A 210,937-nucleotide genomic window follows, 5' to 3' on the forward strand; every position below is an offset into this window, starting at 1 on the left:
AATGTTTCTGCTCATGATCGCAACCTTGGGCTAAGAGGAGTGGCCCGCGCTCCAGGAGCGAAGACGCGGGCAGTCAAGAGCTCCGGCAGTCGGCCATGCGGCGAACAGGGAACTCGCTGCACATACCGAACTCGCTGGCGCTGTTGATGTTCCCACCGAATCCAAACAGCGCGCCGCCGGGAGCCGGACTGGCAATTTGGGTTGGAGTGGCTGGAACGAGCCAGCTCAAGGTCAACGAGCGGCGGTGTGCGTAAGCGGGCATTGCGAGCCAGACTGGAACTTTGCCGAATCTGCCGCGTTGCCGACCATGGCCGACTACAACGAAACCACCATCCGGTGCTGACCGGTTGCAAGGCCGCGTTGCCACCAGGGACATCTGTTTGAAGGCTATCTGAAATTTGCTCCTCGTTGTCGGCGATTCCGCCCAATGGAACATCCTGATCCGCTCGCGGTTGGGGAAGCCCGGGCCAGCTCAGGAGCATCATCATGAACGTCGAACGTAACCCGGCCGAAGACAGAGGCGATATTCAGTCTGGGGTGACAGAGGACAAGACGCCGGGATTCGACCCGGCGGCGGCGCCTATGGAAACCGATGCCGAAGCGGCAGACACCGGCGCCGTGCCGGTTCCCACAGCGACGGGCACGCCGGCTTTCGCTAATCAAGCAAGCTCCGCCAATGCGATGCGGCGGCCGGACGACGAGAGCGCCCCGGCCCCGAGTAAAAACGGCCCGGTGCTGGCCATTGTCGCGCTCGTCGTCGTTGCCGCCGTCGTGTTCGTTGTCGCCGCGATGCTGGCGCGATAGCAGATCCTGCGCTTGCGCCAAACCTCTGCCCTTGGACGCGTTCAAGGATGTGGCCGTGGGCAGCAGGCGATCAGCGGCTGGAAAAGCAGGTTGCAGCCGCGCATGCCACGCCGGCCGGCACCCCGACCGAGCAGCATTGCGGCATGGCCGAACCCCGTTCGGTCGCCAAGGGCTGAGGCCAGATGCTCGTTGGAAGCGGGAACATTTCACATCAAGCCAAGTTCGGGCTCGTAGAGCTTGTCGTCAAGGAACAGCACATGAAGGCCCTCACATGGCACGGCAAAGGCGACATACGTTGCGAACAGGTGGCCGATCCGACGATCCAGATCCGACGATCCAGGATGAACGCGACATCGCTGCAGAAAGTTCAGAACGGCGATATCCACCCGTCATTCGTGATCACCCATCCGGCTGGCCTCGAGGCCGGGCCTGAACTTCACAAAACCTTCCGCGACAAGGAGGACGGCTGCATCAAAGTCGTGATGCGCCCGCACGGCTGACCGTTCTGTCCAATGGCCCGACTTTGTTGTCCGGCCGTCTGCATGCTGAAAAGGCGAGAGTTGAAAATGGCCAAGGACAAACCCGTGTCGACAAATCCGGCCGCCACACCTTCGGTCAGATCGCCTGAGGCCGCCGGCCTGCCACATCCCCGTCGCGATGCTGAAGACAGCGATTCCGGCGCCAAGCCGACGGCGCCCAAGACCGCTGGCGCCCAGGAAGCGTCCAGATCGCCGCTCGACAGCCGCGTTGCAAATCGCAATGCCGGCCGTCCTCGTCAGGCAGGCACGACGCCTCGGCCGACCGACGAACCGCTGGAGTAAGATGAAACCTAAGCTGCGGCGCGTGTATCCGCACCGCGGTGTGTGTGCAGTCAGGGTCTTCCTGCCCTGCCGACAGCGCATACAGGTCTTGATCTCTGGTGGATCGTCGGGATCGGCAATCAATACTTTAGCGGGAATTCGATGGTACCGTTGGCTGGGATCGAACCAGCGACCTCCGGATCCACAATCCGGCGCTCTAACCATCTGAGCTACAACGGCACGTTCGCCTGAGCCAGATCGTGGTGAAAATTCTTTCTCCGAGATCCGCTCTGTCGTTCGGCGATGCGTCCAATACGGTCTATCAGAGACTAATTCAAGGCCTTTGATAAGGCAAAGCCGGTCTGCCAACAGACGCCCGTTTCTTCGGCAAAAGAAAAAGGCCGGCGGGAGGAGGTGCCGGCCTTTTCCTGTTGCGAGCCAGCGGGAGGAGGTGCTGGCTGGTCACCCCGGAGAGCAGAGGGAGGAGGTTCCACTCGCCGGGTATTCATTTGGACAACTCTATCGCACACCTATTTGTCTGACGAAATGCGACGTTTTGATGCATCGCAGAGTTGTGCGCAATTATTAGGCGGCTTTGATGTCCTTCAGGGCCTTCTCGAAAGCGGTCTTGACCGGCTTGGAGACGTCTTCGGCAGCCTTCGAAGCAACAGCCTGGAAGTCCTTGGCCTGCTCGACCGTGGTCTCGACGCGCTTGCGCAGGAAGGCGGTCTGCAGTTCGACCACTTCCGACAGCGACTTGGCGCCGATGAGGGCCTCGAGATGCGAGAAGCCGGCTTCGGCATTGGCGCGCAGAGCGGCGATGGTCTTGAGCGACAGGTCGCTGGAAACGGTCTTGGCAGTCTCGAAGGTCGATTCCAGGACTTTCTGGGTCTCTTCGGCGCCGGTCTTCAGCTTGGAGTAGGCTTCCTTCGACTGCTCGACGCCCTTTTCGGCGAAAGCGCGGATCTGATCGGTTGCCTTGGAAGCGTCGAAGCTCGGGAATTCGACGTTTTCGATGGTCTCAGCGGTCTTGGCCTTGGTCATTTTCCATCCTTTCGGGGTAGCGGCTTTGACAAAAAACCGTCTCGTTCATGTATGATGGCAATATAGCGGTTTTTTTGTGCGATGCAATATCTTTGTTGCAGTGCACCATAAATTTCTTCCCATGCGTCACCCAAGAGGTTATCCAGGGACATTCCGAGAGGCTGTTAACCAAGTGGCCAGAGATTCCACCTGCTTCCCGCCATGGCTTGTGGACCTTCGCCGCGCGGGCTTTTATTAACAAAGCGTTAACTGCAAATTGCCCGCCTTGTAGGTTCGCCAAGAGGGGTTCGCCAAGAGGTTTCACCGAAAGGGTCCGCCAAGCGCATGCCTTCCGAGAACTACTCTTTCCTCGATGTCGCCGTGCTTGATGCGGTTCGCCAGCGCTTCGCCGCCGGCGACGCGATCGCGATTCTGTCGGCCGACCTCGAACAGGTGATCTGGGCCAACGGCCCGGGCGCTGCGGTGTTCGGCTATCCCGACATCGAGGCCATCATCGGCGCCTCGGCACAGCTGCCGCTGATCGCCAGGCGTCAGATCATGGCGACCGCGGGCTTCCCGCAGATCGGCAGCGACCGCGCCATTACGGTACGGCTGGCGACCGGCATCACCAGCCGCGCCGTCGGCTTCCTGGCCAGTGCGGTGACTATGCCGGACGGCGAAAGCGCCATCATGCTGGTGGTGCCGGCAGCGCAGGCCGGCTCGCGCAGTGCTGCCGACATTGCGGCCCGCGCGATCAGCGGCTTTACCGAAGACGGCCATTTCATCGCCTTTGTCGACGCCGCCGGCACTGTCGAGGCGGCTTCGGATGGCTTTGGCGCGCTCGCCATCCGGCCTGAGACGCTGGCCGCGCTTGTCGCCGACGTGGCGAGCCAGGACGACCGCATCGTCAAGCGGCTGGTCCCCGGCGGCGCCACGTCCTATCCGGCCGGCTTCGCGCGCCTGACCGAGTCCAGGCATCTGCTGGTGGTCATCGACGAGGATCAGCTCGGTGAGGAAAATCCTGTCGGCGAGCTGGATGCCGAACCTGCTGCAGCGCAGGTCGACGATGGCCCGGCGCAAGCCGCCGCGGAGAACGCGGTAACGGTGGATGCGGTGGCTGACCACCCCACCGCAAGCGGGAATCAGGGCGCCCCACTCGCGGCCGCACCTGATGTCGGGGAGACAGGTCCGGCTGCCACCAAGCATGATGCTTCGGCGTCAACCGATACAAAGGCGGACCATCGCGAGCAGACGACCTGCCGCGAGCAGGCGGCGAATGACAGCGCGCCGGCGCAACATGATCATTGGTACTTCCATGCCGGCGAAGAGCCGCAGGCGGGCGAGCCGGACAGTCCGGCGCAGGCCGAGCCGGACTCTGTTTCCCCGGCCGAGAGTGCGCAGTTGGACAGCAGTGCCGCTGCGCCCGCCCTGCCGTCTGACGCAGCCCCACCGGCTGCGCCTCCCGCCAAACGTGAGATCGACCGCTCGGCGCCGCCGCTGCGCTTCGTCTGGCGCACCGACGCCGAGGGCAAGTTCAGCGCGCTGTCGCCGGAATTCGGCGACATTGTCGGCAAAGCCGCCGCCGACGTGATCGGCCGCCGCTTCAAGGACGTCGCGACAATTTTCGGCCTCGACGCCTCGGGCGAGATCGCGGGCCTGCTTGAACGGCGCGACACCTGGTCGGGCCGCTCGGTACTGTGGCCGGTTGCCGGCTCCGACCTGAAGATACCGGTCGATCTGGCAGCACTGCCTGTCTATGGCCGCAGCCGCGCCTTCGAAGGTTTTCGTGGTTTCGGCGTCGCCCGCGCCGGCGATGCGGTGGTCGATCCGGAAGCAATCGGCATGGCGCTGGTCCCCAATGGCGCGCCAGCGGCAGCAGCCGAGCCGGCCCCGGAACAGCCCGTGGCGGAAGCTCCCAAGGCGGCCGATCCGTTCGAGGGCGAAGTGCCGGCACTGACCATCGTGCCGAAGCAGGAACGTCGTTTTGCCGACAAGGTCATCCGGCTGGCCGAGCATCGGCAGCCCGCCAACGACAAGCAGCCGACAAGCGAGAGGGGCCTGTCGACGCTGGAGCGCAGCGCTTTCCGCGAAATCGGCGAGCGGCTGAAGAAGGACAATCCCCCGCCGGAGCAGCCGGAGACTGCCAAGCAGGCCGAACCGGCCAATCCGGATCAGGTAACGCCAGACCAGGCCAAGGCAGATGAGCCCAAGCCGGATCATGTCGAGGCGAACCAGGCTGAAACAGCCGCGCCAGCCCGGCGGCCCGCCGAGGTCTCGAGTCCGGGCGAAGCCCGCCCGGCTGCCGTGGCTGAACCATCGGCAACCGCACCCGAAAGCGAAACGGCTGAGGCCGAACCGCCGGAAAGCGATGCCGAGGACGAAAAGGACCTGACGCGGCTTGACGGCGAGCAGCCGGACGACGGCCTTGCGGACAGCGAAGCAGGCGAGGCGAAGGCGCCGACAGTGTCGCGCTCCCTGCTCGACTATGCCGATCCCGAACCAGGCTCCGTCACCGAAGACAGTACGGAAGCAACGTCGTCCAACGACGAACTTGCGCCGGCTTCCGAACCGGATGATACGCAAGCCCAAGAGATCGTCGAGGCCGCAGAGCCACAGCCGGTTGTTGCCGAGACGCCGGCCAATGCCGGTGAAGACGACAGCATGACGTCGGCCGACTTCCGCGATGCCGAGGACAATGAGGATTGGGCGCCGTCCGACGAGGCGACCGATTCCGCCGTGGAAGACGGGGACAAGGCCGGCGATGCGGACACAGTGCCGGCAGAACCACAGCGCCTGAAAGTGCCGCCGCTCAAGCTTGAGGGGTTCATGCCTTCGGCATTCTCGGCCGGAGATGAACACAAGGCCCCTGACACGTCGATCCTCGGCAAGCTGCCGGTGCCGCTGCTCATCCATTCGGGCGACGAGCTTCATTACGCCAATGAGGAATTCCTCGGCCTGACCGGCTATGACACGCTTGAGGACCTGAGCGACGCCGGCGGGCTCGACGCGCTGTTTGCCGATCCCTATTCAGAAATGGCCGGCGAAAGCGACCACACACTCAAACTGAAGACGCGCGAGGGCCAGGAATTTCCGATCGAAGCCATTTTGCGTTCGGTGCCGTGGCGCGCCGGCAAGGCGCTGATGCTGGTGGTGCGACGTACCGGCGATAACGAGCCGCCGATGGTTGCGCATCTCGCAGCCGAGGAGCAGACGCAGCCCGATGTCTCCGAACTCAAAGCGCGCATTGCCGAGATGCGCACCATCATCGACACCGCGACCGATGGTGTGGTGTTGATCGGCCGCGACGGCGACATCCGCTCGATCAGCCGGCCGGCCGAGGCGCTGTTCGGCTTCGACAGCGACGACGTCACCGGTAAACCGTTCGCCTCGCTGTTTGCCATCGAAAGCCAGCGCGCGGCGCGCGACTATCTGAACGGCCTGTCCGAGCCCGGCGTGGCGAGTGTGATGAACGATGGCCGCGAGGTGATCGGGCGCGAGGCGCAAGGGCGCTTCATCCCGCTGTTCATGACCATCGGCAGGCTGCCCAATGACAGCGGCTTCTGCGCCGTGGTGCGCGACATCACGCAGTGGAAGCGGGCCGAAGAGGATCTGACCCAGGCGCGCGCGGTGGCCGAGCGCGCCTCCTCGCAGAAGACCGATTTCCTCGCCCGCATCAGCCACGAGATCCGCACGCCGCTCAACGCCATTATCGGCTTTTCCGAGCTGATGGTGGACGAGAAGTTCGGCCCGGTAGCCAATGACCGCTACCGCGACTATCTCAGAGACATCAACCGCTCGGGCAACCATGTGCTCGATCTCGTCAATGACCTCCTCGACATTTCGAAGATCGAGGCCGGCCAGCAGGAAATGGACTACGAGGCGGTGTCGCTCAACGATACGCTGGCCGAGACGGTGGCGATGATGCAGCCGCAGGCCAACCGCGAGCGTGTCATCATTCGCTCCAGCTTCGCCTCGCGACTGCCCGAAGTGGTCGCCGACCTCAGAAGCGTGCGCCAGATCGCGCTCAACATCCTGTCCAATGCCATTCGCTATACGCAAGCCGGCGGACAGGTGATCGTGTCGACCGCCTATGAAACCTCCGGCGACGTTGTCATGCGGGTGCGCGATACCGGCATTGGCATGAGCCATGCCGAGATCGAGCAGGCGCTGAAGCCGTTCAAGCAGATCAATGCGCTGAAGCGCGGGCGTGGCGACGGCACCGGTCTCGGCCTGCCGCTGACCAAGGCGATGGTGGAAGCCAACCGCGCCCGCTTCACCATCACCTCGACGCCGGGCGAAGGGACGCTGGTCGAGGTCGCCTTCCCGTCGACGCGGGTGCTGGCCGAATAGGGCCGGCCATTCCCGGGCGAGAATCCCGGACAAAGAAAAGGCGTCCAACAGGACGCCTTAAATGGGATTTGCTGTCACAACGGGGGCTTGAGCGAATCTGATCCTCAGGGGACGAGGAACGGGATTTCTCCCTCAAGTTACGTGCGACTATCGACGCCGGGCCTTAACAACTCCTTACCGGCCGTCCAAAAAATTTACGAATGTGTACCACTCATGAAATCTAGGTAAATTCGACCGACATATCTGGTTAACCATCCCGGCCGCGTCACTCAGCCAGCTGCGGCAGGTTCCTGAACAGCTCCAGCGCCTCTGGATTGGCCAACGCTTCCTTGTTCTTGATGGCGCGGCCATGCACCACGTCGCGCACTGCAAGCTCGGTGATCTTGCCCGATTTGGTGCGCGGAATGTCGCTGACGGCGACGATCCTTGCCGGCACGTGGCGCGGGCTGGCGCCGCTGCGGATCTTGGAACGAATGCGCTTTTCCAGATCCTCGTCCAGCGTCACGCCGGCGGCCAGCCGCACGAACAGCACGACGCGGACGTCATTGTCGAAATCCTGACCGATGCACAGCGCCTCAAGGATCTCCGGCATCTGTTCGACCTGATTGTAGATCTCCGCCGTGCCGATGCGCACACCGCCCGGATTGAGCGTCGCGTCGGAACGGCCGTGGATGATCATGCCGCCATGCGCGGTCCATTCGGCGAAGTCGCCGTGGCACCAAACATTGTCGAAGCGCTCGAAATAGGCGGCCTGGTATTTCTTGCCCTCAGGATCGTTCCAGAAGCCGATCGGCATCGACGGGAACGCTTTTGTGCAGACCAGCTCACCCTTTTGCTCGCGGATCGGCTTGCCGTCATCGTCCCATACATCGACGGCAAGGCCGAGGCCGGGACCCTGGATCTCGCCGGTCCAGACCGGTTGCGTCGGTACGCCGAGCACGAAACAGGAGACGATGTCGGTGCCGCCGGAAACCGAGGCGAGATGTACGTCCTTCTTGATGCCGTCATAGACGAAGCGGAAATCCTCCGGCGACAACGGTGAGCCGGTGGAGGAAATAGCCCGCACACTCGACAGATCATGGCTGCGGATCGGCTTGAGCCCGGCCTTGCGTACGGAATCGATGAATTTGGCCGAGGTGCCGAAAAAGGTCATCTTCTCGGCATCTGCGAAGCTGAACAGCACATTGCCGTCGGTGTGGAAGGGCGAGCCGTCATAGAGCAGCAGCGTGGCGCCCGAGGCCAGGCCCGACACCAGCCAGTTCCACATCATCCAGCCGCAGGTGGTGAAGTAGAAGAAGCGGTCGCCTTCGATGAGTCCGGCATGCAGCCGGTGTTCCTTGACATGCTGGACCAGCGTGCCGCCGGCCGAATGGACGATGCATTTGGGAATGCCGGTGGTACCTGACGAGAACAGGATGTAGAGCGGATGCGCGAACGGCAGCCGCTCGAACGTGACCGCTTTGGCGGTAAAGGGTAACAGCGCCTCTTCGAGCGCCACGGCCTTGTCGATGATCGCTGCGATATCGCGCGAGGTACCGAGATAGTCGACGATCAGGACCTTGCGGACGGTTTCGAGCTTCGCCGCAACGGCAGCGATCTTGTCGGCTACCTCGATTGCCTTGCCATTGTACCAATAGCCGTCCGGCGCAATGAATATGACCGGCTCGATCTGGCCGAAACGGTCGAGCACGCCCTGCTCGCCGAAATCGGGGGAACAGGACGACCAGACCGCGCCGATGGAGGCGGCCGCCAGCATGGCGGCGACGGTTTCCGGCATGTTGGGCATCATCGCCGCGATGCGGTCGCCCTTTTTCACCTTGAGCGACAGGAAAAGCTGCTGAAAGCGCGAGGTCAGCTGGTGCAGTTCGCTCCACGACAGCCGCCGCTCGATCTTGTCCTCGCCGCGAAAGACGATCGCGTCACCGGAACCGGTCTTCTTCAGCAGGTTCTCGGCGAAGTTCAGTGTCGCTTCGGGAAAGAACGATGCGCCGGGCATCTTGTCGCCATCGACGAGCACGGGCTCGCCCGCATCGGTCCCTTTGTCGCCGACAATGCCGCAAAAGTCCCACAGCAGGCTCCAGAAGCCCTCGCGATCCTCGACCGACCAGCGGTGCAGTTCGGCGTAGGAGGCGAAGGATGTGCCGCTTTTGGCCGCTGCTGCCTTCATGAACGCGGTCAGTGGTGCTGCGTCGATCTGGTCTTGCGTCGGGGTCCAGAGCGGTGCTTCGGCAGCCATTATCGATCCTCCTTGAAGCCCGTCGCGTCGCAAGATAGATATGCTTTTGTTTTGATGCACGTCGTTGTCCCGGAACCGCTGCACTCTTCCGGGCGACATGCACTAGCCTCAGCTTTACAGGCGCGCTGTCCCAAAAACGCCGCGCCTCGTAGCAGGCTGAAGCTGCATCGCTTATGCCTACCACCGTGCGGCAGAGCAAGATTTTGTTCCGCTAAACTCGGCCATGTGTGCGCAATTGCCATCGCCGGGCCATAAAGACTTGAAATGCCTCAGCCCTAAGTCGTAGTGACGACTGGAAGGCGTGGTGACAACTGGCGGTTACACCCGTCAGGCGATTTTTATCGGAATGAAAGCAACCGGGGCAATATGCCATCACCTTTGATCCGGCGCGGAATATGGGCGATCGGCGTTGCCGTGCTCGTCATCGCGCTGGTCGTCGCCGCTCTGCCGCTGATTGCCTCGACCCGGATCGTGCGCGATCGCATTGCCTGGGAGATGAGCGCGTGGAGCGGATTCAGGGTCACCATCGCCGGTTCGCCGCGCATCGAGGTGTGGCCGAAGTTCCGCGCCATATTGAGCGACGTCACGCTGTCGCAGTGGACCGAGACCGACGCGCCGCCGGTGATCGAGGCCGAACGGGTCGAGGTCGACCTTTCGGCCATGGCGGCGCTGCAGGGCGATGTGGTGTTTTCGACGGCGCGGCTGGTGCGGCCGACGATCCGGGTCCAGCGCGCCGCAAACGGCATATTCCTGCCCGCCATACCAACGGGCGGACGCATCACCCGCTCCATCGACACGGCGCGCGGCGTGGTCAACGCCGATCCGACGAAGCCGGATCTGAGCAAGCTGCCCGCCGATCCGTTCGGCACCGTGGAATTCAGGGACGGCCGTATGGTCGCCTCCGTCGGCGGCAAGGACGTCGAATTGCTGACCAGCCTGTCCGGCCAGGCGAGCTGGGCAGCGATGAACAGCAACGCGACCTTGTCGGCGACCGGAATCTGGCGCGGCGAGAGCGTCACCGTCGATGCCGCCTCGCCCAAGCCGCTGGTGCTGTTTGCCGGCGGCGCCGCACCGGTCACGTTTTCGTTCAAGGCAGCGCCGGCCAGCTTCTCGTTCGACGGCACGGCCAGCATGTCGCAAAACGCCTATTTCGATGGCCAGGCGAAATTCGCCGCGCCCTCGCTGCGGCGCGTGCTGGAATGGTCGCAGGCCGGCATTGCTCCTGGTACGGCGATCGGTTCGGTCTCGGTTTCGAGCAAGATCACGGCGACCGCCGGCCGCGTCAAATTCGAAAACACCGCGGTGACGCTCGACAACAACCCGGGAATGGGGGCGCTGGATTTTTCGTTCGGCGACGCCTTGCCGGTGATATCAGGCACACTCGCCTTCGATACGCTCGACCTCAGGTCGCTGTTTTCGGCCTTCACGCCGCTGGCGCCGACCGGCGAGACCGGTCCCGGCGAAATCGACACCAGCTTCGCCGACCGGATCAATCTCGATCTGAGGCTGTCAGCGGCACATGCCTCGGCCGGCGCAATCCAGCTTGCCGACGTCGCCGCTACGGCGCAGGTGAAGAACGGGCTTGCCGTCTTCGATATCTCCGATGCGTCGGCCTTTGGCGGCAACGTGCAAAGTAGCCTGCGTTTCGACCGCAAACCGGAGGGCTCGCAGGTCGAGATCCGGCTGCTCGCCTCCGACATTGACGGCGCCGCTTTCGGCACCGCGGCCGGAATGACGCGGCTGGTGCCGGCCAGCACCGGCACTGTCTCGGTCATTCTCAAAGGGCCGGGCAAATCCTGGGACTCGATCTTCGAGAACGCGGACGGCTCGGTCTCTGCGACGTTCGGGCCGGGCGCGCTGAGCGGGCTCAATTTGCCGGCATTTCTGAAGCACACGGAACAGGGCGGCTTCTTCGCGCTCGACGACGTCTCGGACGGGACACTGCCGATGGACGGCGCCGAGCTCAAGGCCACCATCTCGAAGGGTGTGGCAAGGCTGGACAAGGCCGAGGCCAATTCGGCGAAATACAAGGTCTGGCTGTCCGGCATCGCCTCTTACGGCGGACGCGGATTGGCGCTTTCGGGGGGTGTCACTCAGGCCGACCCGGCAGCGGCACCGGTCAATGGCCAGCAGGGATCCAACCAGTCGTCATTCTTCGTCGGCGGCACCTGGAGCACGCCGTTCATCTCGCCGATCAGCCGCGGCGTCTCAGGCGAATAGGCGGACCCTTACCGGGATCGCCCTATCCCTCGTTTGACGCAATCAACCGCGCTGCGCGGCCTGTTCGTCGAGCTGGCGTTGCACCTCACGCCGCTTGTTGGCGACCGAAGCGATGATGACGCCTACCGCCACGACGGCGATCAGGATGGTGCAGGCGGCGTTGATTTCCGGCGTCACGCCGAGCCGCACCTGGCTGTAGATCTTCATCGGCAGCGTGGTGGCGCCAGGCCCGGAGGTGAAGGAGGCGATGACCAGGTCGTCAAGCGACAGGGTGAAGGCCAGCATCCAGCCGGAGACGATGGCCGGCATGATGACCGGCAGCGTGATCTGAAAGAAGGTCTTTACCGGCGTTGCGCCGAGGTCCAAGGCAGCTTCTTCCAGCGAACGATCGAACGACACCAGGCGCGACTGCACGACGACGGCCACGAAGCACATGGTCAAGGTGATGTGAGCAAGCGTCACGGTCAGGAAGCCACGGTCGAGACCGACGGCAACGAACAGCAGCAGCAGCGACAGGCCGGTGATGACTTCCGGCATGACCAGCGGCGCAAACACCATGCCGGAAAACAGGATGCGGCCGCGGAAGCGGGTGTAGCGGGTCAAGGTCAGTGCCGCCAGCGTGCCGAGCACGGTTGCCACAGTGGCGGAGATGACACCCACACGCGCGGTCACCCAGGTGGCGTCCATCAGCCCCTGATTGTGGAACAGCGAGGCATACCATTTGGTCGAGAAGCCGCCCCAGACGGTGACCAGCTTCGACTCGTTGAAGGAGAAGACGATGAGCAGCACGATCGGCAGATAGAGAAAGGCAAAGCCCAGCACGACCGAGGTGACGTTGAAGCGGCTCCAGGTGGCGTTCATTTGTCCTGCTCCTGGGCGCGTGCCTGGGCCTGCTGGAAGAGCATGATCGGCACGATCAGGAGCAGCAGCAGGATGACGGCGACGGCCGACGACACCGGCCAGTCACGGTTGGCGAAGAATTCATTCCACAAGGTCTTGCCGATCATCAGCGTCTGCGAGCCGCCGAGCAGATCGGGAATGACGAACTCGCCAACCGCTGGAATGAACACCAGCAGGCAGCCGGCGATGACCCCGGGCAGCGACAGCGGGAAGGTGATCTTCCAGAAGGCTGATGTCGGCGGGCAGCCGAGATCCTTTGCCGCCTCGATCAGCGAATAATCCATCTTTTCCAGCGAGGAATAGAGCGGCAGCACCATGAATGGCAGGTAGGAATAGACGATGCCGATGAAGATCGCCGTGTAAGTGTTGAGGATGATCAGTGGCTGATTGATGATGTGCAGCGACAACAGCAGCTGATTGAGCAGACCCTCGGGCTTGAGGATGCCGATCCAGGCATAGACGCGGATCAGGAACGACGTCCAGAACGGCAGGATTACCAGCATCAGCAAGGTCGGACGGATCGTCGCCGGCGCGCGGGCCATGCCGTAGGCGATCGGGAAGCCGACGAGCAAGGTCAGGATCGTCGAGACTGCAGCGATGATAACGCTGGTCACGTAGGCTTTGAAGTAAAGCGCGTCCTGCGTTAGCCAGACATAATTGTCGAAGCTGAGTTCGCGGAAGCGGACAAAGAACCCGGACATGCCGTCCCTGAAATCGAGCGCCGGCGTGTAGGGCGGCATGGCGATCGCCGACTGCGACAGCGAAATCTTGAAGACGATGATGAACGGGATGAAGAAGAAGAACAGCAGCCAGAGATAAGGCACGATGATGACGAGCCGGCTGACGAAGCCGGCGCCGAGCCGTGTCAGAAACGGTTTGGCCGCTGTCGATGGGCCGGTGCCGGTGATGGCGATGTTGGACATGGCCTCCCCCTACCGTGTCAGCACGACGCCGGCATCCGGCCGGAAGGAGACCCAGGCGCGGTCGTTCCAGGTCAGCGGATCATCGGTGACGCGTGCAGCGTTGAGCGCGCTTGCCCTGATGATCTGCCCGTCATCCAGCCTGATGTGGTAGACGGTCATGTCGCCGAGATAGGCAACGTCGTAGACCTCGCCCTCAAGCGCATTGACGGCGTCGGCCGGTTTCGTCGACGACACCTTGATCTTCTCCGGCCTGATGGCGAAGACGATGTCGGAACCGGCCTTTGTATCGGTGCTGTTTTCGACGACGATCTGGGCCCCTGTCGCGCCGGTGATGCGCGTGGTGTTTGCCGCACGCTCGGCGACCTTGCCCTCGAACATGTTCACATTGCCGACGAAGTGGGCAACGAAGCGCGAACTGGGGGCTTCATAGACTTCCGCCGGCGTCGCCACCTGCATCACCTCGCCCTTGTCGATGATGGCGATGCGGTCGGCCATGGTCATCGCCTCTTCCTGGTCGTGGGTAACGACGACGAAGGTAAGGCCGAGATTTTGCTGCAGGTCCATCAGCTCGAACTGCGTTTCCTCGCGCAGCTTCTTGTCAAGCGCGCCGAGCGGCTCATCGAGCAGCAAGACTTTTGGCCGCTTGGCAACCGAGCGGGCGAGCGCGACGCGCTGGCGCTGGCCGCCCGACAATTGGTGCGGCTTGCGCTTGGCGAACTGCTCTAGCTTCACCAGCTTCAGCATCTCGGCGACGCGCTTTTCGATATCCGGTCCCGGCATGCCTTCCTGCTTGAGGCCGAAGGCAATGTTCTTTTCCACGCTCATATGCGGGAACAGCGCATAGGACTGGAACATCATGTTGACCGGGCGGCGGTAGGGCGGGATGCCGCGCAAGTCCTGGCCGTCGAGAAGGATACGGCCGGCGGTCGGCTCCTCGAAGCCGGCAAGCATCCGCAGCAACGTCGACTTTCCGCAGCCCGACGCGCCGAGCAGGGCGAAGAACTCGCGCTCGAAAATGGTCAGCGACAGATTGTTGACGGCGGTGAAGTCACCGAACTTCTTGGTGACGTTCTCGAATTGGATATATGGCTTGGCGTTCGGGTCGTTCCATGGCGCGAAATCCCTGCGGATGCTGCCAAGCGATTTCATGTCCCACTCCGTCCTATTTTTTTGCTTCTTGCCCAGAGAAGAATGGTCCCGGCAGGTGGCTGCCGGGACCATGTCGCATTGCTTACTGGCCGGTGACGATCTTGGTCCAGCTGCGCGTGATCAGGCGCTGGGTCTTGGGATCGTAGGGCTGGACCGTATAGAGCTTTTTCAAGGTCTCGGCGTCCGGATAGACCGCCGGATCATCCAGCAGCGCCTTGTCGACGAACTGCTGCGAAGCCTTGTTGCCGTTGGCGTACAGCACATAGTTGGACGACTTGGCGATCACTTCCGGCTTCATCATGTAGTTGAGAAATTCGAGTGCCTCGGCGGCATGCGGCGCATCGGCGGGAATCGCCATCTGGTCGAACCACATCTGGGCGCCTTCCTTGGGAACGGAATAGCCGATCTCGACGCCTTGCTTGGCCTCGACCGCGCGGTTGCGCGCCTGGAAGACGTCACCCGACCAGCCGACCGCCAGGCAAATATCGCCGTTGGCGAGCGCGTTGATGTATTCGGACGAATGGAATTTGCGGATATACGGCCGCACCTTCAGCAACGTCTCCTCGGCCTTGGCGATGTCGTCAGGTGAGGTGCTGTTCGGATCGAGGCCGAGATATTTGAGCGCCGCCGGGATGATGTCGGCCGGCGAGTCCAGCACATAGACGCCGCAGTCCTTCAGCTTGGCCAGGCTGTCGGGATTGAAGAACACATCCCAGCTGTCGATCTTGTCGGTGCCGAGTGCTGCCTTCACCTTCTTGATGTTGTAGCCGATGCCGACCGTGCCCCACATGTAGTTGATCGAATATTCGTTGCCCGGATCGTATTTGGCGGTGCGCTCCGAAACCGTGTCCCACATGTTGGAAATGTTGGGCAGCTTCGACTTGTCGAGCTTCTGGAACACGCCGGCCTGGATCTGGCGGGCCAGGAAGTTGCCGCTGGGCACGACGACGTCATAGCCGCTGCCGCCGGCAAGCAGCTTGGTTTCGAGGATTTCATTGGAATCGAAGGTGTCGTAGACGACCTTGATGCCGGTCTCCTTGGTGAAGTCGTCAATGATCGAACTGTCGATGTAATCCGACCAGTTGAAGACGTTGACGACGCGATCCTCGGCATGGCCGCCGACGGCGAAAAGCGTCAGAAATGCCGAGGTTGCCGAAAGCCAGAGCGCTTTGCGGATCATGCTGTTCTCCTTTGATGAGTGTTCCTTCGCCAAGTCGTCGCTGTTCGAGCGCGATTGGGCATTTGCTTCAGAGTATTGAGCTTTCCGGGCAGCCATAAGCGTGAACTGCCGGCGCCATCCGGGCGGTTCGACAAGCGGCAGATCATGGCTCTGTGTGCCCGCATGGCGGGCGCGCTGACGCAGTCAGAGGCTTTCGCCGCGGCGCGGGCAGGGATACGACGCTGTGGTCCGGTCTTGGTCCGACCGGCGGGGACACTTGGCAAGATAAGCCTGTCTTGTTGTTGCCGTGCCCCCAGCCTGCCCGTGCCGCAGCAAGGTTGTCAATGGCCCGCGCGGGGAAGCTCGGTCAATAGGGCGTGCGGCTTCGCTAATTGGGGAAAGACGGGCGTAATTAGGGAAGACGGGCTCAACCAAGGGAAAGGCGGGTCAATTAGGGGATGGCAGGCCGGTGGTCCCCGGCCGTGCAGGCCTCGCCTGGCGCTTGAATTCAAGCGCGATATGGACGAGCAGCGCGGCGACCACCACCGCGCCGCCGATGATGGTGCGCACCGAGGGCACCTCGCCATGAACGAGCCAGACCCAGATCGGTCCGAGGATCGGCTCGAACGTGCCGAGGAGTGCTGCGATCGCCGCCGGAACCAGCCTCGCGCCGGTGGCGAAGAAGGCAAGGCCCAGCCCGAGATTGATGACGCCGAAGGCAAACAGGAAAGCCATGTCGTGGGCCGACGTGGCAAACTGCGTGGCTTGCGATGCGGCGAAAGCCGCTGCCAGCATCGTGCCGAGGCACGTCGCCGGCGTCATGCGCACATGGGCGAAGCGCCGGGTGATGACAGTGGCGATCGAGAACATGACGGCGATCAGCAGCGACAGCCCGTCGCCGATGGGCGATACGGCGCCGTCGAGCGATTCCGACACCATGATGGCGACGCCGGCGATGACGGCGGCGATCGCCACCCAGGTCGCGATGGCGACGCGTTCGCGAAACAGCACCCAGGCAAGCAATGCCGCCAGCAGCGGCACACCGGCCTGCATCAACAGGATATTGGCAACGGTGGTGTAGGCGAGCGCGACAACGAAGCACGTCGACGCCGTGGCGAAACAGACGGCCACGGCAAGGCCGGGCAGGCCCATGTCGCGAAACAGCCGCAACATGCCGCGCCAGCCGTCGCGCCAGGCCATGAAGCAAATCAGGAACACAGCCGCCCACAGCGATCGCCAGAACACCACGGTCCAACTGTCAGCGGTGTCGATGAAGCGGGCGATGGTGCCGCCAAAGCTCCACATCAGCGCCGACAGGAACACCAGCAGCAAGCCGACCCGCTCTTCGCGAGGCGAGACGATCGGCGGTGCGGCGATTGGAGAAGATGCGGTATCGGTCATGGGGTGCCACTGTCGGCTATCTCGGGGCGGCATGATGCACAATGGACGACAGAAACGTGCCGTATTCGCCTAGCGCATAGGCTACCGCCGGACGTGATCCAGCCCGGCATTCCCTTTGGCGCACCGCCAACCGGCAGCCATACGGGCAAACACCGCCGTTTCTAGGACGTGCCCTTGTTGCCGCGGATAAAGCGCCAAAGACCGGCCAACGGTACCAGCAGCAGAATGCCGAACTTTTTCAGGGCGATGACCGCGACCGCAATCAGGCCGGCCTTTGCCGCGAGTTTTCCGGCGATGAGGCCGCCAATGCCAACCGCGGCGACCGTGTCGGTGCCGGGCAGAAAATCGGTGTATTTCTTGCCGGTGCTGAAGTCCGCCACGCCCAGCACTTCGTCCAGGCTCTGCTTGATCTCCGGCAATTGTTCAACCGTAGCGATGTAGCTCATCACGAAGACGCCTTCCCGGCCGAGGAAACGGACGTCGTAATTGAGCGTGTGGACGGTATCGTCTCCGAACTGCAGTTCCTTGGCCCAGTGCAGCCGCTTGTGGACGAAATCATAGACCGGCGGCGAGGCCCAGCCGATCAGCTTGATCGGGGGAAAGCCGTCCTTTACCCGCTGATCGTTGGCCGACAATGTGTCCGCCTGCATGCTGCTCAGCAGTTCGGTGTAGTCGATGGATGCCGCGTCGGCGTCATCGACATGGCCGATCTTTTCATAGCGCAATTCGATGCCCCAACCGTTGCCGGCGATGGGCTCGTACTTGGCCGGGAAGATCATGCCGATTGCTTCGGACGCGGTATCAGGCGGATTGCCCCAGGCCTCGGTCAGGACGGACGTCGCGTCCTTCTTGCCCAGAAAATAGAACTTGTCCTTGAGATCGAGATGGATGCCTTCGGGAAGGTCGACCGCGCCGGTCTTTGGATCGATCTTGTCCAGGAATGCCTTGCCGTCGTCACTATACTGTTGATAGTCCTTGAAGAATTCCGAGGATTTTTCTGCCAGAACAGGCCCCGCCAAAAGGGCAAGCGCCACGCCAAGCCACAAAGCTTTCCTGTTCATAAGCCGTCCCCCCTTGGCTGCCCTGCAGCTCACCTTCGATAGCGCAGCGCCGATGCTTAATCAATATTTGGTTCGGCGATGGTTCGGGCCGCGCTCTATTGCTTAGCAAACAGCTGCAGTCTTCCGCGACCTCCAGCCCGAGAAGCATCACTGGAAATCGAAGGCGCTCAGGCCCGTCACCATCTCGTCCAGGCCCAGCGGACGGGTCACCGGCGGCTCGGCGCGGGCGAGGCAGCCGATGCGTTCGCACAGCCGGCAAGCGGGACCGACCGGCGTGGCGGCGCCCTGTCCGGCCTTTGCCGGCAGCCCGGCGCCATAGACGGTCTCGTCGCGAAAGCCGATATCACAGCCCAACAGCAGCGCGGTGCGGCGCGGACGCTCGGAGAACGAACCCTGCGGCCCCTCGAGCGTGCGTGCGATGCAGAGGAACTCGGCGCCGTCGGGCATTTCCACCGCCTCGACCAGGATCTGGCCAGGCGAAGCGAAAGCGGCATGGACCGGCAGTTTCGGGCAGCCGCCGCCAAAGCGGCTTTGCGGAAAGCCCTGGCCGCCGGCCTTGCGGAAGCGGTTGCCGGCATTGTCGACCTCGAGCATGAAGAACGGCACTCCGGACAAGCCAGGACGCTGCAGCATGGTCAGGCGGTTCGCCGCCTGTTCGAAGGAGACGCCGAAACGCGAGCGCAGCACATCGATGTCGTAACGAGCCCGCACGGCGGCGGCATGAAATGCCTGATAGGGCATCATCAAGGCATTGGCGGCGTAGCGGCCGAACTCGAAGCGGGCGAGCCGACGGGCTTCGTCCGTACCGAGCTTCAGCGTCTGAATTTCGCCGGCGACAGCGACCGTCATGCGGATCAGGCAGGCCTCCATGGCGACTTCGCGCAACTGGTCGAACGGCGACAGCCGCTCCGATAGAAAAAGACGCTGCGAATGACGGTCATAACGGCGGCGCCAGTTCGGCATGGTGGCGACCGGCAGCACCTTGACGACGATGCCATACTCGCGCTTCAGCCACGCCTTCAGCGCGCCGAACAGATCGTCGCCGGGGTCGAGCATCGAGGTGAAGGCCTCGGCCTCCTCCTCCAGTGCTGCAAAATGGTTCGGCCGGCGCTCGAAAATCTCGTGCACTTCGTCGATCGGCAGCCGCGCACCGGACAGCGCCGTGGCGCGGCCCTCGCGCGCCAGAAGCTCGTTGAGATCGGACAGCCGCTCGGCCTGCTCGCGGTAAGCGCGAAACAGTTTTATCATCGCAGCCGATGCATTGGGGGCGGCCTCGGCCAGTTCGATCAGTTCCTGGTCGCCCGGCAGCTCACCGGCAAGCAGCGGGTCGCCGAACACTTCCTTCAAGGCCGAGATCGACCCTCTCGCCTCACCCTGCAATTCATGCGGGTCGACCTTGTAGACAGAGGCCAGCTTCAGGATCAGCTGCACCGTCAGCGGCCGCTGGTTGCGCTCGATCAGGTTGAGATAGGACGGCGAGATGCCGAGCCCCTCGGCCATCGCCGTCTGGGTCAGGCCTTTGGCGATGCGGATGCGGCGGATGCGCGGCCCGGCGAATATCTTCTGGTCGGCCATCGGCTTTCCTTGACAGGAATTTACACGACTTGCGAGCGATGAACGGCGCACCATCTTTTTACAATCATGACAGATTTACAGCGGCAAGCAGTCAAACACAACACAGGTTTTCTCTTATTTTCTACCGAAAATGGCGGTTTTCCTCGCTCTCGTCGCGGCGCAATGTAAATGATGTCACACACAGACGACGCACACCATCCCAGGGCGCGGCGTTTCAAGACACTGGCATCGATTGATCTGGAGTGACCAATGACTGATTTTTACAATCTTGTCCCATCCGCGCCCGAAGGCCGCTTCGACGGCATCGAACGAGCCTATTCGCCGGACGATGTGAAGCGGCTGCGCGGGTCGGTCCAGATACGCCAGAGTCTTGCCGAAATGGGCGCCAACCGGCTGTGGAAGCTCATCCACGAGGAAGACTTCGTCAATGCACTCGGCGCCATGTCGGGCAACCAGGCGATGCAGCAGGTGCGTGCCGGGCTGAAGGCAATCTATCTCTCGGGCTGGCAGGTCGCCGCCGACGCCAACACCGCGTCGGCCATGTATCCGGACCAGTCGCTCTATCCCGCCAATGCGGCGCCCGAACTGGTCAAGCGCATCAACCGCACGCTGCAGCGCGCCGATCAGATCGAGACCTCGGAAGGCAACGGCCTGTCGGTCGACACCTGGTTCGCGCCGATCGTCGCCGATGCCGAGGCCGGCTTCGGCGGACCGCTCAACGCCTTCGAGATCATGAAGGCGTTCATCGAGGCGGGCGCTGCCGGCGTCCACTATGAGGACCAGCTGGCCTCTGAGAAGAAGTGCGGCCATCTCGGCGGCAAAGTGCTGATCCCGACCGCCGCGCATATCCGCAACCTCAACGCGGCGCGTCTGGCGGCCGACGTGATGGGCACGCCGACGCTAGTCGTGGCACGCACCGATGCGGAAGCGGCAAAGCTTCTGACCTCCGACATTGACGAGCGCGACCAGCCTTTCGTCGACTACGATGCCGGCCGCACGGTTGAAGGCTTCTACCAGGTCAGGAACGGCATCGAACCGTGCATAGCGCGCGCCGTTGCCTATGCGCCGCATGCCGACCTGGTCTGGTGCGAGACCTCCAAGCCCGATCTGGCGCAGGCCAAGAAGTTCGCCGAAGGCGTGCGCAGGCATCATCCGGGCAAGCTGCTCGCCTATAATTGCTCGCCGTCGTTCAACTGGAAGAAGAACCTCGACGACGCGACGATCGCCAAGTTCCAGCGCGAGCTCGGCGCCATGGGCTACAAGTTCCAGTTCATCACGTTGGCCGGGTTCCACCAGCTCAACTTCGGCATGTTCGAGCTGGCCCGCGGCTACAAGGCGCGGCAGATGGCCGCCTATTCCGAGCTGCAGGAAGCCGAGTTCGCGGCCGAAGTCCACGGCTACACCGCGACCAAGCACCAGCGCGAGGTCGGCACCGGCTATTTCGACGCCGTCTCAATGGCGATCAGCGGCGGCCAGTCCTCGACCGCCGCCATGCATGAATCGACTGAGCACGCCCAGTTCAAGCCGGCAGCGGAATGAACCGATCGACATAACCAACAGAGGAAACGCCCGAAGGGCAAGGGAGAAGAAAATGGCATCGATAAGCCGCGTCAAGGAACGTGCAGAAGAGCAGTCCACCACGATGAGTGTCGACCAACAGGCGACCATCCGCATGCTGGCCAACGACCTGCACCGGCTCAATCAATCGGTGATGAAGGCAGTGGAGGCCGGCGTCTCGGTGGAACTGGTGCGCTCGGCCCGGCATCATGGCGGCGACGGCAATTGGGGCGACCTGCTGATCCCGGTGATCGTCACGCAGAAGAGTCACGGCTGATCTTCCCTTACGGAAGCTTTGTGCTTGTGGAACCTATGGGCCCCGCCGCTCACTGGCCGATTTCAACGTCACCCGCGGGTTTTCAGCGCGGGTGACTTTCGCTTTTGAGCGTAAACTTAACTACAGTTCCAAAACAGACCTTGTCTCCGGGGTTTAATATTTCCGGCTATATTTCGCAGGTCCGTCATTTCAGCTTGACATGGCGGGCGATCTCACGCCAATTGGCTCTCGGATTTCAACCCTGCATTGAAGCAGCGCCGAGTGCCCGCCCCGCCCATGTGCCCTGTGAACCGCGAGACTGACACCGCCAAACATCTGAATTCGTCAAGCAGGGACGCGAACTCCGAGATATCAACGGATTTCTCCCACGTGCTGGTCGTTGGAAAATCGCCGATCAACCGGGTGGTGGTGTCGAAGATCGTCGAGAAGTCCGGACTGAAGCCGATCTCCGAGTCGCCCGAAATGGCGGCCAAGACATTGCGAACCCTCATTCCGGGCGCCGTCGTTCTCGATGGCGGCCCCGACAACGAGGACTGCCGCGCGCTGATGGCGGCCATCGACGCCTTGCGGCGGACATATGGGCGGTCGCTCCCCAAGGTGATCCTGCTTTCAACCAAGACCGGCACGCCCGACAGCCTGGGTCTGTCGAGCGTGGTCGATGTGGTGGTAACCAAGCCGATCACCACCGAAAGGCTGCAGCCGGTGGTCGACCGGCTGATCAGTCTCGGGCGCGGCTGATCGCAATCCGCCCGAACGCGTGCGGGGCGGTCAGCCTTCCTTGCCGATGCTCTCGATCAAAGCCGGCAGTTCGCCAAGATCGACAATCTGGCGAAATCGCGGTGCCTCGACCGGCGGCTCGACGTGTTCGAGCACCCAGGTCAGCTCGTGCGGCACATACACACCCCAACTCCCGGCCTCGATGGCCGGCACCACGTCCGACTTGAGCGAATTGCCGACCATCATGCTGTCCTGCGGGCTGCCGTGGCGGCCAAAGATCCTGGCATAGGTGGCGGCGCTCTTGTCGCTGACGATCTCGACGGCATCGAACAGGTCGCCAAGGCCGGACGCCGCCAGCTTGCGCTCCTGGTCGAACAGATCGCCCTTGGTGATCAGCACCAGATGGTAGGCGCCGGCGAGCCTTTCCACGGTCTCACGCGCATGCGGCAAAGCCTCGACCGGATGTCCCAGCATGTCGCGGCCGGCGGCAAGGATTTCGGCAATGGTCGACCCCGGCACACGGCCCTCGGTCACTTCTATTGCCGTCTCGATCATCGACAAGGTAAAGCCCTTGATGCCGAAGCCGTAGACGGCAAGGTTGCGCTTCTCGGCCTCCAGCAGCCGTGCCGAAATGTGCTCGGCATCGCCATGGTCGGCGAGTAGGGTTGCAAAATGCTTCTCGGTCAGGCGGAAGAACTGTTCGTTCTGCCATAGGGTATCGTCGGCGTCGAAGCCGATCGTGGTCAATTTGCCTGGCATACGGTGTCTTCTGCTGCTCGATCTGCGGGAGGTTGACCCTAATCTGCGTGGCGCGATTTTCAACCAGGAAGGCGAAGACAGGCAGCTCCCCTTCCCTTCCATCACCGGCAACAGCTATACTGTGATAATTGCAACCCAAACTGGTGAATGATGCCGCCTGCGAAAAAGGAAGTCCGTCCGTCGACCCGCGGAGGACGCGTCCGAACGCCTGCCTTCGTGAAAAATCAACGCGGCGTGAAGAACTGGAAGGAAGTCAGCGCCTGGCTGGAATGGCGCGGCATCGAAGACATAGAATGCATCACGCCTGATCAGGCTGGCGTCGCGCGCGGCAAGATGATGCCGTCGAAGAAATTCACTTCCAACACCTCGCTGGCGCTGCCATCGGCAGTGTTCATGACGACGATTTCGGGCGGCTATCCCGAGGACGGCAACGGTTTCCACTATCCGGAAGATGATGGCGACCTGAAGCTGATGCCGGATCTGTCGACGTTGACCGTGGTGCCGTGGGAAGAAGACCCGACGGCCGCCGTCATCTGCGACCTCGTCCATCAGGATGGCCGTTCGGTCGAGTTCACGCCGCGCAACGTCCTGAAGCGCGTGGTAGCAGCCTATGACAAGCGCGGGCTGAAGCCGGTGGTGGCGCCCGAGATCGAATTCTACCTGGTGCGCAAGAACCCCGACCCGGATTACCCATTGACGCCACCAGTCGGGCGTTCCGGGCGGCCAATCGGCGGCGGAGCCGGCTATTCGATCGCCGGCGTCAACGAGTTCGACGAACTGATCGACGACATCTACCATTTCTCCGAAAGCCAGGGCCTGGAGATCGACACGCTGATCCACGAGGAAGGCGCCGGCCAGCTCGAGATCAATCTGCGTCACGGCGATCCGGTCGAGCTCGCCGACCAGGTGTTCATGTTCAAACGCACCATTCGCGAGGCAGCGCTGAAGCATGAGATCTATGCCACCTTCATGGCCAAGCCGATCCAGGGCCAGCCAGGTTCTGCCATGCACATCCACCAGTCGATCATCGACAAGAAGATCGGGCTGAACATCTTTTCGGCGAAGGACGGCTCGGAAACCGACGACTTCTTCCATTTCATCGGCGGCATGCAGAAGCATGTGCCGAACGCACTGGTGATGTTTGCTCCCTACGTCAATTCCTACCGCCGGCTGACGCAGTCGGCCTCGGCGCCGGTCAACAACAAATGGGGCTATGACAATCGCACCACGGCGTTCCGCGTGCCGCGCTCGGATCCGGCGGCGCGGCGTGTCGAAAACCGCATCCCGTCTTCCGACGCCAACCCCTATCTGGCGCTGGCGGCCTCACTTGCCTGCGGGCTGATCGGCATCACCAACAAGATCAAGGCCGAGCCTCCGGTGCTGACCACCGCAAACGCCGATGAGATCGACCTGCCGCGCGGCCTGCTCGAAGCCGTCGACCTGTTTGAGGGCGACGAGGAGCTGTGCGCCCTTTTGGGCAAGTCCTTTGCCGCAACCTATGCAGCGATCAAGCGGGCGGAGTTCGAGACCTTCATGGAAGTGATCAGCCCGTGGGAGCGGGAGTATCTGTTGCTCAACGTGTGAGCGGCGACTTCGTCGTGTGAATGGTGAATAGTGAATGCTGAGTAGTTTCATATTGGATGGATGAGAGCAGACGACGTGCGTCTCGCAGCCATTCACCATTCACCATTGGCTGGTGTCCCCATGCCTTACCAATCACCTATCTCCCCCGGTCGCTCCTGGTACGAAGACACAGCCGGACCACGCCCTGAGTACCCTCCCCTGGACGGCGACCGCAGCTGCGACGTCGTCGTCGTCGGCGGTGGCTTCACCGGGCTGTCGGCGGCCGCTCATTTGGCCAAGGCGGGAGCCGACGTCGTTCTGATCGAGGCGCATCGCTTCGGCGACGGCGCTTCAGGGCGCAATGGCGGCCAGCTCGGCACGGGCCAGCGCGCCTGGGCCGAAGAGATGGAGGCCGAATACGGCTTCTCCCGCGCCAAGGCGCTGTTCGACCTTGCCGAGGAGGCGAAAGCGCACCTGCTCGAATTCGCCGCCGTTAACCAGATCGACATCGACTATATGCCCGGCCAGTTGTCCGTGGCGCACAAGCCGCGTTATCTCGACGACTACAAGGCGCATGCCGAGATCATGGCGGGCCGCTTCAATTATCCGCACACCGCCTTCATGGATGCCAGGGAAACGGCCGAACGGCTGGGCTCCACACGCTACTTCGGCGGCACCCGCGACACCGGCACCGGACACATCCACCCGATGAAGCTGGTGATCGGCACGGCAAAGGTCGCGGCAGCGGCCGGCGCGCACCTGTTCGAGCAGACACTATCGACCGGTGTTACCTCCAGCGGCGGCAAGGTCAGGGTGACGACTTCGAGAGGCACCATCACCGCCCAGAAATGCCTGATCGGTGTAAATGCCTATGGCGGCACGCTCGAGCCGGTGAGTGCCGCGCACATCATGCCCATCGGTTCCTTCATCGGCGCGACGGTGCCGCTGGGCGTCGATTCGAAAGTGCTGCCGGGCGGCGAGGCGGTCGACGATTCGCGTTTCGTCGTGCGTTATTTCCGCAAATCCAGGGATGGAAGGCTGCTGTTCGGCGGGCGCGAGGTCTATGGCGTCAACAATCCGAAGGACATCCATGTCCATATCCGCCGGCAGATAGCCGAGCTTTATCCGGAGCTGAGCGATGTCAAGATCACCCATGGCTGGGGCGGCTATGTCGGCATCACCATGCCCAGGAAACCGTTCGTGCGCGAGGTGATGCCCAATGTGATCTCGGCCGGAGGCTATTCCGGCCACGGCGTGATGCTGTCGAACTTCTTCGGCAAGCTCTATGCCCAGGCCGTCGCCGGCAACCGCGACAGACTGAAGCTGATCGAGGACCTGAACATCCCGGCTTTTCCAGGTGGCCGGCGCTTTAGAACGCCATTATTGTTCCTCGCACTGAACTGGTTTGCCCTGAGGGACCGAATATAGGGAAAGTATCTCATATCAGCCGGGGCTGGTACTGAGCTGATTCTATTGAGCTGTTGGTTGCCGCAGCGAGACGTTGCAGAATCCTTAACAAGAGCGCACAATTCCCCTGAAGGCGCACTGATGCCACAATCAAGGGCAAAGGATGCCGGTTCTGGGCGATTGAACGGGGATTTCTGCGGGCCTGCCCGCTTTGTTGTTGGGACCGATGCCGATCGAATGCCGGGCTGCCGGCGCCGATCGAAAGAACACCGGCCCATCTTTTGGAGGTGGCAAGAGTGAACGAGCCCTTCAGTTTCGGCGCGCCGGAACGTCGGCGCTTCGCCATGCAATTCGGTTATGACATGCGGCCCTCCTTCTGGCAGGGGGTGCGCACGAATTCGCATCTGGTGATCGCCGCGGTCGGCACCGCAGCGCTGCTTGGCGTGGCAGGCATAGCGCTTTGGCTGGCATTGCCGGCCAACGACCGGCAAGCGATCGCCAGCACACAGCAGAACGTTCCGACTTTTCCGGTCAAGACGACCAAGATTGCCCCGGTCGCAGCGACGGCTGCAGCGGTAGCGGCGCCACAAGCCGCGCGCAAGGGCGACGCGGTTTCATCGACGGTCGCTGTGGGTGGGGCTGCGATGCCGCCGCTGTCGGCCAACGATCCGCGCTGGACTGCGGCGCAATCCAACAGCGACCCTGCCGCGACGCCATCCGATCAGGCGCCTACCGAGCAGGCTGCCGCCAAACCGTCCGATGCCGCGGCATTCGAAGAACCGGCGGCCCAGGGCGACGCCACGACGCAGTTGTCAAAGGTCGCTGCTCCCGCCAATGACGACGACGCGGAAACCGCCGCCATACCGACGCCAAAACCGCAACTTCCAGACGAGCAATCTTCCGCCGCAACGAACGATACCCAGGCCAAGGCCAAGCCACAGAAGGTGGCTGCTGCCGCCGGCACCGGACGCATCCTCAGGACGGTGACAATGCGCAGCGGTCCGCAGAAAAACGCCGCCGCCATGGGCACCGTGCCCGCCAAGTCGTCGGTGCAGGTGGTGAGTTGCAAGAAATGGTGCCAGATCGTCTACAACGGCAAGCGCGGCTGGATCTACAAGAGCTACATCAAGACCGGGGCTTGAGACACAAGCCGCCAGATCTGGTCAGCCGCCGAGCAACCACCTGAAACGGTGTCTCCTGCGAGCAAGTTTGCGCTTCGCCAGGAAATCCCGGTGTTCCTCGAACGGCACCTCATAGAGGCCGCACATTTGGCAGCTTTCTGACCTGCCGCATAGCGGGGTCCAGCATTTCACATCGTGCGTCCAGGCGAGCGCGATCCTTTCCAGATGAAGGTTGGACGAACTTTTCAGCAGAATCAGTTCTCCTGGGACTGCCGTCTGTTTGATGTGATCCGAAACTTCCTTGGGACTGCGAAGCTCAATGAACCGGCCGCTGTCGCGGTCGGCCTGGCTGGCGCGCGAGCGATGCGCATTGCCGCCCGTGTAGATGACCTCATCGGCGATTTCGCGAGCGATCTTGTACGCACTGCCGTATTTCCTCGACGAGCCGGCGTAGTCGGATATCTGCCCAAGCACAATGCGCTTGCGAGCGGCCTTGGCCTTTGCAATCATCTCCAGAGCAATGTTGAGCGAATGCCAGGGCGCTTTGGCCGTATCGACCAGGAATTTCGGACCCGCGGATACCTCTTGCACCGTAGAGCGGTTGGGCAGTGGTGCAAACGATGCCGTTCTTGCTACGACTTGCTCTGGCGGGACGCCAAGTTCCAAGGCGGCGGCCATGGCCGCTGCAGTCGGCAGCCAGAATTGCTCGCCGGGAAAAGGCGCTTGAATATTCAGGCTGCCACCGCGCCAATGAAGGGTGAACCGCAGCAATTCCGGATACGCGGCATGCACGTCACTCACGCGGTAGTCTGCCTCGCCGGACTGGCCGAAGGTCGCAATCCGGCATTTCGCGCCAGACGCCATGCCGATCACCAGTGGGTCATCGCAATTGAGAACCGCAAGTCCATCGGGTTGGAGTGCCTCGACCAGCGCCCGCTTCTCTCCCGCCACAGCTTCCAGAGTCCTGAACTTGCCGAAATGCTCCAGACGGATCATCGTAACCACCGCCACACTCGGCTTCAGCATCTGCGCCATGGCGCTGATCGTGCCGAAGTCGGAAGCGCCGGCTTCGAAAACGACGTAATCGACTTTGCCGGCCTTCCTCAGGCGCTTGTAAAGCGTTCGGATGAGCGCAGGCATTGTATTGGCCTGGGCCTGTAGATGCACCTTGCCTTGGGCGCCCAGTATGTGTGCAAGCAGGCTGGTGGATGTGGATTTACCGGAGCTGCCGGTAATGCCGATGAACGTCGCCTTGTTACGCGCCCGCACCCAGCGCGCCTGCAGCCGTCGCAGCGCCCAGCCCAAGTCCTTGCGAATTTTCAGCGATTCCAGTTTCACACCCCGCCAGCTTTTAGCCCAGCCTAATATGCGTCGTGCCAAGTTCCAGAGTCAAACGGGCGCTGGCGTGCTTGAGCCAAAGAGTTCTAGCGACCGAGGAGCCGCAGCAGTCTGTGCTTGCGGCGCTTCGATTTTCTCTGCGCCACAAACTCACGGTGCTGCTCAAACGGCACTTCATAGAGGCCGCATTGCTCGCATCCCTCGGTTTTGCCGCATACCGAAACCCAGCACTGGACGTCGTGGGTCCAGGCAAGAGCGACACGCTCGAGGTGCAGATTGGACGAGCTCTTGAGCAGGATCAACTCGTCAGGCTGCGCGGTTTGGGCGATGTAGTCCGACACTTCCCTGGCCGTGCGCAATTCGATGAAGCGGCCGCTGTCGCGATCTGCCTGGTTCGCCTTGGAGCGATGGGCATGATCGCCGGCATAAATCACCTGGTCTGCAATCTCGCGCGCGCTGCTGTAGGCTTGGGCATATCTGTTATTCGAGCCGGAAAAATCCGATAGCTGGCCAAGAACGATACGTTTTCGCCCGAATGTCGATCCGGCTACCATGTCGAAGGCAAGGCTCAGCGAATGCCAGGGCGCCTTTGCGGCATCCACGATGAAGTGGGGGCCACCCGCGGGGACGAGCACCTGGCCGCGATTTTCCAGAGGCTGGAACGTCGCGATCCTGTGCTTGACCATCTGCGCAGGCACGCCCAGCTCAAGAGCGGTTGCCACCGCCGCTGAAGTCGGCAGCCAGAAATGCTCGCCGGGGAACGACGTCTCGATATCGAGCACACCGCCGCGCCAGTGGAGCGAGAACCGCAACGGCTTGGGATAGGAGGCCTCGATATCGCTGACGCGATAATCCGCCTGCTCCGATGTGCCGAATGTGACGGAACGGCAATCGCTCGCCGAGGCCATGCCCATCACAAGTGGGTCATCGGCATTGAGCATCGCGAAGCCGCCCGGCTCCAGCGCCGCGACCAGGGCGCTTTTTTCTCGTGCGACGTTTTCGACAGTCTTGAAACTGGCGCGATGCTCCAGCCGGACCATTGTGACAACAGCCACGTTGGGGCGAAGCAATTCGGCCATGGGCTTCATTGTATCCGGGCCGAATGCAGCAGCCTCGAAGACGACGTAGTCGGTTTTGCCGCCCTTTCCCATTCGCCTGGATAGCGTCGAGACCAACAGTTTCATCGTGTTGGCCAGAACCTGTGTATGGACCGAACCATGACCGGCCAGGATGTGTCCAAGCAGGCTTCCCGCCGTGGTCTTGCCGGAGCTTCCGGTAATGCCGATGAAAATTGCCTTGCTTCGCGCCCGCGCACGCGTGGCCAGGTAAAGCCGCAGCCGCCATCCCAGATCATAGCGACTTTTCTGCTGCCTGATCTTCATCACCCGCCAACACTATCCACGATCCCGTTATGCCTTTCGGGTGATCGAGAAGTCAAACTGGGGTCCGGCGTGACGACGTGAACTGTTCGTTCCTCGGCCGGCCGGCGCGCCGATGCGAACTTTTGCCGACGTTGCTCTGTCTGCCATGCATTGCGAACAGCGAGGTACTTCCCGAATTGCTCAAATGCAGCGGCCGCCGTCGACCTCCAGCGCCACACCGGTGATGAAGGCGGCTTCGTCCGACGCAAGCCAAAGCGCAGCGTTGGCGATATCGAGCGGCGTCGACAGACGGCCGAGCGGTATCGAGGCACGGAATTTCTCGCGGATCTCCGGCGTGTCAGTGCCCATGAATTTCTCCAGCATGCCGGTCTCGCCGGCGACCGGGCAAAGGCAGTTCACGCGGATGTTCTTGGGCGCGAGTTCGACCGCCATCGACTTGGTCGCGGTGATCGCCCAGCCCTTTGAGGCATTGTACCAGGTGAGCCCCGGCCGCGGCCGCAGACCGGCGGTCGAAGCCGTGGTCAGGATGACGCCGCCGCCCTGCCGCTCCATGATCGGCACCACGGCAAGTGCGGCGTGATAGATCGCCTTCATGTTGACTGAAGTGATCAGGTCGAAGGTCGCCTCGTCGACGTCGAGCATGTCGCCATTGCGATGGGTGTAGCCGGCATTGTTGACCATGATATCGATGCGGCCGAAGGCGCTTTTTGCGGCATAGACCATCTCGTCGAATTCGGAACGCTGCGAAACGTCGGTCTGGGTCCAGATCGCGGCCTGGCCGATCTCTGCTGCAACGCGCTCCGCGCCCTTGGCGTTGAGGTCGGCGACGACGACCTTGGCGCCCTCTTCGGCAAAGCGCCTGGCCATGCCTTCGCCGAAACCTGACGCAGCACCCGTGATGACGGCGACCTTGTTTTCCAGACGCATGCTTTTTCCGCTCATTGAAGACCCACCTCGCAAGCGCATTTTCCTTTTTGTTTGATGCGTGTCTGTCTCCCAGAACCGCTTCGCACTTCTGGGCGACACGCATTAGCTTTCGTCACATTCCCGCTTTATGTTGCAGGCGCGAAAGCCCCGGGACCATCGCTTGACGAAAAGCCTCCGGGTGGCAGCCAGTGTCAAGGCACATTTGGAGCGAATCAATATGCAGTGATTTGGCCTCGATGTGACACCATGGCACTGGATAGTTTAAATCGATTAGATTATATCCTGCCGCGTCACAGCGAGCGGCGTCAAAGCGGACAGACCATGACCAGCCAGATCATTCCCGTCGATCCTTTCGACTTCATCATTTTCGGCGGCACCGGCGACCTGTCGGAACGCAAGCTGCTTCCCTCGCTCTACCACCGCCAGCGCGACCACCAGTTTTCCGAGCCGACCCGCATCATCGGCACCTCGCGCTCGAAAATGAGCGACGAGGAATTCCAGGCTTTCGCCAAGCAGGCGATCTCCCAGCATGTGAAGCCGGCCGACATCGACGCCGAGGAACTCAAGACATTCCTTGCCCGGCTGTCCTACGTGTCGGCCGACGCGACGACGGGTGCCGGCTTCGACAAGCTGAAAAAGGCGATCGGCGAAAGCGACCGCATTCGCGCTTTCTATCTGGCGGTTGCGCCGGCGCTGTTCGGCGACATCTCGCACCAGCTGAAAGCCCACAATCTCATCACGCCGAATTCACGCATCGTGCTGGAGAAGCCGATCGGCCGCGACCTCGATTCGGCGCGCAAGCTCAACGACGTGGTTGGAGACGACTTCCACGAAAGCCAGATCTTCCGCATCGACCACTATCTCGGAAAGGAGACGGTGCAGAACCTGATGGCGCTGCGCTTTGCCAACGCGCTCTATGAGCCGCTTTGGAATTCTGCCCATATCGACCATGTGCAGATCACGGTGGCCGAGACCGTCGGTCTTGAAGACCGCGTCACCTACTACGACAAGGCCGGCGCGCTGCGCGACATGGTGCAGAACCACATGCTGCAGTTGCTCTGCCTGGTTGCCATGGAGGCGCCATCGTCGATGGATGCCGATGCCGTGCGCGACGAGAAGCTGAAGGTGCTGCGGGCGCTGAAGCGCATCAACGGCAATGAGGCACCCAAGCACACCGTGCGCGGGCAGTACCGCGCCGGCGCCTCTGCAGGCGGCGCGGTGAAAGGCTATGTCGAGGAACTCGGCAAAGACAGCTCCACCGAGACCTTCGTCGCCATCAAGGCCGAGATCGGCAATTGGCGCTGGGCCGGCGTGCCGTTCTATCTCCGGACCGGCAAAAGGCTGGCGACCCGCGTTTCGGAAATCGTCATCGAGTTCAAGCCGATCCCGCATTCGATCTTCGGCGACAGCGCCGGGCCGATCTCAGCCAACCAACTGGTGATCCGGCTGCAGCCCGACGAAGGCGTCAAGCAGTTCATCATGATCAAGGATCCAGGCCCGGGCGGCATGCGGCTGCGCCAGATTCCGCTCGACATGAGCTTTGCAACATCTTTCGACGGTCGCGCGCCGGACGCCTATGAACGGCTGATCATGGATGTTATCCGCGGCAACCAGACGCTGTTCATGCGCCGCGACGAAGTCGAGGCGGCATGGAAGTGGATCGACCCGATCCAGAACGCCTGGGAAAGCGCCAGGCAGGAGGCGCAAGGCTATACGGCCGGCACATGGGGTCCCTCGGCCTCGATTGCGCTGATCGAACGCGACGGGCGGACATGGCACGAAAGCAATTGAGCGAGCCCGTCTATAACTGGAACGGCTTTGCCGGGCGCCAGGATCTGGCGGCAGCCCTTGCCGGCAATGTCGCGGCGCGCCTGACCAAGGCCATCGACGAGCGCGGCACGGCCCTGCTTGCCGTTTCCGGCGGCACCACGCCGGCAAAGTTCTTTGCAGCACTTTCGGCCATTCCGATCGCCTGGAACAAGGTGACGGTGACGCTGGTCGACGAACGGTTCGTGCCGGCCTCCTCGCCGCGCTCGAATGCGGGGCTGGTCGCGGCCAACCTGCTGCAGAACAAGGCGGCTGCCGCGCACTTCGTGCCGCTCTACCATGAGGCGGCAAGCATCGAGACCGCCGCGGCGGCCGACGATGCGGCGCTGAAGGCTCTGCCCTGGCCCCTCGATGTCGTCGTGCTCGGCATGGGCGGCGACGGCCACACCGCCTCGTTCTTTCCCGACGCCGAGAATCTCGGCGATTTGCTCGACCCGGCCTCATCAAGGATCGTGCTGCCGGTTCACGCGGCAAGCGCCGGCGAACCCCGGTTGACGCTGCCGCTGGCGCGGATCGTCGACGCCGGCTTCATCGCGCTGCATATAGAAGGCGAGGACAAGCGCACCGCCTTCGACGGTGCGATGGGACCGGGTGCGAAAAAGCCCATCCGCAAAGTGCTGGAAGCGGCACCCACCCCGGTAGAGGTGTTCTGGGCACCCTGATTTCACGCAAAGTAGTCCCGGCAGACGGTGGAGGACGTTCTTCCGGGGCTCGAAAGGACCGACCATGACAGCCAGACGCGACATCGAAGCCATCACGGAACGCATCCGCCAACGCTCGAAAGCCGGCCGCGAGCGCTATCTCGGCCGCATCGCCGAGGCGTCCAGCCGCACCGCCAACCGGGGCGTCCTGTCTTGCGGCAACCTCGCGCATGGCTTTGCCGTCTGCAGCCCGTCTGAAAAGCTGGCGCTCGGCGCCGACAAGGTGCCGAACCTCGGCATCATCACCTCCTACAATGACATGCTGTCGGCGCATCAGCCGTTCGAGACGTTTCCGGCGCTGATCAAGGAAGCCGCGAAGGAAGTTGGCGGCATCGCGCAAGTGGCCGGCGGCGTGCCCGCCATGTGCGATGGCGTGACCCAGGGACAGCCCGGCATGGAGCTCTCGCTGTTTTCGCGCGACGTGATCGCCATGTCCGCGGCGATCGGCCTGTCGCACAACATGTTCGACGCCGCCGTCTATCTCGGCGTCTGCGACAAGATCGTACCGGGGCTTGTGATCGCGGCTCTCACCTTCGGCCATCTGCCGGCGGTGTTCGTGCCGGCCGGGCCGATGACGACGGGCCTGCCCAATGACGAGAAGGCCAAGGTTCGCCAGCTCTATGCCGAGGGCAAGGCCGGACGCGCAGAACTGCTCGAAGCGGAGTCCAAATCCTATCACGGGCCGGGCACCTGCACCTTCTATGGCACCGCCAATTCCAACCAGATGCTGATGGAGATCATGGGCCTGCATACGCCCGGCGCGTCCTTCGTCAATCCAGGCACGCCGCTGCGCGACGCGCTGACGCGCGAGGCGACCAGGCGAGCCCTGGAGATCACCGCGCTCGGCAACGCCTACACGCCGGTAGGCCGCATGATCGACGAGCGCTCTTTCGTCAATGGCGTCGTCGGCCTGCACGCCACCGGCGGCTCTACCAACCACACCATCCATCTCATCGCCATGGCCGCGGCGGCCGGCATCACGCTTACCTGGCAGGACATTTCCGACCTGTCGGAAGCGGTGCCGCTTCTCGCGCGCGTCTATCCGAACGGGCTTGCCGACGTGAACCATTTCCATGCCGCCGGCGGGCTCGGCTTCCTGATCCGCGAATTGCTCGACGAAGGCATCCTGCATGAGGATGTGCAGACGGTATGGGGCGAAGGCCTGAGGCCCTATGCGGTCGAGGCCCGGCTCGGCGAAGATGGCGGCGTCGTGCGTGAAGCCTCGCCGCTGCAGAGCGGCGACGAGAAGGTGCTGGCGCCGTTCAAGAAGGCCTTCCAGCCGACCGGCGGCCTGAAAGTGCTCGCCGGCAATCTCGGCCACGCCGTCATCAAGACGTCCGCCGTGAAGCCGGAACGCCGCGTCATCGAGGCGCCGGCCAAGGTGTTCGACAGCCAGCAGGGACTGAACGAAGCCTTCAAGGCCGGCACGCTGACCGGCGACTTCATCGCCGTCATCCGCTTCCAGGGCCCGAAGGCAAACGGCATGCCGGAACTGCACAAGCTGACCACCGTGCTCGGCATCCTGCAGGATCGTGGCCAGCGCGTCGCGCTGGTCACGGACGGGCGCATGTCTGGCGCTTCCGGCAAGGTGCCGGCGGCGATCCATGTAACGCCGGAAGCGGTCGAGGAAGGGCCGATCGCCAGGATCCATGACGGCGACATCATCCGGCTCGACGCCGATGCCGGCACGCTGGAAGTGCTGGTGCCGGGGCCCGAGCTCGCGCTGCGCCGCACGGCCGACATCGATCTCATCGGCAACGAGTTCGGTTTCGGCCGCGAGCTGTTCGCCGGTTTCCGCCAGCTGGTCGGCCGCGCCGACCACGGCGCCAGTGCTTTCGGCACGGCCTGAGGCATCATTGCCTATTTTGTAAAAAAGGCGGCTCGAGCTCGGTTTGAGGCCGCCCTTTGGTGAGGGATGGATGGCGATTACGGCTGAACCGTAATCTCGCTCCGTTCGCCGGCCTTGACCGTCACCGGCATTTCCTTGTCATGGCCTTGATCGGACATGTGGCGGAGGACGACATAGTCGCCGGCCGGGATAGTCTGCTGCCAGGTGTCGCCATAGTTCAGGCCGAGCGCCTTGCGGTTGCCCTGGATATCCTTCTTCGACGACAGCACCTCGATCGAATAGGCGCCCGGCGCCGACATCACCAGCACGCCGGCATCGAGCGTCACCTTGACGTCCTTGACGTCGCCAACCTTGACGCTGAAAGGCTGCTCGACGGTTGCGAGCTCAAGCGAGGTGACCGCGACATAATCGTCCGGCGGCAGCCAGAATTTGCTGTCGGGCCCATAGGAGTGGGCGACATCGTCACGCGAGCCGTCGATCTTTTTCTTGGCCTTGACGATCTGGACGCTGATGCCCGAGGAGTCGGCCTTGTCGCCACCTGCAGTGTAGTAGGCGTTGACGGCGGCATGGCCGACGCCGACGACTATGTCTTTTTCCACAGTCTGCCCGGCGGCGAGCTGGTTGTTCTCGGTCACCGAGCCGCTGCCGATCGCAACCGTCACCTTCTGCTCACCAGCCGGCACGATGATCCTGGTGTCGCCATAGTGGGTGGTGCTGCCGCCCGGGAAGGCGAAGTCGACATGGGCTTCGTCACTGATCTCGGCGCCCTGGCTTGGCTTCGGATGGATGAGCATGGTGCCGGCGTTCAAGGTGAAGAGCGGCTTGTAGACCTGGCCCGCCTCGATCTTGACCTTCTGTTCCGCCTGAGCTTCGTCGGCGCGCGCGACGACGACATAGTCGCCCGGCTCGAGATTGGCCTCGTAGTTGTTGTACTGGGTGGTGACGGCCTCGCCGCGCGTGCCATCGGCCTTGGCCTTGTAGACCTCCCAGGCATTGCCGTCGGTGATCGGATCGCCGCCTTCCGCCATGACCACGCTCGGGATGAAATTGAATTCGGGCTTTGCCGGTTCAGGGGCAGGCGCCGGAGCGGGTTCGGGTGCCGGCGCCGGAGCCGGCGCGGCGACGGTTTCGACCAGTGCTTCCTGCAGCGCCTTCTCGTCCGAGGCCTGGATATATTTGCCGCCGGTGTTGTCGGCAAGGCAGGCGATCTGCTTGCCCTCGTCAGCGGTCAGGCCGAAGCCGACGACGTCGACGGTGAAATCGACGCCTGAGGCCTCCAGTTCCTTGCCCAGCGCGCACGGGTCACCTTCGCAGGTTTCAAGCCCATCGGTGATGAGAACCACGGTCGCCTTGTCCTCGGTGTATTTCAGAGCTTCGGCCGCCTGCTTGACGGCTGCGGTCAGCGGCGTCTTGCCGAGGAATTTCAGGCTGTCGGCAGCGGCCGAAATGGCGCTAGCCGAGCCGGCTTGCGGCGGCACGATCAGCTCGATGTCGTCGCAGCTGCCCTTTTCGCGGTGGCCATAGGCCATTAAGCCGATCTCGTCGTCGCCCGGGACCGACTGCAGTACGGTCCTCAGCGATTCGCGCGCGATCTCGAGCTTCGGCTTGCCGTCGATCTGGGCCCACATCGAGCCTGAAGCGTCAAGAATGATGATAACCTTGTTGGCGGCAAAGCCGAGCGAAGTCATCGACAAAAGGAGCAGCGCCGCAGCTACGCTCCGCAAAAGTCCCGCCATCGAAATCTCCTTGAGGCCGCCCTCTTATATGGGGCGGCAAGCTATTTGACGCCGCGTCCGGGCACAAGCCCCGGAGCGGGTCACGAACGGTTGCCGTGTAACAGGATCGGCGCCGGCCGAGGCCTGTTCCGAGGCCGGCTCAGCACCGCGTCAGTACGTGGTGCGGCGCTCTTCGGAAGGCGGACGGCCGAACTGCAGCCGATAGCTCTGCGCGAAATAGGAGTGCGAGGTAAAGCCGGTGGCAATGGCCACGTCGAGGATCGGCATGTTGGTCTGGCGCAGCAGTTCGCGCGCCCGCTCAAGCCTGAGCCGCATGTAGTAACGACCGGGCGTGACGCTCAAATGGCGCAGGAACAAGCGCTCGACCTGGCGCACCGACAGGCCCGCCGATTTGGCAAGCTGCACGGCTGATAGCGGCTCGTCGAGATGGTCGGCCATCAGTTCGACGATGCGCCTTAGCTTCTCCGACTTGCCGGTCAGGTCGCGCTCCGGCCCGACGCGCTGGCGGTCGCCGGCGGAGCGGATGCGCTCATGCTGGAACTGGTTGGCAACGCCGTTGGCGAGGTTCGAGCCGAAGTCGCCACGCACGATCTCCAGCATCAGGTCGATCGAGGTCGTGCCACCGGCGCAGGTGTAGCGCTTGCGGTCGATCTCGAAGACGTTGCCGGTGCAGTTGATGTCGGGAAAGCGCTCGACGAAGCCGGCCCGGTTTTCCCAATGAATGGTGCAGCGATAGCCTTCGAGCTGGCCGGCTTCGGCCAGGAGGTAAGAGCCGACCGACAACGCGCCGAGCGCATTGCCGCGCCGGCCCCAGCTGCGCAGCGCCGCCAGCACCTTGCTCTTGCCGGGGAACTCGACCGACAGGCCCACCGACACGAACAGGATATCGACGGGCGGCAAATCGGCGACGGCATAGTCGATCTTGAGCGGCAGGCCGTTGGAGGCCATGACGGGATCGCCGTCGGCCGAGACCGTCGTCCAGCCATAGAAATCGCGGCCGAGCAGGCGGTTGGCCGAGCGGAAGGTATCGATCGCCGCTGCCAGCGAAAACATCGAAAACTTGTCGACCAGCAGGAACGCGAATTGCCGGCCCCCTTGAACGGGATCATCCACGACCGGCCGTTCAGAGGGTACAGTAAGGTTCGGCAAAGAAGCTGCTTTCTGGGTCAGAAGGAAGGCCGCTTCAAGCCGGCCGCAAGGTAGGCTGAGGCTAACGTATTGGCCATCAGCATGGCAATGGTCATCGGTCCGACACCGCCGGGCACGGGGGTGATGGCGCCGGCGGCCTTGGCCGCTTCGGCATAGGCTACATCGCCGACGAGGCGGGTTTTGCCTTCACCCTTCTCGGGTGCGGCAATGCGGTTGATCCCGACATCGATCACGGTGGCGCCGGGCTTGACCCAGTCGCCCTTGATCATTTCGGGCCGGCCGACGGCGGCAATCAGAATGTCGGCTGTGCGGGCCAGTGCCGGCAGATCCTTGGTGCGGCTGTGGGCGATGGTGACGGTGCAGTTGGCGGCAAGCAACAGATTTGCCATCGGCTTGCCGACGATGTTGGAGCGGCCGACGACGACCGCGTTGAGGCCGGAAAGATCCTTGCCGCGCACGCGTTCGATCAAAAGCATGGAGCCGGCCGGCGTGCAGGGCACGAAGGCTGTTTCGAGTTCGCCGGTGCCGAGCTTGCCGACATTGATGAAATGAAAGCCGTCGACATCCTTTTGCGGTGCGATGGCCTGGATGATCTTGCCGGCATCGATATGGGCGGGAAGCGGCAGCTGCACCAGAATGCCGTTGATGGCCGGATCGGCGTTGAGTTCGCCGATGATCTTCAGCAGTGCCGCTTCGGACGTGTCGGCCGGCAGCGTGTGCTGCAGCGAATGAAAGCCGCATTCCTTGGCGGTGCGCGACTTCGACGCGACATAGACCTGGCTTGCCGGATCCTCGCCGACGATGACCACCGCTAAGCCGGGCTGGGCCTTTCCCTTGGCGACCAGGTCCTCGGTCAAGGCCTTGACCTTCTGAACCACGTCTGCGGCGACGATCTTTCCGTCAATCACTTCGGCCATGAACCATCCTCGACATCATTCCAGCCAAGGCGCGGCGCGCGCCTTGAACGTCGCTTCGTGCATGTCGTTGTTCCAAACGTTCCGCCCATTCGGGTAAAGCCCGACGGCAGCGCTTTTTGGGCGCCATGCTGCGCGGCATTGTCACGAAATTTGGCCTAAGCAATCCCGTCAAAGCGCCGTCACATGCCGTAAACTCGAAACCGGCAGCTTTTATTCTGTGCTGACGGGCTCAGAGCGACTCATCCTTTCACGGAAAGGCTGAACCGCTCTATTTCTTGTTTTGACGCAATTCCCAAGGGAAAGCGCGCTACGCGCTTTTCCCGGAAAAACCGTTTCACACTTTTCCTGGAATTGCTCAGAAATAGCGGCGGTGCGAACGGCTTTCGGTGAGTTCGCGCACCGCTTCGCGAAATTCGCGCAGGCTGGCGCGGATATCGTCGATTTGCGCCTGCTGGTCTTCCGGCGCCGCCCCAGCGGGCTGCAGAGAAGACCACGGCCCGGACGCCGCGGGCATCGGCTGAGCCTGCGAATAGGCATAGTCAGCCGGCTGACGAGGCTGCGCGTAGCCAGGCTGCTGCGCAGGGGAATTGGCGTGCGGAACCTCGTTCCGGAAGTCCGGCTGGCGATAGCCCACAGGCTCCTGCACCGGCCTTGTATATTCGGCGGCTGGTTGGGCGCGGTAGGTCTCGACGGGTTCGCCTGACGTCCCGCTACCCGGCGCGGCTTTGCGCATCGCCGAGAACAGTCCGTCGAACAGACCTGGGCTCCGGGCGGGAACGGCCGCGGTCGGCAACACCGGAGGTGCTGCCGGTGGCGGCGCCACAGGCAGCGGCGCGCGATAGACCTTGTCCTCGACCGGAGGGCGGCGCTCGTCCATTCTGCCGCGCGAACGCGAATTGGCAGCGCCGCGCAGGCTGGCAAAGGCGCCGCGCATCGCGCCGACACCGATGCCCGAAGCAAGCCCGAGCAGCAGGCCGGCCATCGCTATTACAGCCCGCGACGGTCCGTTGGGTTCGAGCGGCGGTTGCGCGGGGGTCATCAGATTGATGTTGGTGGTGTTGATGTTTTGCTGTTCGCCGGTCTCCTTGGCGCGCAGAAGGTACTGTTCGTAGACGGAGCGTTTGGCCGTGGCATCACGCTCCAGTTCGCGCAGGCTGACCAGATCGCTGTTGACGTCGCCGCTCTGGACCTTTGCCTGAGCCAGGCGGGAAGCGAGATCCTGCTCAAGCTGGACCGAGCGCTTCAAGTCGACCTGCAGCGACGAGGCGATGCGGCGCAGTTCGCCTGCGATGCGCTCGCGCGAGCCGCCGAGCTGGGCGTTGAGCGCCTGGTATTCGGGATGACGCGGTCCCAGACGCACGGCGGCGCGGTCGGCCTCCTGCTTCAAAGCTGCATATTGCGCGCGCAGTTCGCTCATCGTGTTGGAATTGATTTCTTCCGGCAAGGTGCCGTTGATGACCGAATTGACGTCCAGCGAACGCGCCGACGCGGCCCGGGCATTGAGTTCCAGCGTACGGGCCCGGGTGACTGAGAGCTGCTCGTTGAGCTTCAGCATCTGGTCGTCGCTGATCAGATGGCCCTGCGCGTCGACGAGATCATGCGTGGCCCTGAAATCCTCGACCTTGCGCTCCGCTGTCTCGACATTCTTGCGCAGGTCATCGAGCTTGGCCGTCAGCTGGTCCGTCGCGCGCCCGGCCATCCCGAACTGGTATTGGGCCGCCTCCTGCTGGAAAACGTCCCTGGTCCTATTGGCTATCTCCGCCGATTTGTCGGCGCTTTGAGTGGTGGCGCTGATGGAAACGACAAAGCTCTTGCCGCTGCGCTCAACCGACAGGCTCTTGGCCAGATTGCCGACCGCCAGCGCCTGGCGGCGCACTTCACCGCCGCCGCCAGGGCCATCCTGGCGCGACAGTATCGAGCGAATGAGCGACAGGACGCCAAGGCCGCCAGAGCCCTGTCCGTTGAATTCCGGATCGTCGACGAGATTGAGATCGGCCACGACCTTGTCGAGGACCTTGCCGGATGTCACCATCTTGATGCGGGTTTCGACAACAGCCAGCGCCGCATCGGGCTGCCCGACCGGTTGGGTGAGATCGTTGTCGGAAAGCTTCAGGTCGCCTGGCTCGATGACCATCTGTGTGGTGGCTTCGTATTTCTTCGGTGTCGAAACGGCGACGGCGACGCCGAGCACCGTCCCCAATATCGTCGTCGAGACGATCAGCAACTTGGAACGACTAATGCCGCGGACGACCTGGAGCGGATCGATCAGCGGTTTCCATTCCTGCCCGTCATCGTCGTCGCGGTCCGGTTGCTGCTCGTGGAAAGAGCGGGGCTCATAGGCCGCGCGGGAGCGAGGCTCCTGACGCCGGCCGGAAACAGGCTCCTCACGCGCGCTGGCGGCCGAAACGGGTTCGCCGTCGGCCTGGAACTGCGGCGGCTCGGGCGGTGACGTTGGCGCCGGATTCGACCGCGCCTCGCGTTGCGATCGGGCTATGCGGTGACGCGTGGCGGCATCCTCGCGCCATGACGGATCCACCCGGTCACCGATCGAGACCGCCGACGCATCCGCCGCCTCATCGCCGCGCACAGCTTTGCCGAGCGCCAGGAGGGAGCGCTCGCGCCTCCAGTCTTCACGGTTTTCCCTGTCGACCATTGTCTCGAAACTTTACCTTCGACGGCGCGGGAGCGGCGGTCGGCCAATCGTTAAGTCACGCTAAACAGGCATGGGAAACAAAAGGTTAATTTCCGAAGTCTGCAAGTGAAAGTTTCTCGCTTCGCCACGCATTGCCGGGATCTGTAAAATGGCGTCAGAACCGCACGTTAAGCTTTGCGGCTTACGGCTTTCCTCGATATGACGCAGGCCAGCGACATACCGCAAAGGCGGACACTCGCCCGCATCGGCACCTTCCTTGCCGAAAGACGGGGGCTGGTTCGCGACTATCTTTCAGCCATCAGCGGCGCCGGCGGGCGGCTGGTGTTCTCGCTTGCCTATTTCATCGCACTTGCCAACACGCTGTCGATTGCCGAGTTCGGCATGTTCGCCACCGCCTCGGCGGCCGGCGTCATGCTGTCGCGCATCCTCGCCTTCGGCTTCATCTCGGCGCTTTACCGCACAGCCACCATCCGCCCCAATCTGATCGGCACCTTCACCGCCGGCTTCCTTTTGCTTGGCGCCGTGTCCTTGCCGCTGCTGGCGGCCGCCTCGTGGGGCGTCTACCTGATCTTCTTCGCCAGCACCGTTCCGCTGGCCGTCTTTGCCGCAATCGTCTTTGCAGAGGCGCTTTTGTGGCGGCCGGTCGAGGTGGTGCTGATCGTCAACAACGGGCTCGGCAAATTCGGCCGCGCCGCCGTGCTGTCGATCGTGGCCACGGCGTTCCGCGCGCTGGGCGCCGTGCTGTTCATGCTGTCGGGCCAGCACAGCGTCTGGATCTGGTCGTTGTTCTACATCGGCGCCAACGCCGCCTCGCTGCTGCTGGCCTTCGGCTTCTATTATCCACGCCAGCGGCTGAGGCTGCGCACCGAGCTCTATCTCAGGCGGCTTGCCGATTCGATCTATGTTGCAGGAGCCGAAGTGCTGTTCTACCTGCAGTCGGAATTCGACAAGCTGCTCGTGCTGGCGATCGGCGGGCCGCATCTGGCCGGTATCTATGCCATCATCATGCGGCTGGTCGACCTGACGGCAATACCGATCCGCACCTTCTCGATGATGTTGGTGCAGAAGATGATGCGGTCGCCGGAGCTGTTGTCGCGACTGCGGGTCAAGAGCGGTATCGAAGCCGGCGTGTTCCTGGTATCGACATTGGCGCTGGCCGCACTCGGCATCGTGCTGCATTTCTTCCCCAATGCACTTGGCCGGAATGTCGCCGAGGCGGCGCCCTTGGTGGCATTGGCAATCGGCGTGCCGGGACTGCGCAACCTGGTCGAATACCAGGCCGAGCTGCTGTTCGCGCGCGGCCAGACCGCGCTCAGGGCGCTCAACCTCGGCCTGCTGGCGGGGCTGAAGGCGGTGCTGTTGACCTATGTGCTGACCACGATTGCCGACACGCCCAGGCTTGTCGTATCGCTCAATGTCGTCTTCCTGCTGCTCTATCTCGCCTCGGCGCTGCTGACCTATTCGGCGCTGCGCAAGCCCGCCAAGGCAATCTAAGCCAATCCGATCAGGCGGCGGATGCGGCCGATATCGGTGCCGATGAAGGATTGCATGCCGATCGCCACCTGCCCCGGTGCCATAGCGGCGACGAAGCTGCGGAATTCGTCATCCGACAGCGCCTCCCCGGTCCAATGCACGCGGCAGAATTCCTCCGAGCCGTGGAAATGGCCGGCGCCCCCCAGCACATCGTCGACATAGCGGCCATAGATCATGCATTCGGAGAACCGGCGCAGTGAAGCGATGACCTCGACCCAGCCGCGCGCGTGCACCTTCTCGATCTCGGCGCACATCGCCGTCACGGTCTGACGGCGCCAGGCGATCAGCGTCGAAATATAGTCGTGGTTCGAAACCTCGGATGCATCGATACCAATCGCCGAGGCCGCATTGCGCGACCAGATGCGATGCTCGTCGTGACCGTCGCTCGACAGCACGCCGTCGCGCCGGAACAGCCGCACCTTGCCGTCGCGCCAGAAGGCGCTCAGATCGAATGGCTTGAGGAAGGCGACGTCGGAATCGCAGAAGACCAGCACGTCTTCTCCAGCATGCGCAGCGATGGCGATGCGGCGCAGCTGCTGCACATGCCAGCCGCGCAGCGGCTGGGTCTTGAAACTGAGCCAGATGCGACGGCGAAAGAGGCTCATCGGATCGTCGAACACACGCAGCCAGCGCGGCAGCAGGTCGCGCTCGTCGACAACGCTGCGGCGGTCGTTTTCCAACTGGCGAAACAGCGCCACGTCGCGGTGCTCGACCAGAATGTAATGATGCGCCAAGCCGGAGACATGGCGGTCGAGGGTCTCGCACAACAGGCGGCAGCGTTCGAAATCCGGCGCATAGCTGGCGGTCACCACCGCCGCCGTCGGCGTTTGCGGCAGGGCACCGGTCTCGGCTGCAGGGCTCGGCACGACGCGGCTGTTCACCGCAACTCTCCGGCGGGCTCGGGCCGACGCGAGAATTTCTGCCTGACGACACGCAGCAGGAACACCGGATTGCCGACGACGTAGCGGCGCCACAGCCGGCCGGGCTCGATGCACAGACGGAACAACCATTCGAGCCTCAGCTGGCGCATCCACAGAGGCGCCCGCGGCACCGTGCCGGAGAGAAAATCGAGCAGCGCGCCGACGGCGATCGGCAGCGTGCAGTGGCGGGCATCGATATGACGGGCGATCCACAATTCCTGGCGCGGCACGCCCATGGCCACAAGCAGCACGTCGGGCCGCAATGCCTCGATGCGATCGACGATCGCCTGCTCTTCGGCGGGGGAGAAATAGCCGTCATGGATGACGACGAATTCGTGCTGCACCGCCAGAGCGGCTAGCCTGACCGACGCCGCCTCGGCGTTGGCGCGGGTGGCGCCAAGCAACCCGACGGTCAGCGGCCTCGCCGATGCCTGCAGAAAGGCCGGAATGAGATCAGTGCCGTTGAGATTGTCCGGGAACGGCGCGCCGTAGAGCAGCTTTGCCGCCAGATCGACGCCAACGCCGTCAGGCAGGATGAGGAAATCGTCGAGCGCCTCGGCAAAGACCGGATCGGTAGAGGCGATGTTGGCGTTGTGAGCGTTGAGAAAACTGACCTTGGTGAAGCGCCGCTCGGCGATCAGACGAGTGAGCAGCGCGATCGCGTCATCCCAGCCGATGGCAAGGACCGAAATGCCAAGGATCGTCTTCAGCGTATCGAGCCCGAAGGCGGCGCGGGCGGTGTGCATGTTCATGCAAACACCTCCTTCCCCACCGGCCCAAGCTTTTCCAGGCCGAGCCTGATGGCGGCATCCAGTGCCTTAATCTGCCGGCGATGGAAGGCGCTGCCATCGACATCCCTGACATCGGCCGCAGCTGCCTCCAGCGCGCCGGCGAAGGCGGCCGGATCGTCGGTGATGAAACAATTTGCCGGGCGATGATCGATGCCGCGCAGCGAACGGCTGGTGGCGACCGACGGCAGGCCGAGTTCGAAGGTTTCGATGGTCTTGAGCTGAACGCCGCTGCCCGCGGTGCTGATCAGTGGGATGACGGCGGCGCCGCGCACGAAATCCTGGGCGTCGGGCACGCGGCCGACAAATTCGACACCGGGATGGGCAGAGGTGATATCCGACGGCATGTTGCCGGCGACCCTGATGCGAAAACTCCGGCGAAGATGCGGCACGACTTTTTCCAGGAACCAGTCGAGGCCGATGCGGTTCGGCTGCCAGGTCCAGGTGCCGATCAGCGCCGCGTCGCAATCGATGCGGCGCGGCTTGACCGGCTTTGGGGCCGTGGCAGTGGTCACCAGCGGCAGCACCGCCGAGCGGTCGTCGCTGGCAACGCCGAGTGCGGCGCGGTCTTCCTCGGCCAGCGTGAAGACGAAGCGAGCCCGGCGGCAGAGCCGCTCCTCCATGGTCTTGAGCAGCCTGGCCTCGCGGGCAAACAGCAGGCGCTGGAAGCGACTGTTTGCTGCTGCCGCATTCTCTTTGGCCGAACCATGTTCGACATTGTGGGCGACGAAAATCGAGGGACGGTCGGCGAACAGTTTTTCAAAGGCGCCGGCGAACTGCACCGAATTCAGGACATAGCCGTCGAAGGGACCGGCGCGCTCGATCGCGGCACGGACTTCGCTGTCGGAAACCGCGCGCAGCTTCACGGAAGCGAAGGTGAGCCCTGACAGCACCGCCTTGCCAAGCCAGGCGAGCTTCTGCCGCGCCGAGGCGCTTTCCGTGCGCACGTCGACGGCGCCGAGCACGAAGGTGTTTTCGGGGTCGCTGGGCGCCTTGCCCGGCCAGATGAAGCCGATGACGGTGACGCGCACGCCGGCGCGCCGCAAGGCGGCGATGATCGCAGCATTGGCGATCTCATAGCCCGAAGCGAGAGCGCCGTCGGGCACGATCGATGTGGCGAACAGCAGATGCATCTCACCTATCCAGGCGTCAGCCACTAGCAAAGCTGGGTGAACCCTTGATTAAATCACGCAACGCAACGGCTGAAAGGCGCGGACCGGCAGGCGCCGCTGCGAAAGGTGATTAACGAAACGTTATCGTCGCGGTGTTATCGAAAGCCAGATTCAAAACATGCGGCTGGAGCGGATGATCCCTTTGCCATCGGACGGTTCGGTATCGATTGCGGGACGCTCTCCGGGGCTCGCCGCAGAGACGATGGAAGCCGTCGTCACGCTGCCGACCTTCAAGCGGCCGCAACTGCTGCTCGAAACGCTGGCGTCGCTGAAGGCACAGCAAACCAGCCGGCGCTTCGCCGTCATCGTCATCGAAAACGAGGCCGAGGCGCGTGAGGGCGCCAAGGCGGCCGTGCCGCTGTTCGAACGCGACGATATGAAAGGCATGGTCATCATCGCGCACGAGCGGGGCAATTGCAGTGCCTACAATGCCGGCTGGCAGACGGCGATCCTGCATTTTCCGGATTTCCGCCACCTGCTGGTCATCGACGATGACGAGATCGCCGACGCGGACTGGCTGGAGCGCATGTGCAAGACGGCGGAGACGCTTGGCGCCGACATTGTCGGTGGCCCACAAGTGCCGGTGTTTAGCGATCCTTCTCACGCCAAATGGGCCGAGCATCCGGTCTTTGCGCCCCCCTATCGCGAGACCGGGCGCGTGGCCGCACTCTATTCCTCGGGCAACCTCCTGGTCGGGCGCAATGTGCTGACCACCATGGGACCGCCCTTCCTCGACCTGCGGTTCAACTTCATGGGCGGCGGCGATTCCGACTTTCTCAGCCGGTCTGCGCGGAAAGGTTTCGTGCTTGGCTGGTGCGCCGAGGCAAAGGTGCGCGAAGGCGTTCCGGCCCGGCGCGTCGAGGCTGACTGGATCCGCGCCCGATCCTTACGCAACGGTGTAATCTCGACGCTGGTCGAAAAGAAGAAGCGCGCCGGCACGCCATTCGCCGGCGCCAAGGTGTTTGCAAAAAGCCTGGCGCTGCTGATAGCCTCGCCCGTGCGCGGCGCAATCAAATTGGCGCGGACAGGATCGCTGTCGACGGCGCTTTACCCCGTCTATGTCTCGCTCGGCCGCGTGCTTGCCGAATTCGGATACGCCAATGAGCAATACAGGCAGCCTGAGAAGAACTGACGAGCTGCTGCTGGGCGGCATCGTCACCCGCGACGGCGTGGCGACGGCGATTGCCGCGCTGTTGTTTGCCGTCATCATCGTATCGTTCCGGCCGTTTCAGCCGGCAGGCGCGGAACTGACCGGCGACGGCGGCGACATCGTCAACCAGCTCGGCTTCAGTTCGCTCGGCGCCATTTCGACCTTCTCACTGCTGACGTTCGCCGACCCCAAGATGGTGCGCTCGCTGCTCAGCCCGTCCTGGATCCTGATGCTCGGCTTTTTCATGCTTTCGGTCATCAACGCGACCGACCCGTCCTCGGCCATGCGCGCGGCCTTCTTCACGCTGCTTGGCGTTCTGACGATAGCGACGGTCCTGGTGCTGCCGCGCGACGCCGACAGTTTTTCGAAAGTCATCATATTCTGCGCGATCGTCGTTATCGGCCTGTCCTATATCGGCCTCATCGTCTTTCCGCATGAGGCCCTGCATACGGCCGATTCGCAGGAGCCCGAACATGCCGGCCTGTGGCGTGGTGTGTTCGCCCACAAGAACATTGCCGGACCAATCATGGCCTGCTTCAGCTTCGCCGGCCTCTATCTCTTCCGGCGCGGCCAGAAGTTCTGGGGCGTGGCGATCTTCGGCGCGGCGATGATCTTCATGCTGCACACCGGATCCAAGACGACGGCCGGCCTGGTGCCGTTCTCGATCCTGATCGTCGTGCTGCCGGGCCTGATCGGCATGCGGTTCGGCACGCCGATCCTGTTTGCACTGGCGATCATTGCGACGGCCATCGGTACCTTAGGCATCGTCTTCATCCCGCCGGTGAAAGAGCTGGCGGCCACCTATTTCCCCGACCTCACCTATACCGGGCGCACGACGCTGTGGGAGTTCTCCGGCGAGATGCTGGCGAAGAAGCCCTGGACCGGCTACGGCTATGAAAGCTTCTGGGGCACGCCGCTGCTGCTGAGCCAGGACCAGCCTTTCGACCGGGCCTGGGACATCCGGACCATCGTGCATGGCCATGACGGCTATCTCGACATTGCGGTGCTGATGGGCATCCCGGCGCTGTGCGTTGCCGTCTACACTTTCCTGATCGCGCCGCTGCGCGACTACATGCGCATCCCGCCGCGCAAGGAGAACATCTATCTCGGTGACTTCTTCATGATGGTGGTGCTGTTCACGGCGCTGAACGCGTTCCTGGAAAGCTTCTTCTTCCATCGCGGCGACCCGGTGTGGCTGTTCTTCGTGCTCGGCGTGCTTGGCTTGCGGCAAGTGTCGCTGCGGCCGATCGCGGTACGCCGGCGACCTTGACCGGCTGGCCTGGATCCAGCACCCCTTGAGGGGCTTTCCCGTCTGCCCGCTAGCGTCTAAGGAGAACCCTTGTCTCGGAGGGCTCTCAATGACGATCAGGCTTGTTCTCGCCGGTTGCGGCAATATGGGTTACGCCATGCTTGCGGGCTGGCTGAAATCCGGCAAGCTTGCCCCGCAAGCCGTGTTCGTGGTCGAGCCCAATGCCGAATTGCGCAAGCGCGCCGAGCACCTCGGTTGCAGTGTCGCCGCGGACGCGAACGGCATCCCCGCCGACGCAGAGCCCGACCTCGTCGTCATCGCCGTCAAGCCGCAGGTGATCCGCGACGTCACCGCCGCCTACAAGCGCTTCGGCGACGGCAGGACCACCTTCGTCAGCATCGCCGCGGGCACGCCGGTCGCCACCTTCGAGCACATACTCGGCCATCTCGCGCCTGTCATCCGCTGCATGCCCAACACGCCGGCCGCGATCGGCAAGGGCATGATGGTGGTCTATTCCAACCCGCTGGTGACCGACGACATCAGGCGTTTCGTTGCCGAGCTGCTGTCGGCCAGCGGTGTGGTGACGACGATCGACGACGAAGGCCTGATGGACGCGGTGACGGCGGTTTCGGGGTCCGGTCCGGCCTACATCTTCCATTTCATCGAGGCGCTTACGGTTGCAGCCGAGAAGGCCGGGCTGCCGACCGAGACCGCCAGGCTGCTGGCCATGCAGACCGTCTATGGCGCTGCTGCACTCGCTGCCGAAAGCGGCGAGGAGCCCGGCGTCCTGCGCCAGCAGGTGACCAGCCCCAACGGAACCACGGCAGCCGCCCTTGCCGTGCTGATGGGCGAAGACCGGCTGACGAAGCTGCTGACCGAGGCGGTGGAAGCCGCGCGGCTGCGGTCGGTGGAATTGGGGAAGTAGCCGAGACGCTCGCGGGGCCGTATCAGCCCCACTTCATCTCACCCTTGGCGACCTTTGCGCCCAGTTCCAGGGACGAGACGTCAAGAAGATCGGGATAGCGCCGCTTCATCGCTGCAATCAGCTCGACGCTGGATTTCGCTTTTTCGGCTTCCTTATTGAAAGCTTCGAGGTAGGCGCGGGTGAATTCCACGGCCGCCAGACCGTCCGGTGCACCGGCTACCTGATGGGACGGCACCACGATGTTGGGTTTGCGGGACGCGATTTCGTTGAGCGCGGCAATCCATTTCTTGCGGTCGTCTACGGTTGGCTCGTCGGCAACCCAGACATGTACGCCGGACGAGATCAGCACGCCGCCGAACACCGCTTCAAGGCTGGGCACCCAGAGATACCGCCGGTCTTTCAGATCGGCGACGGTGACGATCTCGATCTTGTTTCCTTCGACTTCAAGTGAGGTGATATCGGATGCCTCGGGAATGACGACATCCGCCAGGACCTTCGGTCCATTGTCCTTGAGCTGCGGGCCCCAGACATCCAGCTTGGCTTGCACATTGGCTTTGATGGCCGCCACCGTCGCAGCGGCCGCGATGATCTTGGCGCCGGGGAAAGCATCCGCGACGGGATGCAGGCCAAAATAATAGTCAGGGTCGCTGCAACTGACATAGATCGTCGTCAGGGTCTTGCCCGTCGCCTTGATCGCATCCGCGACCGCACGGCCATCGGACAGGGTAAATCCGCCGTCGAGGAGGATGGCTTCTTTTTCCCCGGTCAGCAGCACCGGCGTGCGGCGGAAACCATTCTCGTCAGCCTGAAAATAGGTCCATTCCAGCTTGGCGGCGGCCCTAGCTGCAAAAGCCAGAGGCTGAAGCATGGCAACCATGCCCGTTGCCAGAAGGGTTTTCATCGTCTCGCGTCTTGTCCAAATGGTTTGCAAGATTTCAATCCTCAATGGGGGTTCAACTGATCGTTCGGAGATTGGCATCTCGGCATCGTTTGAAAAACCCGGATCAAAGAGACAGACTGTATGAATGGATCATACAATGGCAGCCGATGGGTCTGCGCCGTCAGCACGAGCGCAATGACCAGGCGTGTTGCGCGAGCAGGTCAAAAGCCCCATGGCGCGACCGCGGCAGCATTTGGCCTGCTGGGCGGGAGCGGCTGACGAAGCTGCTGGGGAGTAGGATCAGGCCAGATCGGTGTGGGAAAAGCCCTTCCCTTTGTAGAGCAAGGGCATCCCACGGCTTTTTGCCGAGGCATATGACAGGCAGTCAGCGAGATTGAGCTGAGCCGGGTGGCCGCGACCTTTGCCATAGTTCGAAAAAGCCTGGATCGCGAGCTTGGCATCACCGATTTCGATCGGAACCACCTCGATCTCGGCCTCACGCAGGAAGTCCTCTATCGCCTTTTCGGCGAAGAGCGGCTCCACCACCAACTTCGATGAAAGCCGCATCGCCGCTTCGAGCACGACCAGCGGAGATGTGATCCGTATCGAGGCCTGCCCGATCCGGCGGCTCCAATCGGCGGCGTCTTCCTCTCCGGCGAGGACAGCGATCACCACCGAGGTGTCGATGAACATCAGGAATGTCCCCACATCTCGTCGATCTCATCCTTAGTCAAATCCCTGCCGCCGCTTCCCGCCTTGGCCTTCAGATCGTTCGATATGGCGGCCAGCCGCTCAGCCAGCGGAACTCGTTCACGTTCGCGCTGAAGCTCGGATTCGAGCGCTTCGATCACCGCTTCGGTCAAGGAAATCTTTCGCTTTTCGGCAAGCTGCCGGGCGAGGTCACGGGCGCGCGGGTCTCTGATCTGGAGATTCATTCTGGAAGACTCCGTTCGCTGTCACTACAATATAGTGATCTTGTCATGACAAAGCCAGAGAGCTGGCCTGTTCATGCCATCTCAGCCCCGTAGAGCATATCATCCTGCAGCTTCCGCAAAGCGAACAGCCTCGTCGTGCGGTCGGGCGTAGCATTGTCGGCGGTGAGCAGTTCGCCCTTCCTCACCGGTTTCAGCACCTTGCCGCCTTCGAGCAGGCCGACCGGCACTGCGCGATTGGCGCGCGCCTCTTCGACGGTCATGGTCCATGAGCGGTAGCAAGTCTCGCCGATGGCATCGAAGGTCTCGCCCATGGCGAGATCGCGCTTGGCCACCGCGCAGACCTCGGCCACCGGCCTCGGCAGCGGCACCATGTCTGGCCGGCCATAGAGCATGATGCGCGCCGCGGTCAGCGGCACTTCCAGCGAGGTCAGGTGATACGGCCGGAAGAAGCTGTAGTAGGGGCCGTGGCCTATGTGCAGGTCGTCCATGCGCTCGACGATGCGCGGATGCGTCGCCTCGACGATGACGAACACGCCGGGCGCCACGCCCTTGCCGATGGTGTAGTCGACAACGCCCTTCTTCGACAGGATGCCGCCATCCGCCTTCGGGATGAGCACATTGGCCAGCTGATCGCGGTCGGCCTTTGGGCCGTGCATGCCGGGAACGTCTGGGACCAGCCCGGTGGCGTTGGCGATGGCGCCCATCTCGACCATGGTTTTGGAACCGTCGACGAATTCGACCAGCATGCGCGGGTTCATGTTGCGGCGGATCGCTTCCTCGCGATAGTCGTCCGGAACGGCATCGTGGTTGAGCGGGTTGTTCTTGCCCTTGCCAGCCGAGACGATGGTGTAGCCGAGCGCCGACGCAAATTCGATCAGCTCCATGCAGCTCGACGGCTCGTCGCCGGCGCCGACCGAATAGACGACGCCGAGCCGGTCTGCCTGCTGCTTGAGGTAGCAGCCGATGGTGACGTCGGCCTCGACATTCATCATCACCAGATGCTTGCCGTGCTCCATCGCCTTCAAGTCGAAATCGGCGGCGACACCAGGCTTGCCGGTGGCGTCTATGACGACGTCGATCAGCGGATTGGTGACCAGCATCTCGTTCGTGGTAATGGCGATTTTGCCCGCCTCGATCGCCGCGGTGACTTTCGAGCCCCTGTCCGCCTCGACCGCCATCGCCTCATCGCCATAGGCGATGCGGATGGCGTCACGGGCGGTGTGCGGGCGGCGTGTCGAGATGGCCGCGACCGAGATGCCGGGCATCAGCATGCCTTGCGTGACCAGGTCGGTGCCCATTTCGCCGGAGCCGATGACGCCGATGCGCACCGGGCGTCCCTCGGCGGCGCGCCTGGCGAGATCGCGGGCCAGTCCAGTCAGGGCGACATTGGTCATGCAAGCGTGTCCACGGCTTCTTGATTTGCAGGCGGGAATAGCAGGGAACGGCCCCGCTTTGCCAACGAAACCAGCGGACGGCGGCAATTTCTCCGGCAACAGGCCCGACAGGTGAGGCCAACCCCGGTAGAGGCTGATTGACCCGCCTCGGCGTCAAACCACCCTGATATAGCTCGTCATCCCGGTTTTCTGATGTTCGATGATGTGGCAGTGCAGCAGCCAGTCGCCGGGATTGTCCGCGACGAAACCGAGCTGAACCTTCTCGTTGGGCTGCATGAGATAGGTGTCGGAGATGACCGGCTGAACCTGGCGTGTCGACGACGACAGCACCTTGAAGCTCATGCCGTGCAGATGCATCGGATGCGATTGCGGCGTCAAATTCTCCATGTCGATGACATAGCTTTTGCCGAGCTTCAGCTCGGCCAAAGGCGCGGTCGGGTCCGGCGTGTCGCCCGGCCACGGTACCTTGTTGATGGCCCAGAAGGAGTAGCCTAGCGTGCCGCATATGCTGTCGCTCGGCACGTTTTCCGCCGTGGCGCTGAGCGAGAGCGCTATGTGTTTCGCGCTGGCGAGATCCACCTCCGGCACCGGGTTGGCTTCCAGCGGTGCGAGGCCGCGCAGGTCGCGCTTGAGCGAGCTGCCGGTGGCGCGCAAGGTGGCGAGGACCTTGGGTTTGGTGCCCCTGATGTCGCCCAGGCTGACGATCGCGCCCTCCTGGTCAGGCATGCGGATGGCGAGCTCCATGCGCTGCCCCGGTCCGAGCAGCAAGGCATCGGGCGCAAAACGCTGCGGCACCGGATTGCCGTCGAGCGCGATGACCGCGGCCTCCGCACCCTCGACGCGAAACGCGTAGATGCGGGTGACATCGGTGATGGCGACCCGCAGCCGCACCAACCCGCCGGCCGGCGCGTCGAATTGCGGCTGGTCGAGCCAGTTGGCGGTGCGCACCGTGCCATAGGTTCCGGTTTTTGCGGCATCGCGCGGCCGGAATTGCTGGATGAACTGCGCGTCGTCGCCGAGGCGCCAGTCGCGCAGATTGACGATTGCCTCGGCGTCGAATTTGGGATCGTTGGGGTTTTCGACCACGATCACGCCGGTGAGGCCATGGCCCATCTGCTCCAGCGTGTTGCAATGCGGGTGATACCAGAACGTGCCGGCGTCGGGCGGCGTGAAGGCGTAGTCGAAATGATCGCCGGTATAGACGTAAGGCTGAACTAGGAAGGGAACACCGTCCATCTTGTTTGGAACGCGAATGCCGTGCCAATGGATGGTCGTCGGGTCGTCGATGGCGTTGACGAGACGCGCGGCAAAGGGCTCGCCTTTTTTCATCCGCAGTACAGGCGGCATGCCTGATTCACCATACGTCAGGACATCCCGGGTCTCGCCCGCATCCATGAACCTGGCCTGGATCTTTGCCGTCTTGAGCACCACCGGCTCAGGTGTGACAGCTGCCCAACCGCTGAGCCTGGTCATTGCTGCCAGCCCGACGCCGCCACCGCCGGCAACCGCAGCCGTTTTCAGAAGCCCGCGGCGGGTGAATAGGGTCATCTGGCGCTCCAACGGAATATGATTACCTGTCGTCCTGAATGACGGGTGGCGACCGGCGCACAAGCCGATACTGCCACATCGCATCTCTGTCATGCCATGGCGAGCCGGTGACATCTGCTTGCGCAACAGCGTGAACGCTGGCGTGCCCACCATTCGCCCGCATAGCGCGGGCTCGGATTAATGCAACTCGGCCAGCAACGCCTGTGCCTCGGCGAGGTTCTTTTCGGAACCGGCGGCGAGATCGTCCATCTTCTTGTCACGGAAGATGACGAGCGCGTCCTGGCATGCGGCGATCGCTTCCTGTGCCATCGCCTTGTCCTTGTGGGCGGCGCCCAGATCGACCAGCACGTCGCACAGGCTGTCCTGCGTGAAGGCGACAGCCGGCACCGAATTGATCTTCTTTTGCACCACGATCGCCTCGCGCAGGACCAACACCGCCTCCTCGAAATGCGCGACATTGTTTTCGGCGCGGCCGGCCATGGTCAAGGCATAGCCCATCTCGTTGCGCGCATTGGCCCAACGTTCGGGATCGCGGTCGCGACCGAGCTGCTCGGCAAGCGCCCGGTTGACGACAATCGCCTCCTCGTACAATTCAGCCGAAGGCTCGCGGGCCGCGATCATGCTCAGCGTCTGCGCGAGACTGGTCTGGTTGGTGATCCAGAGATCGGGATCGCGGGCGATCGTTCGCACCGTGGCGAGGTCGCGGTAGATCTGAGCGGCTCGTTTCAGCTTGCCGACATCGTTCGCCCAGTAACCAAGACTCGACAGCCCGCCGGCGAGATTGTTCTGATTGTTCTCCCAGACAGCCAGCGCATTCTCGCGCGTTACCACGCTGAGCGCTGCGTCATAGGCGGCAATCGCGCGGGTGAGCAACTCGACGTCCTTGCCGTCCGCGGCCATCAGCAAGGCATTGCCGATATCGCCCTTGGTGCGCGCCCATTGCATGCGGTTGGGAAAACCGTCGTAGATCCGCGCTGCCGTCTCGAAGCTCTGCACGGCCTTGGCGTAGAACGTGGCGTCGCCACCAATCCGGCCCTGGCTGTAGACGGCAAAGCCGAGGTCGTAATTGATATTGGCCCACTCCTCCGGGTCGGCGTCCTTGGAGTAGGCGGGGAGCGCGGCTTCCAGCATGTCGGCTGCTTGCGCCAGCAAGTCCAGGTTGGATGTATCGTCGCCCAGGATCGACAGGGTCTGGCCGAGCACGCGCCGCGTCTGGCCGATCTCCGTGACATCACCGCCTTTCGTCTGCCCGTCGAGCGCCGCCCGCAGCGCGTCGACCGATTGCTGCAGCAGTTGATCGTCAGAGGCCAGCTTGCCTGACATCATCAACGCGCAGCCGAGGCGGAATTCCGTCTTGGCCCAATTGGCTGGGTCCTTGTCGCGGGTGCGAACCCTGAGCACCTGACCGTAGACATCGATCGCCTGCCGCAGGGTCGAGATGTCCCCCGCGCGTTCGCCCCAGTTCGATAGCGTGCCTGCAAGGCTGTAACCAATCGAAGCGAACTCGCCCGGCGCGGCGGTTGCGGTATAGACCTCCCATGCCTGACGATACGCGGTCACCGCCTGAATGTAGTAATCGGTTCCCGTATCGAGATCGCCGAGCGTGTCGTTGACCGATCCCAGATTCTGCTGCAGCGAAGCCCAGTCAAGCGGCAGTTTCTCACGCGGATATTCGGACAGAGCGGCCTGGTACGCGGTGGCTGCCTGCAGCAGCAGTTCCTTGTTCTTCTGCTTGGCGCCGAGGCGCTGCAAGGCGTTGCCCAGCGTCAGCTGGCCGTTCGCCCAGCTCGCCGCGGCGTGCTCGCGCGTCCGAACCGAAAGCGCTGCCTCCGCCGCCTCCCGCGCGCGCTGCAACGCGGCGATATCGCCGTTGATCTCGCCGATCGACTCGAATGCGGTGCTCAAATTGTTCTGGATCGTCGCCCATTGCGCCGGCGCGCGTTCCCTGGTCATCTCCTCAGCCGCCGCCTGGAAGGCCGCGACCGATTGCTCAAGCGTCGGTACATCCTTTTCGCGCGCGCCGAGGCTCGCCAGAACGACACCCAGATTGATCTGGCTCAATGCCCAGTCGAGCGGTACGCGATCCCGGCGATATTCTGTCAGCGCGGCGCGATGCGCCGATATCGCTGCGCGAAAACTGTCCGATGTGGTCTGGCGTTCGCCGATCTCGGACAGCACGATGCCGAGATTGTTCTGCGTCGCCGCCCATTCAAGCGGCAGTTTTTTCGACGACTGTACCTCGAGCGCCGAGCGGAAGGCCGCGACTGCCCGCTCAAGCAGTGCCGTCCCGTTCTCGCGCTGGCCGAGCCGCCAGTAGACCGTGCCCAGATTGCCATAGGTCGATGCCCAGTCGTCAGGGTAGGCGTCATGCGTATAGACGGTCAGCGCCTGCTCATAGGCGGCAGCTGCCTTGTCGAGGTTGTCGCGGCCGGCTTCCCGTTCGCCCAAAGTAGCAAGCGTGGCGCCCATATTGTTCTGGGTGGCCGCCCAAAGCAGCGGCAACTTTTCGCGGGTGACATAGGTCAATGCCTGTTCATAGGCTGTCAGGGCCTGGGCGAGATACGCATTGTCGCCGGAGAAGTCCCCTTGTTCCGACAGAGCGTTGGCCTCTGCCGCCTTGTAGTAGAACGCATCTTCGTCGCTCCATTTCGCGGCCTGCTCATAGGCCTTGGCGTAGTCCTGAGCCGCCTCCTTGAAGTTGAAGGAAATCTCGTAGGTTCTGGCGCTGCTGGCGAAAACCTTTGCGAATTCGAGCCGCTTTGCCTTCAGCTCGGCCTCGGCCTGGTCGACCGTAGACGAAAGTTCGCCGATGCGGGCCTTGGCCTGCTCGTTGAATTTCTGCGCCGCTTCGAGCGCGCCTTCCTGAACCGCCTGTTCGGCGAGTTTCGATAGCCTGGCAATTTCGGGGTCCGGGTTTTTCAAAGTCTCGCGTTCGGCCAACACGTGTTTCAGCCGTTCGGTCTGGCCACGCAGCAGCTTGTCGAGCTCAGCCGGATCCTTGGGTATGTCGACCCCGAGCGCCTTCAGCATGGCGTAAAGCCCATCCATCGGCACCTTGCCGTCACGCGATATGGTTTCGATCTGGCGGCGCTCCGGATCGGGTAGCGTCGAGATGGTCAGCAGGAGCTGGCGCCGCTCCCTGAGGATTTCGCCCTCATCGCCTTTCGGTGCCTCGGCGGGGGTACCGAAATAGAGCAGCCGGCGCAGGCTCTCATTGACCCAGGGCCGCTGCTGGCCGTTGGTCTTGAGATAGACCTCCTCGCCGATCATGCGCAGAACGGTGCCGAATTCCTCGCCGCCCATCGTGTCGATGTGGCGCAGGATCGCCGCCGCATATGGGCTGTTGCCGTCGGCCGGACCGTCGAGCGCAACTTTACCGGGTTCGGCGGCAAAGGCGATGACCTGGCCGAGGCTGTCGTCGGCAGAGCCCTTGGCCTGGTCTCCCGACTTGAACGCAACGACGCCGCGCGTTTCGCCGAGGCCGCCCGCGCCGATCGGCTTGCCTTCATCATCCGGCGCCAGCTTCAAGAGCGTGCCCGGCGGGAACGGATCGTTGCGGCAGGCGTCGAGCAACACGATGGTGACCGGCACCTTGGCCTTCAGTTCGGCGACGATGGCCGACAGCGGCACCAGCTTCTCGCCGGCGTCGTCGAGCGCCGAAATGTCGGCATCGACAGGCAACAGATAATTCTCGCCGCCGGCTTCGATGCCATGACCCGAATAGTAGATGATGGCGACGTCTGCTCCCTCGGCGTCGTCGACGAAGCCTTCGAGATCGCGCCGCAATTTGCGCGCGTCGCGGTTGGTGGCGACATCGGTCTCGAAGCCGAGCTTGTCGAGCATCTCCTCGATGGCGCGGGCGTCGTTTTCCGGATTGGGCAATTTGCCGACATGCTGGTAGCCGGACTGACCGATGACCAGCGCCACGCCTTTCAGCGCCTTCGGCTCTTCAGCCCACGCAGGGAGAAGCGTGCACAGGCACAGCAGCAGTGCCGCGGCTATCGCCGCACACGCGCGCCCCATCGCACCTGCTGTTCGCCCAAAGAGCATCGTCTATCCCAAACCCGGCGATATCTTCCGCAGCCGAGATGGCATCATGATGGCCGGCTGATGGCAAGTCCTTGGGCGAGCTGTGTTCTTGTGGTGGATATGCGTACGAGGCGGCTGGCTTTCAGCGTGCGAGCGGTAGTGTTCAGCATGCCGGATACGGCCAGTCCGGCCTGTTCATGAGTGGACAGGTCCGGACTTGTTGAGCAGTCGTCCGGCCCCGTAGAGCCTCTTTCTCTCAATGTTTCCGGGCGAGGGGGCCACGGTTGGATGCGCGGGATTGGCACTTTTGCGTCAGCCGGCTTTTTTGGTCCGCAACGAGACCCCGACTTCGCGACGCATCTTTTTAAAATCGAAGGAATGAACTGGTGCTGCGAGAGAGGATTGAACTCTCGACCTCTCCCTTACCAAGGGAGTGCTCTACCACTGAGCTACCGCAGCCGCTGATGGCGGGGCTTCTGCCATATAGAACCGGCAAGCGCAAGGCGTCTGTGAAAGGCTTTGCCAGACAAGTTTCGCTGACACGGCGGCGCCACAATGCTAGCTATCCCTTGAACAGCAGGCCCTGCCAGTCGCGGGCGGGACGGAACGATGGACGACAAGACAATTCCACCGAAAAAGGCTGATCCGGAAAAAAAGGACGGGACTGACCGCAAGGACCGTCTGGCCGAGCAGCTGCGCGCCAATCTCACGAAGCGCAAGACGCAAGCGCGCTCGCGGCGCACCGGTGATCCTGACCAGCGGCCCGAAGGACTGCCGGCTGCTGAAAAAATGCACAAGGACTGACCGATATCAGCCACACTGGCCGGTCACCTTGGCCAAAGGGGCTCAGAAATCCTATTTCTTGAACCAAGCCGGCCAATGGTCTAGACGGGCCGATACTCAAACTGACGAAAACCGGCCTATCGGGCCGAGGGGACATTCTCTCATGGATCGCATCAGAATTGTCGGAGGCAACAAGCTCGCCGGAAGCATTCCGATTTCGGGCGCGAAAAACGCCGCTTTGCCGCTGATGATCGCCTCGCTGCTCACCGACGACACGCTGACGCTGGAAAACGTGCCGCATCTGGCCGATGTAGAGCAGCTGATCCGCATTCTCGGCAATCACGGCGTCGACTATTCGGTCAACGGCCGCCGCGAGAAGCAGAATGAGGGCTATTCGCGCACCATCAATTTCTCGGCCCGCAACATCGTCGACACGACCGCGCCTTACGAGCTGGTGTCGAAGATGCGGGCATCGTTCTGGGTGATCGGCCCGCTGCTGGCCCGCATGGGCGAGGCGAAAGTGTCGCTTCCCGGCGGTTGCGCCATCGGCACGCGGCCGGTCGACCTGTTCCTCGAGGGCTTGCAGGCGCTGGGCGCCGACATCGATGTCGACACCGGCTATGTGCTGGCCAAGACCAGGAACGGCCGCCTCGTCGGCAATCGCTATGTCTTCCCGAAAGTCTCGGTCGGCGCCACCCATGTGCTGATGATGGCGGCGGCGCTGGCCAAGGGCGAGACGGTGCTGGAAAACGCCGCCTGCGAGCCCGAAATCGTCAACCTCGCCGAATGCCTCAACGCCATGGGCGCCAAAATTTCCGGCGCCGGCACGCCTGTTATCACCATCGATGGCGTCGAGTCGCTGTCGGGCGCGCGCGTGCGCGTCATCCCCGACCGCATCGAGACCGGCACCTATGCCATGGCGGTGGCCATGACCGGCGGTGATGTCGTGCTCGAAGGCGCCCGCCCCGAGCTGCTGCAGACCGCGTTGGATGTGATTGCCCAGACCGGTACCGAGATCACGCCGACCAATTCCGGCATTCGCGTCCGGCGCAACGGCGCCGGCATTTCGCCGGTCGACGTCATGACGGCGCCGTTCCCGGCCTTCCCGACCGATCTGCAGGCGCAGTTCATGGGCCTGATGACCATGGCCAAGGGCAAGTCGCGCATCACCGAGACCATCTTCGAAAACCGCTTCATGCATGTGCAGGAACTGGCCCGGCTCGGCGCCCACATCACGCTGTCCGGCCAAACGGCGATCGTCGACGGCGTCGCCAAGCTGAAGGGCGCACCCGTGATGGCGACCGATCTGCGCGCCTCGGTGTCGCTGGTCATCGCCGGTCTGGCGGCCGAAGGCGAAACGACGGTCAACCGCGTCTACCACCTCGACCGCGGTTTTGAGCGGCTGGAAGAAAAGCTCTCCAATTGCGGCGCGGTGATCGAGCGGATTTCAGCTTGACCGCACGGCAGTTGCTTCAGACAGACAGGCGTCTGGTGCTGCCTTCATTCACCGCCAACACTTCAAACCCGAGGCGCTAGCCTCGGGTTGAATTTGTGTCGCGGTTGCACGGACCGGAAAGACCGCCTAACAGAAGGCTGAAACCAACTTTCAGGTGTGCATTCGGCATGGCAGCCCTCAAACTCATTGCGCTCGACGATCAGGATCTGAGCATCGTCTCGGCTCACGTCCAGGACGCCGTAATGAAGGTCTCCGACCTCGAATACCTGCCTTCGGCCAAGCGTTTCATATTGACCATGAACCGCTTCGTCTGGGAGGCGAAATCCGGACTGTTCAGCAAGCACAATGAGCGGCGCCAGGCGGTGTTGCATTTCGACCGCGTGCTCGGCGCCAAGACCAGCGGCATTGCCCGCGATCGGCCGGCCGAGGTGCTGTCGCTTCTGGCAATCAGCTTTATCGAAATCAGCAAGCCGGCCGGCATCGTCGAGTTGGTCTTTTCCGGCGGCGGCGCGATCATGCTCGACGTCGAATGCATCGAGGCACGGCTTGCCGACATAGGCGGCGCCTGGGAAGCCACCTCGCGTCCGGTGCATAGGGTCTAGAGCATGATCCCAAAAAGTGGGTGCCGGTTTTTGTTGGACAAAACGGGAATCGTTTGTCCAGAGATCATGCTCCAACAAAGGGCTAGATCATGATGAGATTTCAACCAAATCTCACCATGATCTAGACGCAGCCGATGGCCATTACGCTTATCCAGTCCGATGCCGGTTTCGCGCAGCGTTTCGCCGCCTTCCTGACCACCAAGCGGGAGGTATCGGAGGACGTCGACACTGCCGTGCGCGCCATCATTGCGCGGGTTCGTGCCGAGGGCGACGCTGCCCTGGTCGACTACACGCTGAAATTCGACAAGGCCGACCTCAATAGTCTCGGCATCGCCGTGTCGAAGGACGACATCGCTCAGGCCTACAAAGACGCCGATCCGCAGACGGTCGAGGCGCTGAAGTTCGCCCGCGACCGCATCCGATCCCATCACGAACGGCAAAAGCCGCAAGACGACCGCTATACCGATGCCGCCGGCGTCGAACTGGGCTCGCGCTGGACAGCGATCGAGGCGGTCGGGCTCTATGTGCCCGGCGGCACGGCGAGCTATCCAAGCTCGGTGCTGATGAACGCCGTGCCGGCCAGGGTGGCAGGCGTCGAGCGCATCGTCATCGTCGTGCCGGCGCCAGGCGGTGTCATCAACCCGCTGGTGCTGGTGGCCGCCGATATATCAGGCGTTTCGGAGATCTACCGCGTCGGCGGCGCGCAGGCGATTGCCGCCCTTGCCTATGGCACCGAGACGATCCGGCCGGTCGCCAAGATCGTCGGGCCCGGCAATGCCTATGTCGCCGCCGCCAAGCGCCAGGTGTTCGGCACGGTCGGCATCGACATGATCGCCGGACCGTCTGAAGTGCTGGTGGTGGCAGACGGCAGCAACGACCCCGACTGGATTGCCGCTGATCTTCTCGCTCAGGCCGAGCATGACGTGTCGGCGCAGTCGATCCTCATCACCGACGATCCGGCCTTCGGCAAGGCCGTCGAACAGGCGGTCGAGCGGCAGCTGCAGAGCCTGTCGCGCGCCGAGACGGCGGCTGCCAGCTGGCGCGATTTCGGTGCGGTGATCCTGGTGGAGACCATCGAGGCCGCGCTGCCGCTGGTCGACCGCATCGCCGCCGAACATGTGGAACTCGCCATCGACGATGCCGAGGGCTTCCTGGCCAGGATGCGCAATGCGGGTGCTGTGTTTCTGGGACGCCATACGCCCGAAGTCATCGGCGACTATGTCGGCGGCTCCAACCACGTGCTGCCGACGGCGCGTTCGGCGCGCTTCTCTTCGGGCCTGTCGGTGCTCGATTTCGTCAAGCGCACCTCGATCCTGAAGCTCGGGCCGGAGCAGCTGAGAGCACTTGCGCCGGCGGCGATTGCGCTGGCCAAGGCGGAAGGCCTCGACGCGCATGGCCGCTCCGTCGCCATCCGGCTGAACATGTAGGCGGCGATGGCGGACGGCGATCAAACCCGCGCAAGGCTGATCGATGTCGAGCTCGACGAGTCGATCGGCCGTTCGACGCCCGATGTCGAACATGAGCGCGCGGTGGCGATCTTCGACCTGATCGAAGAAAACAGCTTTCAGCCGGTCAATGATGACGGCGCCGGGCCCTATCGGCTGAAGCTCTCGCTGGCCGAATCCCGGCTGGTGTTTGCGGTCGCCCGCGAGGATGGTGCTGATGTCGTCACCCATATCCTGTCGCTGACGCCGCTCAGGCGCATCGTCAAGGACTATTACCTGATCTGCGAAAGCTACTACGACGCCATCCGCTCCTCGACGCCGAGCCATATCGAGGCGATAGACATGGGCCGGCGCGGCCTGCACAATGAAGGCTCCCAGACGTTGATGGACCGGCTGGCAGGCAAGATCGACATCGACTTCGACACGGCGCGGCGGCTGTTCACGCTGGTCTGCGTGCTGCACTGGCGGGGTTAGACCTGACTGGGGCGCCCCGCTCGATCCTGTTTTTGTGCGGCATGAACGCCGTGCGCTCGCCGATGGCCGAGCAGCTGGCGCGGCGCATGCTGCCGCCGGCCACTTTCGTCGCCTCTGCCGGCGTGCACAGGGGCGAGCGCGATCCGTTCGTCGACGCGGTGCTGGCCGAAGAGGGCCTGACGCTGGGCGAGCGCCAGCCGCGCTCGATGGACGATCTCGAGGACGATTATTTCGACCTGATCGTCACCCTGGCGCCGGAAGCCCACCACGCCGCGCTCGAGCTCACCCGCTCGCTTGCCGTCGACGTCGAATACTGGCCGATGCCGGATCCGACCGATGTCGGCGGCAGGCGCGAGCAGATCATGGCCAGCTATCGCGACGTGAGAGAACGGCTGAAAGCGCGCATCAGCCGACGTTTTCTGCTTCCGGAGGTAAAAAACGCGGCGGATTGATGCATCTCGCTCAAAAGCGGTCCCGGTTTTGAGACAACGACATGCATAAAACGAAAGCGTGGAGCGCGTCGCATATGACGCGATCTAAGCGTGTTCACAAGCGCACGATTATCATATAGGTTCCGCCGAAATTCCGGCCTGGGCGCTCCAGGGCGCCGGAACTGCAATCCAAGCAAAGGTATCGAATGCCGAAGGAAGAAGTCCTCGAGTTTCCGGGTGTCGTGACGGAATTGTTGCCCAACGCGATGTTCCGGGTGAAGCTCGAAAACGAACACGAGATCATCGCCCATACGGCTGGCCGCATGCGCAAGAACCGCATCCGTGTGCTGACCGGCGACAAGGTCCTGGTCGAGATGACGCCCTATGACCTGACCAAGGGCCGCATCACCTACCGTTTCAAGTAACAGTCCGGCGCGAACCGCGATGAGCATCCTGCAGAAGCTCGTGCTTGCCTCTGGTTCGCCGCGCCGGATCGAACTGTTGCAACAGGCCGGCATCGAGCCGGACCGCGTGCTGCCGGCCGATGTCGACGAAACGCCGCTGCGCGCCGAACATCCGCGCTCGCTGGCCAAGCGGCTGTCGAAGGAAAAGGCCGAGAAGGCGCTGGCCTCGCTGAAAAGCGAGGAAGACTATGCGCCAAGTTTCGTGCTGGCCGCCGATACGGTGGTCGCGGTCGGACGCCGCATCCTGCCCAAGGCCGAGACGCTGGACGACGCCGCCAATTGCCTTGGACTGCTTTCGGGCCGTTCGCACCGGGTCTATTCCGGCATCTGCCTGATTACGCCGGGCGGCAAGCTGCGCCAAAGGCTGGTTGAATCCAGGGTACGCTTCAAGCGGCTTCCACGCGAGGAGATCGACGCCTATGTCGCCTCCGGCGAATGGCGCGGCAAGGCCGGCGGCTATGCCGTCCAGGGTCTCGCCGGTTCGTTCGTCGTCAAGCTGGTCGGCTCCTATACCAACATTGTCGGCCTGCCGCTCTACGAGACGGTGGCGCTGCTTTCGGGCGAAGGCTTCAAGGTCCACACCAGCTGGCATACCGCGCGGCCATGAGCCTGGACGATAAGGTCACACCACTGCGCCCGAAGCGCCCCTGCCCCGAATGCGGCAAGCCGTCGGCGCGCGAGACCTATCCGTTCTGCTCGAAGCGCTGCAAGGACATCGACCTCAACCGCTGGCTGAAGGGCGCCTATGTCATCACCGCGCGGGATGACGAGGACGAGAGCGACGAGCCGAAGTAGGGTTTGGGCGGTGCCGGCCGCGCAATTCCACTTCGCCGACCTTACGCAATTGCTGCTTTGCCGGCGTCGGTATTGTCTGCGACAATTGCCCCGGAAAATCAGCGCTTAGGCGCTGGACAGGCCGGATTCCCGTGCTATAACCCACGCGCTTTCAAGGGGTGCCCCACGGCGCTTTCCTGAAATCCGGTCAGGCGATGTCTCGTTTGCCGGCGAGGCCCAGATAGCTCAGTTGGTAGAGCAGCGGACTGAAAATCCGCGTGTCGGTGGTTCGAATCCGCCTCTGGGCACCAGTTTTCTCTGAACATCAAGGGCTTGACTTCCTGGCGCCGCACCGACGGATTCCTGATTTCGGCCTGCCGGCTGTGCCGGCAAGCCTGCGCAACCGAGTTATGAACTTTCGGGGCGCACGGTCTCCACGCGCAGCGAGCCGGCTGGAAGCGGCTGCAGCAGTTCGGCTTCCGGCTTCGTCAGACTGAGCCAGGCGGACCAATTCTCAGGCCGAAGCACCACGACCTGCCGACTGTGATAGGGCGCAATATCCGGTCCAGGCTCGGTTGTCAGCATGGTGAAGGTTGGCGGCTTGTTGCCGGCAGCTTCACGCCAAAGCCCTGCGATGGCCATGAACGGCGAGCCGTTGAGCGTGAAGCGATGCTTTGCCTTCGGATACTTCGTGCCCGTGAACTCGAAGAAGGCGGATGCCGGCACGAGGCAGCGTTTGCTGCCGGCGAATTGCCGGCCTTCGGAGCGGAAGTTGAACACTGGTCCGCCTTTCGGGCCGGCCGGCGGAAATCCAAACGTCATCGACGTCAGTTCAACAACGCCAGTGTCGCCGGCGGCGCGCATGATCGGGGCTGGATCGTTGATATGGATGTCATCAACCCGCGGCAGGTCAAGTTCGGTCTGATGGGTCGGGATCTCGAGTGCCAGCGACTCCAGCATCCGGCAATATTCAGCCCAGAGAATATGCTGCTCATAGTCGTTGCACATGGAAGGCTCCCGACCGGTCTGCCAGTTTACCTCACGCCAAACAAAGAGGCGATGGACCGCTCAACCCTCGCGGTCGCGCTCGAGCAGTATATCGGCCTCGATCGCCGCGTTGACGAAGGCGGCGCGGGCATAGCGCGCCTCTTGAAGGCCTTCCAGAACGCCAAGGCAGGCTTTGCGGGCGGCGACGTGATAGCCGCCTGTCTTCACGGGCCATCGGTTCATGAGGATGTCAGCGGCCTGCGCGACACGCTCCACCTTGTAGATCGTGTTTCTGGACCTGCCGAGCGCCACGCGAACCGGCTCATCGAAATGCTGATCTTGCATGCTTCCCCTCCCGAACGCGATCGCGAGTCAATTCGGGGGAGGCAAGTTCGGTTCCACGGGAGCGATTTGCCAACGCAATAAACCCGCCTTCTGAAATCACTTTGCGCGCATCGGCCAAATGGCGGATTTGATTTGCTTGGTGATCCCCTCTCCCTGGGGCAAACTGCCTGCCGGGGCTGCAGGAGGAGAAATGCGAGCACGCGCAGCTACGATCGGCGATCTCGAAAGTGTCTTCCGTGATCTGTCCACGCGGATGTCGGACGAGTATGTGGCCGCCGGCAAGGACAGCAAGGTCGCCTACGACAATCTGATGATGAATTTGAAGGAAGGCCGAGCGCACGCGCTGGTCGAGGGCGACAAGACGGTGGCGATCGTCGCCTGGCACGAGAACAGCGACGCCGCCGACACGCTGTTTGCCGCGCAGGAGGGTTTCTTCAGCGCCGCGACGGTCCGCTTCTGCAGGCGCCACATCCGCCACATTCAGGCGCTGGCCGGCAACCTTCCCATCCACTCGCGCAGCTGGCTGCAGCGGGCCGACGTCGGCAAATGGTTCCGTGTCATCGGTTATGTCGAACGCGGCCGAGAGAACGGCGCCACTGTGTTCGAATTGCCGCCGGCACGGGGAGCGTCAGCTGCGCGGGCTGCCTAGGGCTGCGCACCCACGGATGCCATCACGGAAAAGCCCCCGCCAGGATGGCGATGGGCCAATATCGCCTGCAATGGGCTCATATCGGGGGCTCAGATATCGGGCTGATCCAGCGCCTCGAAAATCACCCGTTCCAGCGGACCGAGATCCTCTTCGATCTCGCTGACCTCAAGGCCTAAATGCCGAGCATCCAGGGCAGCTCGCGTGGTTAGGGTTCGAGCCGTTGCCTTGTCGGCAGGCAGTTCGCCCGGCAGGTGCTCGTGGATCCAGCCCTGCAGGAAATCAACGCCGCGCTCGCTCATCGATTTATCCCTTCCGTTATCTGGGGGATCATTCCCCCAGAATGACCCCAGAAGCGACGATCTGAGCCGTCAGGCTGGTGAGCCTGCCTCGCTTCACGAGCGTCGGCTTTTGGTAGATTTTCTTCATGGCGGTGCCTTTCGCGACAAATCGCTCGTCGGCAACAACGTCCGTCGCGGGGCAGCGTTCCATGGCGGGCTGTTGAGCCCGACCCCCTGACACATCGTATTTGAGAACAGCCCCGCTCCCGCGACCCGTGATGTTGATGCCGCGGCAGGTTGCGAAGCCAATGCGGGGCGTGGCATTTGTCGATGCCGATCATTGGGATGGCAAGCAGGACATGGCACGGCCACCAGACACCGCCCAACACCAGACCGCGAGCGCAGGCGTCAGCCTGAACCGGGCGCTTTCCAAACTCGGCCTGTGTTCGCGCAAGCAGGCCGAGCTGCTGATCGCCGAAGGGCGCGTGCGGGTTGGCGGCAAGGTGGTGCGCGATCCGTCGCTGCGCGTCGATCTCGGCCGCGACCGCATCAACGTCGACGGCGAGCAGATCGTCGCCGAGGCAAAAGTCTACCTGATGATCAACAAGCCGCGCGGGCTGGTCACCACCCGCGACGACCCACAGGATCGCGGCACCGTCTATGACTGCCTCACCGGGCTCGAGCTGCCTTTCGTGTCGCCGGTCGGGCGCCTCGACAAGGCCAGCGAAGGTCTGTTGCTGATGACCAACGACACGCGCTGGGCGAACGGCCTGCTCGATCCGGCCTCGCATGTCGCCAAGACCTATCATGTGCAGATCGGTGCCGCGCCAGACGAAGCGATGCTGAAGCGGTTTCGCGACGGCGCGATCGTCGATGGCGAGCTGCTGGCCGCAAGTTCGATCGAGCTGCTGCGCAGCGGCGGCCGCACCGCATGGCTGGAAATCGTGCTCGACGAGGGCCGCAACCGCCAGATCCGCCGCCTGCTCGGCGCCTTCGATATCGAGGTGCTGAGGCTGGTCAGGGTGGCGATCGGCGGTTTGCAGCTCGGCGAGCTCGCCATGGGCAAGGCGCGGCATCTGACATCGGAGGAATTGGCGGTGCTCGCGCGTTAAGAGGCAGGCTTGCTGAGAAACACTACTTCTGGTTCCACCTGCGTATCACCGGCTCGCTCAGATCGTGCTCATAGCCGAGGATGCTGAGGCTCGCGGTATCAAGCACGAAGTGCGCACCGCCTTCGGGTGGCAGACCGAGCCAGCGCGCGGCCAGCACGCGCAGGAAATGCGAGCTTGAAAACACCAGCACATTGCCCTCGATTGCCCGCAGCCCGGCGATGATCCTGTCGGCCCTGGCACCAACATCCGCTACCGACTCGCCGTCGGGACAGCCGTCATGGAACAATTGCCAGCCGGGGCGCTGCACAAGAATCTCCTTGGTCTTAACGCCCTCATAGGCGCCATAGTCCCATTCCTGCAGGTCGTCCTTCTTGACGGCAGCAGCGCCGAAGCCGGCAAGCGTGCAGGTGCTGAAGGCTCGCTGCGACGGGCTCGACCACACCGCCTGGAAGGACAGATCCTTGAGCCGGTCCGCCACGCCGCGAGCTGCCGCCTCGCCCTTTGCCGTCAACGGTATGTCGGTGCGGCCGGTGTGTTTTCCCGAAGCGCTCCACTCCGTCTCGCCGTGACGGACGAGGTAGATTTCGGGGTACGGATTGCTCATGCGCCGGCCTTTCGGTTTTACGTCCGCACCCTACCCGGGAGGGCCCGGCCAGCGCCAGCCACGTGCAGGCGGAAAAGGAAAGGCCGCAACCGAATCGGCTGCGGCCTTGTGCTCAAACGTCAGTGCCCGGAGCGGTCAGGCGGGCTGCAGATCGCCCGACAGCGCCAGGTCGGCTTCCTCGGACAATGTGCCGGCCATGGCGGCGGCGAACTTGGTCTGGTCAAGTTCGCCTTCCCAGCGCGCCACGACGATCGTCGCCACTGCATTGCCGACGAAGTTGGTCAGCGCCCGGCATTCCGACATGAAGCGGTCGACGCCGAGGATCAGTGCCATGCCGGCGACCGGCACAGTAGGCACCACCGAGAGCGTGGCGGCCAGCGTGATAAAGCCGGCGCCGGTGATGCCGGCGGCACCCTTGGAGCTCAGCATGGCGACGAGCAGCAGCAGGATCTGGTCGCCATAGGTGAGCGGCGTATCGGTCGCCTGGGCGATGAACAGCGCCGCCAGCGTCATGTAGATGTTGGTGCCGTCGAGGTTGAAGGAATAGCCGGTCGGGATGACCAGGCCGACCACCGAGCGGTTGCAGCCTGCGCGCTCCATCTTGGCCATCAGGCCGGGAAGAGCGGCTTCCGAGGACGAGGTGCCGAGCACCAGCAGCAGCTCTTCCTTGATGTAGCGGATCAAGGCGAGGATCGAGAAGCCGTTGTACCAAGCGACAGCGCCGAGCACGACCAGCACGAAGAGCAGCGACGTCAGGTAGAAGGTGCCGATCAGAAAGGCGAGGTTGGCAATCGCGCCGATGCCGTATTTGCCGACGGTGAAGGCCATGGCGCCGAAGGCGCCGATGGGGGCGGCCTTCATCAGGATGGCGACCAGGCGGAAGATAGGCGAGGTCAGCGCCTGCAGGAAATCGACGACCGGGCGGCCGCGCTCGCCGACCAGAGCGAGAGAGATGCCGAACAGCACCGAGAAGAACAGCACTTGCAGAATGTCGCCTTGCGCGAAGGCGCCGGTGATGGTGTCGGGGATGATGTTGAGCAGGAAGCCGACGATGGTCGTGTCATGCGCCTTCTCGGTGAAGGTGGCGACCTTCGAGGGGTCGAGCGTCGCCGCATTGATGTGCATGCCGGCGCCCGGTTGGACGACGTTGGAGACGACCATGCCGACGACCAGCGCCAGGGTCGAAAAGACCAGGAAATAGATCATCGCCTTGCCGGCGACGCGGCCAACCTTTTTCAGGTCGGAGACGCCGGCAATGCCGGTGGTCACCGTCAGGAAGATGACCGGCGCGATCACCATCTTGACCAGCTTGATGAAGGCATCGCCGAGCGGCTTCAGCGAAGCACCGAGTTCGGGATAGAAATGACCGAGCAGCACGCCGGCGGCGATCGCCGTCAGGACCTGCACGTAGAGATGACGGTAAAAGGGTAGCTTGCCGCGCGGTTCGGCGGCAGCGAATGCTGGCTGCATGACGTCCTCCATGGCGCCCCGATCGAAAGCTCGACCTCCCGGGGCAGTTGTTTTCCGCAGCCTTGCGACTGCCGTATTGGTCACTGCAACTGCCGTGCCAGACTGTGCGGCATACCGCAGCCATTGATTTTGTTGAGTATTCGTCCGATCGAGGCTGCTGCCGCTCAACGCAAGTGCGGACATCCGCATGACTGAATTGTGCTTTGTGCGAAATCATGCACAAATAGGGAATGCTGCAACGCCCTGTCGCGGTCCTGTCGCCGACGCCCGAGCAACTCGGCAAACGCGCGCGTCGCGCCTGGCTGCTGTTTGCGGCGATCGCGCTGGTGATCGTTGCCACGGCGCTCACCGGCGCCGGCCTCTACGCGCGCCGCGCCGAGGTCGCGGCACTGGCGGCGCAAGGCCGCACCGATGCCAATCTGAAGGTTGCGTTGCTGCGCGCCGTGCTGGAAAGCCCGCGGGCGCTGCCGCTGCTCTTGTCCGAGGACCAGCAGGTGCATGACGCCCTGCAGAACAAGGGCGCTGTCACGATCGACGTGCTCAACCGCAAGCTCGAAGGGCTGGTCTCCGGCACCAAGGCTTCGGTGCTTTACGTCACCGGCGTCGACGGGTTTGCGATCGCCTCCAGCAACTGGCGCGAAACAACCAGCTTCGTCGGCAACGACTATGGTTTCCGCGCCTATTTCTCCGGCGCCATGCAATCGGGAACGGCCGAATATTTTGCGCTGGGCAACATCAGCAAGCGCCCGGGCCTCTATATTTCGCGTCGCGTCGGCAATGCGGCGGCACCGCTCGGCGTCGTCGTCGTCAAGATGGAATTCGACCAGCTTGAAGCCGACTGGCATGAGGCCAACCGGCCGGCCTATGTCAGCGACGACCACGGCGTCGTGCTGATCACCAGCGTGCCGTCCTGGCGCTTCATGACCACCGCGCCGCTGACCGGCCCGGTGGCTGCCGCCATCCGGAGCAGCCAGCAATTCGGCAACGCGCCGCTGATCCCCTTGCCGATCACACGCCCCGAGGCATTGAGCCCTGACGTGTCGATGGTGCATGCGATAACACCGGGCGGCAGCGATGCCGAATATCTCAGGCTTTCGACACTGGTCCAATCGACGCCATGGCGGCTCGATTATCTCGTGCCGGTCGAAGCGCCGATCGCGGCTGCGGTGCGTGAGATGCGGCTGCTGGCGCTGGGCGTCGTGGTGCCGTTGCTGGCGCTGGCCGGCTACCTCCTGTGGCGCCGTCAGTCGGCGCAGATGCGCATCGCCGCCGAACAGGCAGCGCGCATAGAGCTCGAGCGCCGCGTCGTCGAGCGTACGCATGACCTCAGCCTGGCTCGCGACCGGCTGCAGGCCGAGATCACCGATCACCGCAGCACCGAAGCCAAGCTGCAGGTCATGCAGCAGGAATTGGTGCAGGCCAACCGTCTTGCTACCCTCGGCCAGGTTGCCGCCGGCGTCGCGCATGAGATCAACCAGCCGGTGGCGACCATCCGCGCCTATGCCGACAATGCGCGTGTGTTCCTGGAGCGCAAGCAGACCGCCTCGGCCGAGGAGAACCTTGGAGCGATTGCCGCGCTGACCGAGCGCATCGGCGGCATCACCGAAGAGTTGAAGGTCTTTGCCCGCAAGGGGCGCACGGCAGCCGAACCGGTCGAACTGCGCGGCGTCATCGAGGGCGCCGTGGTGCTGCTCAGAAGCCGCTTTGCCGGCCGGCTGGACGCGCTCGATATCACGCTGCCGCCGGTAACGCTCAAGGTGATGGGCAACCGGCTGCGGCTCGAACAGGTGCTGATCAACCTGTTCCAGAATGCGCTGGAAGCGCTGGACGGGCGCGACGGCGCCAGGGTGCAGGTGTCGGCCCAGGAGACGGCCGACGGCGTGGCGCTTGCCGTCGCCGACAATGGGCCGGGCATTTCGCCTGCCATCCTCAAGTCATTGTTCACGCCGTTCAACACCTCGAAGGAAAAAGGCCTGGGGCTCGGCCTCGTCATCTCGCAGGACATCGTCGCCGATTATGGCGGGCGCATCGAGGTGGCGAGCGGCAGAGACGGCACGCGCTTCACCGTTCACCTCGCCAGGGCAGCATGATGGACACCGCACCGGTCGTATTGATCGACGACGACAGCGAATTGCTGAGGGCCACTCGGCAGACGCTGGAACTCGCTGGTTTTTCCGTCTCGGCCTTTGCGGTGGCGGCCGAGGCGCTGGCCGGGCTCGACGCCAATTTTCCCGGCGTGGTGGTGTCCGACATCCGCATGCCCGGCATTGACGGCCTGCAGCTCTTCGACCGCGTCTTGCAGCTCGATGCCGATATTCCGGTAATCCTGGTCACCGGGCATGGCGACATCGCGGTTGCGGTCAAGGCGATCAAGGATGGGGCCTACGACTTCATCACCAAGCCTTTCGCCGCCGACCGGCTGGCGCAAAGTGTGGCACGGGCGGCGGAAAAGCGCCGGCTGGTGATGGAGAACCGCGCCTTGCGCGAAAGCGCCGAACAGGCGCAGGACGGCCTGCCGCTGATCGGGCAGACGCCGGCGATGGAGCGATTGCGCCGGACGCTGCGGCAAATCGCCGATACCGATGTCGACGTTCTGGTGACCGGCGAGACCGGCTCCGGCAAGGAGGTGGTGGCGAGCCTGCTGCATCGCTGGAGCCGCCGCGCCAGGGGCAATTTCGTGGCGCTGAATTGCGGCACGCTGCCGGACACGGTGATCGAAAGCGAACTGTTCGGCCATGAGGCCGGCGCCTTCACCGGCGCACAGAAGAAGCGCATCGGCCGCATCGAGCATTCGAGCGGCGGCACGCTGTTTCTCGACGAGATCGAAAGCATGCCGGCCTCGACCCAGGTGCAGATGCTGCGGGTGCTGGAAATGCGCGAGGTGACGCCGCTCGGCACCAATGAAATCCGGCCGGTCGACCTGCGCGTCGTCGCCGCCGCCAAGGTCGATCTCGGCGATGCCAGCCGGCGCGGCGCCTTCCGCGAGGATCTCTACTACCGGCTCAATGTGGTGACGATCTCGATCCCGCCGCTGCGCGAACGCCGCGACGACGTCGCCCTGCTGTTCTTCTACTTCGCCGAGCGTGCAGCCGCCCGCTTCCGCCGGCAAATGCCAGCAGTGCCTGCCTCAGTGCACCGCCATCTGAGCCAGCACGACTGGCCGGGCAATGTGCGTGAACTCGCGCATTTCGCCGAGCGTTTCGTGCTGGGACTGGAGGAAGCGGCGCAAGCGCCACCTGCCGCATCGGCGGAGCCGGATGACGCCAGTTCATTGCCGGAACGGCTGGAACGCTATGAGGCCGATGTCATCCGCGAGGCACTTGGCCGCAATGACGGCGATGTCCGGCGCACGATCGAAGCGCTCGGCATTCCGCGCAAGACCTTCTACGACAAGCTGCAGCGGCACGGCATCGTGCGCAGCGATTTTTCCAGGTAATTCATTTTCCAGGTAATTCAGGCCTGTGGAACCGAAAGCAGGGTAGATATTGTGAACCGGCGCAAAAAAACCGTGGCAAGTCGGCATCAGAAAGTGTTGAAGACCGCATCGGCGGCCTTCGGCACGGCGCGATCCGGTTGCGCTCGGCAGATGTTGATGATTTGTTGCCGGTCAGCGGAGAATGAATGATGCGAGAACCTGTCGGTCAAGATGAATATGGATCGACCAACCCGTTCGATCCGGACGATCTGACGAATTTGAACGCGATCGGCCCGGCCATGGGCGGCGGCAACGACTTCGAGAAATACGCCGTTGCCGTGATCATCGTCTTCGGCGCGCTGATCATTGGCGGGCTGATGGCCGCTTCCATGACCTTTGGTCACCGGAACGGCTTCCTGTTTGCGCTTGGCGGCGCAACCGCGGCCTGGATATCGGGCAATGCGCTGCTCCTCGACCGTCCCCGCATCTACGCGGCGTTCGTCGTGATCGCGGCGCTGATGCTCGTCGGGTCGACGCTTACGCTCGTCCTCTGATCAATCTCTTGTTTTGATCAGTAGCCAATCGCCTCGCCGGATGCGGCGCGGCTGTCGATGGCGCCGTTGTAGCGGGCGCCGCCGCCCTTCTCGATTTCCGCCAGGCTCTTGCCGCCGACAAGAATGCCGGCCGCCTGACCCCAGGTAGAATCCGCGAGATCGAGGTGGTAGCCCATGCCGGCCAGCAGTTTTTCAGTGTCGGGCGACAGGCCGAAGGGTTCGACATAGATCGTGTCGGGCAGCCATTGATGGTGGATGCGCGATGCGTCGATCGCCTCCTGGATGTTCATGCCGTGGTCGATGACGTTGACGATGGCTTCCAGCGTGATGGTGATGATGCGCGAGCCGCCGGGGCTGCCGATAACCATGAACGGCTTGCCGTCCTTGGCGACGATGGTCGGGCTCATCGATGACAGCGGCGTCTTCTTCGGCTGGATAGCATTGGCCTCTCCCTGCACGAGACCGTAGAGGTTGGGCACGCCAGGCTTCTGGGTGAAATCATCCATCTCGTTGTTGAGCAGGATGCCGGTGCCGTCCGCGACCACGCCGGCGCCGAACGAGCCGTTCAGCGTATAGGTGACCGCGACCGCATTGCCGTCATCGTCGATGATCGAATAGTGCGTCGTTTCCTTCGACTCGCCGAAGCCCTTCGGCATCAAGTCCTGCGAGACGCCGGCGCGGAACGGGTCGATCTTGTCGCGGATCTCCTTGGCGTAACCCTTGTCGAGCAGTTTCGAGACCGGATTGTCGACGAAATCGGGATCGCCGAGCGCCGAGTTGCGGTCCACATAGGCGTAACGCATCGCCTCGACCATGACATGCACCGTCTCGGCCGAGCCGGCGCCGAGATAGGACAGCGGGTAGCCCTCCAGCACGTTGAGGATTTCGCAGATGATAACGCCGCCGGAGCTTGGCGGCGGCGAGGACGTGATCTCATAGCCGCGATAGGTGCAGCTCACCGGTTGCAGCTCGCGTACCTTATATTGCTCGAAGTCTGCCTTGGCCAGAATGCCGCCCCTGGCGCCGCTCGCCTTGACGATGGCGTCGGCGATGGCGCCTTTGTAGAAGGCGTCGGCGCTTTTTTCGGAGATGGCGGCGAGCGAGGCTGCAAGATCGGGCTGGAGGAGACGCTCGCCGGCGCCATAGGGTTTGCCGTCCGGCTTCAGGAAGATGGCGGCGGCGGCAGGGTCCTTCGCCAGCCGTGCGGCATTGCTTGCGAATGAAGCAGCGTCGCCCTGGTCGAGGATGAAGCCATCCTTGGCATAGGCAATTGCCGGCGCCATCAAATCCTGGCGTGGCAGCGTGCCATATTTTTCACGAGCCATCTCGAACCCTGCCACGGAACCCGGTACGCCGACCGCGAGGTAGCCATCAAGGCTGGCGCCCTTCACCGGATTGCCGTCCTTGTCGAGATACATGGTCTTGGTTGCCGCCAGCGGCGCGCGCTCGCGGAAATCGAGGAAGGTCGATTTGCCGTCCTTGAAGCGGATGGTCATGAACCCGCCACCGCCGATATTGCCGGCATTAGGGTAGACGACGGCGAGCGCATAGCCGACGGCGACCGCCGCATCGACGGCATTGCCGCCCTTCTTCAGCACCTCGACGCCGGCTTCCGACGCCAGATGCTGGGCGGTGACGACCATGCCGTGCTCGCCCTTCGCAGGTTGAGGCGATGCGGCATGGAGCGCGCCGGATGGCGCGAGCGCAATTGCGAGCGAAAGGGTGACGCCAATCAGCGTCCGGCGGGTCAAGGGCATGGCGGTGCTCCAAGTGCGGTGTGCCTAGAAGAGCTACATGGAGCGGCCGAGTCCATCATCAATATGAGCGAACACATATTGGTGTTCGCCTGCCGGCAGAGGCAAGCTAATCTCCCCCCTGTGGTGGAGATTAGCCAATCTCAAACAATCCCGCCTGACCCGCCCACAACCGCCGGCCGTTCCGCCGCGACCTTCGCCCGGTAGCCCGCCGCGCGATATGCGGCGACTGGATCAATGGCGCCGCCTGTGTTCAGCCGCGCCATGGCAAGGATCGGCTCGACATCGGTGCGGTAGGCAGCTTTCAGCGTCTGCGTCGCCATCAGCGCATCATTGCCGTCCTGAAAACCTTCGAGCGCCTTGCGGTCGACCAGCAGCGCCTGCGCATAGGCGCGCTGCACCTCGACTGCCGACAGCATCAGGCTTTCGATCGGGTCGGTGACGTTGTGGCTCTGGTCGAGCATGTGGGCGGGATCGAAACCCTCGGCGCCGGACAGCTCGGCATCGACCAGTTCGTTGAAGACCAGGAACAGCCGGTAGGGATCGATCGAACCGGCATCGAGATCGTCGTCGCCATATTTGGAATCGTTGAAGTGGAAGCCGCCGAGTTTCTTGAACTGGATCAGCCGCGACACGATCATCTCGATGTTGACGTTGGGCGCATGGTGGCCGAGGTCGACCAGGCAGTAGGCCTTGTCGCCCAGCTCCTTGGCGATCATGTAATTGGTGCCCCAGTCCTGCACGACCGTGGAGTAGAAAGCCGGCTCGTACATTTTGTGTTCGGTGAACAGTTTCCAGTCGGCGGGCAGTCCGGCATAGATCTCCTTCATGGCGTCGAGATAGCGCTCGAAGGCTTTGGCGAAATTGACCTGGCCGGGGAAATTCGAGCCGTCGCCGATCCACACTGTCAGCGCCCTGGACCCCAGCGTCTTGCCGATCTCGATGCATTCGAGATTGTGCTCGACGGCCTGGCGGCGCGTGCCGGCATCGGCATGCGAAAGCGAGCCGAATTTGTAGGAGAGCGTCTGATCCCTGGCATCCGAAAAGGTGTTGGAGTTCATGGCGTCGAAGCCGAGGCCGAAGCGCGAGGCCGCCTGCTTCAGCCGGTTCGGATCGGCCTTGTCCCACGGGATGTGCAACGAGACGGTCGGCGTCGCCTGCGTCAGCTGGCTGATGACGGCGCAGTCCTCGATCTTGTCGAAAATGTCGCGCGGCTCGCCGGCGCCGGGAAAACGGGCAAACCGCGTGCCGCCTGTGCCGACGCCCCAGGACGGAATGGCGACGGCGAATTTCTCGACCTTGTCGCGGATGGCATCGATGGCGATGCCGCGGCGGTCGAGGCGTTCGCCGAGAGAGGCGTAGTCGCGCTCGAGGTCGGGTCTGCGATGGGCGTTGTGGCTGGAGACGAGATCGGCGGCGATGATGGTTTCGGACAAGTGCTATTCCTCCCAATGCGTTCAGTCAGCGCTGCCCCTCATCCGGCCCTTCGGGCCACCTTCTCCCCGTATAGTGACGGGGAGAAGAGAAGCGCTCCGCCCTTAACTCAGCGCGTAAAGCTCTGCGCGTTGCCGGCGTCGACGTTGATGATGTTGCCGGTGGATTTGGCCGACATGTCGGACGCCAGGAAATAAATCGCTTCGGCAATGTCTTCCGGAAACACCGAGCGCTTCAGCATCGAGCGCGAGCGGTAGTGTTCTTCCAGATCGTCGGTCGACATCTTGTAGGCGGCGGCGCGCTGTTCCTTCCACTCGCCGGTCCAGATTTTCGAGCCGCGCAGCACGGCGTCCGGATTGACGACATTGACCCGGATCTGCGCTTCCGCGCCTTCCAGCGCGAGGCAGCGGGCGAGATGGATTTCGGCGGCCTTGGCGGTGCAATAGGCGGCGGCGTTGGGTGAAGCGGCAAGGCCGTTCTTGGAGGCGACGAAGACGACATTGCCGCCGATCTTCTGGGCGCGAAACAGCCGGAAGGCTTCGCGCGAGACCAGGAAATAGCCGGTCGACAATATGTCCATGTTCTTGTTCCACAGCGCCAGCGTCGTCTCCTCGATTGGCGCCGAGGAGGCGAGGCCTGCGTTGGAGACGAGAATATCAATGCCGCCGAACTCGACGGCTGTCTCGGCGAAGCCGGAAATCACCTGCTCCTCCGCGGTGACGTTAATCAGCACCGGCCGGACGAAGTCCTTGCCATAGGCTTTCGCCAGTTCGTCATTGGCGCTGGCAAGTGCGGCCTCGTCGATATCGGCCAGCACCACGCAGGCGCCTTCGCGCAGCAGCCGGCTGGCGGTGGCGCGGCCGATGCCGCCGGCGCCGCCGGTGACCAGCGCGATCTGGCCCGCGAGCGACTTCGGCTTCGGCATGCGCTGAAGCTTCAGATCCTCGAGCAGCCAGTATTCGATGTCGAAGGCTTCCTGTGCGGGCAGGCCGACATAGGACGAGACGGTCGAGGCGCCGCGCATGACGTTGATGGCGTTGACGTAGAACTCGCCCGAGATGCGGGCGGTGGCCTTGTCGCCGGCGAAGGTGAACATCCCGACGCCTGGCATCAGGTAGACCACGGCGTTGGGATCACGGATCTGGGGCGAGTCCGGATGCTTGCAGCTGTCGTAATAGGCCTGGTAGCCGACACGGTACTCAGCAATTTCGTCGGCGAGGCGGGCGATGACGGCTTCGACGTCGGGCTTCGCTGGGTCGAACTCGATAACCAGCGGGCGAATTTTTGTGCGCAGGAAATGATCCGGGCATGAAGTGCCGAGTGCCGCCAGCGGGCGCAAATCCCTGGAGTTGACGAATTCGAGCACGGCGGCGGAGTCGTCGAAATGGCCGAGCTTGTGGCTCTTCTCCGAAATCAGGCCGCGGATCCTCGGCATCAGTCTCGCCGCGATGGCGCGGCGCTCAGCGGCGTCTAGCGATTTGACGACTTCGCCGCCGAAGATGGCGAGACCCTCGGAGCGGCGCTCGAACCATTCGATCGCCTGGTTGATGACCGAGATCGTCGTCTCATAGCACTCCTTGGGTGTGTCGCCCCAGGTGAACAAGCCGTGGTTTTCGAGGATGACGCCGTTGGCCTGGGGGTGTTCGACGCAGAATTTCTCCAGCCAGAGGCCAAGTTCGAAGCCCGGCCGCTTCCACGGCAGCCAGCCGATGGCGTCACCGAATATCTCCTTGGTCAACGCCTTGGAATCCTTGGCCGCGGCAATCGCGATAATGGCATCGGGATGCATGTGATCGACGAACGGCTTCGGCACATAGGCGTGCAGCGGCGTGTCGATCGAGGCCGCGCGCGGGTTGAGGTTGAAGGTGCAGTGGGGAAGATAGCCCACCATCTCGTCCTCATGCGCGACGCCACGATAGAGGCCTTTCAGCGCCTGCAGTTTGTCCATGTAGAGCGTGGCGAAACCGTCCAGCTTGATCGAGGCGCTGTCGCCGCCCGAGCCCTTGACCCATAGCACTTCGACTTCGGCGCCGGAGAGCGGGTCCTTCTGCCGGATCTTGGACGAGGTGTTGCCGCCGCCATAATTGGTGACACGCTTGTCGGAGCCGAGCGTGTTGGAGCGATAGACCAGAAGCTCAGGCTCGCTCAGCCCCTTGGCTTTCGCATCGTCCCAAAGGTTGGCAAGGCGCGAGCCGGAGCGCTTGTCGAGCATGATTATCCTCCCTGGGACGCAAAAGGCGCGGTCCATTTTGCCGGAAATGTCTACGCAAGCATCTCGGTTGTCAATCATAAACGATCAAGATCGATCATATTGCACTGCACAATGAAATTATATGAGCGGAAATGATTGACACTGGTGGTTTTCTAGTGCCTCATGACCATGCAGGGAGGAACCATGCACGAAAAAGAGCGCCACAGGATCATTCTTTCCGCCGTCCAGGAAAAGCCTGTGGTGACGGTGCAGGAGATGGTCGACCTGACGGACTCCTCCGAGGCGACGATCCGGCGCGATATCGCGGCTCTTCATGTGCAAAAGCGCCTGCGTCGCGTGCGTGGCGGCGCCGAGGCGATCTCGCCACCGCAGTTCATCGGCCTCGCCGGCCGGCCCTTTTCCGTCAACGAAACGCTTAACGCTTCGCAGAAGCGCGCGATTGCGCGCGAAGCGGTGGAGCTGTGCAAGGACGGCGAACCGATCATCATCAATGGCGGCACCACCACCTTCCAGATGGTGCATTTCCTGACCGGACGCCGCATGCCGATCTTCACCAATTCGTTCCCCATCGCCGAGCACCTGCTCAAGCATTCGAAGAACACCGTCATGCTGTCGGGCGGCACCATCTACCGCGAGCAGAACATCATCCTCTCGCCCTTCGACAATGACGTGACGCGTAATTTCTACGCGCGCCGCATGTTCATGGGCGCTCAAGGGCTCGGGCCGCTTGGCCTGATGGAAGGCGACCCGCTTTTGATCCAGGCGGAGCAGAAACTGATCGACCAGGCCGACGAACTGGTGGTGCTGGTCGACTCATCGAAATTCCGCCAGCGCTCGAGCCTGATCCTGTGCGGGCTGAAGCGCATCGCCACCGTCATCACCGATGACGGCATCGAGGATCGCGAAGCCAACATGCTGGAGGCCGCGGGTGTGACGGTGATCGTCGCCCGCAAGTCGGCAAAGGAAGAATCCTCGCTGCAGGCCTGAGGCCAACCGCAGCGACGATGGAATGCAACGCTCAAGGGAGGAAATACGATGAGCTTTCTGAAGAAATTGATGGTGACGGCCGCGTTCTCGGCCGCCATGTTCGTGAATGCCGCCTATGCCGAGAACGTCAAGATCGCGCTGGTGGTGAAGTCGCTCGGCAACGGCTTCTTCGACGCCGCCAACAAGGGCGCCGAAGAGGCGGCCAAGGAACTCGGCGATGTCGACATCATCTACACCGGCCCGACCAAGGCGACCGCCGAAGCGCAGATCGAAGTGGTCAATTCGCTGATCGCGCAGAAGGTCAACGCCATTGCGATTTCGGCCAATGACGCCGACGCGCTGGTGCCGGTGCTGAAGAAGGCGATGGAGCGCGGCATCACCGTCATCTCGTGGGATTCGGGCGTCGCCAAGGAAGGCCGCCAGCTGCACCTCAACCCGTCCGACACCGGCCTGATCGGCGAGACCATCATCAAGCTTGCCGCCGACTATCTGCCGGAAGGCGGCGAAGTCGCCATTCTGTCGGCTTCGTCCACCGCGACCAACCAGAACGCCTGGATCGACGCGGCCAAGAAAATCCTGCCGGAAAAATTCCCCAAGATCAAACTCGTCGCCACCGTCTACGGCGATGACGATTCGGCCAAGAGCACCGACGAAGCCAAGGGCCTGCTGAAATCCTATCCGAACCTCAAGGCGATCATCGCGCCGACCACCGTCGGCGTCGTTGCCGCTGCCCAGGTCGTCACCGACGCGAACCTGATCGGCAAGGTCAATGTCACGGGTCTCGCGCTGCCGTCGGAGTTCAAGAAGTTCATCGACAACGGTTCCAGCCAGGCGGTTGCCCTCTGGAATCCGATCGACCTCGGCTACTCCGCCGTCTACCTCGCTCATGATCTGGCGGCGAAGAAGGAAGAGGCAAAGCCGGGCGCAACGCTGTCGATCGGCCGCGTCGGCAAGGTCACGCTCGACGACAGCAACTCGGCTGCGATGGCTCCGCCCTTCCAGTTCGACAAGTCCAACATCGAAAAGTTCTCCAAGATCTATTGATCTCGGACGTCTCGGACCAAGCGCGGCGGGACCAAAATCCCGCCGCGACTTTAAACGGACCTTGTTTCAGGGCTTGATACGGATATGGACACGACAGCCCAGCACGGCATTGCGAAGGAGGAGCCCACGGGTCCTGCCCCGCGCCTGACGCTGTCCGGCGTCTCCAAAAGCTTTCCCGGCGTGCGCGCGCTGCACAATGTCAGCCTGTCGCTTTACCCCGGCCAGGTTACGGCGCTGATCGGTGAAAACGGTGCCGGCAAGTCGACGCTGGTCAAGATCATGACCGGCATCTACCAGCCCGACGCCGGCACGATCAGCATTGACGGCCAGGCCGTCGCCCTGCCCAGCGCGCATGCCGCCTTCGGCCACGGCGTCACCGCCATTCATCAGGAAACCGTGCTGTTCGACGATCTGAGCGTCGCCGAAAACATTTTTCTCGGCCATGCGCCGCGCACGCGGCTAGGCACCATCGACTGGCGCACCATGCGAAAACACGCGCGCGAAGTGCTCGACACCATGCATGCCGGCCATATCGACGCCGATGCGCGGCTGAAAGACCTCGGCATCGCCAACAAGCATCTGGTAGCGGTTGCTCGCGCGATGTCGATCGATGCGCAGATCGTCATCATGGATGAGCCGACCGCAGCCCTTTCGATGAAGGAGATCGAGGAGCTTTTCCTGCTGATGGAATTCCTCAAGGAGGAAGGCAAGGCGATCCTGTTCATCAGCCACAAGTTCGACGAGATCTATCGGATCGCCGATCGCTACACCGTGTTCCGCGACGGCGAGATGGTTGGCGAGGGCCTTATAAAGGATGCCGGCCAGAGCCAGATCGTGCGCATGATGGTCGGCCGCTCGGTCGACCACATCTTCCCGCAACGCAAGGCCGAGATCGGCGCGCCGGTGCTGTCTGTATCCGGCCTGTCGCACCCGACCGAATTCAGCGATATCGGCTTCGAGCTGCACGAGGGCGAGATCCTCGGTTTCTATGGCCTGGTCGGCGCCGGGCGGTCAGAGGTGATGCAGGCGATTTCAGGCATCACCCGCATATCGGGCGGCACGATCACGCTGGAAGGCAAGGTGATCACGCCGAAATCGGCGGCGGATTCCATCGAAGCCGGCATCGTCTATGTGCCGGAAGAGCGCGGCAAGCAGGGCGTGGTGATCGGCCTGCCGATCTTCCAGAATGTCTCGCTGCCTTCGCTGAAGCGCACCTCCAAATCCGGCCTGCTGCGATTGTCGGAAGAATTCGCGCTCGCCCGCTCCTACACCGAGCGGCTAGACCTGCGCGCCTCGTCGCTGAGCCAGGATGTCGGCACGCTGTCGGGCGGCAACCAGCAGAAGATCGTCATCGCCAAATGGCTGGCGACAGCGCCCAAGGTGATCATCCTGGACGAGCCGACCAAGGGCATCGACATTGGCTCCAAGGCCGCCGTGCACGGCTTCATGGCGGAGCTCGTCGCGCAGGGCCTGTCGGTGATCATGGTGTCGTCGGAACTGCCGGAGATTCTGGGCATGTCCGACCGCGTCGTCGTCATGCGCGAAGGGCTGGTTGCGGCGGTCTACGATAATAAGGGGCTGGACGCCGAAACGCTGGTCCGGACGGCAGCGGGGATCGCGGCATGAAGGCTCTCCTGAAATTCCGCGAGATCTGGCTGGCAGCGGCGATCGTCGTTTTGATTGCTCTGATCTCGACGCGCTTCCCGGCCTTTGCCGACCCCGGCAATCTCGCCCAGGTGTTCAACGACACCTCGATCCTGATGATCCTGGCGCTGGGACAGATGGTCGTCATCCTGACCCGCTCGATCGACCTGTCGATGGCCTCCAACCTGTGCTTCACCGGCATGGTGGTGGCGATGCTGAACGCCGCGCATCCGGCGATCCCGATCCCGCTGCTGATCGTCATTGCGCTGGCCGTCGGACTGGTGCTCGGCGCCATCAACGGCCTGCTGGTGTGGCGGCTGAACATCCCTTCGATCGTGGTGACATTGGGCACGCTCACCATCTATCGCGGCGCCACCTTCGTGCTCTCCGGCGGCGCATGGGTCAATGCCGACAAGATGAGCCCGGACTTCATCGGCTTCCAGCGCGCAGCTTTCCTGGGCATTCCGGTTCTGTCCTGGATCGCCATACTGGTCATCGCGCCGTTCTTCGTGGTGATGACGCGAACCGCGCTTGGCCGTTCGATCTATGCCATCGGCGTCAACCCGACGGCGTCGGTCTATGCCGGCATCGATGTCGGCCGAACCAAATTCATCGTCTTCTGCATTTCCGGCATGATCGGCGGGCTCGCCGGTTATCTCTGGATTTCTCGTTATGTCATCGCCTCGGTCGAGGTCGCCAATGGCTATGAACTCAATATCATCGCCGCCTGCGTCATCGGCGGCATTTCGATTGCCGGCGGGATCGGCTCGGTCGGGGGCGCGGTGTTAGGGGCGCTGTTCCTCGGCATCATCTCCAACGCACTGCCGGTGATCAACATCTCCCCCTTCTGGCAGATGGCGATTTCAGGGAGCGCCATCATCCTGGCCGTCGTGCTCAACGCGCGCGGCGAACGCCAGCAGGGGCGGATCATCCTGAGGAAGGCGGAGGCGGCATGACCGACACCCCCGCCCCGCGCCACATTCCCGACCGGCTCGACAAGCCGCTCTCCTCGGCGATCTTTTCCTGGGAAGCGCTGCTGGTCGTCGTGGCGGTCGCCATCTTCGCCATCAACAGCTTCGCATCGCCCTATTTCCTCGATGCCTATTCGCTGTCGGACCTGACCTTCAATTTCACCGAGAAAGGCCTGATCGCCTTCGCCATGGCGCTGCTGATCATTTCGGGCGAGATCGACCTGTCGGTCGCCGCCATCATCGCGCTCGCCTCGACCATGATGGGCATGGCGGTACAGGCCGGCGCCGACACGCCGATGCTGGTGGCTATCGGCATCGTCGTCGGGCTCGGTTGCGGCGCCTTCAACGGGCTCCTGGTGACAAGGCTCGGCCTGCCCTCCATCGTCGTTACCATCGGAACGATGAGCCTGTTTCGCGGCATCGCCTTCATCATCCTGGGCGATCAGGCCTACAAAGGCTATCCCGAGAGTTTTGCTTTCTTCGGCCAGGGTTACGTCTGGTGGGTGGTGTCGTTCGAACTGGTGCTCTTCCTCATCGCGGCCGTCGCCTACTGGTTCCTGCTGCATCGCACCAGCTTCGGCCGCCGTGTCTTTGCCATCGGCAACAATCCGGTCGCGGCACAGTTTTCCGGCGTTCGCGTCGGCCGCATCAAATTCATCCTGTTTTGCCTGACCGGGCTGATGGCCGGCATCGCCTCGGTGCTGATCACCTCGCGGCTCGGCTCGACGCGACCGTCCATCGCGCAGGGTTACGAGCTCGAAGTCATCACCATGGTGGTGCTCGGCGGCGTCAGCATTCTGGGCGGCTCCGGCAGCATTTTAGGCGTCGTGCTCGCCGCCTTCATCATGGGGCTGGTGACCTTCGGCCTCGGCCTGCTCAACGTGCCCGGCATCGTCATGTCGATCTTCATCGGCCTGCTCTTGATCGTCGTCATCGCGCTGCCGATCGTCTGGCGGCGGCTGCGTGGTAACGGCTGATGCCTGAGAAATACGCCTTCAAGATGCAGCTCAAACCCGGCATGAAAGCCGAGTACAAAAAGCGCCACGATGAGATCTGGCCGTCGCTGGTGGCGCTGCTGAGAGAGGCCGGCGTCGCCGATTATTCGATCCATCTCGATGAAGACACCAACATCCTGTTCGGCGTGCTGTGGCGGCGCGACGACCATGGCATGGCCGACCTGCCGAAGCACCCGGTGGTGCAGCGCTGGTGGGCGCACATGGCCGACATCATGGAGACCAGGCCGGACAACCAACCGGTGGCCATCCCCCTGGAAACAATGTTCCATTTGGCATGAGTGGGCTGCGCCATATCGCCGTCATCGACATCGGCAAGACCAACGCCAAGGTCGCGCTGGTCGATCTCGTCACGTTGAGCGAAGTGGGGTTGCGCCGCATGGCGAACGCGCCGCTGCGGCAAGCGCCCTACCCGCATCACGATGTCGAGTCGCTGTGGAGGTTCATCCTCAACAGCCTTGCCAGCCTCAACCGCGAACAGCGTATCGACGCGATTTCGATCACCACGCATGGTGCGACCGGCGTGCTGGTCGACGCCTCGGGCGAGCTGGTGCTGCCTGTCCTAGACTATGAGTTCGATGGCCCCGACAGGTTGGCGGCGGAGTATGATGCTGTTCGTCCGCCCTTCGCCGAAACCGGTACACCGCGCCTGCCGGTCGGTCTCAATCTCGGCGCGCAGTTATTCTGGCAGCAGAAGCGTTTTCCCACCGAATTCGCCAGGGCCGCCGCGATGCTGATGTATCCGCAATACTGGGCGCTGCGCCTGACCGGCGTTGCCGCCAACGAGGTGACCTCGCTCGGCTGCCACACCGATCTGTGGAGCCCTTGGGAGGCGGACTTTTCCTCGACGGTCGACAGGCTGGATTGGCGCAGGCTGATGGCATCGGTGCGGCCGGCCAGGGACCAGCTCGGCCCGATCCTGCCGGCGCTTGCCGCGCGCACCGGGCTCTATCCGCAGACCCCGGTTTTCTGCGGACTGCACGATTCCAACGCCTCCCTATTGCCGCATCTTCTGTCCGACGAGCCGCCCTTCTCGGTCGTCTCGACCGGCACCTGGGTGGTATCGATGGCGGTCGGCGGCAGAGAGATTGCGCTCGATGCTGCGCGCGACACGCTGGTCAATGTCAGCGCGCTTGGCGCTCCCGTCCCCTCGGCGCGTTTCATGGGTGGCCGTGAGTTTTCCCAGCTGACCAAGGACAAGCCGCAGGACTGCAGCGGCAGCGAGGTGCTGGCCGTTCTGACCAAAAAGATGCTGCTTTTGCCTTCTACCCAGCAGGGATCAGGACCGTTCCCGCACCATGCCGCGGCATGGCTTGGTGCCGAGGGCATCAGCAAAGGCGAGCGGTTCGCCGCCATCTCCTTCTATCTGGCGCTGATGACGGCGACCTGCCTTGAGCTGATCGGCGCCGACGGCCCGACCACCGTGGAAGGACCGTTTGCCCGCAACCGCCTCTTTGTCGGCATGCTGGCGGCAGCGACCGCGCGAATCGTCATCGCCTCCGAGGCCGCCACCGGCACCAGCATCGGCGCGGCGCTGCTGGCAACGGATCAGTCCGTGCCACACGGCAAGGGCGAGAGAACTGAACCGCAGACCGACCCGGTCTGGGCGGCCTATGTCACCGCGTGGCGCGCGGCAGTCGACGCGCAAGGCTGATCACAAAATCCGCTTGCCAAAGGCCGACATGACGAAGTTGATGGCGTCGGCGCCGATCCGCGGCTCCAGACCGGCGGTCAGTCCGGAAACGTCCATCGACAGCAGACCGCCGGACAGCGCGATCGCCTCCATCGCCTGATGCGTCTCGCGCACCGTCAGCCCGCCGGAGCCCGCAGCCCAGCCGGCGAATTCGGTCGCCGTCGGCGAATAGCTGAGATGGAAGCCTTGCGTGCCCGAGGTGGCGATGCGGATCGCCTCGTGCATGAGGTCGCGCATGCCCATGGCGTCGATGTCGGTCATGGTGAAGGCCGAGACACGCGAATCCTTGAGCACCCTTGCCTCCGCCGGATCGGCATGGCGCAGGCCGACGATGACGACATTTTCCGGCGACAGCTGCGGCTGCAGTGCGCAGGGCTTGTGATCGAGACCGAGCGCGCGGGCCAGCACCGAGACTTCAGGCATGTCTTTGGCCTCCTCGTCCTCGGGCATCAGGGCGGCGATGGAATCGATCCAGATCAGGCCGAAGGAATGCGTCGCGCGCGCCGTTGCGGTCAGCGCCTTGTGGGCGATACGGCGATCGGCGCCGGCAGCGAGCCGGATCAAGCCCGAGGGCGGCCGCTCGACGTCGGCGAGTTCGACCACGTCGAAATTCATCGCCTCCAGACGCGCGCCGGTTCCCTCGCGGGCGATAATCCCGCCGGCTTCCGGTTCGGCCGAGATCGACACCATCTTGCGGCCGGAGAAATCCGCGACGTCGTGCATCGGCGCCTTCTCGACATATTCCGAGGTCATCGCCAGAAGCATGGCGCCATAATTCATGCGGAAGGCGACACGGTCGCCGACGGTAGGTCGCGGATCGGCATCCTGCACATCGAGCAGCAGATGGTCGCTGGAAGCGCCGAGCACCCTCACCCCTTTGGCGATCGGCGTCAGCCCTTCCACCAGCACGTCCTCGCGGCCTATATTGGCGATGGCGCGCAGCCGGTCGCCCTCGTCGGCGAAGACCGGCTGGTTGCCGAAGGCGTCGTAGCCGGACGTGCCGATCGGCCGCGACGGCTTGAGCTTGACCTCGATAACGTCGCTGGTCAGCCGGCAGGCATCGGGTTCGAGTTCCGGCCATGGCACGTCTCGGAAAGTTTCGACGCCACCTTGCAGGATCGCCTCACCCACGCGCAGATTGTTGATGCCGACCGGCAGCTTGCCTTCGAGCAGCAGCGTCAGCGACGACGAGGCGCCGCCGGAAATGAAGTCGAGGCTTTTGCCGGACAGGCGCTCGGTCTTGTAGGCATGGGCGACGAGCTGGCCAAGGTTCTCCGGCGTCGGCATTATGGCGCCGAAGCAGCCGAGATTGGTGCCGATGCCGGCGATGCGCACGCCTTTGAATTCCAGGATCTGTTCGACGGTGGGGATCAGGTCGCTTGGCCAGATGCCTTCGCGGAGATCGCCGAGATCGATCATCAGCATGATGTCGTGGACGCGGCCCATGCGCTCGGCAATGCGCGATATCTCGCGGATGGTGGTCAGTTCCGACTGCAGGCTGATGTCGACGGTGCGCACGACCTCCTCGACGCGCGCCATGGGCGGGCTGCGCAGCAGCATGACCGGCGCATTGATGCCGCTGTCGCGCAGCCGCCGAATGTTCTCAAAACGCGATTCCGCGATGCCGGCAACACCGCCGCGCAGCATGGCCCGCGCCACCTGCGGCATGCCGCATGTGCCCTTGGTGACACCGAATATCTTAATATCAGACAATGCGCAGCGTTCGACGATGGTGCGGGCGTTGCGCTCGATGCGGCCAAGGTCGATAGCGACTTGCGGTCCCGACATCGCTCAGCTCCCGTAGACCAGCCCTTGGGGGTCGATTTCCGGCTTGCGGCCGGCGACGAGGTCGGCCAGGAACTTGCCCGAGCCGCAGGCCATCGTCCAGCCGACATGGCCATGCCCAGTGTCGAGATAGAGGTTGCGATATTTGGCCTGACCGATGACCGGCACCGAGTTCGGCATCATTGGTCGCAGGCCCGCCCACAACAGCGCCTTCTTCTCGTCGAAAGCGCCAGGGAAAAGGTCTTTGCCGGTGCTCAGCATAGACTTGAAGTCGCTGGGCTTGAAGCTGCGGTCGAAGCCGGTAAACTCGGCTGTCGAGGACATGCGCAGGCGGTTTCCGAGCCTGGAGTAACCAACCAGCCGGTCCTCGTCGGCGCCGCCCATGGTCGGTCCCTTGCTCTCGTCCTCCAGCGGGATGGTCGCGCTATAGCCTTTAACCGGATAGACGGGCAGGTCGATACCGTAGCGGCGGCCGATCAGGCCGCTCTCGGGGCCCATGGCGATGACGACGGCGTCGCCCGTCACCGGGCCGGCCGACGTCATGACCGCACGCACCCAGTCGCCCTCTATGTCGAGCCCCTCGACCGTGGTGTCGAACAGGAATCTGACGCCGAGCTTTTCGGCGGCATAGGCGGCCAGCCCATCGACGAATATCCTGGAATCGCCGGTCTGGTCGATTGGCGAATAAACGCCGCCGGCGATCTTTTCCTTCACTCCGGCGAGCCCGGGCTCAAGTTCGACCAGCCGGTCGCGGCCGACGATCTCGATCGGCAGGCCATGCTTTGCCAGAAACTGGTAGTTGTCGGTGCCGGTGTCGAGACTGTGCTGCGAGCGGAAGAAATAAAGAATGCCCTTCTTGCGCTCGTCATAGTGGATGCCGGTGGCGTCGGAGAGCGCGTTGATGCAGTCGCGCGAATAGAGCGCCAGGCGCAGTTTGACCTGGCTGTTGGCGCGCAGCCGGGCCACGGTGCACTGGCGCAGGAAACGCAGGCTCCAGGCGAGGAAATAAGGATCGAAGCGCAGCCTGACCTTGATGCCGAGATCATGGTTCCAGAGAGCGCGCAGGAAGGTCTTCAGCGCCGCCGGCGAGGCCCAGGCGGTGGCGTCGCCCGGCGACACTAGGCCGGCATTGGACTGGCTGGTGCCGCGCGCCGGCGCCGGATGGCGCTCGATCACGGTGACCTCATGGCCGTCGGCGGCCAGATAATAGGCGGCCGCGGTACCGACAACGCCGGCTCCAAGCACCGTTATCTTCATGCCACCCCCTCTTCGCGGCACAGCGCCTCCACGCCGCACCGCCATTGCTTCAATAGCGCTTCGCCGCGCGCCTTGCGAGCCCTCGGAAGTGCCCGGCTCAGCCCCGCGCGGAGTTCTTGCCGGTGAGGATACGCTCCCAGGCGAGTGCATCGGAGACGATCTGGTCGAGGTCGTCGCGTTGCGGGGTCCAGCCGAGTTCGGCGCGTGCAAGGTCCGAATTGGCAACCACGGCGGCGGCGTCGCCGGGGCGCCGGTCGCCCATCTTGACCTCGAAATCCCGGCCGAAGGCGCGCCGCACGCTGTCGATGACCTCGAGCACCGAATAGCCGTGGCTGTAGCCGCAATTGGCGACGAGGCTGCCGCCGCCGGCGCGCAGGCGCTGCAGCGCCAGCCGGTGCGCCGCAGCCAGGTCGCTGACATGGATATAATCGCGCATGCAGGTGCCGTCCGGCGTCGGATAATCGGTGCCGAACACCTGCATGAAGGGGCGTTTGCCGAGCGCGGTCTCGCAGGCGACCTTGATCAGATGCGTGGCGCCAGGCGTCGACTGACCCGCCCGGCCCCTGGGATCGGCGCCGGCGACGTTGAAGTAGCGCAGGGCCGTGTAGCGCAAGGGATGCGCAAGCGCTGCGTCGCGCAGCATCCATTCGCTCATCAGCTTGGACAGGCCGTAGGGCGATTCCGGCGCCAGGCGGGCATCCTCGCGCACCGGCTCCAGGCCGGCGCCGCCATAGACGGCGGCGGTCGAGGAGAAGATGAAATGCGGCACGCCCTCGCGCACCGCGGTTTCGATCAGCGTGCGGGTCTTGGAGGTGTTATTCTCGTAATAGGCGAGCGGGTCGGCAACCGACTCCGGCACCACGACGGAACCGGCGAAGTGGATGATCGCGTCGACCTCGTTATCCCGGATGATCTGGCCGACCAATTCCCTATCGGCGACATCGCCGACGACAAGCTTGGCTTCCGGCGCTACCGCCCATTCGAAGCCGGTGGAAAGGCGGTCGAGAACGACGACGCTCTCGCCGGCATCCAGCAGTTCCCAGACCATGTGGCTGCCGATATAACCGGCGCCGCCCGTTACCAAAACCGTCATCCGTGTCCTCTTTTACTCATGATTTATCGGAAACTGTCTCAATCACCGCCTTACTGGAAAGCCTGCGGCAAGGCCATTAGAAACGCCTGAATGTTAAATCCGTAACAGTCTCACCGGCCTGTGGCATCGTACGGAAACAAAATTGATCCACATCAAGGGAATAGGCCACGATCCGGGGTCGTTAGGAACAGGCTTGGGGCGTGGCATTTTGACCAAAACGGCCCGGTGGACGACGAATGGGCCAACGATTATGATCCCGCGCAAAACTGGGAAGGCGACATGAACTATCAGCGGTTCTTTGAGGAAGCGATCGACCAGCTCCACGCCGAGCGGCGCTACCGGGTTTTCGCCGATCTCGAGCGCATTGTCGGCAAGTTTCCGCGCGCCATCTGGCGTTCAAACGGTCGCGCCGAGGAAATCACCGTCTGGTGCTCCAACGACTATCTCGGCATGGGCCAGAACCCCGATGTCATTGCCGCGTTCCAGAACGCGGCCGGCAAGATGGGTTCGGGCGCCGGCGGCACCCGCAACATTTCCGGCACCTCGAACCCGTTGGTCGAGCTTGAGCTGGAACTGGCCGACCTGCACGACAAGGAAGCGGCGCTGGTCTTCACCTCCGGCTTCGTCTCCAACGAGGCCTCGATCTCGACCATTGCGCGGCTTTTGCCCAATTGCCTGATCATTTCAGACGAGCTCAACCATGCCTCGATGATCGAAGGCGTACGGCGCTCGGGCGCCGAAAAGAAGATTTTCCGCCACAACGACGTCGCGCATCTCGAAAGCCTGCTGCAGGTGGCGGGCCGCGAACGCGCCAAGCTGATCGTGTTCGAGAGCGTCTATTCGATGGATGGCGACATCGCGCCGATCAAGCAGATCGTCGAGCTCGCCGAACGCTACAACGCCATGACCTATATTGACGAGGTCCATGCCGTCGGCATGTACGGACCGCGCGGCGGCGGCATCACCGAGCGCGAGGGGCTGGCCGACCGCATCGACATCATCGAAGGCACGCTGGCCAAGGCGTTCGGCACGCTGGGCGGCTATATCGCCGGCAACAGCGCCATCATCGACGCGGTGCGCTCCTATGCGCCGGGCTTCATCTTCACCACGGCGCTGCCGCCGGCCGTCGCCGCCGCCGCCACCAGGTCCATCCGCCACCTCAAGCGGTCGCAAGCCGAGCGCGATGCGCAACAGCGCCAAGCGTCGCGGACCAAGGAGGTTCTGTCTGCAGCCGGCCTGCCGGTGATGGAATCGCCGACACACATCGTGCCGGTGCTGGTCGGTGACCCCGAACTCTGCAAGATGGCCAGCGACCGTCTGCTCGGCGTGCACGGCATCTACATCCAGCCGATCAACTATCCGACCGTGCCGCGCGGCACCGAGCGGCTGCGCATCACCCCGACGCCGTTCCATACCGATGCGCTGATTGCGGGACTTCAGGACGCGCTGATCGAGACATGGGATGCGCTCGGCATTCCCTACGGCTCCGCCGGACGGCCCACTGTCGCCAAGAGCGACCGGATTGTGCCGCTGCTTGTGCCGAAGTCGGGCGGCTGAAGCCGCCGCCCATTCACCTCAAACCGTCCTCATCCATCCCGCCAGCCGGTGTGCCGCTTCCTCGAGTTGGTCGAGGCGGCGGTGGAAGCACAGGCGCAAAAACGCCTCTCCGCCAGGGCCGAAGGCGGTGCCCGGCGCCAGGCCGACATTGGCCTTGTCGACGATGTCGAAAGCAGCCCGGCGCGGATCGGTGATGCCGTCGACCGTGAAAAACAAATAGAACGCGCCTTGCGGCACGGTGAAGCGCGCTTTGCCGGTTGCGCCTAGAATATCGCAGACCAGGTCGCGCGCCTTTCGCGCCCGCTCAACCTGTTCGACGATGAACGCATCACCGTGGTCCAGCGCCGCGACGGCGCCGCGCTGCATGAACTGGGCGACGCCTGAGGTCGAATACTGGATCAGGTTCTCGAACACCTGCTGCAGCTCGGGATGGGTCTTGATCCAGCCGACGCGCCAGCCGGTCATCGCCCAGTTCTTGGAAAAGGAGTTGACGAACAGGATGCGGTCTTCCGCGGTCGAAATGTCGAGGAAGGACGGCGCACGGCCGTGGCCGTAGTGGAACAGCGAATAGATCTCGTCGGCGATGATCCACAGGCCCTTTTGGCGGGCGAGATTCAGGATCGCCTGCAGCGTTTCCTTATCGGCCGTCCAGCCGGTGGGGTTCGATGGCGTGTTGACGAACAGCGCCTTGGTGCGCGGCGTCACCGCAGCCGCAATCTTGTCGACATCGCAGGACCAGCCATTGCCCGACTGGTCGAGCGTGACCGCAACCGGGGTAGCGCCGGAAATACCGGCGGCGGCGGCGAAATTCGGCCAGGCCGGGGAGAGATAGACCACCTCGTCGCCGCTGCCGGCGACCGCGGCTAATGCCAACTGAATGGCATGCATGCCGGAACCGGTGGCGATGAATTCCTCTTCGGCGAAGCTCTTGCCGAAATGCCTGGCATAGTAGCGAGAAAGCGCTTGCCTCAACTCCGGAATGCCTTTCTGCCAGGTATAGAATGTCTCGCCATTGGCGAGCCCCTTGGCGGCGGCTTCCGAAATGAAGGCAGGCGTCGGCAAATCGCCTTCACCGGCCCAGAGCGGGATCATGCCCTCGCGCGAACGGCCGTAATTGACGACGGCGACAATGCCGCTTTCGGGGGCGGCCACCGCTTCGGCGCGCAAGCTATCGATCAGGGTCATGAACAGGTCCGTTTTGATGTCTGCTTTGATGCATGTCATTATCCAGAACCGCTGCGCACTTGTGGGCGACATGCATTGGCGGATGCTCTTAGCAGATGCGGCAACAGAAAACCCCGGCCGCGAACGACCGGGGTTTTGGTCCAGAAATCTGGCCTTATCTATTTCCTGGCGAGGAGATCGCGAATTTCGGTGAGCAAAGCGACGTCGGCCGGTGGCGGAGCCGCAGGTGCGGCCGGCTTCTCCCGCTCGAGCCGCTTGCGCATGTTGTTCACGGCCTTGACCATCAGGAAGATGATGAAAGCCAGGATGACGAAATTCAGCGCCACGGTGATAAAATTGCCGTAGGCGAACACCGCGCCTTCCTTACGGGCGTCGGCAAGATTGGTCGAATGCACTGTTGATGAGAGGCCTATGAAGTAGTTGGAAAAGTCGACGCCACCAAGTGCGCCGATGAAAGGCATGATGATGTCGTTGACAAGAGAATCGACGATCTTGCTGAAGGCCGCGCCGATGATGACGCCGACCGCAAGGTCCATCACATTTCCTTTGGAAATGAATTCCTGGAATTCTTTCAGCATTCGACCCTCCTTGTCATGACGGACCGCGCTGCCGCCGTCCCTCCGGCGTCGGCCCGTGCGCACCATAACAAAAACCTGCGGTTGCAACAGAAGCAAAAGCTGGAAAACACCGCTTTCTCCTTACCTTGGTTCACGGTTCGACAGGGCAGCGTCGCGACCATGCGCCGAAAGCCGCGATGGACTTGACCTTAGAGCTGTGATTGCCTCTGGGCAGGCCGGGGTGAAAGCTGGCCGAGGAGGATTTTCGGGCCGTGCAGGGCTGGTTCATCGTCATCATTGCCGTCGCCTATGTGACGCTGCTGTTCGCCATCGCTAGCCTTGGCGACCGGCGGTCGACGGCGTCGGGACCCGGCCACGCCCGGCCCTTCATCTATGCACTCAGCCTCGCCATCTACTGCACCTCCTGGACCTTCTTCGGCTCGGTCGGCCTGTCCTCCGAGCGCGGCCTCGAATTTCTCGGCATCTATACCGGCCCGGTGCTGGTGTTCGTGTTCGGCTTTCCGCTGCTCAATCGCATCGTGCGGCTGGCCAAGAGCGAGAAGATCACCTCGATCGCCGACTTCCTCGGCGCCCGCTATGGCAAGAGCTTTGCCGTCTCGGCGATCGCCACGCTGATCGCCACCATCGGCGCGGTGCCCTATATCGCACTGCAATTGAAGGCGATCTCCGGTTCGGTCGGCCTGATGGTCGAGCATTATACGGGATCGCCGCCCTCCTTCGATCCCTTCGTCAGCGACATCTCGCTGGTGGTGGCCATGCTCTTGGCGCTGTTTGCGGTGCTGTTCGGCACCCGCCATGCCGACGCCACCGAGCACCAGGACGGGCTGGTGCTGGCGGTGGCGGTCGAAACCGTGGTCAAGCTCGCCGCCTTCCTGGCGATCGGCCTGATGGTCACCTTCCTGATCTTCGGCGGCCCGGGCGACATGATCGACAAGCTGGCCGAAAACAGCCAGGTGCGGCAGGCCATGGGCTACGACACCTCGCTCGCCACCTGGCTGGTGCTGACTTGCCTGAGCGGCTTTGCCATCATCATGCTGCCGCGCCAGTTCTACGTCACCATCGTCGAGAACCGCGGCGAGGCCGAACTGCGCACCGCGACCTGGGTGTTCCCGCTCTATCTCGTGGCGATAAACCTGTTCGTGCTGCCGATCGCCTTCGCCGGCCTGGCGCTGGTCGGCACCAAAACCACCAGTGACCTCTATGTGCTGGCGCTGCCCTTGTTCGGCGGCCATGATTTCCTCGCCATGGCCGCCTTCATCGGTGGGCTGTCGGCGGCGACCGCCATGGTGATCGTCGAAAGCGTGGCGCTGTCGATCATGATCTCCAACGACCTCGTCATCCCGCTGTTCGTGCGCCGCCTGCTCAAGACCACGACCTCTGAGAATGAGGATTGGTCGACGCTGATCCTCAACGTGCGGCGCGGCGCCATCTTCATCCTGTTGTTCATCGCCTTCCTCTACTACCGCGAAAGCACCAACTCGGCGCGGCTGTCGTCGATCGGCCTGATGTCGTTCGCGGCAATCGCCCAATTCGCGCCGGCGCTGATCGGCGGGCTGATCTGGCGCGGCGCCAATGGCCGCGGCGCGGCCCTTGGCATGGTCGCCGGCATCCTCGTCTGGGGCTATACGCTGCTTTTGCCGTCGCTCTCGGCAGCCGACGCGGACATCGTCGTGCAGGGGTTGTTCGGTTTCGAGGCGCTGCGGCCGCAGGCTCTGTTCGGCACCGTCGCCGAACCGTTGAACCACGGCGTGCTCTGGAGCCTGTCGGTCAACACGCTGTTCTTCGTGCTCGGCTCGCTGTCGCGCGCGTCAGTACCGCTGGAGCGTATCCAGGCGTCGATCTTCGTGCCGCGCGAATCCGGCCCGATGCCCAGCCTGCGCCGCTTCCGCACCGCCATCACCGTCAACGTGCTGAAAGACACCATCTCGCGCTACCTCGGCGTCGAGCGCACCGAGCGCTCCTTCCGGTCCTTCGAAAAGAGCACTGGCGTCTCGCTGCACGGCAATGAGCAGGCCAGCATGGATGTCATCCGCTTTTCCGAGCAGCTGCTGGCGAGCGCTGTCGGCTCGTCTTCGGCGCGGCTGATCCTGTCGCTGCTGTTTCGCCGCAACGACCGCGAGTCCAAGGACGCCTTTCGCCTGCTCGACGACGCCACCGAAGCGCTGCAGCACAATCGCGACCTGCTGCAGATCGCGCTCGACCAGATGGAGCAGGGCATCACCGTATTCGACCGCGATTTTCGTCTGATCTGCTGGAACAGACAATATCGCGCGCTGTTCGACCTGCCCGACGAGATGGGCCAGGTCGGCGTCTCGCTCGACCGCATCCTGCGCCACCTCGCCGAGCGCGGCGATATCCCGGCCGACCAGCGCGTGGCGATGCTCAACCGGCTGACCAGCTTCGTCAGCCCATGGCAGATGGAGTTGACGACCAGTGGCCGAATCCTCGAACTGCGTTCCAACCCGATGCCGGACGGTGGCATCGTTGCCACCTATGCCGACATATCAGGACGCGTCGAACAGGATTTGGCGCTGAAGCGGGCCAATGAATCGCTGGAGCAGCGGGTCAAGACGCGTACCATCGAACTGACTAGGGTCAACGAGGAGTTGACCCGGGTCAATGAGGAGTTGGCGCAGGCGCAGATGCTGGCCGAGGAGGCCAATCTGGGCAAGACGCGCTTCCTCGCCGCCGCTGGCCACGACATCCTGCAGCCGCTGAACGCCGCCCGTCTCTACTGCTCGTCGCTGATCGAAAAGGCCGGCAAGGGCCCGGCCGGCAAGGCCGCTATCAACATCGAATCCTCGCTGGAATCGGTCGAGACGATCCTGGGCGCCGTGCTCGACATTTCCCGCCTCGACGCCGGCGCGATGAAACCGGACGACAGCGCCTTCCGCCTGGACGGGCTGCTGCGCCAGATCGGCAATGATTTTCAGCCGCTCGCCGCCGAAAAGAAACTCGATCTGACGATCATGGCCTCGTCGCTCAGCGTGATGACGGACCGCAACCTACTGCGCCGGCTGATCCAGAATCTGGTCTCCAACGCCATCAAATACACCCCCCATGGCCGCATCCTGGTCGGCGTGCGACGGCGCGGCGAACTCGCCGAAATCCAGGTGATCGACACTGGCATCGGCATTGCCGGCGACAAGCTGAACACGGTCTTCAACGAGTTCACCCGGCTGGATGAAGGCGTGCGCGAAGCCGAAGGTCTCGGCCTTGGCCTGTCCATCGTAGACCGCATCGCGCGGGTACTGCGGCTCGAGATCCAGATCTTTTCCAACCCGGGCAAGGGTACGCGCTTTTCCGTTATCCTGCCGGTTGCGGCGGTTGAGGCGCCGCGGCGCGAGGTCGAGCCGAAGGCGCCTGCCCGCACCGCGAATTCGCTGGCCGGCCTGCGCGTCATGTGCATCGACAATGACCCTCGCATTCTCGATGGCATGCGGCTTTTGCTCGAAGGCTGGGGCTGCAGCGTCGGCACGTTTTCGGGTTCGGAGGATTTTGGCAGGGCCGATCGTCCCGACATCGTGCTTGCCGACTATCATCTCGATGGCAGAAGCGGCCTCGACATCATCGCGCGCCTGCGTGACATCCATGGTTCCGACCTGCCGGCCGTGCTGGTCACCGCCGACCGCTCCACCGAGGTCCGTGCCGCTGCCGCCGCGCTCGACGTGCCGGTAATCAACAAGCCGCTGAAGCCGGCGGTGCTGCGCTCGATGATGGCCAGGGTCAGGCCGCTGGCCTCGGCGGCCGAGTAGGGTTCAATGCATGTCGCCCAGAAGTGTGCCCCGGTTCTGGGACCACGACATGCATCGAACAAGAGCTAAAGCGGGTCGCATGAATCCGTTCAGCGCGATGCGCTTTAGCCTGCTGGCTGCAACGGATCGCTGCCGATCTTGGACAGCTGGATCACCGCCTGGGTGCGGCTGTCGACGCCGAGCTTTTGCAGGATGGCCGAGACATGCGCCTTGACCGTCGCTTCGGAGACGCTGAGTTCGTAGGCGATCTGCTTGTTGAGCAGGCCTTCGGCCAGCATGCCGAGGACACGCGTCTGCTGCGGCGTCAGCGCCTGCAGCCGCTTGATCAGGTCGGATATTTCGGGGTCGCGCTCGACGCCGAGGTCGATGCCGACGGGTGCTGCGATGTCGCCGGCCAGCACCGTCTGCACGGCGCTGCGAATCTCTTCCATACTGGCCGATTTGGAGATGAAGCCGGACGCGCCGAGATCGAGCGCGCGCCGGATGGTCACCGGGTCGTCATGTGCCGACACCACCACCAGCGGCACCGCCGGGTGGATGCCGCGCAGTGCGATCAGACCGGACAGGCCGCTGGCGCCCGGCATCGACAGGTCGAGCAGCACCAGGTCGACATCCTCATTGGCCACGACCAGGACCTTGGCGCTTTCGAAATCGCCGGCCTCGTGAATGGCTGCGACATCGCCGACGCCGGCAAGCGCCTCTTTCAGCGCGCCGCGGAAAAGCGGATGGTCGTCGGCGATGACGAAGGTGTAACCCGACGGCAAATGTTCCTCCCCAAATCCCTTATTGATTATCGGCTTTTACGGGGACCGGACGATTATGCGGCGAAGCGCTTTGTCTTCATGCGGCAATGGCCGGACGGGGCATTCCCCGCCGGGCAGTTCAGGTCTTTTGCGAATTGAGATTGGCGCCGTCATCCTTGTCCATTTCCTTGACGATGCCCATGAAGCCGCGCAGCATGCGCTCCATATAGCTCATCGTCTTGTCGAAATCCTCCTCGCTCGGCAGCTTCGATTCGAGGCGGGCGGACAGCGAGTTCTCGAGCTTGGCGACGCGTTCGTCCATTGCTTTCATCGAGGCCTGCAAACGGTCGACTTCCTCCTGGAAGGCGGCGCGTTCGTCGGCGGCCATCTTGCAGATGAGCTGGCCGGAGCGCTCCTCGCAGATCGACATGGCGCCGGTCCGGGTGTCCATACGGACATAACCGTTGGCGGATTTTTCCAGCCGGTAGCGGTCGGTCTCTTCGGACCAGGCCGATGCCGCAACCAGCGAGACCAGTGCGGCGGGGATCAGTATGTGCTGCAGACGCATGTTCCATCCTCCACGAGCCAGTATGCGCAACCTATCACAGCTTTGCGCCGTAAATGCGGACGAGTTGCCCTTCCCCGCATGAGCCATCCGGACCAGAGCGGGTCGCCGTTCCACGGCGCTCCGCTCTATCTCCTTGTTTTAACGCAATTCCGGGCGGAAAACCGCTTCACACTTTTCCTGGAATTGCTTTATAGCGCAACAATGTCTCAGATCATCTACAAGATCGCGCCCGAAGCCCTTTGGCGCGAGGCCGAGAAAAACGGCCGCTTCACCGGCGCTCCGATCGACGTCGCCGACGGCTTCATCCATTTCTCCACTGCTGATCAGGCCAGGGAGACGGCGGCGAAGCATTTCGCCGGCCAGACGGATTTGCTGCTGATCGCCATCGACGGGGCGCTGCTCGGTGACCCGCTGAAATACGAGGTCTCGCGCGGCGGCGCGCTGTTTCCGCATCTCTATGGCGTGCTCGACATGAACGCCGTGCTGTGGGTGAAACCATTGCCGCTCGGCGCTGATGGCGCACACCAGTTTCCGGCGCTGGAGGCCGAATGAGCGTGTTCGATCGCATCGGCCAGAAACTGCTGTTCACCTTCGATCCGGAAACGGCGCATGGCATGTCGATCGCGGCGCTGCGATGCGGTCTGCCGGTCGGCGCGCGGACGGTGCGCGACGACAGGTTGAAGCTCAGCCTCTGTGGCATCGCCTTCCCCAATCCGCTCGGCATGGCCGCAGGCTATGACAAGAATGCCGAGGTGCCTGACGCGCTGCTTGGCCTCGGCTTCGGCTTTGCCGAAGTCGGCACCGTGACGCCGCTGCCGCAGGCCGGCAATCCGAAGCCGCGCATTTTCCGGCTGGCTGAGGATGATGCGGTGATCAACCGGCTGGGTTTTAACAATGAGGGCCACGAAGCGGCCGAGATGCGCCTTGCCGCGCGCAAGGGACGCGTCGGCATCGTCGGCGTCAACATCGGCGCCAACAAGGACAGCGCCGATCGTGTCCATGACTATGAGCTCGGCGTCTCCCGCTTTGCGAAATACGCCAGTTATCTCACCGTCAACATCTCGTCGCCCAACACGCCCGGCCTGCGCACCATGCAGGCGCGCGAACAGCTCGGCGAACTTCTGGCTCGCGTCGTATCGGCGCGTGCCTCGGCATCGGCCCAGCCACCAATCTTCCTCAAGATCGCACCTGATCTGGTCGAGGCCGAGCTGGAGGACATCGCCGCCGAGGTCAGCGAAAAGCAGATCGACGGGGTCATCGTCTCCAACACGACGCTGGCGCGGACCGGATTGCGTAGCACCACCAGCGAGACCGGAGGGCTCTCCGGCAAGCCGCTGTTCGAACGCTCGACGATCGTGCTGGCCAAGATGCGCAAACTGCTCGGGCCGGAGTGCGCCATCATCGGCGTCGGCGGTGTCGATTCTGCCGAGACGGCTCTGGAAAAAATCCGCGCCGGCGCCGATCTGGTGCAACTCTACACCGGCATGATCTATGCCGGCCCCGCGCTGCCAGGCCGCATTCTTTCAGGCATGGTGCGCTTTGCAGAAAAGGAAAGGCTGACGTCTTTGCGCGAACTGCGCGACAGCCGGCTCGATCAGTGGGCTGCCAAGGCGCTCTAAAAAGCCGTGCGCAGCCTGAGCCGCAGGATGGCCAGCAGGCTGAAGCCGCGCACCAGCAGGAAAACGTGCAGCGCCGCCCACAGGCCGCGATTGCCGAGAGACGGCGCCAAGCTGAACAATGCGGCGCTGAAGGCCAGGAACGACACCAGCATCATGTTGCGCATGTCGCGCGACCACGTGGCGCCGATGAAGACGCCGTCCATCTGGAAGGCCAGCACGCCGCTCAACGGTGTCAGTGCCGCCCACGGCAGATAGATGTCGGCAGCAGCACGAACGTCCTGCGACGTGGTGATCAAAGAAATCAGGCCGGCGCCGCCGAGCCAGAAGATCAGCGTCGCGGTTCCGGCGAGGCCGAACCCCCAGAACAAGGTCAGACGCACCGCCCGGCGGAACGCCGTCTCGGCGCGTGCGCCGATCGCGCGTCCCGCCAACTGCTCGGCGGCTGTGGCAAAACCGTCGAGAAAATAGCCGGCGACGAGAAAGAAGTTCATCAGCACGGCATTGGCGGCCAGCGTCAGCGTGCCGAACTGCGCGCCCTGGCGGGTGAACAGCGCGAAAGCGGCGAGCAGCGAGAACGAGCGGATCATGATATCGCGGTTGAGCGACAGCATGCGCAGGAAAGCGGGCATGTCGAGCAGGCGATGCCGCGGCAGGCGGGGTGCGGCCCGGAACCGCCAGACAACGATGGCGAGACCCAGCAGCATGGCCAGACATTCGCCGGTGACGGTCGCCCAGGCCACGCCGGCGACGCCCCAGCCAAGCTTCAGGCCGAGCAGGATGCAAAGCACGATGTTGATGCCGTTGAGCACCGCCTGCAGCATCAGCCCAAGCCCGCCCTCGCCGCGTCCAAGGACATAGCCGAGGATGGCGTAGTTGATCAGCGTGAAGGGGGCGGCGAGCATTCTGATGTGGATATAGACGCCCATCGCCTCGCCGACGCGCGCTTCGCCGCCGATGAATTTCTGGCCGGCGATGGCGATCAGCGGCGCAAGGACGACAAGCACGATGCCGGCGGCGGCCGCGATCAGCACGGCGCGCCAGAACACCGCCTGCTCCTCGGTTTCGTCGCCGCGCCCAAACGCCTGGGCGACGAGGCCGGTGGTGCCGGAGCGCAGGAAATTGAAGGTGCTGAAGACGACGTCGAAGACCAGGGCCCCGGCCGCCAGGCCGCCGAGCAGGGCGGCATCGCCGAACTGCCCGACCACCGCCGTGTCGACGATGCCGAGCAGCGGCGTCGTCAGATAGGCGAGCGTCATCGGCACGGCGATGGCGAGCACCGAACGGTTGGTGACGGCGAAGGGTCTCGCGTCGGCTGGGGTTGCACCCGTGTCCAGGGGATTGCTGCCTTGCTGGTTGCGGCTTGATCGAACAGCCGATGTGCCCCATTTTCCCGCCACCGCGCAATCACTCTTGCCGTGACGGCCAACCGAAATGTTCTTCTGGCGCGAGCCCGCCGGATCCCAGTACTGGTTTTAAGCAATTCCCAAAGGGAAGCGCTACGCGCTTCTCCCGGGAAAACCGCTGCACACTTTTCCTGGAATTGCTTTAGCCATGCCCCTGCAGATCGTCCATCATCCCGACTACGATGCCGGCTTCGCCGTCAATCATCGCTTTCCGATGAGCAAATATCCGCTGCTGATGCAGGCCTTGCATATCAGGGGTCTGATCCATGCCGGGGCGCTGTCGATGCCCGAGCCGGCGCCGGCCTCCTGGCTGAAGCTCGCCCATGCGGCTGATTATGTCGACCAGGTCATCACGTGTTCAGTGCCTGAAAAGATCGAGCGCGAGATCGGCTTTCCCGTGGGACCGCGCGTTTCGCTCAGGGCGCAACTCGCCGCCGGCGGCACGGTGCTGGCGGCGCGACTGGCGCTTATCAATGGCATTGCCTGCAACAGCGCCGGCGGCAGCCACCATGCGCGGCGCGCGCAAGGCGCGGGCTTCTGCACCTTCAACGATGTTGCCGTCGCTTCGCTGGTGCTGCTAGCCGAAGACGCGGTGAAAAACATCCTGATCGTCGATCTCGATGTGCATCAGGGCGACGGCACCGCGGACATCCTGAAAGACGAGCCACGCGCGTTCACCTTTTCCATGCATGGCGAGCGCAATTATCCGGTGCGCAAGATTGCCTCCGATCTCGACGTTGCCCTGCCGGACGGCACCGGCGATGGCGCCTATCTCGAACGGCTGGGTGTCCTCCTGCCGGAGCTCTCGGCCAAGGCGCACTGGGACATCGTCTTCTACAATGCCGGTGTCGACGTGCATGCCGAGGACCGGCTCGGCCGGCTATCGCTCAGCGATGACGGCGTGCGTGCACGCGACGCCATGGTGATCGGTCATTTCCGCGCGCTCGGCATCCCGGTCTGCGGTGTCATCGGCGGCGGCTATTCGACCGATGTCGCAGCGCTCGCGGCGCGCCACGCCATCCTGTTCGAGGTGGCGTCGGACTTTGCCTGAGTGGCCTTTGGTTTGAGCACAATCTTTTCCGAAAACCGGTTTCCACTTTTCGGGATCGTGGTCCGCTTCACTTCCGGTAGTTCGCGAGCCTGAGCAGGATGAACACCGGCACGACGATCGCGGCTCCGAGCAGGATATAGCCCAAGAAGCGATAGACCGCGTTGAAGCCGAGGTTCCAAAGATCGATGAAGAAACCCTGGATGCGGTAGAAGACGTCCATCGGCGTCCAGCCGAACGCATTCATGACCAGGCCGACCAGGAACGAAACGACCAGCAGCTTGACGATCACCCTGACGGGCGAGTCACCGAGAAAGCGCGTCACTGTGGACAAGGGGCCTGCCTCCAGATTGGTGTGCCCGGATTCGGGGTACAAACCCACGAATACGCACTTGCTGCGCCCGCATCAAGGCAGGCGGACTGGCGCAATCGGTCGGGGTTTCCAACAGCCGTTTCCGAAGAGCTGTCCAAGGGCGATTGCCCGAAGCACGCCCGTCATGATATCGAGAGGCCAATGCGGGTATGATGTAATGGTAGCTTGTCAGCTTCCCAAGCTGAACGCGAGGGTTCGATTCCCTCTACCCGCTCCAGTTCCTATCCCACCTCCCGCAAGATAAAATCGTGCAGCATCTTGGCTGCCGGCGACAGGACGCGGTTCTTCACCGTGATCAGGCTGTAGGGGCGGACCTCGATGTCAAACTCGGTCTGGACGACATCGATGGCGCCGGCGAGTCCGTCGGGGTTCTGGATGAATTTTGCCACCTGGATCGACACCGGGGCGATGGCGTCGGACTGCGCCACCATGACCAGTGTGAGCAGCAGCGACGAGGTGTTGAGGATGCGGTCCGGCAGGGCGATGTTGCGGTTCAGGAAATTGCTCTCCATCGCCTGGCGCAGCGGCGACCCGCCCGACTGGAACACCCAGTCAAAGGCGGCGGTGTCCTCCAGCCGCACCGCCCTCCCATTGTTAAGAGGATGGCCATTGCTCAGCGGGTGGCCGCGACGCACGATCAGGCAGGCCTTCTCGACGCCGATGACACGGGATTCGAACAGCCGCGGATTGAGGTCTTCGGGAACACGGGCGATGATGAAATCATGGCGCGTGGCGATCAGTTCGCGCGCCAGCACATTCGACGTCTCGACCTGCATGGTAATCTCGATGCGCGGATAGAGGCGGCGTATCTCGCGGATCGCCGGGACCGCCAGTTCGATCGCCGGCGCCGTCACCGCGCCAAGAAACACCGAGCCGCCCTTGCCGGCCTTGAGCTCCGATATTTCGCGGTCGGCCTCGCGCATTTCGAGCAGGATCGAGCGCGCGCGCCGGGCCAGCGCCTTGCCGTAAGGGGTGAGCGTGATGCCGCGCGGCAGCCTTTCGCACAGCTTGACCTCGAGCACCGCTTCCATCTCGGAAATCATGCGCGAGGCCGCCGGCTGCGAGATGTTCATCACCTGGGCGGCCGCGCTCACCCGACCGTGATCGTCCAGCGCTGCGATCATGCGCATGTGACGCAGGCTCAAGCCACTGCGCAGAAGTGTCTCGCCATCGCCCGGCAATTCATCGTAACCGCTTGAAATTCCCTGAGGACCTCGTAAAGCCGCCATGCCTTTTCCCGCTTCCGCCACTGTTCCAGCCCGGTCGAGTCATATACCGGTTTTGGTATAGCAACCACCGAAGATCGCATTTGACAGTTATGGCAAAGGGTCACACTTTCGCGCGTCCTCAAGACTTGACGGTCGATGACGAGCAAAATCGTATCGATTTAAATCAGGACTGAGGGCCGATTGGGAGGATACCGGAGATCGATTATGACGGCGGCAGCGCTTTGGCGCATCCGTCCGACTGCGCGGCCCGCGAAGCCCCGAGGTGTCGCGTCCATCAACCAGGGAGAGTTTTACGTGAAAATCATCAAGACACTGGCCGCCGTCGCGGCCCTTGGCATCGCTGCCATGACCTACTCGGCGCACGCAGCCGACAAGGGTCTTGTCGGCGTGCTGATGCCGACCAAGACCTCGCAGCGCTGGATCAATGACGGCGATGCCGTCAAGTCCCAGCTCGAAGCTCTCGGCTACACGGTCGACCTGCAGTACGCGCAGGACGACATCCCCAACCAGCTCAGCCAGCTGGAAAACGAAATCACCAAGGGCCCGAAGGCGCTGATCATCGCTTCGATCGACGGCACGACCCTGTCGGACGCGCTGCAGAAGGCCGCTGACGCCGGCGTCGTCGTCGTCGCGTATGACCGCCTGATCAAGAAGACCGCCAATGTCGATTACTACACCACCTTCGACAATTTCGGCGTCGGCGTGATCCAGGCGAACTCGCTGGTCAAGGGCCTCAAGGAGCGCTTCCCGAACACCAAGCCGTGGAACGTCGAACTGTTCGGCGGCTCGCCGGACGACAACAACGCCTTCTTCTTCTACAACGGCGCAATCTCGGTGCTGCAGCCGCTGATCGATGACGGCTCGATCAAGATCAAGTCCGGCCAGACCGGCATGGACAAGGTCGGCACGCTGCGCTGGCTCGCCGCCACCGCCCAGGCGCGCATGGACAACCTTCTGTCGGCCAACTACTCGGACGGCAGCCGCGTTGATGGCGTTCTTTCGCCCTATGACGGCCTGTCGCGCGGCATCACCGCTTCGCTGCGCGCCGTCGGTTACGGCACCGACGCCCAGCCGTGGCCGATCGTGACCGGCCAGGACGCCGAGACTGCTTCGGTCAAGCTGATCATCACGGGCGAGCAATACTCGACCGTGTTCAAGGACACCCGCGAACTGGCCAAGGCCACCGTCGAACTCGTCGACAAGGTGCTCTCGGGCGGCAAGCCGGACGGCCTCGATGAAAAGACCTACAATAACGACGTCAAGGTCGTTCCCTCGATCCTTTTGACGCCGCATGAGGTCGACAAGTCGAACTACCAGGCACTGGTCGTCGACTCCGGCTACATCAAGGCCGACGAACTGAAGTAATCCGTTTATAAAGACAGGGGTCCTGCGCGACGCAGGACCCCTTTCCGTTCACAAGCGACCCCCGTATTGTTTCTACCGGAATTAGTTTGCGTGCATGTCGTTGTCTCAAACCGCAAGCAATTTTGAGCGACATGCAACAGGAGGAGCTTGCCCTGATGACGACGATTTTGGAGATGCGCGACATCACCAAGACCTTCCCCGGCGTGAAGGCGCTGTCGAACGTCAACCTCAGCGTCGAGGAAGGCGAGATCCACGCCGTGGTTGGCGAGAACGGCGCCGGCAAGTCGACGCTGATGAAGGTTCTGTCGGGCGTCTATCCCGCCGGCACCTATGACGGCCAGATCATTTTTCAGGGTCAGGAATGCCAGTTCAAAGGTATCCATGACAGCGAACACAAGGGCATCGTCATCATCCACCAGGAGCTAGCGCTGGTGCCGATGCTGTCGATCACCGAAAATATCTTCCTCGGCAACGAAAACGCCCGATACGGCGTCATCGACTGGGATGCCAACGAGGCGCGCACCGCTGCCCTGTTGAAGAAGGTGGGCCTCAAGGAGGACCCCAAGACACTGATCACCAATATCGGCGTCGGCAAGCAGCAGTTGGTCGAGATCGCCAAGGCGCTGAGCAAGGACGTCAAGCTTTTGATCCTCGATGAGCCGACCGCGTCGCTCAGCGAGAAAGACAGCCAGGCGCTGCTCGATCTTCTGCTCGAATTCAAGCGACAAGGCATGACCTCGATCCTGATCTCGCACAAGCTCAACGAGATCAACCGGGTCGCCGACAAGGTCACCGTCATCCGTGACGGACGCACTATCGAGACGCTGGCCAAGAAGGACATTTCGGAAGACCGCATCATCACCTCGATGGTCGGCCGTTCGCTCGACGACCGCTATCCGCCGCGCGAGCCCAAGATCGGCGAAGTCGTGTTCGAGGTGAAGAACTGGTCGGTCTATCACCCGCTCCATGCCGAGCGGCAGGTGATCAAGGGCATCGACATCAATGTGCGCAAGGGCGAGGTGGTCGGCATCGCCGGGCTGATGGGCGCCGGCCGCACCGAATTCGCCATGAGCCTGTTCGGCCGCTCCTATGGCCGCCGCATCACCGGCGAAGTGCTGCTCAAGGGCAAGCCGGTCGATGTCTCGTCGGTAAGCAAGGCGGTCCAACATGGCATCGCCTATGTCACCGAGGACCGCAAGACCTACGGCCTCAACCTCATCGACCATATCAAGCATAACATTACGCTGGCCAATCTCGACGGCGTGTCGCGCCACAGCGTGATCGACGACATGCGCGAACTTGCGGTCGCCAACGACTATCGCAAGAAGACCAATATCCGTGCGTCCAGCGTCTATCAGATGACCGGCAATCTTTCCGGCGGCAACCAGCAGAAGGTGGTGCTGTCGAAATGGTTGTTTGCCGACCCTGACGTGCTGATCCTCGACGAGCCGACACGCGGCATCGATGTCGGCGCCAAGTATGAAATCTACACGATCATCGCGCGCCTTGCCTCGGAGGGTAAGGCGATCGTGGTCATCTCGTCGGAAATGCCGGAATTGCTAGGGATTACCGACCGCATCTACGTCATGAACGAAGGGCGCATGGTGGGCGAAATGCCGGCGGCGGAAGCAAGCCAGGAAAAGATAATGCGCGCCATCGTCCGGGGAGAAGGAAAAGCAGCATGAGCACCGAAAGCGCCCCCGCCCCGCAGGGCAACGTCGCCGACGAACAGCGCCCGCGCATCGCCGTCTCGGCGCTGGCGACGAATTTACGCGAATACGGACTGATCATAGCCCTGATCGTCATCATGCTGTTCTTCCAGTTCACCACGTCGGGGACGTTGTTCAAGCCGGTCAATCTCAGCAATCTGGTGCAGCAGAACTCCTTCATCATCGTGATGGCGCTCGGCATGCTGCTGGTGATCGTATCGGGCTATATCGACCTCAGCGTCGGATCGGTCGCCGGTTTCATCGGCGCGCTGGCGGCAAACATGATGGTTATCTGGCAGCTCGGACCGCTGAGCAATCCGCTGGTGGTTTCGATCGTCTGCCTGGTCGCGGGTGGCCTGATCGGCGCCGCGCAAGGGTATTGGATCGCCTATCACCGGATACCGAGCTTCATTGTCACGCTGGCCGGCATGCTGATCTTCCGCGGCATTTGCCAGGCATTGCTTGGCGGCGGCTCGTCGGTGGGTCCGCTTCCCGACGACTTCAAGATGCTCAGCTCCGGCTTCATCCCGGATGTGATCGGCCCACTGACGCTCGTCCCGCCGGTCGTGAACGCAGCCGGCAAGACCATCATGGGCAGCGGCGTGACCCTGCACATGACGACGGTCGTGCTGGGGCTGATCGCCGTGCTCGCCTATGCCTATTTCGGGGTCCGCACCCGGCGCAAACGAGAACGCCATGGTTATGAGGCCGAGCCCTTCACCCTGTTCGTCGTCAAGACGCTGGTCGCCAGCGCGCTGGCGCTGTTCCTGGTCTATGAGTTTGCCAGCTACCGCGGCCTGCCCGTGGTGCTGCTGGTCATGGGCGTGCTGATCACGCTGTTCGTCTTCGTCACCAAGCGCATGACCATCGGGAGGCGCATCTACGCCATGGGCGGCAATCCCAAGGCGGCGCAGCTGTCGGGCATCAACACCGAGCGGCTGACGCTGATGGTGTTCATCAATATGGGCGTGCTGTCGGCGCTTGGCGGCCTGATCATCGCGGCTCGTCTCGGCCAGGCGGTGCCGGCGGCGGGTCTCGGCTCGGAGCTCGATGTCATCGCCGCAGTGTTCATCGGCGGCGCCTCGGCGATGGGCGGCGTCGGCCAGGTTATCGGGGCGGTCGTCGGCGGCTTCATCATGGGCGTGATGAACAACGGCATGTCGATCATGGGCGTCAATGTCGACTGGCAGCAGGTGGTCAAAGGCCTGGTGCTGCTCGGCGCCGTGATCTTCGACGTCTACAACAAGAACAAGGCCTGACAAGCTTCAGGCGAGGCAAGCAGGAGGCATACGATCGCGGCGCAGCCGGCAAATTGTCGGCATAAGAAGTCCCCCGAGGGATCAAGCTCGCGAGCGCAATCCGGACGAAGAGTTCAACCCGTGGCGCCGCTAGGTCCGAGCCGCGCAGGTCAAGGTTTGCCAAGAGGCATCCAAGGCCGAGCACATGAGAGAGGATTTCATCATGCTAATCTCCCAGATCCTCGACGACGCCGAGACCATCCGCGTCGTCGCCCGCAATGGCGGCGGCAAGACCAGGATCATCAACGGCGCCCGCAGCGTCTATTCGCTGGCCCTGGAAGCCGCGCGCACCGGAACGGGCCTCGCCGCGCTGATCGAACGCAAGGGGTTCGGTGAAGCGATAGACCTCGACGCCATCTACAAGAAGGGCCGGCTGGAGTCGCCGATCAATCATCCCGATCCTGCGCATCTGCATCTGACCGGCACCGGCCTGACCCATCTCGGCTCGGCGGCGACACGCGATTCCATGCACAAGAAGCTCAGCGATGGCGGCGAGGAGCAGCTTACCGATTCCATGAAGATGTTCCGCATGGGGCTCGAAGGCGGCAAGCCGGCCAAGGGCCAGACCGGCGTGCAGCCGGAATGGTTCTACAAGGGCAACGGCACCATGGCGGTGGCGCCGGGCGCCGCACTGATGTCGCCGGCCTTTGCGCAGGACGCCGGCGAGGAGCCGGAAATCGCCGGCATCTATGTCATCGGCGACGACGGCGCGCCGTTCCGCGTCGGCTTCACGCTGTCGAACGAGTTTTCCGATCATGTTACCGAGCGGGTGAACTATCTGTTCCTGGCACATTCCAAACTGCGCAACGCCTCGTTCGGGCCGGAAATCCTGATCGGCGACCTGCCGGCCGACGTCAGGGGCTCATCGCGAATCTATCGCGACAGCAATTTGCTGTGGGAAAAGCCGTTCCTGTCGGGCGAAGCGAACATGTCGCACACAATCGCCAATCTCGAACATCATCACTTCAAATATTCGGCCTTCCGCCAGCCGGGCGACGTGCATGTGCACATGTTCGGCACGGCGACGCTGTCCTTTGCCGACGGCATCAAGACTCAGGCCGGCGACGTGTTCGAGATCGAGGCCGGGGATTTCGGCCTGCCGCTGCGCAACCCGCTGGAGATTGAGCAGCCGGTGAAGGTGGCGGTGAAGGCGCTTTGAGAGCGTAATCTCCCCCCTTGAGGGGGAGATGTCGCCGAAGGCGACAGAGGGGGTCGTTGCGCGTGGAGCGCTAAAGTCTTCCGCGGCTGAGAGGCGCTGGCATTCTATGCGCAGCGACCCCCTCTGGCCTGCCGGCCATCTCCCCCTCAAGGGGGGAGATTTGGCAGTTCCAACCTCAATAAATATCGAAATCGAAATACTTGGCCTGGATCTTCTTGTAAGTGCCGTCGGCGACGATGGCGTCTATCGCCGCATTCAGCTTGTCGCGCAGCGCCGTGTCTTCCAGGCGGACAGCGATGCCGGCTTGGGTCTCGGTGCCCTTGACGTCGCCGACAAGCTTGCAGCAGCCTTCGCTCGCCTTCTTCAGCCAGTCCATCAGCACGAACTTGTCGGAGATGACGGCATCGAGACGGCCGTTCTGCAGGTCGGTGATCGCCTCTTCCTGGGTGGGGTAGAGTTTCGCCTCGGCGCCGGCCTTGCCATAGGCGTCCTGCGCATAGTCGGCCTGGGTGGTCGAGGCCTGCGCGCCCACCGTCTTGCCGGCAAGGGCTGCCGGTTCGGTGGAAGTGAGGTCGCTGTCCTTCGGCGCCACCAGTGCCAGCGGCGTCGTGTAGTATTTGTTGGTGAAGGCGACCTGTTTCTTGCGCTCCTCGGTGATGCTCATCGAGGCGATGATGGCGTCGAACTTTTTCGCCTGCAGCGCCGGGATGATGCCGTCCCAGTCCTGGGTGACGATCTCGCACTCGACCTTCATCTGCGCACATAGCGCATTGGCAATGTCGATGTCGAAGCCCTCGATCTTGCCGTCCGCGGTGATGGTGTTGAAGGGCGGATAGGCGCCCTCGGTGCCGATCTTCAATTTCTCCTGCGCCTCAGCCAGCGAGCCGGCCGATATCACCAGCATGGCAGCGCCCGCTGCCGATATGATCCATCTTGAAATCTGCATTTTGGTTCCCCTTGCGCGCCGTTCTCTTGCCGGCCACCGAAAGGCAGCCAAGCATGGTGAGGCAGCGCAGGCAAGTATTTTGCCTGACGGTGATCGAAGGCTCAGCCGGCGGGGCGGAAATGCTTGGAGAGCTTGAGGCCTTGCGCCTGGTAATTCGAGCCGAGATCGGTGCCGTAAAGCGCCTGCGGCCGCTTCAGCATGTGTTCGTAGACCAGCCGGCCGACGATCTGGCCGTGGTCGAGGATGAACGGCACTTCGTGGCTGCGCACTTCGAGCACCGCCCGGCTGCCGGTGCCGCCTGAGGCCGAATGGCCGAAGCCCGGATCGAAGAAGCCGGCATAGTGAACACGGAATTCGCCAACCAGCGGATCGAAGGGCGTCATCTCGGCGGCGTAGAGCGGCGGCACGTGCACGGCTTCGCGGCTGACCAGGATGTAGAACTCGTCCGGGTCGAGCACCAGTTCGCCGGCGCCGCTCTTGTAGAGCGGCTCCCAGAAATCGACGGCATCCTGGGCGGCGCGCTTGTCGACATCGACCAAGCCGGTGTGATGCTTGCCGCGATAGCCGACCAGGCCGTTCTGGTCGCCGTCAAGATCGATCGACAGCGCAATGCCGCCGCCGGAAATGTTGGGCGGCTCGGTCGCCACCAGCATCTCGGCGCGGTGCAATTCGTTCAGTTCTGCCTCCGACAACAGCGCGTTGCCAGTGCGAAAGCGGATCTGCGACAGCCTCGATCCGGCGCGTACGACGATCGGGAAGGTGCGTGGACTGACTTCGAGATAAAGCGGCCCGTGATAGCCGGGGGCGATCTTGTCGAACTCATGGCCGCGATCGGTCATCACCCGGGTGAAGATGTCGAGCCGGCCGGTCGAGCTTTTCGGGTTGGCCGAGGCCGACACGTTTGCGGGCAGCGCCAGGCTTTCGAGCAGCGGCACGATGTAGACGCAGCCGGTTTCCAGCACCGCGCCCTCGGCGAGACTGAATTCGTGCAATTTCAGCCGGTGAAGCTTGTCGGCCACCAGATGATCGGGACCCGGCAGGAAGGAGGCGCGCACGCGAAAAGCCTTGTCGCCGAGCCTGAGATCGAGGCTCGCCGGCTGCACCTGGTCGACATCGAGCGCGCGCGGCGACTTCAGCGCGCCGGACTGAAACAGCGCGGAAATGTCCTGATCGGGAAGAATGCCTGTCTGCCGCAAAAGGCTGGCTCCGCTCCAAGGTCGGTCTCTTTGTGGCAGGTTCTTGCCGCAAAACCGCTGGATATTATTGCGGAACCTGCCTGGTACAAACCTCTTAATGAAGCCGGCAATTGACGCAAGCGCAGGTGAGGTCTAAAGGGTCGTTATCCCGTGGTGATTTGGCCGGTCGGCTTGCAGCCACGTTAAACAAGTCGCTAAAGGACCGTCGGGCCGCAAGGCCATATGGACCGGTTGCGACTTTCGCGGCCGGTTTTTTTGTGTCTGGAACAAAAGCGATGAGCACCAAGAAGCGTAACTGGAAACCTCAGACCGCACTCGTGCACGGGGGAACGCTGCGTTCCCAGTTCGGCGAGACGTCGGAAGCGATGTACCTCACCCAAGGCTATGTCTACGAGACGGCGCAGGCTGCCGAGGCCCGTTTCAAGGGCGAGGAGCCGGGCTTCATCTATTCGCGCTATGCCAACCCTACTGTCGACATGTTCGAAAAGCGCATGTGCGCGCTGGAGGGTGCCGAAGATGCGCGCGCCACGGCGTCCGGCATGGCGGCGGTGTCGGCAGCGCTCCTGTGCAGCGCCAAAGCCGGCGACCATATCGTTGCGGCGCGCGCGCTGTTCGGCTCCTGCCGCTGGGTGGTGGAGACGCTGGCGCCGAAATACGGCATCGAGGCAACGCTGGTCGACGGCACCGACATCGCCAACTGGGAAAAGGCGGTGCGGCCGAACACGAAACTGTTCTTCCTGGAAAGCCCGACCAATCCGACGCTGGAAGTGGTCGACATCGCAGCGGTGGCGGCGCTCGCCACCTCGATCGGCGCCAGGCTGATCGTCGACAATGTCTTTGCCACGCCCTTGCAGCAGAAGCCCTTGCAGCTCGGCGCCCATATCGTCGTCTACTCCGCGACCAAGCACATTGACGGCCAGGGACGCTGTCTCGGCGGCATCATCCTGTCCGACAAGAAATGGATCGACGAGAATTTGCACGACTATTTCCGCCACACCGGCCCGAGCCTGTCGCCGTTCAACGCCTGGACGCTGCTCAAGGGCCTGGAGACGCTGCCGGTTCGGGTGCGCCAGCAGACGGAAAGCGCGGCCAAGATCGCGGATTTCCTGGCAGGACGGCCGGAAATCGCCCGCGTCATCTATCCCGGCCGCGCCGACCACCCGCAGGCCGACATCGTCAAGAAGCAGATGACGGGCGGATCGACGCTGATCTGCCTCGACGTCAAGGGCGGCAAGCAGGCGGCCTTCGCCTTGCAGAACGCGCTCGACATCGTGCTGATCTCCAACAATCTCGGCGACGCCAAGAGCCTGATCACCCATCCGGCGACCACCACGCACAAGAACCTCAGCGACGAAGCTCGCGCCGAGCTTGGCATCGGGCCGGGAACGCTCAGGCTGTCGGTCGGTCTTGAGGATACGGACGATCTGCTGGAGGACGTTGCGCAGGCGCTGAAGGCCGCCGGATAGGCCGCGAGGCGTCACGCTCCCGACGAAACCTCTTCCAGTTCGGCCGTCTTGGTGCCGATGGTCATGATGTTGCCGCGCCAGTCGACGGCGCCGCTCAGCCAGCCGCGCGCCCAGATGGCGGGAAGCATCATGTCGCGCACCATCATCGCCGGGACCATGCGCAGCGACAGGTGCCAGCCCTTGGCCGCGGCCAGCGCGCATTCGGGAATGTAGGCCGCCGTCAGCACGGCCAACACCGTGGCCGGCAGGCTGATGCCGGCACTTGCGGCCGCCACCAGCGCCAACGCCAACGGCACGGCGACGCCGGTCAGGATCTCGGGTGCGAAAAACAGCGGGAAAGTGACGCGGCGCAACCGCGCCCAGCGCGCCTGGCGCGACCAGATGTCGGCAAGTCGGCGCTGCCCCAGTGGTTGCTCGAAAGGCGAGGCAACGAGATTGACGTGCAGGCCCAGTCCGTTGACCAGCTTGGTTGCAGCAGCATCCTCGGCGATCTCGGCGGCCAGCGCGCGGATACCGCCATTGGTATCGAGCATCGGCTTGTTCCACAGCATGCTCTTGCCCTGGGCAAAGCCGAGACCGAGCGCCTCGCCGGCATATTGCCAGCGCGCCTGCAGCGTGTTGAGGAACGCGCATTCGACCTCGGCCCAAAAGCCATCCGGCCGAGAGCCGATCGGCGTCGAGCAGATAAGCCCGGTATTGGTCCGCCAGGCCGCCATCAGGTGCTGGACGTAATCCCTTGGCATCAGCACGTTGGAATCCGCCAGAATAACCCAATGATAGCGCGCCGCTTCCCAGCCCTTGACGCAGTTGTTGAGCTTCGGGTTGCTGCTGACGCGGTCGTCGCCGATCAGCAGCCGGGCCGGCACGTTGGGAAACAGGACGATCGCCCTGTTTATCAGTTTGACGACGGGATCGTCGGCGTGAGCGACGCAGAAGATCAGTTCGTAGCGCGGCCAGTCGAGCGAGAAGGCTCGCTGCAGCGTCTCTTGTGTGAACGGCTCCACGCCGCGCGACGGCACGACGATCGAGACCGGTGGCTGCTCGCCGGACGGCGGAGGGATAAGGCGACGCGCTTGCAGTTTCGACGAAGCAAGCAGGATGCTGGCGAGATTGGAAAGAAGCAAAGCGGAGGAAGCGAAGGCGGCTGTGAGAGCTAGTTCCATCGAGATCTGGTCACTCCGGAAAGGCCGCTCGCGGCTGCTTTGTCAGTCGACAGATGGGCCTTGAGTCGCCGGCAAGGTTTGCGCACACCAACATTGTCATGTGTCACTTAAATGACATTGTTTGTCGGCACTGCGCTTTGAGGCTGGCAGGACATGCCGCTCTGCGCGTATCAAACCGCATGGCGCGACAAATGTTCCCTGCTGCGCAACCGGAGCAGCCCATGTACCGCGCCGTCACGCGCAACATCGAAGTGCAGGTCAGACCGTTCTACCTGGAGGACCGCTCGGACCCGGCGGAGAACCGTTATGTCTGGGGCTACCAGGTGACGATCGACAACCAGTCGGACGATTTCGTGCAGCTTATGGCGCGTTACTGGCACATCACCGACGGCAGCGGCCGGGTCGAGGAAGTGCGCGGCGCCGGCGTGGTCGGCGACCAGCCTGAGCTCAATCCCGGCGACAGCTATCAATACACGTCAGGCTGCCCGCTCTCGACGCCCTCCGGTTTCATGGTCGGCCACTACACCATGCGCAACAAAAAGGGCGAGACGTTCGACGTCGCTATTCCCGCGTTTTCGCTGGATCTGCCGGGGACCCGACGGACGGTGAATTAGGGGTTTTCTCCCCGTCACTATACGGGGAGAAGGAAGAGATGCTACTGAGTTGCAAACTCCGCCGGGTCGAAGTCGTACTGCTTCGAGCAGAACTCGCAGGCGACGTGGATGCCGCCATCTTCGGTGCTGTCCTTGATCTCCTGCGCGGAAAACCCCTCGAGGATGCCGCGTATCTTGTCCCTTGAGCAGGAACATTGGTCGGCGACCGGCACGCCGCCGAAGACGCGCACGCCATGTTCGTGGAACAGCCTGTAGAGCAGCCGCTCGGCGCCGATGGTCGGGTCGATCAGCTCGGTCGGCTCGATGGTGCCGAGCAGCGCCACCAGCTCGCGCCACGAATTGTCGGCCGGCTCCTGCGTCACGTCACGCGGATCGCCGTCGCCGCCCGAAATGTCGGGCACGCGCATGCGCTCGGGTGACTGCGGCAGGAACTGCGCCAGGATGCCGCCGGCGCGCCACTGCTCACGAGCGCCGCCGGGACCTGGCGTCAGAAGCTTGGCCACCGACAGCCTGAGGTCGGTCGGGATCTGCTCCGACTGGCGGAAATAGGTGCGCGCGGCGTCCTCCAGCGTCTCGCCGTCGAGCTGGACGATGCCCTGATAGCGCTGCGTGTGCGCGCCCTGGTCGATGGTCAGCGCCAAAACGCCGCTGCCCAGCAGCGTCTGCTGCGAGGTCTGGCCTGCGGCCACCAGGGCCTCCAGCCGGTCGGCGTCGAAACGCGCATAGGCGCGCAATGCCGAAGGCGTGGAGAAATCCGCGACCAGCATGTCGACCGGGCCGTCGGTGCGGGTCTGCAGGATGAACTTGCCTTCGAATTTGAGCGAGGTGCCGAGCAGCACCGTCAGCACACAGGCTTCCGCCAGCAGGCGGGCGACCGGCTCGGGATAGTCGTGACGGTTGAGGATGGCGTCGAGCATCGGCCCGAGTTGCACGGTGCGGCCGCGCACGTCGAGCGGGCCGACCTCGAAGGGTACGACATGATCGTCGCCGGCATAGCCGAACTCGCCGAGTTTGGGGTGATGTTCAGTCACTTGATGCGTTTCCAACATGACAAAGCTCCAGGGCGCGGCCATGCGGCCCGGAGGGGTGCATGCGTCCAAACGCGCTTGATTTGCGTGATGGGGCGCAAATAGGCATCGCGCCGCCCCGGATCAAGCGCTTGGAGATCAAGCGCCTGGAGATCAAGCGCCCAGACACCAGGCCAAAACCGCCTTCTGGGCGTGGAGCCGGTTCTCGGCTTCGTCGAAGACAACCGAATGCGGACCGTCGATGACCTCGTCGGTGACTTCCTCGCCGCGATGCGCCGGCAGGCAGTGCATGAACAGGGCGTCGGGCTTGGCCCTGGCCATCAGCGCCGCATTGACCTGATAGGGCGAGAAGACATTATGGCCGCGGGCGCGGTGTTCCTGGCCCATCGACACCCAGCAGTCGGTGACGATGCAGTCGGCTTGGTCGACGGCTTCCTCGGGCGAGCGGGTGAAGTGCAGCTTGCCGCCATTGCTCTTCGACCAGTCGATATGCTTTTGCGCCGGCTCGCTGCCTTCCGGCACTGCGACGTTCAGGTTGAAGCGGAACCGCGCCGAAGCTTCGAGCAGCGAATGCAGCACGTTGTTGCCGTCGCCGGTCCAGGCGATGGTCTTGCCGGCAACCGGACCGCGATGCTCCTCGAAGGTCATGATGTCGGCCATCAGCTGACAGGGATGGGTGTCGTCGGTCAGCCCGTTGATGACCGGAATCGTGGCATTCTCGGTCAGCTCGAGCAGCCGCTCATGCGACGTGGTGCGGATCATGATGGCGTCGACATAGCGCGACAGCACCTTGGCGGTGTCGGCAATGGTCTCGGAACGGCCGAGCTGCATTTCGGTGCCGGTCAGCATGATGGTCTCGCCGCCGAGCTGTCGCATGCCGACGTCGAAGGACACGCGCGTGCGCGTCGACGGCTTGTCGAAGATCATGGCCAGCACCTTGCCTTCGAGCGGTTTGGTCCGTTCGCCGGCCTTGAGGCGCGCCTTGCGCACCACCGCATCGTCCAGCATCAGGCGCAGATCGCCTTCGGAAACGGCGGAAAGATCGGTGAAATGGCGAAGGCTCATCGGGAATGGTTCTCGGGATTACTTCGCGGCGGCCGCGGCGATGGCGTCGGTCAGGCCCTTGGCGCCGGCGCGGATGCGATCGAGCGCTTCGCCGATCTCGGCGTCGGTGACGGTCAGCGGCGGCAGCAGACGAATGACGTTGTCGCCGGCCGGCACCGCCAGCAGATGCTGGTCGCGCAGCGCCATGTTGACCTTGGTGTTGGGCATGGCGCATTTCAGGCCAAGCATCAGGCCGCTGCCCCTGATGCCTTCGATGACATCAGGAAATTCGTCGGCGACCGCCGCCAGGCCCTGCTTCATCAGCAATGCCTTGCGCTGGACGTCTTCGAGGAAGCCGTCTTCCAGCACGACGTCGAGCACAGCGTTGCCGACCGCCATGGCCAGCGGATTGCCGCCGAAAGTGGTGCCATGCACGCCTGCCGTCATGCCGACGACAGCGTCGTCGGTGGCGAGGCACGCGCCCATCGGGAAGCCGCCGCCAATGCCCTTGGCAATCGCCATGATGTCGGGCGTCACGCCGGTCCATTCATGCGCGAACAGCTTTCCGGTGCGACCGATACCGCACTGGACCTCATCGAAGATCAGCAGCAGGCCGTGCTGGTCGCAGAGCTGCCGCAGCCGTTTCAAGGATTGCGTCGGCACCGGGCGGATGCCGCCCTCGCCTTGCACCGGTTCGATCAGGATCGCGGCGGTCTCTGGTGTGATCGCCTTCTCGGCGGCGTCGATGTCGTCGAAGCCGACCTGGTCGAAGCCTTCGACCTTGGGCCCAAAACCTTCGAGATATTTGTACTGGCCGCCGGCGGCGATGGTCGCCAGCGTGCGGCCGTGGAAGGCGCCTTCGAAGGTGACGACCCGGAAGCGCTCGGGATGGCCCTTGACGAACTGGTAGCGCCGCGCCGTCTTGATCGCGCATTCGAGCGCCTCGGCGCCGGAATTGGTGAAGAACACCTTGTCGGCGAAGGTGGCGTCAGCCAGCCGCTCGCCGAGCCGGGTCTGCCCCGGGATCTCGTAGAGATTGGAGACGTGCCAGAGCTTGGCCGCCTGTTCGGTCAGGGCCGAGACCAGATGCGGATGGCTGTGGCCCAACGAATTGACCGCGATGCCGCCAGCGAAATCGAGATATCGCTCGCCCTTGTCGGTAACCAGCCAGGTGCCTTCGCCATGATCGAAGGCCAAAGGGGCGCGGGCAAAGGTCTCGTAAAGCGCCGAACCGCTCATTATATGCGTCTCCGGTACCGGAAAAATCAAAAAAGCCGCCAAAGCGGCGGCCTTTGCGGCTTATCGTGTTTTTCGGCCATGAAGTCAACGAAAACGTCGTGCAGAGGCGCGCGGCAAGCTCCGACGAGACGCTGGCTCATAAGCGACCGGGCAAGTTGGGGAAAACCTAAAAAACCGATTCGTGTTGCACCTGGGACTCTTGTCACCGAGTCAACACATGAGGTAATTGTAGTCGGGAAATAACTAGATTTCGTGCGGCGGACCTAATCACCTAATATATGTGGTGTCTGCCCCGGCAAAGATTGCCGGGTCGGGAACGGATTCCGGCTGCCGCACACTTAGCAGGAGCGCGGTCTCATGAACTGGACTGACGAGCGGGTCGAACTTCTCAGGAAACTGTGGTCGGAGGGCTTGAGCGCAAGCCAGATCGCCGCCCAACTCGGCGGGGTCAGCCGCAACGCGGTCATCGGCAAGGTGCACCGGCTGAAGCTGTCGGGCCGCGGACGCTCGACCGCGACGCCGGCGCGTCAGAAGAAGACAACGCAGGGATCTTCGATCCAGAAATCGGTGCCGCGCGCCGCAACCGCGCAGCGCCATGTCACGACTTCGATCGGGGCGAACGCGCTGCAGGCGCAGTTCGACGCCGAGCCAGTGGCGCGCCACTACATCCGCCCGGTCGAAAACGTCGTCGTGCCGATCTCGCGGCATCTGCAGCTCACCGATCTCACCGAGCGCACCTGCAAATGGCCGAATGGCGATCCGCTGTCGGAAGACTTCAACTTCTGCGGCAACGAGGCGGCTGAAACCGGACCTTACTGCAAGTACCACGCAAGGGTGGCGTTCCAGCCGGCTTCAGAGCGGCGCAGGAGCCGGTAGTTAGGAATAGGGATTGGGGACTGGGCAGTAGGGAATGGGGTAGCGCTCGTGAGGCGCTACCTTATTCTGCCTACTGCTTACTGCTTACTGCTTACTGCTTACTGCTTACTGCCTACTGCCTACTGCCTACCATCACAGCCACCCACTCTTCCGAAATCGCCAATACAAAAACGAGCAGATCAGCGCGATCGAGACCAATACGACGGGATAGCCGTATTGCATCTTCAGTTCCGGCATGTCGTCGAAATTCATGCCGTAAATGCCGGCGAGCGCCGTCGGCACCGCCAGGATCGCCGCCCATGAGGCCAGCTTCTTGGTGTTCGCGGTTTCCTGGCTCTGGCCGACCAGCAGGCTGGCTTCGAAAGCGAACGCCAGAACCTCGCGCAGGCTGTCGATCTTTTCCTGCACGGTGCGGATATGGTCGGTGACATCGCGAAACAGCGGATGCATGGCGGTATGGATCTGCGGCAGGTCGGCGCTGGTCAGCCGGCGGCAGACCTCGACCAGCGGCAGCGCCGCATTGCGCAGGCGCAACAGATGCGGCGCAGCATGTAGAGCCGCTCGATGTCGGGACCGGTCATCGGCTTCAGCAGCACCCTGTCCTCGATCGCCTCGACCTCGTCCTCGATCTGCTCGAGCACCGGCATGTAGTTGTCGACGATGAAGTCGAGAATGGCGTAGAGGACGAAATCCTCGCCCTTGGCCAGTGAGTGCGGACAGCTTTCCCAGTGCTGGCGCACGGCGGCGTATGAGGTCGAGGGACCATGCCTGACGCTGACGATATAGCCTGAGCCGACGAACAGATGCGTCTCGCCGAAGGTGACGCGTCCGTCGATCAGCTGTGCAGTGCGGGCAACGATGAACAACGCATCGCCATATTGCTCGATCTTCGGCCGCTGGTGCGGATGTTCGGCGTCTTCGATCGCCAGTTCGTGCAGATGAAATTGCGCCTTGACGCGCAGCAGAAGCTCGCGGTCGGGTTCGAGCAGCCCGATCCAGACGACATGGCCCGACTTCTTGGCCCATTCGCCGGCTTCCTCGATCGGTATGTCGGCGATGCGCTTGCCGGCGGTGTAGACGCTCGACGCGATGATGCCGGACGATGCCGGCGCCGGCTTGAACTCTCGGACATATTCCATCGCAGCCTCCTGAGCGCCTGGCCTTGGCCAGGAACCGAGACGCTAACATCCGGGCAGTTTAGCGCAATATGATTAAGCGTTCGAGGGCGCGCGATCACTTCACCGGCAGCGCCGGCAGGGCAACCTTGTCGGTCTTGTCGCCCTTTGGACGCTCGGCCGGCAACTGCTCGCCGGTGACGATGTAGTAGATCGTCTCGGCAATGTTGGTGGCGTGGTCGCCGATGCGCTCGATGTTCTTGGCGCAAAACAGCAGATGCGTGCACGGCGTGATGTTGCGCGGATCTTCCATCATGTAGGTCAAAAGCTCGCGAAACAGCGAGGTGTACATGGCGTCGATCTGGTCGTCGCGGTCGCGAACGAAGCCTATTTTCTCGACCGAGCGCGAGGCATAGACGTCGAGCACTTCCTTGAGCTGGGTCAAAGCGAGTTCGGCCAGCGCCTCGAGGCCGCGAAACAGGCTGGTCGGCTGGCGGCCATCAATGACGCTGACCACACGCTTGGCGACGTTCTTGGCGAGGTCACCGACCCGTTCGAGGTCGGCCGAAATGCGGATGGCGCCGACGATCTCGCGCAGATCCGTCGCCATGGGCTGGCGCTTGGCGATGATGACGATGGCTTTGTCGTCGATTTCGCGCTGGCCATCGTCAAGCACGATGTCGTCACGAATGACCTTCTGGGCGAGGCCGGGATCGGCATTGACCAGCGCCTGGATCGCCTGCTCGACCATGCGCTCGGCATGGCCGCCCATCGCAGCGATGCGCTTCGCCAGGTATTTCAGCTCTTCGTCATAGGCGCTGACAATGTGTACGGACTGCATGGGCGAAATGCCTTCCTTAAATCTTTGGCCTTTTGAGTCGTTTTCCTCGGCCCTGTGCTGATACGCTAGCCTGATGACAGAAAGAAGAAACAGGCAGTTAGCAGATAGTACCGCCTCAGCCTGCCGGCAAATGGACCGTGAACGCCGCGCCCTTGCCAACTTCCGACTTGATCGAAAGCCGGGCGTTGTGGCGCGTCAGAATATGCTTGACGATGGACAGGCCAAGACCGGTGCCTTTCTGGGTGCGGCTGCTCTCCACGTCGACGCGATAGAAGCGCTCGGTAATGCGCGGTATGTGCTCTTCCGGGATGCCCGGGCCATAGTCCCTGATGGTGACATCGATGCCCGGTTCCGGGCCGGCCTCGCCCCGCGCGATCGACACCGTGACGCGTCCGCCAGGCTGGCCGTATTTGCAGGCGTTTTCCAAGAGATTCTCGAACACCTGGAACAGCTCGTCGCGGTCTCCGGGCACGTCGAGCGGCCCCTCGGCGTAGTCGCGTTCGATGACGACGCCGTTCTCGCTGGCGAGCGGGCCTAGTGAATCGATGACGCTGTCGATGGTCTGGCGCAGATCGACCTGGGTTCCCGGCCTCAGGTAAGGCTTCATTTCAAGCCTCGACAGCGACAGGAGATCGTCGATGAGGCGCGCCATGCGGCCGGTCTGGTTCTGCATGATCTGCAGGAACTGCTCGCGCGCCGCCGGATCGTTGCGGGCCGGGCCGCGCAACGTCTCGATGAAGCCCGAGATTGAAGCAAGCGGGGTGCGCAACTCGTGGCTGGCATTGGCTATGAAGTCAGCGCGCATGCGGTCGATGCGGCGCGTCTCACTCTGGTCCTTGAATACCAGCACATAGAGATCGGTGGCGTGGCCGACCGAGGACGCGCTGACCCGGTAGGCCCGTTCCACCGGCAGCTTCTCGGTGTAGTCGACGGCATCGGAGGCGACGGTTCCCGACAGCACGCCGTCCAGCAAGGCCTGCATTTCCGGCGCGCGGAATTTTAGCGACAGCGACAGGCCGGGCGCGATGCCGCCAAAGGCGGCATAGGCGGCGGCATTGGCGTGGACGATGGTGGCGGTGCGGTCGAAGATGATCAGCGGATCGGCAACGGCAGCCGCAAGATATTCGCCGGAAAGCCGCTGCAGCCCGCTCGCCTCGACCGTGGTAATGGTCTCAGCAGACCGGCTGGCGCCACCGGTTGGCAGAAGCGCGGCGGCCAGCAGCACCGTCAACGCAGCCAGGACGACATAGGCGGAGATACCGGCAAACCCATAAACGGCCATGATGGCGATCGCACCGGCGGCAAGCAGCCATCGGCTGTTCCACAGCCGGCCGGCGACGGCCTGCCCCGTGGTTGTCCGCTCTGCGCCGGTGTCAGCCATTCGTGCTTTCCGTGCTTCTGCGCCGGTCCCGCCGAAACTTCCGCTGGACCGGGTTTGAGGCCCCCCATAGCATGAGTCCGCAAGCTGGAAAGGTTCGTCTCGATGAAAAAAGCCAAGGAAAGTCCCGCCGCAGAGCCGGCAAAGGGGCCGCTGAAGATCAAGGTGGACGGCAAGGAGCGGGAGTTCGACATCGAAAACCCCGAGCTTCCCAGCTGGATCGAGGACCACAAACTGACCGCAGGCGACTACCCCTACGACAAGAAAATGAAGAGCGAGGAGTATGACGAGACGCTGGAGCGGCTGCAGATCGAACTGGTCAAGGCGCAGGCCTGGCTGCAGGCGACCGGCAGCAGAGTGATGTCGCTGTTCGAGGGGCGCGATGCCGCCGGCAAGGGCGGCACCATCTCGGTGCTGCGCCAGTATCTCAATCCTCGAACCGCGCGCAACGTGGCGCTGACCAAGCCGACCCCAACCGAAGTCGGGCAATGGTACTACCAGCGCTACGTCGCCCATTTCCCGACATCGGGCGAATTCGTCACCTTCGACCGGTCCTGGTACAACCGCGGCGGCGTCGAGCCGGTGATGGGCTTCTGCACACCGGAACAGCATGCAAAATTCCTCGACGAGACGCCGCATTTCGAGCGGATGATCTCCAATGAGGGCATCTATTTCTTCAAATTCTGGCTCAACATCGGCCGCGAGACCCAGCTCGAACGGTTTCACGACCGCCGCTGGTCGCCGCTGAAGAACTGGAAGTTCTCGCCGATCGATATTGCCGGCATCACCAAATGGGACGACTACACCAAGGCGCGCGACCAGATGGTCGAGCGCACGCACAAACAGTTCGCGCCCTGGATCATCGTGCGGGCCAATGACAAGCGACGCTCGCGGCTGGCCGTCATGCGGCGCATCCTGTTGTCACTGCCCTATGATGGGCGCGATCTCGACGCCATCGGCAAGGAAGATAAGAAGATCGTCGGCGAAGGGCCGTCGTTTCTCGAGAAGTAGAGACTGGCCTCGATAGGCAGAGGCTGAAATTACAGAGCCCACCCCCACACGGAGGTGGGCTCTGTGGCCATTGTCTAAAGCGCATCGCATTTGAACGGATTCACGCGACGCGCTTTAGGTCTTTGTTTCATGCATGTGTTCTCTCAAAACCGGGGCCACTTTGAGCGACATGCATTAAAGCGCGTCGGGTGAAGACAGTCTCACGACGCCTGCCGCATGCCGAGCATGTGGGGGGTGCCCCTGGCCAACACCGGGGCGTGATGGTTGCGGCGCGAGCGCACGACATCCAGCGTATGCTCGTTGAAGGTCAGCAGTGTGGCGACGACCTGCTGGTTGCCATAGGTGCGCTGGTAACCGAGCGGCGTCGCCAGGAAGTGCAACTGCAGCGTCCGCAGCACCCACACCGGCTCGACCTCGATAATGACCTGATCGACATTGCGAGCAAGGCCCCATTCGACGAAGCCGGCGATCAGTTCGGTGCCGACCGTAGACACGCCGCGCTTGCCATCGCGAAACCCTGGCGCCACCGCGTAACGGGTTAGCTCCCAGACATTCGGTCCCGAAGGGCGCTTTCCCTCGCAGAGTTCCGGCATCACATCGCTAAGGAGATGCGGCCGTGTGGTCGGCAGCATCCGATGATAGCCTGCAAGCTCGCCATTGCGTATGACAAGGTGGTGTTCGGCCTCATCATGGTCGAATTGATCGATTTCGAGGCCGTCCGGGCGATCGAGATCGGTCCACCGCATCTCATCGACGAAGACCTTGTAACGCAGGCGATGGACGGCCTCCCATAGGTCGGGACGTTCCATCAGTTGTTGAGTGGTAAGGGAAAATAGCATTAGCCGTCTCCTGGGCTTAAGAGGAAGATACGGCCGGGCTTTCCCGAAAAAATTGCGCGAAGGTGTTGGCAAGGATTTCCAGGCTGCCACAGCCGACATGGCTAATATAGCTGCGTCTAAACGCCTCCGCGATGGCGTGCGCCCTGTTGGCGACGCCGAGTCTGCTTTTGGCGTTAAGAAAGCATTAGCCGTCTCAAGAGGACGACAGGGGCCGGTCTTTTCTGAAGATATGACGCCAACAATGCGGCCATAAATTTCGGGCCGCCAGAACCGGCCTAGCTGATATAGCCGTGCCTGACTGCTTCGGCGACTGCCTGCACACGGTTGGCGGCGCCTAGTTTGCTCTTGGCGTTGAGAAGGTGTTTCTCAGAGGTATGCTCCGAGATGCCGAGGATCTGCGAAATCTCCCACTCGGATTTTCCGACCGCCGCCCATTGCAGGCATTCGCGCTCGCGCGGCGTCAATTCAATGTGATCGATAGATTTGCCGGCCGTCGTTTGAAGCTGCATGGCGCGGCCGATGGCATAGGTGGAGGCCAGCGAGACCATTGCGAATTCGGCTTCGGACAGTTCGACCGCCTCACCGCCCAGCGAGACCAGCGCGATCTGGCCTTCGAGCGTGATCAGCGGGAAGGCGAGGCCGTCACGCAGCTTGAACTGGCGGGCGTCGCGCATTACCTCGGCGCTGCTCTTGTCGGCGGGCATGCTTTGAACGGCATCGCGCCATTGGAATGGCGCCCGAAACTGCTTCAAATGGCTGACGACCGGATCGTGGTCGACGTAGTTGCGCGATAAGTAACGCTCCAGCCATTCGCTAGGCCAATCGCAGAGCAGCACATGGTCCTTCGTCTGGCTGCTTGGTGTACCGGGCTGCGGCACCGTTGCGGCTATCAGGGCCGTCAATCCGAAATTCGAGGTGACACTAAGTAGCTGCTCGCACACCGCAGCCGACGTGTCGGCACGCTGCACCCGGTCAATATATTCAAGTGTCCGGTCAAAATAACCCATCGCAACATCTACCCCATGTTGCCTACCGCTCTTGAGACCGATGCTACGTGCCTGCCCCGCACTTAGCCATCAACCCCCGATTGCAAAGCCACATCCTTAGCTTTTCTAACGCCAGCGACCGCCAACCCCAGGCCGACTCTGTGCGGCTATTTGCAACCTCGCCAAAGCATAACCCGAAATTTGCCCTTTGAAATCAAAAACAATTGTGCCTGCGCCGTTTTCGTATCACAAGCCAACGGCCAAGACGGGCGGAGTTTTTTGTGACATCACGCTGGATAACCATCGCCTTGCTGTCGATGCTGATCGGAGTGCAGCCGTTTGCCGGCGCTGTGCGGGCAGCGGAACCGCAGGTGCCGGTGCTTTGGGATGCCAAGGAGCGGCTGCCGAAGCCGGACCTTTCGGCGCTGCCGAGGCTCAGGTTCCTCACCACAACCGATTTCCCGCCCTTCAATTTTCTCGACGGCACGGGCCGACTGTCCGGCTTCCACATCGACCTGGCGCGGGCGATTTGCGCCGAACTCGACATCGCCGACAAATGCCAGATCCAGGCGCTGCCCTGGGCCGAACTCGACGACGCGTTGCAGAAGGGCGAAGGCGAGGCGATCATCGCCGGCATCGCCGCCACGCCGGAGACGCGGGCGAAGTACAGCTTTTCGCGCTCCTATCTACAGTTTCCGGCGCGCTTCATCATGCCGAAGACCAAGGCCTTCGCCGAGCCGATCCTCGACAAATTGCGCTCGAAGCGGGTCGGCGTGCTGGCCGGCTCGGCGCATGAAAAGATGCTGCGCGATTATTTCGGCACCGTGCAGATCATCCGCTTCGACCGGCCGGAAGACCTCTACAGCGACTTGAAGATCGCCAAGATCGATGCCGCCTTCGGCGACGGCATGCGCTTTTCCTTCTGGCTGGGCGGCACGGACGCCGCCGGTTGCTGCCGCTTCGCCGGTGGACCCTACCTGGCGCCGGAATATCTGGGGTCCGGCATGACCATTGCCACCCGGGCCAGCGACCCAGCGCTGGCCGCAGCCATGGACTACGCGCTGCAGGAGATATCGGTGAAAGGCACCTTCGCCGAATTCTACCTGCGCTATTTCCCGGTCAGTTTCTTCTGATCCGGTTCCAGGTCGTTTCTTCTGATCCGGTTCCCGGTCAGTTTCTTCTGATCCGGTTCCCGGTCAGTTTCTTCTGATCCGGTTCTCGGTCCAGCTTTTTCTGATCCGGCCCCGGTCAGCTTCCTCTACGGGCTGGATCAGGTCAGCGTGCGCAGGCGGGCCTTCGTCCCGGGCGCGATGGCCGCGGCGGTCAGCGTGTCGAGATCGAGCTCACGCCGGATCAACTGCAGCACCCGCAATTCCTCCATGCGCATTTCGAGATCGACGGCGGCAACTTCGAAGGCGACGGCATAAGCGGTGTCGTGCAGCCGTTCGGGCAAAGTCTCGGCGACACGCTCGAGCACGCCTTCCAATCCATCCTTTTCATGCAGCATCTTCTGGCAGTCCTGCGCAATGGCGATCAGCCTGTCCTGCTTGAAATCCTCGAACACCGGCCAGCTGCGGACGACGTCGCCGATGCGCGCCAGTTCGATATCGGTCATGTCGCGATCGGAAGCCGAGGTGATGACCATCAGGTAGATCAGGGCTTCATGGGTGGACGGCAACGGCATTCAAAACTCCTTGATAGTGATGGTCGAAGGTAGGGACGCTACGGCGCCGTCGCAACGAAAACGCCTGATATCGTTGACGCTCCGCCCTGTCGCGCCTAGAGACCCGGTTGAAAAATCTTACCAGCCGCGAAAGCCGGCCATGACTGGAACTTTGACATGACGGGATCAAACATCGCCGATCTCAACCCCGAAATGCTTGCGGCAGCCGCCGAAAGCAAGGCCTGGCCGTTCGAGGAAGCCAAAAAGATTATCGAGCGCTACAAAGGCGCCGACTTTCCCGAGACCGTCCTGTTCGAGACCGGCTACGGTCCGTCGGGTCTGCCGCATATCGGCACGTTCGGCGAGGTCGCGCGCACCTCGATGGTGCGCCATGCCTTTCACGTGCTGACCGGGAACAAGGTCAAGACCAAGCTGCTCTGCTTCTCCGACGACATGGACGGCATGCGCAAGATCCCCGACAATGTGCCGGATCGCGCAGCCCTCGAGCCTTATCTTCATATGCCGCTTTCGTCGGTGCCCAATCCGTTCGGCGGCGACTATGCGAGCTTTGCCGACCACAACAACGCGATGCTGTGCCGCTTCCTCGATACGTTCGGCTTCGACTACGAATTCGCCAGCGCCACGCAGTACTACAAGGCCGGCCGCTTCGATGCCATGCTGGTGCGCGCCGCCGAGCGCTACGAGCAGATCATGGCGGTGATGCTGCCGACGCTGGGGCCGGAGCGGCAGGCAACCTACAGCCCGTTCCTGCCGATCTCGCCGAAGAGCGGGCGCGTGCTCTACGTGCCGATGAAGCATGTCGACGCCAAGGCCGGCACCATCACCTTCGACGATGAGGGCACCGAGACCACACTTTCGGTGACCGGCGGGAAGGTCAAGCTGCAGTGGAAGCCGGATTTCGGCATGCGCTGGGCAGCGCTCGACGTCGATTTCGAAATGTTCGGCAAGGACCACCAGACGAACGCGGTGATCTACGACCGCATCTGCAACATTCTCGGCGGGCGCGCGCCCGAGCATTTCGTCTACGAACTGTTCCTGGACGAGAACGGCCAGAAGATCTCGAAGTCGAAGGGCAACGGGCTGACCATCGACGAATGGCTGCGCTACGCGCCGACCGAAAGCCTCGGCCTCTATATGTATCAGCGGCCAAGGCAGGCGAAAAAGCTCTATTTCGACGTCATCCCACGCGCCGTCGACGAGTACTACACCTTCCTCAACGCCTATCCGCGCCAGGACTGGAAGGAGCGGCTGGGCAATCCGGTCTGGCACATGCATGACGGCAAGCCGCCTTCCATCGACATGCCGGTGCCGTTCTCGCTGCTGCTCAACCTGGTCAGCGCCTCCAACGCGCAAAACAAGGATGTGCTGTGGGGCTTCATCTCGCGCCATGCATCTGGCGTGACGCCGGCGACGCATCCCGAACTCGACCAGCTGGTCGGTTTCGCCATCCGCTACTTCGACGATTTCGTGAAGCCGACGAAGACCTTCCGGCCGGCCGACGATGTCGAACGCGTGGCGCTGGAAGCGCTTGGCAACGCGCTTGCTGGCCTGCCGGCCGGCGCCGACGGCGAAGCGATCCAGAACGCTTCGCTCAACGTGGCGCGCAAGATCGAACGCTATCAGGACCATTCGAAGAAGAGCCCGGACGGCGGCCCTGGTGTCTCGGGCGCTTTCTTCCAGATGATCTACCAGGTGCTGATCGGCCAGGAACGCGGACCGCGCTTCGGTTCGTTCGCAGCCCTCTACGGCATCGCCGAAACCCGCGCGCTCATTGAGCGGGCGCTGGCTGGTCAGCTGGCGGCGTAATTTCCGTCCCGGCCGGCGGCGTGTCTATCGCCGGGGCATCGAGGATCGGTTGCGACGCCGTCGGTGCCGCAACAGGCGTTGGCGCCGGTGGCAGGCCGCCAAGATCGGGCGCGGCGCCGAAGACGCCCTTCTTGGCGGCGCGCGCCTTGTCGCCCGCTTCGACATAGGGGCCGCCTGCCGTGGCGCGCGCCCAGCCGTTTTCGACCAGCCACTGGCCGACATCCAGCTTGCCGATGCGGCATTCGGCGGCGATCAGCGCACGGTCGGCCTCCGGCGGCACCTTGCAGGCAACGGCCCGGCCGCGCAGGAAAGACCGGAACGCGGTACGCGCCCTGATACCGCAAGCCCAGGACTTGCCGCCCTCGGTGCAGGTCTCGTCTTGCCTGACGATGTCGATGCCGGAGACCGTCACGGAATAACCATTGGCTTCGATCAGGCCGGCGGCGGCCGCGACCGGCTGGAACAGTTTTGTTCCTCCCCAGTCGTCGACCGCTCTGCGCCCACGCGGCTTGGGCGGCCCGGCCAGCGCCAGGTCGCTCAGCGGCGCGCGCGGCTCAACCCGTTCAAGTTCTTCTACCAGCAGCGGCGGCGGAGCGATGGCCTCGGGATCGATCGCCCTCGAATGCACCTGAGGCGAGTGCATCGGAGGCTTGACGGGCTGGACCTCGGGGATCGCCGACGTCGCCGGCTCCTCGGGCACGGCCTCGGTGTGCGGGTCGATCTGGTCGACAGTAATGGCGGGGCCGTCGCGATGCAGCGCGCGACCGCCGGCGACGACAATGGCGACCATCACCGGGATCGCCAGGAGGGCTATGAGGATTTGAAGCAGACGCACCGCGAGACCTACTGGCTTGCCCAGACGATCCGCGCCACCCATTCGACATCGCGCATCGCGATGTCGCGGTCCGGATGGTCGGGGTTGAGCGAAATCAGCACGATCGATTTCGTCGTCTGGCGGTCGAGCACCTTGGCCATGACTTCGCCGGCATTGGTCTTGACGACGACGCGGTCGCCCTTGCGGGTAGCGGCGCCCGGCTCGACGATCAGCACATCGCCATTGCGGTACAGCGGCAGCATGGAATCACCCTGCACCTTCAACGCATAGGAGGTTTCGGTCGCCCGTGCCGGAAGCTCGACAAGGTCCCAGCCCTGGCCTGAGGGATAGCCGGAATCATCAAAGAAGCCGCCGGCGCCGGCCTGGGCAAAGCCGAGCAGCGGCACCGCCGAACGCTGCGGGGCCAACGAGCCCGAAGCTGTCTTGGCACGGCCTTCGACCAGTCCGGTGAATTCGTCGAGCGAAGCGCCGGTCGCCTCGATGATCTTGGCCAGCGATTCGGTCGAGGGCCAGCGCGGCCGCCCATCCGAGGACAGCCGCTTTGACTTGTTGAAAGCGGTGGAGTCCAGACCGGCTCGCCGGGCCAGGCCGGAGGCCGACAACGAATAGCGCTCGGCGAGAGCGTCGATGGCTGCCCAAACTCGGTCATGCGAGAGCAATTCGCTCTCCTCAAAACAGGAAAAAATACCTTTTCCTTCTAACGCGCGGTTATCCGATTGTCCACCGGCGCGCGGCCCGATCCCCTAAAAAGCTGCGTGCGGCGAAGTCGTCATGGATGCCTCAAACTGCCTTGGGCAGGCTGCGCAATCCCTGGTGGGAGGTCATGCAAACCCGCTCGGCCTCGGTCGGCGGTCGCGGTTGAACGGAGCGGGCAAGCGTCCTGTTGGACGCGCCAAGGACGCTGTAGCTTTTTGATTTGGCGCATGATCCTTTCCGAAAATCGATTCCGATTTTCGGGGTCATGCGCGAGGTCGGCGAGCATCATGTAGCGGGCGTTGTTGAGATGGAGGTTGAAGTCGATGTCGGCAGGCAGCGAAAAGCCAGCCGACTTTCGCTGCCGACCGCGTAAGGGTCACGGCGCGCCTTGCCGTGGCCATGCGCGCAAGGCGCCCTCAGACGTACATGGGGCGCTAGCTCAAGCGGCCTTCTGCACTTCGCCTTTCGCATAGGGATCGAAGCGCTGGTAGAAGGTCTCGCCCTTCTCCGCCAGGTCGAGCAGCAGCTTGGGCGCCTTGAACTCGGCGCCGTATTTCTTCTGCAGGCCTTTGGCTATTCTGACGAATTCCCCGGCGCCGATGCCGTCGATATAGGACAGCGCGCCGCCGGTGAATGGCGCGAAACCGAAGGCGAGGATCGAGCCGACATCGGCCTCGCGCGGATCGGTGACGATGCCCTCTTCCATCACCCGGGCCGCTTCCAGCGCAATGGTTACCAGCAGGCGCTGCTGCAGTTCCTCATAATCGACCTCCTCGGCCTCCAGCTGCGGATAGAGATCCTTCAGGCCCGGCCACAGCTTCTTCTTGGCAGGCTTGGCCGGATAGTCGTAAAAACCCTTGCCGTTCTTGCGGCCGAAGCGGCCATGGGTGTCGACCAGCGTGTTGATCAGCGCCATCTGCCTGGGGTCGACAGACTTGTCTCCGAGGTCCCTGATGGTCTGCTTCATGATCTTCTGGGCAAGGTCGATCGCCGTCTCGTCGGTCAGCGCCAGCGGGCCGACCGGCATGCCGGCGGCCTTGGCGGCGTTCTCGATCATCGGCGCCGGAACGCCTTCGATCAGCATCTTGTAGGCTTCCGACATGTAGCGCAGCACGCAGCGGTTGACGTAGAAGCCGCGCGTGTCGTTGACGACGATCGGCGTCTTCTTGATGGCGCGCACGAAATCGATCGCGGTGGCCAGCGCCTTGTCGCCGGTCTTCTTGCCCAGGATGATCTCGACCAGCATCATCTTGTCGACCGGCGAGAAGAAGTGGATGCCGACGAAATTCTTCGGCCGCGCCGAATTCTTGGCCAGTGCAGTGATCGGGATGGTCGAGGTGTTGGAGGCGAAGACCGCTGACGATTTCAGCACGGCTTCGGCCTGCTCGGTGGCAGTCTTCTTGACGGCCGAATCCTCGAACACCGCCTCGACCACCAGATCGCAGCCGGCGAGATCGGCATAGTCGGCCGTCGGCGTGATCAGCGACAGAAGTCTGTCCTTCTCCTCGGGCTTGGCGCGGCCCTTCTTGACCTGATCGGAGATCAGGCTGTCGGAATGCGCCTTGCCCTTTTCGGCCGACGCCATGTCGCGGTCGAGCAGGACGACCGGGATGCCGGCCTTGGCGGTGACAAAGGCGATGCCGGCACCCATGAAGCCGGCGCCGAGAATACCGATCTTCTTGAACTTGGTCTCCGGCACGCCGGCCGGACGGCGGGCGCCCTTGTTGAGCTCCTGCAGCGAGACGAACAGCGAGCGGATCATCGCTGCTGCTTCCTTGGACTGCATGATTTCGGTGAAATAGCGCTGTTCGATCCGCAGACCGGTGTCGAACGGCACCAGCAGGCCTTCATAGACGCATTTCAGGATCGCCGCGGCGGCCGGATAATTGCCGTAGGTCTCGCGGCGCAGGATGGCGATGGCCGGCGGCCACAGATTGAAGCCGGCCGGCGTATAGATTTGGCCGCCAGGCAGCTTGAAGCCCTTCTCGTCCCAGGGCTGGACGGCTTTCAGGCCGTTCCTGATCATCGCCTTGGCGGTCTCGATCAGCTTGCCGGGTTCGGCGATCTCGTGGATCAGCCCCATCGCCTTGGCTTTCTGCGGCGACAGCGTCTGGCCGGTGGTCAGCATCTGCAACGCCTGCTGCTGGTCGGTCAGGCGCGGCACGCGTTGAGTGCCACCGGCGCCGGGGAAGATGCCGACCTTGACTTCCGGCAAGGCCATCTTGACCTTTTCGGAGTCAGCGGCAACGCGGCCATGACAGGCCAGCGACAGCTCGAACGCGCCGCCCATGCAGGTGCCGTTGATCGCCGAGACCCACGGCTTGCCCGACGTTTCGAGCTTGCGCCACAAGCCACCCATGCGGCCGGCATTGTCGAACAAAAGCTTTGCCGCCTTCTCCGGGTCCTTGCCTTTTTCCTTGGCGAAGACCGCCAGCATCTTCTGCAGCATGGTCAGGTCGGCGCCGCCGGAGAAGCTGTCCTTTCCCGAGGTGATCACCGCGCCCTTGATGGCGGCGTCGGCCACCACCTGGTCGATGATCTTGTCGAGCTCGTTCATCACCTCTTCGGTGAAGACGTTCATCGAGCGGTCCGGCATGTTCCAGGTGACCATCGCGATGCCGTCTGCGTCGGTGTCGACCGTGAAGTTTGTATAAGTCATGTCTATCTCCTTCCGGCCGAAAATCAGACGCGTTCGATAATCGTTGCGGTGCCCATGCCGGCGCCGATGCAGAGCGTCACCAGAGCGGTGTTCAAATCGCGGCGCTCGAGCTCGTCCAGCACCGTGCCCAGGATCATCGCGCCGGTGGCACCGAGCGGATGGCCCATGGCGATGGCGCCGCCATTAACGTTGATCTTGTCGTGCGGGATTTCGAATGCCTGCATGTAGCGCAGCACCACCGAGGCGAAGGCCTCGTTAAGCTCGAACAGGTCGATATCCGACAGCTTCATCTTGGCGCGCTTCAGAAGCTTCTCGGTGACGTCGACCGGACCGGTAAGCATCAGCACCGGCTCGGAGCCGATGTTGGCAAAGGCGCGGATGCGGGCGCGTGGCTTCAGGCCCATCGTCTTGCCGGCCTTCTTCGAGCCGAGCAGTACGGCGGCCGCACCATCGACGATGCCGGACGAGTTGCCGGCATGGTGGACGTGGTTGACCTCTTCGACTTCCGGATGCTTCTGCACGGCGACCGCGTCGAAGCCGCCCATTTCGCCAGGCATGACGAAGGACGGGTTGAGCGAGGCCAGCGACTGCATGTCGGTCGACGGCCGCATATGCTCGTCATGATCGAGGATGGTGAGGCCGTTCTGGTCCTTGATTGGTATGACGGAGTTCTTGAAACGGCCATCGGCCCAGGCCTTGCCGGCGCGCTTCTGGCTCTCGACCGCATAGGCATCGACGTCGTCGCGCGAAAAACCATATTTGGTGGCGATCAAATCGGCCGATATGCCTTGCGGCACGAACCAGCCGGGCAGGCCGACGGACGGGTCCATGAACCAGGCGCCGCCCGAGGCGCCCATGCCGACGCGCGACATCGATTCAACGCCGCCTGCAATGACGATCTCGTCGGCGCCTTGAGCGATCTTGGCGGCGCCGAAATTGATGGCGTCGAGACCCGAGGCGCAGAAGCGCGATATCTGCATGCCCGGCGCCTTGTTGTCGTAGCCGGCCTCGAAGGCGGCGGCGCGCGGGATGACGGAGCCGGCCTCGCCCACTGGGTCCACGCAGCCGAAGATGATGTCGTCGACGTTTGCGGTGTCGAGGCCGTTGCGGTCGCGCAACGCCTCAAGCGTCCTGGCGGCGAGCCGCACCGCCGGCACCTCGTGCAGCGAGCCATCCTTCTTGCCCTTGCCGCGCGGTGTGCGCACGGCGTCATAGACATAAGCTTCGGCCATTTGCTTGCTCCTTGCTTTGCCGACGTCGCTCTCAGAGAGAGCGGCCGATCAGCAATTTCATGATCTCGTTGGTGCCGCCGTAGATGCGCTGGACGCGGGCGTCGCGGAACATGCGGGCGATCGGATATTCATTCATGTAGCCATAGCCGCCATGCAATTGAAGGCATTGGTCGACGACTTTTCCCTGCAGGTCCGAGAGCCAGTATTTCGCCATCGACGCCGTCACCGGATCGAGGCCGTCATTGATGTGGCGGGTGACGCAATCATTGTAGAAGACCCGGCCGATGGTCGCCTCGGTCTTCAGTTCGGCGAGCTTGAACTGGGTGTTCTGGAACTCGATGATCGCCTTGCCGAAGGCCTTGCGATCCTTGACGTAGTCGATGGTCAGCGCAAGCGCGCGTTCGATCATGGCGATGGCGCCGGTGCCGATCTGCAGGCGCTCCTGTGGCAATTGCTGCATCAGCTGGATGAAGCCCTGTCCCTCTTCGTGGCCAAGCAGGTTCGAGGTCGGCACGCGCATATCATTGAAGAACAGCTCCGACGTGTCGTTGGCCTTCAGGCCGATCTTGTCGAGGTTGCGGCCGCGTTCGAAGCCTTCGGCCTCGTCGGTCTCGACGACGATCAGCGAGGTGCCCTTGGCGCCTTTGGCCGGATCGGTCTTGGTGACGACGATGATGAAATTGGCCAGTTGGCCATTGGTGATGAAGGTTTTCGAACCGTTGATCTTGTACTGGTTGCCGTCCTTCTCGGCGCGCGTCTTGACGCCTTGCAGGTCGGAGCCGGCGCCCGGCTCGGTCATGGCGATGGCGCCGATCAGTTCGCCGGTCGCCAGTTTCGGCAGCCATTTCTTCTTCTGCTCTTCCGAGCCGTACTGAAGGATGTAAGGGGCAACGATCGCATTGTGCAGGCCGATGCCGAAACCGTCGACGCCGACATGGCCGATCGCCTCGATGATGGCGCTCTCATGCGCGAAGGTGCCGCCGGAGCCGCCATATTCCTCCGGCATCGAGGCGCAGAGCAGGCCGGCGGAACCTGCCTTGCGCCAGCTCTCGCGGTCGACCATCTCGTTCTTCTCGAACTCGTCGTAGCGCGGCGCGATCTCTTCCGACATGAAGCGGTGCGCCATGTCGTAGAGCATGCCGACCTCGTCCGCCGCCCAGGCGGGCTTCGGCAAGGAGAGCACTTCGGCTGGATTTGTCATGCCGTTTCTCCCGCGCCAACGTCCCCCTCCCCCTCGAGGGGAGGGTGGCCGCGAAGCGGTCGGGTGGGGTCGCCGATGACGTGCTCGACCTTATCTTCGGAATTGACGCGGGTTTGGGGCATTGCGATCATCTCCTACCAAAGCGCCAACCAGCCGGCGCACTGCACGCAAGGACCCCTCCCGGCCCTTCGGGCCACCCTCCCCTCAAGGGGGTGGGGGACGCCAGCCATTTCTAGAACGCTTCCGCAGGCAGCGCCATTAGCGTGTCCGCACCACTGGAAATGCGGGCGAGATGTGCCGATGTCTCGGGCATGATCCGCTCCATGAAGAAGCGCGCCGTCACCACCTTGTTATCGTAAAAAGCCCCATTTTCGTGGACAGATTGGGAGCCATTGGCCCCGGCCTTACCGAGCGCGGCCTTGGCCATCTGCGCCCACATATAGCCCAGCGCGACCAGGCCGAAGAGATGCATGTAATCGGTCGACGCGGCGCCGGCATTGTCGGGCTTGGCCATGCCGTTCTGCACCAGCCACATGGTCGCCGCCTGCAGATCGTTGAGGCCCTTCTTCAGCGCCTTGGTGAAAGGCGCCAGCTTCTCGTCGGCGCGGTTCTCCTCGCAGAACTCGCCGACGTCCTTGAAGAAGGCCTGCACGGCGCGGCCGCCATTCAGACCAAGCTTGCGGCCGACGAGGTCGAGCGCCTGGATGCCGTTGGCGCCTTCATAGATCATGGCGATGCGGGCATCGCGCACGAACTGGCTCATGCCGTGCTCTTCGATGTAGCCGTGGCCCCCGAACACCTGCTGCGCCATGACTGCATGGTCAAAACCCTTGTCGGTGAGCACGCCCTTGATCACCGGCGTCAGCAGGCCGGTATAGTCGTCGGCCGCCTGGCGATCCTTGTCGTCGGCGGAGCGGTGGGCGATGTCGGACTTGATCGCCGTCCACAGCGCCAGCGCGCGGCCGGCCTCATTGAAGGCCTTCATGGTCATCAGCGAGCGGCGGATGTCGGGATGGACGATGATCGGATCGGCTTGTCTGTCCGGCGCCTTGGCGCCAGACAGCGAGCGGCCCTGCAGCCGGTCCTTGGCGTAGGAGACCGCGTTCTGGTAGGCGATCTCGGACAGCGACAGGCCCTGCAGGCCGACGCCGAGCCGGGCTTCGTTCATCATCGTGAACATCGCCTTCAGGCCGCCATTGGCCTCACCGAGCAGCGTGCCTTCGGCCTCGTCATAATTCATGACGCAAGTCGAATTGCCGTGTATGCCCATCTTCTCCTCGATCGAGCCGCAGGAGAGCGTGTTCTTCTCGCCCGGATTGCCCGAGGCATCGAGCTTCAGCTTTGGCACGATGAACAGCGAGATGCCCTTCACGCCTGCCGGCGCGCCTTCGATGCGGGCCAACACGAGATGGACGATGTTTTCCGACATGTCGTGCTCGCCGGCCGAGATGAAGATCTTCTGGCCTGAGATCTTGTAGGTGCCGTTGCCGTTCCGCACCGCCTTGGTGCGCAGCAGGCCGAGATCGGTGCCGCAATGCGGCTCGGTCAGGTTCATGGTACCGGTCCAGGACCCCTCGACCAGCTTCGGCAGCCATGTCGCCTTCTGCTCGTCGGTGCCGTGTGTGATGATCGCAGCGATAGCGCCTTGAGTCAGGCCGGGATACATCATCAGCGCCATGTTGGCCGAAACCATGTATTCGGCAACCGCAGTGTGCACGGCATAGGGCAGCCCCTGGCCGCCGAACTCGACGGGCGCCGCCAGTCCCATCCAGCCGCCTTCGCGATACTGGTCGTAGGCTTCCTTGAAGCCCTTCGGCGTCATCACCGAGCCGTCCTCATGGCGCACGCAGCCTTCGATGTCACCGACGCGGTTCAGAGGATGCATAACGTTTTCGGCAAGCTTGGCGCCTTCGGCGAGGATCGCCTCGACAACGTCGGGCGTCGCGTCGGCAAATCCGGGAAGGTTAGAGTAGCGCTGATAACCCAGCACCTCGTTGAGCACGAACAGCGTGTCCTGGACCGGCGCCCTGTAGATCGGCATGTGTTTCCTCCACCATGCGGGTCTTGGCCGCAAGATCGGGCCCCGAAACATGAGGTTGGGGCGGCATGCGGGCCAATGTGAAAGCGGGATAGCAAAAATTGACGTTTGCGTAAACGTCAATTTTGTCGTCGGGACAAAATTTACCTATGCCAGCCTATCGGCACGAGCGGTGCATGGCTTGTGCAAAGCGAGGGGGGTCAAACAAAAAGAGCCGCGCGGGCGGCCGCGCGGCTCTTAAGTTCAAAGCTTTCGCCGGGAGCTGCGGAGCAAAATCAGCTGGCGGCGCTGGCCGGGGCCGAACGCTCGGACAGCATCTGGCGCACGGCCGACATCGAGCCGCTCAGCTCGTTGATGGCGTCGTCGATCAGCGCGCGCTGCTTCTGCAGGCGGGCTAGCTGCTTCTCCGACTTGTCGAGAGCCAGCCGCAATTGCTTGGTGTTGGATCCCGTGGGATCGTAGAGATCCATCATCTGCTTGACGTCGCGCAGCGAGAACCCGACCTTGCGGCCGAGCAGGATCAGCTTCAGCCGCGCCTTGTCGCGGCGCGTGTAGAGGCGCGTTGCCCCATCGCGTTTCGGATTGAGCAGGCCCTTGTCTTCATAGAAACGCAGCGTGCGCAGCGTCACGCCGTATTTCTTGGCCATCTCGCCGATGCGCACGAGCTCCTCACTGGCTTCGGCAGACATATTGTTGGTGTTGGCCGCGGCTTCGCCGGGCGAAACAAGTTTCATAGTCACTGGCTTTCCCCTGTCGTGGCATCGCGGTCTCGGACCTTGCAACGCCTGAGTGGAAGCGGGGGCATGCTTCCAGTCGTGGTTTCAACTAATTCATCGCAAAAGGCACGAACGGCGCCCCTCTTACGTTTACGTCAATTCTATAACGATAGCCGTCGCATGACGCAAGGGCGTTCTGGGATTGCGAAACCTTATGCCGCACCCCCGGCGCCGGGTCCGAACGGGCACCGCCTGTATTTCAGCAATGCCGTAACTTCTTAAGCTTGGTTAACACCTTGTTTACCACGATGGGTGAAATGTGCGGATGTCGGTCACCCGTGTTTATCCTGTAGCGAATTTTTCACGGTTTTTCGGAGAGCGGGCCTGGCCCGGGAAGCTCGTCTTCCGCCGCAGCAGTGCCGCGCGGCCGCCTTCGTTCCCGATAAGGACTTGGGAAACTGGCAGCAAGCCGGCCATTCTGAAAAACGGACGCATCGATGAACAGCAAGCGGTCCTATCTCGATACACTCAACGCCGGCAGGCCGCGCAGGCCGAACACCACGCTTGACGAATTGAACCGCTCGCTGGAAACGCTGGAGCAGCGGCTGGAGCGCAAGCGCGAGGACGCCGCCGAGCGCTTCGATCCGCGCCGGCCGCCGGCAGAGCCGCGCTACGCAAGCGCCCAGCCCTACGCCCCGCCGCGCTGGTACGAGGACCCGCAGCCCACGCCGCGGCCGAAAGGCGCCGGGCCGGCCGGCTTCGACCAGAACTATCAGGCGATCGCGCGCGACATCGACCGCGTGCGCGGCCAGGAAGACAGCGTCGCCGTGGTCGGCAAGATCGCCGGCGAATTGCGTGGCCTGCGCGAGGAACTGCGCCATCAGATGACGGCCGGCCTGCAGCGCGAATTCGCCGCGTTGCGCAAGGACATCGAACGGGCCTTCCAGGCGAGCAACCAATCGGGTGGTCAGGCAGGCGGCTTGCCCGGCAAGGGCAGCGCCGAACTCGGCGTCGAATTCGAGCGGCTGTCCGGCGCCATCCAGACGCTGGCCGAGAAGAGCGACGACCGAAGCGTCAACATGCTGCGGCTCGAGCTCGAGCAGGTAAAGACGGCGCTCGACACATTGGCGCGCGAGGAAAGCGTGCTGAAGGTCGACCGCCGCTGGGACGATTTCGACCGCCGCTGGAGCGCGTTCGAGGACCGTGTCGACGCCGACCAGCGCAACCGCGCCGACGGCCCCGGATTTTCGGCCCTGACCGACCGGCTCGAACAGATCAGCAATGCGGTCCACAATCTGCCGGAATCGCTGTCGCTGCGCTCGATGGAAGAAAAGGTCCGCACGCTTGCCGGCGCCGTCAATCATTTCGTCAGCCAGCAGAGCAACCGCGGCGGCGACACGCTTGGCCTGATCGACGAACGGCTTGATGAGATTTCGCGCGCCATCGTCGCCTCGACCGTCGCCGCACAAGCCAATTCCTTCGACCCCGAACCCTTTGAACGCATCGAGAAGCGGATCGCCTCGCTGGCGCAGCAGATCGAGGAAGTCGTGCAGGTTCGTCCGAGCGGCGAGGTTCTCGACCGTCTCAGCACGCTGTCGAACAGGGTCGACGAGCTTGCCGGCCGCGCCAATCTGCCGGAACAGGCGATGGAGCGCCTCGGCAAGCAGATCGCGATGATCGCCGACAAGATCGACCGCGCCCCGGCCATGCCCGACGCCGACTATATCTTCCAGGGTCTGGAACAGCGCTTCGACGTGCTGTCGGGCATGATGGAACGCCGGCAGGGCGACGCCATCGAACAGGGCAACATGCTGTTTCGCGATCTCGAGCGGCGGCTGGACGAGGTTGCCGACCGGCTGGACCAGCGCCAGCCGCAGGCTGACAGCGCCGGCATCATGGACGCCATCGACGCATGCTTCACCGCGCTCGCCCAACGCATGGAGACGCGCATTCCCGATCCTGCCAACGAGGCGGCGATCCGCGGCCTGGAAAGCCGGCTCGAAGACATTTCAAGCCGGCTGGAATCGTCGGCCGCGCAGGTCGCCGGCATCGATCCGGCACTGATCCGCAGCCTCGAGGCGCAGGTCTCCAGCCTATCGGCGCATCTGTCGAAGCCCGGCACGCCGCTGCCGGAATTCGAGGACATCAGCCCGCGCCTCAACGAAATCGAGAAGTCGCTGGCCGGAACCCGCGAATCCATCATGGGCGCGGCACGCGAAGCAGCCGAGAGCGCCGTGCGCTCGCTGGCAGATTCCAACGCCAACACCGCGGCCGTTACCGGCCTTGCTCAGGATCTGAAGACGCTGGAAGCGCTGACGCGCCGTTCGGACGAGCGCAATTCACGGACATTCGAGGCTATCCACGACACGTTGCTCAAGATCGTCGATCGTCTGGGCTCGCTGGAGACCAGCGAACCGGCCGAGGCGGTGAGCGAGCTTCTGGATGCCCAGGCCGAGCCGGCGCGGCGGGCCCGCGCTGCACGCGCCTCCAAGATTTCGGTGCAGGACGCGCCGTCGATGGATATCGACCAGCCGCTGCCGCTGACCGGAGACATGGCCGATCTCGACGGCCGCGCCGCCGCCATCATGCGCAGCGAGCCGGATATGCGCAGCGACCCGGGTACGCGTAGCGACCCGGTCATGGGCAGCGAACCAGTGCGGCGCTCGCCAGCCGAAGCTGCCGCGGCCGCTGCCCAGGCAGCGCTCGGTTCCGACAGGATTGCCGAGAAAGGCGAAGGCACGGCCAAGAAGTCGCTGTTCGGAGGATTGGCGCGCGCCTTCAGGGGCAAGAAGCCGGCTGACATGCCGCCGCTTGCCGGCTCGGGGCCCAATGTCGACATGCCGAGCGTCGATCTCGACGAGCCGCTCGATCCGAAGCTCGCCAACCGGCCGTTGGAGCCGGGCTCCGGCGCGCCCGACCTCAACGCCATCATGAAGCGCGTGCGCGACGAGCGTGGCCCACCGGTGCGCCAAAACTCCGGCGATGCATCGAAATCCGACTTCATTGCCGCGGCCAGGCGCGCGGCGCAAGCCGCGGCCGCCGAGGCCGACGCACTGAAACGCCAGTCCACCATGAAGGGCCCGGTCAAGGCGCTTCGTATCGGCGACCTGCTCAAGGCGCGGCGCAAGCCGATCCTGATGGGAGCGGTCGCGATCATGCTGGCGCTTGCCGGCCTCCAGTTGGGCAAGGCCTTCTTCGCCGACCCGGTCGAGGTCGCAAGCAACGATACAGCGCCGGTCGTCGCCTCGCAGCCGGTCGAGACTGCCTCGGTCAACGCTGCCAGCCAACCCAAGGCAGAACAGCAGGTGGCCGTGCAGGACGTGCCGGCCCGGATCGTCAGGCAGGCGGAGCCCAGGGAACCGGCAGCTGGCAACTATGCGCCAATGAATGCCGCCTCGGTCGCTGGGCCCGAAGTGCCGGCGGTGGAGCCCGCGCCAGCGCCGATGGCTTTGGCCGATCCGGCCCCCGCGCCAAATGCAATGCTGCCGACCACCGCCACTGCGGAACCGGCGGCAGCCGACGCGCAGCCTGCGGCCGCCGTCATGGCGCCCTCGGCCTCGGATACGACGGCCTCGGATACGACGGCCTCGGATACTACCGGCGCCGTTCCGCCGGCTGATGCCGCGGTAGCACCTGTCGTGGCCAAGATAGACGTTCCGGCCGATGCCGGCCCGCAAGCCTTGCGCGACGCGGCTGCCGGCGGTGACGCCAAGGCGCTGTTCGAGCTCGGTTCGCGCTATGCTGAATCGCGCGGCGTCAAGGAAGACATGGCGGCAGCGGCCAAATGGTACGAAAAGTCGGCCGAGCTCGGCTTCGCACCGGCGGAATACCGCATCGGCAATTTCTACGAGAAGGGCATCGGCGTCACGCGCGACGTCAAGAAGGCAAAGACCTTCTACCAGCTCGCCGCCGCGCAGGGTAATGCCAGCGCCATGCACAATCTGGCCGTTCTGTTTGCCATGGCCGCCGACGGCGTGACCGACAATGAATCGGCCGCGCACTGGTTTCAGGCGGCGGCCGATGTCGGCGTCAAGGACAGCCAGTTCAATCTCGGCATCCTGGCGGCAAAGGGCGTCGGCATGAAGCAGAGCCTGGAGGAATCCTACAAATGGTTCGCGCTCGTCGCCAAGACCGGCGACAAGGATGCGGCTGCAAAGCGCGACGAAGTCGCCACCGCGCTGCGCCCCGAACAGCTGGAGCGGGCGCGCGCCGCCACGGAACTGTGGAAGCCGAAGCCGCTCGACCCGGCGTCCAACTCGGCCGACATTCCTGAATCCTGGCAGGAAGGCACGCCGCAGACCACCGCCAGCGTCGACATGAAGAAGGCGGTCAAGAACATCCAGCTCATCCTCAACAAGAACGGCTACGATGCCGGCGGCGCCGATGGCGTGATGGGCGGCAAGACCAAGACCGCAATCATGGCTTTCCAGACCGACAACAAGATGCAGGCGACCGGCGAAATCGACGAAAAGCTGGTGAAGGCGCTGCTGGCGCACAAATAACGGCAGATGCGTCGCTAACGCGACGCCCTTGCCATACATTTGCCTGTTAACTGCTTGAGATGTTTTTTGTTTCGGTAGGGCGGCGGGGTTTGATCCCACTGCCCCGGCGGTGCAAGAAAGAATTGGCTTTTCGGTGCGACAATGCCCTGGAATGGCTGCAATCGCCGACAGGCAAACTGATCGAGACTGACGGGTGGGCATCTATCTCCCGATCGCGGAAATTTCCGTCAACGTCTTCGTGCTGCTGGCAATGGGCGCGGCGGTGGGTTTCCTGTCGGGCATGTTCGGGGTCGGTGGCGGCTTTCTGATCACGCCGCTCTTGATCTTCTACAACATCCCGCCGGCAATCGCCGTTGCTACCGGCGCCAACCAGGTTATCGCCTCCTCCTTCTCCGGCGCGCTGTCGCACATGAAGCGCGGCACGCTCGACTTCAAGCTCGGCGGGGTGCTGCTGGCCGGCGGCATCGTCGGCTCGACCGGCGGTATCTTTGTCTTTGCCTTCCTGCGTCGGCTCGGCCAGCTCGATTTGTTTATCTCACTGCTTTACGTCGTGCTGCTTGGCACCGTCGGCGGGCTGATGCTGGTCGAGAGCGTCAATGCGCTGCGCGCGACGCGCAGCGGTGCGGCGCCGGTCTTGAAGAAATCCGGCCAGCACAACTGGATCCACCGGCTGCCGCTGAAGATGCGCTTCAGGGCCTCGAAGCTGTTCGTCAGCGTCATTCCGGTGCTGGGGCTCGGCGCCGGCATCGGCTTCCTGTCGTCGATCATGGGTGTCGGCGGCGGCTTCATCATGGTGCCGGCGCTGATCTATCTCTTGAAAGTGCCGACCAACGTCGTCATCGGCACCTCGCTGTTCCAGATCATTTTCACCTCGGCCTACACCACGCTTGTCCACGCCACCACCAACCAGACGGTCGACGTCATGCTTGCCTTCCTGCTGATGGCGGGCGGCGTTGCCGGCGCGCAATATGGCGCCAAGGCAGGACAGAAGCTGCGCGGCGAACAGCTCAGGGCACTGCTGGCGCTGCTGGTGCTGGCGGTTGCCATCCGGCTTGCCATCGATCTCTTCGTCACGCCGCCAAACCTCTATTCGCTGACCGCCGCGGGCCTGAACTGATGCCGCAGTGGGGGATTTTTTCGGCCGCCGCTTTGCTTATCGCCGTCGCTCTGCCGGCCGCAGCGCAATCGCCGAACCCCTTGCCGGAAGGCATCCAGATCGGTCTCTCCACCGACGCCGTGTCGATCACCGCCGGTTTTTCCGGCGCCGACCTGACCATTTTCGGTTCGCTGGAAAATCCCGACCCGCTGGTCGCGCGACAGGGGCGCTACGACGTCATCGTCGTGCTCGAAGGCCCGCCGCGGCCGGTGGTGGTGCGCCGCAAGGACCGCGTGCTCGGCGTCTGGGTCAATCTGGAATCCGAGACCTTCGAGAACGTGCCGGTATCCTACTCCGTCGCCACGACGCGGCCGCTGCAGGACATCACCGAACCCAACAGCTACAAGCAGCTGTCGCTCGGCGCCTCCAACCTTTACATGCAGCCGGCCGAGGTAACCGACAGTCCGGCGACGATCGAGGAATTCACCGTGGCGCTGCGCGAGCGCAAGGCGGCGACCGGCCTCTATAGCGAGAATGTCGGCGGCGTGCAGTTCTTGTCGCAGAACCTGTTTCGCGCCACGGTGCGGCTGGCGCCCAACGTCCCGGTTGGAACCCATAAAGCCCGCGCGTTCCTGTTCAAGAGCGGTCTGTTCCTCAAGGAAAGCTCGGCCCAGCTCGAAATCCGCAAATCGGGCTTCGAACAGTCGATCTTCCGCGTCGCGCATGATTACTCGTTTCTCTACGGCGTCTTCTCCGTGTCGCTGGCCATGATCACCGGCTGGCTGGGCAGGCTGATTTTCCGCAGGGATTGACGCGCAGGACCCATTTCCGGGGAAAAGGGGTTCCCCTTTTCTCAGTCTTGCGATAGACCGCCGCCTCCCAACCCTCGGGTAACACGTACAATCATTCGGCAGAGCGGTCAGGCCTCTGGACGGCGCGCGCCTTGCGGACGCCTGCCACAGCGACGACCCAATGACAGGAGGCTGCAATGCACCAGGCATTTGGCGGCATCGATTTCGGCACGTCCAATTCTACGGTGGGCGTGATCCGCAACGGCCAGGCACGGCTGGTGGCGCTGGAAGGTGAACAGCCGACATTGCCAAGCGCGGTTTTCTTCAACTTCGAGGACGGTCACACCTATTTCGGCCGCCGCGCCATTGCCGACTACACCGATGCCATCGAAGGCCGGCTGATGCGGTCGCTGAAGAGCGTGCTCGGCAGTTCGCTGGCGCATGAGAAGACGCGGATCAAGGCCCGGCAGATCGGTTTCATCGACATTGTCGGCATGTTCGTCGGCCATTTGAAGAAGCGGCTTGAGGAAGATGCCGGCGCTCCGGTGGAGAACGTTGTGCTCGGCCGGCCGGTGCAATTTGTCGACGACGATGTGGAAGCCGATGCCAAGGCGCAAAGCGAGCTTGAAAAGGCGGCGCGCGCGCAAGGCTTCAAGCACATCGCCTTCCAGTTCGAACCGATCGCGGCAGCGCTCGACTATGAGCAGGACGTGAAGCGCGAGGAACTGGCGTTGATCGTCGACATGGGCGGCGGCACGTCCGACTTCTCGATCGTGCGCGTTTCGCCGCAACGCGCCCGCTCACGCGACCGCAAGGACGATATCCTGGCCAACCGCGGCATCCATATCGGCGGCACCGATTTCGACCGGCTGCTCAGCATTGCCCATGTCATGCCCAAGCTCGGCTATCTGACGTCGACAAAAGACGGCAAGCGCAACCTGCCGGCGAGCTATTTCATTGATCTCGCGACGTGGCAACGCATCAACCTCGTTTACACCGCCAAGGCGATGACGCATCTGAGGCAGATCCGCTTCGAGGCCGTCCGCGCCGACCTTGTCGACCGCTTCATCCATATTGTCGAGCACCGTTACGGCCATGCGCTGGCCGGCCTGGTCGAACGAGCCAAGATCGCGCTGACAGATCAGGCTTCGGCTGATGTGACGGTGGCACTGCCCGGCGCACATTTCGCCGCCGAGATCACGCGAAGAGACCATCGCCGCCGACATCGAGCGGGTGTCCGCTACGGTGCGGCAGACGATTGCCGATGCCGGCATAACGGCGTCTGCGATCACCGCCGTATTCCTCACCGGCGGTTCGACCGCGATCCCGCTGGCACGGCGTGAAATCCTGTCGCTGGTGCCGCAAGCCGCCGTTATCGAGGGCGACATGTTCGGCTCGGTTGGCCTCGGCCTGGCGCTGGATGCGCAGCGGAAGTTCTCCTGAACACATAACTGCGGCTACCCCATAATGACCATAAATACCCAAACGAGGCCGCACCATTTCACCCCGACCCTAGACCGATATCAGATGCCCTGAGGACGGCTATGCCGGGATGCCGTTCCCCGCTTCAGCGCCGAGATGCGCCTTGAGCGCCATCTGGGCCAGGCTTGCCCGGCGGTCACGATGGGTGATCATGGCGAAGTCGCGCTTCGGCAGTTCGAGCGGCACCGACCGGAGACTGCCCTCGGCGACGGCGCGTCCGACGACGAGGTCCGAGATGATGGTGGCGCCGGCGCCGGCCTCGACCGCCTGGCGAACCGCCTCGTTGCTCGGCAGCACCAGAAATATCTGCAGGTCGCCAAGCGATATCCCCTCGCGGCGGGCCAGGTCCTCCAGCACCTCGCGCGTGCCCGAACCACCCTCACGGATGATCCAGCGCAGCCCTCTGATATCCGGGCGGCCCGGCGCGATCTCGGCGATTTCGGGATGCGAGGCGGCGACGACCAGCATCAACCTGTCGACGTCGACCTTGGTGCGGCGGAGGATGTCTGACTCGGTGCGCCCCTCGACCAGACCGAGATCGGCGGTACCGTCGAGCACATTGGCCTCGACCTGCCTGGTGTTGCCGATGCTGACGCTCAAGCGCACCGCCGGGTAGGCTTCATGGAAAGAGGCCAGCCTGCGCGGCAGCCAGTAGCTGGCGATGGTCAGGCTGGCGGCGATCGACAGGCTGCCGGCGACCGTCTGCGAGACATGCTCCAGCACATTTCGGGCGGCGGCGGCGCGTTCCAGCACCGCCTTGGCCTCGGGCAGGAAACGGTGCCCCGTCTGGGCAAGCTCGATGTTGCGGCCGACGCGGTTGAACAGATGAACGCCATGCTGCTCTTCGAGCGCGCGGATGGCGGCCGACGCCGCCGACTGGGAGATACCCAAAAGCTCCGCCGCCTTGGTCATATGGCCGCGTTCGGCAACGGCAACGAAAATGCGCAACTGGTCCAGCGTCATGTGTGCATTAAGAACCAATTCCGATCGAATTTACAAGAACAACTGATTAGACGGATCGATAGCTTTATTCTACTTTTTCTGCCGAAGTTAGAAAAAATTCGCCAACAAATCGCATCCAACAAAATGATCGGGCGGTTCAGATCCCTGTTTGCGCATTGGACCCGTGGCCTCAGGCGGCGGCTGGCCGGCGACCGCTATCATCCTGAAGAACACTATATGCGTGGCCCCGGACCGAAGGCGCGGGCCAAATTCGCAGGTAGCAAAAGCACGCCGGCATCATGAACCCAGCTGCGCCGCGCGGGGCCAATTCCGCACCGTCGCAACGGTCGCTTGCCGACACGCGCGCGCCGGATGAAGGCGACGGCGTCGACACCTCGCCCGATGTCTCCGACAGCATCGCCAAGACCACCTGCTATATGTGCGCCTGCCGCTGCGGCATCGACGTCCATATCAAGAACGGCAAGGTCCGCTACATCAACGGCAACAAGGCCCATCCGGTCAATCGCGGCGTGATCTGCGGCAAGGGCAGCTCCGGCATCATGCAGCACTACAGCCCGGCGCGGCTGAAGAAGCCACTGCTGCGCAGCGGCCCGCGCGGCTCGGGCGAATTCCGTGAGATCGAATGGGAGGAAGCCCTTTCGATTGCGACCGGGCGGCTATCGCATATCCGCCGGACCGATCCCAAAAAGCTTGCCTTCTTCACCGGGCGCGACCAGTCACAATCGCTGACCGGCTGGTGGGCGAGCCAGTTCGGCACGCCGAACTTCGCCGCCCACGGCGGCTTCTGCTCGGTCAACATGGCGGCCGGCGGACTCTACACGATCGGTGGCTCGTTCTGGGAGTTCGGCGAGCCGGACTGGAACAACACGAAATACTTCATGCTGTTCGGCGTCGCCGAGGACCATGATTCCAACCCGATCAAGATCGGCTTGGGTAAACTCAAGGCGCGCGGCGCCAAGGTGGTGTCGATCAACCCCTGTCGCACCGGCTACAACGCCATTGCCGACGACTGGATCGGGATCCGGCCCGGCACCGACGGCCTCTTCGTCTTAGCCCTAATCCATGAACTGCTGAAGGCAGGCCGCGCCGATCTCGATTATTTGCTGCGCTACACCAACGCCCATGTGCTAGTCGTCCAGGAGCCGGGTGCGGCGGACGACGGGCTGTTCCTGCGCGACAGCGACAACAATCTTCTCGCGTGGGACAGAGTGGCGAAGACAACCGTCAACGCAGCCGATGCGGATGCGAAACCGGCGCTGACCGGCAGCTTCACGTTCGCCGGCCGCCGTTGCGTGCCGGTGTTCCAGCTTATCGCCGACCGCTACATGGACGACAGCTACGCACCCGATGCGGTCGCGGCGCGATGCGGCGTTCCGGCCGACACCATCCGCCGGATCGCTGCCGAACTCGCCCACGTCGCCTTCGAACAGACGATCGAACTGCCGGTTGCGTGGACCGACTGGGCCGGACGGCGGCACGAGACGATCAAGGGACGGCCGGTGTCGATGCATGCCATGCGCGGCATCTCGGCCCACTCCAACGGCTTTCACTCCTGCCGCGCCATCCACCTGCTGCAGGTGCTGCTCGGCACGGTGGACGTGCCCGGCGGCTTCCGTTTCAAGCCGCCCTACCCGCGCTCGGCGCCGCCGGGACCGAAGCCGGCCGGCAAGGTGGTCAAGCCGATGACGCCGCTCGACGGCATGCCGCTCGGCTTCGTCTGCGGGCCGGACGATCTCCTGGTCGACGAGGCCGGCACGCCTTTGCGCATCGACAAGGCTTATTCCTGGGATGCGCCGCTCGCCGCGCATGGGCTGATGCATACGGTCATCCGCAATGCGTGGGCCGGTGATCCGTACCCGATCGACACGCTGATGATGTACATGTCGAACATGGCTTGGAATTCCTCGATGAACACCGTCGAGACCATTGCCATGCTCACCGACCATGACGAAGCGGGTAACTACAAGATCCCCTTCATCATCTATTCCGACGCCTATTATTCCGAGACGGTGCCGTTCGCCGATCTGGTGCTGCCCGACACCACCTATCTCGAACGTCACGACTGCATCAGCCTGCTCGACCGGCCGATCAGCCATGCCGACGGGCCGGGCGACGCGATCCGCCATCCGGTGGTCGAACCGGACCGAGATGTCAGGCCGTTCCAATCGGTGCTGATCGAACTTGGCGCTCGGCTTGGCCTGCCCGGCTTCGTCGAGGACGATGGCTCGGCCAGATATGCCGACTATGCCGACTACATCGTCAATCACGAACGCACGCCCGGCATTGGCCCGCTCGCCGGCTGGCGCGGCAAGGACGGCACGTCTGTCGGCAAGGGCGAAGTCAATCCCGACCAGCTGCAGCGCTACATCGACAATGGCGGCTTCTGGCACCAGGATTTTGCTGAGGACCAGCGCTATTACAAGATGGCCAACCGCTCCTATCTCGACTTCGCAGAGCAGATGGGGTTCATCCCCAAGGCCGAGCCGATCGTGTTCCAGCTCTATTGCGAACCGATGCAGCGCTTTCGCCTCGCCGCGCGCGGTCATGGTCGCGTCCAGCCGCCCGAGAGCGAACGCCAGCGCATCGAGACCTATATGGATCCGCTGCCGTTCTGGTTTACCCCGTTCGAAGAGGCCGCGGTCGATCCGCAGAAATACCCGCTGCATGCGCTGACGCAGCGGCCTATGCACATGTATCATTCCTGGGGCTCGCAGAATGCGTGGCTGCGGCAAATCACCAGCCAGAACCGCCTGTTCGTGCACCACCAGACCGCGGCAGTTCTCGACCTGGCCGACGACGACTGGGTGTGGATCGAAAGCATCAACGGCCGGGTGAAAGGACAGATCAAGCTGGTCGACGGGGTCAATGCGGATACGGTCTGGACCTGGAACGCCATCGGCAAAAGGGGCGGCGCCTGGGGTCTGAAGGACAACGCTGCCGAGAGCAATCGCGCTTTCCTGCTCAACCACATTATCGGCGACCAGACATCGGCTGACGCGAAAGGCAAACGCTATTCGAATTCCGATCCGGTGACCGGCCAGGCGGCGTGGTTCGACCTCAGGGTACGCATTGTCAAATGCTCTGATGAGGAAGCCGGCTTCACCGAACCGCAATTCGAGCGTTTCAGCCAGCCGCCAAATGTCGAGCCTTCGCCCGACATCCTTCGCTTCGGCGCCGAGTTCCGCGTCCATAGGGAAGCCGTGGAATGACCTGCCTTCCCGCCCATACAGACAAGAAGCTTGGCCTGGTCATCGACCTCGACACCTGCGTCGGCTGCCAGGCCTGCGTCACCGCCTGCAAGGAGTGGAACACCGGCGGCCACATGGCGCCACTGACCGACATCGACCCCTATGGCGGCCATGTCGACGGCGTCTGGTTCAACCGCGTACACAGCTATGAGCACATCACCGAAGCGGGCGGGCGCACCGTCAACTTCCCGCGCTCCTGCCTGCATTGCGAGACGCCGGCCTGCGTCACCGTCTGCCCGACCGGCGCCTCCTACAAGCGGGCATCGGACGGCATCGTGCTGATCGACGAAAGCAAATGCATCGGCTGCAAACTGTGCAGCTGGGCCTGTCCCTATGGCGCGCGCGAATTCGATACCGACGTCGGCGTGATGAAGAAATGCACGCTGTGCGTCGACCGCATCTACAATGACAATCTGGCCGAGGAAGACCGCGTGCCGGCCTGCGTAGCCGCCTGCCCGACCAGCGCCCGGCATTTCGGCGATCTCGGCGATCCTTCGTCGGCTGTCTCGCAATTGGTGGCGGAGCGTGGCGGCGTCGACCTGATGCCGGAGATGGGCTACAAGCCGACCAACAAGTACCTGCCGCCGCGCGCCCGGCGTGCCGCATCGGTGCCGGCGGCAAGGCTCGACCCGGTCAGGGCCGAAGGCGGTTTCCTCGGCTGGGTCGACCGCATGCTTTCGAACTGATATCCATGCATCCTGCCGCCTCGGTCGTTTTCTTCACTACTGCTACAGGAGCGGGCTACGGACTGCTGGCGCTGCTTGGCGTGCTGGGCGGGCTGGGCTTCATCCCGGCCGATTTCTGGCTCGGCCTTATCGGCATGGGGCTGGCGCTTGGCCTGATTGCCGCCGGCCTTTTGTCGTCCACCGGCCATCTCGGCCGGCCCGAACGCGCCTGGCGCGCCTTTTCGCAATGGCGTAGCTCCTGGCTGTCACGCGAGGGTGTATCGTCGGTCGCAACCTTCATTCCCGCCGGGCTGTTCGGTATCGGCTGGGTGTTTTTTGGCCGCACCGGAGGCTGGATGGCCATCGCCGGGTTTCTCGCAACTATCGGCGCAATCGTCACCGTCTGCACCACCGGCATGATCTATGCCTCGCTGAAGCCGATCGCGCAGTGGCATAGCCCGTATACGCTGCCGGGCTATCTCATCTTTTCGGCGATGACCGGCAGCGTGCTGTTGAACGCGCTGCTGCAGGCTTTCGCCATCAGCCCGACCGCCGTTGCGGTAGCCGCCCTGCTGCTGACCTTGCTCGGCTGGGGCTGGAAGCTGGCGACGTGGCGATACAATGACGCGCTGGAGATCGCGACCACCGCCAACACGGCGACAGGGCTCACTGGCGGCACAGTGCGCTCGCTGGAATGGCCGCACACCGAGGAGAACTACCTGCTCAAGGAAATGGGTTTTCGGATCGCGCGCAAACATGGCGCAAAGCTGCGGCTGATCACGCAGTTGCTGGCTTTCGCCTTGCCTGCCCTGCTGCTGCTTTCTGTCTTATTCGCTTTGCCCTGGCCATTCGCAGCGGTGCTGTCGGTGCTTGCGGCAATCGTCCAGTTCGCCGGCATGCTGGTCGAGCGCTGGCTGTTCTTCGCCGAGGCCAAGCACACCGTCACCCTCTATTACGGCCGGTAGAGCGTCCCGCCGTCAGGCGGCCCGTGCTCGTGGCGCCGCCGGCAAATCCTTAAGCAGGATTTCGATCGCGGCATCGATTACAGCTGTCCTGCGGTCGTGCGCGTAAAGGCCGTATTGGACCGTGAGCGGCTCGGGCAGGCCGGCTGACGTCTTCAGCACCCGCATCGAAGCGGTACGCACGGATTCGGGCGGAAGCAGCCCGACGCCCAGCCCGTTCTCGATCGCCGCCTGCAGGCCGGTGACGCTCTGGCACGACAGGACGATCCTATACTGCCGGCCGGCGGCGACCAGCGCCTCGATCATACGCCTGCGCCAAGGGCAGGTTGCGCCGAAGGCGGCGAGATCGAGTGGCCGGTCATGGTCCAGCACATAGTCCTGGGCGCAGACCCACTGCAGTTCGACGTTCCATGTCGTCACTGCATCGGCCGCGACGACGGATGTCGGGGCAATCATGACATCCAGCGCATCCTCGCTCCACAGCCGTCCCAGCGCGACGCTGTGCTCGACCATCGCGTCGAGGCTGATGTCGGGATATGTGCGATGCAGCCGCCCAAGCGCGGCCGAAAGCGCGGCCGTGGTGACCTCTTCGGCAAGACCAATACGCACGCCGCCGCCAATGCCAGCCTGCTGCAGACGCGCCACCGCTTCATCGCCGAGAGCGAGGATGCGGGTCGCGTATCCCAGAAAGAGCTCTCCCTCCGCAGTTGGTACGACACCGCGGCCGGTGCGCTGGAACAGATGCCGTTGGAGCAGGCCCTCCAGCCGGCGCATCTGCATGCTCAGCGCCGATTGGGTCTTGCCGGTCTGCGCGGCGACCCTGCTCAGGCTACCTTGCCGGCAGACCGCGACATAGGTGCGGAGAAGGTCGAGGCCGATCTGTTCAGATATCATCTTGTTTGAACTCTGATGTCATCGGTATCAGTCTACAATGATATCCCGCCACGCGCTATCTCACACTCAAGAGAACAGCGCAGGGAAGAAAACCATGAAAGCGATCCGTGTTCACCGCCATGGCGGGCCAGATGTGCTCGCCTACGAAGATGTCGACATCGGCCAGCCCGGACCGGGCGAGGTGCGCGTGCGCAACCGGGCGGTCGGCCTCAACTTCGTCGACATCTATTTTCGCACCGGCGAATACGCGCCGCCCGCTCTGCCATTCATTCCCGGCAATGAAGGCGCCGGCGAAATCGTCGCCGTCGGTGAAGGCGTCAGCGGCTTCGCGCCTGGCGACCGAGTCGCCTATGTCGAGACGCTCGGCGCCTATGCCGAAGAACGCATCGTGCCGGCGCATTTCGTCGTGCATCTGCCCGACGCCATCGATTTCGAGACGGGTGCGGCGATGATGCTGAAAGGGCTGACGGCGCAATATCTGCTGCGCCGCACGTTTCGCGTCGAGGCGGGCCATACCATCCTGGTGCATGCCGCGGCGGGCGGCGTCGGCCTCATCCTGACGCAATGGGCCAAACATCTCGGCGCGACCGTCACCGGCACGGTCGGTTCACCCGAAAAGGCCGAACTTGCGCGCGCCAATGGCTGCGACCATGTCATCGAATACAGCAAAGAGAATTTCGCCGCACGGGTGAAAGAGGTCACCAACGGCGAAGGCTGCCACGTCGTCTATGACGGCGTCGGCAACGCGACCTTCCCGGGCTCGCTCGACTGCCTGCGGCCGTTCGGCACCTTCGTCAGCTACGGCACGGCATCGGGATCGATCCCACCCTTCGATATCATGCTGTTGATGCAGAAAGGATCGCTGTTCGCCACTTGGCAGTTGCTGTTCCATCATCTCGCCAGGCGTGAGGACGTCGTCGCCATGAGCGAGGATCTGTTCAGCGTCGTCCTCAGCGGCGCAGTGAAAATCCCGGTGCACACAAGCATGCCGCTTGCCGAAGTGGCGGAGGCGCATCGCCGGCTCGAAGCACGGCAGACGACAGGCGCAACCGTGCTTATACCGTAGAAACTCAGCCCGGCCGCAGCATCGAACCGGAAATGGCGAAGATGCGCGCGGCGCCCATCATATAAGCTATCAACGTCTCGCGGCGGAACAGGCCGGCATAGGCGCGGTCGAGCACGTTGAGCGAGCCGGTATAAGCGCCGAAGGCCGGCATGATCATGCGGCCGCCATCGCCGGCAAAGCAGCGCCGCCGCACCGAGCGGCCCTGCTGGACGATGCGGGCGCAAGGGTGAAGATGGCCGGCAACTTCGCCCTCGGTTCTTATCTTCGACGGCTCGTGGCGGAACAGCAGCGAGCCGATGGCGAGTTCGCGCACCGTCTCGCCGGGCAAATCCGCCGGCGCTTCCGGGTCATGGTTGCCGGCGACCCAGAACCAGTCGCGGCCGGCCATCAATGCTTCCAGCCGATCGCGGAAGGTTTGATGCATGCGCTCGGCGCCGCCGCCGTCGTGGAAGGAGTCGCCCAGGCTGATGACGATGGCCGGCTGGTAGTCCGCGATTACCGCCTGCAGCCGGAGCAGAGTGGCGCCGGTATCGTAGGGCGGGATCAGTGCGCCGCGCCTGGCGAAGGACGAGCCTTTTTCCAGATGCAGGTCGGAGACCGCGAGCAGCCTCAGATCGGGGAAATAGAGCACGCCGCGCGAATCACAGATCGCGCGCTCGCCCGCGATGCCGACAAAGTCGGCCTCGGCGATCAGCGATGCCCGCGCCAGCGAAAAATTCATTCCTCAACCATCCCAGGACCCATGGCTTCCTCGACCAAAGTCGCGGCATCCATCAGCAGCGTTTCGTCGGCCTCGCCGTTCACCGGCATCTTGCCGATTTCGAGCATGATCGGCACGGCCAGCGGCGATATCTGTTCGAGTGCCTTATGCACGATTCGACCCTGGATACGCGAGAGCATGTCGGCAAGTCTGCTGACATCGAGCAGACCGGTCGCCGCGTCGGCGCGCGTCGCCTGCAGCAGGATGTGGTCGGGCTCATGGCTGCGCAGCACGTCATAGATCAGATCGGTCGAGACGGTGACCTGGCGGCCGCTTTTCTCCTGGCCGGGGTGACGTTTCTCGATCAGGCCTGAAATCAGCGCGCAGTTGCGGAAGGTGCGCTTGAGCAGCCAGCTGTCGGCCAGCCAAGCCTCGAGGTCGTCGCCCAGCATGTCCTGGTCGAACAGAGCGCCAAGCGAAGGTTTCCGCGATTTGAACATCGCGCCCATATCGCCCAGCGACCAGATGGCCAATGCGTAGTCGGTGGCGACGAAGCCAAGCGGCCTGGCGCCGGCCCTGTCCAGCCGGCGGGTGAGCAGCATGCCGAGCGTCTGGTGCGCCAGCCTGCCCTCGAAAGGATAAGCGACGAGATAGTGACGGTTGCCGCGCGGAAAGGTCTCGATCAAGAGGTCGTCGCGTTTGGGCAATACCGATTTGTTGGCCTGGAACCGCAGCCAGTCCGATACCTGCTCCGGCAGCTTCCCCCAGCGCTGCGGGTCGTCCAGCATGGCGCGCACCTGCTCGGCGAGGTAAGTCGAAAGCGGAAATTTGCCGCCGCCATAGTAAGGCACCTTGGCGTCGCTTCCCGGCGCATTCGAGACGAAGCATTCGTTCTCGCGGATGCCTTCGAAGCGCAGCACTTTGCCGGCAAACATGAAGGTGTCGCCATGCGTCAGCGTTTCGAGGAAGGCCTCCTCGATCTTGCCCAGAGCCCGGCCGCCGTGCGAAGCCGAGCCTTTGCTGCCGGCCTTGACGTAACGCACATTGAGCGCCGGCACCTCGATGATGGTGCCGACGTTCAGCCGGTATTGCTGCGCGACGCGGGGATTGGAGACCCGCCACATGCCGTCCTTGTTGAGGCGGATGCGGGCGTAGCGCTCGTAGTTCTTCAGTGCGTAGCCGCCGGTGGCGACGAAATCAATGACGCGGTCGAATGTCGGCCGGTCGAGGCTGGCATAGGGCGCTGCTGTCAGCACTTCCTCATAGAGATCGTCGGCGCGAAACGGCGCTCCGCAGGCGCAGCCCAGCACATGCTGGGCCAGCACATCGAGCCCGCCATTGACCAGCGGCGGCGTATCCTGGGCGCCCAGATAGTTGGCGTCCAGCGCTGCCCGGCACTCCAGCACCTCGAAACGATTGGCCGGGATCAGGATCGCCTTCGACGGCTCGTCCATGCGGTGATTGGCGCGGCCGATGCGCTGCGCCAGCCGGCTGGCGCCCTTGGGCGCGCCGACATGGACGACCAGATCGACATCGCCCCAATCGATGCCAAGGTCGAGCGTCGAGGTGGCGACGATGGCACGGAGCGCGTTTTCCCCCATCGCCTTCTCGACGCCTCGGCGCTGGGCGACATCGAGCGAGCCGTGATGCAGCGCGATCGGCAAGGTATCCTCGTTGACCCGCCACAATTCCTGAAACAGCAGCTCGGCCTGGCTGCGGGTGTTGACGAACAGCAGGGTGGTCCTATGGCGCTTGATCTCGCGGTAGATTTCCGGCGTCGCATACCGCGCCGAATGGCCGGCCCATGGCACGCGCTCTTCCGAATCGAGGATCGAGATTTCGGGCTTCGCGCCGCCGGTTACGACGATGAGCTCAGACATATCGGGACTTGCCAGGCCTTTGGGCGGATTCTGGCTCACCAGCCAGCGCCGCAACTCGTCGGGCTCGGCCACCGTTGCCGACAGACCGATCGTCTGCAGGCCGGGCACGATGCTGCGCAGCCGCGCCAGCCCGAGCGCCAGCAGATGGCCGCGTTTCGATGTCACCAGCGAATGCAACTCGTCGAGCACGACATAGCGCAGATCCTCGAAGAATCGCCCGGCATCGCCGGCCGCAATCAGCAGCGCCAATTGCTCGGGCGTGGTGAGCAGGATATCGGGCGGCGCCAGCTTCTGGCGCTGTCGCTTGTGGGAAGGCGTGTCGCCGGTGCGCGTCTCGATCGTGACGGGCAGGCCGATCTCCTCCACCGGCTTGCCGAGGTTGCGCTCGATGTCGACGGCCAGCGCCTTCAGCGGCGAGATGTAGAGCGTATGGATGCCGCGCCGTGCCATACCGGCTTTGCGTCTGGGGCGGTTGGCCAGTTCGGTCAACGATGGCAAGAAGCCGGCCAGCGTCTTGCCGGCGCCGGTCGGTGCGATCAAGAGCACCGATTGCCCGGCTTGAGCCTTCGCCAGCAGCTCGATCTGGTGAGCGCGCGGCGACCAGCCTTTTTCGCCAAACCATCTGATGAATGGCTCGGGCAGAAGGACGGCGGCATTCTGTTTGGCAAGGCGCGGCTGCTCGGTCACGCGAAAGAGGTAGCGCGACGGCGCGCGATCGCCAAGGAAAATCGGAACAAAAGGTGATCGGCCGAGCTATCCCTCGCCGCGTTTACGGGGAGAGGGATGCCGGCCGGCAAGTGAGGCGCAGCGCGACCTTTCAGTCGCTGGCGTCGCCCCTCATCCGCCCCTTCGGGCACCTTTCCCCGTGAACGGGCGAGGAAGAGGCGCTAGGGCCGCCGAAACCCAGTCGGCCCGCCATACAGATACCCAATCCGATCAACCGCATCCTTCAGCCCTTCGCGCGAGACCAGCATGGTGTGGCCGTTGGCGTGGATCATTGTCTCGGCGTCCGTCATGATCGCGACATGGCCCTTCCAGAACACCAGGTCGCCGCGTTTCAGTCCGGCATAATCGAATCCCGGATCGAGCGGCTCGCCGAGGCCTGCCGCTTGCATGTCGGAATCACGCAGCACATTGCGGCCGGCCATGCGCATGGCCAGTTGCACAAGGCCCGAACAGTCGATGCCGAAGCCGGAGGTGCCGCCCCAGAGATAGGGCGTGCCGATAAACATCTCGGCGACCGAGACATAGTCGGCGGCGATGTCACTGACCGGGCAAATATGGCCGGCGATCAGCGCCTCGCCGGAGGGCAACAGCGCATAGTGCGTGCCGCGCGTTTCGGCGGCACCGGTTACCGTCACCGTCGAGCCCATCGACAATTGGCCGCTGATCGGGAAGCGCAGATCCGGGCCAGGATAGAGGAAGGTGCGCGGCGCCGTGACGATGTGGGTTGGCGCATGCTCGGGTGCGCCCAGCATGGTGGCGCCGACGTAGCCGACATAGCCGTCACGTTCGGCCTGGACCCAGGCCCATCCCTCGGCTTCCTCGAAGACAAGCACATCGTCGCCGAACAGAATTTGCGTGTTGACGCCGGCATCCGGGCGCGGTGCCTTGCGCACGTCAGCCACGGAGGCTGTGATCCGGGCCGGACGGCCGGTGACGAAGCGATCGGCCGACACCTCCCCTTTCAGCCTGGCATCGGCGAGGTCGGAACGGAAGGCGTGGAGGCGGGCGTCCCTGGCAGTCAAATCGGTACTCGTCTAGTTCTGGATTGATCAGATGGGCAGTTCATGAGCCTTGGCAACGATACCATCCCCGAAGCGCTCGACAAAGAGCGCGCCTTCGACCGTGCGCCGGATCAGCACATTGCGCTTGTCGAGCTCGTCGCGATGGCGCGACACCAGTTTCAGCGCACCCATAGTGTCGAGCGCGCGGGTGATAACCGGCTTGGTGACATTGAGGCGGGCGGCTAGACCGCGCACCGTGTGCGGCGGCGGGTCGAGATAGATGGTGAACAGGATCGCCGTCTGGCGCATGGTGAGATCTGGCGCGCCGGCGCGCACCTGCGACAGCATCACCTGCTGCCACAGCCGCATCGCCTGGCTCGGACGCATCGAAATCGACATCGCCCGAGCATGACGGCAAATTGTTTCGGTTCCGTTTCAGTTTTGGTGGCCGTCCCAGGGCGTCAGGCATAGCGCCTCGAAATGACCCGCTCCAGTGCACGGATGCCTTGCGCCTCTCCGCCGGCGGGTCCGTAGGGGCGATCGGACGGGTTCCAGGCGAAGATGTCGAAGTGCGCCCAGCCCGTTGTCCGTTCGACAAAGCGCTTGAGGAAAAGCGCCGCGGTGACCGAACCGGCGAAGCCGTCGGTGGTGACGTTGTTGATGTCGGCGATCTTCGACGCCAGCCTGGCGTCATAGGGCCGCCACAACGGCATGCGCCACAACGGATCCTCGACGGCCATGGAGGCCGCAGCCAGTTCGGACGCCAGCGTTTCGTCGCCAGTGTAGAAAGGCGGCAGATCGGGCCCGAGCGCGACACGCGCTGCCCCGGTCAGCGTCGCCATGTCGATCAGCAGTTCCGGCTCCTCGTCATCGGCCAGCGCCAGCGCATCGGCCAGCACCAACCGCCCTTCGGCGTCGGTGTTGCCGATCTCGACGGTAATGCCCTTGCGGCTGGTCAGTACATCTCCAGGCCGGAAGGCGTTGCCGGCAATCGAATTCTCGACCGCCGGGATCAGGACGCGCAGCCGCACCTTCAGCCCGGCAGCCATGATCATCGAGGCCAGGCCCAGCACATTGGCGGCGCCGCCCATATCCTTCTTCATCAAGAGCATGCCCGACGAAGGCTTGATGTCGAGGCCGCCAGTGTCGAAACAGACACCCTTGCCGACCAGCGTCACCTTCGGCGCGCCTTCGGGTCCCCAGACCATGTCGATCAGGCGCGGCGCGCCGACCGAGGCGCGGCCGACCGCATGGATCATCGGGAAATTCTGCTTCAGGAGATCATCGCCCTTGATCACCGACACCTCGGCCTTGTGAGTGGCCGCCAGGGTCCGAACCGCCTTCTCCAACTCGTCCGGTCCCATGTCGCTGGTCGGCGTGTTGACCAGGTCGCGCGCCAGGAAGACGCCGTCGGCGATGCCCCGGACACGTCCTGGATCTACGCCGAGCGGCAGCGCGAAACGCAGCGCCTTGCCTGATTTCTTGCCGTAGCGAGTGAAGACGTAACCACCGAGCACCAAGGCTATGACCGCGAGTTCCGGCTCGGCTGGAGCGGCGGCAAAATGCCAGTCGCCTTCCGGCAAGGCTCTCGCCAGCATGCCGACGGCCAGCGCGCCCTCGCCGTCACCGACGCCGAACAAGGCGCCAGCAAGGGAACCGTTGTCGCCCGGGACGGCGAGCGTCCTGCCGGCTTCGCCGGAAAAGCCGTTGGCGGCCGCCCATGCGATCGTGGAAGGCGAAAGCCCCAAGGCCTCCAGTCCATCCCTCGCGACCAGATGGATCGGCAAGGCAGTGTTTAGTGTCTCGACGAGTTCGACGGGCATTTCGATGGTCTCCGGGAGGCTTGCAGATCGTCCTCAGTCAAGTGACAGGGACGTCGAATGATTTCAACATCTATGCACAGAGCCGAGCATGGGACGTGCCAGGTCAGTGGCTTCCGGCGGCCGTTCACCGATCCGACGGCTCGCTTTTTAACTGTCCGTTAGGGTTAACAGAATATTTCTGCAGGGATGAAGATGGCCACGTGAATGGCCACGCGCAGAATGGAGAGCCCCGTGCCGATGCCCACCAGCCGAAGGATGAACGTCACGGGCAAACGGTTGGTCACCACGGCGCTGCTGATGGCGCTGGCGGCCGGTGCTGCGGGGTGCGGAACCAGCAAGCTCACGACCGGCTCGATCGGGCGCACCAGCGGCAAACCGCTGGAAACCATGTCGGCCAGCGAGTTGCACGGGGCGACCGGGCGGCTCGGCGAATCCTACGCAAAGAACCCCAACGACAAGCGGCTGGCGACAAATTTTGCGGCGGCGCTCCAGATGGACGGCGATGCCGACCAGTCGCTTGCCGTGATGCGCAAGCTGGCGATCGCCTACCCCAAGGATCGCGACGTGCTTGCCGCCTACGGCAAGGCGCTGGCCGCCAACGGCCAGTTCGAGCCGGCGCTCGACGCCGTGCGCCGGGCGCAGACGCCGGAATATCCGGACTGGCGGCTGATGTCGGCCGAGGCCGCCATTCTCGACCAGCTTGGCCAGAAGGATGAAGCGCGCCAGAACTACCGCAAGGCGCTGGACCTCAAGCCGAACGAACCCTCGATCCTTTCCAATCTCGGCATGTCCTATGTGCTGGAAGGCGATCTACGCACCGCCGAGACCTATATGCGCTCGGCAGCCCAGCAACCGAATGCCGACAGCCGGGTGCGCCAGAACCTTGCGCTGGTCGTGGGACTGCAGGGCCGCTTCGACGAGGCCGAGAAGATCGCCTCGCAGGAGCTTTCGCCGGAACAGGCGCAAGCCAATGTAGCCTATCTTCGCCAGATGCTTGCCCAGCAGAACGCCTGGAGCCAGCTCAAGGATCAGGACAAGGCAAAGGCGGCGACCAACTGAGCGCCGCATGGGCGCCGGCTCCGCACAGCGCAAAATCCGTCCACGCATCAACGCTGAAAGCCAAGAGCCGCACTGCATTGGCAGTGCGGCTCTTTGTATGGCTGCAACGAGGCCTACTGGCTTGAGGAATTGTGCTGGTCGCCGAAGATGCCGCGCTGGCTGACCTGAATGCCGGCTGGGCCCAGAATGATGGCGAACAAAACCGGCAGGAAGAACAGGATCATCGGCACGGTAAGCTTCGGCGGCAGGGCGGCGGCCTTCTTCTCGGCTGCATTCATGCGCATGTCGCGGCTTTCCGCGGCCAGCACGCGCAATGCGTGCGCCACGGGTGTGCCGTAGCGTTCCGCCTGGACCAGTGCCTGGGACACTGACTTCACCGATTCCAGGCCGGTACGAGCCGACAGGTTTTCATAAGCCTGCTTGCGTTCCTGCAGATAAGAGAGTTCGGCATTGGTCAGCACGAATTCCTCCGCCAGCGCCACCGATTGCGAACCGATCTCCTCGGAGACCTTGCGCAAGGCAGCCTCGACCGACATGCCCGACTCGACGCAGATCAGCATCAGGTCGAGCGCATCCGGCCACGCCGCCTGGATCGACTGCTTGCGCTTGGCGGCACGATTGTTGACGTAAAGGATAGGCGCATAGAAGCCGGCGTAGGCGACGAGAATGCAGACGAACAGTTTCGCGAAGGCCGGCCGGTCAGGCAGTCCGCCGAGCACGAACAGATAGATCGCTGCCAGCGCGAAACCCACAAATGGCAGGATCAGGCGGAAAAACAGGAAGCGCGTCAGCGGGTTTTGGCCACGAAAGCCCGCCACCTTGAGCTTCTGCAACGTGCCTTCATCGGCCAACGCACGCCGCAGGTCGAGCCTGTCGACGATGTTGCGCATGCCGATCGACTGCTCTTCGCGCAGCCCCTTGCGGCGGCGATCGGCTTCGTTGGCAAGCCGCGAGCGCTGCTTGGCGCGCAATTCGTCACGCTCCAGCGCCACCGATTTCATGCGCGCCTTGAGCTGATTGCCGCCAAGCGCCGGCAGCAACGTGAAGACGGTCGCGAACACCGCAACGCCGACCAGCAATGCGATCAGGAAGGCAGGATCGGTCAGCGATTTTACGACTTGGTCGGTCATCCGTTTTCAGTCTTTTCGTTCGAGCTTTCCAAGGTGGGCCTAAACTTCAAAGTTCATCATCTTGCGCATCACCAGAATGCCGATCGACATCCACACGCCGGAACAGCCAAGGATCAGATTGCCGGTGCTGGTGGTGAACAGCGGCATGATGTAGTTCGGGCTCGACAGATAGACGAGAAGGGCGACGACAATAGGCAGCGCGCCGATGATGACGGCCGACGCCTTCGCTTCCATGGACAGCGCCTGGACCTTGGCCTTCATTTTCTTGCGATCGCGAAGCACGCGCGAAAGGTTGCCTAGCGCCTCGGAGAGATTACCGCCGGCCTGTGACTGGATCTGGATAACGATTCCGAAGAAACTTGCCTCGCTGCACGGCATGGTCTCAGCCATGCGCAAGGTGGCGTCGGGGATGGACATGCCAACCTGCTGCGAATCGACGATCCGGCGGAACTCGGTCTTGACCGGCTCCGGCGATTCATTGGCGATCAGGCGAATGGCGTCGTTGAGCGGCAGGCCGGATTTGACGGCGCGCACGATGATGTCGAGGGAGTTGGGAAATTCGTTGAGGAACGCCTTGACCCGGCGCGCGCGGCGAAACGAGACGAACCAGCGTGGCAGGCCGAGCGCGCCGGCCAGAAGCGTACCCGGCAGGACAAGTAGCGGCGCGCCGGCGAGATAGGCGAGCACCGTCAGCGCGATGCCGCAAATGACGGAGTAGATATAGAAACGCTCGATCGAGACCTGCATGCCGGCCTGACGAATCTGGGCCTTCAACGGCGGCTTCTTGACGGCGAGTTCGTTGGTTTTCTGCTTTTCGTCGAGCTGTTTCAGCGTGTCCTGGACAGATTTACGCCGCTTGACCGCCTCCGCGACACGGTCGCGCGAAGCCTTGACGACCGAACGATCGGTCTCGGCGGCCTTGATCGTCTCGAGCCGCTTGCCGGCCTGCTTCTCGTTGCTCATCTTGGTGAACAGGAAGGCATAGGCGACCGCACCGGCGCTGAAGCCGGCGAGCACGATGAACGCCAGTACGGTGGTATCAATTCCGAACATCGACCTCAGTCCCCACGCCTCGATATGCGTTAGTCAGCGCGTTTCTCCATCGATTCCAGAGCATTGGCGAGGCGCTGTTCCTCGCCATAGTAGCGGGCGCGATCCCAGAAATGCGGACGGCCGATGCCGGTCGACACATGCTCGCCAAGCAGCCTTCCGTTCGAGTCCTCGCCCTTGATGTTGTAGAGCACGATGTCCTGCGTGATGATGACGTCACCTTCCATGCCGATCACCTCGGTGATGTGGGTGATGCGGCGCGAGCCGTCGCGAAGGCGTGCTGCCTGGATGATGACATCGACGGAGCCGACGACGATTTCACGCACGGTCTTCTGCGGCAGCGAATAGCCGCCCATGGCGATCATCGATTCGATACGGTTCAGGCATTCGCGCGGGCTGTTGGAGTGGATCGTTCCCATCGACCCGTCATGGCCGGTGTTCATCGCCTGCAGCAGGTCGAAAACCTCCGGTCCGCGCACTTCGCCGACGATGATGCGTTCGGGCCGCATGCGCAAGCAGTTCTTGACCAGGTCGCGCATGGTCACCTCGCCTTCGCCCTCGAGATTGGGCGGGCGGGTTTCGAGACGTACCACGTGCGGCTGCTGCAGTTGCAGTTCGGCCGAGTCCTCGCAGGTGATGACGCGTTCCTCGCGGTCGATATAGTTGGTCAAGCAGTTGAGCAGCGTCGTCTTGCCGGAGCCGGTACCGCCGGAGATGACGATGTTGCAGCGGACGCGGCCGATAATCTTGAGTATCTCGGCGCCCTGCGGCGAGATGGCGCCGAACTTGACCAGCTGATCGAGCGTCAGCTTGTCCTTCTTGAACTTGCGGATGGTGAGCGCGGTGCCGTCGATGGAGAGCGGCGGCGCGATCACGTTGACGCGAGACCCGTCAGGAAGACGGGCGTCACAGATCGGGCTCGATTCGTCGACGCGGCGGCCAACCTGGCTGACGATGCGCTGGCAGATGTTGAGCAGCTGCTGATTGTCGCGGAAGCGGATGCCGGTCTGTTCGACCTTGCCGTTGACTTCGATGTAGACGTTCTTGGAGCCGTTGACCATGATGTCGGCGATATCGTCGCGGGCGAGCAGCGGCTCCAGCGGCCCGTAGCCTAGCACATCGTTGCAGATGTCGTCGAGCAACTCTTCCTGCTCGGCGATCGACATTGCGAAATTTTTGATGGCGATGATGTCGTTGACGATATCGCGGATTTCCTCGCGCGCGCTCTCGGGATCGAGTTTCGCAAGTTGCGACAGGTCAATGGTGTCGATGAGTGCGGAGAAGACCTGGCTCTTGGTGTCGTAGTAGGTTTCGCTTTTTTCGCGCTGGATCTTTTTTGGCGGCTCCGGCGCCATCGACGGCGCCTCAACGGCACGGCGAGTTGGCGGCGTTGCCAGCGCTCCCGGCGGCGGCGCTGCCGGGGGTCGGGCAGGTACCGCCATGTCCGCAGGCGTTGCAGCAGCCGGCGCCGCTGACGCTGGCTGACGGAACTCCGGGGTGAACCGGCCGCCGTCGTCGGAGCCTCTTTTTCCAAACATGATCGACTACCAATTTCGCTTGAGAAGCGTCATTTCTTGTTACGCGAGAGCTTGCCGAGGAGGCCGCCAAGGCCTGCCTTCTTCCTGGCCTTGATTTCGCTGCGACCGGTCAGCACGTGCGCGATTTCGTTGATCATGCCGACGACCGGGCTCTTGGGATCCATCTCGCCCAGCATGCGGCCGTTGTTCGCGGCATTTCCAAACAACAACGGGTCGAAGGCGATGACCGACATCGGCGTGAGGCTGAGCGGCTCGGCGAAGTCGGACGCGGAAATCTCGGGCCGTTTCGGCACGCCGGCCTGATTGATGATCAGTTTCGGCGGCGGATCGTTCGGGCGAAGCCGCGTCAGCATATCGACCAGATTCTTGGTGTTGCGCAGATTGGCCAATTCCGGCGTCGCAGTGATGACGATCTCGTCGGCCTTGATCAGTGTGTTCTTGGTCCAGCCCGTCCAGATATGGGGGACGTCGAGCACCAGCAGCGGCACGCTGCGCTGGGCGGTATCGATGAGTTGCGTGAAGGCATCGGGATCGAAATCATAGACACGTTCGAGGGTGGAGGGCGCGGCGAGCAGCGACAGATGTTCGGCGCACTGGGCAAGCAGACGGTCGAGATAAACCTCGTCGACGCGTTCGGGCGAAAACACGGCCTCGGCGATGCCTTGCGCAGGGTCCTGGTCGAAGTTTATGTTGGCCGTCCCGAAAGCCAGGTCGAGATCGGCGACGACCACTTCCGACTTGAACAGCGATGACATCGCCCACGCCACATTGTGGGCGATGGTCGAGGAGCCGACGCCACCCTTGGCGCCGACGAAGGCGATCGAGCGGCCGATCGGCTCGGCTTCCGGATCGACGAAGATCGACGAAACCACCGAGACAATATCGGCCATCGACACGGGCGCGATGACGTATTCGGAAATACCGAAGCGGATGAGTTCGCGGTAAAGACCGACATCGTTGTAGTGGCCGATCACCACGACTTTAGAGGAGGGATCGCAATATTCTGAAAGCTGGGCAAGCTGCTCCAGCAACTGCTTCGGTTCGCTGCGCGACTCCAGAAGGATGAGGTTCGGCGTCGGCGCGGATTGGTAGAATTCGATCGCCGTGGCGATGCCGCCCATATGCACTTTCAGATGCGCCTTGGCCATGCGGCGATCCTCGCCGGCCCGCTCCACCGGATGCGCGACACCTTCCGTCTCGCAAAATGCCTGGATGGAAATACGCGGAACCGGCCGCAGCGCCTGCATCGCGGCAATATCCAATTGCGAGCTGTCGCCGCCGTCTACGGGCGTATCGTAGGCAAGATTGCTCATTGTCATGCTCTTTTCCGTGACTTCTCTTCCGGTCTCTACGCGGGACCGGCGCTCCTAGTACGTCACTTCCGAATTGCCGAGGAACTCGTCCGAAATACCTCTGCCGCGGTAGACGTCGATCACCGCGCCGCGGTTCTCGGCGTCGATGTCGGACGACTTTCTTGGCCCGAGCAGATCGGTCGGATTGGCGAGTTGCGCGGCGAGGTTGTTTTGAGACGAGCAGCCGTAATCGGCGTAGTGCTTGTTTTCGGAGGTTTCGAGGATGTCTTCGGGCCAGCGCCCGCATTTGTCGGTCTGGGCTCTCACCGAAATATAGGAAACGCGGATAGGCGCCGACGCTTCCGGGGAAACCGACTGGTAGGAGGTCACCACGATCCGGTTTAGCTTGATGCCGCTGGCAACCGCCAGCCTTGCGAAATCGCGCGCCGCGGCAGTCGCCGCGACCTCATTAGCCGAGCCGATCGGGGTTGCGATCGTCAGCGCCGGGGCAGCGCTCTTGTCGTAACCGTCGAGGAAGCCCAGAAGCGTGTCGCGCTGCGAGCCGGTCATGCCGCGATCGCCGGCGCCGACCGGGAGGTCGAGCTTCTGGTTCTTCTCAGCAATTACGATCGGATGCGTGGTGCGATAATCATCGGGAATCGCCCCAACCGTGATGCTGTCGCGCTTAGCGCAACCGGCAAGCGAGGCGGCGATCGCGACCGCCAGGATCGGCATTGCCGATCGGCGGATCCGGCCACGGCCAGACCATGCCGTTGCGGCAATCGCCAGTACCTTTGATGCTGACTGAGACATGTCCGCTTCCCCGCTTACTTGTAGATGAAGCCGACAACGCCGTGGTAGCGGCCGTTGGGCTTGTCGGTCTGCATGGTGCCGTAGACGCGGTTGACGCGGCCAAGGAACATGGCCGGACCATCGCCGGCGGCATTGAAATTGTCGTCCGGCTTAGCCAGGTGGTTGCGCGCCACCGGCCGAGCCAGATAAGGCGTGATGATGATGACCAGTTCAGTTTCATTGCGGACGAAATCGCGGCTGCGGAATAGCGTGCCGAGCACCGGGATCTTGGTCAGGCCGGGCAAGCCCGATACAGCCTGGCGGACGTCGTCGCGAACGAGGCCGGCAATCATCATCGAACCGCCCGACGGCAATTCGACGGTGGTGTCGGCAAGTCTCTTGCGGATCGACAGAAGCGTCAGGCCGGGCAAGCTGCCGCCGCCTTCCAGGGTGGTAGCACCTTCCGAGGTCGGCTCCGAAACCGATGTTCTGACCTTGAGGCTGATCCGGCCCGCCGACAGCACAACGGGCTGGAACTCGAGGCCTATGCCGTATTCCAGCTTTTCGTTGGTGTAGGTGACCTGGCCGGTCTGGTTGTCGGTCGAAACGTTGTTCGTACGTGCCGTGATGAGATTGAATTCGCCGCCGACCCTGAACGTTGCCTTCTCGCCCGAAACCGCGGTGAGGGTCGGTTCTGCAAGCGTCTTCATGACGCCGCTTTGCTCCATGGCATTGATGTAGGCTTTGAGGCCACTGCCGCCCAAGTTAAAGCCTGAATTCTGCGAAAGCGGCTTTCCCAAACCGTAGTTGGGCGAACTCAGCGCACCGTAAGCGATGCCGTCCATGCTGCCGCTGCCAACCATGTTGACGCCGAGCTGCTTCATCACCGAGCGGCTGACTTCGGCCACGGTCACCTTCAGCGTCACCTGGTCGTCGCCGATGATCTGTAGCAGGTTGACGATCTTCGAGACCCGGCGTTCGGCATCCGGGTTGTTGATGTCGACGCCCCCATTGGCATTGCCGCCGGCCGCGGTCTGCGAATACTGGCCCGTCGTCGCTTCACCTCCGGACACGAAGATGGTTGCCAGATCGACGGCGCGCTTGGCATCGAGCGGCGTATCCACCGTCCCGGTCAGGACGACGTTGTCGTTCAGCAATTCGACCTTGATCTCGGCATTCGGAAGGAAGCGCTTGAGGTAGTCTTCCAATCCGGCGACGTCGCGTTCGACGGCCAGATCCAGGCTGGCAATCTGCTCGCCATTGGGACCGAAGACGAAGATGTTGGTTTCGCCCACCGACTTGCCGAACAGATAGATGCGCCTTGCGGTGCGGGTCACCGCATCGGCGACCGCGGGATTGGCGACAAGGATGTCGTAGGCGTCGCTCGGCAGATCGATGACGACCGATTTGTTGAGGCCGAGCTTGACACGTTGCGTGGCGGTCGAGGCCGTGACCCCGACGCTCTTTCCGGCGGCCTTGGCGTCGCCGAGGCCACTTGCATGGGCTCCGAGGAAAAGCAGGCCGACGGCTGCAGCCATGGTGACCGGCAGTTTAGCGACTAACCTCATTTCCTTGCCCCTACTTCGGAAACTTCGCCCGATTTGATCAACCGCACCGTTCCGCGCCGCCCACTGCCGGAAACGAGGTAGTCGGCTTCATCGGTACCCTTTTCCTTGTTGTCGGTGATCGAGCGCAGCGCCAGCGTCAGGCGATCGGCCATCTGCTGGGCGACGGTTATGATCTCGGCCTGCTGCGGCGTCAGCTCCAGCGTCGCCGTCTGTCCGACCCTGGTCTTCTTGCCTTCCTCGTCCTCCTGGATGGTCTGATCGATCGCCAGGACGCGGATGTTCTTGAGGATGGTCTCGGTGGTGAATCCGCTGCCGCCGTTGCCGGTGTCGGATCTGCGGGTCATGATGACGTCGACAAAATCGTTGGGCAGGATGAACCCGCCTGCCGACGTGTCAGCCGAGATCGCGGTGGCGACGGCACGCATGCCGGTGGGCAGGATCGAAGACATGAAGCTTTGCCCCTCGCCGATCAGCTTGGAGCGCCGCAGCGGCTCACCGGTGTACATCGCCATGCGGGCGACGGAGCCCTTCAGTTTCTCCCGCGCTTCGGGTTCGGCGGCACGGGTGATGAAATTCGCATTGATGCCATCGGACGGCCAGGACTCCCAGCTGAGATTGTTCTCAAGTGGGCTGCCCATCGGCACGTCGCCGGAAAGCACGAGCACATCCTGCAAGGCAATGGCCGGCGCCTGCGGGGCATCGGCGACGACCTGCTGGGGCGGGACCGCCACCATATTCTTGGCAACATAACCTGCACCACCCGCCGCAGCCACCGCCACGCCCAGAATAATCAGTCGGGATGCTGGCATCTGTCCGAACCCTCGCCTTTAGGCAACCACCTAGCCAGGCCGGACTTTGCAGCGGCAATCGTCAAAACAAGGTTAATGCAATGCTTACGATCGTGATTAATTTAAGGTTTACATAAATTGGACGGACCCGTGCTCCGACGACAGAAAGGGCGACCAGCGGCCTCTTTTCAGACCGATGTCGGAGCGGCAAAGGTTGCTTGCTGCTTCAGTTCGCCAGCTTTGCCAGTGCCCAAACCATCAGGGGTGAATCCGGATAGGTCAGCAGCCCGCCAATGCCGAGTGCAATGCCGTAGGGAACGCCAGTCGTGTCGTCGGCGAAATGGCGCAGGAATACATTGTGGCTGGTGTAAATCGCCAGCGGCGATTTCCGGTAGAGAAGGATGGCGAGCGTCAGCAGTCCGCCGATGAACGTCGATATCACGAGATACTCGACAAGGTGAATGTTGAACCCCATCCAGACGGCGGTGCCGGCGAGCAGCTTGGCGTCGCCGCCACCCATGCCGCCGAGTGCAAACAGACCGAACGTCACGGCCAGCACTAGGGCGCCGGCGGCGAAATGCCAGCCATAGGTTGCCCAGTCCATGGCCGTCAGCGGCGCAACCAGCGCAAACACCGCCAGCAGCAGCACCGGTACGCGGTTGGCGATCGTCATCGACAGCATGTCGGAGATCGCGGCGAAGAGCATGCAAAAAGGAAAGATGACGAAGATCAACGCTTCGAGCATGGGCGCGACACCCTGTTGCCAACTGTGTCCAGCCTCAGCCTAGACATATATGATTAACGATCGATGAGACTGGGTTACTCAAAACCGCCCGACGCGATGAAATAAGGGCCGCCAGTCAGGCGGCCCCTATCTCTAAGGCAACCAGGGTATTACGAACCACTCACCTTACCGGCGATGGCGATGAACTTGTTGTTCAGGGCGTTGCCGAGCTGACCAGCGCCAAAAATGATGGCAAGCGCGATGAGAGCGGCGATCAGACCGTATTCGATAGCGGTCGCGCCGGATTCGTCCTTCGCGAAACGTGCGATGAGATTAGACATTCGAGAGCTCCTACTCCACGTGTTACAGCACTTCCGTCAACTTCTGTGGTGGTTGATCGGATGCTGCCAATCTACGGAGAAGCTCTTTCAATCGGCTTAATAAACAGCCTTACCGATTCCTTTCCCGCTTCGAACAGCTTGCGTGGTTAACCGTAAACTAAACGCTGGACAGTGGCTCGCCTGCCCGTGAAAAGCTGTAATTTCACGGCTATCGGCAGGACGCATTGTTATATCAGCTGGCAGCAAGATTGGAGCGAATACCCGGCGCCGGTCAAGGGTTTAACCGTTGGTTCACCAATCTCCTTCATGTTCCGTGAACAAGTTTTGCCGCTGTGGAGCGCCTTGATGACCGCCATGAAATCGTCATTCCTGCTTGTCGCGCTTCTCGCCGTCCCGGCCTTCGTGCTGCCGGCCAAGGCCGGAGCCGGCATTGAAGTGACGATGAACCAGGCCAAGATCGTCAAACTGACACGCCCCGCCGACACCATCGTCGTCGGCAATCCGGCGATCGCCGACGCCTCCGTCCAGGATGCATCGACGATCGTGCTGACGGGCAAGGGATTCGGCGTGACCAATCTGGTTGTCCTCGACCACGATGGCAGCCCGATCGTCGACGAGCAGGTGACCGTAGTGCGCCAGGACGCGTCGTCGGTGCGTATCTACAGGCGCGCCTCGGTCCAGACCATGTCCTGCACGCCCTATTGCGAAAGCTCGTACAAGAGCGACTCGGAAAAGTCGTCCGAGGCCGAGATGAGCGCTGGGCAGTAAGCGCCTCAGGTGACTTGATTGTCTGGGGGAGAGCCGCGTCGGTTAGCGGCCGGTTAACGTCGCCTGGTCGAATTTAACGGTCATTCAAACCGGAGCTAAATGGGTTCTTGATAGTGGTGCTGACGGTACCGCATCAGGATCGGCAGGAACGGGTTATGGGCGACGTTTTGGACGAGGATTCAAGACGCAAGATCTGCAAGGCCAAGGCAGGGCGCGTGACGTTTGCCCGTCGTTTCCTTGGTGATCGGCGCGGCGGCACGGCGATAGAATTCGCCATGCTTGCGTTACCGTTTGCGGCTCTCGTCTTCGCCATCCTCGAGAGCTGCATTTCATTTGCCGGACAGGAGGTGATGGCCAACATCACCGATGATATCGCCCGTCAATTGCGTACTGGCCAGTTGAGGCAAGCCGATGTGACGGAAGAGAAGCTAAAGGGTAGGGTCTGCGCCAGACTCGAGATCATTGTCGCCAAGGGTTGCCCCGGTTTGCTGGTTGATCTGCGCCCGTTCAAGACCTTTGCCGGGGCAGCCAGTGCGGGTTTCAAGATTTCCGGCTCGACCATCACGCTGACGGGCAAGGATCCGGATACAGGCAAGGACCCGGCTTTCGGGACCCCCACAATAGGTCCGGCAGAATCAAAGAACATGCTGCGGGTTTTCTACCCTTGGCCGGTCATGACCGATTTCATGGCTCAATACATGTCGAATATGGATGGCGGCAAGACGCTGCATTACGCAACGGCAACGTGGCAAAACGAGCCATTCGACAACTGAGGCACGTGTAGCAAAGGAAAAGGGCATGTTTCGTGCGGGGGCACATCCGGGGATATCGGTTATCTGGAAGAGAGCGGCGCGGTTTTGTGCCGATCGGCGGGGCATAGCGGCGGTCGAGTTTGCCCTCATCGTGCCCGTCTTGCTGATCATGTATTTCGTTACCATGGAGGCCTCGCAAGCCATCGAGGCCAGCAAGAAGGTCAGCCGCATCAGCTCCATGGTTGCCGACCTCGTCACGCAGCAAACGTCGGTGGTCAATGCAGATCTCACCGACATTATGAAAATCGGAAACTCCAGCCTTCAGCCTTATAACCGCTCAGTCGCCGATATCTTCATCACAGCAATCGACATCGAAGCCGATCCGGGCAAACCGACACCGAAGGCGAAGGTGGCGTGGTCCTGGCGCGTGCTGAATGGGGTCACGAGCCGCGACTCCAACCCGACAAGCTCCACCACTGTTCCGGCGACGCTCAACGTTGCGGGGACTTTCCTTATTCGTGTCAAAACCACTCTCAAATATGAACCGATCATCTCCTGGTCGGAAAGCGCCGAAAAGCCGCTCGGATTTATCTCGGCCTTCAACGAAGGCAAAATAACGATGAGCGAAACCTACTATCTCAGGCCGCGCCGGGCCACCTCGATCCCCTGCAGCAATTGCTGAAGCAGTTCTACCCATTCAACCCGGGTCATTGCGCGCTGCTGTCCGTGCTGCCTGACACCAGGCGCACGATGGAAGCGGCCATCGCATAGTCACTCGCAGCGGCGAGCGTGAACCCTCCCGCATGTTTCGATTCCACGAAATCGTAGACTTCCGGCGACTGCGATCGGAGATTGGTGAGGAAGACGGTCAGTCGGCGTTTGGCTTCGAGGTCGAGATCGCTGCGGACGGCGTGAGGGCCGTATCTGAGCACGCCGGAGGTCCAGATGATCTGGAGCGCGGCTTCTGGAATGCCCGCCGCCTCCAGCCGCGCCGCCGTGCCGTCCGGATCCGCCGGCTGATCGCCAGCAATCGCCGTCCGGTTTTCCGCCCTGGCCCGCTCCCAGCCGAACAAGGCATCGGCCTGGCCATCGACCAGCATCGCTTCTGCGGCGGCAGCCGAGCCGGCATGAGCGAGGAATGGCGCATCCTGACTGATCTTGATGCCGTCGGCCGCCAGCCCGGCGAGCGGTAGAAGCGAACCGCCGACATAGTCGGAAGGCGCCATGGCGATGCGGTGCGTTTCCAGGGCCGCGAGATCGGAAAGCCTGCCGTCGCGCGTCAAAAGCACGGAGCGGATGCCCGTGGCACCGTCGGCGTCGACCGGCGCCACAAGAGGTTCGACGCAGCCGCAGCGCTCCGAGGCGGTGGCGTAGGCGGTCGCCGAATAGACCGCGTATTGAATCCGGCCATTGGCCTGCGCCTCGATCAGCGCCGCATAGTCATGCGCGACGACGAATTCCACCTTCATGCCGAGCGCCCTGCCGTAGGCGTCAGTCAGCATGGCCAGACCCGGAACCGTGTTGCCGGCGCCCGGCTCGGCAACGATGCCGATCCGAAACGTGCCGATCTGGTCGCGCCAGTCGGCGTGCGCGGCGAGCTGCGAGGCCAGCAGTGCTACGGTGGTCGCCAGTGCACTCCAACCGAGGTCAGCCCGTCTCATCGATCCATGCCCCGCACACCGTTCCTTGAAGCGCATTGCATGTCTCAAGGATGCGTACACCACGCCTGCCCGACTTCGCGACCATCGCGTCAGGCCGTTGCCGCCTGGTTTACGATTTGCCAATGCCGCGACGGGACCTTATGTCTGGTCAACCAGACTGGCAATGACGGCACCTATGTCACGCGCTTTCCTCTTCGTTCTCGATTCTTTCGGCATTGGCGGCGCCGCCGATGCCGAACGCTATGGCGACGCCGGCTCGAACACATTGGGACATATCGCGCTGGCTTGCGCGGAAGCCCGCGCCGATCGCGAGGGCCTGCGCGAGGGACCGCTGAAGGTGCCCACCATGGTTTCGCTCGGTCTCGGCCGCGCAGCAGAAACCGCAACCGGCTTCCAATTCGACAGCAAAGCCGCCGTTTCAGCCTCCGCCTTCCACGGCGCCGCGCAGGAGATTTCGAGCGGCAAGGATACGCCGTCGGGTCACTGGGAAATCGCCGGGCTGCCAGTGCGGTTCGACTGGGGCTATTTCCCCGATAAGGTGCCCGCCTTCCCTGCCGAACTGACCGAAGCGATGATCCGCGAGGGCAAGGTCCCAGGCATTCTCGGCAACTGCCATGCACCCGGCACGGAGATCATCGAGCGCTTCGGCGAGGAGCATATCCGCACCGGCCAGCCGATCTGCTACACCTCGGTCGATTCCGTCCTGCAGATAGCAGCGCACGAAGTTCATTTCGGCCTGGAGCGGCTCTACGAGTTCTGCAAGACGGTACGCCGGCTGGTCGACCCGCTGAAGATCGGACGGGTGATCGCACGGCCTTTCCTGGGCGAAACATCAGCCACGTTCGAGCGCACCTACAACCGCCATGACTACGCCGTGCCGCCGCCTGAGCCGACGCTGCTCGACCGCTTGACCGGGCGCGGCAGCCGGGTGATCGCGGTCGGCAAGATCGGCGACATCTTCGCCCACCGCGGTATCTCGGAAGTACGCAAGGCGCCCGGCAACATGGCAATGTTCGACAAGGCGCTGGGCGCGATGGACGATGCCGGCGACGGCGACCTGGTGTTCGCCAATTTCGTCGACTTCGACACCGAGTTCGGCCATCGCCGCGACGTCGCCGGCTATGCTGCGGCGCTCGAAGCCTTCGACCGCCGGCTGCCCGAGGCACTGGCAAAGCTGAAGCCGGGCGATCTGCTCATCCTCACCGCCGACCATGGCAACGATCCGACATGGCGTGGCACCGACCACACGCGCGAACGCATCCCGGTCATCGGCATCGCACCGGGTCTCACGGGCGGCGACATCGGGCTCAGGACCACCTTCGCCGATATCGGCGAGACGGTCGCCGAACACCTCAAGCTGGCGCGCGGCCGCCACGGCGCTTCCTTCCATGCGGCGATAGGCGGCCATGCCTGAACTGCCCGAGGTCGAAACGGTCCGGCGCGGCCTGCAGCCGGTTCTGGAATGCGCGCGGATCGTGCGCGTCGAGGCGCGCCGGCCCGATCTCAGATTTCCGTTTCCGGGGAAATTTGCGCAGCGGCTGACCGGCAAGACCGTCACCGCGCTTGGCCGCCGCGCCAAATATCTCACCATACACCTGGACGGTGGCCCGGTGCTGATCTGCCATCTCGGCATGTCGGGCTCGTTCCGCATCGAGGCCGCTGATGACAAAGAGACGCCCGGCACGTTCCATCAAGAGCGCTCGAAGGATGCCAAGCACGACCATGTGGTGTTCCATGTCGTGTCGCCTGTCGGCGTCCAGTCTCGCGTGGTCTTCAACGACCCGCGTCGCTTCGGCTTCATGCTGTTTGCGGAAGGCCTGGCCGACGCGCATCCGATGCTGGCGGGACTGGGCGTCGAGCCGACCGGCAATGCGCTGGAAGGCACCCTGCTCGCCTCGCTGCTGAAGGGCCGCAGATCGCCGTTGAAGGCGGCGCTGCTCGACCAGAAGCTGATTGCCGGGCTCGGCAATATCTATGTGTCGGAAGCGCTGTGGCGCGCCGGCCTGTCGCCATTGCGCGAGGCAGGCACCATCGCGGGGACCGGCAAGAAGGCCAAGGAACAGAGCGAACGACTGGCCGAGGCAATCCGTTCGGTGATCGCCGATGCGATCGCCGCCGGCGGGTCTTCGCTGCGCGACTATGTGCACACAGACGGGTCGCTGGGCTATTTCCAGCATTCCTTCGCGGTCTACGATCGCGAAGGCGAGCCCTGTCCGACGCCCGGCTGTCGCGGCCACATCGAGCGCATCGTGCAAAGCGGCCGCTCGACCTTTTATTGCCGGACCTGCCAGCGGTAAGCTAGACAGTCCTTCAGTGCCGCAACCAGGAGGCCAGCCCATGAGCTATGAAACCATCATCGTCGAGACGCGCGGCAAGGTCGGCCTGATCACGCTGAACCGGCCCAAGGCGCTCAACGCGCTGAACGCGCAGGTGCTGGCGGATTTGCTGACGGCGGCAAAGGGGTTCGACGCCGATCCCGGCATCGGCGCCATGGTCATCACCGGTTCCGAGAAGGCTTTTGCGGCGGGCGCCGACATCAAGGAAATGCAGGCCGTCACCTACGCGGAGGCCTATGTGCAGGATTTCTTCGTCGGCTGGGAAGAGTTTACCCGTGCGCGCAAGCCGATGATCGCGGCGGTCGCCGGCTATGCACTGGGCGGCGGCTGCGAACTGGCGATGATGTGCGATTTCATCATTGCCGCCGACACGGCGAAATTCGGCCAGCCCGAAATCACGCTCGGCGTCATTCCCGGCATGGGCGGGTCGCAACGGCTGACCCGCTTTGTCGGCAAGTCGAAGGCCATGGACATGTGCCTGACCGGTCGGATGATGGATGCCGCCGAAGCCGAGCGCAGCGGCCTGGCCTCGCGCGTCGTGCCGGCCGGCGAGTTGATCGAGGAGGCGATGAAGGCCGCGGCCAGGATATCAGAGTTTTCACTGCCATCGGTGATGATGGCCAAGGAGGCAGTCAACCGCGCCTACGAGACGACGCTGGCGGAGGGACTGCGCTTCGAACGCCGGCTGTTCCACTCGCTGTTTGCGCTCGACGACCAGAAGGAAGGGATGGCAGCCTTTGCCGAGAAGCGGAAGCCGAATTTCACCAATCGCTAGAGTGGCGGCGGAGAGGACCAAAAAGAAGCCAAAGCGGCGTTGACGCGCCGGAAAAGCTGAACTATAAGCCGCTCCAACCGAGGCGGCCGTTGGCTGCCCGTTTGTTTTTTGCGCCCTGCGGCATCCCGCATGCGCCCACCAGATCAGAAGAGAGGCATCATGGCCAATACCTCCTCGGCCAAAAAGGCAACGCGCAAGATCGCCCGCCGCGCAGCGATCAACAAGAACCGCCGCTCGCGCGTGCGTACATATGTCCGCCAGGTCGAAGAGGCACTGGCTGCCGGCGACAAGGCAGCCGCGCTGGAAGCCTTCAAGACCGCAGAGCCGGAATTGATGCGCGCCGCGACCAAGGGCGTGATCCATAAGAATACGGCATCGCGCAAGGTGTCGCGTCTGGCTCACCGCCTCAAGGTGCTGTCGGCCTGATTGACCGTTCCTGAACTGTCGTTCTTTCAAACCCGGCCAATCGCGCCGGGTTTTTTCGTTTGCCGGCAAGCACTTAAAAAGAACGGCCGCAAAGCACGCCCGAGCCGCATTCCAGAGTCTGGAATGCTTTGCCGGCACATACACTCCCACTGATATTCCAATCCGCCGAAACGGCCCACGCCAATAAATTTGGCTGTCACAAATTGCTGATGTTTTTCAACGACTTGCTGGAAGTGATCCACAGCTTGTTCACATCGCCTGTGGGCGATAGGCAGCAAGTTGGTGTCAAGCGAATTATTTCAGAAAATTTCAAACCGCAGAGCCATTTTCATATTCGCGGCAAAAGGGTTTGAATCCCAATGGCTTTGTCAAAATATGCGCTTCCAGCACGGAGCCCGAACCGTTGTTCACTAACCAGATTCCTTAAAAATCCGTTAGAGGTGGCCTTGCCCTATCCACAGCGATTTCGGTAATGTCGATCTATCGAAAGGGACGGGCCTTAGCCCTTAACCCAGCCTGAATCGGCCAGCTAACAGTGGCAGAATTCATGACGTGGATCAATTCCGCGAACGGGTATGGCTTGCCTTTTCGATACGATAGGGGACTGGCGTAATTGTACATGGCAGCTTGATGGCGCACCGGCGTTTTCGCCGGGTAGCACCGCTTTGCCCGAACATGTCAGACGGACTGGCCTTAAGCAGCCGGGACCGATCCCATTCTGACGAGGCAACGTCATCCGCCGGCGGCGGCGGTGGTGTTGTAGCGAAGATACGGTCGCCGGAAACATGGGTGCAGGAGGCGCACTCCCGGCGGAAAAAAGGTACAAAGGAAAAGGAACGCACAATCATGCAGAGCGGCATCGAGCGGGAGCTTACGGGCGACCTGCCATTTCCCGGAACATTGGTCGGAGCGCACGATATGGCGGCTTCCAGCGACGCGGAACAGAAGTTCGACCGGGTCAAGGCCCAGTTGAAGGCGCGCCTGGGAACCGAGGTCTATTCGAGTTGGTTCGGCCGTATGAAGGTGGCTGAGGCTTCCCGGGGCATTGTACGCATCTCGGTGCCCACGGCCTTCCTGCGCTCGTGGATCAATGGCCATTATCTCGATCTCATCGCCGATCTGTGGAAGCACGAGGATCCCGAAATCCTCAAGATCGAGATGGTCGTGCGCACCGCGACCCGTCCTGCCCGCAATGGGGTCGAACCCGAGGTCGTGCCGGCGCGCAAGATGACCAAGCATACGCAGACCGCATTGGCGGCCGGCACGGTCGGCCCCGGCAGGGTGGAGCGGGCGCCCGCCCCTCGTCCCGGCACGCCGATCGAGAGCGAATTCCGGCACAATGTGCTGGGGTCGCCGCTCGACCCGCGCTACACGTTCGGCTCCTTCATCGAAGGCCCGTCGAACCGGGTGGCTTTCGCCGCAGCCAAAGCCGTGGCGGAATCGCAGTCGAGCGCGGTGCGCTTCAACCCGCTGTTCCTTCATGCGACCGTCGGGCTCGGCAAGACGCACCTTTTGCAGGCGATTGCGGCCGAATCCCTGAAACAGAACCCGAAATCGCGCGTCGTCTATCTGACGGCCGAATATTTCATGTGGCGCTTCGCCACCGCGATCCGCGACAACAATGCGCTGACGCTGAAGGAACAGCTGCGCGACATCGACCTCTTGATCATCGACGACATGCAGTTCCTGCAGGGCAAGTCGATCCAGCACGAATTCTGCCATCTCATCAACATGCTGCTCGACAGTGCCAAGCAAGTGGTGGTTGCCGCTGACAGGCCGCCGTCGGAACTGGAATCGCTGGAACCGCGGGTGCGCTCGCGCCTCAATGGCGGTGTCGCGCTGGAAATGTCGGCGCCGGACTTCGCCATGCGCATCGGCATGCTCAAACTTCGGCTTGCCACCGCCAAGGTTGACGATGCATCGCTCAATATTTCGGAGGAGATCCTCAACCATGTCGCCCGCACGGTGACCGGCAGCGGTCGTGAGCTGGAGGGCGCGTTCAACCAACTGCTGTTTCGTCAGTCGTTCGAGCCGGCGATCACCATCGACCGCATCGACGAGATCCTGGGGCACATCTATCGCTCTGGCGAGCCGAAGCGGGTGCGCATCGAGGACATCCAGCGCATCGTGGCGCGCCACTACAATGTGTCGAAGACCGAGTTGCTGTCCAACCGGCGCACGCGCACCATCGTGAAGCCCAGGCAGGTCGCCATGTACCTGTCGAAGGTATTGACGCCGCGCTCGCTGCCGGAGATCGGCCGGCGGTTCGGCGGCCGCGACCACACCACGGTGCTGCATGCGGTGCGCAAGATCGAGGACCTTTCCGGCGTCGACAACACGCTGGCGCAGGAACTGGAACTGTTGCGCAGGCTGATCAACGACCAAGCCTGATCGGCGCGGCAAACGGAGCGCGCCGGGTTAGAGTATTCGGTCGTCGCGCTTTAAATTTTCTTGTTTTGATGCATGTCGTTGTCCCAAAACCGCTGCGCAGTTTTCGGCGACATGCATCGGTTGCCGGCCAACGTCCGCTTTATCCCCAGAAAGCCCGCTTAACCGGCGCGAACCGGTGGCCCGGACTTGCGTTTGCTGGCTTTTTCCTGTCAGTTTGCATAGATTCTGAGCCTGTTCAGACCTTTCGCGGGGCGCCGCCCACTGGTGACCCGTCCATTCATTCAAGCGAGCCTGTTTCGTCATGCGTGTTATCCTGGAACGGTCCAATCTCCTGAAGTCGCTCAACCACGTTCATCGCGTGGTCGAGCGGCGCAATACCATACCGATCCTGTCGAACGTGCTGCTCAGCGCCGAGGGCGCCAGCCTTGAAATGAAAGCCACCGACCTCGACCTCGAAGTGACCGAAGCGACGCCGGCAAAGGTCGAGCGCGGCGGGGCGACGACGGTTCCGGCGCACCTGCTCTACGACATCGTGCGCAAGCTGGCCGACGGCGCCGAAGTGATGCTGAAGACCGACGAGGACGGCAACGCCATGACGGTAACGTCGGGCCGCTCGAGCTTTCGCCTGCAGTGCCTGCCGCAGTCCGATTTCCCGGAGCTTTCGGCGGGGTCCTTCTCACACATCTTCCGGCTCGATTCCGTCGCCCTGAGAGGCCTGATCGAAAAGACCCAGTTCGCCATCTCCACCGAAGAGACGCGCTACTATCTCAACGGCATCTACCTGCACACGCATGAAACTGGCGGCAAGCTGAAGCTGCGTTCGGTGGCGACCGACGGTCACCGCCTGGCGCGCGCCGAGATCGACGCTCCGGCCGGGTCCGAAGGCATGCCGGGCATCATCATTCCGCGCAAGACGGTCAGCGAATTGCAGAAGCTGGTCGACGATCCCGATGTCGCGGTGACCACCGAATTGTCCGACACCAAGATCCGCTTCACCATCGGCAGCGTGGTTCTGACCTCGAAGCTGATCGACGGCACTTTCCCGGACTACCAGCGCGTCATTCCGACCGGCAACGACAAGAAGCTGATCATCGACCGCCAGAGCTTCGCCGCCGCCGTCGATCGCGTCTCGACCATTTCCTCCGAGCGCGGCCGCGCGGTGAAGCTTTCGATCACCGAAGGCCAGGTGACGCTTGCCGTCAACAATCCGGATTCGGGCAGCGCCACCGAGGAGCTGGCGGCCGACTATTCGTCCGACCCGATCGAGATTGGCTTCAACGCCAAATATCTGCTCGACGTCGCTGCTCAACTCACCGGCACGGAAGCCAAGTTCATGCTGGCCGATGCCGGCTCGCCGACGCTGATCCACGACATGGCCGATGAGACCGCGCTCTATGTGCTGATGCCGATGCGGGTGTAGCCGCACTGCGGCACACTGCAGCATAGTGATTGCGGCGACTTCTACAGGCGGATAGCGGTTGCCGGAACAAAATCACATAAGTAAGCTCACACTTACGAATTTCCGCAATTATGCGGCGTTGTCGATCGGCTTTTCACCCGGCGCGGTGGTGTTTTCCGGCGACAATGGCGCCGGCAAGACCAATCTCCTGGAAGCCATCTCGCTGCTGACGCCTGGCCGCGGCCTGCGCCGGGCGCCCTATGTCGACGTGGCCCGCGAAGGCGGCGATGGCGGCTTTGCGCTCCACGCAAGGCTCGACGGGCCGGAGGGGCAGGTCGAGATCGGCACCGGCATCACCGGGGGTGAAGCGTCCGGCGAGGGCGGTCGCAAGGTGCGCATCAATGGCGCGCCGGCACGGTCGGCCGACGCCATGCTGGAATGGCTGCGCGTGGTCTGGCTGACGCCGGCCATGGACGGCCTGTTCCCGGGGCCTGCCGCGGACCGGCGGCGCTTTCTCGACAGGCTGGTGCTTGCGATCGATCCCGGCCACGGCCAGCGCGCGCTCGACTATGAGAAGGCGATGCGCGGACGTAACCGATTGCTTACGGAAGGTTCGCGAGACGGCGCATGGTTCGACGCCATCGAGATGCAAATGGTCGAAACCGGCGTGGCGATTGCCGCGGCGCGCGCCGAGCTGGTGCGCCTGCTGGCCGCCATGATCGACAGGTTGCCGTCCAGCGGGCCGTTTCCGCAAGCCGACATCAGCCTCTTCGGCGACCTTGAAAGCCATGTCGCCTCAGCACCCGCTGTGGATGTCGAGCAACGCTATCGCGACGCCCTTGCCGACGGCCGCGAGCGCGACCGCGCCGCCGGACGCACGCTCGACGGCCCGCACCGTTCGGATCTACTGGTGCGCCACCGCCCCAAGGCGATGCCGGCCGAACTCTGCTCGACCGGAGAGCAGAAGGCGCTGCTGGTCGGCATCGTGTTGTCGCACGCAAGGCTGACCGGCGAGATGTCGGCGATGACGCCGATCCTGTTGCTCGACGAGATTGCCGCGCATCTCGATGCCGGCCGGCGCGCCGCGCTGTTCTCGATCCTGGAGGAGCTGAACTGCCAGGCCTTCATGACCGGAACCGACGCCGCGCTGTTTTCCAGCCTGAGGGGACGCGCGCAGTTCCTCACCGTCGACCACGGCACGGTTGGGCCAACCGAAGAGACCTGACAAGGTTTTTGCTCCGCTATATGGTCGGGCAATGACCCCTGCCGCCCTCACCGACGAAGAACTCGAACGCTATGCCCGCCACATCGTGCTGCCCGAGATCGGCGGCGCCGGCCAGCAGAGGCTGAAGCGGGCCCGGGTACTGGTCATCGGCGCCGGCGGGCTCGGCGCGCCGGTGCTGGAATATCTCGCTGCCGCGGGCGTCGGCACGCTTGGCATCGTTGATGACGACATTGTCTCGCTGTCCAATCTGCAGCGGCAAGTGATCCACGCCACCGATACGGTCGGCACGGCGAAGACCGAGAGCGCCAAAGCAGCGGTCGCCCGGATCAATCCCCATGTCGCGGTGGAATTGCACGGTTTCAGGCTGACGGCCGACAATGCTGCCGTCCTCGTCACGCGCTACGACGTGGTCGTCGACGGCTCCGACAATTTCGAGACGCGCTATGTGGTGGCTGATGCCTGCGCGGCGGAAAAGCGGCCGCTCGTGCATGCCGCCGTCGGCCGCTTCGACGGCTCGGTGACGGTGTTGATGCCGTTCGGCACCGGCGCCGACGGCAAGCCGAACCCTGGATATCGCGACCTCTTTCCCGAAGCGCCGCCAGAGGGGCTGGTGCCGTCCTGCGCGGTGGCCGGGGTCGTCGGTGCGCTGACCGGCGTCGTCGGCACGCTGCAGGCGATGGAAGCCATCAAGCTGATCACCGGCATCGGCGAACCACTGGTCGGCCGGCTGCTGCTCTACGATGCGCTGTCGGCGCGCTTCGACACGATCCGCTACAAGAAAAACTGACCGCATGGATCAGTCCACCAGCGTCCTTGTTACGCAGCTCGCCTCCGATTTCGAGCGCTGGGATGAACTGCTCAGCCTGATCATGCATTCCTTTGCGCCGATGGACGGCGTCATCGATCCGCCCTCCTCTGCGCATCTGCTGAGCGTCGAAAGCCTGAGGGACAAGGCTGGGCGGGAAACGGTGTTCGTGGCTCTGCAGGGCGGCCAGATCGCAGGCTGCGTTTTTGCGCTGGAGAGACCCGATGATTTCTATGTCGGCAAGCTCGCCGTCGAACTCGGGCTTCAGGGCCAAGGCATCGGCAGACGATTGATGCAGGCTGTCGAGGATCTTGCCCGCAACCGCAACAAACCCGCCATCGAACTGCAGACGCGGGTCGAGCTCACGGCAAATCACGCAACCTTTGCGCGTCTCGGCTTCCGCGAAACCGCGCGCACGGCGCATGACGGTTATGACCGGCCGACCTCGATCACCATGCGCAAGGAGTTCGCGTGAGCCTCGCCCTCAGCGCACAGGAGCAGACAATCGCCTCCGGCCATGACGGGGCGGCGATGGCGATGCGCATCGTTGCCGAAAGCGCTGCGCTGCTCGGCGCGCCGCGACTGATCCCGATCGCCTCGACGCATATAGACGGCGCGCTCTATCACGGCGATTCCGGCACGCTGTTTGCCGAAAGGCTGGTCGATGGCGGCGCCAGGGTCGCGGTGCGCTCGACGCTCAATGTCGGCGCGCTCGACCTGATGGGCTGCTCGCGCGTGCGCCTCGAAGAGCCGGCGCGCGGCATGGCGCGACGAATGATGGAGGCCTACCGCAAACTTGGCTGCGAGCAGAGCTGGACCTGCGCGCCCTATCAGGCCGGCCACAGGCCAGCGCTTGGCAGCGATGTCGCCTGGGGTGAATCCAACGCGGTGGTGTTCTGCAATTCGGTGCTGGGGGCACGCACCAACCGCTATGGCGACTTCCTCGACATCGCGTGCGCCATATCGGGGCGCGCGCCGGATTACGGCCTGCATCGCCCCGAGAACCGGCAGGCACGGCTGGTGTTCGATGTGTCCGGCCTCTCCGCCTCGTTCCTTGGATCCGAGATCGCCTGGCCGGTGCTGGGCAACCTCTACGGCCGTGAGGTCGGCAATGCGGTCGGCGTCGTCACCGGCATATCCAGCCATCCCGGCGAGGATGCGCTGAAGGCCTTCGGCGCGGCGGCGGCATCGTCGGGCGCCGTCGGCCTGTTCCACATTGCCGGCGTGACGCCCGAGGCGCCCGACGCCGAGACCATCCTGGTGGGCGGCAGGCCGGAAACGATGATCCGCGTAACGCCGGAGATGGCCATGAAGGCCCGCGCAGGCCTGTCCACGGCAGCCACGCAAACCGCCATCGATGCGGTGGCGATCGGCAGTCCGCATCTGTCTTTGGCCGAATTCGATGCACTTGAGCGGCTGATTGGTGGGCGGCGGCTCAGCGTGCCGATTTACGCCTGCACCGGCCGCCACGTGCTCACCAGGCTGGAGCAGAACGGCAACCGCAAGATGCTCGAAGCCAGCGGCGTCATCATCGTCGCCGACACCTGCGTGGTGGTGACGCCGATCCTGCCGGATCTGGCCGACGGCGTGCTGATGACCAATTCGGGAAAGTTCGCGCACTACGCGCCGGGCAATACCGGCTACGCCGTGCTTTACGGCTCGCTGGCCGACTGCGTCGAAAGCGCCGTTTTGGGTAAGCCGAGGTTTACGGATATCGCCGCATGAGCGCCGTCGATGAAATCCTGGTGCCGGGCAGCGGAGGCGAAGGGCTGGCCTTGGTGCTGACCGCGCCGATCAGCTTCTGGGGCGGCGTCGACCCGAAGAGTGGCCGCATCGCCGATGTCCGTCACCCGCAGCATGGCGAGACCATTTCCGGGCGTGTGCTGTTCCTGCCCGGCACGATCGGCTCGTCCTCAGCGTCAGCCGTGCTGATGGAACTCGTCCACAATGGCCATGCGCCGACGGCACTCGTGCTGCACGAGCCGGACGCGATCCTGCTGCTTGGCTTGATTGTGGCCAGGGAAATGGGCTGGCGGACGCCGGTAGCGCTCAGGCTCAGGCGCGACGCTTTTGAGGCCTATCGCGGCAAGCGTGTGAGTGTCGCGGCGGATGGGGCCCTCACAACCGCAGCCTGAACGCGGCCCGCTTCAAGTCCGTAGCGGAAGCACGCGGTCCGGCGGCCGGTGGCCGTCGAAGAAGGCGCGGATGTTGATGATCACCTTCTCGCCCATGTCGATGCGGCCCTCGATCGTCGCCGAGCCCATATGCGGCAAAAGCACGACCTTGTTCTTGGCGGCAAGCTTCAGCAGTTTCGAGTTCAGCGCCGGTTCGTGCTCATAGACGTCGAGGCCGGCACCGGCGATCTTGCCGTCCTGGATAAGCTTGACCAGCGCTTCCTCGTCGATAATGTCGCCGCGCGCGGTGTTGACCACATAGGCGGTGGGCTGAAGCAGAGCTAGGCGCCGCGCCGAAAGCAGATGAAAGGTCGCCGGCGTCGACGGGCAATTGACCGAGATGATGTCCATGCGGGCAAGCATCTGGTCGAGGCTTTCCCAATAGGTCGCCTCCAGCCCTTCCTCGACCGCCGGCAGCACGCGATGGCGGTTATGGTAGTGGATGGACAGGCCGAAAGCCTTTGCGCGCTTGGCAACAGCGGTGCCGATGCGGCCCATGCCGACAATGCCGAGGCGCTTGCCCCAGATGCGCCGGCCGAGCATCCAGGTCGGCGACCAACCGGCCCATTTCTTGTCACTGGTGAGCACATTGGCGCCTTCGGCCAGCCGCCGCGGGCCGGCCAGCATCAGCGCCATGGTCATGTCGGCCGTATCTTCGGTCAGCACGTTCGGCGTGTTGGTGACGGTGATGCCTTTCTTGGCCGCCGCCGCCACGTCGATCTTGTCGACGCCATTGCCGAAATTGGCGATCAGCTTGAGATTGTCGCCGGCCTGGGCAATCAGCGCCGCATCGATCTGGTCGGTGATGGTCGGCACCAGCACATCGGCTTCCTTGATCGCCGCGACCAGCTCCGGCTGCGTCATCGGGCGGTCCTCGACATTCAGCCTGGCGTCGAAGAGTTCGCGCATGCGGGTCTCGACCGGATCGGGCAGCTTGCGCGTGATGACGACGAGAGGCCGTTTTTTGCCTGCCATTGTTTCCTCGAACCCGATCTCGTTGAGACCTCTTTAACCAAGACAGGCGAAACTGAATACCGGTCGCGGCGCCTGCCACTCCTGTAACAAGCGGTGCCGCCGAAGACAAAGAAAAAGGGGCGCCCGGACCAAAGGGCACGCGCCGAAAGGAATGAAAGTGTCTGGTTTCGCGTCGCTTCGCCTGATCCTCAGCGCAGCGCTTCTCGGCGCTCTCCTGCATTTCCCGCAAGCCGCGGCGCAAGGTGCCGCCGCACCTGTGCAGACGGTCACGCTCGGGCCGAGCGGCCTGCCGCTGCCGCGTTTCGTCAGCCTGAAATCGGCTCGCGTCAACTCGCGCGTTGGCCCCGGCGCCAACTATTCCGTCGACTGGATGTACACAAAGGCCGGCCTGCCGATGGAAATCATCCAGGAATTCGATACCTGGCGGCGCGTGCGCGATGCCGATGGCTCGGAGGGTTGGATCAACCAGTCGCTGCTGTCGGGCCGCCGGACTGCGATCGTCGCCCCTTGGCAACGCACCAAAGGTGGCCGAATCAATCTGCTCGACGATGCCGATAAGGACGCCAGCGTCATCGCGATCATCGAGCCGGGCGTTACGGGCACGATCAAAACCTGCGATGGCCAGTGGTGCGAAATGACCTTCGACGGCCACACCGGCTGGATCGCCCAGTCGCAGGTGTGGGGCGCCTATCCCGGCGAGCACGTCAAGAATTGAGATTGCTGGAGTCCTAACGGCCGATACGGCCGAGATGGGTGTCCTGAAAACCGGTCGACAATTTGAGACCGTAGCCGAGCGCGCGGTCGACGGCGATGTGGATGATCCAGATCAGACCAATCGCGGTCGCCGTCGAGTTGGCCAGAACATATCCGGCGGGCGCCAGCAACAGCGGGACGATCAATATGTGCAAGGCATTGTAAGCGACAACGCCGATCCGTGCCCCGGCGAGATAGCTCAGCATCGACAGGTCTGGCGCCAGGATAAGCAGGGCGAACAGCCACCAGGAAACGCCTGACGCGGCATAGGCGACTATAGCCACGACCGCGACCGCAACCCATTCGAGCCGGATTGCAAAATCGACAGGTTTCACGGGTTGGGGCTTAAACGCTGCGCTTCGGGCGCAGCCTCACCACGATGTCGACATTGGCGATCTCCATGCCTGCGGGTGGCTCCGGCAGGTTGGAGACGGTCACCGGACCGCTTTCTATATCGAAGATCCTGTTTTCGCCTTCGATGTAAAAATGATGGTGATCGGAGGTGTTGGTGTCGAAATAGGTCTTGGACCCCTCGACCGCCAGGATGCGCAGCAGGCCGGCCTGGGTGAACTGGTGAAGCGCGTTGTAGACGGTGGCGAGCGAGACCGGCACGCCGGCGGCGACCGCCTCTTCATGCAGTTCCTCGGCCGAAAGGTGGCGGTCGCCCTTGGCAAACAGCAGATCGGCCAGCGCAATGCGTTGGCGTGTCGGCCTAAGGCCGGCTTCGCGAACCCGCTTGTCCACAGCGACATTTTCCTTCCGGCCGCCCAGATCCATCTATCCGTCCAAGCCCACAGTTCTGCCTCAAGACACGCCCAGAGTGGCGAAAAAACTCATTCGCCGAAACTGGATACCTCCCGACATATATTCTGTTGGCCGAATACGATCAATAGAGCGACGTGCGTCCAGTTGGACGCACTAAGTGCGCTCTATAGCTGTTTTGGCGTCGCATCGTGCTTTCCGGAAATCGAAATCGATTTCGGACCGATGCGAGAGCGCGCATTGACCCGGGCAGACGGGCGAGTTAAGCGCAAACGCCGGTTTCCGGCCCGAATGGGATTGTGTTAGGAAACCAACGACAAGGGCGCCCCACCGCCCGGGACGATTATGGGGACGAGACATATGGCGGGTTCGAAATCCAGCTACGGTTATGAGGAATTGCTCGCCTGCGCCCGCGGCGAGCTGTTCGGGCCCGGCAACGCCCAGTTGCCCTACCCGCCCATGCTGATGTTCGACCGCATCACCGAGATCAGCGAGACCGGCGGCGCCCATGACAAGGGCTTCATCCGTGCCGAATTCGACATCAAGCCGGACCTGTGGTTCTTCGCCTGCCATTTCATCGGCAATCCGATCATGCCGGGGTGCCTGGGCCTTGACGCCATGTGGCAATTGACGGGTTTTTACCTCGGCTGGCTCGGCGAGCCGGGCAAGGGCATGGCGCTGTCGACCGGCGAAGTGAAGTTCAAGGGGATGGTCACGCCTTCGGTCAAGAAGGTGGAATACGGCATCGATTTCAAGCGCGTCATGCGTGGACGCCTGGTGCTCGGTATCGCCGATGGCTGGCTTAAGGCCGACGGCGAACCCATATACGCTGCGACGGACCTCAAGGTGGGGCTGTCCAAGCAATCGGCCGCCTGACCGGCGCCACTGCAGCGGCGCGTTCTTCCGAGACGCAACGCCGCTGCGGCATTTTGATTTTGCGTATGATCGCCGGTGAAAACCGACTAGGGTTCGGGATCATCCGCTGGAAGGAGTTGCGAATGAGAAGGGTCGTCGTCACAGGCCTCGGCATCGTATCGTCGATCGGCAACAACGCCAACGAGGTGCAATCCTCGCTCCATGATGCCAAATCAGGCATCAGCTTCTCAGATTCCTTCGCCGAACACGGCTTCCGCTGCCAGGTCTGGGGCGCGCCGACGCTCGACCCGATCCCTATGATCGACCGGCGCGCCATGCGCTTCCTGAGCCAGGGCGCGGCCTGGAACCATGTCGCGATGGACCAGGCGATCGCCGACGCCGGGCTTGGCGAAAGCGACATCACCAATGAGCGCACCGGCATCGTCATGGGCTCGGGTGGCCCCTCGACCCGCACCATCGTCGAGGCGGCCGAGACCACGCTCAAGAACAACAGCCCCAAGCGCATCGGTCCGTTCGCGGTCCCGAAGGCGATGTCGTCGACCGCGTCGGCGACGCTCGCCACCTGGTTCAAGATCCACGGCGTCAACTATTCGATCTCGTCGGCCTGCTCGACCTCGGCGCATTGCATCGGCAACGCCTACGAACTGATCCAGTGGGGCAAGCAGGATGTGATGTTTGCCGGCGGCCATGAGGACCTCGACTGGACGATGTCGGACCTGTTCGATGCCATGGGGGCGATGTCGTCGAAGTATAACGACAAGGCGTCAACAGCGTCACGCGCCTATGACGCCAATCGCGACGGCTTCGTCATCGCGGGCGGCGCGGGCGTCCTCATCCTGGAGGAACTCGAACACGCCAAGGCGCGCGGCGCCAAGATCTACGCTGAGATCGTCGGCTATGGCGCGACGTCGGACGGTTACGACATGGTGGCGCCGTCGGGCGAAGGCGCGGTGCGCTGCATGCGCCAGGCTCTGGCGACGGTGTCCACGCCGGTCGACTACATCAACACCCACGGCACCTCGACGCCGGTCGGCGATTCCCGGGAAATGGGCGCCATCCGAGAGGTGTTCGGCGACACGATGCCGTTCATCACCTCGACCAAGTCGCTGACCGGCCATTCGCTGGGTGCCGCCGGCGTACAGGAATCGATCTACTCGATCCTGATGATGCAAGGCGGCTTCATCGGCGAGAGCGCCCATATCGAAAACCTCGATCCCGAATTCGAGGGCATGCCGATCGTGCGCAAGCGCATCGACGACGCCAGGATCGACACGGTTTTGTCCAACTCGTTCGGCTTCGGTGGCACCAACGCAACGCTGATTTTCCAGCGCTATTCCGCATAAGGCCAGCGTTTTTTTGTAGGGGGATTGCCGGCCATGGACGGACTGATGAAGGGCAAGCGCGGGCTTGTCATGGGCGTCGCCAACGATCATTCGATCGCCTGGGGCATCGCCAGGAAATTGTCCGAACACGGGGCGGAGCTTGCCTTCACCTATCAGGGCGACGCCTTCGGGCGCCGCGTCAAGCCGCTTGCCGAGAAACTTGGGGCGTCACTGGTGGTGCCGTGCGACGTCGAGGACAGCGCATCGGTCGCCGCCACCTTCGAGACGCTCGGCAAGGAATGGGGCGGGCTCGACTTCGTCGTCCACGCTATCGGCTTTTCCGACAAGAACGAGCTCAAAGGGCTCTACGCCGACACCAGCCGCGACAATTTCGTCCGCACCATGGTCATCTCCTGCTACTCCTTCACCGAGGTCGCCCGCCATGCCGCCCCGCTGATGAGCGAAGGCGGCGCGATGATCACGCTGACCTATGCCGGCTCTGTCCGCGTCATGCCGAACTACAACGTCATGGGTGTCGCCAAGGCCGGGCTGGAAGCCAGCGTGCGCTATCTCGCCAACGACTATGGCCCGCGCGGCATCCGGGTGAACGGCATATCGGCGGGACCGGTGCGTACTTTGGCCGGCGCCGGAATCTCGGACGCCCGCCACATGTACTCCTACCAGCAGCGCAACTCGCCGCTGCGCCGCACGGTGACCATCGACGAGGTCGGCGGCTCGGCGCTCTATCTTTTGTCCGACCTCTCGTCAGGCGTCACCGGCGAAATCCATTATGTGGATTCCGGCTATCACATCGTGTCGATGCCAACCCTGGATGAGTTGAAGCAGACCGACAGCGTACGCGATTAATTCACCAGTAAAATTAGATGCATCGGCGGAAACTCATTTTAAGGAGATATCCGCTAGAAGTCTTATGGGCTTGGGCTCTGCGCGTTCTTGCTGGGCGCAAAGGATGCTTTAGCCTTTATGAATTTGCGCGTGATATTTCCCGAAAGTCGAGTTGATTTCGGGATCATGCGACAGGGACTGAGCAATGCCTGCTGTCAGCAACCCGAAGCGAACACCTGTGTTCCGGCTGCTCACCGTCGCCAGTTCGGGCCTTGGCAGTTTCATCCTTGGGCTTTGGGGCCTCCGGCATGGTTTCGGGGACGGCTTTGCCGGCATGCAGGCGGAAACCATGGTCGGCATCGCGTCGGCGCTATGCGCGCTGGCCGCCGCCGGTGCTGCCTTGTCCTTCTTCGCCGGCGTCGATGAATCGGTGGACTACGTTTTCAACGAAACCCATTTCGACAAGCTGACCGGGCTTTTGGCGCGGCCGGCGATGGTCGGCAGGATTGCCGACGCGGCGTCCGCGACGATCAGGACCGGTGAGCCGGTGTTCCTCATCGACATCGACATCGACCGCTTCAAGCAGATCAACGACGCCATCGGCTACAGCCATGGCGACGAACTGATCCGCGGCTTCACCAAGCGGTTGAAGGCCTGCATGCCCGAAGGCGCGGTGATGGGGCGCATCGGCGCCGGCGAGTTCGCTATCCTTGTCTGGGAACACCAACTCCAAAGCTCGATGGAAAGCACCGTCGAAACCATGATCGAGGAGATGCTGAAGCCGTACCAGCTCGATTCTCACCTGCAGTCGGTCGGCCTGTCGGTCGGCATCGTGGCGATGCCAAAGGATGGCGTCGATCCGGTCCTCATCCTGCGCCGCTCCAACCTGGCGCTGCAGAATGCCCGCGCCGGCGGCGTGGGCAACTGGTCGGTCTTCCATTCCGACATGGGCCAGGTCGCCGACTACCGCCACTGGATCGAATCCGAACTGCACATCGCCTTCGACCGTGGCGATTTCGACCTTCATTACCAGCCGCAGCTCGACCTGCCGACCGGCCGTGTCGTCGGCTACGAGGCGCTGATCCGCTGGAAGCACCCGGAACGCGGCATGATCCCGCCGATGGAATTCATTCCGATCGCCGAAGAGACCGGCATGATCCACCCGATCGGCAATTGGGTGCTGAACAAGGCCTGCAGCGATGCCCGTCATTTGCCCGAGGACTGCTTCGTTGCCGTCAACATCTCGCCGGTCCAGTTCATGACCAAGGATTTCGTCGGCATCGTGCGCGACACGATGGCCAGCACCGGCATCAAGCCGTCGCGCCTGGAGCTCGAACTGACCGAGACGGCGATGATGCAGGACCGTGACCGCGCCGCGATCATCCTGCAGCAGCTTGCCGACATGGGCATCTCGGTGGCGGTCGACGATTTCGGCACCGGCTATTCCAATCTGAGCTACCTGATCGACTTCGCCTTCGGCAAGCTGAAGATCGACCGCTCGTTCGTCAGCCGCATCGACACCGATTCCAATTCGGGCGCCGTCGTCTCTACCATCGTTGGCCTGTCGCGGGCGCTCGGCGTCGGCATCATCGCCGAAGGCGTCGAGACCGAGAACCAGGCGACGCTCTTGCGGGCGGCCGGCTGCGAGATGGTGCAAGGCTATCTGTTCGGCAGGCCGGCGCCGCTCAAGATCAAGCCTGGCGACATCAGACCGACCATTCCCGTCCACGAGCCGGCGCGCATCGTCAGCATGCATTGAGGTGACCGGCACCGTCCTATCGGCGCGCGGAGAAAACCTTGAACATGCCGTCGCGGGCGAGCTCGGCATGGCTGGAGAAGACGGCCTTCAGAACCGGTTCGTAAGGCAGCTGACGGTTCGCCACCATGAACAGCCGCCCGCCCGGCTTCAGCGCCTTGCCCGCCGCCTGGATCATGCCGGCGCCGATTTCCGGCTCGGCCGCCCGGCTGCGATGGAAGGGCGGGTTCATGACGATGGCATCATAGCGCCGCTCGACCGGCTCGCTCAGCAGATCGGTCCAGAAGAAGCCGGGCTCGAAGCCTGTCTGGCCGATATTGCCCCTGGCCGCCTCAAGCGCGTCGAAATCCGCTTCGTAAAGGTCGAGCCCTGTTATGCCGGGTGAACGTGCCGCGACCTCGGTGGCGACATAACCCCAGCCGGCGCAGAAATCGGCAATGTTGCCGCGCAGGTCTTTGGGCAGGTTGTCGACCAGAAGTTTCGAGCCGGCATCGATGCGGTCGAAGGAGAACATGCCCGGCGCAGTGCGGAAGCGGTCCTCTACGACCAAGGCAGGATTGGCGACGCGCAGTTTTTCCGCAGGCGCCAGATCGATCGGACGGCGAAGCCAGAAGGCGATGCCGTGATATTTCGGCAGATGCCCTTCGATGGGGACAAGCTCGTCGATGCGCTTGCGCAGGCTGGCGATGCCTTCGTCCTTACCGCCGGCGACAATGATCAGACCGCCCGGCGTGACGCGTTCGATCGCCTCGGCAATACGCATCTCGTTTAGCCCACGATGGCGGCCGGCAAGCACGAGCGCTGCATCGAATGCATCGCCTTCCGCGCGCGGCGTTACCTTGTGACCGGCACGCTCCAGCGCTCGGAGATGCGGCCGGAAACCCTGTGCAAGATGGAGCTCTGCCTCGAAGCCTTCCGGCAAGCGGAAGCCGGGCTCCGCACCCAGGAACAACACACGCTCGCCCTTTTGCGGCAGAGGGAGCCCCTCGGCCTCGAAGGGATGGAACAGTGTCTTCAGCGGCTCAGCGGCCATTCTTCGATTCTCATATCGTAGACGGATCTTAAACGAAAACGGGCGCGACATAAGCCGCGCCCGTTTCAACTCTATTGCCAGACCACTCAGGCGGCGTTTTCTTCGCCTTCGGCCTTCTTGTCGCGGGCGATTTCCTTGCCGGTGGCCTGGTCGACGACCTTCATCGACAGGCGGACCTTGCCGCGCTCGTCGAAGCCCATCAGCTTGACCCAGACCTTGTCGCCTTCCTTGACGACGTCCGAGGTCTTGGCGACCCGGTCGTTGGCAAGCTGCGAGATGTGGACGAGGCCGTCACGCGGACCGAAGAAGTTGACGAAAGCGCCGAAGTCGGCGGTCTTGACGACCGTGCCTTCGTAGATTTCGCCGACTTCCGGCTCGGCGACGATGGTATGGATCCACTTCTTGGCCGCCTCGATCTCCTTGGCGTTCGACGAAGCGATCTTGACCGTGCCGTCGTCCTCGATGTTGATCTTGGCGCCGGTCTTCTCGACGATCTCGCGGATAACCTTGCCGCCGGAGCCGATCACGTCGCGGATCTTGTCGGTCGGGATGTGCATAACCTCGATGCGCGGTGCGAACTCACCGAGTTCGGGGCGGGCGCCGGTCAGAGCATGCGCCATCTCGCTGAGGATATGCTGGCGGCCATCCTTGGCCTGGTCCAGCGCGATCTTCATGATCTCCTCGGTGATGCCCTCGATCTTGATGTCCATCTGCAGCGAGGTGATGCCGCTTTCGGTACCGGCGACCTTGAAGTCCATGTCGCCGAGGTGATCTTCGTCACCCAGGATGTCGGACAGAACCGCGAAGCGCTCGCCTTCCTTGATCAGGCCCATCGCGATACCAGCAACCGGCTTGGCCAGCGGAACGCCGGCATCCATCAGCGCCAGCGATGTGCCGCAGACGGTGGCCATCGACGACGAACCGTTGGACTCGGTGATCTCCGAGACGACGCGCAGCGTGTAGGGGAACTGGTCCGCGCTCGGCAGCATCGGACGGATAGCGCGCCAGGCGAGCTTGCCGTGGCCGATTTCGCGGCGGCCTGGCGAACCCATGCGGCCGGTCTCGCCGACGGAGTAGGGAGGGAAGTTGTAGTGAAGGAGGAACTTCTCCTTGTACATGCCGGTCAGCGAATCGACATACTGCTCGTCCTCGCCGGTACCCAGCGTGGCAACGACCAGCGCCTGGGTCTCGCCGCGGGTGAACAGCGCCGAACCGTGCGTGCGCGGCAGGACGCCGACTTCCGAGACGATCTTGCGGACGGTCTTGAGGTCACGGCCATCGATGCGCGAACCGGTGTCGAGGATGTTCCAGCGCACGACCTTGGCCTGGAGTTCCTTGAACACCGAACCGATCTGCTCGGAGGTGTACTTGGCGTCTTCGCCTTCGGCCGGAGCGAACGCTGCCTTGACCTTCGCCTTGACGGCGTCGACGGCGGCGTAACGCTTCTGCTTGTCGACGTTCTTGTAGGCATTGCTGAGCTCGTCGCCGACGATCTTCAGCATTTCGGCTTCGAGCGCGGAGTAGTCCGGCGCCGTGAAATCGCGCGGCTCCTTGGCGGCAACTTCGGCCAGCTTGATGATGGCGTCAATCACCGGCTGGAAGCCCCTGTGGCCGAACATGACGGCGCCGAGCATCAGCTCTTCGCCGAGTTCCTTGGCTTCGGACTCGACCATCAGCACGGCGTCGGCGGTGCCGGCGACGATCAGGTCCAGCCTGGATTCCTGCATCTCATCGACATGCGGGTTGAGCACGTATTCGCCGTTGATGTAGCCGACGCGCGCACCACCGATCGGGCCCATGAAGGGAACGCCCGACAGCGTCAAAGCGGCCGAGGTGGCGACGATCGACAGGATATCGGGATCGTTCTCGAGGTCATGCTGGACGACGGTGACGACGATCTGGGTGTCGTTCTTGTAGCCGTCGGCGAAGAGCGGGCGGATCGGGCGGTCGATCAGGCGGGAAACCAGCGTTTCCTTTTCGCTCGGACGTCCCTCGCGCTTGAAGTAGCCGCCCGGGATCTTGCCGGCGGCGTAGGTCTTTTCCTGGTAGTTGACGGTCAGCGGGAAGAAATCGAGGCCTGGCTTCGGCTCCTTCATCGAAACGACGGTGGCGAGAACCTTGGTTTCGCCGTAGGTCGCAAGCACCGCGCCGTCAGCCTGACGTGCGATCTTGCCGGTTTCCAGGATGAGCGGACGGCCGCCCCATTCGATTTCCACTTTGTGGTAGTTGAACATATCTTGTCCTTAATAAGCGGAAAGGGCCGCGCCGTTTCACGGTGCGCGGATGCCCTTTCCCTGGCTTCCTTTCTCGGGCAGCCACGGGCAAGACAACGGGAAGCTCGGGTAGATTTCGGCGCTGGTTAGCGCACGAGCGTCCTGCAATCCTGCCCCATGACCGTCCATGGGCGGTTTCGAGTGGCCTCTGCACGCTCGAAACCGGGTCTGGCCAATCGATGCGACTGGCAGAATGCGCGACCGGCGGGCTCTCCTTCGAAAGCCCGCCGGTCAATTCGTCAACGGCGCAGACCGAGCTTCTCGATCAACGTCTGATAGCGCGCGTCATCCTTGCGCTTGAGATAATCAAGCAGGCTGCGGCGCTGGGAGACGAGAGCGAGCAGACCACGGCGGGAATGGTTATCCTTCTTGTGGTCCTTGAAGTGGTCGGTCAGGTTCTTGATGCGCTCGGAAAGGATGGCCACCTGGACTTCCGGAGACCCGGTATCGCCCTTGGCGGTTGCGAATTCACCCATCAATTCCTGTTTGCGCTCGGCAGTAATCGACATCGTGTTTTTCCTTATCTGTTTGAGGAAACGGGTCGCCCTCAGCCGGGATGTCGTCCAGCAGGGGCCGGTGCAAGCAAAGCGACATGGCGCGATGCTGCGGCGCATATAGGGCAATTCCCCGGAAAACACCAGCCCATTCATAAAGCCGGCTTGTCGCAGCCCTTTGCTCGGGAATCCAGGATTCCCCTGACACCGAAACCTTACAGCCACTTCTTGCTTTTGAAGAAGACGATCAGCCCGACAGCAACGGCCAGCATGAACAGCAGCGAAGCCGGGTAGCCATAGTAGGCTTTCAGTTCCGGCATGTTCCACGGCGAGATCTCGGGATCGAAATTCATCCCCCAGATACCGACCAGGAAGGTTAGCGGCATGAAGATCACCGAGACGATGGTGAGATAAGAGATGACGTCGTTGGTGCGCGCCTGGCTCAGCGACAAATGCATTTCGATCAAGCCGGTCAGCATATCACGCTGGTTCTCGACCAGCTCGATCAGCCGCAATGCGTGGTCGAGCGTGTCGTTGAAGAAGATTTTCGTCTCCGGCTTCACATAGGGCACGTCGTTGCGGATCAGCGTCGCCAGCGCGTCGCGCATCGGCCACAGCACGCCCTTGAGCACATTGGCGTCGCGCCGCAATTCGTGCAGCTGGCGCATCTGATGCTTGTGAGGCGTGTTGAGCATCTCGTCCTCGATGCCATCGACCTCCTCGCTCGCGGCCTCAATCGGCGGGAAATAGCTGTCGACGATGGAATCGATGAGCGCATAGGCCAGATAGTCGGCGCCGCGCATCCGCAAGCGGTTGGGCAACGCTGCGGCGATGCGCTTGCGCACGGGGTCGAACGGATCGCCTTCGCGCTCCTGGAAGGTGACGACGAATTTCTTGCCGAAGAACACCGCGATCTGCTCATAGCGATGCACCTTGACGTCGTCGATCATGCGCATGACGACGAAGGCGTGGTCCTCGAAGAAGTCGACCTTCGGCCGCTGGCCGGTGTTGACGACATCTTCCAGAGCCAGTGGATGCAGGTTGAAGATCCGGCCGATCTCCTCGATCAGCTGGATGTTGGCGAGACCGGTGCAGTCCAACCAGACGACCGGCCAGTTGTCGCAATGGGTGTTGAGATCGTCGATGCTGGCATCGTTGATGGTCTTGAATTTTTCAGGCGAAATCAGCGTCAGCCGCAGCTCGGACCGTCGCGCCGCCGGATCGGCGATCAGCGTGCCGGGCGAGGCGCCAACCGGCGGCCGGCGCGTTGTCACCGGCGCCCGCTTCTTCACCGCCTCAGCCTTTGCCATGTGCCCCTCGGATGTGACGTCGACGTAAGACTAGACGAGAGTGGTCAGCCGACAAAGACCCGCTTCGGCTTGAACATGCCTTGCTCGATGGCGCCGATGGCGACAAGCTTGCCGCGCGCGGTGGCGCAGGCTTCCTCGGCTTCCACGGGCGCGTCGCGGCCGCGGATGATGACGGGATTACCAAGGCGGATTTTCGTCGCCGCTTCGTCGCTGATGGCAATCTGCGGCAGGCAGTCGAGCGCGGCAGCCGTGTCGACGAGCAGCGCATCGATTGCGCCAAAGTCGATCGGCGCGTCGGCAACATCGGCGTCGCCCTCTTTGTCAGCTTCGCGCTGTTCGCCGAAACGGGCGGCTTCCAGTTCGGCGACGGTGACGAAATCCTCCTGGGTGAACGGCTCGACCTCGACCCTGCGCAATTCAGCGATGTGGCCGAAGCAGCCGAGGTCGCGGCCCATGTCGCGGGCCAGCGAGCGCACATAGGTGCCTTTGCCGCATTCGACCTCGAACAAGGTGTGGCCGGCAGCGTGCTCGACGATGTCCAGACGGCCGATCTCGATCTCGCGCGCGGGGATGTCGACTGTCTCGCCCCCACGGGCGAGATCGTAGGCGCGTTCGCCTGATATCTTGATGGCCGAGAATTGCGGCGGTGTCTGCATGATGACGCCGGTGTAGTTCGGCAGCAGCGCCCTGACATCGTTTTCCGCCGGACGGCGGTCGGAACTTTGCGTCACCGGGCCTTCGAGATCGTCGGTCGAACGCTCCTCGCCCCAGGCGACGGTGAACCGGTAGATTTTGGCGCCGTCCTGCACATAAGGCACGGTCTTGGTTGCCTCGCCGAGCGCGATCGGCAGCATGCCAGAGGCCAGCGGGTCGAGCGTGCCGGCATGGCCGGCCTTTTCGGCCTGGAAAAGCCATTTGATCTTGGAGACGGCTTCGGTCGAACCCATGCCAACCGGCTTATCCAGCACCACCCAGCCGGAGATCGGCCGGCCCTTCTTCTTGCCGCGGCGCCCCACTATTTCTCGTCCTTGTCGTTGTCTTCGCCATCGGCACCCAAGTCTCGCGCGACTTCGGGCGATTTCAGCAGATCGTTGATCCTGGCGAAATTGTCGAAGGACGTATCGAGCTTGAAGCGGAACTCCGGCATGAATTTCATCTGGCGGAGCGCGCCGGAGACGCGGCCACGGACGAACTTCGCGTGCTTGTTGAGCGCGTCGATGACCGCACCCGTGTCCTTGGCGCCGAGCGGCGAAACGAAGGCAGTGGCGACCCTCAGATCAGTCGACATGCGCACTTCCGAGACCGAAACCACGGTGTTCTCGATCAGCGGGTCGATAATCTCGCCGCGCTGCAAGGTTTCCGACAGCGCATGGCGCACCTGTTCGGCGACGCGAAGCATGCGCTGGGATGGGCTGGAGGCGGTTGGACGGGGCATTTTTCTCAATCCGGAAAGCGTGAGGCGCGGGATGGGACCGTGCCGCCATGTCTCATATTTGTTCTATGCATGTCGTTTATCCCGCACTTTTGGGCGACAGGCATTAATGTTAGGGCGGCGGTCTTTCGACCACCGCCCGGTCGTATCGACAGTATACGAACTCAGAGCGTCCGGGTCACCATCTCGACGCGGAAGCACTCGATGATGTCGCCGACGCGCATGTCCTCGTAGTTCTGGAAGGCCATGCCGCACTCCTGGCCGCCCGGAACTTCCGCGACTTCATCCTTGAAGCGCTTGAGGGTCTTCAGCGTACCTTCATGGATGACGACGTTGTCGCGGATCAGGCGCACGCCCGCTCCACGCTCGACCTTACCTTCGGTGACACGGCAGCCGGCGATCTTGCCGACCTTGGTGATGTCGAAGATCTCGAGGATCTCGGCATTGCCAATGAAGGTCTCTCGGCGTTCCGGCGACAGCAGGCCGGAAAGTGCTGCCTTCACATCATCGACGAGGTTGTAGATGATCGAGTAGTAGCGGATTTCGATGCCCGCGGCCGCCGCGGCCGCACGTGCCTGCACGTTGGCACGGACGTTGAAGCCGATGATCGCGGCCCCCGAGGTCTCCGCCAGCGACACGTCGCTTTCGGTGATGGCGCCGGCGCCGGCATGAACGATGCGCGCACGCACCTCGTCGGTGCCAAGCTTGTCGAGAGCGGCGTTGATCGCCTCGATCGAACCCTGCACGTCGCCCTTGATGACCAGCGGGAATTCCTTCAACCCGCTTGTCTGCAGCTGCGACATCATCTGTTCGAGCGAGCCGCGCTGGCCGGCATGGCGAGCCACTGCCTTCTCGCGCGCCAGACGCTGGCGATATTCGGTGATCTCGCGGGCGCGGGCCTCGTTGTTGACGACAGCGAAGCGGTCCCCGGCTTGCGGCGTGCCCTGCAGGCCAAGCACCTCGACCGGCATTGCCGGCGGCGCCTCCTTGATCTGCTCGCCACGGTCGTTGACCAGCGCGCGCACCCGGCCCCATTCGTTGCCGGCGACGAGGATGTCGCCCGGCATCAAAGTGCCGGTCTGCACCAGTACGGTGGCGACGGGGCCACGGCCCTTGTCGAGCTGGGCTTCGATGACCACGCCCTCGGCGGTACGGTCCGGATTGGCCTTGAGGTCGAGGATTTCGGCCTGCAGCAGGATCGCCTCGAGCAGCTTGTCGAGGTTGGTGCCCTTGGTCGCCGACACTTCGACGTCCAGCACTTCACCGCCCATCGATTCGACGAACACCTCATGGCGCAGCAGTTCCGACCGCACCTTCTGCGGATCGGCATCATGCTTGTCGATCTTGTTGATCGCCACGATGATCGGAACGCCGGCCGCCTTGGCATGGCTGATCGATTCGATGGTCTGCGGCATGACGCTGTCGTCGGCCGCCACCACCAGGATGGCGATGTCGGTCGCCTGAGCGCCGCGGGCGCGCATCGCCGTGAAGGCGGCGTGACCGGGCGTGTCGATGAAGGTGATCTTCTGACCGTTCTTCTCGACCTGGTAGGCGCCGATATGCTGGGTGATGCCGCCGGCTTCGCCGGAGACGACATTGGCATTGCGGATGGCGTCGAGCAGCGAGGTCTTGCCGTGGTCGACATGGCCCATGATGGTCACGACAGGCGGCCGCGACACCAGGTCCTCGGCATTGTCGGCAATGTTGAACAGGCCTTCCTCGATGTCGGACTCGGCGACGCGGCGGACCGTGTGGCCGAATTCGGTGGCGACCAGCTCGGCCGTGTCGGCGTCGATGATGTCGCCCGGCTTCAGGATCTGGCCCTGCTTCATGAAGTACTTGACCACATCGACAGCGCGCTCGGACATGCGCTGCGCCAGTTCCTGGATGGTGATGGTTTCAGGCAGGATCACTTCGCGCATAACCTTCTCGCGCGGCTCATTATGCATCGCGCGCTTGAATTTTTCCTGGCGGCGACGCATCGACGACAGCGAGCGGGCGCGCGCGTCCTCGTCGGAAAGCGCCGTGTTGAGGGTCAGCTTGCCGCGACGACGGTCTTCCTCGGCCTTGGTCGGCTTGGCCGGGCGCGCCACTTCGGGCGTAACCGGACGGCGTACCGGGGCGCCGGCGGCGGTGCGCTTCGGCTTGACCTCTTCCTCGTCGTCCGATGCCACAAGCTCGGCAGCCTGCGGCGCGCGGCGGCGCGCTTCTTCCTCGGCGCGGCGGCGGGACTCGGCCTCGGTCTGCAGGCGGGCTTCTTCCTCGGCCTGACGGCGCGCGGATTCCTCGCGCTCGCGCTTGCGGCGTTCCTCATCCTCGTTGCGGCGCTTGGCCTCTTCGATGGCGCGTTGGCGGTCCTCGACGTCGCGAACCTTGGAGCCTTCGAGCGCCCTGCGGCGCGCTTCCATTTCATTGCGCGACAGTTCGTTCAGCACCATGCCGCCGCGTTCGGCCGGCGGCGGCGGAGGCGGCGCCTTGGGCGCTTCCTGCACGACGGGGGCTGCCACTACCGCGGGCTTGGGCGTAAATACGGGTGCAGCCACCGGCTCCGGCTTGTCGCCGGGCATGGAGAATTTGCGCTTCTTGATCTCGACCTGGACCTGCTTGGTGCGGCCATGCGAGAAATTCTGTCGCACGACGCTCTGCTCGGTACCGGGGCGCTTCAGCGTCAAGGTCTTCTTCGGTGTAACACTCAACGTCTTGTCGTCGCCCGATTTCGTATCGCTCATTCCATATCCTCTGCAGCATCATCTTCGTCAGCAACGGCCGCAAGCATTGCCAGATCGTCGGGGGTTCCGCCCCGATATCGGTCGAGCGCAACCATGCGCCTCTCAACCGCCTTGCCCGCGTCTCCCGCGAGAACGGCAGCATGTATCACATTTGTACCCCCCAATGCCAAGCTCAACTCGGCCTCGGAGAAAAGTTTGTAGGCAAGGACTGCCGGCCCGCCGAGGTGGACAGTTGCCCGCCGCGCCTGACTGATCTTGCGCACGCCATCGTCGGATGCCTCGGTCGCGTGGAGCACGAAAAGCGCCAACCCCGAGCGCACCGCGCTCTCGACCTTGGTTGCGCCGAGTGCGATCGAGCCAGCCTTGCGGGCAAGGCCAAGCATACCCAAAGCGGATCGTGCAAGCAGTCCGTCGACCATGCCGCCGAGATCGGGCGGCACGACGACCTGCGCCTTGAAGGCGCGGGCAAACAGGTTCTTCGCCGCCGCCTTGTCGATATGTAGGCGGTCAGCGCTCACCCAACAACCACGGCCGGGCAGATTTCTCTTCAGGTCAGGAACGACGGCCGAATCCGGGCCGACGACGAAACGGATCAGCTCATCCGGCTCGGCTTGCTTGCGCGTGACGATGCAGGTGCGATCGTTCATCTCGTCCTGGGGCGGGTTGTGTGCGATGCGGTTTCACCTCACGCACCAACGGCTTCGTCAGCCGGGACCTGTTCGGCTGCAAGCTCGTCTTCGGTGATCCAGCCGGCCTTGAGGCGGGCTGCCAGAACCATCTGCTCGGCGTCGGCGCGCGACACGCCGTGATTGGCGAGCACACCCGGGAATACCTTGGTCTCGCCGTCCTTGCGTTCCTTCCAGCCGGTCAGGTCGTCGGCGGCATAGCCGGCGAAATCCTCGATCGTCTTCACGCCATCCTCGCCGAGCGTCACCATCATGGCGGTGGTGACGCCAGGGATCTCGCGCAGTTCGTCGGTGACGCCCAGCGCCTTGCGCTTGTCGTCATGCTCGGCTTCGATCTTCTCCAGATATTCGCGGGCGCGGGTCTGGATCTCCGAAGCGGTGTCTTCGTCGAAACCGTCGATCGAGGCGATCTCGCCCGAATCGACATAGGCAACTTCCTCGACGCTGGTGAAGCCTTCGGAGGCCAACACCTGGCCGACCATCTCGTCGACATCAAGGGCTTCCATGAACAGCGACGAGCGTTCGACGAATTCCTTCTGGCGGCGCTCGGACTCCTCGGCCTCGGTCAGGATGTCGATGTCCCAGCCGGTGAGCTGCGAGGCAAGACGCACGTTCTGGCCGCGACGGCCGATGGCCAGCGACAGCTGGTCGTCGGGAACCACCACTTCGATGCGCTCGGCATCCTCGTCGAGCACCACCTTGGCGACTTCCGCCGGCTGCAGCGCGTTGACGATGAAGGAGGCGGCCGAAGGCGACCACGGAATGATGTCGATCTTTTCGCCCTGCAATTCGCCGACCACGGCCTGGACGCGGCTGCCGCGCATACCGACGCAGGCGCCGACCGGATCGATCGACGAGTCACGCGAAATGACGGCGATCTTGGCGCGCGAGCCTGGGTCGCGGGCGACCGACTTGATCTCGATGATGCCGTCATAGATTTCCGGCACTTCCATGGTGAAGAGCTTGGCCATGAACTGCGGATGGGTGCGCGACAGGAATATCTGCGGGCCGCGCTGTTCGCGGCGCACGTCGTAGACATAGGCGCGGACGCGGTCGCCGTACTTGTAGTTTTCACGCGGGATCAGCTCGTCGCGGCGGATAATCGCCTCGCCACGGCCGAGATCGACGATGACGTTGCCATATTCGACGCGCTTGACGGTGCCGTTGACGATCTCGCCGATGCGGTCCTTGTATTCGTCATACTGGCGGTCGCGCTCGGCCTCACGCACTTTCTGCACGATGACCTGCTTGGCTGACTGGGCGGCGATGCGGCCGAAATCCATTGGCGGCAGCTGTTCGGCGATGAAGTCGCCAAGCTGGGCGTCCGGATTGCGCTCGCGGGCCGAGGAAATGGCGATCTGGGTGGCGTAGTCGTCGACCTTCTCGACCACTTCCATCAGCCGCTGCAGCTTCATCTCGCCGGTGTTGGCGTTGATGTCGGCGCGGATGTTGGTTTCCTGGCCGTAGCGCGAGCGCGCGGCCTTCTGGATCGCATCAGCCATGGCGGCAATGACGATCGACTTGTCGATCGACTTTTCACGCGCCACCGCGTCGGCGATCTGCAGCAGTTCAAGTCTGTTGGCGCTTACAACCATCTTATTTCTCCCGAGCTTGTTGCCGAGCTTTTAGGCCCGGCCGCTCATCATAGTTCCTGTTCGATGTCGTCTTCCGCGCCGCCTTCAGCACCTTCGGGTACATCATCAGCTTCGCCGCGGCGTTTCTTGGCTTCCTTGCGTTCCCGGTTGTCCTTCGAAAGGGCATCGCGAATAAGGTCCTCGGTGAGGATCAGCCGCACATCGGCGATCGCGTCATAAGGAATGCGAACCGTCGGCTCTTCGCCGTAGGCGGCCTTGTCGCGCTCGATCAGCATGTCGTCTTCGCCGGCTTCGGCGATCTTGCCCTTGAAGCGCTTGCGGTCGGCGACCGGCACCGAGGTTTCCATCTTCACCAGATGGCCGGTCCAGGTGACGAAATCCGACTTGCGTACCAGCGGCCGGTCGATGCCCGGCGACGACACTTCGAGATGATAGGCCTTCTCGATCGGGTCATCGACGTCGAGCGCCGGCGACACAGCGCGGCTGACCTCTTCGCAATCCTCGACGGTCATGGTGCCGTCCTCGCGTTCGGCCATGATCTGCAGCGTCAGGCCGTTCTGGCCCGACAGATGCACCCGCACGAGGCGGAAGCCAATGCCTCGCAACACCGGCTGAACGATCAGCGCGATGCGCGCATCGATACCGCTTTCGCGGATGATGCGGTCGTCGGCTTCGCTTGCCGTTGCAGTCATGCGGTTCCTGTCGTTCTCTGGATCAGGATGATCGTCGTCCCGAACCATCTCTTTGCTGATGGCTGACCGGCAGGTAATAAAAAAGAGCGGGACCGGGTGGACCCACTCTTCGTCATACCGACCAAGAATTTGAGGTTGATATAGACGATCCCGGCCGGTGTTTCAAGTCTGTTGACGGGCCGGGCAGAGTGCAGCCGGGGACGGCTGGCAGGATTGCGCGCGGCGCATGCCGGCTATGCGGTAACGGCCCTGTGATCCCGGATTTCACATCCCTATCTATGTTGCACTGCACAAATCAAAGATGAGCGCGCGGTGGCGCGCGAAAGGTCAAGACAATGAGCAACCGTACCGTGTTTTCCGCCATAGGCGACGCCTTTGCCCTGTTCGGCAGCGCCGTTGCCGCCTCGCGGGCCGTCGAAGCCGGCCGCAAGCCGCGCGCCAACGATCTGCGCCGGCTCGGCATGGACCCGACCGCTTTCGGCAAGATCGGCCGTTTCTGAAGCCAGACCGGCTGTCGATGCGGGACACTTTCCCGCATCGAACTATTTTCTGATGAAGGTGAGATAGGCCGGCCGTCGGCCCTCGCGAATGGCTTTTGCCTCGTAGCGTGTGCCCGGCCAGCCTTCATAGGGCCGATGCCAGTCGGCCCCATCTTGCACCTGCCAGAGGAGCGCGCCATGCGCCCGACAGTGCAACAAGGTCCAGTTCACATAGGTGTCGATGTCGGATGCGAAGCGGAATTTTCCGCCCGGCTTCAGCACGCGCGCGAACCGATCGAGGTTGAGCGGGCTGACAAAGCGCCGCTTCCAATGCTTTTTCTTCGGCCAGGGATCGGGGTAGAGCAGATCGATGCCGTCGAGCGACGCCTGCGGCAACCAATCGAGCAGGCGCGTGGCGTCGTCGTCATAAACGCGAAGATTGGCAAGCGGCTTTTCCCGCACCGCCATCATCAACTTGGCCATGCCGTTGACGAACGGCTCGACACCGATGAAGCCGGTCGCCGGTGCCTCCGTGGCACGGTGCAGCAGATGCTCACCGCCGCCGAAGCCGATTTCCAGCCGAACCGTTGAAACATCCGCTGAGAATAGCGCGCGCAATTCTGCCGGTGCCTGGACGGAGAGGTCGAGGCCATACGCTCCAAGACCGCTTTCCAGCGCCGCGGCCTGCTGCGGGCGAATGGTCTTGCCGTGCCGGCGGCCGAAGAACCCTTCGGTCGCGCGGCTCCGCCTGTCCTGTGGATCCATGGCCTGGTCGCGCGCCGCGCTTAGATTGAGATGAGATTTGGGATTGAGATGAGATTTGGCTGAAATCTCATCTCAATCTAATCCTTTGTTGGAGCATGATCTTTTCCAAAAAACCGGTACCACTTTTTGGAATCATGCCTAAGCAGCGATCGCGTCCTTGAGCGCCTTGGCCAGATCGGTCTTTTCCCAGGAGAAGGACCCGTCTCGGCCGGCCTTGCGGCCGAAATGGCCGTAGGACGAGGTCTTTGCGTAGATCGGCTTGTTGAGGTCGAGATGCCTGCGGATGCCGGATGGCGACAAATCCATCACCGTGCGCAGCGCTTCCTCGAGCTTGGCCTCGTCGACCTTGCCGGTGCCGTGCAGGTCGACATAGACCGACAGCGGCTGGGCAACGCCGATGGCGTAGGACAGCTGGATGGTGCAGCGGTCGGCGAGCTTGGCCGCCACTACATTTTTGGCGAGATAGCGCGCCGCATAGGCGGCAGAGCGGTCGACCTTGGTGGTGTCCTTGCCGGAGAAGGCGCCGCCGCCGTGCGGGGCAGCACCACCGTAGGTGTCGACGATGATCTTGCGGCCGGTCAGGCCGGCGTCGCCGTCCGGTCCACCGATGACGAACTTGCCCGTCGGGTTGATGTACCACATGCAATCGTCGGCGATCTTGAGGTCGCCGAGCGCCTCACGGATGTAAGGCTCAACGACCTTGCGGACCTTCTTGGAATCCCAGGTCGCGTCGAGATGCTGCGTCGACAGCACGATCTGCGTCGCTTCGGCGGCTTTGCCATCGACATAGCGAACGGTGACCTGGCTCTTGGCGTCGGGTCCGAGCTTGCCGGCTTCGCCGTTGTTTTCGTGACGGGCAGCGGCGAGCAGTTCGAGAATCTTGTGGCTGTAATAGATCGGCGCCGGCATCAGGTCCGGGGTCTCGCGGCAGGCATAGCCGAACATGATCCCCTGGTCGCCGGCACCCTCTTCGCCCTGGCGGTCGGCGGCGTTGTCGACTCCCTGGCCGATGTCGGGCGACTGGCCGTGCAGCAGAACCTCGATCTTTGCCGTCTTCCAGTGGAAGCCGGCCTGCTCGTAGCCGATTTCGCGGATCGCCTTGCGGGCGACCGACTTGAACTTGGCCGGGTTGACGACCGAATGCCCGGCGGCGTCCTTGAGGATGTTGCCGGCTTTGTCCCGCTTCAGCAGAGTATCGGGAACCCTTACTTCGCCGGCGATGACGACGCGGTTGGTGGTTGCGAGCGTCTCGCAGGCGACGCGAACTTTCCATGGGTCCATGCCGGTCTTCTTGGCCTCGCGATAGACCAGATCGACGATCTCGTCCGAGATGCGGTCACAGACTTTATCGGGATGACCCTCGGCCACGGATTCCGAGGTGAAGAAGTAGTTCTGCCGCGTCACGGGTGTCCCCTCTTGAAAAAACGATCGGCAGGGCTGCCGATTTTGGCGCGCCACGTGTTAACGGTGCCGGGCGCCGCTCGTCAAGCGGTGCCGCGGTTATGGCATGAGTGCCGCAGCAATATATCTTGTACCACCGGCGGCTTGGCGCCGCCGGCAGTCGAGCCTCTGGGCCACTCGGGCCCAGGGGATTACTGGGGCCAATGGGTCAATCGACCCACCGAATCACTCGGCATCTTCGGCAGAAAGGGACTTCACAAGGTCGATTATCCGGCGGCGCACCTTCACATCCGCGATCTTGACGAACGCGCGGTTGAGCTGAAGCCCTTCCGGACTGCCGCAGAATTCGACGGCGAAAGCCATCGAAGTGTCCTCGGCAAATCCTCTATTACCCACCGGCTCCTGCCCTGGCGCATCCTCGAAAAAGAAGGCGACAGGCACGCTGAGTATCGAGGCTATTGCCTGCAGACGGCTGGCGCCGACGCGGTTCGTTCCTTTTTCATATTTTTGGATCTGCTGAAACGTAATACCGAGATTTTCACCAAGCTTTTCCTGGCTCATTCCAAGCATATTGCGCCGAAGGCGGACGCGACTTCCGACATGGATGTCGATCGGATTCGGTTTCTTCTTGTTTTCTTCTGTCATTTTTTCCTCGCCGAATTTTTCCGGCCTTTTCTATTTTTCTCGCCCAAACGAAGCCGGAGCCAACTGCCCCAACAGAAACACCAACCGACTTAGAGAAAATTAGGCGGTAACAGTATGAGTTTCTAATGTGTCGACTGTCAATTCACCCGTAGCCGTTGCCTTACGTTCAAGCTGAGGGCGATTGCGGCAAACACCAACATGATCAGCATTCCGTTAATGCGCCGCCCCGCGGCGGAGATGAAGGCTTGGCCGGAGATCGGCACCCGCACGTCGATGGCGCCACGTGCATCGACCGCCAATGCGTCGACGATGCGTCCCCGCGTATCGACAACGGCGGAAATGCCGTTGTTGGCGGCGCGCAACAGCGGCAATCCGTTTTCCACCGCGCGAATCTGAGCCTGCCTGAAATGCTGGTACGGCCCGGGCGTGTCGCCGAACCATGCGTCGTTGGTGACGTTCACAATAAGCTGGGATGACGTTGCGTCAACAGCCACAAGATCAGGAAAGATCACCTCGTAGCAAATAAACGGCAAGGCGCTGATGCCGCCGGGCAAAGCGATCGGATGGCGCTCGTTGCCGGCGGCGAAATTCATCGGCCCGGCGACGAGCTGTCCGATGCCGAAGCGGCTGAGCAGACCGGAAAACGGCAGATACTCGCCGAACGGCACCAGATGGACCTTGTCGACGGCATCAGCGATTTCGCCCTTGTCATCGATCGCCACCACCGAATTGTAGTAGCGGCTGTCGGCATCCGCCCCCGATCCGCGCTCCTCGCGCACGACGCCGGCAATCAGCATCTGACCAGGCTGCAGCATGTCGCCGAGCGCGGTCAGCGCGTCCGGACGCTCGGTGAATAGGAACGGCACCGAGGTCTCCGGCCACAGGATAAGTTGCGGTTTGTCATGACCGGGATCGGGCGCTGCGGCCGACAGGCCCATCATCGTGGCGAAGATGCGGTCGCGCACCGAGGCGTCCCATTTTTCGCTGAGGTCGACATCCGGTTGCACGATACGGACATCGAGAGTGCGGGTTGTCGGCTTGTCGGGGGTCGCGAGCCTGACATAGCCGAAGCCGGCATGGGCGGCGACGAGAATGGCAAGCAGGACCACACCGAGACGGACATGCCGGCGTGCTGCAAGCAAGGCCGGCATGGCGAAGACAAAGACCGCCAGCGCGTTCATGCCGACCATGCCGGTCACCGACACGCTTTGCATCAACAGCGGCACGGGCATCGCCGCATAACCGACGGCATTCCAGGGAAAGCCGGTGAACAGGAAGCCGCGCAGCCATTCCGTCAGGCCAAAAGCAAAGGCAAGGGCGGCAATGCGGCCAATGTCGTTGGTCCATAACAGCCGCGCGACGACGGTGGCGAAGCCGTAGAAAGATGCCAGCGCCAAAGGAATGCCGACGACCGCGAAGGGTAAGGCCCAGGCGAAACTGTCGGCCTCGACCAGAAGCGCCTCACCGATCCACCACAGGCCGGCGAGGAAATAGCCGAAGCCGAACCACCAGCCGACGGCAAAAGCCGGCCGCAGGCGCCTGAGCCAGCCGTCGGAAGCCTCGCCGGTGGCGCCGTCGAGCAGCCAGACCAGCAGTGGAAACGAGACGAAACAGACGGCGAAGAAATCGTAAGGCGCCTGGGCGAGCACCGCCAGCGCCCCGGCAAGAAACGCCACCAGCGCGCGCCGCCAGCCCCAAAGCAGAATTATCCGGCCGGCAAGGCGCTCCATACAGACTTCCCAGGTCGCGCGAATCAGGAGCCAAGATTTATCAGATTTATTGAAACGCGAACCGGCCGATCGCTGCGCTATCGGTGCCATCCCTCGATGGTGAGCCCGCTCAGGTGCTCGGCCTCCTCGCGCGGCACCGTGCGCAAGGTCTGGGTGAAGGTCCAGACATGGCCTTCGGGGTCGCGCGCCCGATACTGCCGTTCGCCGTAGAAATGGTCGGCAGGCTCCTCGACGATTTGGGCTCCAGCCGCCATTGCCCGCTCACAATGCACGTCCAGGCCGTCTTTCAGACGCACACAGACCGACTGAGTGTTCTTGCCGCCGACGCTTACCGGACTGGCAATATGATCGGCCCATTCGGAATCGACGGTGATGTAGCCGTCGCCAAAGCGCATTTCGGCATGGACCAGCCGTCCGTCGGCGTCGCTGACCACCATGCTCGGCTCGAAGCCGAAGGCCGTTTCGAGCCATTTCAATGCGGCTCGCGGGTCCTTGTAGAAGACACCCGAGCCAAAGGTTGAGTGCTTGAAGGGATCGTCGATCGTCATCAGCCGGGCAACGTTCTGTCCTAGGTGTTTAGTCCCAAGGTTTGATGGGTTGGATCGAGCCTGAATCGTTCGGGCTCTTTTGTCCAGATTTTGCAGATGTATTCAAAGGG

184 protein-coding genes, 4 tRNA genes, 3 pseudogenes and 1 riboswitch are annotated in these 210,937 nt (G+C 63.1%); of the genes and pseudogenes, 88 read left to right on the plus strand and 103 right to left on the minus strand.

All coding sequences use genetic code 11. The annotated features are described in order from the left end of the window. Positions 1 to 486: 486 nt before the first annotated feature. From NKI35_RS08355 to NKI35_RS08370, 4 genes and pseudogenes are all read left to right on the plus strand, one after another. Positions 487 to 804 carry a hypothetical protein gene (locus NKI35_RS08355; RefSeq protein ID WP_352739486.1) on the plus strand — a complete coding sequence of 106 codons (318 nt, stop codon included), beginning with the start codon at positions 487 to 489 and terminating at the stop codon, positions 802 to 804. Positions 805 to 851: 47 nt separating this feature from the next. Beyond that, complete coding sequence (locus NKI35_RS08360) at positions 852 to 980, plus strand: hypothetical protein (protein WP_352460428.1); 129 nt, start codon at positions 852 to 854, stop codon at positions 978 to 980. Positions 981 to 1,175: 195 nt separating this feature from the next. Further along, a pseudogene (locus NKI35_RS08365) lies at positions 1,176 to 1,304 on the plus strand (glutathione-dependent formaldehyde dehydrogenase); the annotation flags it as partial. Positions 1,305 to 1,370: 66 nt separating this feature from the next. Further along, positions 1,371 to 1,625 carry a hypothetical protein gene (locus tag NKI35_RS08370; RefSeq protein ID WP_352544482.1) on the plus strand — a complete coding sequence of 85 codons (255 nt, stop codon included), beginning with the start codon at positions 1,371 to 1,373 and terminating at the stop codon, positions 1,623 to 1,625. Positions 1,626 to 1,767: 142 nt separating this feature from the next. On the opposite strand, the gene NKI35_RS08375 is transcribed toward NKI35_RS08370, so the two are convergent. Next, positions 1,768 to 1,844, minus strand: a tRNA-His gene (locus NKI35_RS08375). Positions 1,845 to 2,189: 345 nt separating this feature from the next. Then, a complete protein-coding gene (locus NKI35_RS08380; RefSeq protein WP_023669330.1) occupies positions 2,190 to 2,648 on the minus strand; it encodes a phasin in 459 nt (152 codons plus the stop codon). Positions 2,649 to 2,972: 324 nt separating this feature from the next. Between NKI35_RS08380 and NKI35_RS08385 the strand changes: the two genes are divergently transcribed. Further along, positions 2,973 to 6,977, plus strand: coding sequence for a PAS domain S-box protein (locus NKI35_RS08385; protein ID WP_352739488.1), 4,005 nt, complete (start codon positions 2,973 to 2,975; stop codon positions 6,975 to 6,977). Positions 6,978 to 7,242: 265 nt separating this feature from the next. Here the strand turns inward: NKI35_RS08385 and NKI35_RS08390 are convergent, their stop codons facing one another. Then, positions 7,243 to 9,213 carry an acetoacetate--CoA ligase gene (locus tag NKI35_RS08390; RefSeq protein WP_023704498.1) on the minus strand — a complete coding sequence of 657 codons (1,971 nt, stop codon included), beginning with the start codon at positions 9,211 to 9,213 and terminating at the stop codon, positions 7,243 to 7,245. Positions 9,214 to 9,579: 366 nt separating this feature from the next. Here NKI35_RS08390 and NKI35_RS08395 point away from each other — a divergent pair, with 366 nt between their 5' ends. Next, positions 9,580 to 11,433: an AsmA family protein gene (locus tag NKI35_RS08395; protein WP_352739490.1), complete on the plus strand. Its 1,854-nt coding sequence runs from the start codon at positions 9,580 to 9,582 to the stop codon at positions 11,431 to 11,433. A gap of 42 nt (positions 11,434 to 11,475) precedes the next feature. Here the strand turns inward: NKI35_RS08395 and NKI35_RS08400 are convergent, their stop codons facing one another. The 7 genes from NKI35_RS08400 to NKI35_RS08430 form a co-directional block, all read right to left on the minus strand. Beyond that, positions 11,476 to 12,294: an ABC transporter permease gene (locus NKI35_RS08400; RefSeq protein ID WP_023669326.1), complete on the minus strand. Its 819-nt coding sequence runs from the start codon at positions 12,292 to 12,294 to the stop codon at positions 11,476 to 11,478. Beyond that, positions 12,291 to 13,256: an ABC transporter permease subunit gene (locus tag NKI35_RS08405; protein ID WP_031196135.1), complete on the minus strand. Its 966-nt coding sequence runs from the start codon at positions 13,254 to 13,256 to the stop codon at positions 12,291 to 12,293. Before NKI35_RS08405 ends, NKI35_RS08400 begins: the two co-directional genes overlap by 4 nt. 9 nt (positions 13,257 to 13,265) lie before the next feature. Next, positions 13,266 to 14,405 (minus strand): ABC transporter ATP-binding protein, encoded by a 1,140-nt coding sequence (locus tag NKI35_RS08410; RefSeq protein ID WP_023707962.1) that lies wholly within the window; start codon positions 14,403 to 14,405, stop codon positions 13,266 to 13,268. A gap of 82 nt (positions 14,406 to 14,487) precedes the next feature. Continuing rightward, positions 14,488 to 15,585 (minus strand): polyamine ABC transporter substrate-binding protein, encoded by a 1,098-nt coding sequence (locus tag NKI35_RS08415; RefSeq protein ID WP_023681872.1) that lies wholly within the window; start codon positions 15,583 to 15,585, stop codon positions 14,488 to 14,490. A 426-nt stretch (positions 15,586 to 16,011) separates the two neighbouring features. Further along, positions 16,012 to 16,965, minus strand: coding sequence for a DMT family transporter (locus tag NKI35_RS08420; protein WP_023704502.1), 954 nt, complete (start codon positions 16,963 to 16,965; stop codon positions 16,012 to 16,014). A 161-nt stretch (positions 16,966 to 17,126) separates the two neighbouring features. Then, entirely contained in the window at positions 17,127 to 18,026 is a 900-nt protein-coding gene (locus NKI35_RS08425) for a DUF2167 domain-containing protein (RefSeq protein WP_031196137.1), read from the minus strand. Between the two features lie 147 nt (positions 18,027 to 18,173). Further along, complete coding sequence (locus tag NKI35_RS08430; RefSeq protein WP_023692381.1) at positions 18,174 to 19,601, minus strand: helix-turn-helix domain-containing protein; 1,428 nt, start codon at positions 19,599 to 19,601, stop codon at positions 18,174 to 18,176. Between the two features lie 249 nt (positions 19,602 to 19,850). On the opposite strand from NKI35_RS08430, the gene aceA reads away from it, so the two are divergent. The 3 genes from aceA (at position 19,851) to NKI35_RS08445 (ending at position 22,173) form a co-directional block, all read left to right on the plus strand. Further along, the gene (aceA, locus tag NKI35_RS08435; protein WP_352739494.1) at positions 19,851 to 21,140 is read left to right on the plus strand and encodes an isocitrate lyase; all 1,290 of its coding nucleotides are present in this window, start codon (positions 19,851 to 19,853) and stop codon (positions 21,138 to 21,140) included. 52 nt (positions 21,141 to 21,192) lie between these two features. Beyond that, positions 21,193 to 21,435, plus strand: a complete 243-nt coding sequence (locus tag NKI35_RS08440) for an SMc00767 family acetate metabolism repressor (protein WP_023669318.1) — start codon at positions 21,193 to 21,195, stop codon at positions 21,433 to 21,435. 276 nt (positions 21,436 to 21,711) lie between these two features. Further along, entirely contained in the window at positions 21,712 to 22,173 is a 462-nt protein-coding gene (locus NKI35_RS08445; RefSeq protein ID WP_352739626.1) for a response regulator, read from the plus strand. A 30-nt stretch (positions 22,174 to 22,203) separates the two neighbouring features. Here the strand turns inward: NKI35_RS08445 and NKI35_RS08450 are convergent, their stop codons facing one another. Beyond that, positions 22,204 to 22,911 carry an HAD family hydrolase gene (locus NKI35_RS08450; RefSeq protein ID WP_352739496.1) on the minus strand — a complete coding sequence of 236 codons (708 nt, stop codon included), beginning with the start codon at positions 22,909 to 22,911 and terminating at the stop codon, positions 22,204 to 22,206. Positions 22,912 to 23,058: 147 nt separating this feature from the next. Here NKI35_RS08450 and NKI35_RS08455 point away from each other — a divergent pair, with 147 nt between their 5' ends. From NKI35_RS08455 to NKI35_RS08465, 3 genes are all read left to right on the plus strand, one after another. Continuing rightward, positions 23,059 to 24,495, plus strand: coding sequence for a glutamine synthetase family protein (locus tag NKI35_RS08455; RefSeq protein WP_352739498.1), 1,437 nt, complete (start codon positions 23,059 to 23,061; stop codon positions 24,493 to 24,495). A gap of 120 nt (positions 24,496 to 24,615) precedes the next feature. After that, complete coding sequence (locus tag NKI35_RS08460) at positions 24,616 to 25,902, plus strand: NAD(P)/FAD-dependent oxidoreductase (RefSeq protein WP_352739500.1); 1,287 nt, start codon at positions 24,616 to 24,618, stop codon at positions 25,900 to 25,902. Between the two features lie 275 nt (positions 25,903 to 26,177). Beyond that, positions 26,178 to 27,023 (plus strand): SH3 domain-containing protein, encoded by an 846-nt coding sequence (locus tag NKI35_RS08465; protein ID WP_023832757.1) that lies wholly within the window; start codon positions 26,178 to 26,180, stop codon positions 27,021 to 27,023. A gap of 21 nt (positions 27,024 to 27,044) precedes the next feature. Here the strand turns inward: NKI35_RS08465 and NKI35_RS08470 are convergent, their stop codons facing one another. From NKI35_RS08470 to NKI35_RS08480, 3 genes are all read right to left on the minus strand, one after another. Continuing rightward, positions 27,045 to 28,340, minus strand: a complete 1,296-nt coding sequence (locus tag NKI35_RS08470; protein ID WP_352739503.1) for a Mur ligase family protein — start codon at positions 28,338 to 28,340, stop codon at positions 27,045 to 27,047. Between the two features lie 86 nt (positions 28,341 to 28,426). Beyond that, complete coding sequence (locus tag NKI35_RS08475; protein WP_023697308.1) at positions 28,427 to 29,722, minus strand: Mur ligase family protein; 1,296 nt, start codon at positions 29,720 to 29,722, stop codon at positions 28,427 to 28,429. Between the two features lie 180 nt (positions 29,723 to 29,902). Further along, positions 29,903 to 30,649 carry an SDR family oxidoreductase gene (locus tag NKI35_RS08480; RefSeq protein ID WP_027049416.1) on the minus strand — a complete coding sequence of 249 codons (747 nt, stop codon included), beginning with the start codon at positions 30,647 to 30,649 and terminating at the stop codon, positions 29,903 to 29,905. A gap of 321 nt (positions 30,650 to 30,970) precedes the next feature. Here NKI35_RS08480 and zwf point away from each other — a divergent pair, with 321 nt between their 5' ends. The 3 genes from zwf (at position 30,971) to edd (ending at position 35,026) form a co-directional block, all read left to right on the plus strand. Continuing rightward, complete coding sequence (gene zwf / locus NKI35_RS08485; RefSeq protein WP_023681884.1) at positions 30,971 to 32,440, plus strand: glucose-6-phosphate dehydrogenase; 1,470 nt, start codon at positions 30,971 to 30,973, stop codon at positions 32,438 to 32,440. After that, positions 32,422 to 33,138: a 6-phosphogluconolactonase gene (gene pgl, locus NKI35_RS08490; protein ID WP_023669306.1), complete on the plus strand. Its 717-nt coding sequence runs from the start codon at positions 32,422 to 32,424 to the stop codon at positions 33,136 to 33,138. Before zwf ends, pgl begins: the two co-directional genes overlap by 19 nt. A 64-nt stretch (positions 33,139 to 33,202) precedes the next feature. Further along, positions 33,203 to 35,026: a phosphogluconate dehydratase gene (edd, locus tag NKI35_RS08495; protein ID WP_352739505.1), complete on the plus strand. Its 1,824-nt coding sequence runs from the start codon at positions 33,203 to 33,205 to the stop codon at positions 35,024 to 35,026. A 77-nt stretch (positions 35,027 to 35,103) separates the two neighbouring features. Here the strand turns inward: edd and NKI35_RS08500 are convergent, their stop codons facing one another. The 4 genes from NKI35_RS08500 to NKI35_RS08515 all read right to left on the minus strand — a co-directional run bounded on the left by NKI35_RS08500 (position 35,104) and on the right by NKI35_RS08515 (position 41,481). Then, positions 35,104 to 36,762, minus strand: a complete 1,659-nt coding sequence (locus NKI35_RS08500; RefSeq protein WP_352739507.1) for a vWA domain-containing protein — start codon at positions 36,760 to 36,762, stop codon at positions 35,104 to 35,106. A gap of 150 nt (positions 36,763 to 36,912) precedes the next feature. Beyond that, positions 36,913 to 37,911, minus strand: coding sequence for a GlxA family transcriptional regulator (locus NKI35_RS08505; RefSeq protein WP_032891834.1), 999 nt, complete (start codon positions 37,909 to 37,911; stop codon positions 36,913 to 36,915). A gap of 17 nt (positions 37,912 to 37,928) precedes the next feature. After that, positions 37,929 to 38,828: a bifunctional methylenetetrahydrofolate dehydrogenase/methenyltetrahydrofolate cyclohydrolase FolD gene (gene folD, locus NKI35_RS08510; protein WP_023681888.1), complete on the minus strand. Its 900-nt coding sequence runs from the start codon at positions 38,826 to 38,828 to the stop codon at positions 37,929 to 37,931. 355 nt (positions 38,829 to 39,183) lie between these two features. Beyond that, on the minus strand, positions 39,184 to 41,481 hold the full coding sequence (locus NKI35_RS08515) for a GumC family protein (protein WP_352739509.1): 2,298 nt from the start codon (positions 41,479 to 41,481) through the stop codon (positions 39,184 to 39,186). Positions 41,482 to 41,679: 198 nt separating this feature from the next. Between NKI35_RS08515 and NKI35_RS08520 the strand changes: the two genes are divergently transcribed. Next, on the plus strand, positions 41,680 to 42,975 hold the full coding sequence (locus NKI35_RS08520; protein ID WP_352739512.1) for a lipopolysaccharide biosynthesis protein: 1,296 nt from the start codon (positions 41,680 to 41,682) through the stop codon (positions 42,973 to 42,975). Here the strand turns inward: NKI35_RS08520 and NKI35_RS08525 are convergent. The 3 genes from NKI35_RS08525 to NKI35_RS08535 are packed head-to-tail and all read right to left on the minus strand — an operon-like array spanning position 42,972 to position 45,855. Then, the gene (locus tag NKI35_RS08525; protein ID WP_352739513.1) at positions 42,972 to 43,895 is read right to left on the minus strand and encodes a DUF6492 family protein; all 924 of its coding nucleotides are present in this window, start codon (positions 43,893 to 43,895) and stop codon (positions 42,972 to 42,974) included. The two genes, NKI35_RS08520 and NKI35_RS08525, sit on opposite strands and share 4 nt — an antisense overlap. Next, the gene (locus NKI35_RS08530) at positions 43,892 to 44,686 is read right to left on the minus strand and encodes a WecB/TagA/CpsF family glycosyltransferase (protein ID WP_023715617.1); all 795 of its coding nucleotides are present in this window, start codon (positions 44,684 to 44,686) and stop codon (positions 43,892 to 43,894) included. The genes NKI35_RS08525 and NKI35_RS08530 overlap by 4 nt, the downstream gene beginning before the upstream one ends. Beyond that, the gene (locus NKI35_RS08535) at positions 44,683 to 45,855 is read right to left on the minus strand and encodes a glycosyltransferase (protein WP_023818679.1); all 1,173 of its coding nucleotides are present in this window, start codon (positions 45,853 to 45,855) and stop codon (positions 44,683 to 44,685) included. Before NKI35_RS08535 ends, NKI35_RS08530 begins: the two co-directional genes overlap by 4 nt. A gap of 172 nt (positions 45,856 to 46,027) precedes the next feature. On the opposite strand from NKI35_RS08535, the gene NKI35_RS08540 reads away from it, so the two are divergent. From NKI35_RS08540 to proC, 3 genes are all read left to right on the plus strand, one after another. Next, a complete protein-coding gene (locus tag NKI35_RS08540) occupies positions 46,028 to 47,026 on the plus strand; it encodes a glycosyltransferase family 2 protein (protein WP_352739515.1) in 999 nt (332 codons plus the stop codon). Further along, positions 46,995 to 48,314 carry an O-antigen ligase family protein gene (locus NKI35_RS08545; RefSeq protein ID WP_352739517.1) on the plus strand — a complete coding sequence of 440 codons (1,320 nt, stop codon included), beginning with the start codon at positions 46,995 to 46,997 and terminating at the stop codon, positions 48,312 to 48,314. Before NKI35_RS08540 ends, NKI35_RS08545 begins: the two co-directional genes overlap by 32 nt. An 88-nt stretch (positions 48,315 to 48,402) precedes the next feature. Further along, complete coding sequence (gene proC / locus NKI35_RS08550) at positions 48,403 to 49,218, plus strand: pyrroline-5-carboxylate reductase (protein ID WP_023669294.1); 816 nt, start codon at positions 48,403 to 48,405, stop codon at positions 49,216 to 49,218. Positions 49,219 to 49,240: 22 nt separating this feature from the next. On the opposite strand, the gene NKI35_RS08555 is transcribed toward proC, so the two are convergent. The 7 genes from NKI35_RS08555 to NKI35_RS08585 form a co-directional block, all read right to left on the minus strand. After that, positions 49,241 to 50,140 (minus strand): MBL fold metallo-hydrolase, encoded by a 900-nt coding sequence (locus tag NKI35_RS08555; protein ID WP_023827899.1) that lies wholly within the window; start codon positions 50,138 to 50,140, stop codon positions 49,241 to 49,243. A 258-nt stretch (positions 50,141 to 50,398) separates the two neighbouring features. Beyond that, the gene (locus NKI35_RS08560; protein ID WP_023751972.1) at positions 50,399 to 50,791 is read right to left on the minus strand and encodes a type II toxin-antitoxin system VapC family toxin; all 393 of its coding nucleotides are present in this window, start codon (positions 50,789 to 50,791) and stop codon (positions 50,399 to 50,401) included. Beyond that, positions 50,791 to 51,033, minus strand: coding sequence for a type II toxin-antitoxin system VapB family antitoxin (locus tag NKI35_RS08565; protein ID WP_023689347.1), 243 nt, complete (start codon positions 51,031 to 51,033; stop codon positions 50,791 to 50,793). Before NKI35_RS08565 ends, NKI35_RS08560 begins: the two co-directional genes overlap by 1 nt. A gap of 71 nt (positions 51,034 to 51,104) precedes the next feature. Further along, positions 51,105 to 52,427: an NAD(P)H-dependent oxidoreductase gene (locus tag NKI35_RS08570; protein ID WP_023751971.1), complete on the minus strand. Its 1,323-nt coding sequence runs from the start codon at positions 52,425 to 52,427 to the stop codon at positions 51,105 to 51,107. 153 nt (positions 52,428 to 52,580) lie between these two features. Continuing rightward, positions 52,581 to 53,975, minus strand: a complete 1,395-nt coding sequence (locus NKI35_RS08575; protein WP_023751970.1) for a multicopper oxidase family protein — start codon at positions 53,973 to 53,975, stop codon at positions 52,581 to 52,583. 177 nt (positions 53,976 to 54,152) lie between these two features. Next, on the minus strand, positions 54,153 to 57,998 hold the full coding sequence (locus tag NKI35_RS08580; protein ID WP_352739519.1) for a caspase family protein: 3,846 nt from the start codon (positions 57,996 to 57,998) through the stop codon (positions 54,153 to 54,155). A 390-nt stretch (positions 57,999 to 58,388) separates the two neighbouring features. After that, positions 58,389 to 58,463 (minus strand) — tRNA-Thr (locus tag NKI35_RS08585). Between the two features lie 150 nt (positions 58,464 to 58,613). On the opposite strand from NKI35_RS08585, the gene NKI35_RS08590 reads away from it, so the two are divergent. From NKI35_RS08590 to NKI35_RS08635, 10 genes are all read left to right on the plus strand, one after another. After that, positions 58,614 to 58,808: a hypothetical protein gene (locus NKI35_RS08590; RefSeq protein ID WP_023681907.1), complete on the plus strand. Its 195-nt coding sequence runs from the start codon at positions 58,614 to 58,616 to the stop codon at positions 58,806 to 58,808. 142 nt (positions 58,809 to 58,950) lie between these two features. Next, positions 58,951 to 60,243 (plus strand): UDP-N-acetylglucosamine 1-carboxyvinyltransferase, encoded by a 1,293-nt coding sequence (gene murA, locus NKI35_RS08595; RefSeq protein ID WP_023681908.1) that lies wholly within the window; start codon positions 58,951 to 58,953, stop codon positions 60,241 to 60,243. Between the two features lie 167 nt (positions 60,244 to 60,410). Continuing rightward, positions 60,411 to 60,845 (plus strand): DUF2948 family protein, encoded by a 435-nt coding sequence (locus NKI35_RS08600; protein ID WP_023681909.1) that lies wholly within the window; start codon positions 60,411 to 60,413, stop codon positions 60,843 to 60,845. A gap of 134 nt (positions 60,846 to 60,979) precedes the next feature. After that, positions 60,980 to 62,272 (plus strand): histidinol dehydrogenase, encoded by a 1,293-nt coding sequence (gene hisD, locus NKI35_RS08605; protein WP_023681910.1) that lies wholly within the window; start codon positions 60,980 to 60,982, stop codon positions 62,270 to 62,272. Positions 62,273 to 62,278: 6 nt separating this feature from the next. Further along, positions 62,279 to 62,764 carry a UPF0262 family protein gene (locus NKI35_RS08610; RefSeq protein WP_023669283.1) on the plus strand — a complete coding sequence of 162 codons (486 nt, stop codon included), beginning with the start codon at positions 62,279 to 62,281 and terminating at the stop codon, positions 62,762 to 62,764. Beyond that, a complete protein-coding gene (locus NKI35_RS08615; protein ID WP_081725519.1) occupies positions 62,752 to 63,216 on the plus strand; it encodes an arsenate-mycothiol transferase ArsC in 465 nt (154 codons plus the stop codon). The genes NKI35_RS08610 and NKI35_RS08615 overlap by 13 nt, the downstream gene beginning before the upstream one ends. A gap of 185 nt (positions 63,217 to 63,401) precedes the next feature. Beyond that, complete coding sequence (gene infA / locus NKI35_RS08620; protein WP_006200926.1) at positions 63,402 to 63,620, plus strand: translation initiation factor IF-1; 219 nt, start codon at positions 63,402 to 63,404, stop codon at positions 63,618 to 63,620. A gap of 19 nt (positions 63,621 to 63,639) precedes the next feature. Beyond that, positions 63,640 to 64,266, plus strand: coding sequence for a Maf-like protein (locus NKI35_RS08625; protein ID WP_023681911.1), 627 nt, complete (start codon positions 63,640 to 63,642; stop codon positions 64,264 to 64,266). Beyond that, on the plus strand, positions 64,263 to 64,454 hold the full coding sequence (yacG, locus tag NKI35_RS08630) for a DNA gyrase inhibitor YacG (protein WP_023669280.1): 192 nt from the start codon (positions 64,263 to 64,265) through the stop codon (positions 64,452 to 64,454). Before NKI35_RS08625 ends, yacG begins: the two co-directional genes overlap by 4 nt. Positions 64,455 to 64,668: 214 nt before the next feature. Then, positions 64,669 to 64,744 (plus strand) — tRNA-Phe (locus NKI35_RS08635). Between the two features lie 97 nt (positions 64,745 to 64,841). On the opposite strand, the gene NKI35_RS08640 is transcribed toward NKI35_RS08635, so the two are convergent. Then, a complete protein-coding gene (locus tag NKI35_RS08640) occupies positions 64,842 to 65,441 on the minus strand; it encodes an SOS response-associated peptidase (protein WP_023681912.1) in 600 nt (199 codons plus the stop codon). Between the two features lie 60 nt (positions 65,442 to 65,501). Then, positions 65,502 to 65,765, minus strand: coding sequence for a DUF982 domain-containing protein (locus tag NKI35_RS08645; RefSeq protein WP_023681913.1), 264 nt, complete (start codon positions 65,763 to 65,765; stop codon positions 65,502 to 65,504). A gap of 190 nt (positions 65,766 to 65,955) precedes the next feature. Between NKI35_RS08645 and NKI35_RS08650 the strand changes: the two genes are divergently transcribed. Beyond that, positions 65,956 to 66,414: a hypothetical protein gene (locus NKI35_RS08650; RefSeq protein WP_023669674.1), complete on the plus strand. Its 459-nt coding sequence runs from the start codon at positions 65,956 to 65,958 to the stop codon at positions 66,412 to 66,414. 89 nt (positions 66,415 to 66,503) lie between these two features. Here the strand turns inward: NKI35_RS08650 and NKI35_RS08655 are convergent, their stop codons facing one another. Both NKI35_RS08655 and NKI35_RS08660 read right to left on the minus strand, forming a co-directional pair. After that, positions 66,504 to 66,713, minus strand: coding sequence for a DUF768 domain-containing protein (locus NKI35_RS08655; protein ID WP_023669673.1), 210 nt, complete (start codon positions 66,711 to 66,713; stop codon positions 66,504 to 66,506). Positions 66,714 to 66,741: 28 nt separating this feature from the next. Then, positions 66,742 to 66,903 carry a hypothetical protein gene (locus NKI35_RS08660; RefSeq protein ID WP_023669672.1) on the minus strand — a complete coding sequence of 54 codons (162 nt, stop codon included), beginning with the start codon at positions 66,901 to 66,903 and terminating at the stop codon, positions 66,742 to 66,744. 148 nt (positions 66,904 to 67,051) lie between these two features. Here NKI35_RS08660 and NKI35_RS08665 point away from each other — a divergent pair, with 148 nt between their 5' ends. Then, positions 67,052 to 67,804, plus strand: coding sequence for a pseudouridine synthase (locus NKI35_RS08665; RefSeq protein WP_023681914.1), 753 nt, complete (start codon positions 67,052 to 67,054; stop codon positions 67,802 to 67,804). Between the two features lie 22 nt (positions 67,805 to 67,826). Here the strand turns inward: NKI35_RS08665 and NKI35_RS08670 are convergent, their stop codons facing one another. Continuing rightward, the gene (locus NKI35_RS08670) at positions 67,827 to 68,408 is read right to left on the minus strand and encodes a histidine phosphatase family protein (RefSeq protein ID WP_023681915.1); all 582 of its coding nucleotides are present in this window, start codon (positions 68,406 to 68,408) and stop codon (positions 67,827 to 67,829) included. A 135-nt stretch (positions 68,409 to 68,543) separates the two neighbouring features. Continuing rightward, positions 68,544 to 69,878, minus strand: coding sequence for a dicarboxylate/amino acid:cation symporter (locus NKI35_RS08675; protein WP_023681916.1), 1,335 nt, complete (start codon positions 69,876 to 69,878; stop codon positions 68,544 to 68,546). A gap of 230 nt (positions 69,879 to 70,108) precedes the next feature. Between NKI35_RS08675 and NKI35_RS08680 the strand changes: the two genes are divergently transcribed. From NKI35_RS08680 to NKI35_RS08690, 3 genes are all read left to right on the plus strand, one after another. Beyond that, on the plus strand, positions 70,109 to 71,968 hold the full coding sequence (locus tag NKI35_RS08680; RefSeq protein WP_023681917.1) for a sensor histidine kinase: 1,860 nt from the start codon (positions 70,109 to 70,111) through the stop codon (positions 71,966 to 71,968). Beyond that, positions 71,965 to 73,314 (plus strand): sigma-54-dependent transcriptional regulator, encoded by a 1,350-nt coding sequence (locus NKI35_RS08685; protein ID WP_023681918.1) that lies wholly within the window; start codon positions 71,965 to 71,967, stop codon positions 73,312 to 73,314. Before NKI35_RS08680 ends, NKI35_RS08685 begins: the two co-directional genes overlap by 4 nt. A 185-nt stretch (positions 73,315 to 73,499) precedes the next feature. Then, positions 73,500 to 73,847: a hypothetical protein gene (locus tag NKI35_RS08690; protein WP_032885862.1), complete on the plus strand. Its 348-nt coding sequence runs from the start codon at positions 73,500 to 73,502 to the stop codon at positions 73,845 to 73,847. A gap of 17 nt (positions 73,848 to 73,864) precedes the next feature. Here the strand turns inward: NKI35_RS08690 and ggt are convergent, their stop codons facing one another. The 3 genes from ggt to NKI35_RS08705 all read right to left on the minus strand — a co-directional run bounded on the left by ggt (position 73,865) and on the right by NKI35_RS08705 (position 79,247). Next, complete coding sequence (gene ggt, locus NKI35_RS08695; RefSeq protein ID WP_352739524.1) at positions 73,865 to 75,604, minus strand: gamma-glutamyltransferase; 1,740 nt, start codon at positions 75,602 to 75,604, stop codon at positions 73,865 to 73,867. Between the two features lie 140 nt (positions 75,605 to 75,744). Then, positions 75,745 to 77,037, minus strand: coding sequence for an L-rhamnose catabolism isomerase (gene rhaI, locus NKI35_RS08700; protein WP_352739526.1), 1,293 nt, complete (start codon positions 77,035 to 77,037; stop codon positions 75,745 to 75,747). Positions 77,038 to 77,144: 107 nt separating this feature from the next. Beyond that, positions 77,145 to 79,247 (minus strand): bifunctional rhamnulose-1-phosphate aldolase/short-chain dehydrogenase, encoded by a 2,103-nt coding sequence (locus NKI35_RS08705; RefSeq protein ID WP_352739528.1) that lies wholly within the window; start codon positions 79,245 to 79,247, stop codon positions 77,145 to 77,147. Positions 79,248 to 79,430: 183 nt separating this feature from the next. On the opposite strand from NKI35_RS08705, the gene NKI35_RS08710 reads away from it, so the two are divergent. The 7 genes from NKI35_RS08710 (at position 79,431) to NKI35_RS08740 (ending at position 86,560) form a co-directional block, all read left to right on the plus strand. Next, positions 79,431 to 80,234: a DeoR/GlpR family DNA-binding transcription regulator gene (locus tag NKI35_RS08710; RefSeq protein WP_352739530.1), complete on the plus strand. Its 804-nt coding sequence runs from the start codon at positions 79,431 to 79,433 to the stop codon at positions 80,232 to 80,234. A 48-nt stretch (positions 80,235 to 80,282) separates the two neighbouring features. Beyond that, positions 80,283 to 81,278 (plus strand): rhamnose ABC transporter substrate-binding protein, encoded by a 996-nt coding sequence (gene rhaS / locus NKI35_RS08715; protein ID WP_352739532.1) that lies wholly within the window; start codon positions 80,283 to 80,285, stop codon positions 81,276 to 81,278. An 84-nt stretch (positions 81,279 to 81,362) separates the two neighbouring features. Next, complete coding sequence (locus tag NKI35_RS08720; protein ID WP_352739534.1) at positions 81,363 to 82,904, plus strand: sugar ABC transporter ATP-binding protein; 1,542 nt, start codon at positions 81,363 to 81,365, stop codon at positions 82,902 to 82,904. Next, positions 82,901 to 83,878 carry an ABC transporter permease gene (locus tag NKI35_RS08725; RefSeq protein ID WP_352739536.1) on the plus strand — a complete coding sequence of 326 codons (978 nt, stop codon included), beginning with the start codon at positions 82,901 to 82,903 and terminating at the stop codon, positions 83,876 to 83,878. The genes NKI35_RS08720 and NKI35_RS08725 overlap by 4 nt, the downstream gene beginning before the upstream one ends. Beyond that, positions 83,875 to 84,870, plus strand: a complete 996-nt coding sequence (locus NKI35_RS08730; RefSeq protein WP_352739538.1) for an ABC transporter permease — start codon at positions 83,875 to 83,877, stop codon at positions 84,868 to 84,870. The genes NKI35_RS08725 and NKI35_RS08730 overlap by 4 nt, the downstream gene beginning before the upstream one ends. Then, complete coding sequence (gene rhaM / locus NKI35_RS08735) at positions 84,870 to 85,187, plus strand: L-rhamnose mutarotase (protein ID WP_352739540.1); 318 nt, start codon at positions 84,870 to 84,872, stop codon at positions 85,185 to 85,187. The genes NKI35_RS08730 and rhaM overlap by 1 nt, the downstream gene beginning before the upstream one ends. Further along, entirely contained in the window at positions 85,184 to 86,560 is a 1,377-nt protein-coding gene (locus tag NKI35_RS08740) for an FGGY-family carbohydrate kinase (protein ID WP_352739542.1), read from the plus strand. The genes rhaM and NKI35_RS08740 overlap by 4 nt, the downstream gene beginning before the upstream one ends. On the opposite strand, the gene NKI35_RS08745 is transcribed toward NKI35_RS08740, so the two are convergent. The 3 genes from NKI35_RS08745 to galE form a co-directional block, all read right to left on the minus strand. After that, on the minus strand, positions 86,561 to 88,387 hold the full coding sequence (locus NKI35_RS08745; RefSeq protein WP_352739544.1) for an alanine racemase: 1,827 nt from the start codon (positions 88,385 to 88,387) through the stop codon (positions 86,561 to 86,563). Between the two features lie 3 nt (positions 88,388 to 88,390). Further along, a complete protein-coding gene (locus NKI35_RS08750; protein ID WP_023715345.1) occupies positions 88,391 to 89,641 on the minus strand; it encodes a D-amino acid dehydrogenase in 1,251 nt (416 codons plus the stop codon). A gap of 97 nt (positions 89,642 to 89,738) precedes the next feature. After that, positions 89,739 to 90,734: a UDP-glucose 4-epimerase GalE gene (gene galE, locus NKI35_RS08755; RefSeq protein WP_352739546.1), complete on the minus strand. Its 996-nt coding sequence runs from the start codon at positions 90,732 to 90,734 to the stop codon at positions 89,739 to 89,741. Between the two features lie 279 nt (positions 90,735 to 91,013). Between galE and hemA the strand changes: the two genes are divergently transcribed. Continuing rightward, positions 91,014 to 92,291 carry a 5-aminolevulinate synthase gene (gene hemA, locus NKI35_RS08760; protein ID WP_352497090.1) on the plus strand — a complete coding sequence of 426 codons (1,278 nt, stop codon included), beginning with the start codon at positions 91,014 to 91,016 and terminating at the stop codon, positions 92,289 to 92,291. An 18-nt stretch (positions 92,292 to 92,309) separates the two neighbouring features. Here the strand turns inward: hemA and NKI35_RS08765 are convergent, their stop codons facing one another. Together NKI35_RS08765 and mscL are read right to left on the minus strand one after the other, a co-directional pair. Then, the gene (locus tag NKI35_RS08765; RefSeq protein ID WP_023736123.1) at positions 92,310 to 93,476 is read right to left on the minus strand and encodes a pyridoxal phosphate-dependent aminotransferase; all 1,167 of its coding nucleotides are present in this window, start codon (positions 93,474 to 93,476) and stop codon (positions 92,310 to 92,312) included. A 158-nt stretch (positions 93,477 to 93,634) separates the two neighbouring features. Next, positions 93,635 to 94,054, minus strand: a complete 420-nt coding sequence (gene mscL, locus NKI35_RS08770; protein ID WP_023681933.1) for a large conductance mechanosensitive channel protein MscL — start codon at positions 94,052 to 94,054, stop codon at positions 93,635 to 93,637. Positions 94,055 to 94,305: 251 nt separating this feature from the next. Between mscL and NKI35_RS08775 the strand changes: the two genes are divergently transcribed. Then, a complete protein-coding gene (locus tag NKI35_RS08775) occupies positions 94,306 to 97,809 on the plus strand; it encodes a PAS domain-containing hybrid sensor histidine kinase/response regulator (protein WP_352739549.1) in 3,504 nt (1,167 codons plus the stop codon). A gap of 104 nt (positions 97,810 to 97,913) precedes the next feature. Here the strand turns inward: NKI35_RS08775 and NKI35_RS08780 are convergent, their stop codons facing one another. Then, positions 97,914 to 98,573, minus strand: coding sequence for a response regulator (locus NKI35_RS08780; protein ID WP_023669647.1), 660 nt, complete (start codon positions 98,571 to 98,573; stop codon positions 97,914 to 97,916). A gap of 118 nt (positions 98,574 to 98,691) precedes the next feature. Continuing rightward, positions 98,692 to 99,120, minus strand: coding sequence for a hypothetical protein (locus NKI35_RS08785; protein WP_023692522.1), 429 nt, complete (start codon positions 99,118 to 99,120; stop codon positions 98,692 to 98,694). 201 nt (positions 99,121 to 99,321) lie between these two features. Here NKI35_RS08785 and NKI35_RS08790 point away from each other — a divergent pair, with 201 nt between their 5' ends. Both NKI35_RS08790 and NKI35_RS08795 read left to right on the plus strand, forming a co-directional pair. Next, complete coding sequence (locus NKI35_RS08790; RefSeq protein WP_023692523.1) at positions 99,322 to 99,672, plus strand: DUF952 domain-containing protein; 351 nt, start codon at positions 99,322 to 99,324, stop codon at positions 99,670 to 99,672. After that, positions 99,669 to 100,739, plus strand: a complete 1,071-nt coding sequence (locus NKI35_RS08795) for a quinone-dependent dihydroorotate dehydrogenase (protein ID WP_352739552.1) — start codon at positions 99,669 to 99,671, stop codon at positions 100,737 to 100,739. Before NKI35_RS08790 ends, NKI35_RS08795 begins: the two co-directional genes overlap by 4 nt. On the opposite strand, the gene NKI35_RS08800 is transcribed toward NKI35_RS08795, so the two are convergent. Further along, positions 100,736 to 102,073 carry an MATE family efflux transporter gene (locus tag NKI35_RS08800; RefSeq protein ID WP_023730976.1) on the minus strand — a complete coding sequence of 446 codons (1,338 nt, stop codon included), beginning with the start codon at positions 102,071 to 102,073 and terminating at the stop codon, positions 100,736 to 100,738. The genes NKI35_RS08795 and NKI35_RS08800 overlap by 4 nt on opposite strands. A 217-nt stretch (positions 102,074 to 102,290) precedes the next feature. Between NKI35_RS08800 and NKI35_RS08805 the strand changes: the two genes are divergently transcribed. Next, positions 102,291 to 103,193 (plus strand): histone deacetylase family protein, encoded by a 903-nt coding sequence (locus NKI35_RS08805; RefSeq protein ID WP_023726827.1) that lies wholly within the window; start codon positions 102,291 to 102,293, stop codon positions 103,191 to 103,193. 67 nt (positions 103,194 to 103,260) lie between these two features. On the opposite strand, the gene NKI35_RS08810 is transcribed toward NKI35_RS08805, so the two are convergent. Beyond that, on the minus strand, positions 103,261 to 103,524 hold the full coding sequence (locus NKI35_RS08810) for a DUF6460 domain-containing protein (RefSeq protein WP_023696688.1): 264 nt from the start codon (positions 103,522 to 103,524) through the stop codon (positions 103,261 to 103,263). A 182-nt stretch (positions 103,525 to 103,706) separates the two neighbouring features. On the opposite strand from NKI35_RS08810, the gene NKI35_RS08815 reads away from it, so the two are divergent. Beyond that, positions 103,707 to 103,780: transfer RNA gene (locus tag NKI35_RS08815), tRNA-Gly, on the plus strand. Positions 103,781 to 103,784: 4 nt separating this feature from the next. Here NKI35_RS08815 and NKI35_RS08820 read toward each other — a convergent pair. Further along, on the minus strand, positions 103,785 to 104,792 hold the full coding sequence (locus NKI35_RS08820) for a LysR family transcriptional regulator (RefSeq protein ID WP_023669640.1): 1,008 nt from the start codon (positions 104,790 to 104,792) through the stop codon (positions 103,785 to 103,787). A 294-nt stretch (positions 104,793 to 105,086) separates the two neighbouring features. On the opposite strand from NKI35_RS08820, the gene chvE reads away from it, so the two are divergent. The 4 genes from chvE to araD1 all read left to right on the plus strand — a co-directional run bounded on the left by chvE (position 105,087) and on the right by araD1 (position 110,323). Further along, positions 105,087 to 106,157 carry a multiple monosaccharide ABC transporter substrate-binding protein gene (gene chvE, locus NKI35_RS08825; RefSeq protein ID WP_023681943.1) on the plus strand — a complete coding sequence of 357 codons (1,071 nt, stop codon included), beginning with the start codon at positions 105,087 to 105,089 and terminating at the stop codon, positions 106,155 to 106,157. A 152-nt stretch (positions 106,158 to 106,309) separates the two neighbouring features. Next, complete coding sequence (gene mmsA, locus NKI35_RS08830) at positions 106,310 to 107,842, plus strand: multiple monosaccharide ABC transporter ATP-binding protein (protein WP_027049369.1); 1,533 nt, start codon at positions 106,310 to 106,312, stop codon at positions 107,840 to 107,842. Beyond that, on the plus strand, positions 107,839 to 109,125 hold the full coding sequence (mmsB, locus tag NKI35_RS08835) for a multiple monosaccharide ABC transporter permease (RefSeq protein WP_023669637.1): 1,287 nt from the start codon (positions 107,839 to 107,841) through the stop codon (positions 109,123 to 109,125). Before mmsA ends, mmsB begins: the two co-directional genes overlap by 4 nt. A gap of 202 nt (positions 109,126 to 109,327) precedes the next feature. Beyond that, entirely contained in the window at positions 109,328 to 110,323 is a 996-nt protein-coding gene (araD1, locus tag NKI35_RS08840) for an AraD1 family protein (protein WP_352739555.1), read from the plus strand. 175 nt (positions 110,324 to 110,498) lie between these two features. Here araD1 and NKI35_RS08845 read toward each other — a convergent pair whose 3' ends face one another. Further along, on the minus strand, positions 110,499 to 111,269 hold the full coding sequence (locus NKI35_RS08845) for an ABC transporter substrate-binding protein (protein ID WP_023669635.1): 771 nt from the start codon (positions 111,267 to 111,269) through the stop codon (positions 110,499 to 110,501). 101 nt (positions 111,270 to 111,370) lie between these two features. Then, entirely contained in the window at positions 111,371 to 112,465 is a 1,095-nt protein-coding gene (locus NKI35_RS08850; protein ID WP_023699517.1) for a 2'-deoxycytidine 5'-triphosphate deaminase, read from the minus strand. A gap of 140 nt (positions 112,466 to 112,605) precedes the next feature. Next, positions 112,606 to 112,683, plus strand: a riboswitch (SAM riboswitch). A gap of 57 nt (positions 112,684 to 112,740) precedes the next feature. Between NKI35_RS08850 and NKI35_RS08855 the strand changes: the two genes are divergently transcribed. Next, a complete protein-coding gene (locus NKI35_RS08855) occupies positions 112,741 to 113,931 on the plus strand; it encodes an O-succinylhomoserine sulfhydrylase (protein WP_352739557.1) in 1,191 nt (396 codons plus the stop codon). Positions 113,932 to 113,942: 11 nt separating this feature from the next. On the opposite strand, the gene NKI35_RS08860 is transcribed toward NKI35_RS08855, so the two are convergent. Continuing rightward, positions 113,943 to 115,094 (minus strand): ceramide glucosyltransferase, encoded by a 1,152-nt coding sequence (locus NKI35_RS08860; RefSeq protein ID WP_352739559.1) that lies wholly within the window; start codon positions 115,092 to 115,094, stop codon positions 113,943 to 113,945. A 221-nt stretch (positions 115,095 to 115,315) separates the two neighbouring features. Between NKI35_RS08860 and apaG the strand changes: the two genes are divergently transcribed. Then, on the plus strand, positions 115,316 to 115,708 hold the full coding sequence (apaG, locus tag NKI35_RS08865) for a Co2+/Mg2+ efflux facilitator ApaG/CorD (RefSeq protein ID WP_023669631.1): 393 nt from the start codon (positions 115,316 to 115,318) through the stop codon (positions 115,706 to 115,708). A 41-nt stretch (positions 115,709 to 115,749) separates the two neighbouring features. On the opposite strand, the gene NKI35_RS08870 is transcribed toward apaG, so the two are convergent. The 3 genes from NKI35_RS08870 to NKI35_RS08880 form a co-directional block, all read right to left on the minus strand. After that, positions 115,750 to 116,781 (minus strand): Hsp33 family molecular chaperone, encoded by a 1,032-nt coding sequence (locus NKI35_RS08870; protein WP_031195623.1) that lies wholly within the window; start codon positions 116,779 to 116,781, stop codon positions 115,750 to 115,752. Positions 116,782 to 116,889: 108 nt separating this feature from the next. Beyond that, positions 116,890 to 117,801: an ornithine carbamoyltransferase gene (gene argF / locus NKI35_RS08875; RefSeq protein WP_023669629.1), complete on the minus strand. Its 912-nt coding sequence runs from the start codon at positions 117,799 to 117,801 to the stop codon at positions 116,890 to 116,892. Between the two features lie 18 nt (positions 117,802 to 117,819). Further along, positions 117,820 to 119,019 carry an aspartate aminotransferase family protein gene (locus NKI35_RS08880; RefSeq protein ID WP_023669628.1) on the minus strand — a complete coding sequence of 400 codons (1,200 nt, stop codon included), beginning with the start codon at positions 119,017 to 119,019 and terminating at the stop codon, positions 117,820 to 117,822. A 357-nt stretch (positions 119,020 to 119,376) separates the two neighbouring features. Between NKI35_RS08880 and NKI35_RS08885 the strand changes: the two genes are divergently transcribed. Next, positions 119,377 to 119,895 (plus strand): GcrA family cell cycle regulator, encoded by a 519-nt coding sequence (locus NKI35_RS08885; protein WP_023692533.1) that lies wholly within the window; start codon positions 119,377 to 119,379, stop codon positions 119,893 to 119,895. Between the two features lie 132 nt (positions 119,896 to 120,027). Here the strand turns inward: NKI35_RS08885 and NKI35_RS08890 are convergent. From NKI35_RS08890 to NKI35_RS08900, 3 genes and pseudogenes are all read right to left on the minus strand, one after another. Then, positions 120,028 to 121,034: pseudogene (locus tag NKI35_RS08890) on the minus strand (magnesium and cobalt transport protein CorA). A 94-nt stretch (positions 121,035 to 121,128) separates the two neighbouring features. Then, complete coding sequence (gene phoU, locus NKI35_RS08895) at positions 121,129 to 121,851, minus strand: phosphate signaling complex protein PhoU (RefSeq protein WP_023692535.1); 723 nt, start codon at positions 121,849 to 121,851, stop codon at positions 121,129 to 121,131. Between the two features lie 115 nt (positions 121,852 to 121,966). Beyond that, the gene (locus NKI35_RS08900; protein WP_352739562.1) at positions 121,967 to 123,232 is read right to left on the minus strand and encodes an ATP-binding protein; all 1,266 of its coding nucleotides are present in this window, start codon (positions 123,230 to 123,232) and stop codon (positions 121,967 to 121,969) included. Between the two features lie 102 nt (positions 123,233 to 123,334). Between NKI35_RS08900 and ppk2 the strand changes: the two genes are divergently transcribed. Next, entirely contained in the window at positions 123,335 to 124,240 is a 906-nt protein-coding gene (gene ppk2 / locus NKI35_RS08905) for a polyphosphate kinase 2 (RefSeq protein WP_023669623.1), read from the plus strand. Between the two features lie 200 nt (positions 124,241 to 124,440). Here the strand turns inward: ppk2 and NKI35_RS08910 are convergent, their stop codons facing one another. Then, on the minus strand, positions 124,441 to 125,079 hold the full coding sequence (locus tag NKI35_RS08910; protein WP_023681954.1) for an acyl-homoserine-lactone synthase: 639 nt from the start codon (positions 125,077 to 125,079) through the stop codon (positions 124,441 to 124,443). 275 nt (positions 125,080 to 125,354) lie between these two features. Continuing rightward, a complete protein-coding gene (locus NKI35_RS08915) occupies positions 125,355 to 126,086 on the minus strand; it encodes a helix-turn-helix transcriptional regulator (RefSeq protein ID WP_023669621.1) in 732 nt (243 codons plus the stop codon). A gap of 296 nt (positions 126,087 to 126,382) precedes the next feature. On the opposite strand from NKI35_RS08915, the gene NKI35_RS08920 reads away from it, so the two are divergent. Further along, a complete protein-coding gene (locus tag NKI35_RS08920) occupies positions 126,383 to 127,198 on the plus strand; it encodes an ABC transporter substrate-binding protein (protein ID WP_502897132.1) in 816 nt (271 codons plus the stop codon). A 137-nt stretch (positions 127,199 to 127,335) separates the two neighbouring features. Here the strand turns inward: NKI35_RS08920 and NKI35_RS08925 are convergent, their stop codons facing one another. Next, on the minus strand, positions 127,336 to 127,749 hold the full coding sequence (locus NKI35_RS08925) for a tellurite resistance TerB family protein (protein ID WP_352739566.1): 414 nt from the start codon (positions 127,747 to 127,749) through the stop codon (positions 127,336 to 127,338). A 156-nt stretch (positions 127,750 to 127,905) separates the two neighbouring features. Here NKI35_RS08925 and NKI35_RS08930 point away from each other — a divergent pair, with 156 nt between their 5' ends. Further along, the gene (locus tag NKI35_RS08930; RefSeq protein ID WP_352739568.1) at positions 127,906 to 129,555 is read left to right on the plus strand and encodes a lysine--tRNA ligase; all 1,650 of its coding nucleotides are present in this window, start codon (positions 127,906 to 127,908) and stop codon (positions 129,553 to 129,555) included. Here NKI35_RS08930 and NKI35_RS08935 read toward each other — a convergent pair. From NKI35_RS08935 to NKI35_RS08965, 7 genes are all read right to left on the minus strand, one after another. Beyond that, positions 129,518 to 130,390: a thermonuclease family protein gene (locus NKI35_RS08935; RefSeq protein ID WP_352739570.1), complete on the minus strand. Its 873-nt coding sequence runs from the start codon at positions 130,388 to 130,390 to the stop codon at positions 129,518 to 129,520. The two genes, NKI35_RS08930 and NKI35_RS08935, sit on opposite strands and share 38 nt — an antisense overlap. A gap of 8 nt (positions 130,391 to 130,398) precedes the next feature. Next, complete coding sequence (locus tag NKI35_RS08940; protein ID WP_352537309.1) at positions 130,399 to 131,049, minus strand: S24 family peptidase; 651 nt, start codon at positions 131,047 to 131,049, stop codon at positions 130,399 to 130,401. Positions 131,050 to 131,525: 476 nt separating this feature from the next. Next, positions 131,526 to 133,745, minus strand: a complete 2,220-nt coding sequence (locus tag NKI35_RS08945; protein WP_352739572.1) for a 3-hydroxyacyl-CoA dehydrogenase NAD-binding domain-containing protein — start codon at positions 133,743 to 133,745, stop codon at positions 131,526 to 131,528. A 23-nt stretch (positions 133,746 to 133,768) separates the two neighbouring features. After that, the gene (locus NKI35_RS08950) at positions 133,769 to 134,977 is read right to left on the minus strand and encodes an acetyl-CoA C-acetyltransferase (RefSeq protein WP_023669613.1); all 1,209 of its coding nucleotides are present in this window, start codon (positions 134,975 to 134,977) and stop codon (positions 133,769 to 133,771) included. Between the two features lie 31 nt (positions 134,978 to 135,008). After that, positions 135,009 to 136,178 (minus strand): acyl-CoA dehydrogenase family protein, encoded by a 1,170-nt coding sequence (locus NKI35_RS08955; RefSeq protein ID WP_352739574.1) that lies wholly within the window; start codon positions 136,176 to 136,178, stop codon positions 135,009 to 135,011. Positions 136,179 to 136,410: 232 nt separating this feature from the next. Continuing rightward, the gene (locus NKI35_RS08960; protein ID WP_352739576.1) at positions 136,411 to 138,219 is read right to left on the minus strand and encodes an acyl-CoA dehydrogenase; all 1,809 of its coding nucleotides are present in this window, start codon (positions 138,217 to 138,219) and stop codon (positions 136,411 to 136,413) included. A gap of 272 nt (positions 138,220 to 138,491) precedes the next feature. Continuing rightward, on the minus strand, positions 138,492 to 138,950 hold the full coding sequence (locus tag NKI35_RS08965; RefSeq protein ID WP_023669610.1) for a MerR family transcriptional regulator: 459 nt from the start codon (positions 138,948 to 138,950) through the stop codon (positions 138,492 to 138,494). Positions 138,951 to 139,429: 479 nt separating this feature from the next. Between NKI35_RS08965 and NKI35_RS08970 the strand changes: the two genes are divergently transcribed. From NKI35_RS08970 to NKI35_RS08985, 4 genes and pseudogenes are all read left to right on the plus strand, one after another. Further along, positions 139,430 to 143,434 carry a peptidoglycan-binding protein gene (locus tag NKI35_RS08970; protein ID WP_352739578.1) on the plus strand — a complete coding sequence of 1,335 codons (4,005 nt, stop codon included), beginning with the start codon at positions 139,430 to 139,432 and terminating at the stop codon, positions 143,432 to 143,434. A 193-nt stretch (positions 143,435 to 143,627) separates the two neighbouring features. Continuing rightward, positions 143,628 to 144,551 carry a sulfite exporter TauE/SafE family protein gene (locus tag NKI35_RS08975; RefSeq protein ID WP_023669608.1) on the plus strand — a complete coding sequence of 308 codons (924 nt, stop codon included), beginning with the start codon at positions 143,628 to 143,630 and terminating at the stop codon, positions 144,549 to 144,551. Next, positions 144,551 to 145,342 (plus strand): TIGR02186 family protein, encoded by a 792-nt coding sequence (locus tag NKI35_RS08980; protein WP_352510949.1) that lies wholly within the window; start codon positions 144,551 to 144,553, stop codon positions 145,340 to 145,342. Before NKI35_RS08975 ends, NKI35_RS08980 begins: the two co-directional genes overlap by 1 nt. Before the next feature lie 176 nt (positions 145,343 to 145,518). Then, positions 145,519 to 146,764: pseudogene (locus tag NKI35_RS08985) on the plus strand (Hsp70 family protein). Positions 146,765 to 146,863: 99 nt separating this feature from the next. On the opposite strand, the gene NKI35_RS08990 reads toward NKI35_RS08985, so the two are convergent. Next, on the minus strand, positions 146,864 to 147,766 hold the full coding sequence (locus NKI35_RS08990; protein WP_023740750.1) for a LysR substrate-binding domain-containing protein: 903 nt from the start codon (positions 147,764 to 147,766) through the stop codon (positions 146,864 to 146,866). On the opposite strand from NKI35_RS08990, the gene NKI35_RS08995 reads away from it, so the two are divergent. Genes NKI35_RS08995 through NKI35_RS09010 form a run of 4 tightly spaced genes read left to right on the plus strand, consistent with a single transcriptional unit; the run spans position 147,716 to position 152,644 of the window. Then, positions 147,716 to 148,048: a hypothetical protein gene (locus NKI35_RS08995; RefSeq protein WP_352739631.1), complete on the plus strand. Its 333-nt coding sequence runs from the start codon at positions 147,716 to 147,718 to the stop codon at positions 148,046 to 148,048. The genes NKI35_RS08990 and NKI35_RS08995 overlap by 51 nt on opposite strands. Continuing rightward, the gene (locus NKI35_RS09000) at positions 148,045 to 150,975 is read left to right on the plus strand and encodes a molybdopterin oxidoreductase family protein (RefSeq protein WP_352739580.1); all 2,931 of its coding nucleotides are present in this window, start codon (positions 148,045 to 148,047) and stop codon (positions 150,973 to 150,975) included. The genes NKI35_RS08995 and NKI35_RS09000 overlap by 4 nt, the downstream gene beginning before the upstream one ends. Continuing rightward, the gene (locus NKI35_RS09005; protein WP_023818799.1) at positions 150,972 to 151,700 is read left to right on the plus strand and encodes a 4Fe-4S dicluster domain-containing protein; all 729 of its coding nucleotides are present in this window, start codon (positions 150,972 to 150,974) and stop codon (positions 151,698 to 151,700) included. The genes NKI35_RS09000 and NKI35_RS09005 overlap by 4 nt, the downstream gene beginning before the upstream one ends. Before the next feature lie 5 nt (positions 151,701 to 151,705). Next, positions 151,706 to 152,644, plus strand: a complete 939-nt coding sequence (locus NKI35_RS09010; RefSeq protein ID WP_352739582.1) for a dimethyl sulfoxide reductase anchor subunit family protein — start codon at positions 151,706 to 151,708, stop codon at positions 152,642 to 152,644. 12 nt (positions 152,645 to 152,656) lie between these two features. On the opposite strand, the gene NKI35_RS09015 is transcribed toward NKI35_RS09010, so the two are convergent. Then, positions 152,657 to 153,535 carry a LysR substrate-binding domain-containing protein gene (locus NKI35_RS09015; RefSeq protein WP_023738197.1) on the minus strand — a complete coding sequence of 293 codons (879 nt, stop codon included), beginning with the start codon at positions 153,533 to 153,535 and terminating at the stop codon, positions 152,657 to 152,659. 94 nt (positions 153,536 to 153,629) lie between these two features. Here NKI35_RS09015 and NKI35_RS09020 point away from each other — a divergent pair, with 94 nt between their 5' ends. Continuing rightward, complete coding sequence (locus tag NKI35_RS09020) at positions 153,630 to 154,601, plus strand: quinone oxidoreductase family protein (protein WP_352510954.1); 972 nt, start codon at positions 153,630 to 153,632, stop codon at positions 154,599 to 154,601. A gap of 4 nt (positions 154,602 to 154,605) precedes the next feature. Here NKI35_RS09020 and pdeM read toward each other — a convergent pair whose 3' ends face one another. After that, complete coding sequence (gene pdeM, locus NKI35_RS09025) at positions 154,606 to 155,322, minus strand: ligase-associated DNA damage response endonuclease PdeM (protein ID WP_023703455.1); 717 nt, start codon at positions 155,320 to 155,322, stop codon at positions 154,606 to 154,608. After that, a complete protein-coding gene (locus NKI35_RS09030) occupies positions 155,319 to 157,823 on the minus strand; it encodes a ligase-associated DNA damage response DEXH box helicase (RefSeq protein ID WP_352739629.1) in 2,505 nt (834 codons plus the stop codon). The genes pdeM and NKI35_RS09030 overlap by 4 nt, the downstream gene beginning before the upstream one ends. Between NKI35_RS09030 and NKI35_RS09035 the strand changes: the two genes are divergently transcribed. Then, positions 157,731 to 157,925, plus strand: coding sequence for a hypothetical protein (locus NKI35_RS09035; protein ID WP_245260071.1), 195 nt, complete (start codon positions 157,731 to 157,733; stop codon positions 157,923 to 157,925). The genes NKI35_RS09030 and NKI35_RS09035 overlap by 93 nt on opposite strands. Before the next feature lie 143 nt (positions 157,926 to 158,068). Here the strand turns inward: NKI35_RS09035 and NKI35_RS09040 are convergent, their stop codons facing one another. From NKI35_RS09040 to NKI35_RS09050, 3 genes are all read right to left on the minus strand, one after another. Next, the gene (locus tag NKI35_RS09040; protein ID WP_352739585.1) at positions 158,069 to 158,929 is read right to left on the minus strand and encodes a C40 family peptidase; all 861 of its coding nucleotides are present in this window, start codon (positions 158,927 to 158,929) and stop codon (positions 158,069 to 158,071) included. Positions 158,930 to 158,956: 27 nt separating this feature from the next. Further along, positions 158,957 to 159,307 carry a MarR family winged helix-turn-helix transcriptional regulator gene (locus tag NKI35_RS09045; RefSeq protein WP_023699486.1) on the minus strand — a complete coding sequence of 117 codons (351 nt, stop codon included), beginning with the start codon at positions 159,305 to 159,307 and terminating at the stop codon, positions 158,957 to 158,959. Positions 159,308 to 159,369: 62 nt separating this feature from the next. Then, positions 159,370 to 160,731, minus strand: coding sequence for a leucyl aminopeptidase family protein (locus NKI35_RS09050; RefSeq protein ID WP_352739587.1), 1,362 nt, complete (start codon positions 160,729 to 160,731; stop codon positions 159,370 to 159,372). Between the two features lie 237 nt (positions 160,732 to 160,968). Here NKI35_RS09050 and NKI35_RS09055 point away from each other — a divergent pair, with 237 nt between their 5' ends. Then, on the plus strand, positions 160,969 to 161,790 hold the full coding sequence (locus NKI35_RS09055; protein WP_352510958.1) for a tetratricopeptide repeat protein: 822 nt from the start codon (positions 160,969 to 160,971) through the stop codon (positions 161,788 to 161,790). A gap of 113 nt (positions 161,791 to 161,903) precedes the next feature. On the opposite strand, the gene NKI35_RS09060 is transcribed toward NKI35_RS09055, so the two are convergent. From NKI35_RS09060 to NKI35_RS09100, 9 genes are all read right to left on the minus strand, one after another. Continuing rightward, positions 161,904 to 162,920: a type II secretion system F family protein gene (locus NKI35_RS09060; protein ID WP_023703460.1), complete on the minus strand. Its 1,017-nt coding sequence runs from the start codon at positions 162,918 to 162,920 to the stop codon at positions 161,904 to 161,906. Positions 162,921 to 162,959: 39 nt separating this feature from the next. Beyond that, positions 162,960 to 163,973, minus strand: a complete 1,014-nt coding sequence (locus NKI35_RS09065; protein WP_023703461.1) for a type II secretion system F family protein — start codon at positions 163,971 to 163,973, stop codon at positions 162,960 to 162,962. 29 nt (positions 163,974 to 164,002) lie between these two features. Then, complete coding sequence (locus tag NKI35_RS09070; protein ID WP_352739589.1) at positions 164,003 to 165,508, minus strand: TadA family conjugal transfer-associated ATPase; 1,506 nt, start codon at positions 165,506 to 165,508, stop codon at positions 164,003 to 164,005. A gap of 29 nt (positions 165,509 to 165,537) precedes the next feature. Continuing rightward, entirely contained in the window at positions 165,538 to 166,821 is a 1,284-nt protein-coding gene (locus NKI35_RS09075; protein WP_023681982.1) for a CpaE/TadZ family protein, read from the minus strand. A 54-nt stretch (positions 166,822 to 166,875) separates the two neighbouring features. Then, entirely contained in the window at positions 166,876 to 167,613 is a 738-nt protein-coding gene (locus NKI35_RS09080) for a CpaD family pilus assembly protein (protein WP_023681983.1), read from the minus strand. A 14-nt stretch (positions 167,614 to 167,627) separates the two neighbouring features. Beyond that, on the minus strand, positions 167,628 to 169,160 hold the full coding sequence (locus tag NKI35_RS09085; protein ID WP_352739591.1) for a type II and III secretion system protein family protein: 1,533 nt from the start codon (positions 169,158 to 169,160) through the stop codon (positions 167,628 to 167,630). Next, the gene (gene cpaB / locus NKI35_RS09090) at positions 169,157 to 169,969 is read right to left on the minus strand and encodes a Flp pilus assembly protein CpaB (protein ID WP_023681985.1); all 813 of its coding nucleotides are present in this window, start codon (positions 169,967 to 169,969) and stop codon (positions 169,157 to 169,159) included. Before cpaB ends, NKI35_RS09085 begins: the two co-directional genes overlap by 4 nt. Positions 169,970 to 170,174: 205 nt before the next feature. Continuing rightward, complete coding sequence (locus NKI35_RS09095; protein WP_023740760.1) at positions 170,175 to 170,693, minus strand: A24 family peptidase; 519 nt, start codon at positions 170,691 to 170,693, stop codon at positions 170,175 to 170,177. Between the two features lie 149 nt (positions 170,694 to 170,842). After that, on the minus strand, positions 170,843 to 171,013 hold the full coding sequence (locus NKI35_RS09100; protein ID WP_023681987.1) for a Flp family type IVb pilin: 171 nt from the start codon (positions 171,011 to 171,013) through the stop codon (positions 170,843 to 170,845). Positions 171,014 to 171,358: 345 nt separating this feature from the next. Here NKI35_RS09100 and NKI35_RS09105 point away from each other — a divergent pair, with 345 nt between their 5' ends. The 3 genes from NKI35_RS09105 to NKI35_RS09115 all read left to right on the plus strand — a co-directional run bounded on the left by NKI35_RS09105 (position 171,359) and on the right by NKI35_RS09115 (position 173,215). Further along, on the plus strand, positions 171,359 to 171,781 hold the full coding sequence (locus NKI35_RS09105) for a pilus assembly protein N-terminal domain-containing protein (protein ID WP_023681988.1): 423 nt from the start codon (positions 171,359 to 171,361) through the stop codon (positions 171,779 to 171,781). Positions 171,782 to 171,936: 155 nt separating this feature from the next. After that, entirely contained in the window at positions 171,937 to 172,554 is a 618-nt protein-coding gene (locus NKI35_RS09110) for a TadE/TadG family type IV pilus assembly protein (RefSeq protein ID WP_031196259.1), read from the plus strand. 25 nt (positions 172,555 to 172,579) lie between these two features. Beyond that, positions 172,580 to 173,215 (plus strand): TadE/TadG family type IV pilus assembly protein, encoded by a 636-nt coding sequence (locus NKI35_RS09115; RefSeq protein WP_023715314.1) that lies wholly within the window; start codon positions 172,580 to 172,582, stop codon positions 173,213 to 173,215. 25 nt (positions 173,216 to 173,240) lie between these two features. Here NKI35_RS09115 and NKI35_RS09120 read toward each other — a convergent pair whose 3' ends face one another. Further along, positions 173,241 to 174,194 carry a PhnD/SsuA/transferrin family substrate-binding protein gene (locus tag NKI35_RS09120; RefSeq protein WP_352739593.1) on the minus strand — a complete coding sequence of 318 codons (954 nt, stop codon included), beginning with the start codon at positions 174,192 to 174,194 and terminating at the stop codon, positions 173,241 to 173,243. 175 nt (positions 174,195 to 174,369) lie between these two features. Here NKI35_RS09120 and NKI35_RS09125 point away from each other — a divergent pair, with 175 nt between their 5' ends. The 4 genes from NKI35_RS09125 (at position 174,370) to rpsT (ending at position 177,731) form a co-directional block, all read left to right on the plus strand. Further along, the gene (locus tag NKI35_RS09125) at positions 174,370 to 175,608 is read left to right on the plus strand and encodes a phosphopentomutase (protein ID WP_023715312.1); all 1,239 of its coding nucleotides are present in this window, start codon (positions 174,370 to 174,372) and stop codon (positions 175,606 to 175,608) included. Further along, complete coding sequence (gene mutM / locus NKI35_RS09130) at positions 175,601 to 176,491, plus strand: bifunctional DNA-formamidopyrimidine glycosylase/DNA-(apurinic or apyrimidinic site) lyase (protein WP_352739596.1); 891 nt, start codon at positions 175,601 to 175,603, stop codon at positions 176,489 to 176,491. Before NKI35_RS09125 ends, mutM begins: the two co-directional genes overlap by 8 nt. A gap of 40 nt (positions 176,492 to 176,531) precedes the next feature. After that, positions 176,532 to 177,305, plus strand: a complete 774-nt coding sequence (locus NKI35_RS09135; protein WP_023681994.1) for an enoyl-CoA hydratase — start codon at positions 176,532 to 176,534, stop codon at positions 177,303 to 177,305. 159 nt (positions 177,306 to 177,464) lie between these two features. Then, positions 177,465 to 177,731 carry a 30S ribosomal protein S20 gene (rpsT, locus tag NKI35_RS09140; RefSeq protein WP_023681995.1) on the plus strand — a complete coding sequence of 89 codons (267 nt, stop codon included), beginning with the start codon at positions 177,465 to 177,467 and terminating at the stop codon, positions 177,729 to 177,731. Between the two features lie 26 nt (positions 177,732 to 177,757). Here the strand turns inward: rpsT and NKI35_RS09145 are convergent, their stop codons facing one another. Then, positions 177,758 to 177,973, minus strand: a complete 216-nt coding sequence (locus tag NKI35_RS09145; protein ID WP_156941260.1) for a hypothetical protein — start codon at positions 177,971 to 177,973, stop codon at positions 177,758 to 177,760. Positions 177,974 to 178,577: 604 nt separating this feature from the next. Here NKI35_RS09145 and dnaA point away from each other — a divergent pair. Next, the gene (gene dnaA / locus NKI35_RS09150; RefSeq protein ID WP_031193297.1) at positions 178,578 to 180,122 is read left to right on the plus strand and encodes a chromosomal replication initiator protein DnaA; all 1,545 of its coding nucleotides are present in this window, start codon (positions 178,578 to 178,580) and stop codon (positions 180,120 to 180,122) included. A gap of 27 nt (positions 180,123 to 180,149) precedes the next feature. On the opposite strand, the gene NKI35_RS09155 is transcribed toward dnaA, so the two are convergent. After that, complete coding sequence (locus NKI35_RS09155) at positions 180,150 to 180,425, minus strand: hypothetical protein (protein WP_155922476.1); 276 nt, start codon at positions 180,423 to 180,425, stop codon at positions 180,150 to 180,152. On the opposite strand from NKI35_RS09155, the gene dnaN reads away from it, so the two are divergent. Genes dnaN through NKI35_RS09185 form a run of 6 tightly spaced genes read left to right on the plus strand, consistent with a single transcriptional unit; the run spans position 180,424 to position 185,686 of the window. After that, positions 180,424 to 181,542 (plus strand): DNA polymerase III subunit beta, encoded by a 1,119-nt coding sequence (gene dnaN / locus NKI35_RS09160; RefSeq protein WP_023669575.1) that lies wholly within the window; start codon positions 180,424 to 180,426, stop codon positions 181,540 to 181,542. The genes NKI35_RS09155 and dnaN overlap by 2 nt on opposite strands. A 58-nt stretch (positions 181,543 to 181,600) precedes the next feature. Next, on the plus strand, positions 181,601 to 182,746 hold the full coding sequence (gene recF / locus NKI35_RS09165) for a DNA replication/repair protein RecF (protein ID WP_352739599.1): 1,146 nt from the start codon (positions 181,601 to 181,603) through the stop codon (positions 182,744 to 182,746). 31 nt (positions 182,747 to 182,777) lie between these two features. Further along, a complete protein-coding gene (locus tag NKI35_RS09170) occupies positions 182,778 to 183,533 on the plus strand; it encodes a molybdopterin-synthase adenylyltransferase MoeB (RefSeq protein ID WP_352739601.1) in 756 nt (251 codons plus the stop codon). Positions 183,534 to 183,537: 4 nt separating this feature from the next. Then, complete coding sequence (locus NKI35_RS09175; protein ID WP_023826816.1) at positions 183,538 to 184,026, plus strand: GNAT family N-acetyltransferase; 489 nt, start codon at positions 183,538 to 183,540, stop codon at positions 184,024 to 184,026. After that, entirely contained in the window at positions 184,023 to 185,276 is a 1,254-nt protein-coding gene (locus NKI35_RS09180) for an aconitase X (protein WP_352459191.1), read from the plus strand. The genes NKI35_RS09175 and NKI35_RS09180 overlap by 4 nt, the downstream gene beginning before the upstream one ends. Further along, entirely contained in the window at positions 185,273 to 185,686 is a 414-nt protein-coding gene (locus NKI35_RS09185; RefSeq protein ID WP_352459192.1) for an aconitase X swivel domain-containing protein, read from the plus strand. Before NKI35_RS09180 ends, NKI35_RS09185 begins: the two co-directional genes overlap by 4 nt. A gap of 12 nt (positions 185,687 to 185,698) precedes the next feature. Here NKI35_RS09185 and NKI35_RS09190 read toward each other — a convergent pair whose 3' ends face one another. Beyond that, positions 185,699 to 186,700 (minus strand): 2-hydroxyacid dehydrogenase, encoded by a 1,002-nt coding sequence (locus tag NKI35_RS09190; protein WP_352739604.1) that lies wholly within the window; start codon positions 186,698 to 186,700, stop codon positions 185,699 to 185,701. 157 nt (positions 186,701 to 186,857) lie between these two features. Between NKI35_RS09190 and NKI35_RS09195 the strand changes: the two genes are divergently transcribed. Beyond that, complete coding sequence (locus tag NKI35_RS09195) at positions 186,858 to 187,415, plus strand: SH3 domain-containing protein (protein WP_023703477.1); 558 nt, start codon at positions 186,858 to 186,860, stop codon at positions 187,413 to 187,415. A gap of 13 nt (positions 187,416 to 187,428) precedes the next feature. Here NKI35_RS09195 and NKI35_RS09200 read toward each other — a convergent pair whose 3' ends face one another. Together NKI35_RS09200 and irrA are read right to left on the minus strand one after the other, a co-directional pair. Then, positions 187,429 to 187,788, minus strand: coding sequence for a DUF4260 domain-containing protein (locus NKI35_RS09200; protein ID WP_352739606.1), 360 nt, complete (start codon positions 187,786 to 187,788; stop codon positions 187,429 to 187,431). 10 nt (positions 187,789 to 187,798) lie between these two features. Next, positions 187,799 to 188,230, minus strand: coding sequence for an iron response transcriptional regulator IrrA (gene irrA, locus NKI35_RS09205; RefSeq protein ID WP_031193300.1), 432 nt, complete (start codon positions 188,228 to 188,230; stop codon positions 187,799 to 187,801). A gap of 345 nt (positions 188,231 to 188,575) precedes the next feature. Between irrA and fabA the strand changes: the two genes are divergently transcribed. The 4 genes from fabA to NKI35_RS09225 all read left to right on the plus strand — a co-directional run bounded on the left by fabA (position 188,576) and on the right by NKI35_RS09225 (position 193,018). Further along, positions 188,576 to 189,091: a 3-hydroxyacyl-[acyl-carrier-protein] dehydratase FabA gene (gene fabA / locus NKI35_RS09210; RefSeq protein WP_023669566.1), complete on the plus strand. Its 516-nt coding sequence runs from the start codon at positions 188,576 to 188,578 to the stop codon at positions 189,089 to 189,091. A gap of 122 nt (positions 189,092 to 189,213) precedes the next feature. Continuing rightward, the gene (gene fabB, locus NKI35_RS09215; RefSeq protein WP_352739608.1) at positions 189,214 to 190,434 is read left to right on the plus strand and encodes a beta-ketoacyl-ACP synthase I; all 1,221 of its coding nucleotides are present in this window, start codon (positions 189,214 to 189,216) and stop codon (positions 190,432 to 190,434) included. A gap of 33 nt (positions 190,435 to 190,467) precedes the next feature. After that, entirely contained in the window at positions 190,468 to 191,280 is an 813-nt protein-coding gene (gene fabI / locus NKI35_RS09220; RefSeq protein ID WP_023669564.1) for an enoyl-ACP reductase FabI, read from the plus strand. 184 nt (positions 191,281 to 191,464) lie between these two features. Next, complete coding sequence (locus NKI35_RS09225) at positions 191,465 to 193,018, plus strand: putative bifunctional diguanylate cyclase/phosphodiesterase (protein ID WP_352739610.1); 1,554 nt, start codon at positions 191,465 to 191,467, stop codon at positions 193,016 to 193,018. A 16-nt stretch (positions 193,019 to 193,034) separates the two neighbouring features. On the opposite strand, the gene NKI35_RS09230 is transcribed toward NKI35_RS09225, so the two are convergent. The 10 genes from NKI35_RS09230 to rimP form a co-directional block, all read right to left on the minus strand. After that, complete coding sequence (locus NKI35_RS09230; protein ID WP_352739612.1) at positions 193,035 to 194,048, minus strand: class I SAM-dependent methyltransferase; 1,014 nt, start codon at positions 194,046 to 194,048, stop codon at positions 193,035 to 193,037. Between the two features lie 86 nt (positions 194,049 to 194,134). Continuing rightward, positions 194,135 to 196,282: a polyribonucleotide nucleotidyltransferase gene (gene pnp / locus NKI35_RS09235; RefSeq protein WP_023732440.1), complete on the minus strand. Its 2,148-nt coding sequence runs from the start codon at positions 196,280 to 196,282 to the stop codon at positions 194,135 to 194,137. 278 nt (positions 196,283 to 196,560) lie between these two features. Continuing rightward, complete coding sequence (rpsO, locus tag NKI35_RS09240; protein WP_280790898.1) at positions 196,561 to 196,935, minus strand: 30S ribosomal protein S15; 375 nt, start codon at positions 196,933 to 196,935, stop codon at positions 196,561 to 196,563. Positions 196,936 to 197,030: 95 nt separating this feature from the next. Further along, positions 197,031 to 198,125 (minus strand): magnesium/cobalt transporter CorA, encoded by a 1,095-nt coding sequence (gene corA / locus NKI35_RS09245; RefSeq protein ID WP_023738181.1) that lies wholly within the window; start codon positions 198,123 to 198,125, stop codon positions 197,031 to 197,033. Positions 198,126 to 198,169: 44 nt separating this feature from the next. Beyond that, positions 198,170 to 199,141, minus strand: coding sequence for a tRNA pseudouridine(55) synthase TruB (gene truB, locus NKI35_RS09250; RefSeq protein ID WP_352739614.1), 972 nt, complete (start codon positions 199,139 to 199,141; stop codon positions 198,170 to 198,172). After that, complete coding sequence (rbfA, locus tag NKI35_RS09255; RefSeq protein ID WP_023669558.1) at positions 199,141 to 199,560, minus strand: 30S ribosome-binding factor RbfA; 420 nt, start codon at positions 199,558 to 199,560, stop codon at positions 199,141 to 199,143. The genes truB and rbfA overlap by 1 nt, the downstream gene beginning before the upstream one ends. A gap of 161 nt (positions 199,561 to 199,721) precedes the next feature. Continuing rightward, entirely contained in the window at positions 199,722 to 202,286 is a 2,565-nt protein-coding gene (gene infB, locus NKI35_RS09260; RefSeq protein WP_023669557.1) for a translation initiation factor IF-2, read from the minus strand. After that, a complete protein-coding gene (locus NKI35_RS09265) occupies positions 202,283 to 202,933 on the minus strand; it encodes an RNA-binding protein (RefSeq protein WP_023669556.1) in 651 nt (216 codons plus the stop codon). The genes infB and NKI35_RS09265 overlap by 4 nt, the downstream gene beginning before the upstream one ends. Before the next feature lie 38 nt (positions 202,934 to 202,971). Then, positions 202,972 to 204,567: a transcription termination factor NusA gene (gene nusA / locus NKI35_RS09270; protein WP_023669555.1), complete on the minus strand. Its 1,596-nt coding sequence runs from the start codon at positions 204,565 to 204,567 to the stop codon at positions 202,972 to 202,974. Positions 204,568 to 204,614: 47 nt separating this feature from the next. After that, complete coding sequence (gene rimP, locus NKI35_RS09275; protein WP_352739616.1) at positions 204,615 to 205,259, minus strand: ribosome maturation factor RimP; 645 nt, start codon at positions 205,257 to 205,259, stop codon at positions 204,615 to 204,617. A 335-nt stretch (positions 205,260 to 205,594) separates the two neighbouring features. Between rimP and NKI35_RS09280 the strand changes: the two genes are divergently transcribed. Then, positions 205,595 to 205,759: a hypothetical protein gene (locus tag NKI35_RS09280; RefSeq protein ID WP_023669553.1), complete on the plus strand. Its 165-nt coding sequence runs from the start codon at positions 205,595 to 205,597 to the stop codon at positions 205,757 to 205,759. Positions 205,760 to 205,801: 42 nt separating this feature from the next. On the opposite strand, the gene trmB is transcribed toward NKI35_RS09280, so the two are convergent. The 5 genes from trmB to NKI35_RS09305 all read right to left on the minus strand — a co-directional run bounded on the left by trmB (position 205,802) and on the right by NKI35_RS09305 (position 210,827). Further along, entirely contained in the window at positions 205,802 to 206,503 is a 702-nt protein-coding gene (trmB, locus tag NKI35_RS09285; RefSeq protein ID WP_023669552.1) for a tRNA (guanine(46)-N(7))-methyltransferase TrmB, read from the minus strand. A 138-nt stretch (positions 206,504 to 206,641) separates the two neighbouring features. Then, positions 206,642 to 207,907 (minus strand): methionine adenosyltransferase, encoded by a 1,266-nt coding sequence (gene metK, locus NKI35_RS09290; protein WP_023669551.1) that lies wholly within the window; start codon positions 207,905 to 207,907, stop codon positions 206,642 to 206,644. 222 nt (positions 207,908 to 208,129) lie between these two features. Next, a complete protein-coding gene (locus NKI35_RS09295) occupies positions 208,130 to 208,549 on the minus strand; it encodes a helix-turn-helix domain-containing protein (RefSeq protein ID WP_023669550.1) in 420 nt (139 codons plus the stop codon). A gap of 137 nt (positions 208,550 to 208,686) precedes the next feature. After that, on the minus strand, positions 208,687 to 210,279 hold the full coding sequence (gene lnt, locus NKI35_RS09300) for an apolipoprotein N-acyltransferase (RefSeq protein ID WP_352739618.1): 1,593 nt from the start codon (positions 210,277 to 210,279) through the stop codon (positions 208,687 to 208,689). A 77-nt stretch (positions 210,280 to 210,356) separates the two neighbouring features. After that, entirely contained in the window at positions 210,357 to 210,827 is a 471-nt protein-coding gene (locus NKI35_RS09305; protein ID WP_352739620.1) for a VOC family protein, read from the minus strand. Between the last annotated feature and the right edge of the window lie 110 nt (positions 210,828 to 210,937).

Origin of the sequence: Mesorhizobium sp. M0676 (genome assembly GCF_040320535.1) — a bacterium.
Lineage (GTDB): Bacteria > Pseudomonadota > Alphaproteobacteria > Rhizobiales > Rhizobiaceae > Mesorhizobium.

Bases quoted from the DNA above. Each gene is read 5' to 3' on its own strand.
- pnp (WP_023732440.1), bottom strand. From the start codon at position 196,282: ATGTTCAACTACCACAAAGTGGAAATCGAATGGGGCGGCCGTCCGCTC.
- NKI35_RS08520 (WP_352739512.1), top strand. From the start codon at position 41,680: ATGACGCAGGCCAGCGACATACCGCAAAGGCGGACACTCGCCCGCATC.
- NKI35_RS08720 (WP_352739534.1), top strand. From the start codon at position 81,363: ATGGACACGACAGCCCAGCACGGCATTGCGAAGGAGGAGCCCACGGGT.
- NKI35_RS08610 (WP_023669283.1), top strand. From the start codon at position 62,279: ATGGCGGACGGCGATCAAACCCGCGCAAGGCTGATCGATGTCGAGCTC.
- NKI35_RS08900 (WP_352739562.1), bottom strand. From the start codon at position 123,232: ATGGCTGACACCGGCGCAGAGCGGACAACCACGGGGCAGGCCGTCGCC.
- NKI35_RS09105 (WP_023681988.1), top strand. From the start codon at position 171,359: ATGACCGCCATGAAATCGTCATTCCTGCTTGTCGCGCTTCTCGCCGTC.
- NKI35_RS08355 (WP_352739486.1), top strand. From the start codon at position 487: ATGAACGTCGAACGTAACCCGGCCGAAGACAGAGGCGATATTCAGTCT.
- NKI35_RS09055 (WP_352510958.1), top strand. From the start codon at position 160,969: ATGCCCACCAGCCGAAGGATGAACGTCACGGGCAAACGGTTGGTCACC.
- rbfA (WP_023669558.1), bottom strand. From the start codon at position 199,560: ATGCCCCGTCCAACCGCCTCCAGCCCATCCCAGCGCATGCTTCGCGTC.
- NKI35_RS08565 (WP_023689347.1), bottom strand. From the start codon at position 51,033: ATGAATCTCCAGATCAGAGACCCGCGCGCCCGTGACCTCGCCCGGCAG.
- pdeM (WP_023703455.1), bottom strand. From the start codon at position 155,322: ATGAATTTTTCGCTGGCGCGGGCATCGCTGATCGCCGAGGCCGACTTT.
- NKI35_RS08590 (WP_023681907.1), top strand. From the start codon at position 58,614: ATGGACGACAAGACAATTCCACCGAAAAAGGCTGATCCGGAAAAAAAG.
- NKI35_RS08385 (WP_352739488.1), top strand. From the start codon at position 2,973: ATGCCTTCCGAGAACTACTCTTTCCTCGATGTCGCCGTGCTTGATGCG.
- NKI35_RS08600 (WP_023681909.1), top strand. From the start codon at position 60,411: ATGGCAGCCCTCAAACTCATTGCGCTCGACGATCAGGATCTGAGCATC.
- NKI35_RS08515 (WP_352739509.1), bottom strand. From the start codon at position 41,481: ATGGTCGACAGGGAAAACCGTGAAGACTGGAGGCGCGAGCGCTCCCTC.
- NKI35_RS08685 (WP_023681918.1), top strand. From the start codon at position 71,965: ATGATGGACACCGCACCGGTCGTATTGATCGACGACGACAGCGAATTG.
- NKI35_RS08995 (WP_352739631.1), top strand. From the start codon at position 147,716: ATGGCCGCGTTCGGCAACGGCAACGAAAATGCGCAACTGGTCCAGCGT.
- NKI35_RS08475 (WP_023697308.1), bottom strand. From the start codon at position 29,722: ATGAAGATCAGGCAGCAGAAAAGTCGCTATGATCTGGGATGGCGGCTG.
- NKI35_RS09225 (WP_352739610.1), top strand. From the start codon at position 191,465: ATGCCTGCTGTCAGCAACCCGAAGCGAACACCTGTGTTCCGGCTGCTC.
- NKI35_RS08805 (WP_023726827.1), top strand. From the start codon at position 102,291: ATGCCCCTGCAGATCGTCCATCATCCCGACTACGATGCCGGCTTCGCC.
- mutM (WP_352739596.1), top strand. From the start codon at position 175,601: ATGCCTGAACTGCCCGAGGTCGAAACGGTCCGGCGCGGCCTGCAGCCG.
- NKI35_RS09065 (WP_023703461.1), bottom strand. From the start codon at position 163,973: ATGTTCGGAATTGATACCACCGTACTGGCGTTCATCGTGCTCGCCGGC.
- aceA (WP_352739494.1), top strand. From the start codon at position 19,851: ATGACTGATTTTTACAATCTTGTCCCATCCGCGCCCGAAGGCCGCTTC.
- NKI35_RS09100 (WP_023681987.1), bottom strand. From the start codon at position 171,013: ATGTCTAATCTCATCGCACGTTTCGCGAAGGACGAATCCGGCGCGACC.
- NKI35_RS08930 (WP_352739568.1), top strand. From the start codon at position 127,906: ATGACGGGATCAAACATCGCCGATCTCAACCCCGAAATGCTTGCGGCA.
- NKI35_RS08880 (WP_023669628.1), bottom strand. From the start codon at position 119,019: ATGAGCGGTTCGGCGCTTTACGAGACCTTTGCCCGCGCCCCTTTGGCC.
- NKI35_RS09305 (WP_352739620.1), bottom strand. From the start codon at position 210,827: ATGACGATCGACGATCCCTTCAAGCACTCAACCTTTGGCTCGGGTGTC.
- NKI35_RS09080 (WP_023681983.1), bottom strand. From the start codon at position 167,613: ATGTCTCAGTCAGCATCAAAGGTACTGGCGATTGCCGCAACGGCATGG.
- NKI35_RS08855 (WP_352739557.1), top strand. From the start codon at position 112,741: ATGAGCACCAAGAAGCGTAACTGGAAACCTCAGACCGCACTCGTGCAC.
- NKI35_RS08980 (WP_352510949.1), top strand. From the start codon at position 144,551: ATGCCGCAGTGGGGGATTTTTTCGGCCGCCGCTTTGCTTATCGCCGTC.
- araD1 (WP_352739555.1), top strand. From the start codon at position 109,328: ATGCTAATCTCCCAGATCCTCGACGACGCCGAGACCATCCGCGTCGTC.
- NKI35_RS08665 (WP_023681914.1), top strand. From the start codon at position 67,052: ATGGCACGGCCACCAGACACCGCCCAACACCAGACCGCGAGCGCAGGC.
- hemA (WP_352497090.1), top strand. From the start codon at position 91,014: ATGAACTATCAGCGGTTCTTTGAGGAAGCGATCGACCAGCTCCACGCC.
- NKI35_RS08705 (WP_352739528.1), bottom strand. From the start codon at position 79,247: ATGCTCGACAAGCGCTCCGGCTCGCGCCTTGCCAACCTTTGGGACGAT.
- NKI35_RS09045 (WP_023699486.1), bottom strand. From the start codon at position 159,307: ATGTCGATTTCGATGCGTCCGAGCCAGGCGATGCGGCTGTGGCAGCAG.
- NKI35_RS09265 (WP_023669556.1), bottom strand. From the start codon at position 202,933: ATGAACGATCGCACCTGCATCGTCACGCGCAAGCAAGCCGAGCCGGAT.
- NKI35_RS08845 (WP_023669635.1), bottom strand. From the start codon at position 111,269: ATGCAGATTTCAAGATGGATCATATCGGCAGCGGGCGCTGCCATGCTG.
- NKI35_RS09185 (WP_352459192.1), top strand. From the start codon at position 185,273: ATGAGCGCCGTCGATGAAATCCTGGTGCCGGGCAGCGGAGGCGAAGGG.
- ppk2 (WP_023669623.1), top strand. From the start codon at position 123,335: ATGAAAAAAGCCAAGGAAAGTCCCGCCGCAGAGCCGGCAAAGGGGCCG.
- NKI35_RS08670 (WP_023681915.1), bottom strand. From the start codon at position 68,408: ATGAGCAATCCGTACCCCGAAATCTACCTCGTCCGTCACGGCGAGACG.
- fabI (WP_023669564.1), top strand. From the start codon at position 190,468: ATGGACGGACTGATGAAGGGCAAGCGCGGGCTTGTCATGGGCGTCGCC.
- NKI35_RS08640 (WP_023681912.1), bottom strand. From the start codon at position 65,441: ATGTGCAACGACTATGAGCAGCATATTCTCTGGGCTGAATATTGCCGG.
- NKI35_RS08820 (WP_023669640.1), bottom strand. From the start codon at position 104,792: ATGGCGGCTTTACGAGGTCCTCAGGGAATTTCAAGCGGTTACGATGAA.
- NKI35_RS08730 (WP_352739538.1), top strand. From the start codon at position 83,875: ATGACCGACACCCCCGCCCCGCGCCACATTCCCGACCGGCTCGACAAG.
- NKI35_RS08450 (WP_352739496.1), bottom strand. From the start codon at position 22,911: ATGCCAGGCAAATTGACCACGATCGGCTTCGACGCCGACGATACCCTA.
- irrA (WP_031193300.1), bottom strand. From the start codon at position 188,230: ATGGATCTGGGCGGCCGGAAGGAAAATGTCGCTGTGGACAAGCGGGTT.
- NKI35_RS08625 (WP_023681911.1), top strand. From the start codon at position 63,640: ATGAGCATCCTGCAGAAGCTCGTGCTTGCCTCTGGTTCGCCGCGCCGG.
- NKI35_RS08415 (WP_023681872.1), bottom strand. From the start codon at position 15,585: ATGATCCGCAAAGCGCTCTGGCTTTCGGCAACCTCGGCATTTCTGACG.
- NKI35_RS09295 (WP_023669550.1), bottom strand. From the start codon at position 208,549: ATGACAGAAGAAAACAAGAAGAAACCGAATCCGATCGACATCCATGTC.
- NKI35_RS08545 (WP_352739517.1), top strand. From the start codon at position 46,995: ATGAGCAATACAGGCAGCCTGAGAAGAACTGACGAGCTGCTGCTGGGC.
- NKI35_RS08370 (WP_352544482.1), top strand. From the start codon at position 1,371: ATGGCCAAGGACAAACCCGTGTCGACAAATCCGGCCGCCACACCTTCG.
- NKI35_RS08965 (WP_023669610.1), bottom strand. From the start codon at position 138,950: ATGAAACTTGTTTCGCCCGGCGAAGCCGCGGCCAACACCAACAATATG.
- NKI35_RS09015 (WP_023738197.1), bottom strand. From the start codon at position 153,535: ATGATATCTGAACAGATCGGCCTCGACCTTCTCCGCACCTATGTCGCG.
- NKI35_RS08955 (WP_352739574.1), bottom strand. From the start codon at position 136,178: ATGACAAATCCAGCCGAAGTGCTCTCCTTGCCGAAGCCCGCCTGGGCG.
- NKI35_RS08920 (WP_502897132.1), top strand. From the start codon at position 126,383: ATGCTGATCGGAGTGCAGCCGTTTGCCGGCGCTGTGCGGGCAGCGGAA.
- NKI35_RS08690 (WP_032885862.1), top strand. From the start codon at position 73,500: ATGATGCGAGAACCTGTCGGTCAAGATGAATATGGATCGACCAACCCG.
- NKI35_RS08945 (WP_352739572.1), bottom strand. From the start codon at position 133,745: ATGACTTATACAAACTTCACGGTCGACACCGACGCAGACGGCATCGCG.
- NKI35_RS08580 (WP_352739519.1), bottom strand. From the start codon at position 57,998: ATGGGGCGCGCGTGTGCGGCGATAGCCGCGGCACTGCTGCTGTGCCTG.
- ggt (WP_352739524.1), bottom strand. From the start codon at position 75,604: ATGCCCTTGACCCGCCGGACGCTGATTGGCGTCACCCTTTCGCTCGCA.
- NKI35_RS08790 (WP_023692523.1), top strand. From the start codon at position 99,322: ATGTCTCAGATCATCTACAAGATCGCGCCCGAAGCCCTTTGGCGCGAG.
- cpaB (WP_023681985.1), bottom strand. From the start codon at position 169,969: ATGCCAGCATCCCGACTGATTATTCTGGGCGTGGCGGTGGCTGCGGCG.
- NKI35_RS09190 (WP_352739604.1), bottom strand. From the start codon at position 186,700: ATGGCAGGCAAAAAACGGCCTCTCGTCGTCATCACGCGCAAGCTGCCC.
- apaG (WP_023669631.1), top strand. From the start codon at position 115,316: ATGTACCGCGCCGTCACGCGCAACATCGAAGTGCAGGTCAGACCGTTC.
- NKI35_RS08710 (WP_352739530.1), top strand. From the start codon at position 79,431: ATGCACGAAAAAGAGCGCCACAGGATCATTCTTTCCGCCGTCCAGGAA.
- NKI35_RS09020 (WP_352510954.1), top strand. From the start codon at position 153,630: ATGAAAGCGATCCGTGTTCACCGCCATGGCGGGCCAGATGTGCTCGCC.
- NKI35_RS08405 (WP_031196135.1), bottom strand. From the start codon at position 13,256: ATGTCCAACATCGCCATCACCGGCACCGGCCCATCGACAGCGGCCAAA.
- NKI35_RS08885 (WP_023692533.1), top strand. From the start codon at position 119,377: ATGAACTGGACTGACGAGCGGGTCGAACTTCTCAGGAAACTGTGGTCG.
- NKI35_RS08960 (WP_352739576.1), bottom strand. From the start codon at position 138,219: ATGCCGATCTACAGGGCGCCGGTCCAGGACACGCTGTTCGTGCTCAAC.
- galE (WP_352739546.1), bottom strand. From the start codon at position 90,734: ATGACGGTTTTGGTAACGGGCGGCGCCGGTTATATCGGCAGCCACATG.
- NKI35_RS08725 (WP_352739536.1), top strand. From the start codon at position 82,901: ATGAAGGCTCTCCTGAAATTCCGCGAGATCTGGCTGGCAGCGGCGATC.
- phoU (WP_023692535.1), bottom strand. From the start codon at position 121,851: ATGCAGTCCGTACACATTGTCAGCGCCTATGACGAAGAGCTGAAATAC.
- rimP (WP_352739616.1), bottom strand. From the start codon at position 205,259: ATGACTGCAACGGCAAGCGAAGCCGACGACCGCATCATCCGCGAAAGC.
- NKI35_RS09135 (WP_023681994.1), top strand. From the start codon at position 176,532: ATGAGCTATGAAACCATCATCGTCGAGACGCGCGGCAAGGTCGGCCTG.
- NKI35_RS09010 (WP_352739582.1), top strand. From the start codon at position 151,706: ATGCATCCTGCCGCCTCGGTCGTTTTCTTCACTACTGCTACAGGAGCG.
- NKI35_RS08445 (WP_352739626.1), top strand. From the start codon at position 21,712: ATGTGCCCTGTGAACCGCGAGACTGACACCGCCAAACATCTGAATTCG.
- NKI35_RS08915 (WP_023669621.1), bottom strand. From the start codon at position 126,086: ATGGGTTATTTTGACCGGACACTTGAATATATTGACCGGGTGCAGCGT.
- NKI35_RS08395 (WP_352739490.1), top strand. From the start codon at position 9,580: ATGCCATCACCTTTGATCCGGCGCGGAATATGGGCGATCGGCGTTGCC.
- zwf (WP_023681884.1), top strand. From the start codon at position 30,971: ATGACCAGCCAGATCATTCCCGTCGATCCTTTCGACTTCATCATTTTC.
- pgl (WP_023669306.1), top strand. From the start codon at position 32,422: ATGGCACGAAAGCAATTGAGCGAGCCCGTCTATAACTGGAACGGCTTT.
- rhaM (WP_352739540.1), top strand. From the start codon at position 84,870: ATGCCTGAGAAATACGCCTTCAAGATGCAGCTCAAACCCGGCATGAAA.
- NKI35_RS09085 (WP_352739591.1), bottom strand. From the start codon at position 169,160: ATGAGGTTAGTCGCTAAACTGCCGGTCACCATGGCTGCAGCCGTCGGC.
- NKI35_RS09170 (WP_352739601.1), top strand. From the start codon at position 182,778: ATGACCCCTGCCGCCCTCACCGACGAAGAACTCGAACGCTATGCCCGC.
- NKI35_RS09230 (WP_352739612.1), bottom strand. From the start codon at position 194,048: ATGGCCGCTGAGCCGCTGAAGACACTGTTCCATCCCTTCGAGGCCGAG.
- NKI35_RS08460 (WP_352739500.1), top strand. From the start codon at position 24,616: ATGCCTTACCAATCACCTATCTCCCCCGGTCGCTCCTGGTACGAAGAC.
- NKI35_RS08650 (WP_023669674.1), top strand. From the start codon at position 65,956: ATGCGAGCACGCGCAGCTACGATCGGCGATCTCGAAAGTGTCTTCCGT.
- NKI35_RS08740 (WP_352739542.1), top strand. From the start codon at position 85,184: ATGAGTGGGCTGCGCCATATCGCCGTCATCGACATCGGCAAGACCAAC.
- NKI35_RS08410 (WP_023707962.1), bottom strand. From the start codon at position 14,405: ATGAAATCGCTTGGCAGCATCCGCAGGGATTTCGCGCCATGGAACGAC.
- NKI35_RS08645 (WP_023681913.1), bottom strand. From the start codon at position 65,765: ATGCAAGATCAGCATTTCGATGAGCCGGTTCGCGTGGCGCTCGGCAGG.
- NKI35_RS08950 (WP_023669613.1), bottom strand. From the start codon at position 134,977: ATGGCCGAAGCTTATGTCTATGACGCCGTGCGCACACCGCGCGGCAAG.
- fabB (WP_352739608.1), top strand. From the start codon at position 189,214: ATGAGAAGGGTCGTCGTCACAGGCCTCGGCATCGTATCGTCGATCGGC.
- dnaN (WP_023669575.1), top strand. From the start codon at position 180,424: ATGCGTGTTATCCTGGAACGGTCCAATCTCCTGAAGTCGCTCAACCAC.
- proC (WP_023669294.1), top strand. From the start codon at position 48,403: ATGACGATCAGGCTTGTTCTCGCCGGTTGCGGCAATATGGGTTACGCC.
- NKI35_RS08765 (WP_023736123.1), bottom strand. From the start codon at position 93,476: ATGACCCTGATCGATAGCTTGCGCGCCGAAGCGGTGGCCGCCCCCGAA.
- NKI35_RS09110 (WP_031196259.1), top strand. From the start codon at position 171,937: ATGGGCGACGTTTTGGACGAGGATTCAAGACGCAAGATCTGCAAGGCC.
- NKI35_RS08480 (WP_027049416.1), bottom strand. From the start codon at position 30,649: ATGCGTCTGGAAAACAAGGTCGCCGTCATCACGGGTGCTGCGTCAGGT.
- NKI35_RS08680 (WP_023681917.1), top strand. From the start codon at position 70,109: ATGCTGCAACGCCCTGTCGCGGTCCTGTCGCCGACGCCCGAGCAACTC.
- NKI35_RS08970 (WP_352739578.1), top strand. From the start codon at position 139,430: ATGAACAGCAAGCGGTCCTATCTCGATACACTCAACGCCGGCAGGCCG.
- NKI35_RS08860 (WP_352739559.1), bottom strand. From the start codon at position 115,094: ATGGAACTAGCTCTCACAGCCGCCTTCGCTTCCTCCGCTTTGCTTCTT.
- NKI35_RS08400 (WP_023669326.1), bottom strand. From the start codon at position 12,294: ATGAACGCCACCTGGAGCCGCTTCAACGTCACCTCGGTCGTGCTGGGC.
- NKI35_RS08390 (WP_023704498.1), bottom strand. From the start codon at position 9,213: ATGGCTGCCGAAGCACCGCTCTGGACCCCGACGCAAGACCAGATCGAC.
- hisD (WP_023681910.1), top strand. From the start codon at position 60,980: ATGGCCATTACGCTTATCCAGTCCGATGCCGGTTTCGCGCAGCGTTTC.
- infB (WP_023669557.1), bottom strand. From the start codon at position 202,286: ATGAGCGATACGAAATCGGGCGACGACAAGACGTTGAGTGTTACACCG.
- NKI35_RS08500 (WP_352739507.1), bottom strand. From the start codon at position 36,762: ATGGCGGGACTTTTGCGGAGCGTAGCTGCGGCGCTGCTCCTTTTGTCG.
- NKI35_RS09070 (WP_352739589.1), bottom strand. From the start codon at position 165,508: ATGTTTGGAAAAAGAGGCTCCGACGACGGCGGCCGGTTCACCCCGGAG.
- NKI35_RS08655 (WP_023669673.1), bottom strand. From the start codon at position 66,713: ATGAGCGAGCGCGGCGTTGATTTCCTGCAGGGCTGGATCCACGAGCAC.
- NKI35_RS09280 (WP_023669553.1), top strand. From the start codon at position 205,595: ATGAGCAACCGTACCGTGTTTTCCGCCATAGGCGACGCCTTTGCCCTG.
- NKI35_RS08990 (WP_023740750.1), bottom strand. From the start codon at position 147,766: ATGACGCTGGACCAGTTGCGCATTTTCGTTGCCGTTGCCGAACGCGGC.
- NKI35_RS08560 (WP_023751972.1), bottom strand. From the start codon at position 50,791: ATGTTCATCGACACCTCGGTGGTGATCGCTGTCCTCGCCGGAGAGGAA.
- NKI35_RS08660 (WP_023669672.1), bottom strand. From the start codon at position 66,903: ATGGAACGCTGCCCCGCGACGGACGTTGTTGCCGACGAGCGATTTGTC.
- NKI35_RS09155 (WP_155922476.1), bottom strand. From the start codon at position 180,425: ATGACGAAACAGGCTCGCTTGAATGAATGGACGGGTCACCAGTGGGCG.
- yacG (WP_023669280.1), top strand. From the start codon at position 64,263: ATGAGCCTGGACGATAAGGTCACACCACTGCGCCCGAAGCGCCCCTGC.
- NKI35_RS08745 (WP_352739544.1), bottom strand. From the start codon at position 88,387: ATGTCGGGACCGCAAGTCGCTATCGACCTTGGCCGCATCGAGCGCAAC.
- NKI35_RS08360 (WP_352460428.1), top strand. From the start codon at position 852: ATGTGGCCGTGGGCAGCAGGCGATCAGCGGCTGGAAAAGCAGGTTGCA.
- argF (WP_023669629.1), bottom strand. From the start codon at position 117,801: ATGAGCCTTCGCCATTTCACCGATCTTTCCGCCGTTTCCGAAGGCGAT.
- NKI35_RS08910 (WP_023681954.1), bottom strand. From the start codon at position 125,079: ATGCTATTTTCCCTTACCACTCAACAACTGATGGAACGTCCCGACCTA.
- NKI35_RS09095 (WP_023740760.1), bottom strand. From the start codon at position 170,693: ATGCTCGAAGCGTTGATCTTCGTCATCTTTCCTTTTTGCATGCTCTTC.
- NKI35_RS08750 (WP_023715345.1), bottom strand. From the start codon at position 89,641: ATGAAGATAACGGTGCTTGGAGCCGGCGTTGTCGGTACCGCGGCCGCC.
- NKI35_RS09050 (WP_352739587.1), bottom strand. From the start codon at position 160,731: ATGCCCGTCGAACTCGTCGAGACACTAAACACTGCCTTGCCGATCCAT.
- folD (WP_023681888.1), bottom strand. From the start codon at position 38,828: ATGGCCGAAGTGATTGACGGAAAGATCGTCGCCGCAGACGTGGTTCAG.
- NKI35_RS08530 (WP_023715617.1), bottom strand. From the start codon at position 44,686: ATGAACATGCACACCGCCCGCGCCGCCTTCGGGCTCGATACGCTGAAG.
- infA (WP_006200926.1), top strand. From the start codon at position 63,402: ATGCCGAAGGAAGAAGTCCTCGAGTTTCCGGGTGTCGTGACGGAATTG.
- NKI35_RS09175 (WP_023826816.1), top strand. From the start codon at position 183,538: ATGGATCAGTCCACCAGCGTCCTTGTTACGCAGCTCGCCTCCGATTTC.
- nusA (WP_023669555.1), bottom strand. From the start codon at position 204,567: ATGGTTGTAAGCGCCAACAGACTTGAACTGCTGCAGATCGCCGACGCG.
- NKI35_RS08870 (WP_031195623.1), bottom strand. From the start codon at position 116,781: ATGGCCGCGCCCTGGAGCTTTGTCATGTTGGAAACGCATCAAGTGACT.
- NKI35_RS09125 (WP_023715312.1), top strand. From the start codon at position 174,370: ATGTCACGCGCTTTCCTCTTCGTTCTCGATTCTTTCGGCATTGGCGGC.
- NKI35_RS08430 (WP_023692381.1), bottom strand. From the start codon at position 19,601: ATGGCCGACCAGAAGATATTCGCCGGGCCGCGCATCCGCCGCATCCGC.
- NKI35_RS08575 (WP_023751970.1), bottom strand. From the start codon at position 53,975: ATGACCCTATTCACCCGCCGCGGGCTTCTGAAAACGGCTGCGGTTGCC.
- NKI35_RS09005 (WP_023818799.1), top strand. From the start codon at position 150,972: ATGACCTGCCTTCCCGCCCATACAGACAAGAAGCTTGGCCTGGTCATC.
- NKI35_RS09000 (WP_352739580.1), top strand. From the start codon at position 148,045: ATGAACCCAGCTGCGCCGCGCGGGGCCAATTCCGCACCGTCGCAACGG.
- murA (WP_023681908.1), top strand. From the start codon at position 58,951: ATGGATCGCATCAGAATTGTCGGAGGCAACAAGCTCGCCGGAAGCATT.
- dnaA (WP_031193297.1), top strand. From the start codon at position 178,578: ATGCAGAGCGGCATCGAGCGGGAGCTTACGGGCGACCTGCCATTTCCC.
- lnt (WP_352739618.1), bottom strand. From the start codon at position 210,279: ATGGAGCGCCTTGCCGGCCGGATAATTCTGCTTTGGGGCTGGCGGCGC.
- mscL (WP_023681933.1), bottom strand. From the start codon at position 94,054: ATGCTGAAAGAATTCCAGGAATTCATTTCCAAAGGAAATGTGATGGAC.
- NKI35_RS09115 (WP_023715314.1), top strand. From the start codon at position 172,580: ATGTTTCGTGCGGGGGCACATCCGGGGATATCGGTTATCTGGAAGAGA.
- NKI35_RS08675 (WP_023681916.1), bottom strand. From the start codon at position 69,878: ATGCAGCCAGCATTCGCTGCCGCCGAACCGCGCGGCAAGCTACCCTTT.
- NKI35_RS08440 (WP_023669318.1), top strand. From the start codon at position 21,193: ATGGCATCGATAAGCCGCGTCAAGGAACGTGCAGAAGAGCAGTCCACC.
- corA (WP_023738181.1), bottom strand. From the start codon at position 198,125: ATGGCAAAGGCTGAGGCGGTGAAGAAGCGGGCGCCGGTGACAACGCGC.
- NKI35_RS08535 (WP_023818679.1), bottom strand. From the start codon at position 45,855: ATGCATCTGCTGTTCGCCACATCGATCGTGCCCGACGGCGCTCTCGCT.
- mmsB (WP_023669637.1), top strand. From the start codon at position 107,839: ATGAGCACCGAAAGCGCCCCCGCCCCGCAGGGCAACGTCGCCGACGAA.
- rhaS (WP_352739532.1), top strand. From the start codon at position 80,283: ATGAGCTTTCTGAAGAAATTGATGGTGACGGCCGCGTTCTCGGCCGCC.
- trmB (WP_023669552.1), bottom strand. From the start codon at position 206,503: ATGGATCCACAGGACAGGCGGAGCCGCGCGACCGAAGGGTTCTTCGGC.
- NKI35_RS08425 (WP_031196137.1), bottom strand. From the start codon at position 18,026: ATGAACAGGAAAGCTTTGTGGCTTGGCGTGGCGCTTGCCCTTTTGGCG.
- NKI35_RS09120 (WP_352739593.1), bottom strand. From the start codon at position 174,194: ATGAGACGGGCTGACCTCGGTTGGAGTGCACTGGCGACCACCGTAGCA.
- NKI35_RS08420 (WP_023704502.1), bottom strand. From the start codon at position 16,965: ATGACCGATACCGCATCTTCTCCAATCGCCGCACCGCCGATCGTCTCG.
- NKI35_RS08795 (WP_352739552.1), top strand. From the start codon at position 99,669: ATGAGCGTGTTCGATCGCATCGGCCAGAAACTGCTGTTCACCTTCGAT.
- NKI35_RS08455 (WP_352739498.1), top strand. From the start codon at position 23,059: ATGATGCCGCCTGCGAAAAAGGAAGTCCGTCCGTCGACCCGCGGAGGA.
- NKI35_RS08925 (WP_352739566.1), bottom strand. From the start codon at position 127,749: ATGCCGTTGCCGTCCACCCATGAAGCCCTGATCTACCTGATGGTCATC.
- NKI35_RS08540 (WP_352739515.1), top strand. From the start codon at position 46,028: ATGATCCCTTTGCCATCGGACGGTTCGGTATCGATTGCGGGACGCTCT.
- fabA (WP_023669566.1), top strand. From the start codon at position 188,576: ATGGCGGGTTCGAAATCCAGCTACGGTTATGAGGAATTGCTCGCCTGC.
- NKI35_RS08570 (WP_023751971.1), bottom strand. From the start codon at position 52,427: ATGACCAATGTCGCCCTGACTGGACTGGCCCGCGATCTCGCCAGGCGC.
- NKI35_RS08785 (WP_023692522.1), bottom strand. From the start codon at position 99,120: ATGCGTCTGCAGCACATACTGATCCCCGCCGCACTGGTCTCGCTGGTT.
- NKI35_RS09060 (WP_023703460.1), bottom strand. From the start codon at position 162,920: ATGACCGACCAAGTCGTAAAATCGCTGACCGATCCTGCCTTCCTGATC.
- edd (WP_352739505.1), top strand. From the start codon at position 33,203: ATGACAGCCAGACGCGACATCGAAGCCATCACGGAACGCATCCGCCAA.
- rpsT (WP_023681995.1), top strand. From the start codon at position 177,465: ATGGCCAATACCTCCTCGGCCAAAAAGGCAACGCGCAAGATCGCCCGC.
- NKI35_RS08380 (WP_023669330.1), bottom strand. From the start codon at position 2,648: ATGACCAAGGCCAAGACCGCTGAGACCATCGAAAACGTCGAATTCCCG.
- rpsO (WP_280790898.1), bottom strand. From the start codon at position 196,935: ATGCGCCGCAGCATCGCGCCATGTCGCTTTGCTTGCACCGGCCCCTGC.
- NKI35_RS09075 (WP_023681982.1), bottom strand. From the start codon at position 166,821: ATGAGCAATCTTGCCTACGATACGCCCGTAGACGGCGGCGACAGCTCG.